Source organism: Pseudomonas sp. CJQ_9, assembly GCF_043106615.1.
Classification (GTDB): domain Bacteria; phylum Pseudomonadota; class Gammaproteobacteria; order Pseudomonadales; family Pseudomonadaceae; genus Aquipseudomonas; species Aquipseudomonas juntendi.
In genome coordinates this window covers 1-224,641 of record NZ_JBICMS010000072.1, presented here as the reverse complement: position 1 = coordinate 224,641, position 224,641 = coordinate 1, and the positions used below count along the sequence as shown (strand labels likewise).

Genomic DNA, 224,641 nt, shown 5'->3' with positions numbered 1-224,641 from the left:
CGGTGATGCGCCCTTCGCGGAAGTTCTCCAGGGTACGAATTCGCTTGTGTTGCGGCACGTCGCCCGACAGTTGGGCGGCGTTGATGCCGTCGCGCACCAGTTTTTCCTCGATGCGCCGCACTTCGTCCTTGCGGTTGGCGAACACCATCACCCGTTCCCAGCGGTTCTGGGTCACCAGGTTGTACAGCAGCTTGTACTTGTCGCTGCCGGCCACCGCATAGACATGCTGCTCGACCGTTTCGCTGGCCACGTTCTCCGGTTCGATCTCGACGATGGCCGGGTTGGTGGTCCATTGCTTCGCCAGGTTCATCACGTCGTCGGTGAACGTGGCCGAGAACAGCAGGGTCTGGCGCTCGCTTTTGGGCGGCGTCTGGCGAATGATCTGGCGCACTTGCGGGATGAAGCCCATGTCGAGCATGCGGTCAGCTTCGTCCAGCACCATCACTTCGACCATGTCCAGGTGCACCTCGCCCCGCTGGTTGAAGTCCAGCAGGCGGCCCGGTGTAGCCACCAGAATGTCGCAGTGGCGCGCTTCCAGGGCCTTGAGCTGCTTGTCGAAGTCCATGCCGCCGACGAAGCTCATGACGTTCAGGCCGGTGTACTTGGTCAGCGCCGCGGCGTCCTTGGCAATCTGTACCACCAGCTCGCGGGTTGGCGCGATGATCAGCGCCCGCGGCTCACCCATGTAGCGCTCTTTGGGCGCAGGGGTCTGCTGCAGCTGGGAAATGATCGAGATCAGAAACGCTGCGGTTTTGCCGGTGCCGGTCTGGGCACGGCCGATGGCATCCTGACCACGCAGGGTGTAACCCAGTACCTGCGCCTGGATCGGCGTGCAGTAAGGGAAGCCCAGGTCGTGGATAGCGTGCATCACCTCGCTGGACAGCTTGAAGTCGTGGAAGCGCGTCTTGCCTTCCTGCGGTTCGACCACGAAGTCTTCCAGTTTCCACAGGCTGGCCTGGGGCTTGGGCTTGCGCTCGCGACGTGGTTTGTCCTTGGCCGGCTTGTCGCCCGCTGGCGTTACGGCAACAGGCGATTCTGCCTTGGGGGTAGGGTTGGCGCGTGGGGCCGCCGGTTGCGCCTCGCTGGCGGGTGCCGGCGCAGGCGTCACACTGGCAGCAGGAGCGGCGGCCTGTGGGGCAGCCTCTCCCTTGCCGAATATTTTCTTGAGTGCCTTGAGCACGATCGTCTCATCAACTGATTAAGGAATGTACGCCGGGCAGTGTAATGCAAGAATCGGGCGTGGCGTAGTGCAATAGCCTGACAACTACACTGACCGCTGCTTATTGCAGTTGCACGGCAAGCCACTCCCCGATGTCGTTCAGCTCTTCCACCACCACTTCGTGTTCCATTGGGTATTCGTGCCAGCGGGCGGCAACGCCCCAGGTGTTCAGGTACTCGAAGGCGGTGCGGCCCATGGCCGGGATCACTACCGGGTCGTGCACGCCGTGCAGGCACAGGGCAGGGGTGCGTTGCTGGCAGGCACTGAGCTGGTGTTGGTCATTGAAGGTGGGGGCATAGGTGGACAGGGCGATCACCCCACCCAGCGCCTCTTGCCACTTTATATAGGCAGTGTGCAACACCACCGCGCCGCCCTGGGAGAAACCGGCGAGGAAGATGCGCGACAGGCTGACGCCTTTGGCCTGCTCCGCCTTGATCAGCGCCACCACTTGCTCGGCAGACGCCTCCAGCTGAGCCTCGTCTATGGCGCGGGCCGGGGTCATGGCCTTGATGTCGTACCAGCTGGGCATGGCATAGCCGCCATTGATGGTCACAGGGCGGGTGGGTGCCTGGGGCATCACGAAGCGGGTGCTGGTCAAGCGCTCCTGCATGAATTCGGCTACGGGTAGGAAGTCGTAACGGTCGGCTCCCAAGCCGTGCAACCAGATCACACAGGCATCGGCGGTTTTCTGGGGTTCGAGAATCAGCGGGTTGGTCATGACTGCTCCGAAAGAGTGCGGGTGATCGTGTTGTGTGCCTGAAAAAAAGGCGCTGCAAAGGGTTGTCAGAAAAAGAATGTCGCAACGATACAACTTTCCCTACTTGACGAACGCTTAAACGCTCCAGCCAAAACATTTGGTACGCGCTTTGCAGCTGAGGTTGCGATGCAAAGGGCAGGCCGTGACGGTAACACCCTTTGTACGCGAAGGCTGTCATAGAACAGCCCATTGCGCCAATTGACCCAATAACTAGCCAATACGGGTCGGACATGCCTCAAAAGGGTGCGGTGCAATTCCGGCTCGATACAACAAGAGCGATTTGGAGGTTGTGAATGAAAGTGTTGAAAACCACCCTGGCAGTCCTCACCGCTGCCGCCGCGCTGGGCGCCGTGAGCAATGCCCAGGCCGGCGCCACCCTTGATGCGGTAAAGAAGAAGGGCTTCGTCCAGTGTGGCGTGAGCGACGGTCTTCCAGGCTTCTCGGTACCTGATGCACAAGGCAAGATCATCGGTATCGACGCCGATGTCTGCCGCGCCGTGGCCGCTGCCGTGTTCGGCGACGCCAACAAGGTCAAGTTCAGCCAGCTCAACGCCAAGGAACGCTTCACGGCCCTGCAATCGGGCGAAGTTGACGTGCTGTCGCGCAACACCACCTGGACCAGCTCGCGCGATGCCGGCATGGGCCTGGTGTTCACCGGTGTCACCTACTACGACGGCGTCGGTTTCCTGGTCAACAAGAAGCTCGGTGTTTCCAGTGCCAAGGAGCTCGATGGCGCGACCATCTGCATCCAGGCAGGTACTACCACCGAACTGAACGTGTCGGACTTCTTCCGGGCCAATGGCCTGAAGTACACCCCGATCACCTTCGATACCTCTGACGAGAGCGCCAAGTCGCTGGAGTCCGGCCGTTGCGATGTGTTGACGTCCGACAAGTCGCAGCTGTTCGCCCAGCGCTCCAAGCTGGCCGCACCGACCGAATATGTGGTGCTGCCGGAAACCATCTCCAAGGAACCACTCGGCCCGGTGGTGCGCAAAGGCGACGAAGACTGGTTCAGCATCGTCAAGTGGACCCTGTTCGCCATGCTCAACGCCGAAGAGGCGGGCATCACCTCGAAGAACGTCGAGGCTGAAGCCAAAGCGACCAAGAACCCTGACGTGGCCCGCTTGCTGGGTGCGGACGGCGAGTACGGCAAGGACCTCAAGCTGCCCAAAGACTGGGTAGTGCAGATCGTCAAGCAAGTCGGCAACTACGGTGAAGTGTTCGAGAAGAACCTGGGCCAAGGTACCGACCTGAAGATCGACCGTGGCATGAACGCCCTGTGGAACAACGGCGGCATCCAGTACGCGCCACCTGTGCGCTGATGGCTGCACCCTGCGGCGGCATCCGGCCGCCGCAGGTTGTTCGAATCCCTATTTTCCGGGGCACTTCATGCAAAATCATATTGGCGCACAAAAGGGGTTATCCCTGAGCGATCCACGTGTGCGCGCGTGGCTGTTCCAGATTCTTACCATCGTTTTCGTGGTCGGTCTGGGCTGGTATCTGTTTCACAATACGCAAACCAACCTGCAACACCGGGGTATCACCTCGGGCTTCGACTTTCTCGATCGCAGCGCCGGCTTCGGCATCGCCCAGCACCTGATCCCCTATGTGGAATCGGACAGCTACGCACGGGTGTTCGTGATCGGCCTGCTCAACACCCTGCTGGTCACCCTCATTGGCGTCATCCTGGCGACCATCCTGGGTTTCATCATCGGCGTGGCGCGCTTGTCGCCGAACTGGATGATCAACAAGCTGGCGACGGTGTACGTGGAGACCTTCCGCAACATTCCGCCGCTGCTGCAGATCCTGTTCTGGTACTTCGCCGTGTTCCTGACCCTGCCGGGACCGCGGGGCAGCATCAACCTCAACGACCTGTTCTTCATCAGCAACCGTGGCCTGAACATGCCTGGTGCCTCCATGGCGGACGGTTTCTGGCCATTTGTCGCGGCGTTGGCGGTGGCGGTCGGGGCGGTCTGGCTGATGGTGCGCCTGGCCAACAAACGCTTCGACGAGACCGGTGTACCGTTCCACAAGTTCTGGGCCGCGCTGGCGCTGTTGCTGGTCATTCCAGGCCTGAGCGTGCTGCTGTTCGGCAGCCCGGTCACGTGGGAGGCACCGCAGCTCAAGGGCTTCAACTTCGTTGGTGGCTGGGTGCTGATCCCCGAACTGCTGGCGCTGACCCTGGCGCTTACGATCTATACCGCCGCCTTCATCGCCGAGATCGTGCGCTCGGGCATCCGTTCGGTCAGCCACGGCCAGACCGAGGCGGCGCGCTCGCTGGGGCTGCGCGAAGGGCCAACCTTGCGCAAGGTGATCATCCCCCAGGCCTTGCGGGTGATCATTCCGCCACTGACCAGCCAGTACCTGAACCTGGCGAAGAACTCGTCGCTGGCGGCCGGTATCGGCTACCCGGAGATGGTCTCGCTGTTCGCCGGTACCGTGCTCAACCAGACCGGCCAGGCCATCGAAGTGATCGCCATCACCATGAGTGTCTATCTCGCCATCAGCATCAGCATTTCGCTGCTGATGAACTGGTACAACAAGCGCATTGCGCTGATCGAGCGGTGAGGATACGCCTGTGAATGCCCATGTTTTCAAACCCGATATGCCGCCACCGGTGAAAACCGTCGGCGTACTCGCATGGATGCGTACCAACCTGTTCTCCAGCTGGCTGAACACCCTGTTGACCCTGTTTGCGCTCTACTTGATCTGGTTGATCGTGCCACCGCTGTTGCAGTGGGCGCTGATCGACGCCAACTGGGTTGGCACCACCCGCGCCGACTGCACCAAGGACGGCGCCTGCTGGGTGTTCGTGCAGCAGCGCTTCGGCCAATTCATGTACGGCTACTACCCGGTCGAGCTGCGCTGGCGGGTCGACCTGACGGTATGGCTGGCGGTGCTTGGCGCAGCGCCGTTGTTCATCAAGCGCTTCCCGCGCAAGGCCCTCTATGGCCTGGGCTTCCTGGTGTTTTACCCGCTGCTGGCCTACACCTTGTTGCACGGTGGCCTGCTGGGCCTGAGCACCGTGTCCACCAGCCAGTGGGGCGGGCTGATGCTGACCTTGGTGATCGCCACCGTGGGCATCGTCGGCGCCTTGCCCCTGGGCATTCTGCTGGCCTTGGGGCGGCGTTCGAGAATGCCGGCGGTGAAGGTGGTGTGCGTGACCTTCATCGAGTTCTGGCGCGGCGTGCCGCTGATCACCGTGCTGTTCATGTCTTCGGTGATGCTGCCGTTGTTCCTGCCTGAGGGCATGAGCTTCGACAAGCTGCTGCGGGCGATGATCGGCGTGATTCTGTTCCAGTCGGCCTATGTCGCCGAAGTGGTACGCGGTGGCCTGCAAGCCATCCCCAAGGGCCAGTACGAAGCGGCCGCAGCCATGGGCCTGGGGTACTGGCGGGCGATGGGCCTGGTGATCCTGCCGCAGGCGCTCAAGCTGGTGATCCCTGGCATCGTCAACACCTTCATTGCCCTGTTCAAGGACACCAGCCTGGTGATCATCATCGGCCTGTTCGACCTGCTGAACAGTGTCAAGCAAGCCGCCGCCGACCCGGCCTGGTTGGGTATGGCGACCGAGGGCTATGTTTTCGCCGCCCTCGTGTTCTGGATTTTCTGTTTCGGTATGTCCCGCTACTCCATGCACCTGGAGCGCAAGCTGGACACTGGCCACAAGCGTTAGGAGTTTCGAAATGAGTGAAGCGATCAAGCAGCCTGCTGGCCCCGAAGGGATCATCCAGATGCAGGGTGTGAACAAGTGGTACGGTCAGTTCCATGTGCTCAAGGACATCAACCTCAATGTTCGCCAGGGCGAGCGTATCGTGCTGTGCGGGCCGTCCGGCTCGGGCAAGTCCACCACCATCCGTTGCCTCAACCGCCTGGAAGAACACCAGCAGGGGCGCATCGTGGTCGATGGCGTGGAGCTGACCAACGACCTCAAGCAGATCGAGGCGATCCGCCGTGAAGTGGGCATGGTGTTCCAGCACTTCAACCTGTTCCCGCACCTGAGCATTCTGGAGAACTGCACCTTGGCGCCGATGTGGGTGCGCAAGATGCCGCGCCGCAAGGCCGAAGAAATTGCCATGCATTACCTGGAGCGGGTACGTATCCCGGAGCAGGCGCACAAGTACCCGGGGCAGTTGTCTGGTGGCCAGCAGCAGCGCGTGGCGATTGCCCGGGCGCTGTGCATGAAGCCGAAAATCATGCTGTTCGACGAACCCACTTCGGCTCTGGACCCGGAGATGGTCAAGGAAGTGCTCGATACCATGGTCGGCCTGGCCGAAGATGGCATGACCATGCTCTGCGTGACCCACGAGATGGGCTTTGCCCGCACCGTGGCCAACCGGGTGATCTTCATGGATAAAGGTGAAATCGTCGAGCAGGCGGCACCGGATGACTTCTTCGACCGGCCGCGCAGCGATCGGACCAAGTTGTTCCTCAGCCAGATCCTGCATTGATACAGCCGGGGCCGCAAAGCGGCCCCGATGTTTACTTCTCTTCTTGTGGGGCAGCGGGTGCCGGTGGCGGCCGCAGCCCCACCTCCGCCACCAGCTTGAGCTGCTGTCCGTTACGCATCACCTCGATGGTGATCTTTTCGTTCGGCTTGATCCGCGCCACCTGGTTCATCGACTTGCGCCCGTCACCTGCCGGTTCGCCGTTGATGCTCAAGATCACGTCCCCCAGCTGCAGCCCGGCCTTGGCCGCCGGCCCTTCGCGGAAGATGCCTGCAACCACGATGCCTGGGCGGTCCTTCATGCCGAACGACTCGGCCAGTTCCTGGCTCAGTGGCTGCACTTCGATACCCAGCCAGCCGCGGATCACCTGGCCATGCTCGACAATCGATTTCATCACCTCCAGTGCCAGCTTGACCGGGATGGCGAAGCCAATGCCCTGCGAGCCACCAGACTTGGAGAAAATGGCCGTGTTGATGCCGACCAGGTTGCCGTTGGCATCGACCAGCGCACCACCGGAGTTGCCCGGGTTGATCGCGGCGTCGGTCTGGATGAAGTCTTCGTAGTTGTTCAGGCCCAACTGGTTGCGGCCGGTGGCGCTGATGATGCCCATTGTCACGGTCTGGCCAACGCCGAACGGGTTGCCGATGGCCAGCGTCACGTCACCGATATGGATGGTGTCGGAGCGGCCGATGGTGATGGCGGGCAGGTTCTTCAGGTCGATCTTCAATACCGCCAGGTCGGTCTCCGGGTCGCTGCCAATGACCCGGGCCAGGGTCTCGCGGCCATCCTTCAAGGCCACCACGATCTGGTCGGCGCCACTGGTGACGTGGTTGTTGGTCAGCAGATAGCCCTCGGGGCTCATGATCACTGCCGAGCCCAGGCTCGATTCCCAGCGGCGCTGCTTGGGCAGGTTGTCGCCGAAGAAGCGGCGGAACTGCGGGTCTTCGAACAGCGGGTGGGCGCTCTTGTTGACCACCTTGGTGGTGTACAGGTTGACCACCGCCGGGGCCGCGAGGGTCACGGCGTCGGCGTAGGACACCGGGCCCTGCATGATCTTCGTGGTCTGCGGTGCCTGCTGCAGGTTGACGTCCTGGCTGGGCAGGCCGACCCATTCCGGAAACCGCTGGATGATCAGCATGGCGATCAATACGCCGGTAAGCAGGGGCCAGCCAAAGTAACGCAAAGCCTTGAACATGAACGAGTCCTGAAAAGAGCGGGGGCCAGTGGCCGCGCGGTGGGGCATGAGCGCGCGCGATCATACACCGGTTCCCCCAGTGCCGGCGACGGCCCATAATGGCCGGCATTATACGGGCGTTCCCGGTGCGTTGTGCCTGGGGAAAGTGCAGTTTTCGAGGAGATTTTCATGGCCGTCGCGCTAAACACCCTGGTTGAAGAAGCCGAGCGTTACCTGGGCAGCGCCAGGATCCAGGACTACTGCCCCAATGGCCTGCAGGTCGAAGGCCGGCCGCAGGTCAGCCGTATCGTCAGCGGTGTCACCGCCAGCCAGGCGTTGCTGGATGCCGCGGTCGAGGCCGAGGCCGACCTGGTGCTGGTGCACCATGGCTACTTCTGGAAGGGCGAAAACCCCTGCATCACCGGCATCCGTCAGCGCCGCCTGAAAACCTTGCTGAACAACGATATCAGCCTGCTGGCGTTTCACTTGCCGCTGGATGTACACCCTGAGGTGGGCAACAACGTGCAGCTGGCGCGGCAACTGGAGATCACCGTCGAAGGGCCGCTGGACCCGGACAACCCCAAGGTGGTCGGGCTGGTCGGTTCGCTGGCCGAACCGGTGACCGCCCGCGATTTTGCCCGGCGCGTGCAGGAGGTGCTGGGGCGTGAGCCGCTGCTGGTCGAAGGCGACGAAATGATCCGCCGGGTTGGCTGGTGCACCGGGGGCGGGCAGGGCTATATCGACACGGCGATTGCCGCCGGGGTAGACCTGTACTTGACGGGCGAGGCGTCTGAGCAGACCTACCACAGTGCGCGGGAGAATGGCGTCAGCTTCATCGCTGCCGGGCACCATGCCACCGAGCGGTACGGGGTGCAGGCACTGGGTGATTACCTGGCGCGGCGGTTTGCCGTGGAACACCTGTTCATTGATTGCCCGAACCCGATCTGACCTTACCGGCCCCTTCGCGGGCACGCCCGCTCCCACAGGGGATCGCGCATTTCTTGAGTTCAGCGCCAAACGTGTGGGAGCGGGCGTGCCCGCGAAGGGCTGCAAAGCAGCCCCAGTAACGCTTGACTGACAGGCATTAGCCTAACCCCCAGTCATATCGTTAGACTTTTTCGATCTAGCTGGCTGCCTAAATAGAAGCAGCCGCTGTGATAGAGTGATCCGCTCGAACACGGCCCGCAGGCCGTCCATAAGATCGTTTTACGTGAGTAGCCATGGTCGACAAACTGACGCACTTGAAACAGCTGGAGGCGGAAAGCATCCACATCATCCGCGAGGTGGCCGCCGAGTTCGACAACCCGGTGATGCTGTACTCGATCGGCAAGGATTCCGCCGTGATGCTGCACCTGGCGCGCAAGGCCTTTTTCCCGGGCAAGCTGCCGTTCCCGGTCATGCACGTCGACACCCAGTGGAAATTCCAGGAGATGTACAGGTTCCGCGACAAGATGGTCGAGGAAATGGGCCTGGAACTGATCGCCCACGTCAACCCCGAGGGTGTGGCGCAGGGCATCAACCCGTTCACCCATGGCAGCTCCAAGCACACTGACATCATGAAGACCCAGGGTCTGAAACAGGCGCTGGACAAGCATGGTTTCGACGCCGCCTTCGGTGGTGCTCGCCGCGACGAAGAGAAGTCGCGGGCCAAGGAGCGTGTGTACTCGTTCCGTGACAGCAAGCACCGCTGGGACCCGAAGAACCAGCGCCCCGAGCTGTGGAACGTGTACAACGGCAAGGTCAACAAGGGGGAGTCGATCCGCGTCTTCCCACTGTCGAACTGGACCGAACTGGACATCTGGCAGTACATCTACCTCGAAGGCATCCCGATCGTGCCGCTGTACTTCGCTGCCGAGCGTGAAGTCATCGAGAAGAACGGCACCCTGATCATGATCGATGACGAGCGCATCCTCGAACACCTCTCCGAGGAAGAAAAGGCCCGCATCGTCAAGAAGAAGGTGCGTTTTCGTACCCTCGGCTGCTACCCGCTCACGGGCGCTGTCGAGTCGGAGGCCGAAACGCTCACCGACATCATTCAGGAAATGCTCCTGACGCGCACTTCCGAGCGCCAGGGCCGGGTCATCGACCACGATGGCGCCGGTTCCATGGAAGACAAGAAACGTCAGGGCTATTTCTAAGCTTCAAGTTACAAGCGGCAAGCTGCAAGACAGAAGCGGAGCAAGTAGTTTCTGAGTTTTGTGGACTGCCGCCTGCATTGCGGGCGCACAGGGAGTGCCTGCAGTGGGTTTTGAGAAGTTGCTGGTTTGGCAGAGAAGTAAAAATTTAGCCGTTGAGATATATCGGGCATTTGCTGGGTGTCGGGATTTTGGATTCAGGTCCCAAATCACTCGAGCAGCCGTTTCAGTCCCCTCCAATATCGCTGAGGGAATGGAGCGCAGAGGAATGCGGGAGAAAGCATGGTTCCTGAGCGTGGCGAAGGCTTCCTGCGCAGAACTGCGGACCCAACTGATCATCGCCGGTGAAATCGGTTATTTGCCTGCCGAATTGGCCAACGACTGGATAACTGAAACCCGTGAGCTATCCAGAATGCTTGCTGGGTTGATCAACAAAATTTCTAACTAGCTGTACGCCGACAAGCTTGCTGCTTGAAGCTTACAGCTTGGAGCTTGAATGCAATGAGTCATCAATCCGATCTGATCAGCGAGGACATCCTCGCCTACCTGGCTCAGCACGAGCGTAAAGAACTGCTGCGTTTCCTCACCTGCGGCAACGTGGATGACGGCAAGAGCACCCTGATCGGGCGCCTGTTGCACGACTCCAAGATGATCTACGAGGACCACCTCGAGGCCATCACCCGCGATTCGAAAAAGTCTGGCACCACCGGCGAAGAAGTTGACCTGGCGCTGCTGGTAGACGGCCTGCAGGCCGAGCGTGAGCAGGGCATCACCATCGATGTCGCCTACCGCTATTTCTCCACCGCCAAGCGCAAGTTCATCATCGCCGACACCCCGGGCCACGAACAGTACACCCGCAATATGGCCACCGGTGCATCCACCTGTGACCTGGCGATCATCCTGGTCGATGCCCGCTATGGCGTGCAGACCCAGACCCGCCGCCACAGCTACATCGCGTCGCTGCTGGGCATCAAGCACATCGTGGTCGCGGTCAACAAGATGGACCTGAAGGGCTTCGATGAAGGCGTCTTCGAGGCCATCAAGGCGGACTACCTGAAGTTTGCCGAAGCCATCAACCTGACCCCGAGCAGCTTGCACTTCGTGCCGATGTCGGCGCTCAAGGGTGACAACGTGGTCAACCACAGCGAGCAATCGCCGTGGTACACCGGCCCGACCCTGATGGAAATCCTCGAAACCGTCGAAGTGTCGGCTGACCGCAACTTCACCGACCTGCGTTTCCCGGTGCAGTACGTCAACCGGCCGAACCTAAACTTCCGCGGTTTTGCCGGCACCCTCGCCAGCGGCGTGGTGCACAAGGGCGACGAAATTGTCGTGCTGCCGTCGGGCAAGAGCAGCCGGGTCAAGTCCATCGTCACCTATGAAGGTGAACTGGAAAGCGCCGGCCCAGGCCAGGCCGTGACCCTGACCATGGAAGATGAGATCGACATCTCCCGTGGCGACCTGCTGGTGCATGCCGACAACGTGCCGCCGGTCACTGACCAGTTCGACGCCATGCTGGTGTGGATGGCCGAAGAGCCGATGCTCCCGGGCAAAAAGTACGACATCAAGCGCGCCACCAGCTACGTGCCGGGCTCGATTGCCAGCATCACCCACAAGGTTGATGTGAACACCCTCGAGAAGGACGCCGCCAGCGCCCTGCAGCTGAACGAGATTGGCCGCGTCAAGGTATCCCTGGACAGCGCCATTGCCCTGGACGGTTACGACAGCAACCGCACAACCGGTGCGTTCATCGTCATCGACCGCCTCACCAACGGCACCGTCGGCGCCGGCATGATCATCGCCCAGCCAGTCTTGCCGCATGGCAGCACCGGCCAGCATGGCAAGCAGGCCCACGTGTCTACCGAGGAGCGCGCCCTGCGTTTCGGTCAGCAGCCAGCCACCGTGCTGTTCAGTGGCCTTTCTGGCGCCGGCAAGAGCACCCTGGCCTATGCCGTTGAGCGCAAGCTGTTCGACATGGGCCGTGCAGTGTACGTGCTCGACGGGCAGAACCTGCGCCATGACCTGAACAAGGGCCTGCCGCAGGACCGCGCTGGCCGCACCGAAAACTGGCGCCGTGCCGCCCATGTGGCGCGCCAGTTCAACGAAGCCGGCATGCTGGCCCTGGCAGCGTTCGTTGCCCCGGATGCCGAAGGCCGCGAACAGGCCAAGGCGCTGATCGGCAAGGATCGCCTGGTAACGGTCTACGTCCAGGCGTCCCCACTGGTTTGCCGCGAGCGTGACCCACAGGGCCTGTACGCTGCCGGTGGCGACAACATCCCGGGTGAAAGCTTCCCGTTCGATGTGCCGCTGGATGCCGACCTGGTGATCGACACCCAGGCCACCAGCGTGGACGAAGGCGTTAAACAGGTGCTGGACGTACTGCGTCAGCGTGGTGCGATCTAAGCGCCAGGCTGCAAGAAAAACCCCGCTCCGGCGGGGTTTTTTGTTTGTGTTTCTCGAAGGTTTCGCGGTCTCTGTAGGAGCGGCCTTGTGTCGCGATGGGCTGCGTAGCAGCCCCATAGGCTATTTACAAATTGACTAGTTGACAAACTGACAGATTAAAACAGGAGCCTTACCTTATACGCAAAGAGGCTGTTCAGGGCCTTGAGGAGAGCCCATGACAACCGCTACTCAAGAAGCGATTCACCCTGCATTCGCTCGCCTTGAAGCTGCCAAAGCTGCATTGCGGCAGCGCTTCGAAGAGCACCTGGCACGTGCATCGGAGGCGGTAGTGCTGAACGCGGTGGCTCTCGGCGACGAGAAGGCTTTTGCTGCGTTGGCCAAGGTCGATGTCGAAGCGAAGCGCAGTGTTGCAACGCGTAACCAGGAGGCCATCGCCAGGATGAAAGCACGCGCATTCGAGCGTGTCGCCAGCCGTTGCGAGTTACTGGATGCTAAAGCAGTCTGTGAAATACTGGGAATTACCAAGCAAGCGCTGAGCCAGAAGACAAAGGCAGGGAAGCTGCTCGCTTACACCAATACCGGCAATCGCAGAAAATTCTATCCGTCGTTCCAGTTTGCCGAAAACAAGCCGAGGGCAGTTGTCGAGGTACTGATCAGGTCGCTCAATGTGGACCCTGCTGATACCGAAGCCATGAATTTTCTGGTTCAGCACCTGGTCGGCAAGATGGACTACTCCGAATCTGGAGAGCCGAGCAACGAAGTACCACGTTTCGAATTGCTGGATGACAAAGCGGCCTTGGAAGTCATCAGCCGTGACCACCTAAATGCCTTTATTACAGGGCAGTGAAACTTGGTCTTCCGAGCAGTCTGGAACTGTGGGTCTACTCCAGCGCCACACCCAAGCTATCAAGAAACTCTATACCGTTTCTCCATGTGCCAGCACGGCTGCCATCACAGGTTGATGGCTTATCGCTTTGACCTGTTTTGAGCGGCCTTCGAACAGAACGACATTGCACCCTTGCATCGAGCCGGTAACGATTCCAAATCCCGCGCCAGTATCTCCAGCAAAAAGTCATACCGCCCCGAAATGTTGTGGCAGGCGACGATCTCGGGAATTTCCATCAGCCGCTGCTCGAATGCCAGCGCCATGTCCTTGGTATGCGAATCCATCATGATGCTGACGAACGCGGTCACGCCAAACCCCAGCGACTTGGGCGAGAGGTTGGCCTGGTAGCCGGTGATGTGTGTGCCCGCCTCCTGCTCGATCGTTTCTCGCAGGCTCCACCGTATCTGCAGGAGATGCTGGAGAGCTTCCAACCGAGGGTAGCGGGCCGACAACTTAGGTTGTGTACGAGAAGAAAGATCGCAGACAAGGTTTGTTGGTACGCATGGGGAGGTCTATTTGCTTCGAAAAATCAGAATTTTTGGCTTTCTTGTAGGACATTTCCCAAAGATGCTGCTGCCGCCTATTTCCCGTTGTAAGTGCCCTGTTGGGGTACTAGTCTAGGTCTGTCGCTGCATATCAGCGACTCGGCTTTGCCAAGTTGCCATTACTCTTTTGGCGTACTTGGAAACACTTAGACAAGGAGCAAGTCATGAACCAGAAGACCCAGCAGGGTGCGACCGTCCCCAACCATCAAGAAAGCGGAAAAGTACTCTTCAGCAAGGAAGAGTTGCAGGTCTTGAGCGATACCATCAAGAAGTCCAAGACCCGTGTATCCGAAACCAAGGCGGCAAGCTGCGCGTACCACCGTTGAGCTGACCCCGAAAAGGCAAGAAAGTCCTTTCTTGCTTTTTCACCTTTTGGATAGCGAGTATTCAGTTGTCTTCCACGGAGGTGGACATGAGGGCGATCTTTATCGGCCATCAAACGTGGCTTGTGGAATATGGAAGCACCAGGATCCTGATTGATCCGCTGTTATGTGAAGACTTCGGTCTGGTCGATGAGCATCGGATTGAGATCTATCCGCCGCGTACGGTCAATGCCGCCGCATTATCCGATGTAGATTTGATTTTCCTCAGTCACGAACATTCCGATCATTTCGATATCCAGTCGCTGAACCTGTTGCCACGTTCCGCTCGGTTCGTAGTGGGGGCGACCATTGTCGAACCGGTCAAGCAATGTATCCGCGACCTCGGATTCACCCTTACGCAAGTCACCGACACCGAGCCGATGCGCGTCGGCGACTTGAACCTGCGCTTCTACCCCGCGGATCCGAAGACCGCCTTCTGGGAAAGCCGAGTCACTCAGGTGCATATCGAGGAGGCTGAGCAGCCGAGCAGTGGGATCTTCATTGCCGTGGATGCTCTGGTGTCCGAAGTGTTCAAGACCGATATCGTCGAAGGACGACTGGCACCTCCCAAGCTGGTGATCGTTTCGAACAACTCCAGGGTATCGCCTCCGGGAGCCTTTCAGTCCCTGGAAAACTGGGGCAAGAACGCGAGTGACAGCAACCGTAAGGTTGGTCCGCTGGGGATCGGTGTGCTGAGTGCGGTGCTAACTAGCTATATGGACGATTTTCCGGTGCAACCCGAGAACATAGCCCTTTGCGGCGGCGGGTTCATCAAGCGCCTAGGTGGGTTCGCCGCTTTCCCGTTTTCCGACCAGCCGGCATTGAGCCAGTTGGCCAATCGGCTCAGTCTGGACACCAATATTGTCGGCCTGTTGCCAGGCGAAGCCTTTGCCCTGGCCCCTGATCCCAGTCTGCAGGCGGTTATCGACTGGGTCCAGGTGGACAAGGTGCAGCACAACCTGCTGATTGGGGAACTTGACCAGTTCATCGAGGCGCGCAAGACCGTCGAGGTGGTCGCTTCGGTGCGCCCCGACGTGCAGGACGCAGAAGCATATGAAGAGCTGTTGCGCCGCGCGGAAGCCGAGCTGCAGCGCCTGGCGAAAAGCCTGATGTTGTTTATCACCGGGCGCAAGGTGTTGGCGATGTCTCACTACAAAGGGCGCAAGCTCGGGCCGAAAAGAGTTGTTTTCAGTTTTGTCTCGCATGCCCTTGGGCGTCAGGACAGCTATGCGCTGAACCTGATCAGCGGCCAGTTCGAGCCTGAGACGCACAACCAGCTCGAATCGCTGGTGGCGCAGTATCCCTTTGGCGTGTGCCTACCTCTTGTGGACTTCATCGGTATGGTCGAGGGAGACCTGCAGATCTGGGACATCGTGGGCGTTTCGGTCCAGTCCTGGTTCGAGGACGGCATCTTCGACGGCCTGATCCCGTTCTTCTACAGCTACTACGGCGAGAACGGCAGCCCTAAGCTATTGGCGAAAATCATCGGGCGCAGTATGCGGAACCTGAAGGTGTGCCCATGAAGCTGACTATGATCGGTCACGAAAGCTGGTCGCTGCAGGCAGGCAATAGCCATGTATTGATTGACCCGGTGCTGGGGCGTGGCTTCGGTTCCGATGTCAACCGGCAGTTCGAGATAGTCCCTGCGCGCAATGTCGATCTACAGCGCATGCCGACGGTGGATGGGATCGTCTTGACCACCGAGCACCTGCAGCACTTTCACCCGGCCTCTTTGCACCGCCTATCGTCGGACTATGGGCATTTGCTCAAGCGCAAGATGGTCTATGTCCCGGAACTGTTTCCCGGCGCGGCCGAGGCGATTGTCCGTGCTTGTGGTTATGAGGTGCGGCGGGTCGATACTCAGGCCGGGTTCGTCGTTGGCGCGCTGAGCCTGCGCTTCTACATGCCCAGCACCGAGGTACTGTTCTGGGACAGCCGGGTTGCATCGCTGCATGTCGAGCATCAGGGCCGCGAGGCAGTGTTCATCCAGTCCGATACCCGCATCGCCGACGCCTACTTTGCTGATGTCAATAGTGGAGCCGTTGTCTGGCCCCAGGTCATGGTGATGACCAATAATTTCCAGAGCAGCGGGGCTCAAGGGCCGATTGGCCTGGACAACCTGTTACCGGTGCCCGACCAGCGCTACGCGCGGGTGTCTGGCTTGCGCCTGCTGGACGAAATTGTAAACAAGCCGATGCGTCGACTGAATCAGGTGCCGACTCTGATCCTCGCGGGCAATGGCTATCGCGACCCCTTGGGCAAGGTGCATCATCCCTGGTCGAACCTCGAACTGGCGCAGATCTGCAGCGAACTATCGCTATTGCGGACGGTGCACGCCCTCGCCCCGGGCGAAAGCTTTGACGTGGCACCAGCACAGCCTGGCGAACCAGCGGACTGGATCTGCGCATCCGAGGAACAGGCGGGGGATGTCCGGCGAAAGAGCGACGCAGGACGCTCTCGCTCGACACACAGCGGATCAAGGCCCATCTCGATGAAATGGCCAGGACCTGGCTGATTACCCGCTACGGCCAGGTGCTGATGACCCAGTGCAACTACCTGGGGCGCCCTGTTGGTCCGGGCCGGGTGGTGCTGCAATTGACCCGAGACGACGGCATCGACCAACAATGGCTGTTGGACGTATCCAGAGTCGAGTTCGTCGAAGTGCCGGCGGAAGGTGCGGAGGCGATAAAGCGTTATCCCTTCGGCATCCGTGTCGACCATGACGATTTTTGCCAGTTGCTTCTCGGCGAGTTGCAGATATGGGAGCTGCTTAACCTGTCGGCATCACAGTGGTATGTCTGCGATCGCTATGACAGCCCGCTGGCGTTCTGGCTCGAATATTACAACGAGCAAGTGGACTATGAACGCGCCTTGCGCAGTTATGAAATATCCCTGGCGATTGCTCCATGAGCGGGCAAAGAGCCTTTGAACACGTGTATCTGGAGCGCCTCGGCGCCGCTCAGGTACAGCGTCGGCGGCAGGCGCTCGCCGAGCTGTTGGCCGAGCGTTATCAGGTTCTGCGGGTACTCAGCCAGTCGGTGAAGTCCCTGGTCTGCTCCGGCCTGTGCATCGCCTCGGGCGAGCAAGTGGTGATCAAGCGTTATTTCGACGAGGCGGCCTATGCCGCCGAAGTCAGCGGCTATTTGCTGTTCCGCTCGGGGCCGATCGCAGGCATGCGCTATCAGGATGTGCGGCATCAGGTACTGGTGTTGGAATATCTCCAGGGTCGTTTGCCCGGTCCGGCCGACCTGCCTGAGGTAATTGCCGCCTACGCGGCGATGCATGCCACGGCCCTGGGGAATATCCAGCGGGTCATCGGGTACCGCAGTACCCCTGAATTTTTCGACCCCTGCCTGTCGTCCCGCTGCCGTTTCCCTCCGTTCGACCTGCAAGGCATCAGCATCGGCGACTGCAAGCCGGAGCATCTACTCGTTACCGTGGATGGTGTGCGCATCCTTGACCTAGAGACTCATTCCCTGCAGCGCAGCGTGTGGTTCGACATCTTGTCCTTGAGCCGTTTCCTGAGGGCAGGCCCGGCGTTTTCGTGGAATCTGGAGGAATGGGTGGCCCGTTACTGCGCATGCCGGGAAATTCCCGCCCACTATTACGATCTGCAGAAAATCCGAGACTGCCTGCAACGTGTAAAGGCCCTGGAACCTGGTCGGGTGTACTGCGAGGAGGCGCGGCCGTGAAGTGGATGTATTGTTTTACTCCGGCATTGCGCTACCGGACGACCGCTCGCTCCGAGGGACGAGCCCTCGCCAATGGTTTTTTCGGACTGGCCTTGAGCTTGGCGCCCTGGGCGGTCGGCGCTTATGTACTGGTGTCGTTGTTGCAATACAGCGTACCGCTGCTTTTTATCTACAAGCTGAGCACCCTGGTGGCGGTCCAAGGAGGTGCCAATGTCTTGCCCGCAGACACCGCGCTCCTGGCGTTCTTGGCCATCAGCGGGTTCTTGCTGGTGGTGAGCGAGCTCAACCTTGAACGCTACATATCCTTGAAGTTATGCCGCGAGTTCGAGCGCCTTCTGGCGCGCAAGATGCAGCCCCGGGTAGAGGTGTCGGTGCTTGAACGGTTGGTTTCGCGGGATTTCAGCGTCATTCTCGATGGCTTCGGTGCTAGCGTTAACCTGTTGGCTATTCCCGTTTTCCTGCTGTTTTCACTCCTGCTGACGTTGCTGGTCTACGGCGCGGCAGGGTTTTGGGCAGTTGCGGTAACCGGTGTGTTCCTGCCGCTTTCCTATCTGTTGTCCAGGCTCTCGGACCACAACTACCAGCGGATCATGGATATGGCGGCGCAGCGGATCGAACAGTGTTCGGCATGGTTGCGCAAAGGGCCGTGGCTCAAGCAGTTCGCTGACCAGACTGCCTTACAGGGCATCGAGCGGACACTGGCGGGCGAATGCTCCCTGCGCAACCTGGATACGTTGTTACGCGGGGCCGACAGCTACATCATCGGTTTCGGCCGCTTGATACCCTTTGTCATGGTGGGGCTGCTGGGCACCTCGGAATCGGCCATGGTCTGGGATGGGGCGATTTTCTGGATGAGCATTCCGTTGCTGGCAGCAGTGCTCGCGTTGCCACGCTCCTATGTGAGTTACAAGGCCGTCGTCCGCTCCCTGGAAGCGCTCAATGGCCTGTATCAGAATTCCTCCAGGCATCAAATATTGCGACCCACCGCCGCCAACCAAGCGCGCGGCGTGATCGAGTTCGATGCCACCTGGCCGATCTGGCCTGCGGCGCTGATCGAACTGATTCCTGGCCCGCTGGAGAGCCAGCGCGAGGACCTGCACGCGTTGCTGAGCGCTTTCCGGCTGGTACCCGAGCTGGGGCAAGATCCAAGGCAGGTCCTGCAACTGCCCATCGAGCTGGACGGGAGCAACCTCTCTGCCGGGCAGCGGCTTCGCTTGCAACTGCTGCGCGGGGTGTTTCTCGCCCATGCCCAGGACGGGACGCTGAGTATCGACCATGACTTCTCGGCGTTGGACGCCGCGGCCGCGCTGGCAGTGAAAGACGCCTTGGAGCGTCTATCCTGGGTCAGCTTCAGCCCCTCGGCTGCAAGAGCGATAGCGCAGCGCGAGGGCTTGGCGGAGGTCGGTGAGCGGACGGCTTCGACGGTGTCGGCCTGTGACCCGGCGCTGGATCGCTACAGTCTCGGCGATCTGTTCAAGTATTGTTGCTGGGGTGTGCTGATGTTGTTGGTCCCGGCGCTGATGATGACTTATGCGGCCAACCTGACGCTGCCAGAGGCAGGTTTCTCGCCCTGGCAGGTGCTGTTGTACGCCGTGCTTGGCGTAAGCGCAGGAAGCGCTGCTGGGCTGTTTATCGAGAGTCTGTTGCGCAGCCGCTTTTCCCGCTTGTTCACCGGTGGCCTGCGAGACATCAGGGTTACCGGCCTGGCCGATGCGCTGCAGGTGGTTTCTCGAGATGTCACCACGACATTCGAACGCATCGCCTGGTATGCCCACGACATTGCCTGGATCATCGCGCTGTTGCTGTGCAATGGGGTGGCCTTGTGGTTGGGGTTCGGCCTATTCGGCATCGCCGTGGCGCTGCTGTTCAGCGGCCTGTTGGCGGTGTTGTACCGGCTTTCGATTAGCGAGCTCTATCGGACCCGAGTGGAGAGCGTCAAGGGATTCGACTCCCTGCTGCGCTCGGCCCATGTGGCGTTTTCTGTTTCCCAGGCCAGTGCTGTGGGTTTCGAACGTCTGGGCGATTGGTTGGCGCTCACGCAGCGGGGTGCGATAGCCGAGGGGCTGAAGCATTTCTACACCACCCGCATGCGCAGTGTGATCACCCGCACCGTCATGGCGGCTAGTTGCACCCTGCTCAGCGACTTGGTGATTGTCCTGGTGGTCCTGATGGGCAGCCTCTACCGAACTATCGATTCGGCTTTTGTGCTCGCGGTCACGGCCTTGCTGCTGGTGCGTTCCGACCTGGCCAATGTATTTCTGGCCATCACGGGTTTCAAATCGCAGTCGGTATCGGTGGCGCGCCTGCAACATTTTGCCCGGCCCAAAAGCTCGGTCGCCGTGGCAATCAGCGGGCAGAGCCTGAGCATTGCGCCCTTTGTTGCTCAACGTGCCTATCGTGCCCTGAGCCTGGAACGGGGCCGGTTGTATTCGTTATCGGGGCTCTCCGGCTCCGGCAAGAGCGAGTACCTCAAGGGCGTGGCCGGTATCACCGACGTGGTCATTGAAGAAGCGGGCGCGGAGCAGGCCTTGATATCAACCCGCTATTACCTGGACAGCAATGTCCTGGCGCTGCTCGGCGGTAAACCCGACGCAAGCAACTGGCTGGATACCTGGCTGAGCGCGTTGCCGGAGGACCACCACCATTTGTTGTTACTGGATGAGCCGTTCAGCGCTTTGCGCACCGAGCAATTGGTCGAGCGTGTGCAAGCGTTACACCGGTACGCCGAGAGTAGCGGCAACACTCTGGTGCTGGTGGATCATCGTTGCCGACTGGAACATGACATTGAGCTCGGCGAGCTGGCAATCGGTGATTGCTCGATGCAAGGAAATACTCATGGATGAGCCGATTCTATATCTGGGCGACCGGGGGTTTCTCAAACGCTACGGGAGTGCCTATTCGGCGCAACAGGTCGAGGGGATCGCGCGCAGAGTCCTGGCCAGTACCGGCCTGGGCCTGGCCAGCGGCGACTGGCCTACGGCCAAGGCCGTCAGCAATGCCTTGGCTGGTGGCCAACGAGCGCGGCATATCTATCATTCACGGTTTCTGATGCGGGTGACCGAGCAGGCAACGGGCCAGGGCGTCAGTGTTCGTCAGGTCCAGGCCAACCCTGTCTACTACTACAGCGCTCCTGGCTACATCTTCGCCGCCGATGTGCAACAGATAGCCGAAGACCTCGATATCATCCGTTGCTGCCAGCCCGGCCTGGTAACACTGGGAGGCGACTGGCTGGACATTCTGCTCGCGCAACAGCAATACATCTTGCTCGACGCGATCCTGCAGCAGATGGAGGCGGTCATTCCGGCGGCCTCGCGGATTCTCCTGGGGTTCCACCCCAGCGCCAGCTTCCTGCAGGTGTTGAGAGAACGATCGTTTGCCGGCGCTGCGGTGCCGGTCAACCTGCTGAGCATGCAATGCGCGAGCTATGCCGGCTACTTGCGCCAGATCAAGGCCCGCTCCCGCCTGTACGCTGTGCATTGCCTGGCGGGCGGCGATATTCCCCTGGAGCCTGCGCTGGACTACGCCTTTCATCATCGGCAGGTCGACGCTTGTATCGTCGGCGCTACCCGTACGCGGCATATCGAGGCATTGATGGCTTGCGAGGCTGTCTTCAGGAGTTCGACGAGATGAACGTAATTCTCATGCGTCGCGCGCGGCAGTTCGACGAGGCGTTATTACAAAATCACCTGCAGACGCTGCAGCGCGCACATGGCGACCTGCTAGTGCTGTCCGGCCGATCGGCCTGCTATGCCCCAGTCCTGGCGCTGGCTGGCAGCCTGGAGATTCAGACCCTGGTCTTCGAGCACGAGTTATATGATCCGCAGCAGGTCCATGGGGCCTGCAAGATGGATTGGTTGTTCGATCCCTATGCTGGTCGCTATGGCAGCCAGAGCCTCAACACTCTCTATCATGCGTTTGCCATCGAACTGGAAGCGATTCTCCGCCGGCATAGCGAAAGAACCCTGGTGATCTATCTCGACCAGTTGCTTCTGGAAATCGTTTATGCCGTGCTTGCCAGTTTGCCCCTGCAGACGCTGCAGGGCTTTTCGCTGTACCTAGCGATCCTCGCCAGGGTTCCGTTCAAGGGCGGGTTCCAGACCCTGCTGCTGAAATCGAATGTAACGCCGGCGCAAGCATTCGTCGGTAGGCCCGAATTGAAACTGGTGAGGTGACGCCCCAGCCCTGTTGGCGGTATCTCCAAACCTACCCTGAGTGAAGAGAAAAGGAGTGCTCATGGACCCGCAACGCAAGGACTATCTGGCGGCAGAGGTGATTTACACCGGCGATTCGCTGCGCATTGGCGACGAGTTCGTCATGCACGAATGGGAGAGGCCACTGATCGGCAGGATGGTCGAGGACCTCAAGCTCACGCCTGATGACCGGCTACTGGAAATCGGCTTCGGCATGGGTATCTCGGCCAGCATGCTGCAGGAGTTCGGCCCGGCGTCCCATACCATTGTCGAGCCCCACCCACAGGTGCTGGTCCAGGCTGAGCGCTGGAAGGGCGCGCGTGCGAACATTCAGTTGCACCCCGGCTACTGGCAGCAGCTTGACACCCGAAGCCAGCGTTATTCGGCGATCTTCTTCGATCCGTTCGCTGATGACATGGAGGCGGTTGACGACGAGAACCTCAGGTTCCTCAAGTTCGCCGCGCAGTCGCTGCTCGGCGATAACGGGCGCCTAGCCCTATTCTGCATCCGGTCCTTGCTGCCTCCGGAATATCAGCGCGTGATGTTCGAACACTATCGCCGCGTGGAAATCAGCTCGGTGCAGGTTGTCCCCAGGGATACCGCCAACCCGACGGCGGACTTTGACGGACGAATGATTTCAGTCGTGTTGCACAAATAAGAAAAGCCTCGAGTCCACCACCCGGACCTGATCGCCGGACGTGCTTGGCTCGGCGTAAAAAAATTCATCAGTAACGATAACGGTGATAGCGATGAACACCCTTATAGCGCGTCTTAGCTTAGTTGGCTTCCTGTGTTTTTTTGGCAGCCATACATGGGCTCAAACTCAGACCCCGAAATCCCTGACCCCGGCTGCGACCTCCACCAGCAAGGCGATGACCATCGTTTTCGAACCACCCAAAGGCCAGGAAGAGGCGTTCCTGAATACCTTCGTCACCTCCCAGGCTGCATACATGCAAACTTATGCTGGCAAGTCGAAGGAGGAGGTCAAGGTGATCAACCTGATCCCCACCGAACTGGGCGAGCCGCTGATTCACCTGATGATCTACAGCGACCCTGCGACGTTCGAGCGGGCCAAGCAGATATTTGCTTCGCGCGAGGCCATGAGCGCCTACATCGACGGCCATGTGAAAGCCTACGGTGGTTACCACATTCCCAAGGAGTACTTGCGTCACACCAAGGTTTACATGAACAACGTACTCACTGAGTGATCGATGGGAGGACTCGGCTGCCACGGCCGACACAAGGCACAGAGGGAGTCCAGACTATGCGCGTGGTTATCGGATCGTTGTTGATCGGTCTGGTATTTTCGGCTCCCAGTCTGCAAGGCAGCAGTCGTGGCGAGCCGGTCATGTTGACCAACGGTTGTATCAATTGCCACGGTTTCGAGGGGCTACGCACGCCGGGGGCGATTCCTTCTCTGGCCGGCCAGTCCGAGGCCTATCTGTACAAGACCCTCGTAGCCTATCGTGACGGCACCCTCAAAGGCACCATCATGAACCGGGCGATGGAAGGGTACGACGACCAGACGCTCAGGCAGTTCGCCGAATATTACAGCCGCCTGCCGAAAGGTTCTCTGGGGGAGGTCGTGCCTCAAGAACACGAACAAGGTGAGCGGCTTTACGCGCAACACTGTTCCAGTTGCCATGAAAAGCAGTCGGATACGCCGTATTTGAAAGGACAGAATGCGCTGTATATGCAAGGAGTGCTTAAGGATATGGCCACAGGCCAACGAACGATGCCTGAAGAAATGGCCAGTGCGATGTCTGTTCTCAATGACGAGGAGTTGCAGCAGCTTCTGGGCTACCTGCAAGGTTGCATACAGGAGGTTCTATGTCGATAAGCCCACAACGTAGACGGCTGCTCAAGTGGCTGGCCACCGGTATTGGCGCTTCCTCTATTCAGGCCCTGGCCAGACCGACGGTGCCCCTGGCGGCCCGCTCTTATGCCGTGGTGGTGATCGGCGGTGGTTTTGCCGGCGCGACTTTCGCTCGTACTCTCAGGCGCCTGGATTCCAATGTCGGCATCACTCTAGTCGAGCCCTGCCGGCAATATCACTGCTGCCCGCTGGGCGTCGAGTACTTGGTGGGCAAGCGGGATGAAGAAACACTGATCTTTGGTTACGAGCAATTACGCGCCGAGGGCATCGAGGTGATCCATCACAAGGCGCACTCGATCAATGCCAAACGCAAGCAGGTCAGGCTTGCCGACGGTTCGGTGCTCGGCTACGACCGGTGCGTAGTGGCAACGGGCATTGGGTATAAGTACGACAGCATCGCTGGTTACAGCGAGGCGGTGGCCAGCCGTGTGCCTCATGCCTGGGGCGGCGGCGAGCAACTGCGTCTGCTTCGGCAGCAACTGGAGGCCATGCCCAACGGTGGCAATGTGCTGATTTCGGTACCCGTGGACGATTACCGCTGCCCGCCCGGGCCGTATGAACGGGCCAGCCTGATTGCCGACTATCTCAAGACCCACAAGCCCGATTCGCGGGTGATCGTCTTGGACGCCAAGCCGCGGTTCGCCAAGCAGGCACAATTCGAGCAAGCCTGGAAGCGTTTCTATGGCTATGGTAGCGAGCAGGCCAACATCCAGTGGATCGGTGCCTTGCAGGGAGGGACCGTGCAAGGCCTCGATGAGGCTAGGGGGCAGTTGCTGACCGAGGGTGGGCCGGTCAGCGGCCAGGTGATCAACATAATCGCGCCCCAGCAGGCTGATGATTTTTCTCGGCACAACGGCCTGGCCGCCGAACATGGCTGGTGTCCGGTCAACACCCAGACCCTGGAGTCCCTGCTAGTACCGAATGTGCATGTGATCGGCGACGCGGCCTACGCCGAGAAACTGCCCAAGTCGGCCTTCGCCGCGACCTGCCAGGCCAGGGTCTGTGCCTTGGCCATCCATAGCCAGATCCACGGCCTGGCGCTGCTCAAACCGCAGTACATGAATGTCTGCTACAGCTTGTGTGGCGACAACTACGGTATTTCGGTGCTGCTGCACTACCAGCATGACGCTACCAACAATGTCATCGAGATCGAGAGCTTGCTGGTGACGCCCTTGGACGCCAACGACGAGGATTACCGTCGTGAAGCGCTGTTGGCCTACAGCATGTTCGAAACTCTGGTCAAAGAAGCATTTGGCTAAGCCGGCAAACGCCAGGAGGGCGGCATTCTATCGAGATTTTTAACGTAGGGGAAAATGCTGAGAAAGCCTTTCAGACGCCGAAAGAGGCTTTCTACCTCATTTAGGCGCTTGTAGATTTCCCGGTCATACCCCCCAGGGATCACCGGCCTATCAATCAGTAGGACCGTTCCCACCGCTCGGAAAGATCTGTCTCAGATGTGTTTTTCCGACACCGGTATCACCCGTCGTTCCTTCACCGCCTTGTACGAAAAACTCGAATAGATCTCCTTCACCCCCGGCAACCGCTGCAGCACTTCCCGCGTGAATTCCCCAAACGATTCCAAATCCCGCGCCAGTATCTCCAGCAAAAAGTCATACCGCCCCGAAATGTTGTGGCAGGCGACGATCTCGGGAATTTCCATCAGCCGCTGCTCGAATGCCAGCGCCATGTCCTTGGTATGCGAATCCATCATGATGCTGACGAACGCGGTCACGCCAAACCCCAGCGACTTGGGCGAGAGGATGGCTTGGTAGCCGGTGATATAGCCGTTGTCTTCCAGCAATTTCACCCGTCGCCAGCAGGGCGAGGTGGTCAGTGCCACCTGGTCGGCGAGTTCGGCGACGGTGAGGCGGGCGTTGTCCTGCAGGGCGGCGAGCAGGGCGCGGTCGGTGCGGTCGAGGCTCGAAGGCATGTTTTGCCCTCCTGGTCCGGTAATTATTGTTTTTGTTTCAATCAGTGCCCAGATGCGTGGGCTACTTTGGAAAAAATCGGGCAGCTCGGTGGCATAAACTTATAACAAACCACCAGAGGCTGTTGCCATGCGCGACTCCCATAACAACACCGGTTTTTCCACGCGGGCCATTCATCATGGCTACGATCCGCTTTCCCACGGCGGCGCCCTGGTGCCGCCGGTGTACCAGACCGCTACCTATGCCTTCCCCAGCGTCGAGTATGGCGCTGCGTGCTTCGCCGGGGAGGAGCCGGGGCATTTCTACAGCCGCATCTCCAACCCCACTTTGGCCTTGCTCGAACAGCGCATGGCCTCGCTGGAAGGTGGCGAGGCGGGGCTGGCCCTGGCGTCGGGGATGGGGGCCATTACCTCGTCGATCTGGACCCTGCTGCGGCCCGGTGACGAGCTGATCGTCGGGCGTACCTTGTATGGCTGTACCTTTGCTTTCCTTCATCACGGCATTGGCGAATTCGGGGTGAGGGTCCGTCACGTCGACTTCAATGACATCAAGGCCCTGAAGGCGGCTATCACCAGCAAAACACGCATGATCTACTTTGAAACGCCTGCCAACCCCAACATGCAACTGGTGGATATCGCGGCGGTCGCCGAGGTGGCGCGCGGGCATGACTTGCATATCGTGGTCGACAATACCTATTGCACGCCCTACCTGCAGCGGCCACTGGCGTTGGGGGCGGACCTGGTGGTGCATTCAGCGACCAAGTATCTCAGTGGCCATGGTGATATCACCGCGGGGTTGGTGGTGGGGCGCAAGGCGCTGGTCGACCGTATCCGTCTGGAAGGGCTGAAAGACATGACCGGGGCGGTGCTGTCCCCGCATGACGCGGCTTTACTGATGCGCGGGATCAAGACCCTTGCACTGCGCATGGACCGCCACTGCGCCAATGCGCTGGAGGTGGCGCAGTTCCTGGCTCGGCAGCCTCAGGTCGAGCTCATTCACTACCCGGGCTTGCCATCGTGCGCCCAATACGAGCTGGCGCAGCGGCAGATGCGTTTGCCGGGCGGGATGATTGCTTTTGAGCTCAAGGGTGGAATCGAGGCCGGGCGCAGGTTCATGAACGCACTGCAGCTGTTTGCCCGGGCGGTGAGCCTGGGGGATGCCGAGTCGTTGGCGCAGCACCCCGCGAGCATGACCCATTCCAGCTATACGCCAGAGGAGCGGGCGCATCACGGGATCTCGGAGGGGTTGGTGCGCTTGTCTGTGGGGTTGGAGGATGTGGAAGACCTGCTGGCGGATGTCGAGCAGGCATTGCAGGCTTGCAGCTAGGTTGCTTGGGCCGGCCGTTCCATAGAACAGTACATAACTTATTGATTTAGCAAGGGCCTGTGGGAGCGGGCGTGCTCGCGAACACCGGCGTAGCCGGTGCCCGCTGTTGCGTACCTGGGCTGCCCACAAAAAAGGCCTCTCGCGAGGCCTTTTTCATGTTCAGCGAATCAACGCTTGAGCCCGTAGCTCTCGTCGAGCATGCCCGGGGAATTCGGCGCTTTGGGCGCATAATCACGCGGCACTTCGGCAGTGTCCTTCGGTGGGGTCAGGCGATCACGTGGGCCATGCGCACCTTCGGAGTGCAGGGCGGCCAGCAGGCGCTGGCGGGTCAGTTCGTCCAGCGCCAGGGTGTTGGCACCGTCGGCCAGGTGATCCTGGACATCCTGGTAGCTCTGGGTCAGCTTCTTGACCAGTACTGCAGTGCTGTTGAAGTGGGTAACCACTTCGTTCTGGTAGTTGTCGAAGCGTTTCTGCATTTCATCCAGCTGGCGCTGTGTGCTGCTGGGCGCGGCATTGGGCAGCAGGCGAGCCACGACGAAACCGACGACCACGCCAATGACCAGGGCCAAGGTCGGCAACAACCAAACAAGGAGCGAGAGTTCCACGAGTCCTTCCTCTATAAACGGCTTTGCTTTACGTTAACGGCTCAGACCTGCGCTGTATACCGCGAGCGATCGCAAATCAGAACAGAATTCCTCACCTAGACGAAACGACCCACCCCGAGGTCACGGAGTAGTGCCTTGCTTGTCCGCGAAACCCCCTTGTTCATCGATGGCCCCAGTGGCCAGTTGGAAGCCTTGTACCTGGACGTGGCCGATGCCCGCGGCGCGGTGCTGATCTGCCACCCCAACCCGGTTCAGGGCGGCACCATGCTCAACAAGGTGGTCTCGACCCTGCAGCGCACCGCCCGTGATGCCGGCTATGTGACCCTGCGGTTCAACTACCGGGGTGTCGGGCAGAGCGCTGGCAGCCACGACATGGGCGCAGGCGAAGTGGCCGATGCCGAGGCTGCTGCGGCCTGGCTGCGCGATAAGCACCCGCAATTGCCGCTGGTGCTGATGGGCTTCTCGTTCGGCGGTTTCGTTGCCACCAGTCTGGCTGGCCGCCTGGAGGCGGGTGGGGTGAGCCTGCAGCACTTGTTCATGATCGCCCCAGCGGTAATGCGCCTGACCGACGAATTCCCGTTGCCACAGCAATGCCCGATCACCGTGGTGCAGCCGGAGGCCGATGAAGTGGTCGCGCCGCAGCTGGTTTACGATTGGTCCGACAGCCTGTCGCGTCCCCATGAGCTGCTGAAAGTGGCAGAATGCGGACACTTCTTTCATGGCAAGCTGACCGATCTCAAGGATCTGCTGCTGCCGCGCCTTTCGAACTGAGCCAAGCCTGAATAAGCGAACACCCATGACCACGCGCATTCTCACCGGTATCACCACCACCGGCACTCCGCACCTGGGCAACTACGCCGGCGCCATCCGCCCGGCGATCCGTGCCAGCCAGCAGCCCGGTGTCGACTCGTTCTACTTCCTGGCCGACTATCACGCGCTGATCAAGTGCGACGACCCGCTGCGCATCCAGCGCTCGCGCCTGGAAATCGCCGCCACCTGGCTGGCCGGTGGCCTGGACGCCGACAAGGTGACCTTCTACCGCCAGTCCGATATTCCGGAAATCCCCGAGTTGACCTGGTTGCTGACCTGCGTTGCAGCCAAGGGCCTGCTCAACCGTGCACATGCGTACAAAGCCTCGGTGGACAAGAACGTGGAAGCCGGTGAAGACCCGGATGCCGGCGTGACCATGGGCTTGTTCAGCTACCCAGTGCTGATGGCGGCCGACATCCTGATGTTCAATGCCAACAAGGTGCCGGTGGGCCGCGACCAGATCCAGCACGTGGAAATGGCTCGGGACATCGGTCAGCGTTTCAACCACCTGTTCGGCCAAGGCAAGGAGTTCTTCGCCCTGCCAGAAGCGGTGATCGAAGAAAGCGTGGCGACCCTGCCGGGCCTGGACGGGCGCAAGATGTCCAAGAGCTACGACAACACCATTGCGTTGTTCACCAGCGCCAAGGACATGAAAGACGCCATCTCGCGCATCGTGACCGATTCGCGTGCGCCCGGCGAAGCCAAGGACCCGGACACTTCGCACCTGTTCACCCTCTACCAGGCGTTCGCGACGCCAGAACAGTGCGCCGGGTTCCGCGACGAGTTGTTGCAAGGCTTGGGCTGGGGCGATGCCAAGCAGCGCCTGTTCCAGCTGCTGGACGGCGAGCTGGCGGAAAAACGCGAGCACTACCACCAGCTGATCGCGCGCCCGGCCGACCTTGAGGATGTCCTGCTGGCGGGGGCCGCGAAGGCCCGCAAGATTGCCACCCCGTTCCTTGAGCAACTGCGCGAGGCGGTTGGCCTGCGCTCGTTCCGCAGCAGCGTGCAAACCAGTACCGAAGTGAAGAAAAAGGCCGCCAAGAGCGCGCGTTTCGTCAGCTTCCGTGATGAGGACGGCAGCTTCCGCTTCCGCCTGCTGGCCGCCGACGGTGAGCAACTGCTGCTGTCGCGCAGCTTTGCCGACGGCAAGAGTGCAGGTGCGGTGAGCAAGCAACTGCAGCAGGGAGCTGAGGCCGATGTGCGTGTGCAGGGCCTGGGTTTCGGCGTGTGGCTCAACGGTGAACAGGTTGCCGATGGGCCGCAGTTCGCCAGCGCTGAAGCGCGGGATGCGGCCATTCACAGCCTGCACGAAGCCCTGGCTCCACAACAGGACTGAGGCAATTCGCCGCAACTCTAATTGCCATAAAGCGGGCCGGTCGCTACAGTGACGGCCCGTTTTTTGTTGCCTCGCTAACGAATCATGACTCCCTTAGAACGCTATCAAGCAGATCTGAAACGTCCCGACTTCTTCCATGACGCGGCGCAGGAAACTGCGGTGCGTCACCTGCAGCGCCTGTATGACGACCTGGTACAGGCGCAGAACAACAAGCCGGGGGTATTCGGCAAGCTGTTCGGCAAGAAGGAGCAGACCCCGGTCAAGGGCCTGTACTTCTGGGGTGGGGTAGGGCGGGGCAAGACCTACCTGGTCGATACCTTCTACGAGGCGCTGCCGTTCAAGCAGAAGATGCGCACCCACTTCCACCGCTTCATGAAGCGTGTGCACGAGGAAATGAAGACCCTCAAGGGTGAGAAGAACCCGCTGACCATCATTGCCAAGCGCTTCAGCGAAGAGGCCAAGGTGATCTGCTTCGACGAGTTCTTCGTCTCGGACATCACCGATGCGATGATCCTCGGCACCTTGATGGAAGAGCTGTTCAAGAACGGCGTGTCGCTGGTCGCCACCTCCAACATCGTGCCCGACGGCTTGTACAAGGACGGCCTGCAGCGCGCGCGTTTCCTGCCGGCAATCGCCATGATCAAGCAGTACACCGACGTGGTGAACGTCGACAGCGGCGTGGACTATCGCCTGCGTCATCTGGAGCAGGCCGAACTGTTCCACTACCCGCTCAATGAGGCGGCGCACGAAAGCATGCGTGCCAGCTTCAAGGCGCTGACCCCGGAATGCACCCAGGCAGTCGAAAATGACGTGCTGATGATCGAGAACCGCCCGATCAATGCCTTGCGGACGTGCGACGATGTTGCCTGGTTCGACTTCCGGGCATTGTGCGACGGGCCGCGTAGCCAGAACGACTACATCGAGCTCGGCAAGATCTTCCACGCGGTGCTGCTGAGCAATGTCGAGCAGATGGGGGTGACCACCGATGATATCGCGCGGCGTTTCATCAACATGGTGGACGAGTTCTACGACCGCAACGTCAAGCTGATCATCTCGGCCGAGGTGGAGCTAAAAGACCTGTACACCGGTGGGCGCCTGAGCTTCGAGTTCCAGCGTACCCTGAGCCGCCTGCTGGAGATGCAGTCGCACGAGTTCCTGTCTCGGGCGCACAAGCCCTGAGATCAGCGGCAAGCTTCTAGCTGCAAGGCTCAAGAAAAAGCCGGAGCAGGCCATGAGCTGCTCCGGCTTTTTGCTTTGTCTTGTAGCTTGCAGCTAGAAACTTGCCGCTGCTGGAAGCCCTCAAGCCTCCTGCATGAACTGCTGCCGGTACTGGTTCGGCGACAACTCGGTATGCTGGCGGAACAGCCGCGCAAAGAAACTGGCATCGTCGTAACCGACCTCGTAACTGATGGTCTTGATGCTCTTGCGCGTGCTCGACAACAACCCCTTGGCCGTTTCGATCCGCAGCCGTTGCAGGTAGTGCAGCGGCTTGTCACCGGTCGCCCCCTGGAACCGGCGCATGAAGTTGCGAATGCTCATGCCATGGTTGCGGGCCACATCCTCGAAGCGGAACTTGTCCGCGAAGTGCTCTTCCAGCCAGTGCTGGATCTGCAGGATGATCAGGTCCTGATGCAGCTTCTGCCCGCCAAACCCCATGCGCCCCGGGGTGTAGTTGCGCTGCACTTCGTAAAGGATGTCGCGCGACACCGCACGGGCCACATTGGCCCCGCAGAAACGCTCGATCAGATAGATGTACAGGTCGCAGGCCGAAGTGGCGCCGCCAGCGCAATAGATGTTGTCTGCGTCGGTCAGGTGCTTGTCCTGGTTCAGGCGGATCTTCGGGAAGCGCTCGGCGAAACTGCTGAAGAAGCGCCAGTAGGTGGTCGCCTCCTTGCCGTCGAGCAGGCCACTTTCGGCCAGCCAGAACACGCCACTGGCCTCGGCGCACAGCACCGCGCCGCGGGCGTGCTGGTCCCGCAGCCACGGCAGCACCTGGGGGTATCGTTGCAGCAGGTTGTCGAAGTCGTCCCAGTAGGCTGGCAGGATGATGACATCGGCGTCATCCAGGCCGCCGTCGACCGGTAGCTGTACATTGCTGAAGCTGTCCACGGGCAGGCCATCGGGGCTCACCAAGCGGATCTCGAACATGGGCTGCAAGCCCAGGCCCAGCTGCTTGCCGTAGCGCAGGCTGGCGAGGTGGAAGAAGTCCTTGGCCTGCATCAAGGTCGAAGCGAACACCTTGTCAATGGCCAGGATGCTGACGCGCCGCAGCGACGCGGGGGGTTGGGTAAACATCATTGTCATTGTTCTTATAGGGTAGAGTGGTCAATCACCGGCTGGATCGTCTTATTTTTTTGGTCGAGCTGCAAGCTTCAAGCTTCAAGCTTCAAGCTTCAAGCTTCAAGCTTCAAGCTGCAAGATAAAGCAGGTCAGCATGCGGACCGCTCTGTCTTTTAGCTTGTAGCTTGTAGCTTGTAGCTTGTAGCTTGTAGCTTGTAGCTTGTAGCTTGCAGCTTGCAGCTCTGATCAAGGCGCCGGGTTCGGCTGCTCCTGGTGAATGGCTTCGATCGACGCCAGCAGCTCGTCGCTCAGGTGCAGCTCAGCGCTGGCCAGGTTGCTGTCCAGCTGCTCCAGGCTGGTCGCACCAATGATGTTGCTGGTCACGAACGGCTGGTGCGTCACGAACGCCAGGGCCATCTGCGCCGGGTCCAGGCCGTGTTCACGGGCCAGCTGCACGTAGCGGCTGCAGGCGGCCACGGTCTGCGGGTTGGAGTAGCGGGCAAAGCGGCTGAACAGGGTCAGGCGGGCGTTTTCCGGGCGAGCACCGTTCTCGTACTTGCCCGACAGCATGCCGAATGCCAGCGGCGAGTACGCCAGCAAACCGCATTGCTCGCGAATGGCGACCTCCGCCAGGCCCACCTCGAAGCTGCGGTTGAGCAGGTTGTACGGGTTCTGGATCGACACCGCCCGTGGCCAGCCCCGGCTTTCGGCCAGTTGCAGGAATTTCATGATGCCCCACGGGGTTTCGTTGGACAGGCCGACATGACGGATCTTGCCCGCCCGTACCTGGTCGTCCAGCACTTCCAGCGTTTCTTCCAGCGGCGTGAAGTGATCGTGCGGCAGGTGCTGGTAGCCCAGTTTGCCGAAGAAGTTGGTGCTGCGTTCCGGCCAGTGCAGCTGGTACAAGTCGATGCATTCGGTCTGCAGGCGCTTGAGGCTCTCGTCCAGCGCCGCGACGATGTGCTGGCGGTTGTGCTTGAGCTGGCCGTCGCGGATGTGGCTGATGCCGTTGCCGGGGCCAGCAACCTTGCTGGCCAGCAACCAGTCATCGCGGTCACCGTTGGCCTTGAACCAGTTGCCGATGATGCGCTCGGTAGCCGCGTAGGTTTCCGCGCGTGGCGGCACCGGGTACATTTCGGCCGTGTCGATGAAGTTGATCCCCGCGGCCTTGGCCCGGGCAATTTGGTCGAAAGCCTCGTTCTGGTCGTTCTGCTCGCCCCAGGTCATGGTGCCCAGGCACAGGGCGCTGACGTTGAGGTCGGTTCGGCCGAGCTGGCGGTATTCCATCGGGTAAACACTCCTTGGCAATGGAAGCTCATCAAAGCAGGTTGAAATTTTTCGCGCAATCTGGATAATTCAGCCCCTCTCCGCGTGGCGGAAGTGATGCACCATCACGCAGGAAGAACCCCGTCGAATATTGGCGTGCCCGACCCGAGCCCCCAAAAGCGTCAGTGTTCGGCTGCGCGCTTGCCCTTGGCAAGCTGTGCACTATCCAGTAAGATTCGCCGTCTATTTTTCGCTGGGCGGCCTCTGAGGCTTTAGAGAATGAAAACTTTTACTGCTAAACCGGAAACAGTAAAGCGCGAGTGGTTCGTAGTCGACGCCGCTGGCCAGACCCTGGGTCGTCTGGCTACCGAAATCGCTACCCGTCTGCGTGGCAAACACAAACCAGAATACACCCCTCACGTTGACACCGGCGACTACATCGTCGTTATCAACGCTGAACAGGTTCGTGTGACTGGTGCCAAGTCTTCCGACAAGATGTACTACTCCCACTCCGGTTTCCCAGGCGGTATCAAGGAAATCAACTTCGAGAAGTTGATCGCCAAGGCCCCTGAGCGTGTTATCGAAACCGCGGTCAAAGGCATGCTGCCTAAGAACCCGCTGGGTCGCGACATGTACCGTAAGCTGAAAGTGTACGCGGGTGCTGCTCACCCACACACTGCTCAGCAGCCTCAAGAACTGAAGATCTAACGGGATAGTTCATTATGTCGGCGACTCAAAATTACGGCACTGGCCGTCGCAAGACCGCAACCGCTCGCGTATTCCTGCGTCCGGGTACTGGTAACATCTCCATCAACAACCGTTCTCTGGACGTGTTCTTCGGTCGCGAAACCGCTCGCATGGTTGTTCGTCAGCCGCTCGAGCTGACCGAGACCGTTGAGAAGTTCGACATCTATGTCACCGTTTCCGGTGGTGGTGTCAGCGGTCAGGCCGGTGCGATCCGTCACGGTATCACCCGCGCTCTGATGGAATACGACGAAACCCTGCGTGGCGCTCTGCGTCGTGCTGGCTACGTCACCCGCGACGCTCGTGAAGTCGAGCGTAAGAAAGTGGGTCTGCGTAAAGCGCGTAAGCGTCCTCAGTACTCCAAGCGTTAATACCGCTTCGGCAGTCGAAAAGAGCCCGGTTCCTTGGAACCGGGCTTTTTTTTTGCCTTGAACTAACCTGTCAGCATGTCTGTGGCCGCTCGTCGCATAGACGCAGATCAAGCAAAGCGCTGGTAGTGGGCCCTTGCCCGGCTAATCCCTTGTCAGTGTGTGGATTTGTTTCTTACCATGGCGACCAAATTTTAGTGCCACAGACACAACCTAAGTACAGGCCTGGTTCAACAGGCCAAGCAAGCTGATGGGAGAGGACTGAATGAGCAATGACGGCGTCAACGCAGGCCGGCGCCGCTTCCTCGTAGCCGCGACATCCGTGGTCGGGGCAGCGGGAGCAGTGGGGGCTGCGGTACCGTTCGTGGGGTCATGGTTTCCCAGTGCCAAGGCGAAAGCCGCGGGGGCACCGGTGAAGGTCAATATCGCCAAGGTCGAGGCCGGGCAGCAGATGGTAGCCGAATGGCGAGGCCAACCGGTGTTCATCGTCAGGCGCACCGAGGAGATCCTCGGTAACCTGAAGAAAATTACTGGCGAATTGTCTGATCCCGATTCCAAGTCTTCGGTGCAGCCGACCTATGTCGACCCCGAAGTCCGCTCCATCAAGCCGGAAATCCTCATTCTCGTCGGCCTGTGCACGCACCTGGGCTGCTCGCCCACCTTCCGCCCGGAGGTTGCGCCAGCCGACCTGGGCCCTAAATGGGTGGGTGGCTACTTCTGCCCGTGCCACGGCTCCCACTACGACCTGGCTGGGCGTGTCTACAAGTCGCAGCCGGCGCCACTCAACCTGCCCGTACCGCCGCACTCGTACGAGTCGGACGATATCATCGTCATCGGCGTCGACCAGGAGAAAGCATGATGAGCAAGTTCATGGACTGGATTGATGCTCGCTTCCCCGCAACCAAGATGTGGGAAGATCACCTGAGCAAGTATTACGCGCCCAAGAACTTCAACTTCCTGTACTTCTTTGGCTCCCTGGCATTACTGGTGCTGGTCAACCAGATCGTCACCGGTGTGTGGCTTACCATGAGCTTCACACCCTCGGCAGAAGAGGCATTCGCCTCGGTCGAGTACATCATGCGTGACGTCGAATACGGCTGGATTCTGCGCTACCTGCACTCCACGGGCGCTTCGGCGTTCTTCATCGTGGTTTACCTGCACATGTTCCGCGGCCTGCTCTACGGCTCCTACCAGAAGCCGCGCGAGCTGGTCTGGCTGTTCGGCATGTTGATCTACCTGGCGCTGATGGCCGAGGCCTTCATGGGCTACCTGCTGCCGTGGGGCCAGATGTCCTACTGGGGGGCCCAGGTCATCATTTCGCTGTTCGGTGCCATCCCGGTGATTGGTGGCGACCTCACCCAATGGATTCGTGGTGACTACCTGATCTCCGGCATTACCCTGAACCGCTTCTTCGCCCTCCATGTGGTCGCCCTGCCTATCGTCATTCTCGGCCTGGTGGTGTTGCATATTCTTGCTCTGCACGAAGTGGGTTCGAACAACCCCGATGGCATCGACATCAAGAAGAAAAAGGACGAAAACGGCATTCCGCTCGATGGCATTCCGTTCCACCCTTACTACACCGTCAAGGATATTGTCGGCGTGGTGGTGTTCCTCTTCGTGTTCTGTGCGGTGGTGTTCTTCTTCCCGGAAATGGGCGGTTACTTCCTGGAGAAGCCGAACTTCGAGCAGGCCAACGCCTTCAAGACACCGGAGCATATTGCCCCTGTATGGTACTTCACACCGTTCTACGCCATCTTGCGTGCGGTGCCTGACAAGTTGATGGGTGTGATCGCCATGGGGGCGGCGATCGCGGTGCTGTTCGTACTGCCCTGGCTCGATCGCAGCCCGGTGCGTTCCATGCGTTACAAAGGCTGGATCAGCAAGCTCTTCCTGCTGGTGTTCTGCGTGGCCTTCGTCATCCTCGGCGTGCTGGGCGTGCTGGCACCTACACCTGGGCGCACGTTGTTGTCGCAGGTGTGTACGGTGCTGTACTTCGCCTACTTCCTGTTGATGCCGTTCTACACAAGGCTCGAGAAGACCAAACCGGTTCCGGAAAGGGTGACTGGCTGATGAAAAAGTTGATTGCAGTATTTTTGCTGGCACTGGTGCCTGCCTTTTGCTTCGCTGCCGAACACGGGCTGGAGCTGGACAAGGTCGATATCGACCTGACTGACAAGGCCGCGATGCAGGACGGCGCGCGGACGTTTGCCAACTATTGCATGGGCTGCCACAGTGCCAAGTTCCAGCGTTACGAGCGTGTGGCAGATGACTTGGGCATCCCCCATGAGCTGATGCTCGAAAAGCTGGTGTTTACCGGGGCCAAGATCGGTGATCACATGCAGATCGGCATGAAGCCTGAAGACGCCAAGACCTGGTTCGGTGCCGCGCCGCCCGACCTGACCCTGGTGGCCAGGGTGCGCGGTACCGATTGGCTGTACACCTACCTGCGCAGCTTCTACGAGGACCCCTCGCGGCCTTATGGGGTGAACAACAAGGTGTTCCCGAACGTCGGCATGCCCAACGTGTTGGTCGGCCTGCAGGGCAACCAGGTGATTGGCTGCAAGCAGGTGCAGACGGTGACTGATGGGAAGAAGCAATTCGACCCGTTGACCGGTAGCCCGATTACCCATGAGGCCTGTGACCAGCTGACCGTTACGCCGAAATCCGGTACCCTGACCGCCGAGCAGTTCGACGAGAAGGTCAAGAACCTGGTGACCTTCCTGGCCTATTCGGCCAACCCGGTCAAACTGGAAAGCCAGCGCATCGGTACCTATGTGCTGCTGTACCTGGCTTTCTTCTTCGTATTCGCCTATTTGCTCAAGCGTGAATACTGGAAGGACGTGCACTGATCACGCAGTAATTTCTGGTTGTTGAACGCGCCCGGGGCGCCTGGCAGAAATGCCAGGATGCCCCGGGCGCGTTTTCATTTAAAGTTGCACAGCATCTCGTGCGAGGAGCCGCTACATGGGCGCAACCAACAGGTTAGCCTGCTATTCCGACCCCGCTGACCATTATTCTCATCGGGTACGCCTGGTGCTGGCCGAGAAGGGGGTCAGCGTGCAGGTCATCGATGTCGATCCGGCGCGCCTGCCGCCGAGGCTGGCCGAAGTCAACCCGTACGGCAGCGTGCCGACCCTGGTCGACCGTGACCTGGCCTTGTATGAATCGACCGTGGTGATGGAATACCTCGAGGAGCGTTACCCGCACCCGCCGCTGATGCCGGTGTACCCGGTTGCGCGCGGCAACAGCCGTTTGCTGATGCACCGCATTCAGCGCGACTGGTGTGCCCTGGCCGATAGCGTGCTCGATTCGCGCAGCAGCGAGGCTGCCCGAAGTGAAGCGCGCAAGGCCCTGCGCGAAAGCCTGACCGGTGTTTCGCCATTGTTCAATGAGTTCGCCTGTTTCATGAGCGATGAGCAAAGCCTGGTCGATTGTTGTCTACTGCCCATACTTTGGCGCCTGCCAGTGTTGGGCATCGAGTTGCCCCGGCAAGCCAAACCGCTGCTGGATTACATGGAGCGCCAGTTCGCCCGCGAGCCATTCCAGGCGAGCCTGTCCTCTGTAGAACGTGAAATGCGTAAGCTTTAAGGAGCCGTTGATGAACTCCAGTCGCCCCTATCTGGTTCGAGCACTGTACGAGTGGATCGTCGACAACGATTGCACGCCCCATATGCTGGTCAATGCCGAATACCCTAAGGTGCAGGTACCGGATGGTTTCGCCAGTGATGGCCAGATTGTCCTTAATATCTCGCCAAGTGCGGTGCGCAACCTGCACATGGATAACGACGCGGTCAGTTTCGAGGGCCGTTTCAGTGGCGTGACTCACTCTCTTTTCGTGCCGACAGGCGCCATCCTGGGTATCTATGCCCGGGAAAATGGCCAAGGCATGGTCTTCGAGCTGGAACCGCCGCACATGGAAGAAGATGATCTGGTAGACGATGACCACGTGCAGCCGGATGATGATGGCCCGCCAGAAGGGGGTGGGCAGCCGCCGCGACCGACTGGTCGACCAAGCCTGAAAGTGGTCAAGTAATAAAAAAGGCGACCTTGAAGGTTAATGCCAGTCAGTTTAGTAATTGGGGCCGCTTTGCGGCCCTTCGCGGGCACGCCCGCTCCCACAGGGAATCGCGTGTAGGAGCGGGCGTGCCCGCGAAGGGCTGCAAAGCAGCCCCAATAACGCTTAACTGACAGGCATTAACTTCCAAGGGTCGCCTTTTTTAGACCGGGATTGTTGCCTTACCGGCCCAGGGTTCTTCAGTCGATGTATTCGAAAAGTTTGACGATTTTTTGCACGCCCGATACACCCTGTACTACGGCGGTGGCGGAATTGGCCTCCTGCTGGGTCACCAGGCCGAGCAGGTAGACGATACCGTTCTCGGTAATGACCTTGATTCGCGAGCTGGGCACGGCGCTGTCGGTCAGCATCTGGGTCTTGATCTTGGTGGTCAGCCAGGCATCGTTGTTGCGCGCCAGGATCGAAGACGGCTGCATGACTTGCAGCTCGTTGTGCACCTTTTTCACCCGTTGAACCTGGCTGGCGGTTTGCTCGGCAAGGCTCTTGAGGTCGGCGCGCGGGGTTTGGCCAGCCAGCAAGACGATGCCGTTGTAGCTGCTGACAACGATGTGCGAGCCCTTGTCCAGGTCCGGGTTGGCCTTGGAGATGTTAACCGCGGCTTTGGTTTCGATCAGCGAGTCGTCGATCTTGCTGCCGATGGTGCGCGTGCCGCGGTCGTCTTCAATGGGCGAATTGCGGGCAGAGGTGAGTACCGAGCTGCAGCCGGTAACGCTCAGGCACAAAGTCAGGGCCAGCAGGCCAAGGCGCATAGGGGTCATTCTTCACTCCCGAACAGTTGGCTGTCGATCAGGTCGCACAGGCAGTGGATCGCCAGCAGGTGGACTTCCTGGATGCGCGCGGTCACTGTCGAAGGTACGCGGATTTCCACGTCCTCTGGCAGTAGCAGCGAGGCCATGCCGCCGCCGTCGCGCCCCGTCATTGCTACGACAATCATTTCGCGGTCATGCGCGGCCTGGATCGCCTGGATCACGTTGGCCGAGTTACCGCTGGTGGAGATCGCCAGCAGAACATCACCCGGTTGGCCCAGTGCGCGGATCTGCTTGGAAAAGACTTCGTTGTAGCTGTAGTCATTGGCGATCGACGTCAGGGTCGAACTGTCGGTGGTCAAGGCGATGGCCGGCAAGCTCGGGCGTTCGCGCTCGAAGCGGTTGAGCAGTTCCGAGGAAAAGTGCTGGGCGTCGCCGGCCGAGCCGCCGTTGCCACAGGCGAGCATCTTGCCCTCATTGAGCAGCGCATTGACCATGATCAGGCTGGCCTGCTCGATGTGCGGTGCCAGGATGTCCATTGCCTGTTGCTTGGTTTCGATGCTGGCCTGGAACAGCCGGCGAATTCGGGATTGCATGTCCATCTGGTGACCTTAAATGGGGCGGTGGCCTTTGTTACGCGCAACAACGACCAGCCCGCGATACATAGAGCAAAAAAAACGTAGAGGGTTCAGCACTCGAAGGCGTTTTTCAGCCACTGGAGCGGTTTGCCTGCATGGTGGCTACCCTGCAGGGCGACAACGTCGAAGCGGCAGGGGTGGTTGCCCCATTGAGGCTCCTTGAGCAAGAACAGGCTGGCCGCATGCACCAGCCGTTTCTGCTTGCGCCCATCGATACTGTCGAGGGCGCCTCCGAAGGCCGCGTGCAGCCGGTAGCGGACTTCGACGAATACTACTGTATCGGCGTCGAGCATGACCAGATCAAGCTCGCCGCCTTTGCATCGCCAGTTGCGCGCCAGCAGCCGCAGGCCTTGCCCCTGAAGGTACTCAAGGGCATGGGTTTCTGCGGCGTGGCCGGCGCCGGTTGGTGATGCTGCAGCCATCAGCGCGGAGTATCAGGCAGGCGCTTGACCTGGCCGCCAGCGAATTCAGCCCATGGCAGTTGGCGCTCCACACGCTGGTTGGCATTGATGCTCAAGCTGCCCGAAAGGCCCTGGACGCGGTTATCCGGCAGCGCCTTCAGTTGGCCCAGGCGCGGTGCCAGGCTGTAGGCATCGACGCCCATGGCGTACAGACGGCCCAGGCTGCCGGCGGCTTGCGGCCACTGCTGAACCACCTGTTGGCGCAGGCTGTTGCTGGTATCGAGCAGCCACGGGGTTTCGCAGAAGCGGATGCCGTTCATGTCGTTGTACTGGTTGACGTCACCGCTGGCGCTGTACAGGTTGGAAGTGGCGTATACCGGTACGTCACCGGCGTACTGGAAGTTCAGGGTCGGCTTGATCTGTTGCGCCTGCTGGGGTGTAGAGGCAAGGAAGATGAAGTCGATGTCCTGGCGGCGCGACGGTTGTGCGGCGATGTTGCCGCCAACCGTGCTTTGCAGGCTCTTGGCGCGGCTTTCGCTCTGGCGCAGCTGGAACAGGTCGGCAATCTGCTGGGCCAGCGCAACCGGTTGCGCAATGCGTTGGGCCGCGAGCACGGTGCCGCCATTGCCTTCCCAGTCCTGGCGGAAGGCAGCCAGCACGCGATCGCCCCATTCGCCGCTCGGCACCAGGGCTACGGCGCGGACCATGCCGTCGGCACGGGCTCGACGGGATACTTCGCGTGCTTCGTCCTCGGCCGCCAGGCCGAACTGGAACAATTGCGGTGGGGCCACCTGACCCGCATCGGCGTAGTTGAGCGCCAGGGTGGTGATCGGCAGTTGCGGTTTGCTGGCCAATTGCTTGACCAGCGGTTTTTCCAGCGGGCCGATGACCAGCTGCACGCCTGCGGCCTGGGCCTGGCGGTAGAAGTCGTCGAGCGAGCCGATGCGCGAGCTGTCGAACACCTGCACTGCAGGGGCGGCTTGGCCAGCCTGCTGGGCCTGGAAGTGGGCGGCCATGAAGCCGTCACGCAGGGCCCGGGCAACCCCGGCCAGTGGCCCTTCCTGGGGCAGCAGCAGGGCGATTTTGGTCAGCGGTTGGCTGGCCAGTTCCTTGAGCTTGACCAGTGGCGCTGGCAGCTGTTTGGCAGCCGGGTGGTCCGGGTGCTGTTTGACCCAGCTCTCGATGGCGCTCTGTTGCTGCTCGAGGGTGCCGGCACTTTTCACCGCCAGGGCCAGGCTGGTCCAGCCGGCCAGGGTCTGATCATTGGCCGGCTGTTGCAGCTGTTCGGCCGGCAGCGAGGCGACCAAGGCCCAGATGGCGTCATTGTTGGCGCTGGCGGCCTGATCGCTGAGCAGCGGGGCCAGCAGAACGCGTTGCTGGGCGGCGGCCAGGGCCTGGCCGTCGGCCTCCAGGGCGGCAGCGTGCACGTAGTAGGTGCGCGCCTGCTGTTCCTTCGGCAGCTCGGGAACGTGCTGCAGGCTTGGGTGGGCCAGGGCGGCCAGGGCAGCCTTGGGTTGGTTGCGGCTCATGGCCAGTTCTGCCGCCAGGGTGCTGGCGAACACTTGCTGGGCCGGCTTGAGCGTGTCCAGCGGGACCTGCTCGAGAATGCGTGCGGCGCGGGGGAAGTCCTTCTGCTTGTAGGCCAGGTCGGCTGCGCTCAGGCGCAGCAGGGCGGCGTCTTGTGCAGACTTGCTGGAAGCAGCCTGCTCGAGCAGTTGCTCGATGCTGGCATCCGGGGTGCGTGGCAGTTCGCCCAGGCTGGATGAGGGCGAGCTGGCGCAGGCTGCCAGCAGGGCAGCGAGGCAGAGGGCTGTGAGCAGCCGCAGGCAAGCGATCATGTAAAGGTCCTGTTACTCGATCAAGTTGGCCGGCAATTGTACCCAAGCACTGGCCGGGGCGCGATGTCGCCGTGTCGATCCTTCACTATAGGTGGCTTGCCGCCGGACGCGTGTGAAGTTCTTTGCGCCCTGTTGCAGGCGCTCGGGCTACAATACCGCCTTTGATCCGACTGACAGGTGTGCGCAGTGACTGATGTGGCAGGGGCTTCTAAATCCACCGTGGGAACGCTGTATGTGGTGGCAACTCCCATCGGCAACCTCGATGACATGAGCGCCCGGGCGCTCAAGGTGCTGGCAGACGTAGCGCTGATCGCGGCCGAAGACACCCGCCATTCGATCCGCCTGCTGCAACACTTTGGCATCGATACGCCACTGGCGGCCTGCCACGAGCATAACGAGCGGGACGAAGGCGGGCGCTTTCTCGGCAAGCTGCTGGCCGGCGAAGATGTGGCGCTGGTTTCCGATGCCGGTACCCCGTTGATTTCCGACCCTGGCTACCACCTGGTGCGCCAGGCGCGGGCTGCCGGCGTCAGCGTGGTGCCGGTGCCGGGCGCCTGCGCCTTGATCGCGGCGTTGTCGGCGGCAGGCCTGCCATCGGACCGTTTCATTTTCGAAGGTTTCCTGCCGGCCAGGCAGGCGGGGCGCCTGGCACGCCTGGAGCAAGTGCGCGAAGAGCCGCGCACGCTGATTTTCTATGAAGCGCCGCACCGTATCCTCGAGTCCCTCCAGGACATGGAAACGGTGTTTGGCGGTGAGCGCCCGGCATTGCTGGCGCGCGAACTGACGAAAACCTTCGAGACGCTCAAGGGCTTGCCTCTGGCCGAGCTGCGGGCGTTCGTCGCCGGTGATAGCAACCAGCAGCGCGGAGAGTGCGTGGTGCTGGTCGGTGGCTGGAGTCCACCTGAGGGCGAGCAAGCCATCAGTAGCGAGGCCCAGCGCGTGCTCGACCTGTTGCTGGCCGAGTTGCCGCTGAAGCGGGCGGCGGCGCTTGCCTCGGAAATTACCGGCGTGCGCAAGAACCTGTTGTATCAACTTGCCCTGGATAAGCAGAAAGCCCAGTAGTGGCAAATTGATATAAATGCTGCTGCCGCTTGTTCTTGAGCGCGTGTGCCGTTAACCTAGTCGGCGGAGAGTCGATCGGACAGTCGCTGCCGTCTTTTGTTCCGCAAAAGATCGGGGGAGGAAAGTCCGGGCTCCACAGGGCAGAGTGCCAGGTAACGCCTGGGAGGCGCGAGCCTACGGAAAGTGCCACAGAAAATAACCGCCTAAGCACTTCGGTGCCGGTAAGGGTGAAAAGGTGCGGTAAGAGCGCACCGCACGGCTGGCAACAGTTCGTGGCTAGGTAAACCCCACTCGGAGCAAGACCAAATAGGGTTCCATCAGGCGTGGCCCGCGTCGGAACCGGGTAGGTTGCTAGAGGCGTCCAGTGATGGCCGTCGTAGAGGAATGACTGTCCTCGACAAAACCCGGCTTACAGATCGACTCTCCACCTTTCTTTTCTGCATCTTTCGATAGCAGACCCCCCTTTGGTAATACCGAAAAAATCTTACTCTTAATAAATTACTTTAAGTTCAAGCCCCAGTGGCTTGTGCAGGTTTGATTTTTCTCGTGTTTTTTTCATTGTGAAATACCTTTCACAATCCTTTAACGCGCTAAATCTCGGTCCTGTAAGGCTTTTCCTTCCGAACGTGCCTTGACGGTGCCTCCGGCGGATTCCTATAGTGTGCGCAAGTGGCAGAAAGTGGGATGAAGTGGGTTTTCTGGCACAAAAAAGATAACATTGTGGGGAATCGCAGCCGTGTTCCGCGGAGCCAACGCCGTCAGTCTCGATGCCAAGGGCCGACTCGCCATGCCGAGCCGGTACCGTGACGAGCTCGATTCGCGTTGCAACGGTCAGCTGATCGTGACCATCGACGCCGTGGACCCGTGCTTGTGTGTTTATCCCCTCGATGAGTGGGAACAGATAGAAGCCAAGTTGCGTGCCTTGCCATCGTTGCGTGAGGAAAACCGCCGCCTGCAGCGATTGCTGATTGGCAATGCGGTAGACCTGGAGCTCGACGGCAGTGGGCGTTTCCTGGTGCCGCCCCGTTTGCGTGAGTACGCCAAGCTCGACAAGAAGGCGATGCTGGTGGGGCAACTGAACAAATTCCAGCTGTGGGATGAAGATGCCTGGAACGTGGTTTCGGCAGCCGACCTTGCAGCTATTCAACAACCGGGCGCCATGCCCGACGAACTGCGTGACCTGATCCTGTGACCATAGATAGCGGCTTCAACCACATTACCGTCCTGCTCGACGAAGCTGTCGAGGCATTGGCCTTGCGCGCCGACGGTTGCTATCTGGACGGCACGTTCGGCCGTGGCGGACACAGCCGCCTGATCCTCAGCAAGCTCGGGCCGCAAGGGCGGCTGCTGGGCTTCGACAAAGACCCACAAGCGATTGCCACAGGGCAAGCGCTGGCGGCCGAAGACGGCCGCTTTGTCATTGTGCAGCGCAGCTTTGCCGAGTTGGGCGCAGAAGTGGCCGAGCGCGGTCTGCATGGCAAGGTCAGCGGCGTGCTGCTGGACCTTGGCGTGTCCTCGCCGCAACTGGACGACCCCGAGCGGGGCTTCAGCTTTCTCAATGATGGCCCGCTGGACATGCGCATGAACCCCGACCAGGGTGTCAGCGCTGCCGAATTCATTGCCACCGCGCCGGTGGAAGAAATTGCCCGCGTGTTCAAGGAGTATGGCGAAGAGCGCTTTGCCGGGCGCATGGCGCGTGCCGTGGTCGAGCGCCGCGAAAAGCAGCCGTTCACCCGCACTGCCGACCTGGCAGAGGTGCTCAAGGTGGCCAACCCGGCCTGGGAAAAGGGCAAAAACCCGGCTACCCGCGCCTTCCAGGGCTTGCGCATCCACGTCAACAACGAACTGGGTGACCTGGAGGCGGGGCTTGAGGCCGCGCTCGACGCGCTCGAAGTCGGCGGTCGGTTGGCGGTCATCAGCTTCCACTCGCTGGAAGACCGTATCGTCAAACTGTTCATGCGCAAACTGGTCAAGGGCGAAGCCGACAACCTGCCACGCAACCTGCCGGTGCAGCACAAGGTCTTCGAGCCCAAGGTCAAGCTCATCGGCAAGGCCCAGTTCGCCTCCGAAGCTGAGCTCAAGGCCAACCCGCGGTCGCGCAGCGCCGTGATGCGTGTGGCGGAGAAGTTGCGGTGAGCAGGCTGTTCGCCAAGCCCTTGCCAGGCGGGAGCTTCCTGATGCTCCTGCTGTTCGTTGCCGTGCTGGTTTCGGCCATTGCGGTGTCCTACAGCGCGCACTGGAACCGCCAGTTGCTCAATACCCTGTACGGTGAGCTGAACGAGCGTGACAAGGCCCAGGCCGAGTGGGGCCGGTTGATCCTCGAGCAGAGCACCTGGACCGCGGCCAGCCGTATCGAAAACCTTGCGTCCGAGCAATTGAAGATGCGCGTGCCTGCGGCTGACGAAGTGCGGATGGTGGCGCCATGATGAAACTCGAAGGCGCACTGTACCCATGGCGTTTCCGCGTGGTCATCGGCCTGCTGGCACTCATGGTCGGCGCCATCTGCTGGCGCATCATCGACCTGCAGGTGGTCGACCGTGACTTCCTCAAGGGCCAGGGCGACGCGCGCAGCCTGCGCCATATCTCGATCCCGGCACACCGTGGGCTGATTACCGACCGCAACGGTGAGCCATTGGCGGTCAGCACCCCGGTCACGACCTTGTGGGCCAACCCCAAGGAAATGCAGGCCTCCAAAGAGCGCTGGCCGCAATTGGCAGCAGCGTTGGGGCAAAACCCGCAGCAGCTGAGCGAGCGCCTGACCCAGCAGGCCAACAAAGAGTTCATCTACCTGGTTCGCGGCCTGACCCCGGAGCAGGGCCAGCACGTGCTCGACCTGAAAGTGCCCGGCGTGTACGGGCTGGAAGAGTTCCGCCGGTTCTACCCGGCCGGTGATGTCACTGCGCATATGGTCGGCTTCACCGACCTGGACGACCACGGGCGCGAGGGGGTCGAGCTGGCCTATGACGAGTGGCTGGCCGGCGTGCCTGGCAAGCGCCAGGTCATCAAGGACCGGCGCGGCCGGCTGATCAAGGATATTCAGGTCACCAAGAACGCCAAGGCCGGGAAGACCTTGGCGTTGTCGATTGACCTGCGTCTGCAGTACCTGGCTACCCGCGAGCTGCGCAACGCCATTGCCGAACAGAACGCCAAGGCCGGCAGCCTGGTGATCATGGACGTCAAGACCGGTGAGGTCCTGGCCATGGTCAACCAGCCGACCTACAACCCCAACAACCGCCGCAGCATGTTCCCGGCGGCCATGCGTAACCGGGCGATCATCGACGTGTTCGAGCCAGGTTCGACGGTAAAGCCGATCTCCATGAGCGCAGCGCTGGAAAGTGGCCGCTGGAAGCCTACCGACAAGGTCGAGGTATACCCCGGCAGCCTGCAGATCGGCCGTTACACCATCAAGGACGTGTCGCGTAGCGAGGGGCCGATCCTCGACCTGACCGGCATCCTGATCAACTCCAGTAACGTGGGCATGAGCAAGATCGCCTTCGACATCGGTGGCGAGGCCATCTACCGCGTGATGTCCCAGGTCGGCCTGGGCCAGTACACCGGCCTTGGTTTCCCGGGTGAGCGTGTCGGCAACCTGCCGAACCACCGCGAGTGGCGTAAGGCCGAGACGGCCACCCTGTCTTACGGCTACGGCGTGTCGGTGACCGCCCTGCAGCTGGTGCATGCCTACGCGGCATTGGCCAACGACGGCAAGATGGTCCCGCTGTCGATCCTCAAGGTGGACAAGGCGCCCGAGGCGGTGCAGGCCATTCCGAAGGAAACCGCAGAAACCATCCAGGGCATGTTGCAGCAGGTGATCGAGGCCCCGCGCGGCGTGTTCCGCGCGCAGGTGCCGTTCTACCACGTGGCCGGCAAGTCCGGTACTGCACGTAAAGCCACGGTGGGTTCCAAGGGTTACACCGAAAACGCCTACCGCTCGCTGTTCGCAGGCTTCGGCCCGATGAGCGATCCGCGTTACGCCATCGTCGTGGTGATCGACGAACCGGGCAAGGGTGGCTACTTCGGTGGCCTGGTTTCGGCACCGGTGTTCAGCAAGGTCATGTCCGGCACCCTACGCCTGATGAACGTGCCGCCAGACAACCTGCCGCCGCCAGCTGCTGCTGCACCTGCCGGGCAACCACAAGTCAATGCTGCCGCTGCCAAGGGAGGGCGTGGATGATGACAATGCCATTGAGCAAACTGTTCGCCCACGCCAGCCGCGACCCGATGATCCGCGAACTGACCCTGGACAGCCGCAACGTGCGCCCGGGTGACCTGTTCCTGGCAGTGCCGGGGGCCAAGGTCGATGGCCGTGAGCACATCGCCGATGCCTTGGCCCGCGGTGCTGCCGCCGTGGCTTATGAAGAGCAGGGCGCCAACGTGCTGCCGTTGACCGATGTGCCGTTGATTCCGGTCAAAGGGCTGATCGCTCAGCTGTCGGATATTGCCGGCCGCTTCTATGGCGAGCCCAGCCGGCAGTTGGACCTGGTCGGCGTGACCGGTACCAACGGCAAGACCAGTGTCACCCAGTTGCTGGCGCAAGCGTTGGACCTGCTCGGCAAGCGCTGCGGCCTGATCGGCACCCTCGGTACCGGGTTCTACGGTAAATTGCAACGTGGCCGCTTGACCACCCCCGACCCAATTGCCGTGCAGTCCACGCTGTATGACCTGAAAAAGGATGGCGCCAAAGCCGTGGCCATGGAGGTGTCTTCCCATGCCCTGGAACAAGGCCGCGTGGCTGCCCTGGCTTTCGACATTGCGGTGATGACCAACCTGTCCCGCGACCACCTCGACTATCACGGCAGCATGCAGGCGTACGAAGCGGCCAAGGCCAAGCTGTTCGCCTGGCCGAGCCTGCGCTGCCAGGTGGTGAACCTGGACGACGAGTTCGGTCGGCGCCTGGCTCAAGCTTTCGACGATAGAGCGCCGGCAGATGCTATCGAGTCACGGCTGCTCAGCTATAGCCTGGAAAACCGGGACGCGGATCTGTTCTGCACCAAGGCCGAATTCGACGACCATGGCGTGCGCGCCACATTGGTCACTGCCCAGGGTGAGCGCATTCTGCGCAGCCAGCTGTTGGGCCGTTTCAACCTGAGCAACATGCTGGCGGCGGTGGCAACCCTGCTGGCAATGGACTTCGCCCTCGACGAGATTCTCCGCGTCATCCCCAAACTGCAAGGGCCGGTTGGCCGCATGCAGCGCCTGGGTGGCGGTGCCAAGCCATTGGTGGTGGTCGACTACGCACACACGCCCGACGCGCTGGAGAAGGTTCTCGAAGCCCTGCGCCCGCATGCTCACGGCCAGCTGCTGTGCCTGTTCGGCTGCGGCGGCGACCGTGATCGCGGCAAGCGCCCACTGATGGCCGAAGTGGCCGAGCGCCTGGCGGACCGCGTGCTGGTCACCGATGACAACCCGCGTAGCGAAGACCCGCTGCGCATCTTCGACGACATTCGCCCCGGTTTTGCCAAGCCTGCCGAGGTGGAATTCATCGCTGGCCGCGGCGCGGCCATTGCGCACCTGATTGCCACCGCTGCTGCCGACGACGTGATCGTGTTGGCCGGCAAGGGGCACGAGGATTATCAAGAGATCAACGGCGAGCGCCATGATTTCTCCGACTTGATCGAAGCCGAAAAGGCACTTGCAGCCTGGGAGGCTCCACATGCTTAAGCCCATGTCACTCAGCCAGCTGGCCCCGCTGCTGAACGGTCAGCAGATCGGCGCAGATGCGGCGTTCACCGGCGTCAGCATCGACAGCCGCAGTGTCAGTGCCGGGCAACTGTTCGTTGCCCTGGCCGGCCCGCGTTTCGACGGCCACGACTACCTGGCCGATGTCAAAGCCAAGGGTGCCGTCGCGGCGCTGGTCGAGCGCGAGGTGGCCGATGTCGACCTGCCGCAATTGCGCGTGGCTGACTGCCGCCTGGCCCTGGGCCAGCTCGGGGCACTGAACCGTGCCGCCTATGACAAGCCGGTGGTGGCCATTACCGGCTCCAGCGGCAAGACCACAGTCAAGGAAATGCTTGCCAGCATCCTGCGTACCCGTGGCCTGGTGCACGCCACCCGTGGCAACCTCAACAACGACCTCGGTGCGCCGCTGACCCTGCTGGAAATCGCCGCGGAGCACAGTGCTGCGGTGATCGAGCTGGGCGCTTCGCGCATCGGTGAAATTCGCTACACCGTCGGGCTGACCCGGCCGCAGGTGGTCGTCATCAACAACGCCGGTACCGCCCACGTTGGCGAGTTCGGCGGCCCGGAGAAAATCGTCGAAGCCAAAGGCGAGATTCTTGAAGGCCTGGGCGAGGGCGGTATCGCCATTCTCAACCTGGACGACAAGGCGTTCGCAACCTGGAAGGCCCGTGCCGGGGCCCACAAGGTCATCAGCTTCGCCCGCAGCGACGCCCGTGCCGATTTCCATGCCAGCGCCATAGGGCGCGACGCCCGTGGTTGCCCGTCATTTCAGCTGCATGGCGCCGGCGAGGTGGCCCAGGTACAGCTCAATGTGCTCGGTGAGCACAATGTCAGCAACGCCCTGGCCGCTGCCGCCGCTGCCCATGCCGTTGGTGTGAGCCTGGCAGGCATTGCGGCTGGCCTTGCGGCGGTACAGCCGGTCAAGGGCCGCACCGTGGCGCAGATCGCGCCCAGTGGTGTGCGTGTGATCGACGACAGTTACAACGCAAATCCCACCTCGATGTGCGCGGCCATTGATATACTCGCCGGCTTCCCCGGCCGCACCGTCCTGGTGCTTGGGGATATCGGCGAATTGGGGCAGTGGGCGGAAGAAGGCCACCGGCAGGTCGGCGACTACGCGCGCGGCAAGGTCGACGCCCTGTATGCAGTGGGTTCCAACATGAAACATGCGGTCGAGGCGTTCGGCGCCAATGGCCGTCATTTCGCTACTCAAGCTGAGCTGATCGATGCAGTTACTGCCGAGAACGCCAGCGACACCACTATTTTGATCAAGGGCTCGCGCAGCGCTGCGATGGAAAACGTCGTGGCGGCTTTGTGCGGTGCCAGCGGGGAGAAACATTAATGCTGCTGCTGTTGGCCGAGTATCTGCAACAGTTCCACAAAGGCTTCGCGGTCTTTCAGTACCTGTCCCTGCGCGGGATTCTGGGTGTACTGACCGCGTTGTCCCTGGCGCTGTGGCTGGGGCCGTGGATGATTCGTACGCTGCAAATTCGCCAGATCGGCCAGGCCGTACGTAACGACGGCCCGCAATCGCACCTGTCCAAGTCCGGCACCCCGACCATGGGCGGCGCACTGATTCTGTCGGCCATCGCTGTCAGCACCCTGCTGTGGGCCGACCTGAGCAACCGCTACGTCTGGGTGGTGCTGATCGTCACCCTGGCCTTCGGTGCCATCGGCTGGGTCGACGACTACCGCAAGGTGATCGAAAAGAATTCCCGGGGCCTGCCAAGCCGCTGGAAGTACTTCTGGCAGTCGGTGTTCGGCCTGGCGGCGGCGGTGTTCCTGTACAAGACCGCACCGACCAGCGTCGAAACCACGCTGATCCTGCCATTCATCAAGGACGTTACCATTCCGCTGGGCGTCGGCTTCGTGGTGCTGACCTACTTCGTCATCGTCGGCTCCAGCAACGCGGTCAACCTCACCGACGGCCTCGACGGCCTGGCCATCATGCCCACGGTGATGGTCGGCGGCGCGCTGGGCATCTTCTGCTACCTGTCGGGTAACGTGAAATTCGCCGAGTACCTGTTGATTCCCTACGTGCCTGGCTCGGGCGAACTGATCGTGTTCTGTGGCGCCTTGATCGGTGCCGGCCTGGGTTTTTTGTGGTTCAACACCTACCCGGCACAAGTCTTCATGGGTGACGTCGGCGCGCTGGCGCTGGGCGCTGCCCTGGGCACTATCGCGGTGATCGTGCGCCAGGAAATCGTGCTGTTCATCATGGGCGGCATCTTTGTCGTGGAAACCCTGTCGGTGGTGATTCAAGTCGCCTCGTTCAAGCTGACCGGCAAACGGGTGTTCCGCATGGCACCGATCCACCACCACTTTGAACTCAAGGGCTGGCCAGAGCCACGCGTAATCGTCCGCTTCTGGATCATCACTGTGATCCTGGTGCTGATCGGCCTTGCCACCCTGAAACTGAGGTAGATGAGCGTGTCTTTGATCGCTTCCGACCAATTCCGCATCGTTGTCGGCCTCGGCAAGAGCGGCATGTCCCTGGTTCGCTTCCTGGCGAGCCGGGGCATTGCCTTTGCGGTCGCCGACACCCGCGAGCAACCGCCGGAACTGGACACCCTGCGCCGTGATTACCCGCAGGTGGAAGTGCGTTGTGGTGAACTGGACGTAGACTTCCTGTGCCGCGCCAACGAACTGTACGTAAGCCCTGGCCTGGCCCTGGCTACCCCGGCCCTGCAGCAGGCCGCTGCGCGGGGCGTGCAACTGTCGGGGGATATCGAACTGTTCGCCCGCCATGCCAAGGCGCCGATCATCGCCATCAGCGGTTCCAACGCCAAGAGCACCGTGACCACGCTGGTGGGTGAAATGGCAGCCAAGGCCGGCAAGCGCGTGGCCGTGGGCGGTAACCTGGGAACCCCGGCACTGGACCTGCTGGCCGATGACGTCGAGTTGTACGTGCTGGAGCTGTCGAGCTTCCAGCTGGAAACCACCGACCAGCTCAATGCCGAAGTGGCCACCGTGCTGAACATCAGCGAAGACCACATGGACCGCTACAGCGGCCTGCCGGCCTATCACCTGGCCAAGCACCGCATCTTCCGCGGTGCCAGGCAGGTGGTCGTGAACCGCCAGGACGCCCTGAGCCGGCCCCTGCCGGTAGAAGGCCGCCCTTGCTGGTCCTTCGGCCTCAACCAACCAGACTTCAAGGCCTTCGGCCTGCGCGAAGTGGATGGCGAGAAATACCTGGCGTTCGAATTCCAGGCATTGCTGCCGGTGCGCGAGCTGAAGATTCGCGGCGCTCATAACCAGAGCAATGCACTGGCTGCGTTGGCCTTGGGCCATGCTGCCGGCTTGCCGTTCGAGCCGATGCTCGAGGCGCTGCGCGAATTCGCTGGCCTGGCCCACCGTTGCCAGTGGGTGCGCGAGCGCAACGGCGTGAACTGGTACGACGATTCCAAGGCCACCAATGTCGGTGCTGCCCTGGCCGCCATCGAAGGCCTGGGGGCCGATATCGAGGGCAAGCTGGTGTTGATCGCCGGTGGCGACGGCAAAGGCGCCGAGTTTGGTGCCCTGCGTGAACCGGTCAAGCGTTTTTGCCGCGCCGTGGTGTTGCTGGGCCGTGATGCCGAGCGCCTTGCCCAAGCCTTGGGTGATGACGTGCCGCTGGTGCGGGTAAAAACCCTCGACGACGCCGTGCAACAGTGCGCCGACCTGGCCCGGGCCGGCGATGCCGTACTGTTGTCGCCAGCCTGCGCCAGCCTTGACATGTTCAGGAACTTCGAGGAACGCGGGCGGCTGTTCGCCCAGGCAGCGGGGGCCCTGGCATGATCTTCGGTGTGCTCAAACCCTATCCGTCGCCGCTGATCAGCGGCCGTGGCATCGACCTCGACTTCGCGATGCTGGCCGGCTGCCTGGCCTTGCTCGGTCTGGGCCTGGTGATGATCACCTCGGCCTCCTCGGAAGTGGCTGCAGTGCAGTCGGGCAATCCGCTCTACCACATGTTCCGCCATCTGGTGTACGTGCTCCTCGGTGTAGTGGCCTGTGGCGCAACCCTGATGATCCCGATCGCCACCTGGCAGCGCATGGGCTTCCTCATGTTGCTGGGCGCCTTCGGCTTGCTGGTGCTGGTGCTGGTGCCGGGGATCGGCCGCGAAGTGAACGGCTCCATGCGCTGGATCGGCTTCAGCTTCTTCAATGTGCAGCCTTCGGAAATCGCCAAGGTGTTCGTGGTGGTCTACCTGGCCGGGTACCTGGTGCGCCGCCAGACTGAAGTCCGCGAGACGTGGATGGGCTTCTTCAAACCTTTCATCGTGTTGCTGCCGATGGCTGCGCTGCTGCTGATGGAACCGGACTTCGGCGCCACCGTGGTGATGATGGGCGCGGCCGCGGCCATGTTGTTCCTTGGGGGTGTCGGGCTGTTCCGCTTCAGCCTGATGGTGGTGCTGGCAGTGTTGGCGGTGTTCGTTCTGGTGCAGGCGCAGCCTTACCGCATGGCGCGCCTGATCACCTTTACCGACCCATGGTCCGACCAGTTCGGCTCCGGTTACCAGTTGACCCAGGCGTTGATCGCGTTCGGCCGCGGCGAGTGGCTGGGCGTTGGCCTGGGCAACAGTGTGCAGAAGCAGTTCTACCTGCCTGAAGCGCACACCGACTTCGTGTTCTCGGTATTGGCCGAAGAGCTGGGGGTGGTCGGCTCGCTGGTGACTATCGCCCTGTTCGTGTTCGTGACCGTCCGCGCCCTGTACATCGGCCTGTGGGCGGAGAAGGCCAAGCAGTTCTTTGCCGCGTACATGGCGTTCGGCCTGGCCTTCCTGTGGATCGGCCAGTTCCTGATCAACATCGGGGTGAATGTCGGCTTGCTGCCGACCAAAGGCCTGACCTTGCCGTTCCTCAGCTACGGGGGCAGCTCGCTGGTCATCTGTTGTGCTTGCGTGGGCTTGTTGTTGCGTATCGAGTGGGAAAGCCGTACGCACCTGGGCAGCGAGGAGCACGAGTTCAGCGAAAGCGATTTTGCCGAGGAGACCAGTCATGGCCGCTGACGGCAAGAACGTACTGATCATGGCCGGCGGTACCGGCGGCCATGTGTTCCCGGCGCTGGCCTGTGCCCGTGAGTTCCAGGCGCGCGGGTACAGCGTGCACTGGCTGGGTACCCCGCGCGGTATCGAGAATGAACTGGTGCCCCAGGCCGGCGTGCCCCTGCACCTGATCCAGGTCAGCGGCCTGCGCGGCAAAGGCAAGCTGTCGTTGCTCAAGGCACCCTTGACCCTGATCAAGGCCGTTCTCCAGGCAAGGCGGATCATTCGCCAGCTCAAGCCGGTATGCGTGCTGGGCTTTGGCGGTTATGTGACCGGCCCCGGCGGCGTGGCTGCGCGGCTGTGTGGTGTGCCGCTGGTGATCCATGAGCAGAACGCCCGCGCCGGTACCGCCAACCGCTTGCTGGTGCCGCTGTCTGCGCGGGTTTGCGAGGCGTTTCCGAACACCTTCGAGGCCAGCGACAAGCGCCGCACCACCGGCAACCCGGTGCGCCCCGAGCTGTTCCTGGATGCGCCACGCGCGCCCTTGGCCGAACGCAGGGCACGGCTGTTGGTGCTGGGCGGCAGCCTGGGGGCGGAACCATTGAACAAATTGTTGCCTAAGGCCCTGTCCGAAGTGCCTGCTGCCCTGCGGCCCGAGGTGTTTCACCAGGCCGGCAAGCAACACGCGCAGGTCACCGCCGAGCGTTATCACGAGGCCGGCGTCGAGGCTCAGGTCGAGCCTTTCATCAAGGACATGGCCCAAGCCTATGGCTGGGCCGACATGGTGGTGTGTCGGGCGGGGGCGCTGACCGTCAGCGAGCTGGCGGCGGCAGGCCTGCCTTCGGTGCTGGTGCCGTTGCCTCACGCAATCGACGATCACCAGACCCATAACGCCCAATATCTGGCTCGCGAAGGTGCTGCCTTCCTGATGCCACAAGCGACAACTGGCGCAGCGCAGCTCGCTGAACGCCTGAACGAGGTGCTGATGCAACCCGAGAAACTCAATGTCATGGCAGGTACCGCACGGCGCCTGGCCAAACCTGCAGCAACCAGCACCGTGGTCGATATCTGCCTGGAGGTGGCTCATGGTTGAGAGCCAGAAAGCCATGCCCCAGCCGAAAATGGGTCGTATCCGTCGCATTCACTTCGTCGGTATCGGCGGCGTGGGCATGTGCGGCATTGCCGAAGTGTTGCTGAACCTGGGCTATGAAGTGTCCGGTTCCGACCTGAAGGCCTCCCCGGTCACCGAGCGCCTGGAGTCATTCGGTGCCGAGATCTTCGTCGGCCACCGTGCCGAGAACGCTGCCACTGCCGATGTGCTGGTGGTTTCCAGCGCCATCAACCCGGCCAACCCGGAAGTGGCCACCGCCCTCGAGCGGCGTATCCCGGTGGTACCGCGTGCCGAGATGCTCGCCGAGCTGATGCGCTACCGCCACGGTGTGGCAGTCGCCGGTACACACGGCAAGACCACCACCACCAGCCTGCTGGCCTCGGTATTCGCCGCCGGCGGTCTGGACCCGACTTTCGTCATCGGTGGTCGCCTGACTGCGGCCGGCACCAATGCCCAGCTGGGCACCAGCCGTTATCTGATCGCCGAAGCCGATGAAAGCGATGCCAGCTTCCTGCACCTGCAGCCGATGGTGGCTGTGGTCACCAACATCGACGCCGACCACATGGCGACCTATGAAGGCGACTTCAACAAACTGAAGAAAACCTTCGTCGAGTTCCTGCACAACCTGCCGTTCTACGGCCTGGCGGTGATGTGCCTGGACGACCCGGTGGTGCGCGAGATTCTGCCGCAGGTGAAGCGCCCGACCGTGACCTACGGTTTCAGCGAAGAGGCCGACATCCGCGCCATCAACGTGCGCCAGCAGGGTATGCAGACCCATTTCACCGTGCTGCGCCGCGACTGCGAGCCGCTGGACGTGTCGGTGAACATGCCGGGCAACCACAACGTGCTCAATGCCCTGGCCACCATCGCCATTGCCACTGACGAAGGCATCACTGACGAAGCCATCGTGCAGGGTCTGTCCGGCTTCCAGGGTGTCGGCCGTCGCTTCCAGGTCTACGGCGAGCTGCCGGTCGAAGACGGCAGCGTGATGCTCGTCGATGACTACGGCCACCACCCGACCGAAGTGGCCGCGGTGATCAAGGCTGTGCGCGGTGGCTGGCCAAGCCGCCGCCTGGTGATCGTCTACCAGCCGCACCGCTATAGCCGCACCCGCGACCTGTACGACGATTTCGTTCAGGTGCTGGGCGATGCCAACGTGCTGCTGCTGATGGAGGTGTACCCGGCTGGCGAAGAGCCCATCCCCGGCGCCGACAGCCGGCAGCTGTGCCACAGCATTCGCCAGCGCGGCAAGCTCGACCCGATCTACATCGAACGCGGCGCCGAGCTGGCGCCACTGGTCAAGCCGTTGCTGCGCGCTGGCGACATCCTGCTCTGCCAGGGTGCCGGTGACGTTGGCGGCCTGGCCCCGCAACTGATGAAAAGCCCGCTGTTCGCTGGCGCCAAGCAGGAGAAGTCGAAATGACCAGCGCCTACGACAAGCTGCACTCTACCCTGGACGTGAAAGCGTTTGGCCGCGTTGCCGTGCTGTACGGCGGCAAGAGTGCCGAGCGCGAAGTGTCGCTCAAGTCTGGCGCCGCCGTGATCGATGCGTTGACCAGCGCCGGTGTCGACGTCGTTGCCATCGACGTCGGTGACGACCTGCTCGACCGCCTGCAGAACGAGAAGATCGACCGCGCCTTCATCATCCTCCACGGCCGTGGCGGTGAGGATGGCAGCATGCAGGGGCTGCTGGAGTGCCTGGGCATCCCTTATACCGGTAGCGGCATCCTCGCTTCGGCCCTGGCCATGGACAAGCTGCGTACCAAGCAGGTGTGGCAGAGCCTGGGCATTCCTACCCCGCGCCACGCGGTGCTGGCGAGTGAAAGCGATTGTTTGCAGGCCAGTACGGAACTGGGCTTCCCGCTGATCGTCAAACCCGCCCATGAAGGCTCTAGCATCGGCATGGCCAAGGTGAACAGCGCCGAGGAACTGATCGCCGCCTGGCAAGACGCTGCCCAGTACGATTCCCAGGTACTGGTGGAGCAGTGGATCCACGGCCCGGAGTTCACCATTGCGGTGCTGCGCGGCCAGGTGCTGCCGCCGATCGCCTTGGGTACACCGCACGTGTTCTACGACTACGACGCCAAGTACATCGCCAACGATACCCAGTACCGCATTCCGTGCGGCCTGGATAGCGCCAAGGAACAGGAACTGATCGACCTGACCGCCCGTGCCTGTGATGCCGTTGGCATCGAGGGCTGGGGGCGGCTGGACGTAATGCAGGACGAGCAAGGCCGGTTCTGGCTGCTCGAAGTAAACACCGCACCCGGCATGACCGATCATAGCCTGGTGCCCATGGCGGCCCGCGCGGCTGGCCTGGACTTCCAGCAACTGGTGCTGGCAATCCTGGCCGAAAGCGTGGCAACGCGAGGTTAACCATCATGCAAGGCGCAATGATACGTCAGCAGCAACCCGTAACCGGCCGTAGCAAGCCGGTGCCGCGTGGTGCCAGCAGGCTGGTGGCCGACGAGCCCGTATCGGCGCGCCTGCCGCGGCCCAGCCTGGGTGGCCTGAAGCGCCTGCTGTGGCCGGTGTTGCTGGTGGCAGCAGGCTTCGGTGCCTACGAAGGGGCCATCCGCCTGATGCCTTATGCCGACCGGCCCATCGCCAAGATCGATGTGCAGGGCGACCTCACCTACATCAGCCAGCAGTCGGTGCAGCAACGCATCGCCCCTTACGTGGCCGCGAGCTTCTTCAGTGTCGACCTGCCGGCGATGCGTACGGAGCTCGAACAGATGCCCTGGATCGCCCACGCCGAAGTGCGTCGGGTGTGGCCTGACGAGGTGGTGATCCGCCTGGAAGAACAGCTGCCGGTGGCGCGCTGGGGCGACGAAGCCTTGCTCAACAACCAGGGCCAGGCATTCACCCCGCGTGAGCTGGCCAACTATGAGCACCTGCCGCAGCTTGCCGGGCCGCAGCGTGCCCAGCAACAAGTCATGCAGCAGTATCAGGTATTGAGCCAGATGCTGCGCCCCTTGGGCTTTTCCATCGCTCGCCTGGAGCTGCGCGAGCGAGGCAGCTGGTTCTTGACCACTGGCGCGAGCAGCGCCGGGCCGGGCATCGAGCTGCTGCTGGGGCGCGACCATCTGGTGGAGAAGATGCGCCGTTTCATTGCCATTTACGACAAGACACTCAAAGACCAGATCAGCACTATCGCCCGCATTGATCTGCGTTATTCCAACGGACTTGCCGTTGGTTGGCGGGAACCGATTGCACCGACGACGGCCCAACCCGCCGTTGCGAAGAATTAGAGAGAGGCAGGACCATGGCAAACGCGCATAGCGGCAAAATGATCGTCGGGCTGGACATTGGCACCTCCAAGGTGGTGGCGCTGGTCGGCGAAGTGGGCGAAGACGGCACCCTGGAAATCGTCGGTATCGGCACACACCCGTCCCGCGGCCTGAAAAAAGGCGTGGTGGTGAACATCGAGTCGACCGTGCAATCGATCCAGCGCGCCGTCGAAGAAGCGCAGCTGATGGCCGGCTGCCGTATCCACTCGGCATTCGTGGGCGTTGCCGGTAACCACATCCGCAGCCTGAACTCCCACGGTATCGTCGCCATCCGTGACCGCGAGGTCAGCCTGGCCGACCTGGAGCGGGTACTGGACGCGGCCCAGGCGGTGGCCATTCCGGCCGACCAACGCGTGCTGCACACCCTGCCGCAGGACTACGTGATCGACAACCAGGAAGGCGTCCGCGAGCCGCTGGGCATGTCGGGCGTGCGTCTGGAAGCCAAGGTGCACGTGGTGACCTGCGCGGTCAACGCGGCACAGAACATCGAAAAGTGCGTGCGCCGCTGCGGCCTGGAAATCGACGACATCATCCTCGAGCAGTTGGCTTCGGCCTATTCGGTGCTCACCGACGATGAAAAGGAACTGGGCGTGTGCCTGGTCGACATCGGTGGCGGCACCACCGACATCGCCATCTTCACCGAAGGCGCGATCCGCCACACCGCGGTCATTCCGATTGCAGGCGACCAGGTGACCAACGATATCGCCATGGCCCTGCGTACCCCTACCCAGTACGCCGAAGAAATCAAGATCCGCTACGCCTGCGCCCTGGCCAAACTGGCGGGCGCTGGCGAGACCATCAAGGTGCCGAGCGTGGGCGACCGCCCACCGCGCGAGCTGTCGCGTCAGGCCCTGGCCGAGGTGGTGGAGCCGCGTTACGACGAGCTCTTCACCTTGATCCAGGCCGAACTGCGCCGCAGCGGGTACGAGGACCTGGTGCCAGCGGGCATCGTCCTCACCGGCGGTACCGCGAAGATGGAAGGCGCCGTTGAACTGGCCGAGGAAATCTTCCACATGCCGGTTCGCCTGGGCGTACCGCACAGCGTTCGGGGCCTGAGCGACGTGGTTCGCAACCCCATCTATTCCACCGGCGTGGGCTTGCTCACCTACGGCCTGCTCAAGCAGTCCGAGGACATGGTCCTGACCGGCAGCAGCAACAGCAGCAGCAACAGCTATGGCGATGAACCGAAGGCCCCAGTGCTTGAACGCTTCAAGCGCTGGGTACAGGGCAACTTCTAAGTTTCAAAGCAGTAGTGGTAGGCGCAACAACTAGAGAACTGTAAGGAGAGGGAAAATGTTCGAGCTCGTAGACAACGTCCCGCAAAGCCCGGTCATCAAGGTGATCGGCGTTGGTGGTGGTGGCGGCAACGCCGTCAACCACATGGTCAAGAGCAGCATCGAAGGTGTGGAGTTCATCTGCGCCAACACCGATGCTCAGGCGCTGAAAAACATTGGTGCACGCACCATCCTGCAATTGGGCACTGGCGTGACCAAGGGCCTGGGTGCTGGCGCCAATCCGGAAGTCGGCCGTCAGGCCGCACTGGAAGACCGTGAGCGCATCGCCGAAGTGCTGCAAGGCACCAACATGGTGTTCATCACCACTGGCATGGGCGGCGGTACCGGTACCGGTGCTGCACCGATCATTGCCGAAGTGGCCAAGGAAATGGGCATCCTCACCGTAGCCGTGGTGACCCGTCCGTTCCCGTTCGAGGGCCGCAAGCGCATGCAGATCGCCGATGAAGGCATCCGCATGCTGGCTGAAAGCGTCGACTCGTTGATCACCATCCCCAACGAGAAACTGCTGACCATCCTGGGCAAGGATGCCAGCCTGCTGTCCGCCTTCGCCAAGGCCGACGATGTACTGGCCGGTGCCGTGCGCGGTATCTCCGACATCATCAAGCGCCCGGGCATGATCAACGTCGACTTTGCCGACGTGCGCACCGTCATGGGTGAAATGGGCATGGCGATGATGGGTACTGGTTGCGCCAGCGGCCCGAACCGCGCACGCGAAGCCACCGAGGCAGCCATCCGCAACCCGCTGCTGGAAGATGTCAACCTGCAGGGCGCCCGCGGCATCCTGGTGAACATCACCGCCGGCCCGGACCTGTCGCTGGGTGAATACTCCGACGTGGGTAGCATCATCGAAGCCTTCGCCTCTGACCACGCCATGGTCAAGGTCGGCACCGTGATCGATCCGGACATGCGTGACGAACTGCACGTGACCGTTGTGGCCACTGGCCTGGGCGCGCGTATCGAGAAGCCTGTGAAAGTGGTCGACAACACCCTGCAGACTGCCCAGCAAGCGTACGAAGCGTCCAACCCGGCGCCAGTTCGTCAGGAGCAGCCAGCCGTGAACTACCGTGACCTGGAGCGCCCGACCGTGATGCGCAACCAGGCCCACGCCGGTGCTGCGGCAGCCGCGAAAATGAACCCTCAGGATGACCTGGATTACCTGGATATCCCAGCATTCCTGCGTCGTCAGGCTGATTAATGGAATTTATCAGGGGTATAAAGGTGATTGGTATTCATCAAAGGTTGGGTCTGTTATCATCCCCAGCCTTTGTTGATACCTGTTCGCAATTTGCGCTGAAGCGGCCAATGCCATGATTAAACAACGCACCCTGAAGAATACCATCCGTGCCACAGGTGTCGGCCTGCACTCCGGGGAGAAGGTTTACCTGACCCTCAAGCCTGCACCTGTTGACACCGGCATCGTCTTCCGCCGCGCCGACCTCGACCCTGTGGTCGAGATCCCTGCGCGTGCGGCCAACGTCGGCGAGACCACCATGTCGACGACGCTGGTCAACGGTGACGTCAAGGTCGATACGGTCGAGCACCTGCTCTCCGCCATGGCGGGCCTGGGCATCGATAACGCCTACGTCGAGCTCTCCGCCTCGGAAGTGCCGATCATGGATGGCAGCGCCGGACCCTTCGTATTCCTGATTCAGTCTGCCGGCCTGGAAGAACAGGACGCAGCCAAGAAGTTCATCCGCATCCTGCGTGAGGTGACTGTGGAAGAGGGCGACAAGCGCGCCACTTTCCTGCCTTTCGACGGTTTCAAGGTGAGCTTCGAGATCGACTTCGATCACCCGGTCCTCAAGGGCCAGACCCAGAGCGCGGTTGTCGACTTCTCCAGCACCTCGTTCGTGAAGGAAGTCAGCCGCGCCCGCACGTTCGGTTTCATGCGTGACATCGAGTACCTGCGCAAGCACAACCTTGCGTTGGGTGGCAGTGTCGAGAATGCCATCGTGGTCGACGAGACGGGTGTGCTCAACGAAGACGGCCTTCGTTCCGATGACGAATTCGTCAAGCACAAGATCCTCGACGCCATTGGCGACCTCTACCTGCTGGGCAACAGCCTGATCGGCGAGTTCAAGGGCTACAAGTCCGGCCACGCGCTGAACAACCAGCTGTTGCGCAAGCTGATCGCCGAAACCGATGCCTGGGAAGTGGTTACGTTCGAAGATGCCAGCACGGCACCGATCTCGTACATGCGCCCTGTTGCGGCCGTGTAAGTTCGAACACTCTCTCTAGTGTTGTAATCAAGGCCACCTTCGGGTGGCCTTTTTTATTGCTTGTCGCCAGCGTGGGCGGCCAAGCGCTCCAGTGCTGCGCGCAGCTTGGGGTCGGCGATGCCCTCGGCGGTGTCACGCAGGCTTGCCGCGGCGCTGGTGGACAGCTCGGCAGCATGCCCGCCGCGTTTGGCCGGTACCAGGGGCGGCTGCACCTTGTAGAGTATGCGCCGGAGGTTGCCAAAGGCCTCCATGGCCTGCAACGCCGCCAGCAGGCGCTTCTGCTGGTAGCGCAGGCGGGTAGCCCAATGGCCATCGGTAACCACCAGCAACAAGGTGCCATCGCGCCATGAGGCCACGTGGCAATGCTCGCGGGCAGCCGGCTGCAGCTGGCTTTCCAGCAGGCGCTGCAGGTGCTCCAGGCGTTCGGCCTGGTTCAGCAGCAGGCGCAGCGGGCGCACCTGGCGTAGCAGCGCCGAGGGGGGCTGGGCGGGGGAGGGTTTGTAGGCCATGGGGGTACGCATGAGGTTCAAGATGGGCAGTTTAACACCTGTATAACCTGTGCTGGCCTCTTCGCGGGCCCGCCCGCTCCCACAGGATTACTCCAGGCCTGAGTATTGTGGGGTCCCTGTGGGAGCGGGCGTGCCCGCGAAGAGGCCAGCACAGGCGACGCAAGATAAGACTGGTTCTCGATACCTTTCATGTTGCCAAACCTTGAACTCAGGGAAAATACCCCTATCTAAGACAAGCCCCTGCCAAAACGCTGTAATAGCATCGTGGAAATCCACCACTTTCCTCACCATCGTTTCCGGGTAGAATGCTCGTTCGCATGCGGCCTCAGGGCTGCACGGGCGACTCATGGGGCCGCCCTCCATCCCTACGTGTGGAAGATCCTGCCGATATGTTTGCGCCTTTGTTAAAAAAACTTTTTGGAAGCAAGAACGAGCGTGAAGTAAAACGCATGCTCAAGACGGTGAGTATCGTCAATGCCTTCGAAGAGAAGATGGTGGCCCTCTCCGACGAGCAACTGCGGGGCAAGACTGCAGAGTTCAAGGAGCGCCTGGCCAAAGGCGAGACACTGGACCAATTGTTGCCCGAAGCCTTTGCCGTGGCCCGCGAGGCCGGCAAGCGCGTGATGGGCATGCGCCACTTCGACGTTCAGTTGATTGGCGGCATGACCCTGCACGAAGGCATGATCGCAGAAATGCGTACCGGTGAAGGCAAGACCTTGGTGGGTACCCTGGCCGTGTACCTCAACGCATTGTCCGGCAAGGGCGTGCATGTGGTTACCGTCAACGACTACCTGGCCCGCCGCGACGCCAACTGGATGCGCCCGCTGTACGAGTTCCTCGGCCTGTCGGTCGGTATCGTATCGGCCTTCCAGCCGCCGGAAGAAAAGCGCGCCGCCTATGCGGCCGACATCACCTACGGCACCAACAACGAATTCGGTTTCGACTACCTGCGCGACAACATGGCGTTCAGCCAGGACGAGAAGTTCCAGCGTGAACTGAACTTCGCCGTGATCGACGAAGTGGACTCCATTCTCATCGACGAAGCGCGCACCCCGCTGATCATTTCCGGCCAGGCCGAAGACAGCTCCAAGCTGTACATCGAGATCAACCGCCTGATCCCGCGCCTGACCCAGCACATCGAAGAAGTCGAAGGCCAGGTCACCCAGGAAGGCCACTTCACCATCGACGAGAAGAGCCGCCAGGTCGAGCTCAACGAGGCCGGTCACCAGTTCATCGAAGAGATGCTGACCCAGGCCGGGTTGCTGGCCGAAGGCGAGAGCCTGTACTCGGCGCATAACCTGGGCCTGCTGACCCACGTGTATGCCGGCCTGCGCGCGCACAAGCTGTTCCACCGCAACGTCGAGTACATCGTCCAGGACGGCCAGGTACTGCTGATCGACGAGCACACCGGCCGGACCATGCCGGGCCGGCGCTTGTCCGAAGGCCTGCACCAGGCCATCGAGGCCAAGGAAAACCTGAACATCCAGGCCGAGAGCCAGACACTGGCCTCGACCACCTTCCAGAACTACTTCCGCCTGTACACCAAGCTGTCCGGCATGACCGGTACCGCCGACACCGAAGCGTTCGAGTTCCAGTCGATCTACGCGCTGAACGTGATGGTCATTCCGCCGAACAAGCCGCTGGCGCGCAAGGACTTCAACGACCTGGTGTACCTGACCGCCGACGAGAAGTACGCCGCGATCATTGCCGACATCAAGGAAAGCATGAAGCAGGGCCGGCCGATTCTGGTCGGTACCGCGACCATCGAAACGTCCGAACACATGTCGAACCTGCTGAAGAAAGAAGGTATCGACCACAAGGTACTGAACGCCAAGTACCACGAGAAAGAGGCCGAAATCATCGCCCAGGCCGGTGCGCCGGGCGCCCTGACCATCGCCACCAACATGGCCGGCCGTGGTACCGACATCCTGCTGGGCGGTAACTGGGAAGCCGAAGTGGCAGCCCTGGAAAACCCGACCGCCGAGCAGATCGCCCAGATCAAGGCCGATTGGCAGAAGCGTCACCAGCAGGTGATCGAGGCCGGTGGCCTGCACGTGATCGCCTCCGAACGCCACGAGTCGCGCCGTATCGACAACCAGTTGCGCGGCCGTTCCGGCCGTCAGGGCGACCCGGGTTCCAGCCGCTTCTACCTGTCGCTGGAAGACAGCCTGATGCGTATCTTCGCCTCTGACCGGGTGAAGAACTTCATGAAAGCCCTGGGCATGCAGGCGGGCGAGGCCATCGAGCACCGCATGGTCACCAATGCCATCGAGAAGGCACAGCGCAAGGTCGAAGGCCGCAACTTCGACATCCGCAAGCAGTTGCTTGAATACGACGACGTGGCCAACGAGCAGCGCAAGGTGATCTACCACATGCGCAACAGCCTGCTGGCGGCCGAGAACATCGGTGACACCATCGTCGAATTCCGCAAGGAAGTCCTGGACGCTACCATCAGCCAGCACATTGCGCCGCAGTCGCTGCCCGAGCAGTGGGACGTGGCCGGCCTGGAGGCATCGCTGGCCAGCGACTTCGCCATCAAGCTGCCGATCCAGCAGTGGCTCGACGAAGACGACCACCTCTACGAGGAAACGCTGCGCGAGAAGCTGCTGAACGAGATCACCACGGCCTACACCGAGAAAGAAGACCAAGCCGGCCTCGAGGCTCTGCGTACCTTCGAGAAGCAAATTCTGCTGCGTGTGCTGGACGACCTGTGGAAAGACCACCTGTCGACCATGGACCACCTGCGCCACGGTATCCACCTGCGTGGCTATGCGCAAAAGAACCCGAAGCAGGAATACAAGCGCGAGTCGTTCAGCCTGTTCCAGGAGCTGCTGGAGTCGATCAAGCGCGATACCATCCGCGTGCTGTCGCACGTACAGGTACGCCGCGAAGACCCGGTCGAAGAGGAAGCGCGCCTGCGCCGCGAGGCCGAGGAACTGGCCAGCCGCATGCAGTTCGAGCACGCCCCTGCCCCTGGCCTGGAAGGCGAGCAACTGAGCGAGGAGGGCGCAGAAGTGGCCGTTGCCTCGGCGCCGGTGCGCAACGAGCAGAAGCTGGGCCGCAATGAGCCGTGCTGGTGTGGTTCGGGCAAGAAGTTCAAGCATTGCCACGGGCAGATCGAATGATCTGACCTGGGTGTTGTAACCTGATACATCCTGGGGCCGCTTTGCGGCCCCGTTTTTTGTACATCCACCGAATTTTCTAGGAGCGCTCTAATGGCTGTTGGTCTTGGTCCTTTGCCCACCCTGCACCCGGTTGCGGGTTTTGAACTCGGCATCGCTTCTGCCGGCATCAAGCGCCCTGGGCGCAAGGATGTGGTGGTCATGCGCTGCGCCGAAGGCTCCAGCGTGGCGGGCGTGTTCACCCTCAACGCTTTCTGCGCGGCACCGGTGATCCTCTCCAAGCAGCGAGTTCAGGGCACCGTGCGCTACCTGTTGACCAACACCGGTAATGCCAACGCCGGTACCGGCGCCCCAGGGCTGGCAGCCGCCGAACGCACCTGCGCCAAGCTGGCCGAACTGGCCGGCGTACCCGCCGAATCGGTACTGCCGTTCTCCACCGGTGTGATCGGCGAGCCACTGCCGGTCGAAAAGATCGAAGGCGCGCTGCAGGCCGCCCTCGATAACCTGTCGGAGAACAACTGGGCCGAAGCGGCCACCGGCATCATGACCACCGATACCTTGCCCAAGGGCGCCAGCCGCCAGTTCCAGCACGATGGCGTGACCGTGACCGTGACCGGTATCAGCAAGGGGGCCGGCATGATCCGCCCGAACATGGCCACCATGCTTGGCTACATCGCCACCGACGCCAAGGTTGCCCCGGCGGTGCTCAAGGACCTGATGCTGGACGGCGCCAACAAGTCGTTCAACCGCATCACCATCGATGGCGACACCTCGACCAACGATTGCTGCATGCTGATTGCCACCGGCAAGGCCAACCTGCCAGAGGTCACCGAAGCCAGTGGTGCGCTGTTCGAGGCCCTGAAAAAAGCCGTGTTCGAAGTGTGCATGGACGTGGCCCAGGCCATCGTGCGTGACGGCGAAGGTGCGACCAAGTTCGTGACCGTGCAGGTCAACGGCGGTGGCAACCACCAGGAATGCCTGGACGTCGGTTACGCAGTGGCCCACTCACCGCTGATCAAGACCGCACTGTTCGCGTCGGACCCGAACTGGGGCCGTATTCTCGCCGCGGTGGGCCGTGCCGGTGTGCCGGAGCTGGACGTGAGCCTGATCGACGTCTACCTGGATAACGTGTGCATCGCCAGCCAGGGCGGCCGCAGCCCCAGCTACACCGAAGCCCAGGGCTCGGCTGTGATGGCCCAGGAAGAGATTACGATCCGTATCGAACTGGGCCGTGGCCAGTGCAGCGAAACCATCTGGACCACCGACCTGTCGCACGAGTACGTGAAGATCAACGCCGAATACCGTACCTGATCCAGTGCTGGGGTCGGGCAACGGCCCCACAATTCCAGAACCAGGAGACGAACCATGAGCGATCACCTGAACTTCGGCGACACGTTGCGCGCCTTGTTGCAGGCTGGCCTGGCGGAGCGTGAAGTGTGAAACGGATTCATGTTGTAGCAGCAGTCATTCGTGGCGCCGATGGCCGCATTCTGATCGCGCGGCGGGCCGCCACCCAGCACCAGGGTGGCCTGTGGGAGTTTCCCGGCGGCAAGGTCGAAGCCGGTGAAAGCGTGGATGTGGCACTGGCCCGCGAGCTGCGCGAAGAGCTGGGTATCGAGGTAAGCCGTTCGCGTGCGCTGATCAAGGTCAGCCACGACTACCCGGACAAGCAGGTGTTGCTGGACGTGCGCGAAGTGCAGGCATTTACCGGCGAACCGCATGGCGCCGAGGGTCAGCCGCTGGCGTGGGTTGCCCCGCGCGACTTGCCGCAGTACGAATTTCCCGAGGCCAACCAGCCGATCGTGGCTGCCGCGCGCCTGCCGGACCAGTACCTGATCACCCCTGATGGCCTGGAAGTGCCGCAACTGCTCAAGGGCATACAGAAGGCGGTTGCCAGTGGCATTCGCCTGATTCAGTTGCGCGCCCCGGACATGTACGACCCCAAGTACCGCGACGTGGCGGTGGATGCGGCTGGGCTGTGTGCGGGCAAGGCGCAGTTGATGCTCAAGGGGCCGCTGGAATGGCTGGGCGATTTCCCTTCGGCCGGCTGGCACCTGACCGCGGCGCAGTTACGCAAGTACGCCGCCAAAGGTCGGCCGTTTCCCCGCGAGCGTTGGTTGGCGGCTTCCTGCCACAGCGCCGAAGAGCTGGCGCTGGCCGAGCAGATGGGCGTCGACTTCGTCACCCTGTCGCCAGTCCAGGCAACCCAGACCCACCCCGAGGCCGCGCCGTTGGGCTGGGACGAAGCTCGACGTTTGCTTGCCGGGTTCAGCAAGCCGGTGTATTTGCTGGGCGGGGTAGGGCCGGGTGATCGGGAGCGGGCCTGGGAGGCCGGGGCCCAGGGCGTGGCCGGCATCCGGGCATTCTGGCCCGAGGCCTGAGCCATTGGGGCGGCCCTTCGCGACACCGCGCCGGCCGCCCCGAACCTGTCAGCCCTGCGGCTTTTCAGCAGGCTGCCACAACACCTCGGCCACCCCCTGTCGCCGCCCGATGATCCGCGCTGCCACGAACAGCAGGTCGGACAGGCGGTTGATGTACGCCAGACCTACCCCTCCCAGTGGTTCCAGCGCATGCAATTGCTGGCAGCGCCGCTCGGCGCTGCGCGCCAGGCTGCGGCACACATGGGCCTGCGCCACCAGCATCGAACCACTGGGCAGGATGAAGTTCTTCAGCGGCCCCAGCTCTTCGTTCCACACATCGATGACGGCCTCCAGGCGCTCCACCTCTGCCTGGTTCAAGGCTTGGTAGCTGGGCATGGCCAGCTCGCCACCCAGGTCGAACAAGCGGTGCTGACACGGCGCAAGCACCGTAGTGAGCTCCTCCAGGCCTTGCTCGGCCAAGCCTGCCAAAAGCACGCCTAGCTGGCTGTTGAGGCTGTCTACCTCGCCAATGGCTTCTATGCGCGGATGGCTCTTCGGCACCCGCCGGCCGTCGCCCAGGCCGGTTTCGCCCTGGTCGCCGGTACGGGTGTAGATTTTCGATAGGCGGTTGCCCATGTCATTGCTCCGGTAAGGTCGGCGCCGCTGCTGCCGGCTGGCCGAGGGGCAGGCGCAGGGTGAAGCACGTACCCTGGCCAGGCGTGGAGTGCACCTCCATCTGCCCCTTGTGGTTGTTGGTGATGATGAAGTACGAAACCGACAGGCCCAGCCCGGTGCCCTGGCCGATTTCCTTGGTGGTGAAGAACGGCTCGAAGGTGCGCTTGCGCACGGCCTCTGGCATGCCGACGCCATTGTCCTCGACCTGGATCTCCGCCCAGGGCGGGTTCAGCCGGGTGCGCAGGGTGATCCGCCCCGGCTCGCTCGGTTGCGGGCGCAGGTGGATGGCCTGGGCGGCGTTCTTCAACAGGTTCAACAGTACCTGTTCCAGTTCGTTGGCAGTGCACGGCACGGGCCCCAGTTCAGGGTCGAACTGCCGCACGATGGCCTGCCCCTTGAAGTCGAAACCGATCGCCAGGTCGAAATCGTTGCCGGCAATTTCCACCGCCTGGTCGATCAGCGCCGGCAGCTCGCAAGGCTCCAGCTGTCGGTTGCTGCGCCGACTGAAACTGAGCATGTGGGTGACGATCTTCGCGGCGCGGGCCCCGGCCTGCTGAATGCCGTCGAGCAGTTGCGGCACTTCGCGGCTGGCCAGGTAGCGGTTGATCATGGCCAGGTCGAGGCCAAGCTCGCTGGCCTGTTCCTGGTTGCGGGGCAGGTCTGCCGACAGGCGTCGGCGGATGTTCTGTACGTTGTGCAGGATGGCGCCCAGCGGGTTGTTGATTTCGTGAGCCATGCCCGCCGCCAGGCCGCCTACCGAGAGCATTTTTTCCGACTGGACCATCATTTCTTCCAGCGACAGGCGCTGGGTGATGTCGTCGATGCGGATCACCACGCCGCGCCCGCCGCCGCCGGTGAGCGGGTAGAAGGTCAAGGCGTAATGGCGCAGTTCGTCGCCCTTGGGCCATGTGACCCGCTCGATCTTGGCCACCCGGTGCTTTTCCACGGTTTCCTTGAGTTGCGGCAGGAATGGCTTCAGGGGCTCGAAGGCGATGAACACTGGTTGGTTCAGCGCCTCATGCAAAGGCGTGCCGGAGAGGACCGTGGCTTCGTGATTCCACTGGGTGACATAGAGCTGTTCGTCCAGGGCGATCAATGCCGAAGGCATCGAGTCGATGATGCTGTTGAGGTAGTTCTGGAAACCGGTGAGTTTTTTCTCGATTTTGCTGCGCACCTGCACTTCCAGTTCCAGCTTGCGGTTGGTATGGCGGGTTTCCTCGGCCAGGCCCTGGGCCTGGTCATAGGCATCCTGGAACTCGTCACGGGCGCGTTTGAGTTGCTGCTCACGGGCTTCGATACGCGAAAGCATGGTGTTGAAGGCGTCGGCCAGGCTGCCGATCTCATCGTCGTTGCCACGCCGGGCGCGTAGGGCGTAGCTCTCTTCGCGGGTGACCTGGCGGCTGAGTTCTTCAAGCTGGTTGATCGGTTGGGTGATCAGGCGTTTGATCTGGCGGGCAATGAAGATCCACAGCAGGATGCTGAACACCAGGATAGCCAGGCTGGCACTGAGCGTGCCGGTGTAGAACGCGGTGGGCAGCTCGCTGCTGGCCACCAGCAACAGGTGGGCTGGCGGGTTGGCGTCACGCGGGATGCGGATCAGTTGGGTGCTGCGAAACTCCATCAGGCGCCAGCCGTCGATGTTGCGAAAGCGCTTGGGCAGGGTCAGCGGGTCGCCATGCTGGAGTTGCGCCAGCATGCGACCGTCACCCCCGTACACGGCTGCCGCGCGCAGCGGGGTGTAGCTGTCCAGCTCCTTGAGCAGGGCACTGGCGGTGTCCGGCGTGTCGCCCGCGCGCTCGGCCAGCTGCGGGTTGGCCACCAGCCGGCCGATGGTCTGCAGGGCCTGGGGTGCCATGCTCTCCTGGGTGATCCAGTAGGCCGCACTGATGAAGGTGAGGTTGGCCACCAGCAGGATGGTCACCAGCAACACCAGCAGGGCCGCCAGCAGCTTCTGCCCGACCGGGAGGTTTTCCAGGCGATGGCGCAAGGTCATGGGCTAGGCAGTGTCCGTATCCAGGTAATTAGGGCTGCGTCAGTCGCAGGGCAAGCCACGTAAGCGCAGGTGTTCGACCAGGCGTTGCAGCAGGTGTTCCAGTTGCGGCAGCTGCAGGCCGTGCCGCTCGGCAACCCGGCAGGCATGGCCGAGCAGGTAATGCACCTCTGTGCGTCGGCCTGCGTGCACGTCCTGGTACATGGAAGAGTAGTTGGCGGCGGTGGCCCCGATCACCCGTTGCACTTCTTCGTCCAGGCCCTCGGCCGCTTGCGGCTGGCCACAGCGGCGCAGCAGTGAGGCCAGTTCGGCGCACAGGCCATGTACTTCCGCCAGGTGGCCCAGCAAGCCGCCGTTCTGGCAAGCGTGCAGCACGGTCAGCGGGTTGATCGCGCAGTTGAGGGCCAGCTTGCGCCACAGGCGGGTGAGGATGTCCACCGTCCATTCGGCAGGGATGCCTGCTTCGCGCAGGTCATCGAACCAGGCCGGCAGCGCCGGGTTGCGCGGGTCGCCCAGCCAGTTGAAGCCATGCCCGGCAAAACGCACCTGCCAGTCGCTTTCGCGGAAGGCGCCTTCGGTGCTGGAGGCGAAAACGCAGCGCGCCTGTGGCAGCAGGTCGGCCACCTCGTCCTGGCTGCCCAGGCCGTTCTGTAGCAGTAGCACGTCTGCGCCCTCGGCCAGGCGTGGTGCCAGGCCGGCAATCGCCGGTGCGGCGTCGTAGGCCTTGCAGGCCACCAGCAGGTGATGGATCGGTCCGTCAGCCTGGGCGGTTTCGGCGGGTATGGCGTAGTGCCGGGCCTGTTTTTGCTCGAACAACGTCAGGCCGCCGGCCTGTTCATAGGCGTGCAGCCGTTGCCGATCGCGCAGCACAAGGCGCACTGCCTTGCCCGTGCGTGCCAGGCGGCAGGCCCACAGGCTGCCGAGGCTGCCGGCGCCGAGAATATGCCAGGTGCTGCTCATATGCGTTTCGCAACCCGTTATAATGAGCCCGCATTTTAACCGTCAAACCCAGCGCGCTCCATCTTCAGCCTGAGCGCGCTTTTATTTTGGGAGAACAACCATGCCTTCGTTCGACGTGGTATCGGAACTGGACAAGCACGAAGTGCAGAACGCGGTCGACAACGCCATCAAGGACCTGGACCGCCGTTACGACCTCAAAGGCAAGGGCTCCTTTGAGTTCAAGGACAAAGAGCAGACCGTGGTACTCACCGCCGAGGAAGAGTTCCAGCTCGAAGCCATGCTGGAAATCCTGCGCCTGGCGCTGGTCAAGCGCAAGATCGATGTGAAATGCCTGGAAACCAAGGACCCGTACGCGTCCGGCAAGGAAAAGAAACAGGAAGCCAAGTTTCGCGAGGGTATCGACAAGGACCTGGCCAAGAAGATCGTCGCCACCATCAAGGACGGCAAGCTGAAAGTGCAGGCCGCCATCCAGGGTGAGCAGGTGCGGGTAACCGGCAAGAAACGCGACGACCTGCAGGAGGCCATTGCCTTGCTGCGCACCAAGGAATTCGATATGCCGCTGCAGTTCAACAACTTCCGCGACTGAGGCGGGTGTGGCCAGGAACCCCAATGGCTCAATGATGTCCATGGGGGCCGGGGCCGTGTGAGCGCGCGGCCTGTTCTACCGTGTACTTGCCGTTCGGCATCAGGAGATGAATATGGATTTGAACGCTGAAGTCGATCAGCTGGTTCGCCAGTCGCAAACCTGGATCCCCTTGATCATGCAATACGGCAGCCGTGTGCTGCTGGCGCTGGTGACCCTGGCGGTCGGCTGGTGGATCATCAACAAGGTCAGCGCCCGCCTGGGCAAGCTTGTCGGCCTGCGCAATGCCGACCTGGCGTTGCAGGGCTTCATCAGCACCCTGGCCAACATCGTGCTGAAGATACTGCTGCTGGTCAGCGTGGCGTCGATGATCGGCATCGAGACCACCTCGTTCGTCGCGGCTATCGGTGCCGCCGGCCTGGCGATCGGCCTGGCGCTGCAGGGTAGCCTGGCCAACTTCGCTGGCGGCGTGCTGATCCTGATGTTCCGCCCGTTTCGCATCGGCGACTGGATCGAGGCGCAAGGCGTTGCCGGTACTGTCGACAGCATCCAGATCTTCCACACCGTGCTGCGCACCGGCGACAACAAGACGGTGATCATGCCCAACGGCAGCCTGTCCAATGGCATCATCACCAACACCAACCGCCAGCCCACGCGCAAGGTAGTGTTCGATGTGGGCGTGGATTACGAGGCCGATTTGCAGAAGGCCCGCAATGTGTTGCTGGAGCTGGCCCAGGACCCTCGCGTGCTGCCCGACCCCGCACCCCAAGCGGTAGTTTCGACACTGGGTGACAGCTCGATCACCGTGTCACTGCGCTTGTGGACCAAGACCGCCGATTACTGGGATGTGATGTTCATGCTCAACGAGCAGGCACGTGACCGCCTGAAGGCCGAAGGTATCGACATTCCGTTCCCGCAGCGGGTCATTCGGGTGGTGCAGGAAACTGCCGCCCAGTAACAGCGCATCAGCGCCGGGGCTGCACAGCGGCCCCGCTTTTTTCTCCCCGATTACACTTGTTCACAGCAAACCCCTGCTATTTCTGGCATATACCCTGCTCCTGCCTGTCACACCTGATATGCCATCATGAAACCACTGCTGTACATCACCCCCCTGCGGGCCTTGCTGTTTGGCCTGACCCTGGCCCTGTTCGAACTGCTGACCTACCTGGCCAGTGACGCGGTGATGCCGGCTATGCCGGTCGTGGTCGGCGACCTGAAGGCCGGCCCTGAATACATCCCCCATGCGCTCAACCTGTACCTGCTCGGTGGCGTGGTGCTGCAGTGGCTGATCGGCCCGCTGGCAGACCGCTATGGTCGGCGCCCGTTGCTGCTGGCCGGCTGCGCGTTTTTCGGCCTGGCCTGCCTGGCGACCTTCTGGGCCCATGATATTGGCCTGTTCAACCTGCTGCGCCTGTTGCAGGGGATAGGCCTGGGCTTTGTGGTCACGGTCAGCTACCCGGCGCTGAACGAGGCATTCAGCGAGGCGGATGCCGTGCGGATGATGGCGCTGCTGGCCAACATCGCCCTGCTGTCGCCGCTGCTGGGCCCGCTGGTCGGGGCCTTGCTGTTGCAGTGGCTGGACTGGCGTTGGCTGTTCGTGGCTTTCGCCGTGGGGGCCGTGGTGTGCTGGGGGCTGCTGTACCGGCTCATGCCCGAAACCCTGGGCGTAGAGCGCCGCGACGGTTCGCGCCTGGCGTTCACGCCGATCCACCTGCTGCCATTGCTGGCAGGCTACGGCCAATTGCTCGGCAACCGCCGCTTTGTCGCGGGCAGCGCCGCCCTGGGGCTGGTCGGGCTGCCACTGATTGGCTGGATTGGCCTGTCACCGGTATTGCTGATTCATGATGAGGGCCTAACGACCCTGGAATATGCGCTGTGGCAGCTGCCGGTGTTTGGTGGGTTGATCCTGGGCAACCTGATCATCAACCGTATTGCCGACCGCTACCCGCTGCCGGCCTTGGTCCGTGGTGCCCTGTGGCCGTACCTGGCAGGGTTGAGCGTGATGGTGCTGGCGACATGGTATTGGCCGACCGTGACCAGCCTGGTGGCAGGCATGTCGTTGTATGCACTGGGCTTGGGTGTGGCCAATGCGGTGCTGTACCGCATGACGCTGTTTTCCAGCGAGCAAAGCAAAGGCCTGGTTTCGGCCATGCTGGGGATGATCACCATCGCCCTGTTGGGGCTCGGTGGGGCATTGCTGGCAATGATCGGCGCCGGTGCCAGCTTGCTGCATTTCGCACTGGCGGCGGGGCTGGCGGGCGCGTTGGCGCTGTGGCCGTTGTGGTTTGTGGTGGGCGGGCGGCCGGGGCAAGGGGCCGTGGCTGACTGATCTGCAGTACCTGTGCCGGCCTTGTCGATCTGTGACTCGGTCGTCGTAAATGCCGGGGCCGCTTACAACGGGCGGGGGTGGCCGGCAGTCTTGCGGAGGTGGGACGGCACAATTCATCGAGCGGGTTCACCCGCGAATACGGTGGTACCGGCAACGCACAATGCCCGGCAGAATTCGGCCAGCAGGCCCGGCCCTTTCGCGGGTGAACCCGCTCCTACAACGGGCTGGGGTGGCCGGTAGTTCTGCGGGCCCGGGCCGGCATCATCGATCGATGTAGGAGCGGGTTTACCCGCGAATACGGTGGTACCGGCGACGCATAATGCCTGGCAGAGTTCGGCCCGCAGGCCCGGCCCTTTCGCGGGTGAACCCGCTCCTACAACGGGCGAGGGTGGCCGGCAGGCCTGCGGGGCTGGGCCGGCATCATCGATCGATGTAGGAGCGGGTTCACCCGCGAATACGGTGGTACCGGCAACGCACAATGCCTGGCAGATATCGGCCCGTATGCCCGGCCCTTTCGCGAGGAAAGCCTCAGGCTAGTGCACAGGTCTTGGCAGCAGCGCTGGTTTGCCAGCGAAACGGCCGGTGCAGGCAGCAGAAACCTGTCAGGGCCGTTCGGCCGCCGCACCTGGCTTTGCCAACGGCTTACCGCGGCCAGCCTCCTGGCGCCACTGCAAGGCGATCAGGATCAGCGTAGGCACGCCCAGCAGGGCGGTAATCAGGAAAAAGTCGTGATAACCGAACTTCTCCACCATCACCCCCGAGTAACCCCCGATCAACCGCGGCAGCAACAGCATGATCGAGCTGAGCAGCGCGTACTGGGTGGCCGAGAACTTCAGGTTGGTCAGGCTCGACAGGTACGCCACGAACGCAGACGTGGCCATGCCGGAGCTGAAGTTGTCCAGCGAGATGGTGACCACCAGCATTTCCAGGTTAGGCCCCATGTCCGCCAGCATTAGGAACAGGATGTTGGTGCCCGCCGAAGCCGCGCCACCAATAAACAGGATGGGCATGATGCCGAAGCGCACGATCAGCAGCCCGCCGATACCGGCACCGACCAGGGTCATGATCAGGCCGAAGATCTTGCTGACACTGGCGATCTGGTCTTTGGTGAAGCCCATGTCGATATAGAACACGTTGGCCATCACGCCCATGACCGTGTCCGACATGCGGTAGGTGGCGATCAGGCCTAGCAACAGCAAAGCCTGCCAGCGGTAGCGGGCAATGAAGTCGTTGACCGGGGTCAGTACCGGGGCCAGGCCACGGCGGCCCAGGCTCGACAGGCACGCCCAGGTCAGCAGCACATAGAGGATCAGGCGCAGGAAGGCGCGGTCTTCGAGCAACAGGTCGAGCGGTGTGGCATCCCCGGAGATGACCGTGGACCAGCCGGTATTGAACATCTGGGTAAAACTGGCGGGCACCGACACCAGCAGGATGATCAGCACGAACACCGAGGCCATCTGATGCACCAGGCCGTAGCGCGCAGCCGACAGCTGGGTGCGCAGGGGCACTGGCGGTTCGCGCATGACCAGGGTCGTGAACAGCGCGGGCAGCATCATGACCCCGAACATCACGTAGGTGCCGGCCCAGGCTTTATGCAGGTAACTGAAGCCGGTGGACCCGAACCACTCGGCGAAGAACAGCGCGCCCGCGGTGGCGAGCAGGGCGGCAACCCGGTAGCCGGCCATGTAGCTGGCGGCGAGGGCGGCCTGGCGCTGGTCGTCGGCGATTTCCAGACGGTAGGCATCCACTGCAATGTCCTGGGTGGCCGAGGCAAAGGCCACCAGCACGGCCATGGCGATCAACCAGGATAGATGTTGTTGCGGGTCGCACAGGCTCATGCCGACCAGGCCGATCACCACCAGTGCCTGCGACAGCAGCAGCCACGAGCGCCGGCGCCCCAGGCCGCCGAGCAGCGGCAGGCGCCATTGGTCGAGCAACGGTGACCAGACCCACTTGAAGGCGTAGGCCAGGCCGATCAGGCTGGCGTAACCAATGGTTTCGCGGGCCACCCCAGCCTCGCGCAGCCACACCGACAGGGTCGAGAACACCAACATGTAGGGCAGGCCGGCGGCGAAACCGAGCAGCAAAAGTACCAGGGTTGACGGGCTGGCATAGGCAGCGAGCGCAGCGCGCCAGGTTTTACGGGGCATGGGCCAACATCTGCCTCAAGTTTTCGAAAACAAAGCGCGCACTCTAACCGCTGTGCTCTGTCGGGCGCCAGCCATGGCGCGTCATATCCACACGATTGTTGGTCACATTCACGCCTTCTGCACGCAGTCGCGCCCGTTGTTCATCCCCGGCCGGGGTGCCCAGCGCCAAGCTCAGGCGGCCACCGGCGCCCAGTACCCGGTGCCATGGCAGGCGGGTTTGCGCAGGCAGCTGCCCGAGGGTGCGCCCCACCCAGCGTGCTGCGCGGCCAAGCCCGGCCAGTGCTGCGAGCTGGCCATAGCTCACGACTTTGCCCGCCGGTACTTGGCCAAGCACCGAATACAATGCCGTTCGTCGACCTTCGGCCGACTCCGGCATGTGCTCAGGTCCCCCAGACATGGCGCCCCCCTTGGGCTGTGGATGAAAACGGACAAATGGTCAGGTAAATGAGAGTTGAACTCAATGCCAAGCTGCCGGTCTGTGCTTGCTCTGGTCGGCGGTAGCTGGATAATGCCCGGCTTTTTTCTTCGAATCGAACCGTAGTACGTCTATGCATTCTAGATCCTTGTTGTGCCTGCTCGCTGCTTCCCTGTGCGCCTCACCGGCGTTGGCCGATACCGTGTGGATGAAGAACGGTGACCGGCTCAGTGGCAAGATCAAAGTCTTCGACGGCGGCAAGCTGCTGCTGGAAACGCCCTACGGCGGCTCCATTGCCCTGGACTGGAAACAGGTGCAGACCCTGGAAAGCGACCAGGAACTGCTGGTCAAGCAGGATGCCTACACGGGCGAGAAGGCCAAGTCGCTGAAGGCCGCTGAACCGGGCAAGGTGACCTTGGCCAACGGCGAGGCGCCCAAGACCGTGGAGCTGGCCAGCATCGAACAGATCATGAAGCCCAAGCCCCTGGTCGAAGACTTCGTGTGGAAAGGCAACGTGGATGTGGCGCTGGACTACAAACGCGCCGAAAACGACACCGACGACTACGATGTCAGCTTCAAGACCACGGCCCGCCACGGCCGCTGGCGGCACAACGCCGAAGGCGAGTACAACCGCGAAACCAAGGACGACGTCACCACCACCGACAACTGGAGTGCCGAATACGCGCTGGACCGCTTCATCACCGAGAAGTGGTTCTGGCAGGGGCGGGCGGAATACAAGCGTGACCGCATCGAAGACCTTGCCCGCCAGCGCACCGTCGGTACCGGCCCGGGTTACCAGTTCTGGGACAACGAACTTGGCGCATTCTCGCTCGGGTCGCTGATCAACCGCACCGACTTCGAGTACCAGGACGGCAGCAAGGACAACTTCTATTCCGCTGCCGTGAAGTGGGACTACACCCGTTACCTGATCGGCAAGAACGTGCAGCTGTTCACCAACGGCGAGCTGGCCAAACCACTGGGTGGGGTGGCCGACTATTCACTGGATGCCGAGGTGGGGCTGCGCTACAAAGTTACCGAATGGGCTTCGCTCAACCTCAAGGCGGAGCGTGACATCATCAGCGGCACGAGTGAAAGCGATCTGGAGAAGACGCGCTATACCGCGGGCTTTGGCGTGACCTGGTAAACCGCCGGGCCGCACCGCGGCCCCATTGGCACTCGGTGTGATAATGCTTATCTTGTCATCCGTCCCGTTTGCCACCAGGAGCCGCACCCAGTGAGTACCAACGCCATCCGCCCAGCCCGGGAACTGCTGCTCAAGGAATACCGCGGCGTGCTCTCGACGCATTCCAAGTCGATGCCCGGCTACCCGTTCGGCTCGGTGGTGCCGTACTGCCTGGACGCTCACGGCAACCCGCTGATCCTCATCAGCCGCATTGCCCAGCATACCCATAACCTGCAGAAAGACCCCAAGTGCTCGCTGCTGGTAGGCGAGCGCGAAGCTGAGGATGTGCAGGCGGTAGGGCGCCTTACGGTAATGGCCGAAGCGCACAAGCTGGTCGAGGCAGACGCCATCGAGGCTGCCGCCGAGCGTTACTACCGCTATTTCCCGGACGCTGCCGACTATCATAAGGCTCACGACTTTGACTTCTGGGTGCTGCAGCCGGTACGCCACCGTTACATCGGCGGCTTCGGCGCGATCCACTGGCTCGACCAGGTCACCCTGGCCAACCCGTTCGCCGGCAGGTCCGAGGCCAGCATGGTCGAACACATGAACAGCGACCACGCCAATGCCATTGCCCACTATGTGCAACTGACCGGCCTGCCGGACCATGCCGCAGCGCAAATGGCTGGGGTGGACAGCGAAGGCATGCACCTGCGTATCGGCCAGGGGGTGTACTGGTTACCCTTCCCGCATATTTGCAATACGCCGACACAAGTCCGCGAGGCCTTGGTTTTGCTGGCGCGCGCCGATCAGTGGCCCACGCCTGCAGGGGGCGAGGGTTGAAAAAGCGTGCACTTGCATCCACTTGATGGTCTTAAAGGAAGGTTCTCTTCCGACGAGGAATGCTTTGATGCGTGCTTTTCTACTGTTGCTTCTGCTGTTTCCAGTGCTGGAGCTTTTCGTATTCGTCAAGGTCAGCGCGGCCATCGGTTTCTTCCCGGCGCTGTTGCTGATCATCGCCGGTTCCGCCTTGGGTGTGCTGGTCATGCGTGTGGCTGGCCTGGCCACCGCCCTGCGCGCCCGGGAAAGCCTGCAGCGCGGTGAGTTGCCTGCCGAGGACATGTTCCAGGGCATGATGCTGGCGGTGGGCGGTGGTTTGCTGCTGCTACCGGGCTTTATCAGCGACGTGCTGGGCCTGCTGTGCCTGCTGCCGTTCACCCGCCATCTGGCAGCGCGCAAGCTGCGCGAACGCGCCGAGGCCCAGGCCATGCGCCAGCGCGCGTTCCAGGACGACCCGTTCCAGGCCCAGCCGCGCGATGGCGGCCACCGGCCGAACGTGATCGAGGGCGAGTACGAGCGCCGCGACAAGTAACCACCGCTTTCCGCTACGGGGCCGCACATGCGGCCCCGCGTTTTTTCCACGGGCTGAAAAATTTTGTAGGGCAAGCCTTGTAATTGGATATGGCGGCCTCATGTATGTGGTCACCGCAAGGTTTCTGGCATTAACGCCAGACATTACTCAGGTGGCTTGCCCTTGGCGGGCTACCTTCCGGCAACGCCGGACAGCCTCAACCCGCCGGTTTCGATACCGGCCGATGAAAACCACAATTTGGGAGAGATCGACAATGAAGCTTCGTCCTCTGCATGACCGCGTAGTCATCCGTCGCAGCGAAGAAGAATCGAAAACCGCTGGCGGTATCGTCCTGCCGGGTTCGGCCGCTGAAAAACCTAACCGCGGCGAAGTCGTTGCTGTTGGCACCGGTCGCGTTCTGGAAAACGGCGAAGTCCGTGCACTGGCCGTCAAGGTCGGTGACAAAGTGGTTTTCGGCCCTTACTCGGGCAGCAACACCGTGAAAGTCGATGGCGAAGACCTGCTGGTCATGGCCGAGAATGAAATCCTCGCCGTTATCGAAGGCTGATTTCCCCGACTTCCCGTTACTCCAAAGAATTTCCAAGGATTAAACGATCATGGCTGCTAAAGACGTAAAATTCGGCGACTCCGCTCGTAAAAAAATGCTCGTTGGTGTCAACGTTCTGGCTGACGCGGTAAAAGCTACCCTCGGCCCGAAAGGTCGTAACGTGGTTCTGGCCAAGAGCTTCGGCGCGCCAACCATCACCAAGGACGGCGTTTCCGTCGCCAAAGAAATCGAGCTGAAAGACGCCTTCGAAAACATGGGCGCCCAGCTGGTCAAGGAAGTCGCTTCCAAGGCCAACGACGCCGCCGGTGACGGCACCACCACCGCTACCGTTCTGGCCCAGGCCATCGTCAACGAAGGCCTGAAAGCCGTTGCTGCCGGCATGAACCCGATGGACCTGAAGCGCGGTATCGACAAGGCCACTGCTGCCGTTGTCGCCGAGCTGAAGAACCTGTCCAAGCCATGCGCCGATTCCAAGGCCATCGCTCAGGTCGGTACCATCTCCGCCAACTCCGACAGCTCCATCGGTGAAATCATCGCCGAAGCCATGGAAAAAGTCGGTAAAGAAGGCGTGATCACCGTTGAAGAAGGCTCGGGCCTGGAAAACGAACTGTCCGTCGTAGAAGGCATGCAGTTCGATCGCGGCTACCTGTCGCCTTACTTCGTCAACAAGCCAGACACCATGGTTGCCGAGCTGGAAAGCCCGCTGCTGCTGCTGGTCGACAAGAAAATCTCCAACATCCGCGAGCTGCTGCCAGTGCTGGAAGCCGTTGCCAAGGCCGGCCGCCCACTGCTGATCGTGGCTGAAGACGTCGAAGGCGAAGCGCTGGCTACCCTGGTAGTCAACAACATGCGCGGCATCGTCAAGGTTGCAGCGGTCAAGGCACCTGGCTTCGGCGACCGCCGCAAGGCCATGCTGCAGGACATCGCCGTTCTGACCGGTGGCCAGGTCATCTCCGAAGAAATCGGCCTGTCGCTGGAAACCGCTACCCTGGAGCACCTGGGTAACGCCAAGCGCGTGATCCTGTCCAAGGAAAACACCACCATCATCGATGGTGCTGGCGCTGACACCGAGATCGAAGCACGCGTCAAGCAGATCCGTGCCCAGATCGAAGAAACTTCTTCGGACTACGACCGTGAGAAGCTGCAAGAGCGTCTGGCCAAGCTGGCCGGCGGTGTTGCCGTGATCAAGGTCGGTGCTGGTACCGAAGTTGAAATGAAAGAGAAGAAAGCCCGCGTTGAAGACGCCCTGCACGCTACCCGTGCAGCCGTTGAAGAAGGCGTGGTGCCTGGCGGTGGTGTTGCCCTGGTTCGCGCCCTGGCAGCCATTATCGACCTCAAAGGCGACAACGAAGACCAGAACGTCGGTATCGCCCTGCTGCGCCGCGCTGTCGAAGCGCCGCTGCGCCAGATCACTGCCAACGCCGGCGACGAGCCAAGCGTTGTCGCTGACAAGGTCAAGCAAGGTTCGGGTAACTTCGGTTACAACGCTGCCTCCGGCGAGTACGGCGACATGATCGAGATGGGCATCCTGGACCCAGCCAAGGTCACCCGTTCGGCGCTGCAAGCTGCTGCTTCGATCGGCGGTCTGATGATCACTACCGAAGCCATGGTTGCCGACCTGCCAGAAGACAAGCCAGCTGCTGGCATGCCTGACATGGGCGGCATGGGTGGCATGGGCGGCATGATGTAAGCCAGTCTTACCCCCTGCACCAAGAAAAAGCCCCGGTTCGTGAGAACCGGGGCTTTTTCATTTGGGTCAGGTCTTACATCAACGCGGTGATAACCATTGTGTTTGATTGCCCTGACGGATGCCCAGAACTCCGCCACGACCTATGACTGTCGATGGGGGAGAGGGATCTTCATAAGCGTCTGCAAGACTTGAACTTTGCCACATACGCATAAGTGCTTTTGGGCCACCGGGGTAATCAGGGTAAAGATCCTCTGCTCTTGCCAATGCGTCTTTAGGCAAGACGCCTTTTTGATTCCCCTCTGCGGCGGTAAGAAGTTCCATGGAACCGGAGAGTTTGCTTGCCATTTTTGAAGAACCCTGACCGACTGCCTGAGCGAGTCTCCTGGATGTCTGGGACAGGCTCACGAGATCTGCGCTACTGAGGCGGGAGAGGATGTTATCCATAGGTGGAAGGTGTGAAATCCTCTCTAGCCCTGCTAGTTGTCTTCGCAGGTCTGGCATTGAGCTTCTTCGCAGGTCTGGCATTGAGCTTCTTCGCAGGTCTGGCATTGAGCTTCTTCGCGGTTGTGGGCGGGGGCGACGAGCCGGCACCGAGTTGGATCTCCTCAGCGTCCGGTGCCCGCCAGGGTCGCTAGCATTGACCGGATCTGCGGAGCAATAAGCGTACGCATTGAAGCCGCCTGCACCGAAGGGGCTCATGCTATCCGGCGAGTGAAAGCGCATGTGTATCGGATTAAAGGCCCTGTAGCCGTTACCTAGTAAGTACATGCCAGTGAGCATGTCGACTTTCTGCCCGTTGAAACCGAGCCATGAAAACCTCAAAAGTTCACTGTTGCTATATCCATAAGCGCTGTATGCAAATGGCATGATCATCGATTTCAGACCTTCTTCGCGAGGTCTCGCAAGATTGCCAGACGAATGTTGGCCAGAAAACTGGCAAAAATGTCAGTCAAGGTTCAATGCCAAATACCAGTGCGTCGATTAGTTCAATAGCCGCGCTTATAGCGGGGCCTGAGCGTCGATTTTGCTCAGCCATGTCGCGTGCCGGAAAATCCGGAGCCACGGCTGGCTAGTTGCCGTCCGCAGCGTCCACTGTGTGGGAGCCGCGCTTGCCGGCGAAAGGGCCGCAAAGCGGCCCCACTATCAGGCAGTGCGATGCTCGCCGGCTACCGCCTCGGCGACGCCCTTGCGATATAGCACCAGGTAATACGAGCCCAGGCCAATCAACCAGCAGAACACGGCGGTCCACACGTTATGCGACAGGAAGTGCGCTCCCTGCAGCATGCGCCCAACGCCAAGCAGCGAACCTGCCAGCAAGGCCACCACGAATGCCGCCCGCGCCAGGCGCGGCTTGCGGTCACGCAGCATGAAGAACAGGCCGAACAGGCAGAACCCGGTCGCGGCATGCCCGCCCGGCCAGCATAGTCCGGGCTTGTCGGTGGCCGGCCGTGGTTGCAGCAGCTTGCTGTAGGTTTCGGTACCGCCAAACTGGGTGAGGCTCCAGGGGCACTGCACCTGCGTCACCTTCTTCAGGGGCGTGACAAACGCGGTGGACAAACCCAGCGCCAACACCAGGCAGCCCAGCTCGCGGCGCCAGCCAAACAGGCGCTTGACGAAAAAGCTGGCGGCGAAGGTCAGCAGCGCTATCAGCCCCAGCAGGATCACCCCCTGTTTGACCCGGTCATGCAGGATGTTTTCCAGCCAATAACTGTGGCGGCCAATGAACTGCCCGGCTACAGGGTCGAAGAACAGCTCGGCGAGGTCCATGTCGATCGATGTCAGCTCCAGCAGAATCAGGGCCAACGCGGTCGCCAACGGAATACCCAGGTACAGCCAGTAATTGATCGGGCGAGGGCGGGTTGCTTGCTGCATGGCGGCTCCAGGGCGGGAAAAAGATCGGCCATTGTCATCGGCCCGCTATTCTGTGTCCGTGAAGGATCAGTGAAAAAACCGTCAAGTGCGGTGAATTTTTCCGGGGGCTGGCACCCTGCAGGCATAGGCCGTAAGCTGCGCCTGCCGCGCACCACAGCGAGAAGCGCCGCACAGGAGAAACCGATGCGCATTCTTTTGGTTGAAGACAACCGCGATATCCTGGCCAACCTGGCCGATTACCTGGGCATGAAGGGTTATACCGTCGACTGCGCCCAGGATGGCCTGTCCGGGCTGCACCTGGCTGCCACCGAGCACTATGACCTGATCGTGCTCGACATCATGTTGCCCGGTATCGATGGCTACACGCTGTGCAAGCGCCTGCGCGAAGACGCCCGCCGCGACACGCCGGTGATCATGCTTACCGCTCGCGACCAGTTGGACGACCGCCTGCAAGGCTTCCGTTCCGGGGCCGACGACTACCTGCTCAAGCCCTTCGCCCTGTCCGAGCTGGCGGCACGCATCGAAGCCGTGCTGCGCCGGGCCCAGGGCGGCGGGCGGCGCAGCCTGCAGGTGGCTGATCTGAGCTATGACCTCGATACCCTGGAGGTCACCCGCCAGGGCCGCATGCTCAAGCTCAACCCTGTCGGCCTCAAGCTGTTGGCCGTGTTGATGCAGAAGAGCCCTCATGTACTGCGCCGCGAAGTGCTGGAAGAAGCCCTGTGGGGCGACGACTGCCCCGACAGTGACAGCCTGCGCAGCCATGTGCACCAACTGCGCCAGGTGATCGACAAACCGTTCGAAAAACCGCTGCTGCATACCGTCCATGGCGTCGGCTATCGCCTCGCCGAGGGTCGTGATGGAGTTTAAGCAAAGCCTTGCCCAGCGCATCATCATCGCCTTTGCCCTGATGAGCGCGCTGGTGGCCGGGGCCTTCGCCTTCGGTATCGTCGGCACCGTGCACCTGGTCGAAGAGCGGCTGATTTCATCGGTACTGGGCGGTGACTTGCAGCGCCTGCTGCGCATGGACAGCGTCAGCGACTGGAGCCACCGCCCGCGCCCCGACCAGTTGTTCTACTTCAGCGGTGGGCGGGACGACTTCGAGCTGCCCAAAGACTTGCGCCACCTGGACCGTGGCTTCCACGAAGTATTCCGCGACCAGCTTTCCTACCACGCGATGGTCGAGATCGTCGATGGCCGCCGCTATGTCTTGCTGCAGGACCAAAGCGACTTCGAGGAGCGCGAGCGTGTGCTGTTCGCGGTGGTGCTGGTGGGCTTCGTGCTCAGCCTGGTGCTGGCGGTGATCCTCGGGTGGCTGGTGGCGCGGCGGGTGATGGCGCCGGTGATCCGCCTGGCGCGGCAAGTTCGCCACCGTGACCAGTTGCTGGGCCTGGCGCCGCCGTTGGCGCCGGACTATGCGGCGGACGAAGTTGGCCAGCTGGCGGTGGCGTTCGATGACACGCTGGGCCGGCTGCGCGATGCGCTGACCCGTGAACGGCTGTTCACCAGTGACGTCAGCCATGAGTTGCGCACGCCATTGATGGTGCTGGCCACGTCCTGCGAGCTGCTGCAGGAAAACCCCAACCTCGACACCCGCACGCGTAGCCAGGTGGAGCGCGTGGCGCGGGCAACAGAAGAGATGCGCGAGCTGGTCAAGACCTTCCTGATGCTGGCCAGGGCGCAACGTGATGAAGGCGCAGTAGCCTCCCGAGCGACCCTGCGCGAAGTGGCCAACGAGCTGATCGGGGTGTGGCGCGACACCATCGAACAGAAGGGCCTGACCTTGTATTTCGATGGCCAGGCCAGTGCCAGCGCAGTGCTTTACAACGCGACCTTCCTGCAGTCGGTGATGGGCAACCTGCTGCGCAATGCGGCGCACTACACCGATGCCGGCTACATCCGCCTGAGCCTGGAAAGCCATGGCTTCAGCGTGGAAGACAGTGGCGTGGGCATACCAGAAGAACAGCGCGAAGCCATGTTCAAGCCGTTCGTGCGCGGTGACGAGCGGCGCGGCGAGGGCCTTGGCCTGGGCTTGTCGCTGGTGCAGCGCATCTGCGACGACCAAGGCTGGCGGGTTACCTTGACCTCTTCCGTGCCACATGGCTGCCGTTTCCATGTCGATTTGAGCAATACGCGGGTGAAAGAAGATCCGGACGTCGTGGCTGGGTAATCTGTTGTTACACGTGTTACCGTGGCCAACACTTTTTTCACATCAGCATGACCTGATTCCTACGCGCATTTACCTAATGTGAGCGCAATGGAATCAGGAGATGCTCAATGCGTAGCCCTATCAAGCTTGAATTTTCCGAGAAGTACGACAAAGACCATGCCCGAGAGTACTTTCTCAAGCACCAGGATGGCTTGGCCCGCCGGCTTTCTCACAAGCGAGATGAGCAGCTGGCCCGCCGCGCGCTGGCGCTGGCGGGTGAACCTGGCCTGGTCCTGGACTTGCCCTGCGGCGCTGGCCGCTTCTGGCCGCTGCTGGCGGAAAAGAACAACCGGGTCATCATCGGTGCCGATAATTCCGAGGCGATGATCGAGACCGCCTGTGCTGCGCAACCGCCAGAGGTGGTGGCGCGGGTACGGCCTTTGCAGACATCGGCATTCGACATCGACTTGCCAGATAATTCCGTCGACAGCATTTTTTGCATGCGGCTGTTTCACCATATTGGCGAGGCCGCCCACAGAAAGAAAATTCTCTCTGAATTTCAACGAGTTAGCCGTGATAGTGTGATCCTGTCACTGTGGGTGGACGGCAACTTCAAGGCTTGGCGGCGCAGAAAACTGGAACAGCGCCGCAGCACCAAAGCCGAGCAGAACCATTATCAGAACCGGTTTGTGTTACCGGCCGACACGGTCGAAGAAGAATTCCGCGCCGCTGGCTTCAGGATCCAGGAACGCCTCGATTTCCTGCCGTTCTATGCCATGTGGCGGGTTTATGTATTGCGTAAGGGGTAGTGTTTGATGGCTGTAGCCCAGAATGGGGAGTCGCGCTTCGATTTTTACTGGCGCCAACAAGGCGAGTGGGTAGAGGAGCCTAACCAGCGCCGGGGTGGCGAAAGTGGTGTGCAACGGCTCAACGATGCCAACGGCAAACTGCTGTATGCAAAGCGTCAGGTCGGGCATATCTATCGCAGCCTGTTGCACCCCTTCGGCCGGCCAACCGTGCTGCGTGAACTCGATGCGCTGAACAGCTTCGAGCAACTGGGGGTGCGTGTACCGCGCCTGGTGTTCTGTGGTGCCCAGCGCGATGCCGACCACCAGTGGCGGGCGCTGCTGGTCAGCGAAGCATTGGACGGGTTTGTGGAGCTGGACACCTGGCATGCCCAAGGTGCCCGAGACCGTTACCCACAGGTGGTCCACGAGCGCATGCTCAAGGACCTGGCCGACAACCTGGCGCGCATGCACCTGGGCCATTGGCAGCACGGCTGCCTGTACGGCAAGCATGTGTTCGTCAAGGTGCTGGGCGAGGGCGAGCAAGCCCGTGTCGAAGTGGCGCTGCTTGACCTTGAGAAGTGTCGGCGACGTTTCAGTTGCCAGCGCGCGGCCGGTAACGACCTGCGCCAACTGCGCCGCCATTCGTCGCTCAACGAGGCGGAATGGCAGACGCTACTCTACTTTTACAAGGTGGCGTTTGGCAGCGCTGTCAAAGGGTTAGGGTAATGAAACTAGAAATAGCTCGAGCTTTGTTCCTGGTAGCGGGCCTGGCGGTAACCACTGTAGCGGTGGCTGCCTGGGAAGAGCCGAGGCCAACGGTATTCAGCAAGGCTGAGATGGCCGCCCAGTGCGCGCTGCCGCGGGACGTGAAACCGCAGCAGAAGGCCAGGGTAGAGCCGGATCAGGATCTGTTGCTGTTGCTGTTTGGCCTGCGCCAAGGTTTGCGGCCATTTGGTTGAAACCGGTGTAGCTGTACATGCCAGGGGCCTCGCAAGCGCGAGGCCCCTGGCATTTCTGCAGGTGGCCCTCGGTGGGCGGGTTTCAGGCGGCAGCAGGCTCCTTGGCCACCGTCTTGTGCGCCAGCAGGGTGTAGATACAAGGCAGCACGAACAGGGTGAACAGCGTGCCGATCGACATGCCGGTCGCGATCACGGTACCGATGTCGAAGCGGCTTACCGCCCCGGCCCCGGTCGCGAGGATCAGCGGCACCATGCCGAACACCATTGCCGCCGTGGTCATCAGCACCGGCCGTAGCCGGATTGCCGCCGCTTCTTCGATTGCCTCGCGTGCGCCCAGGCCAAGCTCATCCCGTAACTGGTTGGCGAACTCGACGATCAGGATGCCGTGTTTGCTGATCAGCCCGATCAATGTCACCAGCCCGACCTGGGTGTAGATGTTCATGCTCGATAGGCCCAGGAACAACGGCAACAGCGCCCCGCAGATCGACAACGGTACCGTTACCAGGATCACCAGCGGATCCCGGAAACTTTCGAACTGGGCCGCCAGGACCAGGAAGATGATCGCCAGTGCCAGGCCAAAGGTCACCCAAAGTGCGCTCCCTTCCTGCACATACTGGCGGGCCACGCCGGCATAGTCGAAGGCGAAACCTTCCGGGGCCTCTTCGCGGGCGATGTCCTGCACGGTCTTCAGCGCTTCGCCCAGGCTGACCATCGGTACGCCTTGAATGATGGCCGAGTTCAACTGCTGGAACTGGTTGAGCTGCCGCGGGCGAGCGCGGTCGGTGAGGGTGACCAGGGTCGCCAGCGGCAGCAGCTTGCCCTGGTCGTTCTTCACGTAGTAGTTGTTCAGCCAACCGGGGTTGTCGCGGTATGCGCGCTCGGCTTGGGCAATGACCTTGTAGCTGCGCCCCTCGAGGGTGAAACGGTTGATTTCGGCTTCACCCAGCAAAGTGGCCAGGGTACTGCCGAGGACGTCCATCGATACCCCCATTTGCGCCGCCTTGGCCCGGTCGATATCGACCACCACCTCGGGTTTGTCAAAGGCCAGGTCGATGTCGAGGAAGGCGAACTTGCCCGATGCCTGGGCCCGAGCCTTGATGCGTTGGGCCACCTCCAGCAGTGCCGGGTAGTCGCCTGCGGTGTTGATCACGAACTGGAACGGCAGGCCTTCGCCGGTGCCGGGCAGCGACGGCAGGTTGAAGCCGAATATCTGCAGGCCGGCGACCTCTTCCAGCTTGGCCTGTACCAGTGGCAGCAGCTCCATTTGCGTACGCTCGCGCTCGTTCCAGGGCTTGAGCAGGAAGCCACCGATGCCGCTTTGCACGCCATTGAAACCGTTGATCTGGAACGACGAATAGTATTCGGGGAAGGTCTTGAACAGTGGGGTGAACTGGTTGGTGTAGGCGTTGAGGTAGTCCAGGTTGGCTGGCTGCGGGGAGCTGCTGATCATGAAGATCACCCCCTGGTCCTCGTTGGGGGCCAGTTCGTTCTGGGTGAACTTCAGCAGTAGCGGAATCAGGCACAGGATGATCACGGCAAACACCAGCACCACCGGCCGGCTGTCGAGCGTGCCGTGCAGCAGGCGCTGGTAGCGTACCTTCAGGCGCGCGAACTGCCGATCGAGCCAGTGGGCCAGGCCGCTGGAATGCTGCTCGCGGCGCAGCAGCAAGGCGCACATCATCGGTGACAGGGTCAGGGCGACGATACCGGAAATGACGACTGCGCCGGCCAGGGTAAGGGCGAACTCCTTGAACAGTGCCCCGGTGAGCCCGCTGAGAAAGCCGATGGGCGCATACACCGCTGCCAGGGTGATGGTCATCGACACCACCGGCATGGCGATCTCGCGCGCGCCTACCAAGGCTGCATCGAACGGCGACTGGCCTTCTTCGATATGCCGGTGAATGTTTTCCACCACCACGATCGCATCGTCCACCACCAGCCCGATGGCCAGGACCATGGCCAGTAGGGTCAGCAAGTTCAGCGAGTAGCCCATCATCTGCATGAAGAACAACACGCCAATCATCGACAGCGGAATGGTCACCACCGGGATCAGCACCGAGCGCAGGGCACCAAGGAACAGGAACACCACGAGGATGACGATCAGCACTGCTTCGCCGAGGGTCTTGATCACTTCGTCGATGGAGGCCTGGATGAACAGTGTGGCGTCGTAGGCGATCGACACCTTCAGCGCCGAGGGTAACTGGCTTTCCAGGTCGGGCATGACCCGCCGTACTTCCTTGATCACCTCCAGCGGGTTGGCGGCGGGCGTGGCCTTGATGCCGATGTACACCGAGGGTGTACCGTCGAATGAGCTGACGGTGTCGTAGTTCTCCGCCCCCATCTCCACCCGCGCCACGTCACCCAGCAGTACGCGGCTGTCGCCACTGGTCTTGACCGGCAGGGCGGCGAACGCCTCGGCTGACTTCAGCTCGGTGCTGGCGTTGATGCTGGTGATCACGTATCCGCCTTTGACTTCGCCAGCAGCGGACAGGAAGTTGTAGCGGCGCACGGCGTCGGTCACGTCGCTGGCCGACAGGCCGAAACCGGCCAGTTTCACCGGGTCCAGCCATAGACGCATGGCAAATACCTGGTTACCGAGGATTTCTGCCTCGGCCATGCCGGGTAGCGTGGCCAGCTTGGGCTGGATAACCCGTGACAGGTAGTCGGTGATTTGCGGGTTGCTCATCTGTTCGCTGTAGAAGCTGATGTACATCAGCGCCGAAGCATCGGCGGCTTCCTTGCTGAGTACCGGGTCTTCGGCGTTCTGCGGCAGCTTGTTGCGCACTTCGTTGGCCTTGGCCAGCAGCTCGGTGAACAGCCTGTCGCTGTCGGCACCGATGCGCGCGTAGATGGATATGACGGAAAAATTCTGCCGGCTCACCGAGGTCATGTAGTCGATACCTTCGGCGCTGGCCAGGCTTTGCTGCAGCGGCTGGGTGATGTAGCCCTGGATGGTTTCGGCGTTGGCCCCGGGGTAGGCCGTGGTGACGGTGATCAAGGCGTTTTCCATGCGCGGGTACTGGCGGATCTGCAGCGTGTGCCAGGCCTGGATACCCAGCAACAGGATCAGCAGGCTGACTACGCTGGCCAGCACCGGGCGACGGATGAACGGGTCGGTGAACGCCATGCCAGCCTCCAGTCAGTCCTTGGTCGCGGCGCCCGGGGCGGGCTTGACGGCCTGGTCCTGGCCGATCCGGATTGCGGCGCCGGGGGTCAGCTTCAACTGCCCGGCAGTGACTACCTGTTCCCCAGCCTGCAACCCTTTGCTGACCACCACCAGGCCGTCACGGCGCTCACCGGTCTGCACCGTGCGTTGTTCGGCGACCCATTGAGGTTGGCCGTGTTCATCGGGCTGCGGCTTACCGTTCGGGTCCTTTTTCTCGGTGGCGACATACACCGAGTTGCCGTACAGGGTGTAGGTGATTGCACTTTCCGGCACCACCACCTGCAACTGCGGATCGGGCAGCAGGACCTGCAGGCTGGCGAACATGCCCGGCAGCAATTTGCCGTCGGGGTTGGCCAGGGTGGCCCGCACCAGCAGGTTTCGCGTGGTTTCCTCGACCTTGGGGTTGATGGCGCTGAGGCTGGCGGGGAAGGTCTGGTCCGGGTAGGCAGCCACTTGCACCAGCACCTGCTGGCCGAGGCTCAGCCGGGGCAAGGCCTGTTCCGGCACGTTGAAGTCGACGTACAGGCCGGAGGTGTTCTGCAGGGTCGCGATGACGGTGCCTGGCGCCAGATAATCGCCGACATCCACCTGGCGGATGCCCAGGGTGCCACTGAAGGGCGCGCTGATGCTTTTCTTGTTCTTCGAAGCCTTGAGCTGCTCGACCACCGCCTGATTGCGCTGGTACTGGGCATTGAGGCGGTCATATTCGCCACGGGAGATCGCCGAGTCGCCCACCAGTTGCCGCCCGCGACCGAAGTCGACCTTGGCCAGGCCCAGGTCGGCCACGGCGGTGCCAAGCAATGCGGTTTCCTGGTCATCGTTGAGCCGCAGCAGCAGCTGCCCGGCCTTGACCGTTTGCCCAGAGTCGAAATACAGGGCTTTGACGATGCCTTCGACCTCCAGGCTCAACTCGACACCCTGCAGCGCCTTGAGGCTGCCGACCGCGGGCAGGCGCTGTTGCCACTGGCGTTGTTCGGCCAAGGCTGCCGCCACGGTGATAGGCGGTTTGGGGGCAGTGAACATCTGGATCTGCTGGTAGATCGAGAAGGCCTTGTAGCCCCCCAGGGCCAGCACGATCAGCAGAACCACGGCCAACATGATGAGCATGGGGCGGCGCAGCATAGGTCCGGTTCCTTGGATACGGTTGTTATTCGTTCAAGCACGACAACGGGCGATCCTGCCCACGTGGATGGGGGAAGTATTGACTGTTTTTTGTCTGAAGGGGAGGAAATTGTCTGCACCGGCCCTATCGCCGGCAAGCCAGCTCCCACAGGGATCGCCTCAGCACCTTCAGCGCCTGTGAGATCGAGCGCCGCGCGGGCGGCGCTCGATCTCACAGGCGCTGCATATCTTGTGACAAACACCTATCAGCCCTGATGCGACCCCTGTGGGAGCCGGCTTGCCGGCGATAGGGCCCGTGAAGGCCACGGATCAATCAGACCAGATGCAGGTGGTTGTCCCAGAACCCGGACGGCAGGCTCATCGGTTGCCCGACCAGTTGCGCCTTGGTGCAATCGTAGAAGCGGCAGCGGCCCTGCCCGGAGGTCACGACAAAACCGTCCTTGACGGCACCGACCCCGGCACAGTCGGGCATAGGGGCGTCGAGCCGCACAGCGCCGCTGTCCAGGTCCCAGACGAACAGGCGGTTGGCCCGTGGCGCGGTCAGCGCCACCAGCCGCAGCTCGCTGTGGATCGCCACACTGGCGGTGTACTGGGCCATGGCCTGCAATTGCTGCTCGGGCACCGGAAAGGCCTTGAACGGCTCGCCCGGGCGCTTGATGGCCAGCAACTCGGCCGTTTCATCGGCGTCGCCCATGAACTGCTGGCAGGCGGCAATGGTGCCATCGCTGCCCACTGCCAGGTGGCGTACGCTGTTCATCTGCTGGGCCAGGGTTTCCTTGCTCAACAAGGTGCCGTCACGCTGCATCAGCACCAGGCTCGGCTCCATGGCATCGAGGTTCATCTCGACCCGGCTTTCGGCCTCGGTGCGGATCCCGCCGTTGGCCACCACCAGGGTTTCGCCGTCGGGTAGCCAGGCCACCTCGTGCGGGCCAATGCCGTGGGTAGGAAGCTCGCCAGTGTGTACCAGGCGCGCACCTTCGAAGCGGTACACGCCGAGCACGCCACGCCCCGGGTCGCGGGTGTCGTTCTCGGTGGCGTACAGCCATTCGCCGCTTTTATGCACTACCGCATGGCCGTAGAAGTGCCGGTCCGGTTGCGAAACTACCGTTTGCAGCAAGCGCCCGTCGCGCAAGTCGACCAGGTAGCTTTCGGTACCGGGGCGGCGAGCGACGAACAGGGCGATCGGCTGTTCAGGGTGATGGATGATGGCATGGCAACGCTGGGCAACCTGGGTGCTGAACACCTGGGTGCCGTCCAGGCGGAACCCTACGGCATAGTGCTTGCCGTCGCCGTCGTCACGCGCCGAGAGCAGCAAGGGTTCGCTGCCTTTGTTGCGGAACAGGCTCCAGCCACCCAGGGTAAGGGCGCTGAGCAGTACGCTACCGAGTTTGAGGGCCTGGCGTCGCAGCATGATCAGTCACCGTCGTTGGCATTGAAGCCCAGCTGGATGTTCAACGCCTTGGCCAGGTCGCCTTCGTGCAGGCGGTGGACCACGTTGAGGCTGTCATAGAGCTGGTTGAGGGTTTGTTGACCCACGTCGTCGGCCAGCAACTCGCCCAGGGTCTTCTGGTTGTCGGCCAGCAGTTTGAGCGAGGTAGCGTAAGCGGCGTCGATCTTGTCTGCCAACGCTTTCTGATCACTGGGCAGCAGGCCGCGCAAACCCTGGTTGTCGACCCCAACCCACACGGTCTGGGCAGCCTTGAGGGTGGCTTCCAGGCTTTTCAGTGAGCTGTGGCTGCGCCAGGCCTCGGCCTGCAGCGGCTGCGCGATGCCCTTGCTCTGGCGGCCCATGGGGGCGCCGAGTTTTTTCTTCAGCGTATCCAGTGCGGTCACCTGGGAGCGCAGCAGGTCGGCGATAGCCTCGTGGGAATCGGCGTAGCGCTGGTTGGGGAACTTGGTCATCTGCGAGAGCATGCCGTCGGTGCTGTTCCAGCTCTTGAGGATGTCCTCGGCCAACAGCTTCTGGTGCTCGCTGATGGCGACCAGCAGCGGGCAATAACGGGCCTTCTGTTCGGCTGTGGCGATGTCCGGCTTGCTGTCGAACAGAATGTACTCATAGGCCGACAGCCCACGCACCACCACGCTGGCCTTGCCCAGCGCGGCCACATCGACTGGTTTGTCGCCGTTGACCAGTTGCTCTACCTGGCGGCCGACCAGGTTTTTCTTGTCGGGCCAGAACTGCACCTGCCAGGCGCGGTTGCCTTCGGCCAGAGGGCCCACCAGCAGCGGTTGCAGTTCAGCCCAGGCTTTTTGTGCGTTGAGGAAGTCGGCACGGGCCTTTTCCAGGTCTTCCTTGCCTTCGCAGTAGGCCAAGGCGCTGGCGGCCAGGGTACGGTCGGCTTCGACCCAGCGGCTGTAGGTGGGCAGGATCACCTGTTTGGCGATGGCGGCGGAGGTCACTGCTTGCGGGTCCTGCGGCGAGCAGGCGCCAAGGGCGAGTGCGGCGAGGCTGGTGAACAACAATTTGGGTCGGAACATGCCGGCTCCTTTGCGCGTTTAAAGGGAATTCAGGAACGCCAGCAGCGCGGCGCGCTGCTCGGCATTGAACGTGAGAACGAAATTGCGTGCCGCTTCGGCTTCGCCGCCATGCCAAAGCACGGCTTCGAGCAGGTTACGCGCGCGGCCATCGTGCAGGAACTGGCTGTGGCCGCTGACCGTTTCGCTCAGGCCGATGCCCCACAGCGGCGCAGTACGCCAGTCCTGGCCGTTGGCGGCGAATTCGGTGCGCTCGTCGGCCAGGCCCGGCCCCATGTCGTGCAGCAGCAGGTCGCTGTAGGGGCGGATGACCTGGTGGGCCAGCTCTGGTTCGGTTGCATCGGCGGCGGTGGTGAACTGCGGTGTATGACAACCCTGGCAGCCGGCCTGGTAGAACAGGTTCTTGCCCGCCAGCACCTGTGGCGCGCCCACGTCGCGGCGTGCCGGCACGGCCAGGTTGCGGGTATAGAAGGTGACCAGGCGCAGAATGTTGTCGCTGACTTCCTTCTCGCCATCGGCGCCGTCGCCATTGGGCGCAGCCAGGCACGCGGTTTGCGCCGTGGTGCAGTCGTCCTTGGGCTGCAGGGTACTGGTCAGGCCCATGTCGCCGGCGAAGGCGTGCACGTTCTGCTGGTTGACGTTGGGTTGGCCGGCCTTCCAGCCGAAGCGCCCGACCACGGTCTTGCCCTGGGCGTCATCCCATACCCGGTTGGCCCGCCCGCGAATGCCGTCGTGGTTACGGTCGTCGGGGTCTTCGTTGGTCAGCAGTGCGGCTTCGGGGATGGCTTCGAGCAGGCCCAGGCCGATCATCGGCGGGGCTACCCGTGCGGAAAACCGGGTGTCGGGGTGCATCACGCCGTAGCCCAACTGGGTGATCTGCAGGCTCGGCTTGCGCAGTTGCACCTGATGGCCATCCTCGAACGTCACCGTGTGCTGGGTATAGCTCACCCGCACCTTGCCTTCCGGGGCCACGCCGGGGATGGCCATGTCTTGCAACTGGGTGCCATAGACCGGTTCCGGCACCACGCCGATGCGCTCGATCACCTTGGCCAGATAGGGTTGGTCGGGAATCGACAGGCGCACCAGCATGCCGACGGCGTTGCTGTCATTGGCGGCGGGGGGATGACCACGGCCGTCGCGCACATGGCAGTTCTGGCAGGCATTGGTGTTGAACAGCGGGCCCAGGCCATCGCGTGCAGTCGTGGTGGAGGGGGCGATCACCCAGGGGCTACGGAAGAAGCTGTTGCCTACGGCGAAGTCCAGCCGCCGTTCCGGCGAAAGGTTGGCCGAGGGCTGGGCGTAAGCGTTGCGGTCACTGCGCTGTACGGTGGCCAGGCCAGCCGACAAGGCTTCGCCGGGCTCGGCCTGGGTGAAGCGCGGGGCGTCGTCACAGGCAGCGAGGGCAAAGGCTAGCAGCAGGGGGCTGAGTCGAAACAGCGACAACGACATCGAGAATCCTGGGCTTGGGCAAAAAACCGGCGTGCAAGCTTAGCAGGCCCAGGATCATTGAATAAGAGCAATTTGCGTTTGCTCGATGAAATCGTCGTTAGTCGTGGCCCTCAGGCGATATACAGCTTGAACTGGCGGTTCACCAGGCTGACGATCAGGTTCTTGTTGCCACCACTGCGATTATTGCCGGCCACTTCGATGACCTCGTCGCTGTCATAGTCCATGGTGCGGGCAGTGAGCTGTTTGATGGCATTCTCGTGTGCCGGTTTCCAGTAATCCTGGAAGACCCAGATGCTGGCTTCGGCAGCGGGGCCGAGGATGAGGCGCAAGGCTTTATGGTTTTCATTGGTATTGCCGATCCACGGTACGGCCAGTTCGCCGTTCCAGGCGTCCTGGGCGCCGACTGCAACGCTTTTGCCGCGGTTCTCACCGTCGACCACGGTGAGGGTGTAGGGGGTGTTGTTGGCGATGGAGCACAGGTAGGTGACGCTGGCCATGTGAAGGTCCTTTTACGGTCGGGTTTCTGGGCGGGGTAACGGGCTGCTCGGGCTGCGGTAGACGTACACGCCAAGCAAGGTGATCTCGTTGAAAGGCGGGTCCAGTTCGGCGGGGTCAAAGCGCCCCAGCAGCTGCAGGCCCTGGGCAAGGGCGACAGCCTCGAACATCTTGCGGTCGGATTCGTTGGGGTCGTACAGGTAGATCTTGCCGGAGTGGGCAAGCACCCTGCACATCTCCAGGGCCACGTGGTAAGTGATGGGGGCGCCCATCAGGGTTACGTGGGGTATGGCGCGGGTGTCCAGCGGGAAACGGGGCGCATCGTATTCATCGACCTGATACAGGTGGGGGATGCGCTCGCCTGTGCGCGGCCCGTTGGAAATGCGCTGGCCGGCTTTATTCAGGTTATAGGCGTGGGTGAAGCCGGTCACGATGTCCTTGCCCCCCACACGCTGAACGATTCGGCCTTCTCCCCAAACATCAAGAATCTGTAGCACTGCGCCCTCCGGCCTGGTGATCCCGTGAATGGGGCCAGCATGAAGGGCGAAACGCAGGACAGGCATCTGGAACCCCAGCACCTGCAGCACAAACGCAAACGCCCGGCACAAGGCCGGGCGTTCGGGGTGAGGCGCCGTTACCGAATCAGAACTCGTGGTCCGCGGTATCCGGGTTCAGGTTGGCAATACCGAGCTTGCCCGCAGCCTGTTCGATCGCACCGGTCTGCTTGACCAGGGCGGCGATGGCATCGCGAACGATCTGGTTGCCGGCAGCGTTGTCGGGGGCGATCAACTGGTCGTAGTGCTCGCCTTTTTGCGCATGGTCGACCATGACCTGGATCTTGGCCTCGGTGGCCTCCAGGTCGGCCTTGAGGGTGGCGTCGGCCGCCGGGTCAACCTTGGCTACCAGGGACGACAGGCTCGGGCCGCTGACCTTGGTGCCGTCCGGGCGGGTGTACTCGCCCAGGTAGACATTGCGGATACCCTTGGCATCGTAGAAGTGCGAGTAGTGGGTGTTGTCGCTGAAGCAGTCCTGCTCGTCTTCCGGCGAGTTGGCTTCCAGGGAAACCTTCATGCGTTCACCGGCCAGTTCGCCCAGCGACAGGCTACCCATGCCGAACAGCATCTTGCGCAGGCCATCGTTGACCGGCTCGGCTTCGAGCTTGGCGCGGTAGTTGTCGGTGACGTTCGGAGCCCAGTTGCCGACCATCTCTTCAAGGTCGGTGACCAGCAACTGGGTCACGGCTTTGAGGTAGGCGCGGCGGCGCTCGTTGTGGCCACCGGTAGCACCCTGGCCTTCCAGGTAGTCTGACGCCGGGCGGGCGCCGGCGCCCGGGCCGGTACCGTTGAGGTCCTGGCCCCACAGGAGGAATTCGATGGCGTGGTAGCCCGTGGCGACGTTGGCTTCGGACCCTGCCAGTTCGTTCAGGCTGGCCAGCTTCTCGGGGGTTATGTCCTTGACGTCGATCTTTTCTTCGCCGACCTGGATCTCGGTGTTGGCGATGATGTTGGCGCTGGCGGCGGGGTTGCCCAGGGCATGCTCGTAGCTCTTGTCGACATAGTCGATCAGGCCTTCGTCCAACGGCCACGCGTTCACCTGGCCTTCCCAGTCGTCGATGATGGTGTTGCCGAAGCGGAAGGCTTCGCTTTGCAGGTAAGGCACGCGTGCAGCAACCCAGGCTTGCTTGGCAGCCTTCAGGGTTTCATCGTCTGGCTTGGCAAGGAACGCGTCAACAGCGGTCTGCAGGGTTTTCGCGGTGCTCAGCGAGTCGCTGTACACGGCGTAGACCATTTCTGCGTAATGCTTGACCACGGCTTTGCCAGCGGCTTCGTCGACAGCCCCAGGCGCCGCGGCGTTGGTGCTGGCGGCAGCGGGTGCCTGTGCTTGCGCAGCGGCAGCCTTGTCGTCTTTTTCGCCGCAACCGGCGAGAGCGATGGCCATGGCCAGCAGACTGGCGGAGGCCAGAGGCATTCGAATCATTATGGGTTTCCTGCGTCGTGTGGTTGGACAGTGCGCCTAGGCATGCGAAACGGCAACATCATGCGAAAGATTTGCATTTGCTGTAAAGGGGCGGGGGCGCATTTCATGCAAATCCAGGTCGCTGGCTTGGCCGGGCGAGCAGGTTCAGAGCATCGAGACTTGGTTACGTTGGGCTTGCTTGAGGAAGTGAGTCAGTTCACGCGCCGACAGCGGCTTGCTGTAGTGATAGCCCTGGCCCTCGTGGCAGCCCTGGGCAATGATGTAGGTTTCCTGCTCGGCGGTTTCCACGCCTTCGGCGATGACCTGCATGCCCAGGCTCTTGCCCAGCTGGATGATGGCGCGAACGATGGTAGCGTCGTCATCGTCATCAAGCAGGTCCTGGACGAAGCTCTTGTCGATCTTGATCTTGTCCAGCGGCAATGACTTCAGGTAGCTGAGCGACGAGTAACCGGTGCCGAAGTCGTCGATCGCAATCAGCGCCCCGGAACGGCGTAGGCTCAGCAGGTGCTGGGCGGCAGTGCTGATGTCTTCCATCAGGCCGGTTTCGGTAACCTCCAGCTCCAGGCTGCGCGGTGGCAGGCGGTAGGCCTGCAACAGGTTGTTGACCACCCGCGGCAGCTCGCTGTGGTGCAACTGCACGGTAGACAGGTTGACCGCCATGCGCAGGTCGCTGAAGCCCAGGTCGTGCCATTCACGCAATTGCCGGCAGGCCTGGTCGAGTACCCATTCGCCGATGCTGATGATGCTGCCGTTCTGTTCGGCCAGCGGGATGAACTGGTCGGGTGGCACCATGCCCAGTTCCGGGTGCTGCCAGCGCAGCAGGGCCTCCACGCCGACCACCCGGTGGTCGCGGTAGCTGATCTGTGGCTGGTACACCAGGTACAGCTGGTTACGCGGCAGGGCTTCGCGCAGGTCTTTTTCCAACTCGCGGCGGCGGCGCATTTCACTGTCGACGCTGGCAATGTAGAACTGGTAGCGGTTGCGCGAGCGGGCCTTGGCCAGGGTCATGGTCTGCTCGGCTTTCTGCAGGAGTTTTTCCGTGCTGTCGCCGTCTTCCGGGAACAGGGTGATGCCGATGGTGGCGCGCAGGCGGATCTGTTGGTGATCGAGGTCGAACGGCACCTCTAGGTCATCCAGGATGCTTTGCGCCAGTTCGGCAGCCTCGTAGGGCTGCTCGATGTTGGCTTGCACCAGGGCAAACTGGTCGCCGCCCAGCCGCGCCAGGGCCCCCAGGCGGCCGCTATGCGCTCGCAGGCGGTCGGCCAGGGCCAGCAACAGTTGGTCACCTACCTGGTAACTGAATTGTTCGTTGATGCCCTTGAAGTCGTCCAGGCCCACGCACAGTACCGCCACCCGGTGTTGCAGGCGGCCACCGTCAACCAGGATCTTGTCCAACTGCTGCTGCAGCTGCTGGCGGTTGGGCAGGCCGGTCAGGAAGTCGTATTGAGCCATGCGCTGCAGGCTGTTTTCCGCTTCGTGACGCAGATGGGTGTTGCGCTCGATCGAAGCCAGCAACTGGTTGGCCGTGTTGACCCAAAGGCCCAGTTCGTTCTTTTCGTGCCCCTTGAGCAGCGGGAGCTGGTGCTGGCTGGGGCGATCGGGGTTGATCTGCGTGAGGTGCTCAATGATCTTCGACAGCGGCTTGGTCAGCAGCCAGTGGTAAACCAGGTACAGCACCAGGCCCATGGCCAGGGCGCGCAGGACGCCGGAAATGAAGATGATGACCGCGTTGATCAGGAAATCTTCACCGTAGGCAGAGGTGTCGAGGGTGATGCTGAGGTCGCCGTAGTATTCGCTGTAGGGGCCGCGGCCGACCAGTTGCGTGGTATAGGTACGTTCCTGGCCGAGAATCAGGTCGGTCAGCCAGCGCATGGAGGTGTCACGCAGCGGCCTGGATTTTTCTGCCAGCATGGTTTCATTGGGGTGGCCGATGGACGCCATGCGTACCGATTCGTCCTGGAACAGGCCTTCCATCACCTGCATGCCCATTTCACGGTCGAGGCTGTACACCGCCTGGGTCGACGGGTCGCGGAACATGTCGAGGATGCGCTGGGCATCGTTGTTCACGGTCTGGCGGGTCTTGTAGGTGTCGTAGACAATTTGCGCACAGCTGAGCAGTACGCCGACCGCCAGCGCCGACAGCAGCACGACCCTGAGCAACTTGACCGACAAGCTGTTCCGCAATTCCAGCTTCAATGGGGTTTCCTTAATCCATGCGCGTGGCAGCATTTTGCCATCAACGATGACGATACACTATCGGCCTACCATGAGCAGTGTATCGGTTGCCTGCCCCTGCAACTTGAGTGCGCTGTATCAATCTTACAAAGATTTGATGTTAGCGCGCTCTGCCGCCTGAGCAAGCTGAACCGTGCGGGTCGGTGTACCGGCGCGGCGGCCCCTGGCAGGCACAAAAAAACCCGGCACATGGCCGGGTTTTCTGTTCAAGGCTTGGTGACTCAGGCCTTGAAGGTCTTGCCTTCGAACTGCTCGGCAACGAAGGCCCAGTTGACCAGGTTCCAGAACGCCTCGACGTACTTCGGACGCAGGTTGCGGTAGTCGATGTAGTAGGCGTGTTCCCAGACGTCGCAGGTCAGCAGCGGGGTGTCGCCGCTGGTCAGCGGGCAGCCGGCGCCAATGGTGCTGGCCAGGGCCAGGGAGCCGTCGGCTTTCTTCACCAGCCAGCCCCAGCCGGAACCGAAGGTGCCAACAGAAGTCTTGGTGAACTCTTCCTTGAACTTGTCGAAGGAACCGAAGGCGGCGTTGATGGCATCGGCCAGAGCGCCGGTTGGCTGACCGCCGCCGTTTGGCGACAGGCAGTTCCAGTAGAAGGTGTGGTTCCAGACTTGAGCGGCGTTGTTGAAGATACCGCCCGAAGAGGCCTTGACGATTTCTTCGAGGGACTTGCCTTCGAATTCGGTGCCTGGGACCAGGTTGTTCAGGTTCACGACATAGGTGTTGTGGTGCTTGTCGTGGTGATACTCCAGGGTTTCCTTGGAGATGTGCGGCTGCAGGGCATCGTGGGCGTACGGCAGCGGCGGCAATTCAAAAGCCATGGTGGATCTCCTGATTCAGGTCTGTTTGCGGTTTGCGCAAGGCCGATCACGGGCGGCCCGATCAGCGTCGGCGAGTTTTTACTCTTTGCGACGCAAGGGCTGGATCATAGCACCGGGTCCGGCGCATAACCACGCAACAAACATAGGGAATAGAGGTTCCGGGGCGGTTGAGCCATGCCGACCGGTGGTCTCGGGCTCTGCCTGCCAGGGCCCTTGAGATCAGTTGAAGATCAACTGCGCCGCCACCGCAAACATCATTATCGCCACCATCAGGTCGAGCATGCGCCAGGTTGCCGGCCGCGCCAGCCACGGGGCCAGCCAGGCCGCGCCGAGCGCCAGGGTCGAGAACCACAGCAGTGAAGCGCTGGCGGCCCCTGCCACATAAGCACCGGGCTCGGTCTGCTGGGCGCCCAGCGAGCCGATCAGCAACACTGTGTCGAGGTATACGTGCGGGTTCAGCAATGTCACCGCCAAGGCACTGAGCAGTACCGCACGACGTGAACGTGTGCCCTGGCCTTGCTGGTGCTGCAGGCTTTGTTTTGAACAGGCACTGCGCAAAGCCTTGGCCCCGTACCAGATGAGGAACACCGCACCGCCCCAACGGGCGATCGCCAGCAAGGTCGGGTTGTGTGCCAGTACGGTGGCCAGGCCAAACACACCGGCCGCCACCAGGATGGCATCACAGACGATGCACAGCGCCGCCACCGGCAGGTGGTGCTCGCGGCGCAGGCTTTGAGCAAGTACGAAGGCGTTCTGGGCGCCGATGGCCATGATCAGGCCGAAAGCCACCAGCATGCCGTTGAGATAGCTTTGCCACATGGCCAGGCTCTCCGAAAAGGTCATAAAAGATGCTGGTCATTGTGTTGGTTGGGGCGGTATAAGAAAAACAAATAAAGCTGATCCCTCATTAGGAAAATCGATGTTCGACTACAAGCTGCTTGCCGCCCTGGCGGCCGTGATCGAACAGGGTGGTTTCGAGCGTGCCGCGCAAGTGCTGGGCCTGTCGCAATCGGCCATTTCCCAGCGCATCAAACTGCTCGAGGCGCGGGTCGGCCAGCCCGTGCTGGTGCGCGCTACGCCGCCCAGCCCGACCGAGGTCGGCCGCCAGTTGCTCAACCATGTGCAGCAGGTGCGCCTGCTTGAACGTGACCTGCAGCGTCAGGTGCCAGCGCTGGACGAAGAAGGTATGCCAGAGCGCCTGCGCATCGCCCTCAACGCCGACAGCCTGGCCACTTGGTGGGCTGGCGCGGTGGGCAACTTTTGTGCGCAGCAGAACGTGCTGACCGACCTGGTGGTAGAGGACCAGGAAGTGGGCCTCAAACGCATGCGTGCGGGTGAGGTGGCGGCCTGCCTGTGTGGCAGTGAACGGCCTGTGGCAGGGGCGCGCAGCCTGCCGCTGGGGGCAATGCGTTATCGGGCGTTGGCCAGCCCCGGGTTCATGGCGCGCCATTTTCCCCAAGGCTTTGTCGCCAGCCGCCTGGCCCGCACCCCGGCCATCGTATACGGCCCGGACGACTTCCTGCAGCACCGCTACCTGGCATCGCTGGGCATTGAGGACGGTTTCCTGCACCACCTGTGCCCGTCATCCGAAGGTTTCCTGCGCATGACCGAGGCCGGCCTGGGCTGGGGGCTGGTGCCCGAATTGCAGGCCCGCGAACAATTGGCCGCTGGGCAGTTGGTGGAAATTTGCAGCGATACCCCCATCGATGTGCCGCTGTACTGGCATCATTGGCGCAATGGCGGGCAATTGCTCGCGCAACTGACCGAGCATCTGCGGCATACGGCAGGGCAATGGCTGGTGCCGTTGTAGCCGCGGCTGGCGTCAGTTGCATCTGAAATCTGGCAAGACGGAGTGTTACATGCGAATTCTGGTCACCGGCGCGAGTGGCTTCATTGGCGGGCGCTTTGCGCGTTTCGCCCTGGAGCAGGGCCTGGACGTGCGGGTCAGCGGCCGCCGCGCGGAGGGGGTGGAGCACCTGGTCAAGCGCGGTGCCCAGTTCATCCCCGGCGACCTGAACGATGCCGAGCTGGCCCGGCGCCTTTGCCAGGGCGTCGAAGCGGTGGTGCACTGTGCCGGCGCGGTGGGGCACTGGGGGCGTTATCAGGATTTCTACCAAGCCAACGTGGTGGTCACCGAGAACGTGGTCGAAGGGTGCCTCAAGGAGCACGTGCGGCGCCTGGTGCACCTGTCGTCGCCGTCCATGTACTTCAACGGCCGCTCGCGCCTCGACATCCGGGAAGATCAAATACCGCGCCGCTTCCATGACCATTATGGGAAAACCAAGCACCTGGCCGAGCAGAAAGTGTTCGGCGCGCAGGAGTTCGGCCTCGAGGTGTTGGCACTGCGACCCCGCTTCGTCACCGGTGCCGGCGATGCCAGCATCTTCCCGCGGCTGATGCAGATGCAGCGCAAGGGCCGGGTAGCGATCATCGGCAATGGCCTGAACAAGGTTGATTTCACCAGTGTGCACAACCTCAACGAGGCACTGCTCAGTGCCCTGTTCGCCGATGACCGGGCATTGGGCCAGGCCTACAACATCAGCAACGGCCAGCCGCTGCCGTTGTGGGACGTGGTCAACTACGTGATGCGCCAGATGCAGCTGCCGCAGGTGACCCGCTACCGTTCCTACGGCCTGGCCTACAGCCTGGCTGCGCTCAACGAAGCCGCCTGCATGTTATGGCCGGGGCGCCCGCAACCAACCTTGTCGCGGTTGGGAATGCAGGTCATGAGCCGTGATTTCACCCTCGACATCAGCCGCGCCCGGCAGCACCTGGATTATCAGCCGAAGGTCAGCCTGTGGACGGCGCTGGATGAATTCTGCGCCTGGTGGAAACATCAGCCGCCGGGGCAGTGAACCCGGCGCGCCGATGAGGGTCAGCAGTGCGCCGCGCGAGCGGTTTATACTCCCGTTTCTTTGCTATTACCGCGGTTGAACTCACCCATGCGCAACGATGCTCACGACAATTTCGATGATGTGCCAACCCTGCGGGCCGGCACCCCTGATGATGACGAACTGTTGCCGGCGCACGTGGCCCGTAGCCGCCAGAAGGCGGCCAGGCCGGCCAGCACCGGGCCTTTGTGGGTGCTGCTGGGGGCCTCGTTCATAGCCCTGGCCGGGCTGGGCTGGTGGAGCTTCCAGCAGATCTCGCTGATGGAGCAGCAACTGGTGGCCACCCAGGAAAGCTTTGCCCGCATCAGCGAGGACGCAGCGGGGCGCTTACAGGCAATCAGTGGCAAGGTCGCTGCCAGCGAATCGTCGGTCAACACCGGCAGCGAGGCGCTCAAGCTGCAGATCCGCCAGTTGCAGGCCAGCCTGGCCGAGCAGAGCAAGCAGCAGCAAGGCGTGGCTGGCCAGGCCGGCGACCTGGGCAAGCGCCTGGAGCAGGTGCTGGCCGATACGCGTGAGCAGCAGAAAGCCGTGACTGAACTGCAGGGCCAACTGCAGGCGCAGCTCAAGGCTGTGAATGCCGAACTGGCGGCGTTGAAGTCGGGCCAGGTGGACGGAGGCAAGCTTGACGGGCAGCTCAAAAACCTGAGCGAGGAGGTGGCTGCGCTCAAGAAGCAGGGCAACCCGAGTGCGGCGATCGAAAGCCTGGAGCAGGACGTGCTGGTGCTCAAGACCCAAATGGAAAACCGCGCTTCGCCGGGCACAAGTGGCGCATCGGTACAGGAGTTCGATGCGTTCCGCGGGCAGACCACGCGCAACCTCAACACCCTTCAGAGCCAGATCCAGAACCTGCAGCAGCAAATCAACGCTCGGCCCTGAATGGCCTGAACCCGCTGCTACAGGTGCACGGTAGCAGCGGGTTCACTGGGTTACAGGCGCGGGTAATCGATATACCCCACCGGCCCCTTGCTATAGAACGTTTCGGGGTGCGCCTCGTTCAACGGTGCATCTGCTGCCAGGCGTGCCGGCAGGTCCGGGTTGGCAATGAACGGCACCCCGAACGCCACCGCATCGGCCTTGCCATCGGCCAGCGCTGCATTGGCACTTGCCTTGTCGAAACGCTCGTTGACGATGTATGGCCCACCGAATGCCGCCTTGATCAACGGCCCGATGCTGTCGTCGGCCTCACGCTCCCGCGAGCAAATGAAGGCGATGCCGCGTTTGCCCAGTTCGCGGGCAACATACGTGAAAGTCTCGGCACGGTCGGCGTCACCCATGTCGTGGGCGTCGGCACGTGGTGCCAGGTGCACGCCGACCCGGTTGGCCCCCCACACCTCGATGGCGGCATCGGTCACTTCCAGCAGCAGGCGCGCGCGGTTTTCCAGCGAGCCGCCGTAGCGGTCGGTGCGCTGGTTGGTACTGCTTTGCAGGAACTGGTCGAGCAGGTAGCCATTGGCCCCGTGAATTTCCACACCATCGAAACCGGCGGCCTTGGCGTTTTCCGCGCCGCTGCGGTAGGCCTCGACGATGTCGCTGATTTCTTCGGTTTCCAGTGCGCGCGGGGTGGGATAGTCACTCAGCGGGCGTACCAGGCTGACATGGCCTTTGGCCTGGATCGCGCTGGGGGCTACCGGCAGTTCACCATTCAAGTAGCTGGGGTGCGAGATACGCCCCACGTGCCACAGTTGCAGGAATATGCGCCCGCCAGCGCCATGCACGGCCTTGGTGACATTGGTCCAGCCGCGAACTTGCTCATCGTTCCAGATACCGGGCGTATCCGGGTAGCCCACGCCCATGGCGGTGACCGAGGTTGCCTCGCTGAGAATCAGCCCGGCGCTGGCGCGTTGGACGTAGTACTCGGCCATAAGAGCATTGGGCACGCGGCCCTCGTCTGCACGGCAGCGGGTGAGTGGGGCCATGATGATGCGGTTGGGCAACTGCAGGTCGCCCAGGGTGATCGGATCGAAAAGCGTGGTCATGTCGGTTACCTGCTGGTCAAAGCGCTTGGCGCAGTTGTTCCAGGAACGCCTGGATGGTGGCTTCGTTGCGTTTGAAGAAATGCCATTGGCCGATTTTCTGGCTGCTGATCAGACCGGCACGCTGCAAGGTGGCCAGGTGGGCAGAGACGGTCGACTGCGACAGGCCGCAGCGTTGGTCGATCTGCCCGGCACACACACCGTTTTCGGTGCTGTGGTACTGGTCCGGGAACTGGTTTGCCGGGTCTTTCAGCCAGCTGAGAATTTCTCGCCTGACCGGGTGGGCCAGCGCTTTTATGATTTCGTCGAGATCGAGTGGCATGGCGTGAGGCTCGTTGTAGCGGTATATCGCGATAGGGCGAAATATAAATCGCTGAATGCCGATATCCAAATATCCAGTGGTGCTTAGCTGAGTGCAAATCGCTATATCGCGTTATAACGATATTGGGCGCCGCGGTGGTAGACTGCGCTCATGAACTACCTTGCACACTTGCACCTGGGTGGGCCGGCCCCGCAACAACTGCTGGGCAGCCTGTACGGCGATTTCGTCAAAGGCTCGCTGGACGGGCGCTTCCCGCCTGCTTTGGAGGCGGCTATCCGGCTGCACCGGCATATCGACAGCTATACCGACCGGCACCCATTGGTACTGGCGGCGCTGGCGCGGTTCCCACGTGAGCGGCGGCGCTTCGCCGGCATCGTGCTGGACGTGTTTTTCGACCACTGCCTGGCGCGGCATTGGCACGACTATGCCGAGCAGCCCTTGGCGCAGTTCACTGGCGCGTTTTATCGGGTATTGCTGGCGGAGCCTGAGCTGCCGGGGCGGCTGGCGCGCATTGCGCCGTTCATGGCTGCCGATGACTGGTTGGGGGCTTATGGCGACTTCGCCACGCTGGAGCAGGTGTTCAACGGTATTGGCCGGCGGCTGTCGCGGCCAGACGCGATGGCGGGGGTGATGGTGGAGCTGGAGCGGCTGTACGAGCCGCTGCTGGCGGACTTTCGCGCGTTCTACCCGCAATTGCAGGCGTTTGCAGCGGCGGGGCGCGTGTCAGGCAGCTGATGTTGCTTGCCTGTTGTGGCCCTCGCCGGCAAGCCAGCTCCCACAAGTTCACTGCAGGTTTGCAGGCCAACGCAGTACCTGTAAAGCCGGCTTGCCGGCGATAGGGCCGCAACATGAGATAGAGATCAGGCAGCCCGCGCCTGCCGCCGTGGCGCCGCCTCGACGTTTTCGAACTCATACAACGCCAGGTGAATCGCCTGCTGTGCCTGCATTGCCAGCAGCGCACGTTCCTTGCCCACAGTCCCGATGGGCGGCAACAGGTGAATGCAGACCTGCGCACGTGGCTGGGCGAACAGGCGCAGCAGGTGCGCTACCAGGTCGTCGTCACCAATAAAAGGCGCAACGGGATCGATCTGGCCGTCGCGCAGGTATTGGATGGCCACTGGCTGCACCGCTACGCCACGGTCGATGGCCGCTGCCAGCAGGCGGCCATGGAAAGTGCGCAAGGCGTGACCGCTGGTGGTGGTGCCTTCAGGAAAGATCAGCAGCGGCCGGGCCAGGCCCAGTTGCCTGGCAATCTGCTCGCGCAGCCGTTCGCTGTCGCCGCCCCCACGACGAATGAACAGCGTGCCGGCCTGTTCCGCCAGCCAGCCGGCCAGCGGCCACTGGCGCACTTCGGCCTTGGACAGGAATGACAGGGGCATCAGCATGCCCAGCAGGGGGATGTCGGTCCACGACACATGGTTGCTGACCCACAACATCGGCCGCTGCGGCAACGCACCGCTCACCTGCACGTCGAAGGGCAGGGCTGCGACCAGGCGCTTCATGAACAGGCAGGTCCAGCGCTGGCGCCGTTCGAGCGAGGCCTTCAGGCCCAGCCGCTGCCCCACGGCGATCACGCAGGCCATCAGCACGCCGAGCAGCACGACCAGCAGCAGCCTGCAGACGCGGGCCAGCACCCGCAGCCTGGGCATCAGACTGCCGCCTTGAAGTGGCGGGCGTAGCGCGGGCACAGGTCGTCGCGCTTGAGCAGGATGAACACGTCGGCGACCTGGAAGTCTTCGTCCCAGCACGGCTCGCCGCAGATCTTTGCACCCAGGCGCATGTACGCTTTGAGTAGCGGAGGCAGTTCGGCAATCACATTGTTGGGCAGCGCCAGGTTCGGCAGCGGCTTCTTCGGTTCGGCACGCAGGTGCTCGGTACACAGGTAGCGCTCGCGCAGGCGCTGCATCACGGCCTGGGCCTGTACGCCGCCGTCCTGCATGGGGATGCTGGCGCAGCCCATCAGGTAACGGTAGCGGCCTTCGTTGAGGACCTCGGCCAGTTCGCCCCAGAGCACCGCGATGGTGCCGCCGTTGCGGTAGGCGGGGGCTACGCAGGTGCGCCCCAGTTCAAGGATCGGCCCTTGCAGCTGCAACAGGCCGTGCAGGCGGAATTCTTCTTCGCTGTAGAAACGCCCCAGGCTGCTGGCGGCCTGGTGGTCAAGCAGCCGGGTGGTGGCCACCAGCTTGCCGGTACTCAGGTCGCGTACACCAATGTGGCGGCAGTGCACGTCATAGTCGTCCATGTCCAGGCCGTGCTCGGCACCTTTGAGTTTGGCCTTGAATTCTGCGCTGAACACTTGGTAACGCAAGGCTTGGGCTTCTTGCAGCGCCTTGGCGCCAACCAGGCGTTCGGCTTGCAGACGGCGTTCAGTGCGGTTGTCGCCAGCGTGAGCGATCCGAGTCATTGCGAGTCTCCATAAGCCAGCCATGAAGGGTTGCGGCCGGTCGGCTTTGTTGTGCAAAGTCAGCCTAGGTAGACGCGGTGTCACCCCGGTGACGCTTTGGTGATGCTTGCGTGACAACCCCTGGGGCTTGACCGCCGAGCCCTTCAGCAAGGAGCCCAGCCATGGCCTGGTTGCAACGACTCAACGATCCGCTTCGCCAACCACTGGCGGGCACCCTGGGCGAAACCTACGCGGCGCTGCTCGAGCGCTTGGGCCCGGTAGCACCGTTTGAACTGGCGGTGCTGGGCGGGCGCGCGATGGCCACCCCGGGCCTGGCATTTCTGGTGGGGTACCAGGCGGCGCTGCGGGTATTGTGGCCCAGTGCCCCCGCCAGCCTCGGTGCCCTGTGCGCTACGGAGCGGCGCAGCGTGCGGCCGGCCGACATGCACACGCGCCTGCACGGTTTGCGCCTGACGGGACGCAAGGACTTCGTCACGGCAGGCCTGGAGGCGGAATGGTTGCTGGTGGCAGCGCGCAGCGAAGCAGCTGGGGCCGCACCGCGTTTGAACCTGGCCGTGGTCTACCCTGGCGAGCCGGGGGTGACCCTGGAGCCACTGCCAACCCTGCCGCTGATGCCGGAAGTGGGCCATGGCCGGTTGCGGCTGGACCAGGCTGCGTGTGAGTTGCTGGCCGGTGATGGCTGGGACGCCTATGTGAAGCCGTTCCGCTCGCTGGAGGACTTGTATGTGCTGACGGCCCTGGCTGCCTGGTTGTATGGCGTAGGGCACGCGTGTGCCTGGCCGCAGGACTTGCGCCTGCAGTTGCTCGGGCTGTTGGCGGGGTGTGCCGAGGGCAGCCGACAGTGTGCTGATAGTGTCGCTTGCCATCTGCTGCTGGGTGGCCTGTACGTGCAATTTCAGGCCCTGCGGCCGCAGGTAGACGCGGCGTTGGCGGCAGGGCCGGCGCATTGGGCCGAGCTGTGGCAGCGTGATCAGGGGGTGATGGCGCTGGCTGCCGCGGCGCGGGAGAAACGGCTGCACAAGGCCTGGGCTGCTGTGGGCTCTGCATGAGTGCGCAAGACCCTGCAGGGCACGCCGCTTGCTGCCGGTAAAGCGGGCGGGTAAGGTTGGCGGCTTGGTTTTCTGAGATTTGTCATGTTCAAGTTGCCCTCCGCGCTCTTCGCCCTGTTGCTGGCTGTTTGCCTGCCCGCCCATGCCAACTGGCACCTCGATGGCGAGTCTTCGCGCTTGTCGTTCATTACCGGCAAGAACGGCGATACCGCCGAAGTGCATCGCTTCCTGGTGCTGCATGGTTCGGTCGACAACAAGGGCGTGGCGGGCTTGCGCATCGAGATGGATTCGGTCAGCAGTGGCATCCCCCTGCGTGACGAGCAGATGCGTGACCAGCTGTTCGAGGTCGGCCGCTTTGCCGAGGCCACGGTGAAGGCGCAAATCGACCTGCGCCCGATCAATGACCTGGCCGATGGTGCCCAGATCGAGCTGCGCCTGCCGCTGACGGTCACCTTGCATGGGCAGTCGCACCGCTACAACGCCTTGTTGCTGGCAACCCGCCTGGATGCGCGACGGTTCCAGGTGGTCACCCTCGAGCCACTGCTGCTGCGTGCCGAGGACTTTGGCCTGCTACCGGGGCTGGAACACCTGCGCAAGTTTGCCAAGCTCAAATCCATCAACCCGTCGGTGCCGGTCAATGCGGTGCTGATTTTCACCGCGCGCTGACATGGCGGGGCCGGTATTTCCCTGGCGGGAGGGTAACCAGTTCGAGCTGCTGATCGACGGCCCCGAGTTCTTTCCGCGCATGCTTGGGGCGATCGAGCGCGCCGAGTCGCAGGTAGACCTGGAGCTCTACCTGGTCGAGGCAGGGGCCTGTGCCGAGGCGGTGGTCGAAGCGCTGGAGCGCACGGCCCGGCGGGGTGTGCGAGTGCGCTGCCTGTTCGACGACTACGGTTCGCTGGCCTTCAACAGCAAGCTACGCCAGCGCTTGCTGGCGGCGGGCGTGGACCTGCGCTGGTACAACCGCCTGCGCTGGAAGCGCGGCCTGCGCAACTTGTACCGTGACCATCGCAAGCTGCTGTTGGTGGACGAGCGCTGGGCCGTGGTCGGCGGCACGGGCGTAACCGATGAGTTCTGGACACCCGGCCAGGCGCGCAGTGACTGGCACGAGGTCATGGTGCAGATGCAAGGCCCGGTGGTGGCCGACTGGCAATTGCTGTTCGACCGCCAATGGCATGCCAACAACCGCCGCACCGCATGGCGCCCCGCCGAGGGCTTTGGCTTGCCGCGCCTGCCCAGGGTGCCGGCGCAGGGGCAGGGCATGGGCCGGGTAGCCTACGCCGACGCCCGCCAGCACCAGGACATCCTGCACGCGCTGGTGCGCGCCCTGAACAGCGGCAAGCAACGGGTATGGCTGGCCACGCCCTACTTCTTGCCAACCTGGAGTGTACGCCGCTCCTTGCGCCGGGCGGCCAGCAAGGGCCTGGACGTGCGGCTGCTGCTTACCGGGCCGCGCACCGACCACCCCTCGGTCCGGTATGCCGGGCACCGCTATTACCCGCGCCTGCTGCGCGCCGGTGTACGCATTTTCGAGTACCAGCCGTGCTTCCTGCACCTGAAGATGGCCGTGGTGGACGACTGGGTCAGCGTCGGCTCCTGCAACTTCGACCATTGGAACCTGCGCTTCAACCTGGAAGCCAACATCGAGGCACTGGATCCACCGCTGACGGCGGCCGTGGTCGCCAGCTTCGAACGCGATTTTGCCCTCAGCGAGGAAGTAGACCTGGCCCATTGGCATGCCCGGCCGCTGTGGCGGCGGGTCAAGCAGCGCATCTGGGGCTGGCTCGACCGGCTGGTGGTGAACCTGCTCGACCGCCGCGACTGATAGCGGCTATCGTGCAATTACTGTTCACGGGCGAGCGAAGGAGTGTGTGCGATGACGGCGAAAAAAATTCTGATGCTGGTCGGCGATTACGTCGAGGATTACGAAGCAATGGTGCCGTTCCAGGCACTGAGCATGGTCGGCCACACGGTGCACGCGGTGTGCCCGGAGAAGCTGGCGGGGCAGACCGTGCGTACCGCGATTCATGATTTCGAGGGTGAGCAGACCTATAGCGAAAAACCCGGGCACAACTTTGCCCTGAACTTCGATTTCGTACGGGTGCGGCCCGAGCGCTACGACGCGCTGCTGATTCCGGGGGGGCGGGCGCCGGAGTACCTGCGCCTGGACGAGAAGGTGCTGGCGCTGGTGCGGGCGTTCGACCAGGCCGGCAAGCCGATTGCAGCAGTGTGCCATGGTGCGCAGTTGCTGGCAGCGGCCGGGGTGCTGGAAGGGCGGGAATGCAGCGCCTACCCGGCGTGTGCGCCGGAGGTGCGGCTGGCGGGTGGGACGTTCATCGACATCGCCGTGGACCAGGCGCATGTGGATGGCAACCTGGTAACTGCCCCGGCCTGGCCGGCTCATCCGGCGTGGCTGGCGGCCTTCCTCAAGGTGCTGGGCACCCGCATCGCCTGAGGGGCTCGCGGGTAAGCCCGCGAGCAGGCCGGTACAGGCTCAACCTACCTGCTCAACCCAGTCATTGAGGTTGTAGTAGTTGGTCACCCGGGCAATCTTGCCGCAATGGATGTAGAAGAAGGCCCCGGCCGGCAGCACATAGGTCTGCCCGTTCGCTGGCGGCAACCCATCGTCATCGGCCAGGTACTGGCCATGCACAGTGAACTCCGCCGCCGCACGGCTGCCGTCGGCGTTCTGCATGACCACAATGTCGGCCAGGCGCTCGCGGTAGCAGCGGTTCATCTTGTCCATGAACGCTGCAAACCTGGCCTTGCCCATCTGCCGCTCGCCCTGGTTGATGTCGTGGATCACGTCTTCGCTGAGCAGTGCCAGAAAGCCCGGCATGTCGCCGGCATTGAAGGCGGCGTAGTACGCATTTACCAGTTCGGTAGCGGTCATGGAACAATACCTGTCGTGTAGGGAAAAGGCGGGTCGTTGCCCCGGATGATAGGGTTTCCCCTCAAGCCCGGCTTAGCCGAGCGCGTCATCCACATCGACAAAACGACCGCCAAGCATGGAAATACGCCTGTTGCACGGCGCCGCTATCGCGCCCTATATCGATGACCTCGCTCGCTTGCGCCTTACCGTATTCCGCGAGTTCCCCTACCTGTACGACGGCACCCCGGAGTACGAAGCCGACTACCTGGCCAACTATGCCCGTTCCGGGCGCAGCCTGGTGGTGCTGGCGCTGGACCAAGGCCAGGTGGTGGGTGCATCTACCGGCCTGCCGCTGGTGGACGTGGCCCCGGAGTTTCAGCAGCCGTTCCTGGCCCAGGGGCGGGACCCGGCCAGCGTTTATTACTTTGGTGAGTCCCTGGTATTGCCGGGGTACCGCGGCCAAGGACTGGGTGTGCGCTTCTTCATCGAACGCGAGTCTTATGCCCACAAACTGGCCGAGTTCGACTACTGCGCGTTCTGTGCGGTCGAGCGGCCCGGTGTGCACCCGCGCCGGCCTGCAGACTACAAGCCGTTGCATGGCTTCTGGCGTAACCGCGGCTTCCTGCACGACCCGTCGCTGCGCACCCGTTATGCCTGGCGTGACCTGGACGAGCAGGAAAGCTCCGACAAGCTCATGTCGTTCTGGCTGAAGGAACTGCCGATATGATCCGCCTGGCGGCCTGCCAGTACGCCATCGAACTGCATGAAACCTGGGACGCCTACGCCGACCACCTACAGGGCCTGTGCGCCGAAGCGGTGGCGGCGGGTGCCCGTTTGCTGTTGCTGCCCGAGTACGCCGGGCTGGTACTCAGCGGCCAGTTGCGGGGTGAACAGCGGGGCGACCTGATGGGTTCGATTGCCGGGATCCAACCGCTGATCGGTGCCTGGGCTGCCTTGTGTGAAAGCATGGCCAGGCGCTGGGGCATCTACTTGCAACCGGGGAGCGTGCCGGTGCTGGACAATGACGGTGCCTACCGCAACCGCGCCTGGCTGTTCGGTCCCGAGGGGCCGCTGGGCTACCAGGACAAACTGATGATGACCCGCTTCGAGCGAGAGCAGTGGGGCATCAGCGCCGGCCAGGGGCTGCGGGTGTTCGATACCGCACTGGGGCGTGTAGGCATTCTGATCTGCTACGACAATGAGTTCCCGATGCTGGCCCGGCAGTTGGCCGAGTTGGGTGCCGACCTGATCCTGGCACCGAGCTGCACCGACACCGAAGCAGGCTATCACCGGGTGCGCATCGGTGCCCAGGCACGGGCGCTGGAGAACCAGATAGCGGTATTGCAGAGCCCGACGGTAGGGCTGGCTGCCTGGTCGCCGGCGCTGGATGAGAATATTGGCCGGGCAGGGTTGTTCGTACCGCCGGACCATGGCATGCCGGGGGACGGTGTGGTTGCCTTGAGCGCAGCGCTTGACCCGGGCAGGAGCCAGTGGCTGGTGTGTGACGTGGACCTTGAGGTAGTACGGCGGGTGCGGCGGGAAGGGCAGGTGTTTACCCGCAGGGACTGGCCAGAGCAGTTTGACAGAGTGCGGTGAAAGCAGGGGCGGCCTGTTTGCGGGTGAACCCGCTCCCATCGGGGACATGAGGTCCCTGTAGGAGCGGGTTCACCCGCGAAGCAGGCGCCGCTGTTACATCAGGCTTACTTGACTTCGACTGCCAGGCTCTGGGCAATCTTGCTCTGCCACAGGGCCGGGCCAGTGATGTGCACCGACTCACCGTTGCTGTCTACGGCAACGGTGACTGGCATGTCCTTGACCTCGAACTCGTAGATCGCTTCCATGCCCAGTTCGGCGAAGGCCAGTACCTTGGACTTGCGGATAGCCTGGGCTACCAGGTAGGCAGCGCCGCCCACAGCCATCAGGTATACGGCCTTGTTGTCCTTGATCGCTTCGATCGCGGTGGGGCCACGTTCGGACTTGCCGATCATGCCCAGCAGGCCCGTCTGCTCGAGGATCTGGCGGGTGAACTTGTCCATGCGGGTGGCAGTGGTCGGGCCGGCAGGGCCAACCACTTCGTCACCGACCGGGTCGACCGGGCCAACGTAGTAGATGAAGCGACCTTTGAGGTCCACTGGCAGCGCTTCGCCACGGTTGAGCATCTCCACCATGCGCTTGTGCGCGGCGTCGCGGCCGGTCAGCATCTTGCCGTTGAGCAGGATGGTTTCGCCCGGCTTCCAGCTGGCGACTTCTTCCGGGGTGATATCGTCGAGGTTGACGCGACGTGCGCTTGGGCCGGCTTCCCAGACGATTTCCGGGTAGGCGTCCAGCGATGGCGCTTCCAGCTCGGCCGGGCCGGAGCCATCGAGCACGAAGTGCGCGTGGCGGGTGGCGGCGCAGTTGGGGATCATGCACACCGGCAGCGAAGCGGCGTGGGTCGGGTAGTCCATGATCTTCACGTCGAGCACGGTGGTCAGGCCACCCAGGCCCTGGGCACCGATGCCCAGTTGGTTGACCTTCTCGAACAGCTCCAGGCGGATTTCTTCCAGGCGGTTTTGTGGGCCACGGGCCTTGAGCTCATGAATGTCGATGGACTCCATCAACACTTCCTTGGCCATGACCGCGGCCTTCTCGGCGGTACCGCCAATGCCGATGCCGAGCATGCCAGGCGGGCACCAGCCAGCACCCATGGTCGGTACGGTCTTGAGCACCCAGTCGACGATCGAGTCGGACGGGTTGAGCATGGCCATCTTCGACTTGTTCTCCGAGCCGCCGCCCTTGGCTGCGACATCGACCTCGACCTTGTCGCCAGGGACGATGGAATAGTGGATCACGGCCGGGGTGTTGTCCTTGGTGTTCTTGCGGGCACCGGCCGGGTCGGCCAGGATCGAGGCACGCAGGACGTTTTCAGGCAGGTTGTAGGCGCGACGCACACCTTCGTTGATCATGTCGTCGACGCTCAGGGTGGCACCGTCCCAGCGCACATCCATACCCACGCGCACGAACACGGTGACGATACCGGTGTCCTGGCAGATCGGGCGGTGGCCGGTGGCGCACATGCGCGAGTTGATCAGGATCTGGGCGATGGAGTCGCGGGCAGCAGGCGACTCTTCGCGCAGATAGGCCTCGTGCATGGCCTGGATGAAATCGACGGGGTGGTAGTACGAGATGAATTGCAGGGCGTCGGCGACGCTCTGAATCAGGTCGTCTTGCTTGATCACGGTCATGCAGCGCGCTCCTCTTAAAGACGGGAACATTCATAGAGACGCTCGACGGTGCCGACCAGCATGTCGAGACGCCTTGCAAAGGCGCGCCGGCAGCATGGCCGACGCAAAAGGGCGCGGCAGTATAGCGTGCCTCACCGCGTGACACACCTGCGAGTGGTCTGGACCTTGGTCGGTTGGGGCTGGGCATCCTTTTTGCTGCTGACGCCTGTGGTTGGCCTTACTATCGACGGGCGCGCAGAGCGCCCCCCCACAACCTGAAGCGGGAAGAGATACCTGAAGATGCCCGAACTTTGCGTAGGCGAGCACCGCTGGGCGGTGCCGACCGGCAGCAACCTGCTCGATGCCCTGAACGAGGCCGGGCTCAACGTGCCCTACAGTTGCCGCGCCGGAAGCTGCCACGCCTGCCTGGTGCACTGCCAGGCCGGGCAGCCGCTGGACGCCATGCCTGAGGCCCTGGCCCTGGACCAGCACGCCCTGGGCTGGCGCCTGGCTTGCCAGTGCAGGGTGACCGAGGACTTGAATGTGGCGCTGTTCGACCCGCAGCGCGATGGCGTGCCGGCGCACGTTTGCGCGCTGGACTGGTACGGTGACGTGTTGCGTGTACGGCTACGGCCCGAGCGGGCGGTGCGTTACCAGGCAGGTCAGCATGTGGTGCTGTGGAATGGTTCGGTAGCGCGGCCTTATTCACTGGCCAGCCTGCCGGGGGAAGATGACTTCCTGGAGTTTCACATCGATTGCCGGCGCCCTGGCGCCTTTTGCGACAAGGCTCGTGGTTTGCAGGTAGCAGATGTGCTGCGCCTGGGCGAATTCAGGGGTGGTGCTTTGCACTACGACCTGGATTGGCAGGATCGGCCACTCTGGCTGCTGGCAGCCGGAACCGGGCTTGCGCCGTTGTGGGGGATCTTGCGTGAGGCTGTGCGGCAGGGGCATCGCGGCGAGATTCGGGTGCTGCATGTGGCGCGCAACAGCGCCGGGCACTATCTGGCTGAACCCCTGATGCAGCTGCAAGGCGTGCAGGTCGAGCTGGTGCTGGAAGAGCAGATGGATGAAGCGCTGGCGCGGTTGCGCCCGCCTTCGCGGCAGACGGTGGCGCTGGTGTGTGGGGCAGCGGGGAGTGTGGACCGGTTTGCGCGGCGGCTGTTCATTGCCGGCGTGCCGCGGGGGCAAGTATTTACTGACGTCTTCGTTGAACATGCCTGAGGCAGTCGGGTTGACTGTGCCGGCCTATTCGCGGGCTCGCCCGCTCCCACAGGGGTAACGACAGGCCTGAGGCTGGCGCTGTACCTGTAGGAGCGGGCACGCCCGCGAAGGGCCGCAGAGCGGCCCCCTTTGAGGCAGGCTCAGCCGACCAGCGGATCACCCACATGCAGGATCTTCATGCCATTGGTGCCACCGATGGTGTGGTAGCTGTCACCTTTGGTCAGGATCACCCAGTCGCCTTGTTCTACCAAGCCGCGCTTGAGCAGTTCGTCGACGGCTGCCTGGCTGACTTTGTCGGCTGGCAGCGAAGCAGGGTCGAAGGCAATCGGGTAGACGCCACGGAACATGTTGGCCCGTGCCTGGGTCGCGCGGTGCGGCGAGAGCGCGAAGATCGGCACGTGCGAGCGCAGGCGCGACATGATCAACGGGGTGTAGCCGCTTTCAGTCAAGGCGATGATCGCCTTCACGCCCGGGAAGTGGTTGGCGGTATACATCGCCGCCAGGGCGATGCTTTCGTCGCAGCGCTCGAAGGTGGTGTGCAGACGGTGGCTGGAGCGCTGGCTGGTTGGGTGCTTCTCGGCACCGGAGCAGATGCGGGCCATGGCCTGTACGGCTTCGATCGGGTACGAACCGGCAGCACTTTCCGCCGACAGCATGACCGCATCGGTGTTGTCGAGCACGGCGTTGGCCACGTCGGACACTTCGGCACGGGTCGGCATCGGGTTCTGGATCATCGACTCCATCATCTGGGTCGCCACGATCACTGCCTTGTTGTTGCGGCGAGCGTGCTGGATGATCTTCTTCTGAATGGCGATCAGCTCGGCGTCGCCGATTTCCACGCCCAGGTCACCGCGGGCGACCATGACGGCATCGGAAGCGAGAATCAGCTTGTCCAGGGTCTCGTCGTCGGCGACGGCTTCGGCGCGCTCGATCTTGGCCACCAGCCAGGCGCTGCCACCGGACTCGTCACGCAGCTTGCGTGCGTATTCCATGTCGCTGGCGTCCCGCGGGAACGACACGGCCAGGTAGTCCAGGTCCATTTCCGCAGCCAGCTTGATGTCGGCCTTGTCTTTTTCGGTCAGGGCCGGTGCGGTCAGGCCGCCACCTTTACGGTTGATGCCCTTGTGGTCCGACAGCGGGCCACCGATGATCACCACGCAGTGCAGCGCATCGGCGGTGGCGGTTTCGACACGCATGACCACGCGGCCATCGTCGAGCAGCAGTTCGTCACCGACACCACAGTCCTTGACCAGGTCCGGGTAGTCGATGCCGACGATATCCTGGTTGCCTTCGGTCAGCGGGTGGGCGGTGGAGAAGGTGAACTTGTCACCGATCTTCAGTTCGATGCGCTTGTTGGCGAACTTCGCGATGCGGATCTTCGGACCCTGCAGGTCGCCCAGCAGTGCAACATGGCGGCCGTTCTTGGCAGCGATGTCGCGGATCAGGCGCGCGCGGGCCTTGTGCTCGTCCGGCGTGCCGTGGGAGAAGTTCAGGCGTGCCACGTCGAGACCGGCGAGGATCAGCTGTTCGATCACTTCCGGCGAGTTGCTGGCGGGGCCAAGGGTGGCGACGATTTTGGTACGGCGGATGCTCATGCACAGACTCCTATAGTGAAGCGCAGCGAAAGGCTACTCCTGAATCTCGCTGTAGTCATTGTTCCGTTGCACTACCTGCGACTTCCGGGGTAGGGCAGCTGCAAGCTACAAGCAGTAAGCTACAAGGAAAAGCGCGTGCGGCATTCATGCCGCTGATGGCGGCCAGGCACTTGTCGCGCGCCGCTGAAGAAAACCCGACAGCGGCCGATAGGTTTGCTATCAAAGGAGATTGCCATGCGAGCCCTGATCGTTTTCGCCCTCGCCGCCAGTGCTGTCGGCTGTACCCGCTGGTCCATGGACCACCACCTGAACAATGCCTATCGCGCCTATGACCGGGGTGATTGCGCGCGGGTGATGCTGGAGCTGTCACAAGTAGACCGAACCAGCCGCGCGCGACCGTTCATCCACCCCGAAGTGTCGCTGCTGCGCGGCCAGTGCCTGGAGCGCCAGGCGTTGTACGTGGACGCCGCCCAGACCTACCAGTACCTGATCCAGCAATACCCGCGCAACGAGTACGCCTATCGCGCCCAGGCCCGCCTGCAGACGCTGGAGAAGCTCGGTCATTTGCGCGGTACCGAAGCGGCGGTGGCCAGGCCAGCGGCTACTGCGCCTTGGCGCTAATACAAAGGTCTGGTTTATTTCACGGGATTCGCAGCGCGTGCTGCGCTAATCTGTAACCCAGCTGTTACAACAACCGCCAGTACCTTGTATTCCTGGCATCAGGTACGGAATACACTCGCCATCATGTTCAACAAACGCCGCATCGAACGCCATCAGCTCCCTTGCGCCCTCAAGGTGTTCAACCGCTTTACCGACCAGGAAATCGGCCTGCTCGGCAACGCCTCGGAAGACGGCCTGATGGTCATCAGCCAACTGCCGGTGCTGGTAGGGCCCGATTATGAACTGCAACTTCGCATGCCGCTGGTCGGCGGCGGGTTCCAGTTCGTCAACCTGACCGCCAGTTGCCTGTGGTGCAGTGAGGATCAGACCCCTGGGCATTACGATTCGGGCTTCATGCTGCTGCAGGCCCCGCGCGAGTACGACGATTTCGTGCGCTCGCTGCGCGACTACTTCAGCTTCCGCCCGGCCAACGCCTCTGCCTGAGCCTTGGCGCGCTGGAATCGCGTTAGAATCGGGTCGACCTCGCGAGACAGGACGACCCCGTGACCTCCAGCATTTTCTGGCACGACTACGAAACCACCGGCATCAACCCGCGCTGTGACCGGCCGCTGCAGGTCGCCGGCCTGCGCACCGACTTCGACCTCAACGAGATCGACGAGCCGATCAGCCTTTACTGCCGCCCCGCCGACGATATTCTGCCGCACCCGGCCGCGTGCCTGGTGACTGGCATCACCCCGCAGCTACTGGCCGAGCAGGGCCTGTGCGAAGCCCAATTCATGACCCGCGTGCATGCGCAGCTGGCCCAACCAGGCACCTGTGGGGCCGGCTACAACACCCTGCGTTTCGATGACGAAGTGACCCGCTACAGCCTGTACCGGAATTTTTTCGACCCCTATGCCCGTGAATGGCAGGGTGGCAACAGCCGCTGGGACCTGATCGACATCGTGCGCACGGCCTACGCCCTGCGCCCGGAGGGCATTGAGTGGCCGCAGCAGGACGGGCGCACCAGCCTGCGGCTGGAACTGTTGAGCAAGGCCAACGGCATTGATCACGGGCATGCGCATGAAGCGCTTTCCGACGTGCGGGCAACCATTGCCCTGGCGCGACTGATCCGGCAGAAACAGCCCAAGTTGTATGATTGGCTGTTCCAGTTGCGCAGCAAGCATAAAGTCATGGAACAGATCCGCTTGCTACAACCGCTGGTGCATGTATCCGGGCGCTTTTCAGCAGCGCGTAATTACCTGGGGGTGGTCTTGCCATTGGCCTGGCACCCGCACAATCGCAATGCACTGATTGTCTGCGACCTGCATCAGGAAACCCTGCCATTAATAAGGGAAAGTGCTGAAGTATTGCGTCAGCGCTTGTACACCCGGCACGAGGATTTGGCCGAAGGCGAACTACCGGTTCCGCTCAAACTGGTACAGATCAACCGCTGCCCGGTAATCGCGCCACTGTCGGTATTACGCCCCACCGATCAACAACGGCTGGGCATCGACTTGACGTTGTTACAATCGCGCGGTGAACAGTTGGCCGATCAACAGGCGCAATGGCAGGACAAGCTGGAGCACATTTACGGCAAGGACGATTTCGCCCCGAGTGAGGACCCGGAGCAGCAGTTGTATGATGGTTTTATCGGTGACCGCGACCGGCGTCTATGCGAGCAAGTTCGTGCGCTGGATCCGGCGCAATTGGGTCGGGGGCAATGGCTGTTCGATGACCCGCGCTTGCCTGAGCTGTTGTTCCGTTACCGGGCACGTAACTTTCCGGACACCTTGACCCCCGAAGAGCGCCAGCGGTGGTATGCGTTCTGCCAGCAGCGCCTTAGCCAGCCGCAGTGGGGGGCGCCGAACACATTGGGTGATTTCCAGCAGGCGCATCTGCAGGCCTGGGAGCGCGCCGACGAGGCCGGGCGGCGCGTGCTGGAGGCATGGCACGTACATGCCCGGAACTTGCAACAACAGTTTGCAATTGGCTGAAAGCCAAACAAACAAAAACGCCGGCAATGTGCCGGCGTTTTGTATTGCGATAAGCAAGAGGCTGGGCTGAACAATCAGTCCAGCAGGGTAGCCCAGCTCTCGACCACGTCGCCGCCCCACTTGGCTTTCCACTCTTTCAGGGTCTTGTGGTTGCCGCCTTTGGTTTCGATCACTTCACCGTTGTGCGGGTTCTTGTATTGCTTGACCTTGCGTGCACGCTTGGTAGCAACAGCCTTGACGGCGCCACGCGGTGCTTTGCTCAGTTTCGACTCTGGGTCGAGCAGGGCAATCACGTCGCGCAGGGACTTGGAGTACTCGCCCATCAGGTTGCGCAGTTTGCCTTCGAACTCCAGCTCTTTCTTCAGCTTGTCGTCCTGCGACAGGTTGGCCAGGCGAGCCTGAAGTTCTTTGATGGCTTCTTCGGTGGCGCGGTACTCGTTGATCAGGGACATGGAGTGTTCCTTAATGCGTGTTCAGAAATGTGTGGGGCAATAATAGACAGCCGATACTCGCAAGTAAACATAATGTTGGGCAATTAACTGTTGATTAAGCTGTGACAATGTTTCTCTGGTGAACAAAAATTTACATTAGCGTGTGCCATTTCGCCGGCTGTGTCAGAAAGTGTCCACATTGCCAGCGTGGTCGCTACAGTGGCTGCGGCCGCTGCAATCAATACTGCGCTTTTCCTTGCGTGCCGCTAGAATAAGCACCTTTGCGAAGTTCTGGAGTCTCATTCATGCGCACCTATCGTCTGGTGATCGCCTGCCCCGACCGTGTAGGGATCGTGGCGAAAGTCAGTAATTTCCTGGCCTTGTACAATGGCTGGATCAACGAAGCCAGCCATCATTCCGATGAGCAGAGCGGCTGGTTCTTCATGCGTCATGAAATCCGCGCCGAATCATTGCCCTTCGGTATCGAAGCCTTCCGTGAGGCGTTTGCGCCGATTGCCGAAGAGTTCTCCATGACCTGGCGGATTACCGACTCGGCGCAGAAAAAGCGCGTGGTGCTGATGGCCAGCCGCGAGTCGCATTGCCTGGCTGACCTGCTGCACCGTTGGCATACCGATGAACTGGACTGCGAGATCCCGTGTGTCATTTCCAACCACGACGACCTGCGCAGCATGGTCGAGTGGCACGGCATACCGTTCTTCCATGTACCGGTCGACCCCAAGGACAAGGCCCCGGCCTTTGCCGAAGTGTCGCGCCTGGTCGAGGAGCACGCGGCCGATGTCGTGGTGCTGGCCCGCTACATGCAAATCCTGCCGCCGCAACTGTGCCGGGACTACGCTGAGAAAGTCATCAACATTCACCACAGCTTCCTGCCGTCGTTCGTGGGTGCCAAGCCTTACCACCAGGCCGCGCTGCGTGGGGTGAAGTTGATCGGCGCAACGTGCCACTACGTCACCGAAGAACTGGATGCCGGCCCGATCATCGAGCAGGACGTGGTGCGCGTCAGCCACGCTGACAGCATCGAAGACATGGTTCGCTTTGGCCGTGATGTGGAAAAGATGGTGCTGGCACGTGGCCTGCGTTACCACCTCGAAGACCGCGTGCTGGTGCATGGCAACAAGACGGTGGTCTTCGACTGATACCGTTGGGTTGCCTGCAAGCCTTTGGGGCTGCCCGGCAGCCCTATCGCTACGCTTGAGGAACATACCGATGGCCAAACGGCGCAACCAACCCACCGCTACGGCCCCGCCCACCGTGGGTGAAGGCTGCCTGGCGCGCTACGACCCGCAAGCGCTGGCCGACACCGACGGCACCGATTTCCCCGGCGCCGCCGAATTGTGGCAGCGGCTCAACCCGCCTGGCGCCGCCAGCGCGCCAGCAACGGACGCGCCAGCAGGCACACGAACACCGGCCCGCCTGCCAGCAGGTAGAAGTAATAAGTGACCGCCCGCCAGATGAGGATCGCCGCGGCTGCGGTGGAACTGCCCACCAGCGGCGTCAGCAGGCTTGCCGACGTCAGCTCGGCCGCACCTGCCCCACCCGGTAGCAGGCTGAATTGCCCGGCACTGAGCGACAGCATCTGCACCAAAAAGCTGGGGATCCATGCCAGCTCCCCGCCCAACCCCTGCAATACCAGGTACAACACGCTGAAGCGCAGCCCCCAGTGGACGCAGGTGAGGGTGAATACCAGCGCCAGCGTGCGCTTGGGCAACTGCCAGGTCTGCACCAGTGCCGCGATGAAGTGCAGCAGTTTGCGGGCCCAGCGGCGCTTGCGCGGTGCGGCCACGCCCAGGCGGTGCAGCAGCCTGCCGTTGAGGCGCATGAGCGCGCGGCGGTAGCGCAGCAAGCCGATCACCCCGGCCAGCGCGCTGCACAGCAGCAACGCACTGCCCAGCAGCATGCTTTGCTGGCTGTGACCCAGGCGGTGGAACAGTGCATAGCCAGCAATCGCCAGCATCGCGCAGAAAAAGAACAGCAAGTCGTTCAATTGGTCCATGGCGAACACGGCGCCACTGCGCGCCGGGCCGATGCGCTCGCGTGCCAACAGCGCCATCAGGGTCAACGGGCCACCACTGCCGCCGGGGGTGGTGCAAATGGCGAATTCGGTGGCCATCACCACGCCCAGGCTGCGCAGGTGCCCAAGCCTTGCGCCTTGCTGGCCCAGCAACAGGCGCAAGCGCATGGCGTTGATCACCCAGCACAGCAGGATCATGCCCAACAGGGTCAGCAACAGGCCGGGATCGAACCCTTGCAACCGGGGCAGCAGATCACTGCCGCCAAGCAGGGCTGGCACCAGCATTGCTGCGAAAAGTGCCAGGCCTAGCCAGGCCAGACGGCTCATGCGCTGACCTGGCGGTCCAGCCAGGCGGACTTGGTGAGGGGTTCGCGACCTTGAGCCATCAGGGTGCGCAGGGTATTGAGCCAGTACTCGCGGGAGCTACGGTGGCGCATGTCCACCGGGTGCAGGCCCAGGCGCAGCGTCTCGGCGTTCTGCCAGCGTCGGCATTGCCAGTCGCAAAGGGCTCGCGACAGCCCCCGGCGCCAGGCGCTGCGGGCGCTCCACACCAGCCCTGGCGCCTTGATCGGGGTGAACTCGGGCAAGCGGTACAGATGCTGCGGTGTACTGGTGTAGCGCAAAGGCAGCTGGCGCAGCGCCTGGCGGGTGCCTTCGCTCATCAACCAGGCTGGCGCCACGAAACCTGCCACCGGCCATCGCTGTTGTGCGAACACGGCCAGGCCCTGTTCCAGGCGCTGCAGGGCCTGCTGTTGGTCAAGGCCATAGAACTCGCCTTCGTGGGTATAGATGCGGCGCATGAAGAAGTCGCCTGGCGTGCGCGGCGGTGGGCCGTTGTCGGCATGGTAGTAGCCATGCAGCGCCAGTTCGTCGCCCTCGGCCAGGCGCCGTTCAAGCAGGCGGCAGAACGCCGGTGAGCGCAACAGCGGGTTGCGCTGGTGAAAGTCCGGAACCACCAGCCAAGTCATGGGCACACCGCCGATAGCGTCCACGGCCTCGACGAAAGGTTGGTAGTCGGGCCATGTTTCAGGCGCGACATCGTGCAGTACCAGCATCAGGCTGCGCGGTGCGGGGCGTGGTTCAAGCATGGGCGCGCACCTGAGGCTGATGGCCGAGCACGGCCTGGTAATGCTGCAGCAGGCCCGCGACCACGTTGTCCCACGAGTAGTGCTGCTCGACGTGGCGGCGCGCCTGCGCGCCCAGCTTGCGCACACCTGCCTCGAATGCCTCGCGCACGGCTGTGGCCATGGCCTGGGCATCGTTGGCTGTACACAGGCGGCCGCACTGGTCATTGACGATTTCGCCAAAGGCACCCGCGCGCACGGCGACCACCGGCGTTGCACTGGCCATGGCTTCGAGAATGACCAGGCCGAAGGTTTCCTGGTCGCCGGCATGCACCAGCAGGTCGGCGCTGGCCATCAGCCGGGCGACTTCCTCGGGCGGGCAGAACTGGCCGATGACACTGACGTTGTCCGGCACATTGGCGGGCATGCCGGAGCCCACTAACAGCAGGTGGTAGGGGTGGCCTAGCTGCTGCATGCAGGCCAGCAATACCGGCAAGTTCTTTTCGCGCGAGCCACGCCCGGCGTAGATCAGCAGGCGGGTGGTATCGGCGATACCCAGTTCGGCACGCACATTGGCGTCGCGTTTGGACGGGTGGAACGTGGCCAGGTCCACGCCCAGCGGCTGTACGTGTACATCACGCACCCCCAGGCGGCGCAGTTTGTCGGCCATGACCCGGCTGGGGGCCAGCACCCGGTCGAAATTCCCGTACAGCTTGCTGACATAGGCCTCGACATTGGGCGTGAACCAGTTGCCCATGCGGTTGCTCACCAGCAGCGGCAGGTCGGAGTGGTAGAAGCCGATTACCGGTACGTCCAGCTGGCGCCGGGCCTCCAGCGCCGCCCAGGCAGTCAGGTACGGGTCGCCGACCTCGATCAGGTCTGGCTTGAGCGTGCGCAGGGTCTTGCACCATGGCGCCAGGCGAACCGGGAAGCGGTAGCCTTTGCCAAAAGGCAGCGGCAGTGCCGGTACTTGGTAGATGCCGTCGGCATTGTGGGCGCTGGCACCAGGAATCAACAGGCTATGGCGTACGCCCTGGATGGCGTCGAGGCGGTGATGTTTGGCATCAAGATAAGTTCGCACGCCACCGCTGGCGGGGGCGTAGAACATGGTGATGTCGGCGATGTGCACGATCAGCATCCCTCCGGGATCGTCTTTCGGGTCTGTCATCTGGCGCTTGGTTGGCGGCGATGACACGCCTAAAGGTTGACCTTTCAGAAGGATAGTTTGTTCGATCGGGGTTGCGCGGCACGCTGCCGGGGAGCGGGTGTACCTGCTTCCCCGGGACGCGTGGGACTAGATCCGGAAACTGCCCACCAGGTGCTTCAGGCGACCGGCCTGCTGCTCCAGGTCGGAGCACGCGCGCAGGGTGGCCTGCAGGTTCTCCACACCTTCCTGGTTGAGCATGTTGATCTCGTTGATGTCCATGTTGATGGCTTCGACCACGGCGGTCTGCTCTTCGGTGGCGGTGGCCACCGACTGGTTCATGCCATCGATCTCGCCAATGCGTACGGTTACGCTGTCCAGCCGTTCGCCAGCCTGGTTGGCGATCTGCATGCTGTCGTGGCTGTGGCGCTGGCTCTGATCCATGGTTTCGACCGACGCGCGGGCACCCACCTGCAGCTCTTCGATCATGGCCTGCACCTGTTGCGCCGATTCCTGGGTGCGGTGGGCCAGGTTGCGCACCTCATCGGCCACCACGGCGAAACCACGCCCGGCTTCACCGGCGCGGGCCGCTTCGATGGCAGCGTTCAAGGCCAGCAGGTTGGTCTGCTGGGAGATACTGGTAATCACTTCCAGAATCTGACCGATGTTCACGGTTTTGCTGTTGAGGGTCTCGATGTGTTCACTGGAGGTGACGATCAGGTCCGAGAGCCGGTTCATCGCCGCAATGTTTTGCTCGACCACCTGTTGGCCTTCTTCGGCCAGCAGCCGTGCGGAGCTGGCGTGCTGCGAGGCCTGGGCGGCGTTGCCGGCGATTTCCTGGGCCGCGGCACCCAGCTCGTTGATGGCCGCGGCCACGCTGTTGGTGCGGTTGGCCTGCTCATCGGAGTTGGTCATTGATGAGTTCGAGGCACTGATCACCCGCAGCGCCACTTCGTTGACTTGCTCGGTGGCCGAGGACACTTCGCGGATGCTGCTGTGGATACGTTCGACGAAGCGGTTGAAGGCGTTGCCGAGAATACCGAATTCATCGTGGTTATGGATGCGCAGGCGTTTGGTCAGGTCGCCTTCACCTTCGGCGATGTCTTCCATGGCGCGGGTCATTGTGTGCAACGGCTGCATCAGGACGCGAATCAGCAAGCCGAGCAAGGCGATGATGATGACCACGGCGACGATCGTGGCAACTACCGCCGAGGTGCGGAAAGTGCTCAGCATCGAGAAGGCCTTGGCCTTGTCCACCGACAGGCCGATGTACCAGTTGGCCGAAGGCAGGCCGGTGATCGGGGTGAAGGTCAGCAAACGCGCCTGGCCGTCGCTTTGCACTTCGGTCAGCTCGCTGGTCAGCTTGGGGGTGTGTTGCGGGAACAGGTCTGACAGTGACTTCATCACCAGGGCCTGGTCCGGGTGTACCAGGATCTTGCCCTGATCATTGACCAGGAAGGCATAGCCCATACCACCAAAGTCCAGCGAGTTGATGATTTGCACCAGACCGTCCAGGGTCAGGTCACCACCGACCACACCCACGCTGCTGGAGACCTTGCTGAGGATGCCGATGACCATCTTGTTGGTGGTCATGTCGATGTACGGCTCGGTCAACATGGCCCCGCTGGCATTCATCCCATCTTTGTACCAGGGCCGGGTGCGGGGGTCGTAGCCGTCGGGCATCTTCGCGTCTGGGCGGACACTGAAGCCGCCGTCGATCTTGCCCAGGTAAACGGTCAGGAAGCTGGAAAGCAGTGCGCGCTGGCCCATGAACGTTTCAGCGTTGGCCGGGTTCTGGGCAATGTTTTGCGCCAGGTTTTCCACCAGTTTGATCCGCCCGTCGAACAGGTTGCGGATGTTGGTAGACGTGGAAGTACCCATTTCAGCCAGGTAGTTTTCCAGGTCCTCGCGGATGGCATTACGCTGCAGGTAATCGTTGTAAAGGGTGAAAAGGCTGAAGGCGAGTATGACGATCAGTGAGGCGGCCAACAGTATCTTGTGGCTGAAACGCAGGCTTTTATTCATGGCGTAATCGGTTCCGCTAAGGTTTTAATCAGGGCGTTCGCACGAGTGAGGCCGCAAGGCTGTGCAATATCCGGAAAATCCCTTTTCGGTTGTTCCTCTCTTCTAAGGCGAATATCACCCGAAGGTATCGGCCGGTTTCAGTTAAAGCTTGAGCAGGGGATTAAAGAGATGTCGGAAACTTCGACCATAATTGTGGGATCGGGCCCGGATGGCCAGCCGCTCGGGCAAGCCATGCGCCTGGCCAACCGCCACGGCCTGGTGGCAGGCGCCACCGGTACAGGCAAGACCGTCACCTTGCAACGCCTGGCGGAAGTGTTCAGTGACGCCGGGGTCGCGGTGTTTGCCGCCGACGTGAAAGGCGACTTGTGTGGCCTGGGCGCCGCCGGTGCACCACAGGGCAAGGTGGCCGAGCGCATCGCCGGCATGCCGTGGCTTGGGCATACGCCACGGGCCTACCCGGTAACGTTGTGGGATATCGCGGGGCAGTCCGGCCACCCGCTGCGCACGACCCTCAGTGAAATGGGGCCGCTGCTGCTGGGCAATTTGCTTGAACTGACCGACAGCCAACAGGCGGCGTTGTACGCAGCGTTCAAGGTGGCCGACCGTGAAGGCCTGTTGCTGCTCGACCTGAAAGACCTCAAGGCGCTGCTTGCCCACCTGAAAGACAACCCGCAATTGCTGGGTGAAGACAGTGCGCTGATGACCACCGCCTCGACCCAGGCCTTGTTGCGCCGGCTGGCAACCCTCGAGCAACAGGGGGCCGAGGCGCTGTTCGGCGAGCCGGCGTTGCAACTGGAAGACGTGCTGCGCTCGGACCCCGATGGCCGCGGCCGGATCCACCTGCTTGATGCCAGCCGCTTGGTGCATGAGGCCCCCAAGGTCTACGCCACCTTCCTGTTGTGGCTGCTGGCCGAATTGTTCGAGCAACTGCCCGAGCGCGGCGATGCCGAAAAACCGCTGCTGGCGTTGTTCTTCGACGAGGCGCATCTGTTGTTCAACGGCACGCCCAAGGCGCTGCAGGAGCGTCTGGAGCAGGTGGTACGGCTGATCCGGTCCAAAGGTGTGGGTGTGTTCTTCGTCACCCAGTCGCCGGGTGACTTGCCGGATGCGGTGCTGGCCCAGTTGGGCTTGCGCATTCAGCATGGCTTGCGGGCATTCACAGCGAAGGAGCAGAAGGCATTGCGCGCGGTAGCCGATGGCTTTCGCCCCAACCCGGCGTTCGACACCTTGAGCGTGCTCACCGAACTGGGCATTGGCGAGGCGCTACTGGGGGCGCTGGAAGAGAAGGGCACCCCGGCCATGGTCCAGCGTGTGTTGGTGGCGCCGCCGCAATCGCGGATCGGGCCGTTGAGTGCAGCTGAGCGCGGTGCGCTGATTGCTGCTTCGCCGCTGGCCGGGCGCTATGACAAGCCGGTGGACCGTGAGTCGGCCTATGAAATGCTGACCCAGCGAAAAGGCGAGGCGGTGGAGCCGGCGCCGCAACCGAAGGCGGATGAAGAGAGCTTTGCCGACAAGGCCGGTGAGTTCTTGCAGAGTGCGGCGGGGCAGGCGATCAAATCGGCGGTGCGCCAGGCAGCCAACCAGTTGGGGCGGCAGCTGGTGCGGGGGTTGATGGGGTCGTTGTTGGGGGGCAAGAAAAAATAGTTGGCTGCCACCTGGACCGTAGCGAGCCTGGCCCTTGCGCACTGCCTGTGAGCCCTGTTGCCGATATGAAAAAGGCGCCCCGGGGGCGCCTTTTCTATTGCGGTGTCACTCAGCCAATGGCCTTGGACGCCAGCCAGAACAAGCCGGCCGCCAGGCCCATCGAGGCTGGCAGGGTCAGAACCCAAGCCATCAGGATGGTTTTGACGGTGCCACCTTGCAGGCCGCTTTTGTTGGCGACCATGGTGCCGGCCACGCCGGACGACAGCACATGCGTGGTCGACACCGGCAAGGCGAACACGTTGGCCATGCCGATGGCACAGGCTGCTGTGATTTGGGCCGACATGCCCTGGGCATAGGTCATACCCTGCTTGCCGATCTTCTCACCAACGGTCAGCACTACACGCTTCCAGCCCACCATGGTGCCCAGGCCCAGGGCCAGCGCAACGGCCACGATCACCCAGAACGGGGCGTATTCAGTGGTGGCGGTAAGGTCCTTGCGCAGTTTTTCCAGGTCGGCCTTTTCGCGGGCTTCCAGGCCAGGCAGCTTGCCAACCTTCTTCGCGGTGTCATCCAGGCACAGCAAGTAGCGGCGTACTTCAACGCGCTTCTCGGCAGCCAGGCTGTGATAGTCGGTCACGCCTTGCAACGAGGTCTGCAGTGCGGCGATGGTCGGCTCGGTCTGCTGCGGGTTGCAACTGAACTGCTCCGGCAGGTCGCTGGCCTTGGCCTTGCCCAAGGCCAGGAACTCGCCCAGGGTAGCGGCGTTGCGCTGGTAGAACTGGCTCATGTGCAGGGTGGCGTCGCGGGTACGCTCGATCTGATAGGTGGTGCTGTTCAGGTCGAGCACGAACTTGGCCGGGACGATGCCGATCAGCACCAGCATGATCAGGCCAATGCCTTTCTGGCCGTCGTTGGAGCCGTGCACGAAGCTCACGCCCATGGCAGAAACCACCAGGACCAGGCGGTTCCAGAAGGGCGGGTGCTTCTTGTCGTCGAGTTTACGGCGCTGCTCGGGGGTCTTGTGCATCTTCGACAGCGGGCGCCACCACTTCAAGCCGAGCAGCACCAGGGCGGCTACGGCGAAGCCGGCCATTGGCGAGACCACCAGCGACATGGCAATGTCGATGGCTTTCTGCCAGTTAACGCCGTCCCCCAACGGGATGTCGTTGATCAGGGCATTGGCCAGGCCGACACCCAGGATGGAGCCGATCAGCGTGTGCGAGCTGGAAGCGGGAATACCGAAGTACCAGGTGCCAAGGTTCCAGGTGATGGCCGCGGCCAGCAAGGAGAAGACCATGGCCAACCCGTGCCCGGTGTTCACATTGATCAGCAACTCTACCGGCAGCAGGTGCACGATGGCGTAGGCCACCCCGACACCGCCCAGCAGTACGCCGAAGAAGTTGAACACGCCGGAGAAGAACACGGCGAGGTGGGGAGGCATGGCTTTGGTATAGATGACGGTAGCTACCGCGTTTGCGGTGTCATGAAAGCCATTGATGAACTCGAAGGCGAGTACGAAGGTCAAGGCGAGCAGCAGGCTCACCAACACCCAGGCATCCAGTCCGCTGAATAAATCGATCATGAAGGTTGTCTGGCGGTCATAGGGGGGGCGGGATTATGCCAGAAAACCTTGGCAATCGATGCACCTCCAACAGGCCAATGGCAGGGGCAAGCGCGCCAAAATTGCCCTATAAATGGAAACTCGCTGGAGGCTAAAATCTGCCTATATCCGTGAAGTGCGGCGAAAAGTGGGGTAAAGACCTGAAAATCCACATTTGGTATTAATTCAAACGAGCGTTTGAAATTTGTATAAATCCATTTCATGTCGCTTGGGTAATAAAGAGTGACACGCCCGGCCAAGCCGGGCGAACGCAGCGCTGCATTGACCAGGGTCAGGGGTTTTCGCTGCGTAGTTCCTTTTCCATCCGTTCCAGTTCCTGGCTGAAAGCCTGGTCGCGCAGGCTGGCGCGCTTGCGCCAGGGTTTGCGCTCCGGTTCCGTTTGGGCGGCATAGGTGGTGACTTCGCCGCCGTAGACATCCTTGTAACGTTCAGCCTGGCGCTCGAGTTCTGCGCGCAGTTCATCTTTCGTCACATGCAGTACCTGAATTAAGTGTAATCACGGGTGTAACGCGTTATGCGCTAGTGCACCCTGTTCCTGCCGCAACAGCTAGGTTCCACGGAAGGTTCCGTGAGCACAATAGCGTCACGACTGTGGGGCCGATTATAGCAACCGATAATTTGCCGAACATCGTTATTTGACCAGCATCGCCATCATCCGACGCAAGTTATGGCCTGTGTGGCTAAACGAGTTGGGGCTTTCTTACAAGTTTGAAAGGCATGCCGGATAAAAGTTCGGGCAATGTGCTGAGGGGGGCGGGAATGAAAAACGGCCCCGCCGAAAGGCGAGGCCGTTGCCTGGGGACTTCTACGGTGGGTACCTGACCAGTCTCTCCAAAGAAGCCACATGTGGCAGGAGAAAGGTATAAGCAAAAGTGTCAGCGGTCAATTGCGATTATCGGCCGTTTGTTCGATAATCGCACGAGCCGGCGTTTTTTTTTGAGGTGTGCGATGAGTGACGAAACAGTGGACAACGCTGCTGCCAGCCCAGAGGCGGCACGGCCTGTTTTGGCGGCCATGGCGCCGCCGATCGTGGCCTCGCCGGCCAAGCGCATTCAGGCTTTCACCGGCGACCCGGACTTCATGACATCCCTGGCCCGTGGCCTGGCGGTGATTCAGGCTTTCCAGGAGCGCAAGCGCCACCTCACCATCGCCCAGATCAGCCACCGTACGGAAATACCCCGTGCCGCCGTGCGCCGTTGCCTGCACACGCTGATCAAGCTGGGCTACGCCACCACCGACGGGCGCACCTACTCGCTGCTACCCAAAGTGCTGACCCTGGGGCATGCCTACCTGTCATCCACGCCATTGGCGATTTCGGCCCAGCCTTACCTGGACCGCATCAGCGACCAGTTGCACGAGGCGGCCAACATGGCCACCCTCGAAGGTGACGACATCCTTTATATAGCCCGTTCGGCCACGGTCGAGCGCCTGATTTCGGTCGATTTGTCGGTGGGCGGGCGCCTGCCAGCCTACTGCACGTCGATGGGGCGCATTCTGCTGGCGGCGCTGGATGACACCAGCCTGCGCGAATACCTGGAGCGGGCCGACCTGAAGGCGCGCACCAGCCGTACCTTGCATGATGCTGAATCGTTGTTCGCCTGTATTCAGCAGGTCCGCGCACAAGGCTGGTGTGTGGTGGACCAGGAGCTGGAGCAGGGGCTGCGCTCGATTGCCGTACCGGTGTATGACGCGTCTGGGCAGGTGCTGGCAGCCCTGAACGTGAGTACCCACGTCGGGCGGGTTACACGCAGCGAACTGGAGCAGCGCTTCTTGCCGATCCTGCTGGCTGCCAGCCGGGACCTGTGCCACCAGCTGTTTGGTTGAGGGCGGGCGCTAGCGGTTTTTTGAACAGGCAAAACGGTTTCCTGTGCGATAAACGCACAGTGTCGCTCGCGGCGAATTGCTTCCCCTGCGCCTGCTGATTAATGTCTCTCGCAACGGTCGGCTGTGCCGACCGAACAAGAAAAACATGAGGCACTTACCATGCATACTGTCCCTAGGCTGCTGCGCTCGCACCCGCATGCAGTTTCGTTGTATCCAGGCTGACTCAGGCCATTTTCCCTAGCGTTGCCCACCTGTACCGGCTAGCCGAGTGCAATGGCCTGGCTGTGCCCCCTATTCTGGATAACAACAATGAACCAAGCGCAAACCAACGTCGGCGCAAGCCTTGACGTCCAGTCGTTCATCAATCAGCAACCGTTGTCCCGCTATCAGTGGCGGGTTGTGCTGCTGTGCTTTCTGATCGTCTTCCTCGATGGCCTGGACACGGCCGCCATGGGCTTCATCGCCCCGGCCCTGTCGCAGGAGTGGGGTATTGACCGTGCCAGCCTGGGCCCGGTGATGAGTGCCGCGTTGATCGGCATGGTTTTCGGCGCCCTGGGCTCGGGGCCGCTGGCCGACCGCTTTGGCCGCAAGGGCGTGCTGGTGGGTGCGGTACTGGTATTCGGTGGCTTCAGCCTGGCCTCGGCCTATGCCACCAACGTCGACCAACTGCTGGTGCTGCGCTTCCTGACCGGCCTTGGCCTGGGGGCGGGTATGCCCAACGCCACCACGCTGCTGTCGGAGTACACCCCAGAGCGGCTCAAGTCGCTGCTGGTCACCAGCATGTTCTGCGGCTTCAACCTGGGTATGGCCGGGGGTGGTTTCATTTCCGCGAAAATGATCCCGGCCTATGGCTGGCACAGCCTGCTGGTAGTCGGTGGGGTGCTGCCGTTGCTGCTGGCCGTGGTGCTGATGGTCTGGCTACCGGAGTCGGCGCGCTTCCTGGTGGTGCGTAACCGTGGCACTGACAGGGTGCGCAAGACCTTGTCGCCGATCGCCCCGCAGATGGTGGCCGAGGCGGCGAGCTTCAGCGTGCCGGAACAGAAGGCCGTGGCCGCCCGCAACGTATTCTCGGTGATTTTCTCTGGCACCTACGGCCTGGGTACCGTGCTGCTGTGGCTGACTTATTTCATGGGCCTGGTGATCGTCTATCTGCTGACCAGCTGGCTGCCGACCCTGATGCGTGACAGCGGCGCGAGCATGGAGCAGGCGGCCTTTATCGGTGCCTTGTTCCAGTTTGGTGGCGTGCTGAGTGCGGTCGGTGTGGGTTGGGCAATGGACCGCTTCAACCCGCACAAGGTGATTGGCATTTTCTACTTGCTGGCGGGGGTATTCGCCTACGCCGTAGGTCAGAGCCTGGGCAACATCACCTTGCTGGCCACGTTGGTACTGGTGGCGGGTATGTGCGTGAACGGTGCCCAGTCGGCCATGCCGTCGCTGGCGGCGCGCTTCTACCCGACCCAAGGTCGGGCGACCGGGGTATCGTGGATGCTGGGCATCGGCCGCTTCGGCGCGATTCTCGGGGCCTGGAGCGGCGCGACCCTGTTGGGCCTGGGGTGGAGCTTCGAGCAGGTGCTCACGGCGCTGCTGGTGCCAGCGGCGCTGGCTACTGTTGGGGTAGTGGTGAAGGGGCTGGTGAGTCACGCCGACGCCACCTGATAGCGAGGCCGCCACCGAGGGCAGCGCCGTGCGAAGGTGGGTAGCAAGGCAACAAACAGTTCGATAATCGCACGAATAGTCGATTATCGGATTGTAAGCTACCCACCGGCCTCCTTAATCTGAGCTTACTGAAGCACCCTGACCAGGAGCCTCCAATGCCACGTGCAGACCACCACCGAACCCACCGCAATCAAGCTGCCACCCCGCGTGACCTTGATGCCCGTACCGCCGCGGCCCATGGCCAGCCGGCAGGAGAAGCCTGATGCGAGACGTATTCATCTGTGACGCCATCCGTACCCCGATTGGCCGCTTTGGCGGTGCCCTGGCCGGTGTGCGTGCCGACGACCTGGCCGCCGTGCCGCTGAAGGCGCTGATCGAACGCAACCCCGGTGTGCAATGGGACCAGGTTGACGAGGTGTTCTTCGGGTGTGCGAACCAGGCAGGTGAAGACAACCGCAACGTGGCACGCATGGCGCTGCTGCTGGCCGGCCTGCCCGAAAGCATTCCGGGCGTTACCCTTAACCGCCTGTGTGCCTCGGGCATGGATGCCATTGGCACCGCCTTCCGCGCCATTGCCAGCGGGGAAATGGAGCTGGTCATCGCCGGTGGTGTGGAATCGATGTCGCGCGCCCCGTTCGTGATGGGCAAGGCCGAAAGCGGCTATTCGCGCAACATGAAGCTGGAAGACACGACCATCGGCTGGCGCTTCATCAACCCGCTGATGAAGAGCCAGTACGGCGTGGACTCCATGCCGGAAACCGCCGACAACGTGGCCGACGATTATCAGGTGTCGCGCGCCGACCAGGATGCTTTCGCCCTGCGCAGCCAGCAAAAGGCCGCTGCAGCGCAGGCAGCCGGCTTCTTTGCCGAAGAAATCGTGCCGGTGCGCATCGCCCACAAGAAGGGTGAAGTGATCGTCGAGCGTGATGAACACCTGCGTCCGGAGACCACTCTGGAAGCGCTGACCAAGCTCAAGCCGGTCAACGGCCCGGACAAGAGCGTCACCGCCGGCAATGCTTCGGGTGTCAACGATGGTGCGGCAGCACTGATCCTGGCCTCGGCTGAAGCCGTGAAGAAGCATGGCCTTACCCCGCGTGCCCGCGTTCTGGGCATGGCCAGCGGTGGCGTTGCGCCACGGGTGATGGGCATTGGCCCGGTCCCGGCAGTGCGCAAACTGACCGAGCGCCTGGGTGTGGCGGTGAATGATTTCGATGTGATCGAGCTCAATGAAGCGTTCGCCAGCCAGGGCCTGGCAGTGCTGCGTGAACTGGGCGTGGCCGATGATGCGCCGCAGGTGAACCCTAATGGCGGCGCGATCGCGCTGGGCCACCCGCTGGGCATGAGCGGTGCACGCCTGGTGCTGACGGCGCTGCATCAATTGGAGAAAAGCGGTGGTCGTAAAGGCCTGGCGACCATGTGCGTGGGCGTCGGCCAAGGCTTGGCGCTGGCCATCGAACGGGTTTGACCTGTCCTGGCCCCTTCGTGGGGCAAGCCGGGTGTCACAGCATGGTCGTTGCCCACTGCACAACGGCAAACTGTGGCAGCAGGCCTGCCCGGCGAAGGGGCCGGCACCTTCGACCCAAGGCCAATTGCCAGCCTCAAGGCGGAACGAGGTGTTACCAGGTATGTCTAGAATAACCTGGGACCCTTCAGGAGTAACCTCACCATGACCTCAACCTATTACACCGGTGAAGAGCGCAGCAAGCGTATCTTCGCTATCGTTGGTGCCTCTTCGGGCAACCTGGTGGAATGGTTCGACTTTTACGTCTATGCCTTCTGCGCGATCTACTTCGCCCCGGCGTTCTTCCCCTCCGACGACCCTACGGTGCAGTTGCTGAACACCGCGGGGGTATTCGCCGCAGGCTTCTTGATGCGCCCGATTGGTGGCTGGATCTTCGGCCGCCTCGCTGACCGCCATGGCCGCAAGAACTCGCTGATGATCTCGGTGCTGATGATGTGCTTCGGCTCGCTGATGATCGCCTGCCTGCCCACCTATGCCAGCATTGGCACCTGGGCCCCGGCGCTGCTGTTGCTGGCACGCCTGATCCAGGGCCTGTCGGTGGGTGGCGAGTATGGCACCACCGCCACGTACATGAGTGAGGTGGCCCTGCGCGGCCAGCGCGGCTTCTTTGCCTCGTTCCAGTACGTGACGCTGATCGGCGGCCAGCTTTTGGCCGTGCTGGTGGTAGTGATCCTGCAGCAGCTGCTGACCGAGGATGAGTTGCGCGCCTGGGGCTGGCGCATTCCGTTCGTGGTAGGGGCCATCGCAGCACTGATCTCGTTGATGCTGCGCCGCTCGCTGCACGAAACCAGCAGCGCCGAAACCCGTCAGGACAAGGATGCCGGCACGATCAAAGGCTTGTTCAGCAACCACGCTGCAGCCTTCATTACCGTGCTCGGCTACACCGCAGGGGGGTCGCTGATTTTCTATACCTTCACCACCTACATGCAGAAGTACCTGGTGAATACCGCTGGCATGACAGCGAAGAACGCCAGTTATGTGATGACGGCTGCGCTGTTCCTGTTCATGGTGCTGCAGCCGTTCTTCGGCATGCTGTCCGACCGGATTGGCCGACGCAACTCCATGCTGCTGTTCGGGGCGTTGGGAACGCTGTTCACCGTGCCGCTGCTGATGGCGTTGAAAACCGTGACCAGCCCGTTCATGGCCTTCGTGCTGATCAGCCTGGCACTGTGCATCGTCAGTTTCTATACCTCGATCAGCGGCCTGGTGAAGGCCGAGATGTTCCCGCCGCAAGTTCGCGCGCTGGGTGTAGGCCTGGCTTACGCGGTGGCCAACGCGGCATTCGGCGGCTCGGCCGAGTACGTGGCCCTGGGGCTGAAGACCATGGGCATGGAGAATACGTTCTACTGGTACGTGACAGCGATGATGGCGATAGCCTTCCTGTTCAGCCTGCGCCTGCCGAAGCAGGCCGAGTACCTGCACCATGATCATTAAGGAAGCTGCATGAGCAACCAACTGTTCGACGCCTACTTCACCGCGCCGGCCATGCGCGAGGTTTTTTCCGACCGTGGCCGCCTGCAAGGCATACTGGATTTCGAGGCCGCGCTCGCCCGCGCCGAGGCCTCGGTCGGCTTGGTTCCGCACAGCGCCGTGGCCGCCATCGAGGCGGCCTGCCAGGCCGAGCGCTATGACGTAGGCGCCCTGGCCAATGCCATCGCCAGCGCTGGCAATTCGGCAATCCCGCTGGTGAAGGCGTTGGGCAAGGTGATCGCCACCGGCGTGCCCGAGGCCGAGCGTTATGTGCACTTGGGCGCTACCAGCCAGGATGCGATGGACACCGGCCTGGTGTTGCAGTTGCGCGCTGCCCTCGACTTGCTGGAAAGCGACCTTGGCCAGCTTGCCGAAACCTTGGCGCAGCAGGCCTTGAAGCACGCCGACACCCCTATGGTGGGGCGCACTTGGCTGCAACATGCCACGCCGGTGACCTTGGGCATGAAGTTGGCCGGGGTGCTTGGCGCCGTGACCCGCCATCGCCAGCGCTTGCAGGCGTTGCGCCCGCGCTTGCTGGTGCTGCAGTTCGGCGGCGCCTCGGGCAGCCTGGCGGCCTTGGGCAGCAAGGCGCTGCCGGTGGCCGAAGCGCTGGCAGAGCAACTGCGGCTGGCCCTGCCGGAACAGCCTTGGCACACCCAGCGCGACCGCTTGGTGGAGTTGGCCTCGGTGCTGGGCATGATCGCCGGCAGCCTGGGCAAGTTCGGCCGCGATGTCAGCTTGCTGATGCAAACCGAGGCTGGTGAGGTGTTCGAGCCTTCCGCGCCGGGCAAGGGCGGCTCTTCGACCATGCCCCACAAGCGTAACCCGGTGGGGGCTGCGGTGCTGATCGGGGCCGCCACCCGGGTGCCGGGGCTGGTTTCGACGATGTTCAGCGCCATGCCCCAGGAGCACGAGCGAAGCCTGGGGTTGTGGCATGCCGAATGGGAAACTCTGCCAGAAATTTGCTGCCTGGTCTCCGGTGCGCTGCGCCAGGCCCAGGTGATTGCCGAGGGGATGGAGGTGGATGCCGAGCGCATGCGCCGCAACCTCGACCTGACCCAGGGCCTGGTGCTGGCCGAGGCGGTGAGCATTGTGCTGGCACAGCGCCTGGGCCGCGACCGCGCCCACCACCTGCTGGAGCAATGCTGCCAGCGTGCCGTGGCCGAGCAGCGTCACCTGCGTGCCGTGCTGGGTGACGAGCCGCAGGTCAGTGCCGAACTGTCCGCCGAGGAACTCGATCGCTTGCTCGACCCCGCCCATTACCTGGGCCAGGCCCGCGTCTGGGTGGCGCGCGCCGTGTCCGAACATCAACGTTTTACTGCCTGAAGGAGACCGCTGTGGCGCATTTGCAACTGGCCGATGGCGTTTTGAATTACCAACTCGATGGCCCGGCAGACGCCCCGGTGCTGGTCCTGTCCAACTCGCTGGGTACCGACCTGGGCATGTGGGACGCCCAGATGCCGCTGTGGGCCGAGCGTTTCCGGGTGCTGCGCTACGACACCCGTGGCCACGGTGCATCGCTGGTCACCGAAGGCCCTTATTCCATCGAGCAACTGGGCCGCGATGTGCTGGCGTTGCTCGATGGCCTGGACATTGCCAAGGCGCACTTTGTCGGCTTGTCGATGGGTGGCCTGATTGGCCAGTGGCTGGGCATTAATGCCGGTGACCGCTTGCGTAGCCTGACCTTGTGCAACACCGCTGCCAAGATTGCCAATGACGAGGTGTGGAACACCCGTATCGACACCGTGCTCAAGGGCGGCCAGCAGGCCATGGTCGACCTGCGCGACGCGTCCATTGCCCGCTGGTTCACCCCAGGCTTTGCCCAGGCACAGGCCGCAGAGGCCCAGCGTATCTGCCAGATGCTGGCGCAGACCAGCCCCCAGGGCTATGCCAGCAACTGCGCGGCGGTGCGTGATGCCGACTTCCGTGAGCAACTCGGTCGCATCCAGGTGCCGACGTTGATCGTGGCAGGGACAGAAGATGTGGTAACCACCCCGGCGCATGGCCATTTCATGCAGGCGGGTATTGCCGTTGCCGAATATGTCGAGTTCCCGGCAGCGCACCTGTCCAATGTCGAGATTGGCGGGGCGTTCAGCCGCCGCGTGCTCGACTTCCTGCTGGCTCAGTGAGGACCCTGCCATGGACGAGAAACAACGCTACGAGGCCGGCATGCAAGTGCGCCGCGCGGTACTGGGCGATGCCCATGTGGACCGCAGCCTGGAAAAGCTCAACGACTTCAATGGCGAGTTTCAGGAAATGATTACCCGCCATGCGTGGGGTGATATCTGGACCCGCCCCGGTCTGCCACGTCACACCCGCAGCCTGATCACCATTGCCATGCTGATCGGCATGAACCGTAACGACGAACTGAAGCTGCACCTGCGCGCGGCCGCCAACAACGGCGTGACCCGCGACGAGATCAAGGAAGTGCTGATGCAGAGCGCGATCTACTGCGGCATTCCAGCGGCCAACGCCACCTTCCACCTGGCGGAGTCGGTATGGGAAGAGCTAGGTGTAGAGTCGCGTAGCTGACCCTTACGCGGCACCTGTGCAGGCGCAACTGTCTTTCTCAAAATTTGAAAAGCCTGCGCGATTCATTGTAGGAGCGGGCTTGCCCGCGAAGCAGGCGACGCGGTGTCCGGCACCGGCTGCGCCGGTGTTCGCGGGCAAGCCCGTTCCCACAGGCCGCTCAGGTGTCAAGGCTACATCGAGCGTATACCAACCGGGCCTGCGTTGCTTTCCACAGCCTGCTTCAGGGCCGGGCACAAGCCCAACATGAAGGCCGCTTCTGCCACCACGAACAAAGGCCCGATGATCAGGCCACTGATGTCGTCCACAAACGCCGGTTTTCGGCCTTCGTAATAGTGGCCGATGAACTGGATGATCCAGCCCAGCACGAACGCGCCCACCCCGGCACCGAGCCACAGGCCGGTAGGCTGCACCGCCAGCACCTGGCCAACCCACAGGCACAAGCCCAGCAACGCCCCCATCACCAGCCCGAAGCGCAGGTCCAGGCGCAGATAGAACCAGACCGAAGCCGCTGCCGCCAGCAGGGCAGGGGACAGCCATATGCCAGCAACCTCCCACCCGGGGCGGGACAGCAGGATGGTGACTGCCAGCACGATCATGGGGATGCCGATGAAGTGGGTGACGATGTTGCGCGGGTCGCGGTGGTAACTGGCGTACTGGCTCAGGTGGTCGACGAGCGTTTTCATTGTTGTGCCTCCCTGGTTTGCCTGGGCTGGTCAAGCTGCCTGTCAGGGCCCTGCGCGGCGGTTACACGCCGCGACAGGCCCGGTACAGGCAACGGGTATAGCTCAGGATAGCCCCCAGCCACCACTATCATCAGCGGGGCGAATGGCAGGGACGCCCCGCGGGCTTATCCAGCGGGGCCATGGCGCACATTGGCAGGGCTTACAGCAGGTTCAGCGGGTAGCTCACGATCAGCCGGTTCTCGTCGAAGGCGTTGGTGCTGAAGTCACGGCGCATGGTGGAGTTGCGCCATTTCACCGACAGGTCCTTGAAACTGCCCGATTGGATCACGTAGGCCAACTCGGTCTCCCGGGCCCATTCCTTGCCATCATCGACATTGCCGACGGTCACGTTCTCACCCTTGATATAGCGGTTCATCAGGGTCAGGCCGGGAACGCCAACGGTGGCGAAGTTGAAGTCATGGCGCACCTGCCAGGAGCGTTCCTTGGCATTGTCGAAGCTGGAGTTGTAGCTGTCGTTGGCCAGGGTCCCGCCGCTGGTGCCGTTGACCCGCATCCAGGCGTTGTCGCCGCTGACCTTTTGCAGGCCCACGTAGAACGTATGGCCCTGGTAACGCGCCGAGAGCAACGCCGAGGCGGTATGGTTGTCCAGTTTGCCGGCACGCTCGGCGCCGTCTTCCTTGCCGATGAAGTAGCCCAGGTTGGCGCCCAGGGTCCAGTCGCCCAGCGGCTGGCTGTGGGTCAGGTTCAGGTACTGTTGGTGGTAGATGTCCTTGAGCTGGGCATCCCACAGGCCAATCATGGTGCGTTTGTCGTTGAAGGTGTATTCGCCGCCACCGAAGTTGAAGCGGTCGGAGGTGAACGCGCCTTTGCCGTTCATCGACATGTCTTCCATGCTGGCGTCGTTGCGCGGGCTGTTGCCGCGGAACTGGCCTGCGTACAGGGTCAGGCCGGCGATTTCCCTGGAGGTCAGCTGGCCGCCGCGGAAGGTTTGCGGCAGCGAACGGCCGTCGTCCGAACGCAGGATCGGCAGCACCGGCATCCATTCCCCGACCTTCAGTTCGGTTTCGGAAAGCTTGGCCTTCAACGCCACACCCAGGCGGCCGAAATCATCGGCTGGGCGGCCGTCGTCGTGCACGGGTAGCAGGTGGGTGTTGGTGGTGCCTTTGCCACCGTCGAGCTTGACCGAATACAAGCCCAGCACGTCCACGCCGAAACCGATGGTGCCTTGGGTGAAGCCGGAGCGGGCATCCAGAATGAAGCTCTGCGTCCATTCTTCGGCCTTGCCCTGTGGGTTGGCCGGGTCAACGAAGTTACGGTTGATGTAGAAGTTGCGCAGGTTGAGGGTGGCCTTGGCGTCTTCCAGGAAACCACCTTGGTCGGCAGCGAAGACGGGGAGGGCGCAGGACATGGCCAACAGGCCGGGCAGCAGCTGGCGTGCGGTTTGCGAAGTGCTCATCTGTCGTGGATCTCTTGTTTTTATGGGGCGTTGCGTGGGGGGATGGTGCGGCGTGAGGCGGGGGTGAGGCAATTCGTCGCAAACGGAAGGGGGCGATAATCGAACGGAATGTTCCAGTTGGTTAATTACTGACACATTTTGCAGCAGCCATGAAAAAGGCCCACCGCCAGGGTGGGCCTTGTGCTGTACCGAGCCAGGTCAGCCTTTGGGCGTATCCACCGCTGCTTGCTGGTTGGCCTGGCCAGTGCGCTCGTACCAGCCGCCACCCAGTGCCTTGTACAGATTGACCTCGCTGGTCAGCTGCGACAGGCGATCGCCGATCAGCGCCTGCTGGGCACTGAACAGGTTGCGCTGGGCATCGAGGAAGGTCAGGTTGCTGTCGATACCGATACGGTAGCGGCGCTCGGCCAGGCGATAGTAGTCCTGGTTGGCTTGCACCAGGTCGCGTTGGGCCTGCAATTGCTCTTCGAAGGTCTTGCGCGCTGCCAGGCCATCGGAGACTTCCTGGAAGGCCGTCTGGATGGTCTTTTCGTACTTGGCGACGTTGATGTCCTTCTGGATTTTCGAGTAGTCCAGGCTGGCTTTCAGGCTGCCGGCGTTGAAGATCGGCAGGTTGATCTGCGGCTGGAACAGCCAGGTGCCCTGGCCGCCTGAGAACAGGTGGCCCATGTCGGGGCTCAGGCTGCCGGCGTTGGCCGTCAGGCTGATGCTTGGGAAGAACGCTGCGCGGGCGGCGCCGATATTGGCGTTGGCGGCCTTGAGCAGGTGCTCGGCTTCCTGGATGTCCGGGCGGCGCTGGAGAATGTCGGACGGCAAGCCGGCCGGCACCTCCGCCAATTGATCGGCGTCGAGCTCCAGCGGCTTGGGCAGGTTGGCAGGAATGCCGGTGCCCAGCAGCACGGTCAGGCTGTTGACGTCCTGGGCGACCAGGCGCTGGTACTGCGAATACTTGACCCGGGCGCCTTCCACGGCGGTGCGCGCCTGGCTCAAGTCCAGTGCCGAGGCCACGCCCACTTCATTGCTGCGACGGGTGAGGTTGTAGCTTTCCTCGTAGGTCTTCAGCGTTTCTTCGGTCAGCTTGAACAGCGCCTGGTCGGCCTGCCAGGTGTAGTAGGCGTTGGCCACGCTGGCCACCAGGGCAATCTGCGTGGACCGCCGTGCCTGTTCGCTGGACAGGTAGGTTTCCAGAGCTTGCTCGGTCAGGCTGCGTACCCGGCCGAACAGGTCCAGTTCATAGGCGCTGACACCCAGCGTGGCCGAGTATTGGCTGGTGATGCTGGACTCACCGGTTTGCGACATGTTCGCCGGTACCCGCTGGCGGCTACCGCTGGCGGTGGCGGAAACCGCCGGGAACAGGTCGGCCCGCTGAATGCGGTACTGCGCGCGGTAGGCGTCGAGGTTCAGCGCGGCAACACGCAGGTCGCGGTTGTTGACCAGCGAAGTCTGGATCAGCTGCTGCAGTGCCGGGTCACGGAAGAACTGACGCCAGCCCTGTTCGGCAGCGGCGACGTCTGCCGACTGCGTGGGCGAATATGCAGGGCCTTGCGGCCACTGCGCAGCCACCGGCGATTCCGGGGTCTGGTAGTCAGGGATCAGCGAGCAGCCGCCCAGAATGAAAGCGGTTACCGCCAGGGACAACAAAGACTTGGTCATTGCCCAGCCTCATAACGTGGAGTTTCAGGGGTGGCGTCTTTTTCCGGCTTTTTGCTGCCGAACAGCGACGACACTGCGACGAAGAATAGCGGTACCCAGAAGATTGCCAGCACGGTCGCGCTGATCATGCCGCCGATCACGCCGGTGCCGATGGCGTGCTGGCTGCCGGCGCCCGCGCCGCTGGCGATGGTCAACGGTACCACGCCAAGGATGAATGCCAGCGAGGTCATGATGATCGGGCGCAGACGCATGCGGCAGGCTTCGATCGCGGCGTCGTACAGGCTGCGACCCTGCTCGTGCAGCTCCTTGGCGAACTCGACGATCAGAATGGCGTTTTTCGCCGCCAGGCCGATGGTGGTCAACAGGCCGACCAGGAAGTACACGTCGTTGGACAGGCCGCGCAGGCTGGTGGCGATCAGTGCACCGATGATACCCAGCGGTACCACCAGCACCACGGCGATCGGAATCGACCAGCTTTCATACAGCGCTGCCAGGCACAGGAACACGAACAGTACCGAGAGGGCGAACAGTGCCGGCATCTGCGAGCCGGAGAGTTTTTCCTCGTAGGACATGCCGGTCCAGGAGAAGCCCACACCGCTAGGCAGTTCGCCGGCAATGCGCTCGACCTCGGCCATGGCTTCACCGGTGCTGTAGCCAGGCGCCGGGGCACCGAGAATCTCCATGGCCTCCACACCGTTGTAACGCGACAGTTTGGGCGAACCGTAGCTCCACTCACCCTTGGCGAAGGAGGAGAACGGCACCATCTCGCCAGCGCCATTGCGCACGTACCACTTCTGCAGGTCTTCAGGGCTCATCCGCGCGTTGGCTTCGCCCTGGATGTACACCTTCTTGACCCGGCCACGGTCGATGAAGTCGTTGACGTAGCTGGCACCCAAAGCGATGGACAGGGTGTTGTTGATGTCGGCAATGGTCACGCCCAGGGCGCTGGCACGCTCGTCATCGATGGTCAGCTGGTACTGCGGCTCGTCGTTCAGGCCATTGGGGCGTACGCCACTGAGCACTTTGCTCTGCGACGCCTTGGCCAGGAACTCGTTGCGCGCTTCCATCAGCTTGGCATGGCCGACACCGCCGCGGTCCTGCAGGAACACGTCGAAACCGGTGGCGTTACCCAGTTCCAGCACCGCGGGTGGGGCAAACGCGAACACCATGGCATCGCGGAAGGTGAAGAAGTGCTGCTGGGCGCGTTGGGCCAGGGCGAACACGCTGTTTTCCTGGGACCGTTCACCCCATGGCTTGAGCATGATGAACGCCATGCCCGAGCTTTGGCCACGGCCGGCGAAGTTGAAGCCGTTGACGGTGAATACCGACGACACGGTGTCGGCTTCATCCTTGAGCAGGTATTCACGCATCTGGTCGACCACCACCTGGGTGCGCTCGGCACTGGAGCCGGCCGGGGTCTGCACCTGGGCGAACAGCACGCCCTGGTCTTCCTCGGGCAGGAACGCAGTAGGGATGCGGGCGAACAGCCAGATCATGCCAACCACGATCAGTGCATAGGCCAGCAGGAACGGCACCTTGTTGCGCAGGATGGCACCCACGCTGCGCTCGTAGCCGTTGACGCTGCGGTCGAAGTTGCGGTTGAACCAGCCGAAGAAGCCACCTTTGGCGGTGTGGTGCTCGCCCTTTTTCAGCGGCTTGAGCATGGTCGCGCACAGGGCAGGGGTGAAGATCAGCGCCACCAGCACCGACAGCCCCATGGCCGAAACGATGGTGATGGAGAACTGCCGGTAGATTACGCCGGTGGAGCCACTGAAGAACGCCATGGGCAGCAGAACCGCCGACAGCACCAAGGCGATACCCACCAGGGCCCCCTGAATCTGCTCCATGGAGCGCTTGGTCGCCTCTTTGGGCGGCAGGCCGTCTTCGGACATGACCCGCTCGACGTTCTCCACCACGACGATGGCGTCGTCCACCAGCAAGCCGATGGCCAGCACCATGGCGAACATGGTCAGGGTGTTGATGCTGAAACCTGCAGCGGCAAGGATGCCGAAGGTACCCAGCAATACCACCGGCACGGTCATGGTAGTGATGATGGTGGCGCGGAAGTTCTGCAGGAACAGGTACATCACCAGGAACACCAGCACCACGGCTTCGATCAGCGTATGGATTACGCCACTGATCGACTCGGTGACCACCGGCGTGGTGTCATACGGGAATACCGCTTTCACCCCAGGCGGGAAGAAGGGTTCCAGGTCGCTGATGGTCTGGCGCAGCGCCTTGGCCGTGTCCAGAGCGTTGGCCCCGGTTGCCAGCTTCACGGCCAGACCGGAGGCCGGCTTGCCGTTGAACTGGGCGCTGATGGCATAGTTTTCACCGCCCAGGCCAACCTCGGCGACATCCCCCAGGCGCACCTGAGAACCGTCGTTGTTGACCTTGAGCAGGATCTTCTCGAACTGCTCGGCGGTCTGCAGGCGGGTCTTGCCGATGATGGTCGCGTTCAGCTGGGTACCCGGCACGGCCGGCAGGCCGCCAAGCTGGCCGGAGGACACCTGCACGTTCTGCGCAGCCACGGCGTTCTTGACGTCGACCGGGGTCAGCTGAAACTTGTTCAGCTTGGCCGGGTCGAGCCAGATGCGCATGGCGTACTGTGCACCGAACACCTGGAAGTCGCCCACGCCAGCAGTACGCGAGATCGGGTCCTGCATGTTGGAGACGATGTAGTTGGCCAAGTCGTCCTTGGTCATGCTGCCGTCTTCGGACACCAGGCCGATCACCATCAGGAAGTTTTTCACTGCCTTGGTAACACGGATACCTTGCTGCTGCACTTCCTGCGGCAGCAGCGGGGTGGCCAGGTTCAGCTTGTTCTGCACCTGCACCTGCGCGGTGTCAGGGTTGGTGCCTTGCTCGAAGGTGGCGGTAATGGTCATGCTGCCGTCGGAGTTGCTTTCCGACGACACATAACGCAGGTTGTCGATACCGTTGAGCTGCTGCTCGATCACCTGGACCACGGTGTCCTGCACGGTCTGCGCCGAAGCGCCCGGGTAGGTCACGGCGATGGCGATGGCCGGCGGCGCGATGCTGGGGTACTGGTTGATCGGCAGCTTCAGGATCGACAAGGCCCCGACCAGCATGATCACCAAGGCGATCACCCAGGCGAAGATCGGGCGATCGATAAAGAACTTCGACATGGTTTACTCCGCTTTGGCGTCTGCTTTCGCCGCGTTGGCCTGATCAGGGCTGCCCGGCTTCTTGACGTTGGTGGCTTCGCTGACCTTGACCTCGACGCCAGGGCGCACGTACTGCAGGCCTTCGGTGATCAGGCGGTCACCCGGGTTGAGGCCTTCTTCGATCAGCCAGTCGCTGCCCAGGGTTCGGTTGGCCTTGAGCTGACGCAGTTCGACCTTGTTGTCCTTGTTCACCACCAGCGCGGTTGGCGCACCTTTCAGGTCGCGGGTAACGCCCTGTTGCGGGGCCAGAATGGCGTTGGCGTTGACCCCGGCCTTCAACCGCGCATGCACGAACATACCGGGCAGCAGGGTGTGGTCAGGGTTGGGGAACAGCGCACGCAGGGTCACCGAGCCAGTGGTCTCGTCGACCGCGACTTCCGAGAACTCCAGGCGGCCTTCCTGCTTGAACAGGCTGCCGTCCTCGAGCACCAGCTGCACCGAGGCGGCGTTGTCGCCAGCCTTCTGCAACTGGCCGCTTTCCAAGTCGCGGCGCAGCTTGAGCAGCTCGGCAGTGGACTGGGTAACGTCGACGTAGATCGGGTCGAGTTGCTGGATGGTGGCCATGGCGTTGGTCTGGCCGTTGTTCACCAGCGCACCTTCGGTGACCGCTGAGCGGCCGATACGCCCGCTGATCGGGGCCAGCACCTTGGTGTAGCGCAGGTCGATCTGTGCACTTTTCAGCGATGCTTCTGCCTGCAACCGTTTGGCATTGGCGTCGTCGTATTCCTGCTTCGACACGGCCTGCTCGTCGATCAGTTGCTTGTAACGCTCGGCCAGCGAGCGGGTAGCTTGCAGGTTGGCCTGGGCATTACCCAGCGCTGCCTCGTACACGGCAGGGTCGATCTGGTACAGCTGCTGGCCTTCCTTGACGTCACTGCCTTCCTTGAACAGGCGCTTGAGAATGATGCCATTGACCTGCGGGCGCACTTCGGCAATGCGGTAGGCACTGGTGCGCCCCGGCAATTCCGAGGTCAGGGTGAAAGGTTGAGGCTGGATGGTTACGACGCCGACCTGAGGAGCCTGCGCCGCTGGCGCTGCTTCTTCTTTCTTACAGCCACTGAGCAGTGTTGCCAGGGCGACGGCGGAAACCAGAGCGGTAACGGCTGGCTTGAATTGCATGAGGATCCTCGGGTCGCAGGAGCAGGTAGACGCTCAAGAATAATGGAAGAGTCGAGATCTGGAGAAATTTGCTATCCGGTAGATAAATAGCTTGCTAAGGAATATACTTACATTCATGGTTGTTTGTAAATACCGCTTGGTTGTACCCAGGTACCGCCACAGCCCGTGATAGCCCCGCCGCGAGGCGCCCTGCAGAGGTGCCCGCGAAATGTTCCCCCGTGCGCAGCGCGCGTTCGGGCCCGATGAGGTTGTACTGCCATGGTCCGTCGAACCAAAGAGGAAGCCCAGGAAACCCGCGCCCAGATCATCGAGGCAGCGGAAAAGGCCTTCTACAAGCGCGGGGTTGCGCGAACCACGCTGGCCGACATCGCCGAGTTGGCGGGGGTGACCCGCGGGGCGATCTACTGGCACTTCAACAACAAGGCCGAGCTGGTGCAGGCGTTGCTCGACAGCCTGCATGAAACCCATGACCATTTGGCGCGCGCGAGCGAAAGCGAGGACGAAGTCGACCCGCTGGGCTGCATGCGCAAACTGCTGTTGCAGGTGTTCAACGAGCTGGTGCTCGATGCCCGAACCCGGCGTATCAATGAGATCCTGCATCACAAGTGCGAGTTCACCGATGACATGTGTGAGATTCGCCAGCAGCGCCAGGCCGCAGTGCTGGATTGCCACAGGGGCATTACCCTGGCCCTGGCCAATGCCGTGCGCCGGGGCCAGTTGCCGGGCGAGCTGGATGTCGAGCGCGCGGCGGTGGCCCTGTTTGCCTATGTCGATGGCCTGATCGGGCGCTGGCTGTTGTTGCCGGACAGCATTGACCTGTTGGCGGATGTCGACAAATGGGTCGACACCGGGCTGGATATGCTGCGCTTGAGCCCGGCGCTGCGCAAATGACTCTTTGTTAAGGATTGTGAGGGAGTGTTTGCGCTTTGTATTAAGGGACGATTAATGCGTTGCGCTCCCTCAGCCAGGCACCGTGCCTGCACCGTGCCCAGGTGCTCAACGGCCGCGCAGTTGCCGGTCCGGTAACGCCACCGCCGCGATCAGCCCGAGCACCGCGACCAGCGCGCTGCCCAGCAACAGCTGGCGGAATGTCTGCAGCAACCGCCCTTGGGTGGCCACGTCCACCTCGCCCGCCTTCAAGCTCCCCAGCAACGGGTTACCGAGCAATTCAAAACCGCCCTGATGCAGCAGTGCCAGCAACAGGCTGGACATGCATGCCACGCCCATGGCCCCGCCCAGCGAGCGGAACAGGTTGGTGGTGCTGGTGGCGACGCCGATGTCCTGGCTGGCCACCGCGCTTTGCGTGGCTACCAGCGAGGTAGGGAACTGCAGGCCACAGGCTATCCCGGTCAGCAGCATGAACAGTGCGCTGGGCAACGCCGACTGCGGCGAGGTCAAGGCCATGCCGACGATGGCCAGCGGCATCAGTAAAGCCCCGGCAAGGATCTGCGGTTTGTAGCGCCCGGTGAGGCTGGTCATGCGCCCACCGGTGAACGCCCCCATGGGCAGCCCCATCACCAGCGGCAGCAGGTGCAGGGCGGCGCTGTCGGCACCGGCACCGGTGATGCCTTGATAACGCAAGGGCATGAGCATGGTCAGGGAAATGGACTGGAAGCTGGCAAAGAAGATCACCCCCCAACACAGCACGGCTACCCGATTGGCGAACAGGCCAAGTGGCAGCAACGGTTCCGCGCAGCGGCTTTCGTGGGCAATGAACAAGCCCAGGCCCAGCACGGCGCAGGCGAACAATGCCAGCACGGCCGAGTTGCCCCAGCCATGGCCCTGGCCGACCAGGGTAATGCCCAGCAGCAGGCTGCCCAGGCCGAGAATCAACAATACAGCGCCAAGGTAGTCGACCTGGGCCTGGCGGTGTTGTACCGGCATGCCCGCCAAGGCTCGGTGAATCGACCACAAGGCCAGCAGCCCCAGCGGCAGGTTGATCCAGAAAACGCCGCGCCACGACAAGTATTCGGTCAACCAACCGCCCAGCACGGGCCCGGCGACACTGGCCACGGCATACATGCTGCTGAAGTAGCCCTGATAACGGCCACGCTCGCGGGGCGGCACGAAGTCACCGATGATCGCCTGGCTGACCGAGACCATGCCGCCTGCGCCGATGCCTTGCAGTACCCGGGCCAGCACCAGTTGCTGCATGTCCTGGGCCAGCGCGCAGGCGATCGAGGCCAGGGTGAACAGGCTGATGCCGGTCAGGATCATGCGACGTCGGCCGTACAGGTCGCCCAGTTTGCCGTAGATGGGCACGGCGATGGTCATGGCGACCATGTAGCCGGAAATGACCCAGGCCAGCAGGCCGACGTCGTTGAACTGGGCCGAAATGGCAGGCAGCGAGACGGCGACAATGGTCTGGTCGAGGGCGCCGAGAAAGATCGCCAGCATCAGCGCGGTGAGCACGTTGCGCAGGGTGGTGTGGGGCAGGGCGGCTGTCACGGGGGTACCTTGGTTGTCGGTTTTTGCATCTTCCCGGGCATGCCCGCTCCCATAGGTGAAGATCAGGCTCGAGCATGAGCCGTATCTGTGGGAGCGGGCGTGCTCGCGAACAGGCCCTCGAATTGTAACCTGAGTTAGGTAGCTTCCTATGTACTAACTGCATCCCCTATGCCGAATCGGCATTGGCGTATTCATCCAGCGCAGCATGGCCGCGTGATATCGTTGGTATGCCACAGAGGCCGAACGCCGCGGCTTGCACCAGCTTGGTGCAACATTATGCCGCAGGTTTCATGGGCCGCTGTCTCCCACACCTTTTATTCCTCTGCCTGCATGCCGAGCATGACCGCCCACATGGCGACGGTTGGAACAGGTCAGGTAGACCCGATTGCAGGGGTCGGTAGTTACCGTTCAAAATTTGCACATAATTGCGGAGTGATCATGCCCAAGGCTTCCCATCAAGATCTGCGTTTTGCCTTCCGCGAGCTGCTCGCTTCAGGTTCCTGTTACCACACCGCCTCGGTGTTCGATCCGATGTCGGCACGCATTGCGGCTGACCTGGGGTTCGAGGTCGGTATCCTCGGCGGCTCGGTCGCCTCGTTGCAGGTGCTGGCTGCGCCGGACTTTGCGCTGATCACCCTCAGTGAGTTCGTCGAGCAGGCCACCCGGATTGGCCGCGTGGCGCAGTTGCCGGTGCTGGCCGACGCCGACCATGGCTATGGCAACGCACTGAACGTGATGCGCACGGTGATCGAGCTGGAGCGCGCCGGGGTGGCTGCCCTGACCATCGAGGACACCCTGCTGCCAGCCCAGTTCGGGCGCAAGTCCACCGACCTGATCCCGGTTGATGAGGGCGTTGGCAAGATCCGGGCGGCATTGGAGGCACGGGTCGATTCGTCGTTGTCGATCATCGCCCGCACCAATGCTGGCGTGCTCAGCACCGAAGAAATCATCGTGCGTACCCAGAGCTACCAGAAGGCTGGTGCCGATGGCATTTGCATGGTGGGCGTAAAGGACTTCGAGCAGCTCGAAAAGATCGCCGAGCACCTGACCGTGCCACTGATGCTGGTCACCTATGGCAACCCGAACCTGCATGACGACGAGCACCTGGCGCGCCTGGGCGTGCGCATTGCCGTCGATGGCCACGCGGCTTACTTTGCTGCAATCAAAGCCACCTACGACTGCTTGCGGCTGCAGCGCGGCAAGCAGAACAAGTCGGACAACCTCAGTGCCACCGAACTCTCGCACACCTACACTCAGCCCGAGGACTACATCCGCTGGGCCAAGGAGTACATGAGCGTCGAGGAGTGACCGGCAGGGCGCCGTCAACTCAACGGACGGCGCTCAAGGTGGCAGTGTGAGGCACGCAGTGTGCCTGCTCGCAGCTGGCGGCAGTGCTGGGCTGGCTGCGTAGCAGTTCGGCGCGCCAGCAGGCCGAGCCGTACAGTGCTGCTACTGCGCTCAAGGCCATGACAAGGGCGACTCTTCTTGATTTGATGCCCATGGTGTTCACCTCCTGGTACAGCGATAGGTGATACCAAGGAGCATAGTCCATGCAGGCTGGCCGGCGATGAGGCCATCATGCCCATGACAGATCGCGGTCCCACTCTGGCTCGTCCTTGAACCGCTCCACCAGAAAATCCAGCATGCTGCGCAAGGTGGCCGGCATGTGCTTGCGCGAGGTGTACACCGCATTCAGGTTCAGCTCGCGCGGCTTGGCATGTGCCAGCAGCCGTACCAGTTCACCTTTGCGCAGGGCGTCGGCGGCCTGGTAGGTCGGCAACATGGCAATGCCGGCCCCAGCCAGTGCCGCCTTCTGCAAGGTCATTGCCTCATTGGCGCTGATGTTGCCGGCCACCGGCACGCTGACCTGCTGGCCGGCCACGTCGAAGTGCCACAGGCTATGGCCGAAGTAGGCATGGGTCAGGCAGTTGTGCCGGCTCAGTTCCTCGACCTGTTGCGGGGTGCCATGCTCGTGCAGATAGGCGGGTGCCGCACAGACCACCGACCGGCACACGCTCAGGCGCCTGGCAATCAGGTTGGGATCCAGGTCGTTGCTGGTGCGGATGGCCAGGTCGATGCGCTCGTCTACCAGGTTGACGGTGCGGTCGAGCATCTGCAGTTCAACCTTCACACCGGGGTAACGCTGCACATAAGCCGCGATGGCATCCACCAGTTGGGCCTGGCCGAACGAGGTGCTGACGCTGATGCGCAATGCCCCCTTGGGGGCATCGTCCGGTTGTTGTACTGCGGCCTGCAGGTCACCTGCCAGGTCCAGCAATTGCCGGCAACGGGGCAGGGTTTCCTGGCCGGCAGCGGTCAGGCTGAGCTTGCGGGTGGTGCGCTGCATCAGGCGTGCCCCTACCCAGGCCTCCAGCTCGGCCAGGTAACGCGACACAACCGGACGCGACAGTTGCAGGTGATCTGCCGCCGCTGACTGGCTGCCCAGGTCGACAACGGTGACAAAGACGCGCATGGCGCTCAGACGGTCCATGACTTGCTCGCTTTCAGAAACAAACTATGTCCAAGCATCGCATTTTTTGTTACGGATTGGGCAACTAAGCTGTGGGTCATCGATCTAGCGGAAGGCTTACCCAATGTCCCTGTTCACCCCACTGCGTGGCCTGTTGCTGGCCTGCGTCACCCTCGCTGGTCCGGCCATGGCCGCCGAGCCTTTGCACCTGGAAGTCTACAACCCCGGCCGCGACGCTATTTTCCCGGTGAGCTCGGTAATCATCAGTGGCGAGCACGATGCGGTGCTGGTTGATGCCCAGTTCGGCAAGGCCCAGGCCGAGCAACTGGTGCAACGCCTGCGGGCGGGTGGCAAGCACCTGACCAGCATCTACATCAGCCATGGTGACCCGGATTACTACTTTGGCCTGGCTACCGTGACCCAGGCGTTCCCCGACGCCAAGGTGCTGGCTTCGGCTGCCACCGTTGCGCACATTCGCCAGACCATGCAAGCCAAGCTGGCCTACTGGGGACCGCAGATGGGCGCCGACAAACCGGCGCGGCTGGTGCTGCCTCAGGTGCTCGAAGGCGGCCGCCTGACCCTGGAGGGGCAAGCCCTGGAAGTGGTCGGCCTGGACGGCCCCCAGCCTGACCGCAGTTTCGTCTGGATCCCTTCGATCAAGGCCGTGGTCGGCGGTGTCGTGGTAGCCGAGCACATTCATGTGTGGATGGCGGATACGCAAACGCCCAAGTCCCACGCCGACTGGCTGAGCACGCTGGCGCGCATCGAAGCGCTGGCGCCGCGCACGGTCGTCCCGGGCCACTACCTGGGCGATAGCAGCCGTTCGTTGGAGGCCGTGCATTTCACGGCCAACTACATTCGCGATTTCGACAGCGAGGCCGCCAAGGCGAAAGATGCCGGCGCGCTGATCAAGGCGATGAAGCACCGTTACCCAGGCCTGGCTGATGAAAGCTCGCTGGAGCTGGGGGCCAAGGTCGCCAAGGGCGAAATGAAGTGGTAATTCCGTTCAATTGAGGGAGCGTATGACATGAGCAAGATTGCAATCATCGGCGCCACCGGTCGTGCTGGCAGCCAGTTGCTGGAAGAGGCCCTGCGCCGTGGCCATAACGTGGTCGCGATTGCCCGCGACCCGTCGCAGTTGCAGGGGCGTGAAGGGGTGACCGTCAAGGCGCTGGATGCCAAGGACAGCACAGCCCTGCAAGCAGCAGTGGCGGGTGTGGACGCGGTACTGAGTGCTGCGCATTTCTCCACCATCGAGCCGCAGGCGATCATCGAGCCGGTCCAGCGTGCCGGGGTCAAACGCCTGCTGGTGGTTGGCGGTGCCGCCAGCCTGTTGCTGCCGTCGGGGCAGCGGGTGATCGACAGCCCTGATTTCCCGGAGGCCTACAAGGCCGAGGCCACGGGCGGTGTGCGTTTTCTGCAGGCGTTGCAGGGCGAGCCGGACCTGGACTGGACCTTCCTCTCACCCTCGGCGGAGTTTGTTGAAGGCGAGCGTAGCGGGCACTACACGTTGGGCAAGGACCATCTGCTGATCGGTGCGGATGGCAAGAGCTGGATCACCTTTGCCGACTATGCGATTGCCATGCTGGATGAGCTGGAGAAACCGCAGCATTCGCGGCAGCGGTTCACGGTCGGGTATTGAGTCGCCTGCTTCGCGGGCTCGCCCGCTCCCACAGGTAGTGCACAGGTTTCAAATTATGTGCGCTACCCGTGGGAGCGGGCGAGCCCGCGAAGAGGCCTTCACAGGCTGGCCTGGCCCTCCAGCCAGTCCAGCAGCTCCAGCAACCCCGCCGGCAGGTTCCTGGCGTGGCTCACCAGGTAGTAGCCCTTACCGGTCAGCACCTTCAGCGCAAACGGCATGCAAAGCCGCCCGCTACGCAAGTCATCGCCAATCAGCGACCAATCACCGATAGCCACGCCTGTCCCCTGCGACGCCATGGCCATGGCCATGTCCAGCGTTTCGAAGTGCTGCTTCGGCCCCTGCGCGGTCAGCGTTACCCCAGCCGCCTGCAGCCATAACCGCCAATCATGCTCATCCCGCGAAGGGTGCAGCAACATGTGCCGCGCCAGGTCTTCAACCCGCTGCAAGGGCAGCGGCCCCTCACGCAAAGACGGTGCGCATACCGGCGTCAGTTGCTCATCGAACAGCTTGCGCACCTGCAGCCCGTGGTTCGGTGCCTCGCCATAGACCACCGCTGCATCGAAGCCCTCGCGGCGCAAATCCACGCCATGCTGAACGGTCGTGGTCAGTTCCACCGGTACATCCGGGCGCAGTGCCTGCCACTCCATCAGGCGCGGTAGCAGCCAGCGCATCACGCACGTGGGGGCCTTCAACTGCAGGGTCGTGCTGTGCGCGCCCACTTCACGCACCCCTTGCTCGATCAGCGCAAACACCTGTTGCACCCGTGGCAACCAATCCTGGCCTTCACGGGTCAGGCTCAAGCCGCGGGCCTGGCGCTGGAACAGCGCATAACCCAAGTGCTGCTCCAAGGCGGCGATCTGGCGGCTGACGGCGCCCTGGGTGATGTGCAACTGCTGCCCCGCGCGGGTGAAATTGCAGCACTGGGCGGTGATCAGGAAGGTATGCAAGGCGGGTAGGGGCGGGAGGCGTTTCATCGCAATAAGCCATGATTTCAGAACATGGCTAGTATGTGTTTTTTTGCATTGTGGCGGTAGCCGTAGCTTGGGTCCAATAAGCGCATAACCCAACAAGATTGATGGTGGACCCCGATGGCAACCTGCGGCGAAGTGCTGGTCAAACTCCTTGAAGGCTATAGCGTGGACCATGTCTTCGGCATCCCCGGCGTGCATACCGTGGAGCTTTACCGAGGCCTGGCGGGCTCGTCCATTCGCCATATCACCCCGCGCCACGAGCAGGGTGCCGGGTTCATGGCTGACGGCTATGCGCGCACCCGTGGCAAACCCGGGGTGTGCTTCATCATTACCGGCCCGGGCATGACCAACATCACGACCGCCATGGGCCAGGCCTATGCCGATTCGATTCCGATGCTGGTGATCTCCAGCGTGCAGTCGCGTGACCAGCTGGGCGGTGGCCGCGGCAAGCTGCACGAATTGCCTAACCAGGCGGCGCTGGTGGCGGGTGTCGCAGCGTTTTCGCACACCCTGATGAATGCTGCCGACCTGCCACAGGTATTGGCGCGGGCCTTCGCGGTATTCGACAGCGCCCGGCCGCGCCCGGTGCATATCGAGATCCCGCTGGACGTGCTGGTTCAGCCCGCCGACCAACTGTTGCCGGGCCGCCCGGTACGGGGTAACCGGGCAGGGGCTGCACCGCAGGCCGTGGCGCAGATGGCTGAACGCCTGGCCAGCGCACGGCGGCCGTTGATCCTGGCCGGTGGCGGTGCCTTGGCAGCAGGTGCTGCGCTGGCCCGCCTGGCCGAGCACCTGCAGGCACCGGTAGCCCTGACCATCAATGCCAAGGGCTTGCTGCCATCCAGCCACCCGCTGCAGATTGGCTCGACCCAGTCGCTACCGGCTACGCGGGCGCTGGTGGCCGAGGCCGACGTGGTGCTGGCGGTCGGTACCGAACTGGCCGAAACCGATTATGACGTGACCTTCAAAGGCGGTTTCGACATCCCGGGCAGCCTGCTGCGCATCGACATCGATCCGGACCAGACCGTGCGCAACTACCTGCCGGAACTGGCACTGGTGGCCGACGCCGAACTGGCTGCCGAAGCGCTGCTGGCGGCCTTGCAGGCGCAGCCGCAGTTGGTACACGACAGCACTTGGGGGCGGGCTCGCGTGACCAGCCTGCGGGACGCCTTGGCAACCGGCTGGGACCAGCCGACCCTGAGCCAGACACGCTTGTTGACGGCCATCGTGCAGCGCCTGCCCGGTGTTGTGCTGGTGGGCGATTCTACCCAGCCGGTCTACACCGGCAACCTGACCTTGGACATGGATCAGCCGCGCCGCTGGTTCAACGCCTCGACGGGGTACGGCACCCTGGGCTATGCCTTGCCGGCGGCCATGGGCGCCTGGTTGGGCAGTGCCGAGCACGCCATTGAGCGGGCGCCAGTGGTGTGCCTGATTGGCGATGGCGGCCTGCAGTTCACGTTGCCGGAGTTGGCCAGTGCCGTGGAGGCGCAGGTGCCGCTGATCGTGCTGCTGTGGAATAACCAGGGCTACGAAGAGATCAAGAAGTACATGCTCAACCGGGCGATCGAGCCGGTCGGGGTGGATATCCATACCCCGGACTTCATCGGCGTGGCGCGGGCGTTGGGGGCCACAGCGCAGAGCGTGGCGGATGTGGCGCAGTTGCAGGCGGCGCTGGGGCAGGCGGTGGAGCGCAAGGGGCCGACGTTGATCCAGGTAGACCAGCACCAGTGGCAGGGCACGGTTGTCGGTTGAACCTTGAGGCTTGGGTGGCTGGCGCCGGTCCCATCGCTGGCAAGCCAGCTCCCACAAGATCACCATAGACCATGGGACTTGCGCATACCTTGTGGCAACCACCTGTCAGCCCTGATGCAATCCCTGTGGGAGCTGGCTTGCCGGCGATGGGGCCGGTACAGCCACCCTGAACTTCAGCCAGCATTGGCCCGCAACCGAGCCACATCCCGAATGGGCGGCGCGCCATACAGCCGGCTGTACTCGCGGCTGAACTGCGACGGGCTTTCATAGCCCACCCGGTAGGCCGCCACCGCCGCCTCGAGCCCGTCGTTGAGCATCAACCGCCGTGCCTCCTGCAGGCGCAGTTGCTTCTGGTACTGCAACGGGCTCATCGACGTCACCGCCTTGAAGCGGTGGTGCAAGGTCGAGGTGCTGAGGTTGACCTCACGGGCCAGGTCTTCGATACGCAGTGGCTGTTGGTAGTGGTTGTTGAGCCAGGCGATGGCCTGGCAAACCCGGTGGGTTTGGCTGTTCGCCAAGGCGATTTCGTACAGCCGATAACCCTGCGGCCCACGCAACAGGCGGTAGAGGATCTCACGGCGGACCAGCGGCGCCAGCATGGGGATGTCGCGTGGGCTATCCAGCAGGCGCAGCAACCGCAACAGGGCGTCGAGCAACGCCGCATCGGTTTTATCCACGTACAGGCCACGGCCCGATGGCTTGTTGGGCACCAGCATTGGGCCACTTTCGGCGATCAGTTGGCTGATCTCGGCCGGGTCCAAGTCCATGCGCAGGCCCAGGCTGGGGTTATCGGGGCTGGCATCGAGCCGCACGCCGCTCAACGGCAGGGTGACCGAAACCACCATGTAGTGCAGTGGATCGTAGGCATACTGCTCGTCACCCAGAAACAGGCTTTTGCTGCCTTGTGCAAGGATGCACAAGGCCGGTTGCGCCAGGGTGGGGACCGAGCGCACATTTTCGGTGTAGCGCACCAGGTACAGATCCGCGATGGCCGACGCCGGGCCGTGGGGCTCGCCGGCGTGGCGGGTAATCAGCTCGGCCAGCTCCAGGCGCTGCAGTTCCAGGGTCGGGTCGGTGGGCGTGGCGATGGTCATGATGCTTTCCTCTGCTGACGGTCGCAGCATAGGTTTGGGCAACGGCCGACGCTAGTCGAAAGCTGCACGTCGCTTGCCTGATCCTGCCGCGCCGCAGGATCAGGCAAGCGGCGAGCAGTAATGGCCTAACGGGTCGCGCGGGCGAACTCCTAACCTTGGCAGCCTGGCTTTTTCGTCCGCTTGCTTCAAGGAGATTGTGCAATGGCCCTAAAACAACCGGTCACCCATCTTGCGTTCATTCGTGCCAGCAGCGGGCGCTCGGCGGAGCTTGGCGCGCGCCTGCGTGACCTGCTTGAGCCGTCGCTGCGTGCGCCGGGTTGCCTGAGCTTCAGCGTACAGCGTTCGCAGGCCGACGCTGACCTGTGGCTGCTCAGCGGCAGTTGGCAGGACCAACAGGCGATGAGTGGCTATTTTGCGTCGCCCACGCTGGAGGTGTTCGGTGAGCTGGTGCAGGCCCAGGTGGTCAGCAGCCTGGACTTGCATACATTCGGCTGATGGCATGGCCCCCTCCCACAGGGCGCGCGCTGGCTGGGGTTTGGGTTAACATGCCGGGCCACGATCAAGCAGGCAGAGAGCAACATGGCACGTAGGGAATTCGCGCAGTTCGAAGCGGTGTCGGCGATGGTGCCGGTGGAAGGTGGTGGCTACCACGCGGCCATCGCAGTCAAAGCCCTGGGTATGGGCGGCGCGCCGCGTTTTCACAAGGTGCTCGACGGCCAGGTGTTCAAGGGCGCCGTGGCCGCCGACGAAGCGGCCACGGCCGAACTGCAGCGCCTGCAAGGCGTTAGCGCTGAGGGTGAGCTGGTCTGGTGATCAGGCGGGCGGGCGGGCCATCTTGAACAGGTTGCCCAGCTCGAAATAGTCCGCCGGGCCACCACCGCGCAAGATAGGTTCGGCTGCCGCGGTATCGTAGATGCCGTTCTTCAGCAGGTGGTCGGCAATGTGCACGGCCACCACTTCCCCAAGAATCAGCCAGCTGGGCACCAGCGCCTGGTCGGCCCGCTTGAGCTGGACTATCTGGCTGACCTTGCACTCGAAAGCGACTGGGGTTTCGCCCACGCGCGGCACCTTGACCAGGCTTGAGGGTGTGGCCGTGAGGCCGCTCAACTCGAATTCACTGACCTCAGCAGCCACCGGCGCACAGCTCTGGTTCATCTGCTCGGCCAGCGATCGGGTGGCCAGGTTCCAGACGAATTCACCGGTCTGCTCGATATTGTTCAGGCTGTCTTTGCGCCCGACACTGCAGAAACCGATGATCGGCGGGATGTAGTTGAAGGCATTGAAGAAGCTGTAGGGCGCCAGGTTCAAGCGTCCCTCGCGGTCTTGCGAAGAGATCCAGCCGATAGGACGTGGACCGACGATGGCGTTGAAGGGGTCGTGGGGCAGGCCGTGGCCTTTGGCGGGTTCGTAGTAATACATGGTGCTGGGCATGCTGGCCCTACCTCCTGGTAGACAAGAAGCCTAGTGTGCCAAGCCTTTGCTTGCCTGCAAATGATCAAGCCCGGCAAAAGCCGGGCTGGGCGCTCGCAGCAGGGATCAGCTGATGCGGTTGGCGTGGGTGCGGTCGAAACCGTCTTCGGCGAAGCGTTGGCCGCCAGTGCGGTCGAAGCCGTCTTCAGCGAAGCGTTGGCTACCGGTGCGGTCGAAACCGTCTTCAGCGAAACGTTGGCCGCCGGTGCGATCGAAGCCGTCTTCAGCGAAGCGTTGGCCGCCGGTGCGATCGAAGCCGTCTTCAGCGTAGCTGGCCGACTGGGTCTGGGCTGCGGCAAAGGTGTGGGCATTGGTCCGGTCGAAACCATCTTCGGCAAAGGCGCCAGTGGCGAAAACCGAAAGGGCCAGGGTGAGGATCAGTTTGTTTTTCATGGTCATTGCTCCAGGGGTTTGTGGGTTGTTTGTTTCTATGACTTGAATTTTACGCCTAATATGCTGATTAAAAAGCGCAAAAATACGCGCTAAATAATCGTATTATTAGATGTATCAGGGCGCTGTTACCGTCGCACAGGCCGTTGCCCGGCCGGACGCGGGTGAGCGCGGACACCTTTCATCAGCCAGCCCTCGCATACTGAAGGGTGGCAATTAATAGGGCGTTAAGAAGAAAACTCGGGGCAGGGCACCGATGAACGTTTTTTTCATCGCTCGCCAACCTATTTTTCAGGCCATGCTCAGCACCATCGCCGCACTTATGAACTGGAGCGGCACAGCAATGAACAAACTTCCGCAAATCACCCTGGCCTTCTGGGTCATGAAGATCTGCGCTACCACCCTGGGGGAAACGGCAGGTGACCTGCTGTCGATGACCCTGAATATCGGTTACGCACTGAGTTCGCTGCTGTTGATCAGCGTGTTCCTGCTAACCCTGCTCGGCCAGTTGTACGCGCGCCGCTACCACCCGATGCTGTATTGGCTGGTGATCCTCTCCACCAGCACCGCCGGCACCACGATGTCCGACTTTATGGACCGTACCCTGGGCCTGGGCTATGCCACCGGTTCGGCCCTGCTGATCGGCATCCTGCTGCTGACCTTCCTGGCCTGGCGCCTGAGCGGCAACCCACTGGATGTCACCCGTATCAAGAACCGCAGCGCCGAGCTGTTCTACTGGGTGGCGATCCTGTTCTCCAATACCTTGGGTACCGCTCTAGGCGACTACCTGGCCGATGATTCGGGGCTAGGCTTCGCAGGCGGTGCGTTGTTGATTGGTAGCGCTATAGCCCTGGTAGTGGTGGCCCGCTACTGGACCCGCATCCCCGGCGTGGTGCTGTTCTGGGTTGCATTTGTGCTCACCCGTCCATTTGGCGCGACCTTGGGCGACTTCCTGACCAAACCTCATGCGAGGGGCGGGCTGGACTTCGGCACGGTCGGTTCATCGGCCGTGCTGGGGGGCGTGCTGCTGGTACTGGTACTGATGGCCAGCTGGTACCAGCGTCGTGAACCGCGTCAGGCGCTGGAAATGTCCTGAATGTTGATGCGGTAACGGGTCAATGCTTTCACGCTTGCCCAGTAAACGGTCTTTCATACCCATCCCATGAGCCGAATAGCTCAGCTAATCGGCTCATGGGGCACTAGGGGGCATAAAAAAAAGGCGCCCTGCACGTTGGGCGCCCTTGCATAACGGCCTTACCGGGTCACTCGGTGGTGATACGTGAGTGCTGTTTGGTGTCCTTCATCGTCGCGTACACCAGCAGCGAGCAGGCGATACAGGCAGTGACGTACCAATAGAAGCCGCTTTCCATGCCCGCGCTCTTGAACCACAGCGCCACGTACTCGGCGGTGCCGCCGAAGATCGAAACGGTCAGTGCGTAGGGCAGACCCACGCCAAGGGCGCGGATTTCGGTCGGGAACAGTTCAGCTTTGACCACCGCGTTGATCGAGGTGTAGCCACTGACGATGATCAGCGCTGCCATGATCAGGAAGAACGCCCCCCACCAGGTCTGGATGGTATGCAGGGTGCTGAGGATCGGCACGGTGAACAGGGTGCCCAGCACACCGAAGGCGATCAGGATCGGGCGCCGGCCGATCTTGTCGGACAGGCCACCGATCACAGGCTGCAGGCACATGAACAGGAACAACGTGGCGGCCGAGATCGTGGTCGAGTCGCTGATGCTCATGCCCACGGTATTGACCAGGTACTTCTGCATGTAGGTGGTGTAGGTGTAGAAGGCCAGGGTACCGCCCATGGTCAGGCCAACCACGGTCATCAGTTCCTTGGGGTGGCGCAACAGGGTGCGCATCAGGCTTTCCTTGGCTTTTTCCTTCTTGGTGAACGAGGCGGTTTCTTCCATGCCACGGCGCAGGTACAGCGCGACCACGGCGCACAGCGCACCGATCACGAAGGGTACGCGCCAGCCCCAGGCATACAGTTGCTCGGTGGTCAGGGTCTGTTGCAGGACGATCAGCACTGCCAGGGCGATGAGCTGGCCGGAGATGAGGGTCACGTACTGGAAGCTGGAGAAGAAGCCGCGGCGGTCCTTGCTGGCCATTTCGCTGAGGTAGGTTGCCGAGGTGCCGTATTCGCCACCCACCGACAGGCCCTGCATCAGGCGGGCGATGACCAGCAGGACCGGTGCCGCGAAGCCGATGGTTTCATAGCCAGGCGTCAGGGCGATGACCAGCGAGCCGGCGCACATCAGCAGTACCGAGGCCATCAGCGCGGCCTTGCGGCCTTTGCGGTCGGCGTAAAGGCCCATCAGCCAGCCGCCGATCGGGCGCATCAAAAAGCCAACGGCGAAAATCGCGGCGGTGTTGAGCAGTTGTGCAGTGGAGTCGCCGGCCGGGAAGAAGGCCTTGGCGAAATACAGCGAGAATGCGGCGTAGACGTACCAGTCGTACCATTCGACCATGTTGCCGATGGACCCGCTGAAGATCGACTTCAGGCGGCTGGCGGTAGTTTTTTCTGCGGCAGGCGCAGCGGCCGCCCCAGCGGGCAGGGAGGTGGTGTTATCCATCAGGGATACCTTCTCGTTGTTGTTGTGAAGCGCGCCTGGGCGCAGCTGACACGAGCATTTGCAGAAGGTGTGCCAAACCGGGGCGGGCCGACCCAATCCGGGGCAATAGGCCGCTTTGCGGGCATTTCGCCGGCCGCGCGGCGGCGAGGCCAGCCCAAGAAGTGCTGTGCATGGGCGGTATTTTGCCTATCGCTGGTCAGTGATAGGCGGAATTCCGCTTATCACTGGCCCGTAAAATCGTCCCGCGACAACCCATGCCGCTGCATCTTTTCGTTCAGCGTTCGCCGCGGCAGTTGCAACGCCGCCATCACCGCACCGATGGCGCCCCCATGCTGGCGCAAAGCCGCACGCAGGCACTGGGCCTCGAACGCTTCCATCTGCTCGCTCAGCGATTGCCCGGCAGGGGCCACCTCGGTACTCGGTGAACCCAGGCCCAATGCGTGCCGCTCTGCCGCATTGGCCAGCTCGCGCACGTTACCCGGCCAGTCATGCGCCAGCAGTTGTGCCAGTTGCGCGCCCGACAGCGGCGGCGCAGCGCGGCCAAGCCGGTCGGCAGCAGCGCGGGCGAAGTGGTCGAACAGCAGCGGAATGTCTTCGCGCCGTTCGCGCAAAGGCGCCAGGCGCAACTCGGCAACGTTCAGGCGGTAGGCAAGGTCTTCACGGAAGCGCCCGGCACGGGCCTCCTCCAGCAAGTCGGGCTTGGTTGCGGCGATGATGCGCAGGTCAACGTTGATACTCTGGTTCGCCCCCAGGCGCTCGAGCTTCTGCTCCTGGATCACCCGCAGCAGTTTGGCCTGCTGGGCCAGCGGCATGCTTTCGATTTCATCGAGAAACACCGTGCCGCCGTTGGCATATTCCAGCTTGCCGACGCGCTTGCCCTGGGCACCGGTGAAGGCGCCGCTCTCATGGCCGAACAGCTCGGCCTCGAACAATGCCTCAGGAATGGCCGCGCAATTGAGTGCCACGAATGGCTTGGCCGCGCGTGGCCCGAAATCGTGGAGGCAGCGTGCTACACGTTCTTTGCCGCTGCCTGTCTCGCCCCGGATCAGCACATTGACCGGCAGGCTGGCCAGGTCCAGCACCTGCCGCCGCAGCAGTTGCAGGCCCTGGGACATGCCCAGCAGCGTGCCTTCCAGGCGTGACTTGAGGTCGGCCTGCTCGTGCAGGCGGCGGTTCTCCAGCACCAACTGGCGTTTTTCCAGAGCCCGCCGCAGGCTGCCCAGCAGGTGTTGCGGGGTGAAGGGTTTTTCCAGGAAGTCGTAGGCCCCGTTGCGCATGGCCTCCACGGCCATGGGGACATCGCCGTGGCCGGTCAGCAGGATCACTGGCAGGTCGGGGTCGTCTGCCTGCAGGCGTTCGAGCAGCTGCAGGCCACCCATGCCGGGCATGCGCACATCGCTGATGATCACACCCGGGAAGTGCTTCGGCAGCTGGCTCAGGCAGTCTTCGGCGCGGGCAAACAGCTGCACGTTGAACCCCGACAGGCTCAGCCATTGCTCGACCGCTGTGCGGATACTGGCTTCGTCATCGATGACGATCACTGAATTCAACATGCAGGCTCCAGGTCTTGGGGCAGGGTAAGGCTCAGGCGCGCACCGCCAGACAGGTTCTCGGCCTGCAGCTGGCCGCCGACCTCATGGACGATACCGTAGGAGATCGCCAGGCCAAGGCCCAGCCCTTCGCCCACGGGCTTGGTGGTGAAGAAGGGGTCGAAGACCTTGGCCAGGTCGGCCTCGGCTATGCCGCCACCGGAGTCGAGCACACTCAGGCGCCACCGTTGGCCATCGGCTTCGATGCGGATCTCCAGACGCTTGTAGCGTTTGTCGGCCATGGCGTCGAGGGCGTTGCGCAACAGGTTGATCAGCACCTGTTCCAGGCGGATGGCATCGCCCCGTACCCAGGCCGGGCGTGCCAGGTACAGCGCGACCTCGACCTCTTCGCTGCGGATACGCGTTTCCAGCAAGTGCAGTGCCTGATCGACCACGGTGGCCAGGTCCAGGCGCTCGCGCAAGCCCATCGGGCTGTTACGGGCGAAGGTCTTGAGGTGACTGGTGAGCGCGGCCATGCGTGTGAGCATCTGTTCCAGCGGCTCGAGTGCCTGCCGCGCTTCGGCAGGCCGGCCATTGTCGAGCAGCAGGCGCACGGTTTCCAGTTGCATGCGCTGGGTCGTCAGCGGTTGGTTGATTTCGTGGGCCATGGCCGCCGACATTTGGCCCAGCGCGGCCAGTTTGGCGGATTGTACCAAGCCCTCCTGGGCGGTACGCAGCTCGCGGGTGCGTTCCTCGACCTGGCGCTTGAGCTCTTCCCGGCTGCGCTGGCGCAGCCGTGCCAGGCGCAGGCGCTGGCTGATGAACAACGCCGCGAACACCAGGCTCAGCCATACGGCAGCAGCGCCGAGGGCGGCATTGCGGCCGTCTGCCGCCACCTGCGGCTTGCGCAGCAGGTGCAAGGTCCAGCCCTCGCCTGCCAGCGGCAGGCTTTCCCACAGGTACTCGGCGCTGCCGTCGGGGCCTTGCACGCGGCTGAGGGTGCTGTTGGCAGCGAAGCGCGTGAGCACCTGATGGTGCAGCGGCACCAGCGGCTGCTTGTCGTACTGGCGTGTTTCGGCGAGTTCGGCACGGTCGGCGCCGCTCAGTGGCTGCAACTCGCGGTAGCGCCAGCCGTCCTGGTTGGCAATGAAGGTGATGCCGCGGGCATCGCTGACCAGCAGGATATCGCTGCCCTGGCGCCATTCGCGTTCCAGCTCCGGGAACTCCAGCTTGACCACCATGGCGCCGAGAAAACGGCCATGTTCGTCGTTGACTGCGCTGGCCAGAAAGTACCCCGGTACCCCGCTGGTCACGCCAACGGCATAGAAGCGGCCCGTACCCTGGCTGCGGGTTTGCTTGAAGTAGGGGCGAAAGCCGTAGTTGGAGCCGACGTAGGTGCTGGGTAGCCGCCAGTTGCTGGCTGCCACGGCCAGGCCGGTGCGGTCGAGCAGTTCGAGGGTCGAAGAGTTGGCCGCACCGTTGATACGTTCGAGCTTGCGGTTCAGGGCGCCTTGCACCGTCTCGCTGACGGGGCCGCGCAGGGCGTCGATCAGTTCCGGGTCCAGCGCCAGCACGGCCGGCAGCGCCCGGTAGCGGTCGATCAGCGTATGCAGGGTATTGGCGTACAAGCCCAGTTGCTGGTGAGCACGTTGTGCGTCGTTTTCCATGGCCTGGCGCTTGGCCTGGTGCATCGCCCAACCGGCACTGAGGGCAGTGCCTAGCAGGATCAGCAGGGTAATCAGCCCCAGCCGCAGGGCGCGAAAGGAAAAGGGCATGGCGCGGATCCGGGTCATTGGGACATCGGGGCTGGCCCTTTCACGGGCTTGCCCGCCCCCACGTGTGAGTACCTGTGGGAGCGGGCAAGCCCGCGAAAGGGCCGGTACAGGCGACCGTTCAGTTACAGCAATTCAAAACTCTGCTGCTGAACCGCCTGGGAGTCCAGCCCGACCTGGACATTGAACTCCCCGGGCTCGGCAACCCGCTGCAACTGGCCATTGTAGAACTTCAGGTCTTCCTCGCTGATGCGGAAGCTCAAGGTGCGGCTCTCACCAGGCTTGAGCATCAGTTTCTGGAAGTTCTTCAGCTCTTTGACCGGGCGGCTCATCGATGCCGAGACATCCTGCAGGTACAGCTGCACCACGGTCTCGCCTGCCAGCTTGCCGGTGTTCTTCACCGTGACCTTGGCTTGCAGCGTATCGCCGCGCTTGAGGTTGTTGGCCGACAGCGACAGGCCCGACAGCTCGAAGCTGCTGTAGCTCAGGCCGTAGCCGAACGGGTACAGCGGGCCGTTGGGCTCTTCGAAGTACTGCGAGGTGTAGTTGCCGGGTTTGCCTGGGGTGAAGGGCCGACCGATACGGGTGTGGTTGTAGTACATCGGGATCTGCCCGACCGACCTCGGGAAGGTGATGGCCAGCTTGCCGGACGGGTTGTAGTCACCGAACAGCACGTCGGCAATGGCATTGCCGCCTTCGGTGCCGGCGAACCAGGTTTCGAGAATGGCATCGGCCTGTTCACGTTCCCAGCTGATCGACAGCGGGCGGCCGTTCATCAGCACCAGTACCAGTGGCTTGCCGGTCGCCTTCAAGGCCTTGATCAGTTCACGCTGGCTGGCAGGAATTTCCAGGGTGGTGCGGCTCGACGATTCGTGGGACATGCCGCGGGACTCGCCAACCACGGCCACTACCACATCGGCTTGTTGCGCTGCCTTGACCGCTTCATCGATGAGCACCGCAGGGGGGCGCGGGTCGTCGACGATTTCCGGGGCGTCGAAGTTGAGGAAGTTCAGGTAATCGAGGATGGCCTTGTCGCCGGTGATGTTGGAGCCTTTGGCGTAGACCAGTTTGGCCTTGCCTTCCACGGCGCGGCGCAGGCCTTCGCGTACGGTGACCGAATGCGCCGGTTTGCCGTCGGCGGCCCAGCTGCCCATCATGTCGATCGGGGCATCGGCCAGGGGCCCGACCAGCGCGAGGGTGCCGGTTTTTTTCAGCGGCAGGGTCTGGTTGTGGTTTTCCAGCAGCACCAGGCTACGACGCGCCACGTCACGGGCGGCTTCGCGGTGCAGGCGGTCGCTGCCGTAGTAGTCTTTCAGGTCGGTTTCGGCCTTGCCGATGCGCACGTACGGGTCCTTGAACAGGCCCATGTCGTATTTGGCCCCCAGCACTTCGCGCACGGCCTGGTCCAGTTCGTGCTGGCTCACCTCGCCAGACTTCAGCAGGCCTGGCAGTTCCTGGCCGTACAGGGTGTCGTTCATGCTCATGTCGATGCCGGCCTTGATAGCCAGCTTGGCGGCTTCGCGGCCATCGCGGGCGACGCCATGGCGGATCAGTTCCTGGATGGCGCCATGGTCGCTGATGGTCACACCCTTGAAGCCCCACTCCTTGCGCAGCAGGTCGTTCATCAGCCAGGTGTTGGAGGTGGCCGGCACACCGTTGATCGAGTTCAGCGCCACCATGACGCCCCCGGCACCGGCATCGAGTGCGGCGCGGTAGGGCGGCAGGTAATCGTTGTACATTTTCGGCAGGCTCATATCGACCGTGTTGTAGTCGCGCCCACCCTCTACGGCACCGTACAAGGCGAAGTGCTTGACGATGGCCATGATGCTGTCGGGGTTGGCCGGGCTGCTTCCCTGGAACGAGCGCACCATGACCTGGCCGATCTTCGAGGTCAGGTAGGTATCCTCGCCGAAACCTTCACTGGTGCGGCCCCAGCGGGGGTCGCGGGCAATATCGACCATGGGGGCGAAGGTCATGTCCAGGGCGTCGGCCGAGGCTTCGATGGCGGCGGTGCGGCCCACTTTGGCCACCGCGTCCATGTCCCAGGTGGCGGCCATGCCCAGGCCGATCGGGAAGATCGTGCGCTCGCCGTGGACGGTGTCGTAGGCGAAGAACATCGGGATCTTCAGGCGGCTGCGCATGGCCGCATCCTGCATCGGCCGGTTTTCCGGCGCGGTGCGGGAATTGAAGGTGCCGCCAATGCGGCCAGCGGCGATTTCCTCGCGAATCTTGTCGCGCGGCATTTCCGGGCCGATGCTGATCAGGCGCAGTTGGCCGATTTTTTCGGCTTCGGTCATCTGGCCGATCAGATGGTCGATGAACGCCTGCTTGTCCTGCAGGGGCGGGGCGGAGGTGGCGGCGAGGGCCGCCTGACTGGCAAGGCCCATGGCCAGGCCCAGCAAAGACAGTTTCATCATCAGTTCCGTTGTGGGGGCCTCTGCCGTATCCAGGGTGGTACGCGCGCGGCCGAAGTTTTCAGGCGGCTATTGTTGTACGATTTGCAGGCAATGCTTCCAGCGGCCGATTATGCCTGAATATGTCACCCGCGGATGAAGCCCCGTATGCCGGGACAACAACTATAAGAAAGCTCAGAGACCGACGGCGTGACCCCTTTTGACGAGTATGATCAGCGGCAGATTGCCGAAGCCATAGCCCGTGCCGAGCGGCATACCGACGCCGAACTGGTGACGGTGCTGGCGCGGCGTGCCGACGACTATGCGTATTGGCCGCTGCTCTGGGCTGCCGTGCTGGCACTGGCTGTGCCCGGCCTGCTGCAGTGGCTGCTGGGCTGGCCGGGCGTGCGTGGCTTGTTGGTGGCCAACATGCTGCTGTTTGTCGGCCTGTGCCTGCTGCTGCGCAGCCCGCGCCTGGCCGGCTGGCTGATCCCCCGGGCGCTGCGCCGCTGGCGGGCTTCGCGCCTGGCACACCAGCAATTTCGCGAGCTGAACCTGCAGCGCACGGCGGCTGGCACGGGGGTGCTGATTTTTGTCAGCGAGGCGGAGCGGCATGTGGAAATACTGGTTGACCGCGGCATCGAGCACTGCCTGGATGCCAGCGCTCGGGCGGCACTCGTCAGCCGGTTTGCCGAACAGGTGCGCCAGGGACGGACCCTGCAGGGTTTTGTCGAATGCATCGAGGCCTGCGGCGAGTTACTGAGCGAGCAGGTGCCACCGACCCATGCGCGTAACGAGCTGCCCAACCGCCTGGTGATTCTCGACTGAGGCAGCATGCAGGCGCGCACTGGATGGGGCTGGCAGTTCGGGGCTGCTGTGCAGCCATCGCTGGCAAGCCAGTTAATATTGAACAATACATAACTTGTTGATTAGCAGGGCCCTTGTGGGAGCGGGCGCGCCCGCGAACACCGGCGTAGCCGGTGCCAGCCACCGCGTTCGGCTCTTCGCGGGCTCGCCCGCTCCCACACAGGCCGCGTCGCGCTTGCGGCAGCTGTTTGCCATAAGATATGCAGCGCCTGGCCTGGGCGTGACGCGGCCGTGGGTGGCCAAGGTATGCCTGGCCGCGCGGCACACGGTAGAATGAGCGTTCCGCTACCCAAGGCCCCTTTGTCCATGCCCGCCAGTCATTCCGCTTCCGCCGCGCCGGACGCACTCGCCCAGTTCCTCGACCTGCTGAACGCTGCCCTGCAGGGCGGCACGTTGGTCAAGCTGGTGCTGGCGCGCCATGTCGGTGCCGACCAGACCCTGCAACGAATCATCGCCAAGCCGCTGCAGGTCAAGGGCCAGCCCTGCCTGTCGCTGGTCTACCGTCACCAGACCCGTGACATCACCCGCAACCTGGCTCTGGACGACGCCTTGGCGCTGGTGGCCGAGTTGCTGCCGGGCAGCTTCCGTAACGCCCACCTCTTCGATACCGATGGCGAAGTACAGCTGACCTTCAGCAAGAAGGGCAAGCCGATGCTTCAGCGCCATGGTGCACAAGCCCCGCGCGAGGCTGCGCCCGCCAGTGGCCATGACCGCGAGAAAAAACGCTACCTGGAGCTGTCGCGCCCATTCCTGCGCGACCTTGGCGTAACCGACGCGCAGGGGGCACTGATCCCGTCCATGTCGCGCAAGTGGAAGCAGATCAACAAGTTCATCGAGGTCTTCGACCACGCCCTGGCCAGCGCCCCGGTGCCGGCACAGCAGGTACTGCGGGTGGCCGACTTTGGCTCGGGCAAGGGCTACCTGACCTTCGCCATGCATGATTACCTGCGCAATACGTTGGGCCGCGAAGCGCAGGTGACCGGGGTTGAACTGCGCCAGGACATGGTCGACCTGTGCAACGCCGCCGCGGTGCGGTTGCAGCATGCGGGCCTGGAGTTCCAGTGTGGTGACGTGCGCAGCGTGGTACCCGACGCCATCGAGGTGATGATCGCCCTGCATGCCTGTGACATCGCCACCGACTATGCCATCCATACCGGCATCCGCAGCAATGCCGCGATCATCATGTGTTCGCCGTGCTGCCACAAACAGATCCGCCCGCAACTGCACAGCCCGGGCCTGCTGCAGCCAATGCTGCAGTACGGCCTGCACCTGGGCCAGCAGGCCGAAATGCTCACGGATAGCTTGCGGGCGCTGTACCTGGAGGCCTGTGGTTATGAGACCAAGGTGTTCGAGTTCATCTCCTTGGAGCACACCAACAAGAACAAGATGATTCTTGCAGTGAAGCGGCGCCAGCCGGGCGACAACCGTACGCTGCTGGAGAAAATCGTCCAGCTCAAAGCGTTCTATGGGGTGCAGGAGCATTGCCTGGAGACGCTGTTGCGAGTTGACGGGCTGCTTTGAGGCGGCACTGGCCCCTTCAACAGGCGTTTGAAGCTGGCCTCAACCTCGGGTGAACACGGCTTCGATAGACAGCGATGCCTGGCCCAGCGGATGCGTCGTGGCATCGAAGAAGTGCAGTGACGTGCCCGGCATGGCGCCCAGGCGATCGACGAAATGCTGCTTCTGGTTGATCACCGACGCTTCACTCAACGGCCGAATGGCGATCGCCAGGTGCTTGGGCCCGGCCATTCGAATGGCGTCGAGCAGGTGCTGGTCAGTGCTGTCCAGGTGCTGCCCGAACAGGCACAGGCCGCGGTGTTCCTGGGCCAGCTGCCCCAGGCACCAGCTCAGGTAGTCCGAGTGGCGGATGGCGCGCAGTTTCTCGTCGCTGCGGTCTTCATTGACGAACAGCGGCACTTCACCGGGAATGTTCACGGCAAAACCTTCCAGCAGCTCGGCGCTCTCGGCGCTGCGTTGACGGGTGGTGCCGTCGGGTTGCTTGAGCAGGTGCAAGCCCCCGTGCAAGTGCATCACCCGGGTACCCTCGCTGCTGCGCCGGCGCACATCGAAGTAACCGTGCTCGTCGAACAGGTCGGCGAAGCCCTGAGGGGCATGTTGCAGGGCCCAAGGCAGCAGCAGGTCGTAGTTGCTGGTGTAGACGCTGCGATAGTCGCGTAAGGCCTGATTGAGCACGGCCAGGGTTGCCGGGGGCATCAGCCGCCAGGGCAGATGCACGGTGCGCACGGCGTGGATCAGCGCTTCCTTGATCGAGTAATAGCGGTTGAGCGGCGCAGTGGAGTTGATGGCAAGCGCAGCATTGGCGCGCACGGTGGTGTTGAGCGCGCTGAGCACCGGTTCGAACAGCTCCGTGCCCAAGGACTTGAACAAGGCCTGGTCGCTGATCGCCAGGCCTTTCTTGCGACCGGCGCGTTGCGCCTCCTCGAACAGCGAGAAATAGCCGAACGGCTTCCACACTGCGCGGCTGGCGCCGTTACCCAGCAGCAGGGCATCGCAGGGGTGGCGGGCGGCAAGTTCCGGCCAGGGCAGGAGAGGGGCGTCGAGTGCAGGCATGCTGGGTCCATTGGTGGTGCGGGCGCGGGGCGACTTTAGCATGTCAGGCGGGGGGAAGGGGCATCAACCCTGCCTGGCGGCCGGCACGCTGCGCTTGCGGTTACGCCATACCCGGTAGGCCCGAATGCCGGCGCGCACCGAACCGAACAGCAATTTGTCCTCCATTTCGCGCGCCATGCCCGAGCGCACCAACATACGCAGGAAGCTGCCGCGGGCACGGGCGATGGCGAAGAGAATGCCCTGCGCGGCCAGGGTGTCGCGCACTTCACGCAATGCGGCCATGCCGCTGACATCGATACTGGTCACGGCCTCGGCATCGAACAAAACGGCCTTGGCCTGTGCCTCGCCTTGCACCGCCTCGAGAAGGCGCATCTTGAAGTAGTCGGCATTGAAGAACAGGATTGCATCGTCGAAACGATAGACCACCAGGCCGGGCACCGTCCGCGCATCCTTGAACTTGCGAATGTCGACCTGGCCTTCGGTGCCCGGCAGCCAGCCAAGCACGGCGTCGGTAGGCTGGTAGATGCTGTACAGCAAGCGCAGTATCGCCAAGGTCACGGCAAACACGATGCCGGGCAGCACGCCTAGCCCCAGCACCCCCACGGTGGTCAGCAGGCACAGCCAGAATTCAAAACGGCTCAGGCGCCGAATGTGGCCCAATGACTTGATATCGATCAGCCCCCAGCCAGCCATCAGCAGCACCGCGCCCAGTGCGGCCTGAGGGATCCACGCCATGGGGGCGGTGAAAAACAGCAGGATCAAGGCGATCACCAGGGCGGCGACGATGCCGACCAGTTGGCTTTTGCCACCGACCATGTCGTTGACGGCGGTGCGCGAGTCGGCACCGCTGATGGCAAAACCCTGGGAAACCCCGGCGGCCAGATTGCTCACGCCCAACGCCACGAACTCGTGGTTGGCGTTGATGGCGTAGCCATGCCGGGCAGCAAAACTGCGTGCGGTGAGCATGGCGCTGCAGAAACTGACCGTGGCGATACCCAGGGCGTCGCGCAGCAAGCTTTTCATTTCTGCCAGGTTGCTGTGTGGCCAGGCCAGTTGCGGGATGCCGGCAGGCACCGGGCCGAGGATGGCGACGCCGAAGCGGTCGAGGCCGAACACACCCACCAGCAGCATGAACAGCGCCACCACCGTTAGCGCTGCCGGCAGGCGCGGGTAGCGGCGTGGCAGCCAGATCAGCAGGCCCAGGGCGGCCAGGCCGATACACAACGTCAACCCGTGGATTTCGCCCAGGCGCTGGAGGAAGTTGATCAGGCTGAGGATGAAACCGTCGCCCTCGATCCTGAACCCCACCACCTTGGATAACTGCCCGGCGATCAGGCTCAGGCCGATACCGTTGAGGTAGCCGATCAGAATCGGCCGCGAGAAGAAGCTGGCGATGAAACCGGCCCGCGCCAGGCCAGCGGCAATCAGCATGACCCCGACCAGTACGGTGACGATCACCGACAGCTCGGCAGTGCGTTGCGGATCGCCCAGGGCCAGCGGCGCCACTGCCCCGCCAATCATGGCGCAGGTAGCCGCATCGGGGCCGACCATCAACTGGCGCGAGCTCCCGATCAGCGCGTAGACCATCATCGGCAGTACACAGGCGTACAGGCCATACTGTGGCGGCAGGCCCACGATCTGGGCGTAGGCGATGGCAATCGGGATCTGGATGGCTGCCACCGACAGCCCTGCTTGCAGGTCGGCCTGCAGCCATTCGCGGCGGTAGTGCAGCAGGTTGGCAAGGCCCGGTAGCCAGCGGGAGAGCAACATGCGTCATCCTTTCGAAATGTTTCACGAAACCATGGGCGCATTGAAGCGGATCGACAGGCAATTGGCCATGCTGCTGATCATCGAAAGCAGCAGATTGTAGCGATTGGCAGAAACGAAAAGGAGCGAACGCTCCTTTTGATAGCGATGACGTTGCCGGAACGCCATGCGGGGGGATGTAATGTGGAGCGGGTAGAGGGAATCGAACCCTCAACTAAAGCTTGGGAAGCTTTCGTTTTACCACTAAACTATACCCGCCTTACGCCGCACTTTTTACCAGAACCCTGCGTGAAATAGAAGCCCACGTTATAAAAAAAGCGTGTCGGCGCCCCATGCCGGCGGGTATCCGCACCCAGGCGCCGAGTTGCTCAGATAGCCAGTGCATGCTGCCCCTGTTGCAGCGGCTGGTAACGTTGCCGGGCTTCGCGCAAGGTTGGCTTGAGGAAGCCCAGCATGGCATTGCGGGTGTCCTCACAGGCGGCCTTGGTCTCCATGTCCAGAAAGTGCCCTGCACCGCGGATAACCCCAAACTGGCTGCGCCCCACGTGTTTGCCGAACTGCCGTGCATCTGCGGCCGTGGTGTACTCGTCGCGTTCACCATTGATGAACAACACCGGAATATCGATAGCGCGCGCGCCATCCAGTGCCCGTGCCAGGTCATGCTGCAGCACCTGGTTGATGTGGAAGTGCATCTGCGCGTACTCGTGGCTGTCCAGGCTGCTGACGTGCCGGTAGTTGAACCGCTTGAACAGCGACGGCAGGTACTTGCCGATGGTGTCGTTGATCAGGTTACCAACCTGATAGCGGTCGCAGGCGGCCAGGTACTGGCAACCGCGTGCCAGGTAGTCGCGCATCGGTTCATTTATTACCGGCGAGAACGAACTCACCACGGCCTTCTTCACAGACCGCGGCTGGTGCGCCAGTGCCAGTAGCGTGCTGGCACCGCCCCACGAGAACGACATCACGTGGTCGGCCTGGAAGTGATCGATCAGTTCAAGGAGGATATGCGCCTCGGTCTCCTTGCTGATCAGCCGTTCGTGGCGGTTGTGCGGTTTGGATTTGCCCGCGTAGGGCTGGTCGAACAGGACGACATTGAACTGCGGGTGCAGGTTGCGCACCGTCTGGGCGAACGAGGCTGTGGTGGCCAGCGAGCCGTTGATCAGGATGATCGTATTCTCAGCCGCATCCGCGCGATAGAACTCCGTGTAAACCCGATACTGACCTTGAATATCAAGTACAGCGATTTCTGGCCTCATGTCATCGACTCCTGGCGCAAAAAGGGTATTCGCGTCACCTGGTGGCCTGTCGCGGAAACGGGTTGTGCACTTTTGCCGGCGGCTTGGCCGAACACTCAAGCCACTGGCCCAAAGAGAGCGCATTCCCGAAACAGGACCTCAGGGTGCACGTTCTTTATGACAGGTAGGCATTCGCCTGAAGAGTAACCGGGGCCCTGTGTCGATCCTTGGCACTTGCGTCGACGGTGTTGTTGTATGGCGGGCAATCTGCCGTGCCCCAAGGCATCTAGGCCCTGGGTGGCCGACAAAAAGTGTCTGGGTCTACGGTCGTGACTTGGTGGTCACATGCAGACTGACGATTGGGATTCAAGCAGGGGGGCGGGGATCCTGCAAGTGCCGTTCGGGCTTAATTGTGACGTTTGGCGCTGAGCGGTCGTATCGCAACCGCTCAGCGGTAGGTTCCGCGGATTCGCGGGCGGGCTAGACGGTGCCTATTTCTTCCGGCGTGAGTGGCCGAAAGGCCCCGGGCGCCAACCCCGGGTCGAGCCGGATCGCCCCCATGCTCTCCCGGTGCAGCCCCACGACCTTGTTGTCGAAAAACCCGAACATGCGTTTGACCTGGTGATAACGCCCTTCGACAATCGCCAGCCGCGCCTGCCGCGGCCCTAGAATGTCCAGCTGGGCGGGCTGGGTGGTGAGGTTCTCAAAGGCGAAGTAGAAGCCTTCACGGAACTTGGCCACATAGTGCTCGGCAATCTCGTCCTCGGTTTCCACCAGGTACTGCTTGGGCAGCTTGGTCGCTGGCTGGGTCAGGCGGCGCGACCACTGGCCATCGTTGGTCAGGATCATCAGGCCGGTGGTGTTGAAGTCCAGGCGCCCGGCGATGTGCAGGTCCGCACGCAGCGCCGCCGGCAACAGCTCGAGCACAGTGGGGTGCTGTGGGTCTTGGGTCGCGCTCACGCAGCCGGCCGGCTTGTGCAGCATCAGGTAGCGCGCTGGGCGGCCAGCCTGCAGCAACTGCTCGTCCAGTTGCACCCGGCTGAACTCCCGCACCTCGGCCAGCGGGTCGCTGATGACCTGGCCATCCAGGCGCACACGGCGCTGGGCCAGCATCAGCCGGGCTTGCTGGCGGTTGCAGTGGGGCAGGTTGGCAAGGAAACGATCGAGGCGCATTGCTTGGCGTCAGCTGGAAGGGCGTGATTGGAGTTGGTCTTCAACGGCGGCGCAGCGCGGGCACAGGCAAGCTTTGTCCCGCAGCGCGGCGGGCAGTGCCTGGAGCACGCTCGGGTCGATGGTGACACCGTGGCACCAGCAGGCCTGGGTGGCGCGGCGTGGGTCGGCCAGGCTGCAGTGGTTGAGCGCGCCGCAAGCGGGGCAGTGTTGCTGATCAGTCATGGGGTTTCGCTACAGACACGGTTGCGGCCAGCCTGTTTGGCACGATAAAGGGCACGGTCGGCGCGGGTCAGCAGGGTGTGCAGGGTATCCCCCGGTCGCAGGCTGCTCAGGCCGATGCTCGTGGTCAGGCGCAGTGGCTGGTCGTCGTAGCTGAAGGTTAGCTGCTCGGTGCGCTGGCGGATCTTTTCGGCCACCTCGATGGCGTGCCGACCCTCGGCTTCACGCAGCAGCACGATGAATTCCTCGCCACCCCAGCGGCACAGTATATCCGACTGGCGCAGGCTGCTTTGCAGTACATTGGCGAACTGGCGCAGCACTTCGTCGCCTGCCAGGTGGCCATGGGTATCGTTCAGCGCCTTGAAGTGGTCCAGGTCGAACAGCATTGCTACCAGTGGGCCACTTTCGCGCTGGGCTTCGCGCAGGGCCTGGGCAGCCAGCAGGTCGAAGCTGCGCCGGTTGAGCAGGCCGGTGAGGCTGTCGAGGGTCGCCAGGGCCTCTGTGCTGGCCTGATGGCGGCGGACCATGGCGTGTACCAGTGCCAGTACCACCAGGGTGATCATGGTGCAGATCGCCAGGTTCAGGTACAGCGAGTGACGAATGCGATCAAGCGCGCCGGTTTCCCGCTTGTCCACCAGTAGGTACCAGTCCAGCTCAGGCAACTGGCGCACGTTGAGGAAGTGGCTGTGCTGGTCGCTGTCACGGTACTCGTGGCTGCCTTCACTGGGTACCGGCCGTTCTGCCAGCAGATCCTGCAGTTCGGGGTTGGCACTGAGCTGCTGGCCCACCTGTAGGCCATGCGGGCCGCCTGCCGAGCCGGTCAGCAGGACCTTGCCCTTGGCGTCGGTGAACAGCACCGCGCGCTGGTAGCGTTGTTGATAGCGGTCGATCAGCTTGACCACCGACGATACGCTCAGGCCGACACCGGCGGCGCCGATGAAGCGTTGCTGATAGTCATGCACCTGATAGTTGATGAATACGGTCAGGCTGTCATGGTTGGCCATGTCGAGGTCGACGTTGATCTCATAAGGCGCCTTGAGCTCACGCAGGCGGAAGTACCAGGCGTCGCGCCAGGCGCCAAGGTCGACATGCTTGAGCACCCCCTTGGCCTGGTAGTAGGTCAGGGTGCGGTCGGACACGAAAAATGAGGTGAAGGTGTCCTGCTTGCCCATGACCTCGCCCAGGTAGCGGGTTATGCGGGCGGTGTCCTGCTCGCCGGACAGCACCCAGTCGCGCAGGAAGGTGTCCTGGGCCATCATCGAGGCGATCAGTACCGGGCGAATCAGGTCTTTCTGGATTTCCGAGTAGACGGTGTCGGAGGTCAGCGGCAACTCGGTGTTGATGATGCCGTCACGGATGGCGCTGCGTGAAGCGAAGTAACTGAGCAGCGAGGTGGCAAGAAAGCCGCAGGCCAGCAGCAACAGTAGGGTGAAGATCAGCGAACGCTGCGAAAACAGGGCGGAACGTAAAGGCATGATCTTCCCATGATGTGTGCCGAGCCGCCCATTCTAGTGAGGTGGCGGTGAAATGACTGCAAGTTTTTCGGTGCCCGGGCAGCTGTATCAAATTATTGCAGGAATGGCACTGCACCTTGTTCCCAGTGTCTTATTCAATGTCGATGAACACATTTCGCATCGACGCCCGACAGCGCCGCTGTGCGGGCACTCCAGCGGTCCAGGAGGCCGCCATGTCCTATCGAATCCTGTTGATCGCCCTGCTGGGGTCGATGACTTCCGCCTGCGCGCCTTACTACGAGAGTGGCAGCTACTACCGCTCCGACTATTACACCAGCGACCGCTATGCAGCGCCCGGGTATTACCGTTATGACCGTTACTACGTGGCGCCACAGCCACGCTACTACTACCAGCCGGCACCACGCTACTACTACCAGCCCGCTCCGCGTTACCGCTACCAACCCGCACCCTACTACCGGCCGCAGCCACGCCCGCCGGTGACCCAGTGGCACGGTAACCCGCGTCATGACTATGGCAACCGCCAGCGTGATGACTACCGGGGTGACCGGGACCGGCACGACTACCGCGATGGCAGCCAACGCTACCCGCGTGGTGGCTGGCAATCCAATGGGCCAGGCCATGACGGTGGGCGAGGTGATGGTCCGCGCGGGCAGGGGCAATGGCAGCGCTAGGCAACGGCCGCACTAACCCAGGTCCGCCAGCGGGTGCCTGCCCTCCCAGACTTTGGCAAAGTGCGCCTCAACCACTGCCGCGGGCACCTGCGCCACGTCCGGCCAGTGCCAGCGCGGCTGGTTGTCCTTGTCTAGCAGGCGGGCGCGTACCCCTTCACTGAACTCCGGGTGGCGGCAGCAGTTCAGGCTCATGCAGTACTCCATCTGCAACACTTGCGCCAGTGACAGGTGTCGCGCCCGGCGAATCTGCTCCCAAACCAAATGGGCGGTCAGCGGGCAGCCTTGCTGCAGCCGTTGGCCGGCGTCGGCCAGCAATGGGTCGTCATGGTGCTTCAGGTTTTCCAGCGCGCGCCATGCGGCAGCCGCATCGGCAACATCGAGCAACGCGTCGATCGCTGAACGGCGCGGCAACCACTGAGCGGCCGGTAATTCGGCACACACGCGGTGCTGTTCGGCCTTGAGCAGGCTGTTGAGCTGTAAAGCGGTGTGTTCCTGCCAGTTCAGTTGCAGCAGCTCATCGACCAAGGTTTCTTGCTGGTGCTCACCCAGGAAGCGGTCGGCCAAACCCAGGTCCAGGGCGTCGCGGGCGTTGAGCGGGGCGCCGGTCAGGCCAAGGAACAGCCCCAGCTTGCCTGGCAGCCGGGCCAGGAACCAGCTGGCACCCACGTCCGGGTACAAGCCGATGCTGACCTCCGGCATGGCCAAACGGCTGCTGGGTGTGACAATGCGCACGTTGGCGCCTTGCAGCAACCCCATGCCGCCGCCCAGCACATGGCCGTGCCCCCAGCACAGCAATGGTTTGGGATAGGTGTGCAGGCTGTAGTCCAGGCGGTACTCGGCAGCGAAGAAGGTGGCGGCCAGCGGTGGCACGCTGCCAGGCTGATCGCGGCAAGCCTGGGCCAGCGCGCGCACATCACCCCCCGCGCAGAATGCCTTGGCGCCGCTGCCACGCAACAGCACGCAGACCACGCCAGGGTCGCGCGCCCAGGCCTGCAGCTGGTCGCCCAGCGCCTCGATCATGGGCAGGGTCAGGGCATTGAGCGCCATGGGCGCATCGAGGGTGGCGATGCCCATGCGGGCGCCATCGGCGCCGGTAAGCACCTCGCAATGAATGGTCATGGGCTACCTCGCTCAAGTCATCGCCCAAGTATGGCTTGCCTGGCCAATCATGCCGGTCGTCGGTCGGATCGTTTGACAAGCGGGTAGGGCTTACCTAGTGTCGCGCCATTGTTTATGGAAGGCCCCATGACTGACGACGACCGTATCAAACTCGAACCCAGCTGGAAGGCCGCGTTGCGCGGTGAGTTCGACCAGCCCTACATGCATCAACTGCGCGAGTTCCTGCGTAGCGAGTACGCTGCCGGCAAGCAGATCTACCCGCCAGGGCCGCTGATCTTCAACGCGCTCAACTCGACACCGCTGCAACAGGTGAAGGTGGTGATCCTCGGCCAGGATCCGTACCACGGGCCGGGCCAGGCACACGGCTTGTGCTTTTCGGTGCAGCCCGGGGTGGCCACGCCGCCGTCGTTGGTCAACATCTACAAAGAGTTGCAGCGGGACCTGAACATCCCGATCGCCAGCCACGGCTACCTGCAAAGCTGGGCCGAGCAAGGCGTGCTGCTGCTCAACACCACCATGACGGTCGAGCGTGCGAATGCGGCCTCGCATGCCAAGAAAGGCTGGGAGCACTTTACCGACCGGATCATCCAGGTCGTCAGCGAGCAGTGCCCGCACGTGGTCTTCCTGCTGTGGGGCGCACATGCGCAGAGCAAGCAGAAGCTGATCGATGGCACCAAGCACCTGGTGCTGAAGTCGGTGCACCCGTCACCGTTGTCGGCTTACCGCGGCTTTCTCGGCTGCGGGCACTTCAGCCGCACCAACAGCTTCCTCGAGCAGCGCGGGCTGGCGCCGATCAACTGGGCGTTGCCGCCGTTGTAGTCATGTGAACGGGCGCAGCGCCTGGCCAGCAGGTTCGCCGCTCGCCGGGCGCTGTGTTCATCAAGGCCTGGCGTTCCACGCGCGGAACAACGGCTCGGCCAAAAACAGCACCAGCAGCAGCCGCATCACCTGCAGTGCCGTCACCAGGGGCACCGACAGCTGCAGTGTCTCTGCGGTCAGGCTCATTTCGGCAATCCCGCCTGGCATCATGCCCAGCGTCAGCGAGCGCAAGTCCAGTGCCGTCAGGACGCTCAGTGCCCAGGCGGCCAGGGCGGCAATGGCCATGCACAATGCCGTGGCCAGCAGGGTGCGGGCGAGAAACGATGGCGCGCGGCGGAAGAATTCCCGGTTGAAGTGGCAGGCCAGGGCGCTGCCAATCAACCATTGGCCGATCTGGCTGGCGCCGTTGGGCAGGGCGATCTGCAGGTTGGCGGCCAGGCTCACCGAGGCCGCCACCAGCAGCGGCCCGAACAACCACGGGTTGGGTTGGCGCAAGCGCTGCCACAGCAGGGCCACGGCAATGCCCAGCGGGGCAATCAGGGCCAACCAGCTCCAGCTTACGCTGCCTGCGTGGTTGAGCGCGACGCCGTCGCCCAGCAGGTACTTGAATACTGCCGGTATGCACAACACCACAGCCAGCACGCGCAGGCTCTGCGCGGCCGCCACCTGGCTGAGCACCGCGCCGTTGCGCGCGCCAAGGTTGACCATCTCCCCCGAACCGCCGGGCATGCTGGCGAAGAACGCAGTGGCGCGGTCCTCGCCGCTGCGCCTGAGCAGCCACACGCTGATCACGCTGGTCACGGTAGTGAACACCGCGCTGAAGAAAATCAGGGCGAAGTGGCTGGCGACCTGCTCGATCACCGCCGGGGTGAAGTGCAGGCCAATGCCGATGCCGATGACCCACTGCCCGCATTTGCGGCCATTGGGTATTTCCGGCAATTGCCAGGGCGTCAGGCAGCGCACCAGGATGATCGCCAGCAGCGAGCCGATCATCCACGGCAAAGGCCAGCCGACCTTGCTGGCGGCAAAACCCCCAGCAAGGCCGACCAGCCCGGTTGCAACGTACAGCGGCAGTGACCGGTCAGGCATCGGCCATGGCCCGACGCTGCTGCGCCCGTTTGCGCCAGCTGCGTAGCAGCGGCAGGGCCAGCATGCACAGGGTCAGCCCCCATACCGACAGGCTGATGGGGCTTGACCAGAGGATGCCCAGTTCACCGTTGGAAATCGACAGCGCGCGGCGCAGGTTCTGTTCCATCAGGCCGCCGAGGATGAAGCCCAGCAGGATCGGCGACAGCGGGAAGTCCAGCTTGCGCAGGATGTAGCCCATGATACCGATGCCGACCATCAGGAACAGGTCGAAGGTGGTGGCATGCACGGCGTACACGCCGATTGCGGTGATGATGGCGATCACCGGCACCAGCGCCCAGTTTGGTACAGCCAGGATGCGGGTGAAGATGCGGATCATCGGGATGTTGAGGATCACCAGCATGATGTTGGCGATGAACAGCGAGGCGATCAGGCCCCAGACGATGTCCGGCTGCTGCTCGAACAGCAGGGGGCCTGGGGTGATGTTGTACAGGGTCAGTGCACCGATCATCACCGCGGTGGTACCGGAGCCCGGTACGCCCAGCGTCAGCATGGGCACCAGGGCGCCACAGCAGGAAGCACCAATGGCGGTTTCGGGTGCCGCCAGGCCACGGGCGTCGCCCTTGCCGAACTTGCCGCTGGTGCCGGCGAGGCGTTTTTCGGTCATGTAGGCCACGGCGCTGGCCAGCGTGGCGCCAGCGCCCGGCAGCACGCCCATGATGAAACCGAGCAGGCCGCAGCGGATATTCACCACGAACACCGAAGCCGCTTCCTTGAAGTTGAACAGCATACGCCCGGTGGCTTTGACCGCCTGGTGGCCATGGTGGGTCTTTTCCAGCAGCAGGAGGATTTCGCTGATCGAGAACAGGCCCAGTACCAACACCACGAACTGGATGCCATCGGCCAGGTGCACGCTGTCGCCGGTGAAGCGGTAGACGCCGCTGTTGGCGTCGATACCGACCGCCGACAGGAAAAGCCCGATCAATGCGGCAATGAAGGTTTTCAGCGGTTTGTCACCGGCCATGCCGCCAAGGGCGACGATGGCGAACACCATCAGCACGAAGTACTCCGCGGGGCCGAAAGCAATCGCCCATTTGGCCAGCAGTGGAGCGAATAGCACCATGCCGCAGGTAGCGATGAGCGCACCGATGAACGAACTCCAGGCCGACAGTGACAGGGCGACGCCCGCCAGGCCCTGGCGGGCCATCGGGTAACCGTCGAGGGTGGTCATCACGGTCGAAGCCTCGCCCGGGATGTTCAGCAGAATCGAGCTGATGCGCCCGCCATATTCGCAGCCCAGGTACACCGCTGCCAGCAGGATCAGCGCCGACTCTGGCGGCAGGCCGAGGGCGAAGGCAATCGGGATCAGCAGGGCCACGCCGTTGATCGGGCCCAGGCCCGGCAGCAGGCCGACCACGGTGCCGATCAAGGTGCCGGACAGGGCGGTGACCAGGTTATAGGGGGACAGGGCAACGCCGAAGCCCTGGCCCAGGTAGCTCAAGGTATCCATGTGTCAGTTCTCCAGTACGCTCAGCAGGCCAAGGGGCAGTGGCACGTCCATCACGCGGTCGAACAGCCAGTAGAGGAAGATGCTCATGCCCACCACCACCATGGCGCTGTGCAGCCAGCGGCCGCCGTACAGGTGCGCCATGGGCAGGCCCACCAGGATGGCACTGAGGATGAAGCCCAGGGGTTCGAAGGTGGCGGCGAAAACCAGCAGCAGGCCGACGCACGCGGCGATCTTGATCAGGGTCGCGCGGTCCAGTTCTGGTTCGTCGTCCTTGCGCACGATCGGGGTCGGGCGGATAGCCAGGTACAGTAGGCCCAGGCCCATCAGGCCGAGCATCAGCAGTGGGTAGGCACGCGGGCCCACCGGCTCGTAGGAAAACGCCGCCTGGTAGGGCCAGGCCATTACGGCAAGCACGGCGCACACCGCCAGCAAGACCAGGGCGAAGAGGCGTTGCAGGATCATGAAGGAATCCTCGTTGGGATCGCTTGTAGGAGCGGCCTCGTGTCGCGATCGGGCGCGAAGCGGCCGCAAAGCCAGCCTCTGCGATCTGTCTGAAGCATCGCAAGGCTGTTCCAGGGGCCACTTTGCGGCCCGATCGCGACGCAAGGCCGCTCCTACACAGGGATGGTGGTGGATCCGGCAGGTTTACTGGATCAGGCCAAATTCCTTGGCCAGCGTCTTGTAGTCAGCCACTTGCTTCTTCACATAGCCGTCCAGTTCCTCGCCGGTCATGGCGAACGGGAACAGCTCGCGTTGGTCGCGCAGTTTGGCGAAGTCCTCCGAAGCCAGCATCTTGTCGAACGACTGCTTCCACCAGGCGTAATCCTCGTCGCTGACCTTTGGCCCCAGGTAGAAACCGCGCACCACCGGCCAGACGATGTCATAGCCCTGCTCCTTGGCAGTCGGGATGTCTTTCATCTCCGGCTCGTCCAGGCGGTTTTCCGAGAACACCGCGAGGATGCGCATGTTGCCGCTCTGAATGTGCGGCATGGAGTCTGAAATGTCGGTCGAGCCCACCTGGATGTGGCCGCCCAGCAGGGCCGTGGCAATTTCGCCGCCGCCTTCCAGAGCCACGTAGCGCAGGTCGCGCGGGTTGATCCCGGCGGCCTTGGCGATCAGGGCGGTCTGCATCCAGTCCTGGCTGCCGACGGTGCCGCCAGAGCCGATCACCACTTTGCTCGGGTCTTTCTTCAGTGCTGCGACCAGGTCGTCGAGGGTCTTGTAGGGCGAGTCGCTCTTCACCGCGATGGCGCCGTAGCTGGTGCCGACCGCGGCCAGCCATTTCACGGCGTTTTCGTCGAAGCGGCCGAACTTGCCCTGGGCCAGGTTCAGCAACGAACCGCTGGACCAGGCCACCAGTGTGCCGGCGTCAGCCGGGCGTTGGGCGACCACGGCGTTGTACGCCACCGCGCCGACACCGCCGGGCATGTAGGTGACGCGCATGGGTTTGCTGAGGATCTTTTCCTGCACCAGGGCGCTTTGCACCAACTTGCAGGTCAGGTCGAAGCCGCCGCCCGGCGAGGCGGGGGCGATACATTCGGGGCGTTTCGGTTCGGCAGCGAGGGCGTTGCCGGCCAACAGCAGGCAGCCGGTAGCGAGGACGAGGCGGCGCAGTGAAAAGGTCATCGTCGATCTCCGTGAATGTTGTTGTTATCGGGTTAGGCTAGCGGCTTACCACAGCGCCACGCTGTAGCTCACCAGCAGCCGCACTTCGTCGGCATCGCGGGCGAGGTTGGAGCGGAATGTGGCGTTGCGCAAACGCACGGCCACGTTCTTCAACGGGCCGCTTTGTACGACGTACTTCATTTCGGTGTCGCGTTCCCACTCTTTGCCTTCGCCACCGGCGGCGCGGCTGACGTTGTCGCCGCTGATGTAGCGGGTCATGAAGGTCAGGCCGGGCACGCCCAGGGCGGCGAAGTTGTAGTCGTAGCGCGCCTGCCAGGAACGCTCGTCCTTGCCTGCGAAGTCGTTGATCTGCACGAAGTTGACCAGGTAGGGGTCGGCGCCATCCACATAAGGGAACGCGCTGTCGCCCGACAATTGCTGCCACGCGCCACTGACCTTGTGCCCACCCAGGGCGTAGCTGAGCATGCCGTTGAAGGTGGTGTTGTCGATGTTGCCAGCTTTGGCGGCACCGGCGTCGTCACTGATGGCCAGGCGCAGGTCGGCACCGAGGGTGCCTGGGCCCCAGGGCTGGGTGGCGACCATGCCGATGAAGTGCTGGCGGTAGATATCGTCGAGTTGGGCGAAGTGATAGCTGCCGGTGATACGGTCGGTGAACTGGTAGTCGAGCCCACCCAGGGCCAGGTGATCGGCGCTGAACGAACCACCGAAGCGGCCATTCTTGTTGTTCAGGGCCAGGTCTTCCCAATTGGTGTCGTTACGGTCCTTGGCTTTGTCCAGGCGCCCGCCAGTGAACGTCAGGCCCTTTATTTCCTTCGAGGTGAGCAGGCCGCCTTCGAAGGTTTGCGGCAGGATGCGGCCGTCGTTCGGTTGCAGGGTTGGCAGTTCGGGGATCAGCGTACCGATCTTCAGTTCGGTCTGGGACACCTTGACCTTGCCGGTCAGGCCCAGCTTGGAGTATTCGTCGGCAGCCTTGCCGTCATCGTGGGTCGGTAGCAGGCCGGTATCGGTGCGGTCCGGGCTGGAGTCGAGCTTGATACCGAGCATGCCCAGCGCGTCCACGCCGAAGCCTACGGTGCCATCGGTGTAGCCGGACTCGAAGTTGAGCATGAAGCCCTGGGCCCATTCATCGCGCTTGGATTGTTGCGCGCTGGTGCCGTCGCGGAAATCGCGGTTGAAGTACATGTTGCGGGTTTCGAAGGTGGCCGTGCTGTCTTCGAAGAAGGCGGCCTGGCTCAGCGGGGCGACACCGGCGAGCGCAAGGGCGCTGGCGAGGGTGCTGGGGCGTGAGGCAAAGGAACGGGTAGGCGCAAACGCCTGCGGCTGTGCTGACAGCATCGTCGATGACTCCGTTTATTGTTCTTATTCGTTGCACCTTGCTGGTGCTTTTTTCGGTGCGAGGCGCGACCGTAGGGCGATGCTAGGCAACGAACCTTTCGCTAACCTTTCAACCTGAAAGGTTGCTACAAGGGGCTTCACAGGCCCGGCGACAGCGGTACACTCCGCGCCATTGCCCCAGCCAAGAGGGAGAAACCGATGCGTGTGCTGCTGGTCGAAGACCACCTGCAACTGGCCGAAAGCGTGGCCTTGGCCTTGAAAAGCATGGGCCTGACCGTGGATGTGCTGCATGACGGCGTGGCCGCCGACCTGGCCCTGGCCAGCGAAGAATACGCAGTAGCCGTGCTGGATGTCGGCTTGCCGCGCATGGATGGTTTTGAAGTGCTGGCGCGTTTGCGTGGGCGCGGCAAGACCCTGCCAGTGTTGATGCTGACCGCCCGCAGCGATGTCAAGGACCGGGTCCACGGCCTGAACCTGGGGGCCGATGACTACCTGGCCAAACCGTTCGAGCTGACCGAGCTGGAAGCCCGGGTCAAAGCCCTGCTGCGGCGCAGCGTGCTTGGTGGGGAGCGCCAGCAGCGCTGCGGGCCGTTGGTGTACGACCTCGATACCCGGCGTTTTGCCCTTGGCGACGACAACCTGACCCTGACCTCCCGTGAGCAGAGTGTGCTCGAGGCGCTGATCGCCCGCCCGGGCCGGGTGATGAGCAAGGAACAGCTGGCCGCCCAGGTCTTCGGCCTGGACGAGGAGGCCAGCCACGATGCCATCGAAATCTACATCCACCGCTTGCGCAAGAAGCTCGACGGCCAGCCGGTAGCCATCGTCACCTTCCGCGGCCTGGGCTACCTGCTAGAGCACCGCGATGCGTGACAATGGCAGCCTGCGCGGGCGCTTGATGGGCAACCTGGCGTTGCTGCTGGTGGTGCTGATGCTGGCCAGCGGCCTGAGCGCCTACTGGAATGGTCGCGAGGCTGCCGATACCGCCTACGACCGTACCCTGCTGGCCTCGGCACGGACCATCGCCGCGGGGCTGTCGCAGCGCGATGGCTCGCTGAGCGCCGACGTGCCTTACGTGGCGCTGGACACCTTCGCCTACGACAGCGCCGGGCGCATTTACTACACCGTGCTCGATATCCAGCAGCGGCTGATTTCCGGTTACGAGAACCTGCCGCCACCGCCACCTGGCACGCCCCGCACCGATGATTACCCGGCGCTGGCGCGGTTCTACAACGCCACCTACCTGGGCCAGGACGTGCGCGTTGTCAGTTTGCTGAAGGCGGTGAGTGAGCCGAACATGAATGGCATGGCGGAAATCCGGGTGGCCGAGACCGAGGAGGCGCGGGTGAGCATGGCCCGCGGCTTGATGGCCGATACTTTGCTGCGCCTGGGCATGCTGGCGCTGGCAGCGCTGGTGATGGTGTGGTTCGCCGTCAGTGCGGCGCTGCGGCCGCTGGAGCGCCTGCGCACAGCGGTGGAGGAGCGCCAGCCCGACGACCTGCGGGCGCTGCCGGTGGTGCAGGTGCAGCGTGAGTTGGGCCCATTGGTGCGTGCCTTGAATCATTTCACTGAACGTCTGCGTGGCCAGTTCGAGCGCCAGGCGCAGTTCATTGCTGATGCCGCGCACGAACTGCGCACGCCGCTGGCGGCCTTGAAGGCGCGTGTCGAGTTGGGCCTGCGCTCGCCGGAGCCGCAGGCGTGGCGGGAAACGTTGGAGTCCGCCGCCCAGGGCACCGACAGGTTGACCCACCTGGCCAACCAGTTGCTGTCATTGGCCCGGGTAGAGAACGGCGCGCGGGCGATTGCCGAGGGCGGTGCGCAGCGCCTGGACTTGAGCCAACTGGCCCGGGAGCTGGGCATGGCCATGGCGCCACTGGCGCACAAGCGCGGCGTTGCGCTGGCGCTGGAGGCCGAGGCGGCGGTCTGGCTGAAAGGCGAACCGACGTTGCTCAACGAGCTGTTGAGCAACCTGGTGGACAATGCCCTGGCGCATACACCGCAGGGCGGCAATGTGATCATTCGCGTGCTGGCCCCGGCCGTGCTGGAGGTGGAAGACGACGGGCCGGGCATTCCCGAGGCTGAGCGCGAGCGGGTCTTCGAGCGGTTCTACCGGCGAAGTGCGCAGGGTAGCGGGTTGGGGCTGGCCATCGTGGGCGAGATCTGCCGGGCGCACCTAGCGCAGGTGAGCCTGCATGATGGCGCAAAGGGCGGGTTACGGGTGCGGGTGAGTTTTATCGCGGATTGACGGGGTACCTGTGCTGGCCCACCGCTGGCCAGCGCAGGTTTGAACGGGTCAGCGCAACATGCTCCGCGCCTCAAGCAGCTCTTCCACCTCAAGCTCGGTACCGAACGGCAAGCCCAGGTGGCGGTACGCCGGCAGCGCCGCCAACGGCCGCTGGCGCTCGCGCTGGCTGATGCAACGCGCGATCTGCACGATGTCGATATAGTCGGCCTTGTCAGTCTGGCGGTCCAGGTCCTGAACCTGCGAGGGCAGGTTGACCAGTTGCTCCGGAAACTCCCACGCCTTGAGAATCTTGTCACCCAGCGCCGGCTGGATCTGCTCGATCACATAATGCAGGCACACCGGGTCGGACAGCAGTTCGTTGTGCTCTTCGGCGTAAATCAGCACCGGCAGCGCGCCAATCTGATTGACGAGCCCACCCAGGGTCGCCTGTTCAGGTTTGAGTTGGGTGTAACGGCGGCTGAGTTCGTAACTGATGCCGGCCACTTCCAGGCTGTTGGCCCAAATTTCCCGCAACTTTTGTTCCACGGCCGATGAGCGGGCGTGAAAAATCTGCTCGATCACCAGGCCGATGGCGAGGTTGCAGCTGTAGTTGATGCCCAGCCGCGTGATGGCGGTGTGCAGGTCGGTCACTTCTACTGCCGCGCGCAGCAGTGGGCTGTTGACGACCTTGATCAGGCGCGCCGAAAGCGCTGCATCGCGGCCGATCACCTTGCTCAGGGCCGCTACGCTGATCTCGCTGTCTTCTGCGGCCTCACGGATGCTCAAGGCAACTTCGGGCAGGGTCGGCAGGACCAGGTCATCCTTTTCGATGGCATCGAGCAACTGTGCTTGAACCATCTCGGCCAGCTTGTTCATGGGCGTGTCTACCGCAGTGGTGGTGCGGCCCCGCCACGCGGGCGGGGCAGGCTGGTCAGCGCTGGATTTCCCGGTCGCGGTCCAGTTCGTAAGGCAGGGTCAGCACTTGCAGGCGCGGGCCTTCCAGGCTGCCCAGGTGCAGGTTGTCGTCTTCAACCGCCTCGGCACTCAGCACGGCGAGCAATTCGCAGCCAGCACCGTTGCTGGCGGCCAGCACCACTTCACCGACCGACGAGCCGTGGGTGGGCGAGAAGATTTCCGCCCCCGGCGCCGGAATGGCTGCCTGGCCCAGCGCCAGGCGGTACTGACGGCGCTTGAGCTTGCCCAGGTACTGCATGCGCGCGACGATTTCCTGGCCGGTGTAGCAGCCTTTCTTGAAGCTGACGCCATCGACGGCTTGCAGGTTGATCATCTGGGGAATGAACAGCTCGCGGGTCGGCCCCATGACCTGGCCGATGCCGGCGCGGACCTGGCCGAGCAGCCAGTCGTTGAGGCTGCCTTCGGGCAGGGCGGCGGCGAGGGCCTGGCGCACGGGCTCGGCGTTGTCCGCCGCTACCCACAGCTCTGCGCGGCCGGCGGACGCAGTGATCGCAATCAGCCCGGCGTGGCGCACGGTGCTGCCCGCAGCGCTGGGCAGGTCGATCCCCAGTGCTTGCAATGCCGCTTCGCCCCCTTGCAGGCCGAAGCGCGCCCAGGCGCTGCTCTCATCGGTGAGCGTGGCCTTTGAAAACACGGCGTACTTCTTCAGGTCGGCCAATTGCGCCTCGAGCAGCTCGCTGGCCATGGCCAGCAGGTAGCCGTTGCCTTCGGGCAGGATACGGAAGCTCGACTGCATGCGCCCCTTGACCATGCAGCGGGCGCCGAGGCCGGCGTGTTCCTGGCTGAGATAGTTGATGTTGCAGGTCAGCTGGCCTTGCAGGAACTTGCCTGCATCGGAGCCGCGGACGGCGAGGATGCCCTCGTGGGACAGGGGGCAGTAGAAAGCGGAATCGGCCATGGGTCATCGCGGTGGCTAAAGACTGGCGGCCATCATAGAACGCCGGTAACAAAATAGGTAGGTGAGTAGACCAACGCCCGGTGCCGCTGCGCTCGCCTGCCTGTATACTGGCGGGCCATTCGAGGAGGGCCCCATGGTCGAACAAACTGAACTCAACCGGCTGTTCTGGCACAGCCGCCGCGGCATGCTGGAACTGGACGTGCTGCTGGTGCCTTTCACCCAAGAAGTCTACCCCACCCTCAACGAGGCCGACCGCGAGCTGTACGTGCGCCTGTTGAGCTGCGAGGATCAGGACATGTTCGGCTGGTTCATGGAGCGCACCGAGTCTGAAGACCCGGAGCTGCAGCGCATGGTCCGCATCATTCTGGACCGTGTCCAGCCCAAGTGAGTGTTATGAGTGCCGCTGGCAGGGCTCGCGCCGGCTGCTGGCGGTCTACCTGGCATGCCAGGGGGTAGCTGGGCTGGCCGCGTGGGCAAGTGCGCTGCCAGCCTGGCTGGCGTTTACCCTCATCATTGCCTGCCTTGCCCACGCTGCCTGGGCGATTCCCCGCCGTATTCTGTTGACCCATGAACAGGCCGTTACCGGGTTGCGCCGTGATGTGCGCGGCTGGCAGGTGTACACCCGTGGTGGTGGCTGGCAGCCGGTGCGGCTGTGCCGGGACAGCATGGCCCTGCCTGGGTTGGTGGTGGTGCGCTTTGAGCGCGCCGGGCGCTGGTTGGGGCAAAGCCAGTGTGTACCGCCGGATGCCCTGGGCGCGGATGAGCATCGGCGGTTGCGGGTGCGGTTGAAATTCAGCCGGCGGCGCTGGGGCGCTACAGCGCTCAGGTCGGGCTGAGCACCGTGTCCTTTGCTTCGTCCAGCATGCCCGGGTAATCCAAGGTGTAATGCAAGCCGCGGCTCTCCTTGCGCTGCATTGCCGACAGGATCATCAGCTCGGCCACCTGTGCCAGGTTGCGCAGTTCGATCAGGTCGCGGCTGACCTTGTAGTTACTGTAGAACTCGTCGATTTCATCCAGCAGCAGCCGAATGCGGTGCTGCGCGCGCTGTAGGCGCTTGCTGGTGCGCACGATACCCACGTAGTCCCACATGAACCGCCGCAACTCGTCCCAGTTGTGCGCGATGATCACGTCCTCGTCCGAATCGGTCACCTGGCTGGCGTCCCAACCCGGCAGAGCCTTGGGCATGCTCACCTGCTGCAGGTTGGCCTCGATGTCGGCAGCAGCGGCGCGGCCATACACAAAGCACTCCAGCAGTGAGTTGCTGGCCATGCGGTTGGCGCCATGCAGGCCCGTGAAACTGGTTTCGCCAATGGCGTACAAACCCGGCACATCGGTGTGGCCGCGGTCGTCGACCATTACGCCGCCGCAGGTGTAGTGCGCTGCAGGCACCACCGGAATCGGCTGGCGGGTGATGTCGATGCCAAACGCCAGGCACCGCTCGTACACGGTGGGGAAGTGGCCCTTGATGAACTCGGCTGGCTTGTGAGTGATGTCCAGGTACACGCAGTCCACACCCAGGCGCTTCATTTCGTGGTCAATGGCGCGGGCGACGATATCGCGGGGCGCCAGTTCTTCGCGCGGGTCGAAACGCGGCATGAAACGCTCGCCATTGGGCAGGCGCAGCAGGGCGCCCTCGCCACGCAGGGCCTCGGTGATCAGGAAGCTCTTGGCCTGCGGGTGATACAGGCAGGTCGGGTGGAACTGGTTGAACTCCAGGTTCGCCACCCGGCAACCGGCCCGCCAGGCCATGGCAATGCCATCGCCACACGCGCCGTCGGGGTTGCTGGTGTACAGGTAGACCTTGGCCGCGCCGCCAGTGGCCAGCACGGTGAAGCGTGCCCCGAAGGTGTCGACCTCACCACTGTTGCGGTTGAGCACATAGGCGCCCAGGCAGCGTTCGCCGGGCAGGCCCAGGCGCCGCTCGGTGATCAGGTCGACTGCCACGCGCTGTTCCAGCAGCTCGATATTCGGGCGCGAGCGGGCCTGCTTGAGCAGCGTGGTGAAAATGGCGGCACCGGTCGCATCGGCGGCGTGGATGATTCGCCGGTGGCTATGGCCTCCCTCGCGGGTAAGGTGGAACTCGAAGCCGCCATCGTCGACGCTGTAGTGCTCGTCGCGGGTAAACGGTACGCCTTGTTCGATCAGCCACTGTATGGCTTCGCGGCTGTGCTCGACAGTGAAGCGTACGGCGTCTTCATGGCACAGGCCGCCGCCAGCATTGAGGGTATCCTCCACATGCGACTGCACCGTGTCGGTATTGTCCAGCACCGCAGCGACACCGCCCTGGGCCCAGAAGGTCGAGCCATTGGCCAGGTCGCCCTTGCTCAGCACGGCGATACGCAGGTGGCTGGGGAGGTTGAGTGCCAGGCTGAGACCGGCGGCACCGCTGCCGATCACCAGGACATCATGTTGGAATTGTTGGCTCATGTCGGGACACTAGTAATCTTTGGAGGGGGCGCGGCACAATAGCCACGCGCAGGTGGCATAGTGAAACTATTGTTCGCTCGACCGGGTTGCCTTTATAGCAGCCCCCGGTGGCCAATTTCCATGCCAGCTGCCAGCGTGGCCAACCTTTGTGGGAACTTTCCGGCATGGCCGGAAATCCTATGAAGGCTGCCCGCACGCCACAAATTGCCGCGGCGACGCAGGGCTGCAGGCCTGTCCAGGCTGTCCCTGCGTACACGTAACCTGATTATCGACGAAGCCGGCGATGACCGTGCCTTGTCTTCCGTGCAAGCCGACCAAGGGCTGCAGGAAACTTGCTTGGAGGGGAGAACTTTTGCGAAAAGCCCGAGTCTATGGTTGCAAGCCTGAGCGATGGCTGTTGCAACGCTCCTTCGAGTTCACTGAGGAGTGTTCATGCTAACCCAGGAAGAGGATCAGCAACTTGTCGAGCGCGTGCAGCGCGGCGACAGGCGAGCGTTCGATCTGTTGGTGCTGAAGTATCAGCACAAGATTCTCGGGTTGATCGTGCGGTTCGTTCACGATACCCACGAGGCCCAGGATGTTGCGCAGGAAGCCTTTATCAAGGCCTACCGTGCACTTGGCAATTTCCGCGGCGACAGTGCGTTTTACACGTGGCTGTACCGCATCGCCATCAACACGGCGAAGAACTATCTGGTGTCCCGTGGAAGACGGCCGCCAGACAGCGATGTCAGCTCCGAGGATGCGGAGTTTTACGACGGCGATCATGGCCTCAAGGATCTTGAGTCTCCAGAACGCTCGTTGTTGCGGGATGAGATCGAAGGCACCGTCCATCGCACCATCCAGCAACTGCCCGAAGACCTGCGCACGGCGCTTACCCTGCGTGAGTTCGATGGCCTGAGTTACGAAGACATTGCCAGTGTCATGCAATGTCCGGTGGGTACCGTGCGCTCTCGAATCTTCCGCGCTCGGGAGGCCATAGACAAAGCCCTGCAACCGTTGTTGCAGGAAACCTGAGACAGCGGCGACAGCCAAGAGAGGAACCGCCATGAGTCGTGAAGCTTTGCAGGAATCGCTGTCCGCGGTAATGGATAACGAAGCGGACGAACTGGAATTGCGTCGGGTGTTGAACGCCGTCGACGAAGCCGAAACCCGTGCCACCTGGTCCCGTTACCAGGTAGCCCGCGCAGCCATGCACAAGGAGTTGCTGCTGCCCAACCTGGATATCGCCTCGGCGGTTTCCGCGGCGCTGGCCGATGAGGCCGTGCCGGCCAAGGTCAACAAAAGCGCGTGGCGCAGCATCGGCCGCCTGGCTGTGGCTGCTTCGGTCACCGTGGCCGTGCTGGCGGGTGTGCGCATGTACAACCAGGACGAGATCACCGGTGCCGAGCTGGCTGCCCAGCAGCCGGTCCAGCAGGGCGTGAGCGTGCCACAAGCACAGGGCCCTGCAGTGTTGGCAGGTTATACCGAGAGCAGCGAGCAACCTACCGGGCCAATGGCCAACGGTGTGTTGCAGAACCAAGCCGGCTGGGACCAGCGTCTCCCAGGTTACCTGCGCCAGCATGCTCAGGAGTCTGCGCTCAAGGGTACTGAAACTGCACTGCCGTATGCCCGCGCTGCCAGCCTGGAAAACCGTTAAGTAAGGAGGATCATGCGCGCGCTACCTCTCCTGACGCTGCTGGTTGGCAGCTGCATGACGGTGCCAGCGTTGGCAGCCAATTCTTCGCCCGAGGCGAGTGAATGGCTGAACAAGCTGGCACAGGCCGAGCAAAAACAGAGCTACCAAGGCTCTTTCGTCTACGAACGCAACGGTAGTTTTTCCTCCCACGATATCTGGCACAGGGTAGAGGGCGGTAAGGTCAGCGAGCGGCTATTGCAGCTCGACGGCGCTGCCGAGGAAATCGTGCGCGTGGATGGCAAGGTGGCGTGTGTCAGCGGCGCCTTGGCCAGCGGGGTTACCAGCCCTCCAGATACTTCGCCGCGTGTGCTTGATCCGCTGAAGCTCATGGGTTGGTACGACCTGAGCGTGGCGGGCAAGTCCCGCGTAGCCGGGCGTGACGCCGTGATTGTGACGCTCACGCCGCGTGACCAGCACCGCTATGCCTTCGAATTGCACCTGGACCGCAAAACCGGCCTGCCGCTGCGCTCCTTGATGCTCAACGACAAGGGGCAGTTGCTGGAACGGTTCCAGATGACCCGTCTCGATACCGACGACCTGCCCAGCGACAGCGAGCTGCAACCAAGCGCAGCCTGCAAGCCCGTGCAGCATGTGGGCTCGGTCAGCAACGATAGCATCGCCGCCTGGCGTTCGGATTGGTTGCCGCCAGGCTTCGAACTGGTCAACAGCACCGTGCACCGCGACCCCAAGCTTGGCAGTTCGGTCAGTAGCCTGATGTACGACGATGGCCTGGCGCGCTTCTCGGTGTTCCTCGAACCGGTCAAGGATGATGTTGGTAACGATGTGCGCACCCAGCTTGGGCCGACGTCGGCGGTTTCACGTCGCCTGAACACGCCCAAGGGCAAGGTCATGGTGACGGTCGTCGGTGAAATCCCCTTGGGTACGGCAGAGCGTGTTGCCCTGTCCATGCGACCTCAGGATGGCCAGGCAAGCCAGTAACGGTGCCCGTTTGCGGCCCGCGCCAAAGCCAGGCAGGCATGCGCCTGAAATGAAATTAAAGCATTGTCATTTGCAATCCTGTGGCAAATTTTCTATAGGTCAGGCTTTCAGGAGCCTGGCCTTTCCTGTTTTGTGCAGGGGCCTTTCTAACTACCGCTCGTTGTGACGGGAGCCGTATGTCAATACCACGCTTGAAATCCTACCTAATGATGGTCGCCACCGTGCTGATGCTCGGCCAGGCGCTCACCGCCCAGGCCGACGAAGCCCTGCCGGACTTCACCACGCTGGTCGAGCAGGCCTCGCCCGCGGTGGTCAACATCAGCACCAAGCAGAAGCTGCCGGACCGCCGCGTCGCCCAGGGCCAGATGCCGGACCTGGAAGGCCTGCCGCCGATGTTCCGCGAATTCTTCGAGCGCAACATGCCGCAACAGCCGCGCTCGCCGCGTGGCGATCGCCAGCGTGAGGCCATGTCGCTGGGCTCTGGCTTCATCATTTCCAGCGATGGCTATGTGTTGACCAACAACCATGTGGTCGCCGATGCCGACGAGATCATCGTTCGTCTTTCGGACCGCAGTGAGCTGCAGGCCAAGCTGATCGGCACCGATCCCCGTACCGACGTGGCCTTGCTCAAGGTCGATGGCAAGAACCTGCCCACCGTGAAACTGGGTGACTCCGAGAAGCTCAAGGTGGGCGAGTGGGTATTGGCCATCGGTTCGCCCTTCGGCTTCGACCATTCGGTGACCAAGGGCATCGTCAGCGCCAAGGGCCGCACCCTGCCCAACGATACCTATGTGCCGTTCATCCAGACCGACGTGGCCATCAACCCGGGTAACTCCGGTGGTCCGCTGTTCAACATGAAGGGCGAAGTGGTGGGTATCAACTCGCAGATCTTCACCCGTTCGGGCGGCTTCATGGGCCTCTCGTTCGCCATCCCGATCGATGTGGCGCTCGACGTTTCCAACCAGTTGAAGAAAGACGGCAAAGTCAGCCGCGGCTGGCTGGGCGTGGTGATTCAGGAGGTCAACAAGGACCTGGCCGAATCCTTTGGCCTCGACAAGCCGGCCGGCGCCCTGGTAGCCCAGGTGCTGGAGAACGGCCCGGCCGCCAAGGGCGGCTTGCAGGTGGGTGACGTGATCCTGAGCATGAACGGCCAGCCGATCGTCATGTCGGCAGACCTGCCGCACCTGGTCGGCAGCCTCAAGGATGGTGAGAAAGCCAAGCTGGAAATCATCCGCAACGGCAAGCGCCAGACCCTGGACGTGGCCGTGGGCGCCATGCCGGATGACGACGCCGACATCACCGCCGGTGCTGAAGGCAGCGCCGAGCGCAGCAGCAATCGCCTGGGTGTCGCGGTCGCCGACCTGACCGCCGAGCAGAAAAAATCCCTGGAGCTCAAGGGCGGCGTGGTGATCAAGGAGGTCCAGGATGGGCCGGCAGCACTCATTGGCCTGCGCCCGGGTGACGTCATCAGCCACCTGAACAACCAGGCCATTGGCTCGGCCAAGGAATTCACCGAAATCGCCAAGGAACTGCCGAAGAACCGCTCGGTGTCGATGCGGGTGCTGCGTCAGGGCCGTGCCAGCTTCATCACCTTCAAGCTCGCTGAATAAGCGGCCAGGTGGGGCGAAAAGGGCAGCTTCGGCTGCCCTTTTTCATGAATATTCACAATTGATTGGCGGGTTGTTGTGTACAGTCGGACAGAGGAATCTCCCATCTGCGAACAGCTTAAGGTACAATGCCCGGCTATTTTTCGGCGGGCGTCCGGCTCGCAGCCTTTTCGAGTGTTGACCCGTGAGTGATTTGAGTCATATCCGCAATTTCTCCATCATCGCCCACATCGACCATGGCAAGTCGACGCTGGCCGACCGTTTCATCCAGATGTGCGGTGGCCTGACGGCTCGCGAAATGGAAGCCCAGGTACTGGACTCCATGGACCTGGAGCGCGAACGCGGTATTACCATCAAGGCCCACAGCGTCACGCTGCACTACAAGGCGCAGGACGGCAAGATCTACCAGCTGAACTTCATCGACACCCCCGGCCACGTCGACTTCACCTATGAAGTCTCGCGCTCGCTGGCAGCCTGTGAAGGCGCACTGCTGGTGGTCGATGCCGGTCAGGGTGTAGAGGCCCAGTCGGTAGCCAACTGCTACACCGCCATCGAGCAGGGCCTGGAGGTCATGCCGGTCCTCAACAAGATGGACCTGCCCCAGGCCGACCCGGACCGCGTCAAGGACGAAATCGAGAAAATCATCGGTATCGACGCCACTGACGCCGTGGCCTGCAGTGCCAAGAGCGGCATGGGCGTGGACGAGGTGCTCGAGCGCCTGGTGCACTCGATCCCGGCGCCCGTGGGCGAAATCGATGCGCCGCTGCAAGCGCTGATCATCGACTCCTGGTTCGACAACTACCTGGGCGTGGTCTCGCTGGTGCGCGTGCGCCAGGGGCGCGTCAAGAAGGGCGACAAGATCCTGGTCAAGTCCACCGGCAAGGTGCACCTGGTCGACAGCGTGGGGGTGTTCACCCCGAAACACACCCAGACCGCCGACCTGAAAGCCGGTGAAGTGGGCTTCATCATCGCCAGCATCAAGGACATTCACGGTGCTCCGGTAGGCGACACCCTGACCTTGTCCTCGACCCCCGAGGTCGAAGTGCTGCCAGGCTTCAAGAAAATTCAGCCGCAGGTCTACGCAGGCCTGTTCCCGGTCAGCTCCGACGACTTCGAAGACTTCCGCGATGCCCTGCAGAAGCTCACCCTGAACGATTCGTCGCTGCAGTACATGCCGGAAAGCTCCGATGCACTGGGCTTCGGTTTCCGTTGCGGCTTCCTCGGCATGCTGCACATGGAGATCATCCAGGAGCGCCTGGAGCGCGAGTACGACCTGGACCTGATCACCACCGCACCCAGCGTGATCTACGAGCTGGAGTTGAAAACCGGCGAAACTATTGTCGTCGACAACCCGTCCAAGCTCCCGGATGTTTCAGCCGTGGCCGACTTCCGCGAGCCGATCGTGACCGCGACCATTCTGGTGCCGCAGGAGCACCTGGGTAACGTGATCACCTTGTGCATCGAGAAGCGTGGCGTGCAGCGCGACATGCAGTTCCTCGGCAGCCAGGTGCAGGTGCGCTATGACATGCCGATGAACGAAGTGGTGCTGGACTTCTTCGACCGCCTCAAATCCACCAGCCGCGGCTATGCTTCGCTGGATTACCATTTTGATCGCTACCAGTCGGCCAACCTGGTCAAGCTGGACGTGCTGATCAACGGCGACAAGGTCGATGCCCTGGCATTGATCGTGCACCGCGACAACGCGGCCTACAAAGGCCGTGCGTTGACCGAGAAGATGAAGGAACTGATCCCTCGGCAGATGTTCGACGTGGCGATCCAGGCTGCCATTGGCGGCCAGATCATCGCCCGGACAACCGTCAAGGCGCTCAGAAAGAACGTACTGGCCAAGTGCTACGGTGGTGACGTCAGCCGTAAGAAGAAACTGCTGGAGAAGCAGAAGGCCGGTAAGAAACGCATGAAACAGGTGGGCAACGTGGAAATTCCACAGGAAGCCTTCCTCGCCGTGCTCAGGTTGGATAGCTAGGTCCTATGTCGCTAAATTTCCCGCTGTTGCTGGTCATTGCCGTATTCGTCTGCGGTTTGCTGGGCTTGATCGACTTGCTGTTCCTGGCCCCGCGCCGGCGTGCGGCAATTGCCAACTATCAGGGCAGCGTAAGCCAGCCTGAAATGGCGGTGGTCGAGCGCCTGAACAAGGAACCGTTGCTGGTCGAGTACGGCAAGTCGTTCTTCCCGGTGCTGTTCATCGTACTGGTACTGCGCTCGTTCCTGGTCGAGCCGTTCCAGATCCCTTCGGGGTCGATGAAACCCACTCTGGAAGTGGGCGATTTCATCCTGGTGAACAAGTTCTCCTATGGCATTCGCCTGCCGGTGATCGACAAGAAGGTCATCGAAGTGGGTGACCCGCAGCGTGGCGACGTCATGGTGTTCCGTTACCCGAGCGACCCGAACGTCAACTACATCAAGCGTGTGGTCGGCCTGCCAGGCGACGTGGTGCGTTACACCAACGACAAGCGCCTGTTCGTCAACGGGCAGCCGGTTGCCGAACAGCTGGTAGGTAGCGAGCCGGGCACCTTGGGCAGCGCCACGCTGTACAAGGAAAAGCTGGGCGAGACCGAACACCTGATCCGCAAGGAAATGAGCCGCTATCGCATGCCACCGGACCAGCAATGGACCGTGCCGGCAGGCCACTACTTCATGATGGGCGACAACCGCGACAACTCCAACGACAGCCGCTTCTGGGATGACCCGAACATTCCCAAGGAGCTGCACGGCATGGTTCCGGACCGGAACATCGTCGGCAAGGCCTTCGCGGTATGGATGAGCTGGCCGGAACCCAAGCTCAGCCACCTGCCCAACCTGTCGCGGGTCGGTTTGATCCATTGATACCCATCGGCGCTGTCCAGCAGACAGCGCCGAATGCATTTCTGACATAGGCTGTGTTCTCAGGGATCGGGAGATTCGCCGCACATCGCGCGGCGGGCCACAGCCAAACAGTCTTTCAGGATGTTGATTTGAACAACGCGTTGAATAACCAACGGGTGGCCGCATGAGTGCTTCCCTTGCCCGTCTGGAGCGAAAGCTCGGCTACACCTTCAAGAACCAGGACCAGATGCTCCTGGCGCTGACCCATCGCAGTTACGCCGGGCGCAACAACGAGCGCCTGGAGTTCCTGGGTGACGCCATTCTCAACTTCGTCGCCGGTGAAGCGCTGTTCGAGCGTTTTCCGCAGGCCCGCGAAGGCCAGCTGTCGCGCCTGCGGGCGCGGCTGGTCAAGGGCGAAACCCTGGCCCGCCTGGCACGTGGCTTTGATCTTGGTGAGTATCTGCGCCTGGGTTCCGGCGAGCTCAAGAGCGGTGGTTTTCGCCGCGAGTCGATCCTTGCCGATGCGCTGGAAGCACTGATTGGTGCCATTTACCTGGACGCCGACATGGAAACCGCCCGCGAGCGCGTGCTGGCCTGGCTGGCCAATGAGTTCGAGGGCCTGACCCTGGTCGACACCAACAAGGACCCGAAAACCCGCCTGCAAGAGTTCCTGCAGTCGCGCAGCTGCGAGCTGCCGCGCTACGAAGTGGTGGATATTCAGGGCGAGCCGCACTGCCGCACCTTTTTCGTCGAATGCGAAGTGGTGCTGCTGAACAACAAGAGCCGTGGCCAAGGCGTTAGCCGGCGTATCGCCGAGCAAGTTGCCGCTGCGTCTGCACTGATCGCCCTGGGCGTGGAGAATGGCAATGACTGATAGCAACCCGACCCGCTGCGGCTATGTAGCCATTGTCGGCCGCCCGAACGTGGGCAAGTCGACCCTGCTCAACCACATCCTCGGCCAGAAGCTGGCGATTACCTCGCGCAAGCCGCAGACCACCCGCCACAACATGCTCGGCATCAAGACCGAAGGTGATGTGCAGGCGATCTACGTCGATACCCCTGGTATGCACAAGGCCAACGACAAGGCCCTGAACCGCTACATGAACCGCAATGCTTCGGCGGCCCTGAAAGACGTCGATGTGGTGATCTTCGTGGTCGACCGTACCAAGTGGACCGACGAGGACCAACTGGTGCTGGAGCGCGTGCAGTACGTGACCGGGCCGCTGATCATCGCGGTCAACAAGACCGACCGCATGGAAGAGAAGGCCGAGCTGATCCCGCACCTGCAATGGCTGCAGGAGCAGTTGCCGAACGCCGAGGTGATGCCGATTTCTGCGCAGCAGGGCCATAACCTTGAGGCGCTGGAAGCGCAGATCGCCAAGCACCTGCCGGAAAATGACCACTTCTTCCCGGAAGACCAGATCACCGACCGCAGCAGCCGTTTCCTGGCGGCCGAACTGGTGCGCGAGAAGATCATGCGCCAGCTGGGGGCCGAGCTGCCTTACCAGATCACCGTGGAGATCGAGGAATTCAAGCAGCAAGGGCACGTGCTGCACATCCACGCGCTGATCCTGGTGGAGCGCGATGGCCAGAAAAAGATCATCATTGGCGACAAGGGCGAGCGCATCAAGCGCATCGGCTCCGAAGCGCGCAAAGACATGGAAGTGCTGTTTGACTCCAAGGTCATGCTCAACCTGTGGGTCAAGGTGAAAGGTGGCTGGTCCGACGATGAGCGCGCGTTGCGTTCGCTGGGTTACGGCGACCTGTAAGCAATACTGTTGGGGCCGCGGCGCGGCCCATCGCCGGCAAGCCAGCTGCCACAGGTACTGCACAAGCCCTGGGGGCGATGCGGTCGGTGTGGGAGCTGGCTTGCCGGCGATGGGCTGGACAGCCGCCCCACTATGCGGTTTTCCTGGCGACAGGGAACGAGTAATCTCCCATGGAACAACCTGTCGGCCAGCCAGCCTATGTGCTGCACAGCCGCGCCTACAAGGAAACCAGTGCGCTGGTGGACTTTTTTACCCCGCAGGGCCGCATGCGCGCGGTACTGCGCCGTGCGCGCGGCAAGGGTGGCAGCTTGGTACGGCCGTTCGTGCCGCTGGAGCTCGAACTGCGCGGGCGTGGCGAGCTGAAGAATGTCGGGCGCATGGACAGCGCCGGCATCGCCGCCTGGTTGCATGGCGATGCACTGTTCAGCGGGCTGTACCTCAACGAGTTGCTGATGCGCCTGCTGCCTGCCGAGGCGCCATCCGTGGCACTTTTCGAGCACTACACACTCACCCTGCAGGCCTTGGCCGAGGGGCGCCCGCTGGAGCCGCTGCTGCGTTCGTTCGAATGGCGGCTGCTCGATGAGCTTGGTTACGCGTTTTCCCTGAGCCAGGACGTCAACGGCCACCCCATTGCCGCCGATGGCCTGTATCGCTTGCGCGTGGACGCAGGCCTGGAGCGGGTCGAGCTGGTGCAACCCGGCTTGTTCCGCGGCACCGAGCTGCTGGCCTTGGCGCAAGCCGACTGGAGCGCGGACGGTGCCTTGCTCGCCGCCAAGCGCCTGATGCGCCAGGCCCTGGCCGTTCACTTGGGCGGCAAGCCACTGGTCAGCCGGGAACTGTTTCGCAAGCGCTGATCACGACGTATGCTGTGGGCCTCAATCTTCAGGAGAGCCTTTCGTGACTCACAGCAACCGCATGCTTCTTGGCGTCAACATCGACCACGTGGCAACCCTGCGCCAGGCCCGCGGCACGCGTTACCCTGACCCGGTCAAGGCTGCCCTGGATGCCGAGGAAGCAGGCGCCGACGGCATTACCGTGCACCTGCGCGAAGATCGCCGGCACATTCAGGAGCGCGACGTGGTGCTGCTCAAGGACGTGCTGCAGACGCGCATGAACTTCGAAATGGGCGTCACCGAAGAGATGATGGCCTTTGCCGAGAAAATCCGTCCGGCGCACATCTGCCTGGTGCCTGAAACCCGTCAGGAGCTGACCACCGAAGGTGGCCTGGACGTGGCGGGGCAGGAGGCACGGATCAAGGCGGCGGTCGAACGCCTGGCACGCACTGGCGCCGAAGTGTCGCTGTTCATCGATGCTGACGAGCGGCAGATCGAGACCTCACGCCGGGTCGGCGCCCCCGCCATCGAGCTGCACACCGGGCGCTATGCCGATGCGCAAACCCCAGGCGAGGTGGCCGATGAGCTGCGGCGCATTGTCGACGGTGTGGCGTTTGGCGTGGGTCAGGGGCTGATCGTCAATGCCGGCCATGGCCTGCATTACCACAACGTCGAGGCCGTGGCGGCGATCAAGGGTATCAATGAGCTGAACATTGGCCACGCATTGGTGGCGCATGCCCTGTTCGTGGGCTTCAAGGCTGCAGTGGCCGAGATGAAAGCCTTGATCGTAGCGGCTTCGCGCTGATCTGTCAGTTGCCTGTACCGGCCCTTTCGCGGGTAAACCCGCTCCTACAGGGGGTTGTGGTACCGGCCTATTCGCGGGTGAACCCGCTCCTACAGGGGTTTTGGTACCTGTGTAGGAGCGGGTTTACCCGCGAAAGGGCCGGTACAGGCGGCCGATTACTCGGCAGGAAACACTAGGGTAAAGCGGGTCGGCCCGGAGGGGCTGCTGCTCACCTCAACCCGCCCCCCGTGCAGCTGCATGATCGATTTGACGATCGCCAGCCCCAAGCCGGTCCCGCCCTCCAATCGCGAGCGCCCCGAACCCACCCGGTAAAAGCGCTCGAACAGCTGTGGCTGCTCAGCCGCAGCGATGCCTGGGCCACGGTTCTGCACAGATAGCCGTATTTCGTTGCCTGTACGCTGGATATGCAAGTCGACCGGTTCACCCTCAGGGCTGTGCCGTATGGCATTGCTCAACAGGTTCGACAGTGCCCGTTGGACCATCAACCGGTCGCCCAGCGCCGTGCCCCAGCCCTGCACCCGCAGCGCTACGCCTTTGGCCTCGGCACTGAAGGCGAACAGCTCGACTACCCGGGCAGTCTCGTCGGCCAAAGCCACGGGCTTGAGCGCCACCTGGGTCTGCGGTTGGCTGACCTGGGCGAGAAACAGCATGTCATTGATGATGCGGTTGAGCCGGGTCAGCTCCTCGATACTGTCTTCCAGCACCTCCCGGTAGTTGGCGTTTTCCCGTTCGCGGGCCAGGGTCACCTGGGCCTTGCCCATCAGGTTGCTCAAGGGGCTACGCAGTTCGTGCGCCAAGTCGTCGGAGAACTGCGCGAGCTGGCTGACACCCTGGTCAAGGCGGTCGAGCATCACGTTGATGCTGCGCGCGAGTTCAGCCAGCTCCAGTGGCAGGCCGCTGGCGGGCAGGCGATGCTGCAGGTCCTGGGCCGAAACCTGGCCAGCGATGCGCCGGAAATGGCGCAGGGGCTTCAGGCCGCGCTGCATCAGCCACCAGGCACCCGCGCCAATCAGCAGCAGCAGCAGCGGCAGCGCCAGTAGGGTTGAGTGCAGGTACGCCTGCAACAAGGCGTAATCGTCGGCGCGGTTGAGCGACATCAGCACCTTGACCGGGGTATTGTCACGCAGGCGCATCAACCGGCTGACGGTCAGAATCTGGTTGCCGCTGCTGTCGCGCCAGGCGTGAAAGGCCAGGCGTTCGTCGGTGGGCAGCTCAGCGACGCGCGAGTCCAGTGCCGGCCCCAGGCTGAGCAGGTGCGGGTGGCGGCTTTCCAGCGCCAGCACGCTGAGGCTGAGGTTGTCGTGCCCCATCACCAGGTCGAGCAGGGGGTGGGCCCTGGTGCCCAAGTCCTCGCTGCGCAGATCGACGCGCAGGTTGTGCTCGACCTGCAGCATCTTGCGCGCCAGGTCCTTGCGTGCGCGGCTGTCCAGCTCGTGATCCAGGGCGAACACGGCCAGGCATGCCAGCAACAGCACCAGCGCAGCGCCCATCAGCGTGACGCTCAGGCCCAGGCGCAAAGAGAGGCTGGTAGTCTTCAAAAACGCGCCTCCAGCACGTAACCGACACCGCGCAGGGTATGGATCAGTTTGGTGTCGAACGGGTCGTCGATCTTGGCGCGCAGGCGCCGGATCGAGACCTCCACCACATTGGTGTCGCAATCGAAATTCATGTCCCACACCAGTGAGATGATCTGCGTGCGCGACAGCACTTCACCGGTTTGGCGCATCAGCAGGTGGAGCAGGGCGAACTCCTTGGCGGTAAGGTCGATGCGTTGCCCGGCGCGATAGGCGCGGTGCCGGCCCGGATCCAGTTCAAGGTCGGCGACCCGCAGGGTACTGGGTTGCAGTTGCTGGTCGTTGCGGCGCAGCAGGCTGCGAATGCGCGCCAGCAGTTCAGGGAATTCAAAGGGTTTGAGCAGGTAGTCATCGGCGCCCAGGTCCAGGCCCTTTACCCGGTCGGCCAGGCGGCCATGGGCGGTCAGCATCATGATGCGCGTGGCCGATTCGGCACGCAGGTGCTGCAGCACGGTCCAGCCATCGAGCTCGGGCAGGTTGACGTCGAGGATGACCAGGTCGTACGGGTGCTGGCGTGCCAGGTGCAGGCCGTCGGTGCCGGTATGGGCGCAGTCGACCACATAGCCGTTTTCGCGCAGCCCTTGCTGCAGGTAATCGGCGGTACGCAGCTCGTCCTCGATGATCAGTAGGCGCATGGGTTGGCTCGGTGTGGTGAAAAGGGGGCGATTCTCGACCCTGTAGTGACATCAGGGTCAAGGCGCAGGATGTTACGGCATGCGTTAGCGGCCGAGGCGTAGATAACGGATTTGTAATGCGGGTGTTATCTGGCTGTCTGTTGCGGCGCCGGCATTGCGATTGCGCCGGCACATTGCAGGACTGTAATCCGCGCCTCACCTTGCTGTTAGCCAGCCTTTGCGACCATGGCCTGACTGATCGGCTACCACGAGGCAACCCCGATGAACCTGACCAAATACCTGCTGTTGGCCACCCTTGCCCTGGGCAGCGCCAGTGTCTACGCCGAGGGCGGTGCGGAGCGCTCCAGGCAGTTCTGGCAAGCCTTCCGCGAAGACCAGCAGCGCCTGCACGGCGACAAGCATCAGGGCGTTGCAGAGCGCGAGCGCAAAGCGCAAGAGAGAGCCCGTGAGGTGGCCAAGGATTGAGTCGCAGCAGCGGCGCCGGCACTGCTCCCCGGCGTCGCTGTCTTCAGGCGCCCGCATGGGTAATGCCTGTCAGTTAAGCGTTAATGGGGCTGCTTTGCCGCCCTTCGCGGGCACGCCCGCTGCCACAGGGCGCTGAATTCAATAAATGCGCGATCCCCTGTGGGAGCGGGCGTGCCCGCGAAGGGTCGCAAAGCGGCCCCAAATTACTTAACTGACTGGCATTACCCCCATGGACGCTTTTTTTATTTGCGCGCCAGCAGGGTGGCCCGGCGAGGTGCGGGCAGGCCTTCGATGGTCTTGCTGTGGTCGTTCGGGTCGAGGAAGTCAGCCAAGGACTGGTAACGCATCCAGTCGGTGCTGCGCTGCTCTTCAGTGCTGGTCACACTCACGTCGACGCAGCGTACGTCGCTGAAGCCGGCACGGCGCAACCAGCGCGCCAACGCCGGTACCGACGGCAGATACCAGACATTGCGCATCTGTGCGTAGCGGTCTTCGGGCACCAGCACCTGGTTTTCATCACCCTCGACCACCAGGGTTTCCAGTACCAGCTCCCCCCCTTTGACCAGGCAGTCCTTCAGCGCCAGCAGGTGCTCGATGGGCGAGCGGCGGTGGTAGAACACGCCCATGGAAAATACCGTATCGAACCCTTCCAGGTTGGCCGGCAGGTCTTCGAGTGCGAAAGGCAGGTGCCAGGCGGGCAGTTCCGGCAGGTATTGCTGCACCGCCTGGAACTGGCAGAAAAACAGCCAGTTAGGGTCGACGCCAATCACCATGTCGGCGCCTGCACCGAGCATACGCCACTGGTAGTAGCCGTTGCCACAACCGACATCGAGCACACGTTTGCCCTGGAGATCCAGGTGCGGGGCAACGCGAGACCACTTCCAGTCGGAACGCCATTCGGTGTCGACGTGCACGCCAAACAGGTCGAACGGGCCTTTGCGCCAAGGTGACAGGCCCATCAAGGCCTGGCGCATCTGTGCACGGGTGGCCGCGTCGCAGTCGCAGTCCAGGCGCAGGCCGTTGACCAGGTCGACTTCACTCGGTTGCACGGCGGGCAAGGCTTCCAGCGCACCGCGCCAGCGGTCCAAGTCACCGTGGCCCTTTTCCAGCTTGGCTTGCAGTTGCGCTTGCAGGCCTTGCGACCAGGAAGCCAGGGGGGTGCCCGCCAGGCGGCGGACCAGGGGAGACAGATCGATCATGGCAGGGCTATCAACGAGGCGAAGTTAAGGCATTGGAACCACGGCACCACTTTCGAGAAGCCGGCGGCAAGCAGGCGCTCCTGGTGGGTTTCGAGGGTATCGGGGCGCATCACATTTTCAATGGCGCTGCGTTTCTGGGCGATTTCGAGTTCGCTGTAACCGTTGGCCCGCTTGAAGTCCAGGTGCAGCTCATTGAGCAGGTCCTGGGCTTGCTGGTCGGCGAAGCGCAGCTTTTCCGACAGGACCAAGGCACCGCCGGGCAGCAGTGCCTGGCGGATGCGGGCAAGCAGTGCCAGGCGTTGATCGGGGGCGATGAATTGCAGGGTGAAGTTCATCGCCACCACCGAGGCGGGCTCGAAGGGGAGGGCGAGGATATCGGCTTCCAGCACCTGTACCGGCAACAGCTCCTGGAACATCGAGTCCTGGGCGGTGAGGTACTGGCGGCAGCGCTCGACCATGGCGGCGGAGTTGTCGACCGCGATCACCCGGCAGCCATCGCTGCGCACATGTCGGCGCAGCGACTGGGTGACCGCACCCAGCGATGCGCCCAGGTCATACAGGGCGGTATGCGGCTGGGCAAAGCGTGCGGCCAGCACACCGAGGTTTTCCACGATGGTTGGATAGCCCGGCACCGAGCGCTTGATCATGTCTGGGAATACGCGCACTACGTCCTCGTTGAAGACGAAGTCGGGCACTTGCTCCAGGGGTTGGGCAAAAAGGCGGTCGGGTTGTTTGCTCACGGTGGATCCAGGCTGCGGGTGGTAGGCAAGGGCGGCATTCTAGCCAAACCGCGGCCTGGATGCATGACTGGCTGACCGGCGCTGCAGCTCAATTGACCCGAAGGGCGCAATCGAAGGTTTGCACGGGCGCGACGTCAGTGGCCCAAGGTTGCTGATAGACCAGCACCAGCTTGCCTTCGCCCCGGGCGTGAGCCTGGTAGCGCCAGGTGGACAAGCCCGAGCTGCCGACCATGCCTGAGTCGTCTGGCGCGCTGTAGACCTCGGGGCCAAGGCTGTGCAGTACATCGGCTGCCGGGTCCTGCACACGCCAACGGTAGCCGGTCGAGGGGTTGCTGGGCAGGCTCAGCGTGAGGTTCTGGCCAACCTGCAGGCGGATGGGGCACTCGCTTTCGGCGTCCAGTTCGACGGGTTGAGTGGGTTGCTGGGCGCAGGCGCCCAGTAGGGCGAAGCTCAGGGGAACGAGCAGACGAGGGGCGGTCATGTTGGCTCCGGAGGCTGGCGATGGCCTGAGGATAACCGATGATCAAGGAAATTTGTGGGGCTTGTGCCTGATGCCGGTCAGTCAAGCGGTTGGGGCCGCTTTGCGGCCCATCGCCGGCAAGCCGGGCTCCCACAGGCTGGGCGCTGGCTTGCCGTCGATGGGCTGCAAAGCAGCCCAGGGCCTGTCAGAACAGTACTTTCGCCACGTCGGCAAAGCGTTTGGCAAAATGCACCGTCAAACCTTCGCGCAGGTAGTCCGGCAGTTCCTCGAAGTCGCCGCGGTTAGGCTCTGGCAAGATCAATTCGAAGATCTTCTGCCGCCGTGCCGCGATCACTTTCTCGCGTACCCCGCCAATGGGCAGCACCTGGCCGGTGAGGGTGAGTTCGCCGGTCATGGCTACCCCTTTCTTCGGTGCTTGGTCGCGGGCCAGCGACAGCAGGGCACTGGCCATGGTGATGCCAGCGCTCGGCCCGTCCTTGGGGGTGGCCCCTTCAGGCACATGCAGGTGAATGAAGGCTTCGTTGAAGAAACCGGGGTCACCCCCAAACTGCTTGAGATTGGAGCTGACGTAGCTGTAGGCGATTTCGGCCGATTCCTTCATCACATCGCCCAACTTGCCAGTCAGCTTGAAGCCGCGGTTGAGGGTATGGATGCGGGTTGCCTCGATCGGCAAGGTCGCGCCGCCCATGCTGGTCCAGGCCAGGCCAGTGATCACACCTTTGCCCGCCAGCACTTGCTCGCTGCGGAACACCGGCATGCCGAGTGCGGCTTCTAGGTCCTTGGTGCCGATTTTCAGCTTGGCGTCCGGGTTTTCCAGCAGCTTGACCACCGCCTTGCGCACCAGCTTGCCCAATTGTTTTTCCAGCTGGCGCACCCCGGCCTCTCGGGCGTAGCCCTCGATCACCGTGCGCAGCGCGCTGTCGCTGATGCTCAGGCTGGCCTTGGCCACCCCGGCCTTTTGCAACTGCTTGGGCCACAGGTGGCGCTTGGCGATGGCCAATTTTTCTTCGGTAATGTAGCCGGACAGGCGGATCACTTCCATGCGGTCCAGCAACGGGCCGGGGATCGAGTCCAGGGTGTTGGCGGTGCACACGAAGAGCACTTTCGACAGGTCCAGGCGCAGGTCCAGGTAGTGGTCGAGGAAGTCGACGTTCTGTTCCGGGTCGAGGGTTTCCAGCAGCGCCGAGGCCGGGTCGCCCTGGTAGCTCTGGCCCATTTTGTCGATCTCGTCGAGCATGATGACCGGGTTCATCACTTCGACATCTTTCAACGCCTGCACCAGCTTGCCGGGTTGCGCGCCGATGTAGGTGCGGCGGTGGCCCTTGATCTCGGCTTCGTCACGCATGCCGCCGACGCTGAAACGGTAGAAAGGCCGGCCGAGCGACTCGGCAATCGACTTGCCGATACTGGTCTTGCCCACGCCGGGCGGGCCTACCAGCAGCACGATCGAGCCACTGATCTCGCCCTTCCAGGCGCCAACGGCGAGGAACTCGAGAATGCGTTCCTTGATGTCGTCGAGGCCAGCATGGTGCTGGTCGAGTACCTTGCGCGCATGCTTGAGGTCGAGCTTGTCCTTGCCGTGGATGCCCCACGGCAGAGCAGTGGCCCAGTCCAGGTAGTTGCGGGTGACGGCGTATTCGGGCGAACCGGTTTCCAGAATGGCCAGTTTGCCCATTTCTTCATCGATGCGTTTGCGCGCCTGCTCGGGCAGGGTCTTGCCTTCCAGGCGCTGCTCGAACTGCTCCAGGTCGGCACTGCGGTCGTCCTTGGTCAGGCCCAGCTCCTGCTGAATGACCTTGAGCTGTTCCTTGAGGAAGAACTCGCGCTGATGCTCGCCAATCTGGCGGTTCACCTCGGCCGAAATCTCGTTTTGCAGGCGGGCGACTTCCACCTCCTTGCGCAACATGGGTAGCACTTTTTCCATGCGCTTGAGCATGGGCACGCAGTCCAGCACTTCCTGCAACTGGCCGCCGGTAGCCGAGGTCAGCGCGGCGGCGAAGTCGGTGAGCGGCGACGGGTCGTTAGGGCTGAAGCGGTTCAGGTAGTTTTTCAGCTCCTCGCTGTAAAGCGGGTTGAGCGGCAGCAGTTCCTTGATCGCGTTGATCAGGGCCATGCCATAGGCCTTGACCTCGTCGGTCGGCTCGGCGGGCTGACGCGGGTATTCCACTTCGACCAGATAGGGCGGGCGGTGATGCTTGAGCCAGGTACGGATACGCACCCGGGTCAGGCCTTGGGCCACGAACTGCAGCTTGCCATTTTCACGGCTGGCATGGTGCACCTTGACCAGCGTGCCGTACTGCGGCAATGCCGAGGTATCGAAGTGCCGGTGGTCTTCTGCCGGTGTATCCATGAAGAACAGGGCGAGGCAGTGGTCAGGGGACTTGGCGACCAGATCAAGGGTTTCCGCCCAGGGCTCTTCGTTGACGATTACAGGCAGTACCTGGGCCGGGAAGAACGGGCGGTTGTGGATCGGGATCACATAGACCTTGTCCGGCAGCTGTTGGCCGGGCAGGGCGAGGGCGTGGCCGGCTTGGGCCTGGGGGGTGGTGTGTTCGACTTCGCTGTGTTCGTCGGGGTGTTCGGGGAAATCCTGCTGGTCGCTCATGGGGCACCTGCGTGAATGACTATGGTGCTTAGATGGGGCGCAGGGGATTGGGTTTCAAGTTTCAAGTTTCAAGCTGCAAGCTGCAAGAAAAAAGCGGGACCGCATTGGCCCCGCTTTTACTTGCGGCTTGTAGCTTGTGACTTGCAGCTTACTCAGCCAATTTGTAAGCGATGATGTAATCGCCCATCCGCGTGCCCAGCGAGCCATGCCCGCCCGCGGTCACCAGCACATATTGCTTGCCGTCCTTGCCGGTGTAGGTCATCGGGGTGGCTTGGCCACCCGCTGGCAGGCGGGCTTTCCACAGTTCCTTGCCGTTGTTCACGTCGTAGGCGCGCAGGTACTGGTCGAGGGTCCCGCTGAGGAAACCGACGCCGCCTGCGGTCACGATCGAGCCGCCCATGCTGGGCACGCCAACCGGCAGGCCGATCGGCACTGGTGTGCTGTCACGGGTGGTGCCGTTCTTGTGCTTCCACACGACTTTGTTGGTGAACAGGTCGATGGCGGCGACGTAGCCCCAGGCCGGGGCCTGGCACGGCACGCCCAAGGGCGACATGAACGGGTGCATGGTCACGGCATACGGGGCACCGGTGTTCGGCTGCACGCCGCTTGTTTCGCTTTCGCGCTTGCTGCCCTCGGCAACCTGTTCACGCGGCACCATCTTCGACACGAATGCCATGTAGTTGGGCGAGGTGAACAGCAACTGGCGCACCGGGTCGACCGATACGCTGCCCCAGTTGAACACGCCTACGTTGCCTGGGTAGACCAGCGAGCCCTGCTCGGATGGTGGGGTGTACTGGCCCTCGTAGCGCAGTTCGCGGAACTGGATGCGGCACAGCATCTGGTCGAACGGGGTGGCGCCCCACATGGCTTGTTCGGTCAGTTCCGGGCCCAGCAGGTTAAGGTCGGAACGGGCCTGGGTCGGCGAAGTGTGGTCGCCTTTCACCGCACCTTGCGGGGTGGGGATTTCACGGATCGGCACGATTGGCGTACCGTCGCGGCGGTCGAGCACATACAGGCTCCCCTGCTTGGTCGGCACGATGATCGCCGGTTTTACGCCATCGTCGGTCTTCAGGTGCACCAGGGTCGGCTGGCTGCCGACGTCCATGTCCCACAGGTCGTGGTGGGTGAACTGGTAGTTCCAGCGTGCCTTGCCGGTCGCAAGGTCCAGGGCCACCACACCTGCGCTGTACTTCTCGGCGCCCGGCGTGCGGTCAGCGCCCCACTGGTCTGGGGTCTGGTTACCCAGCGGCAGGTAGATCATGCCGAGGTCTTCGTCGACACTGGCGATCGACCACATGTTGGCCGAGTTGCGGCTGTACATCTTGCCGGGGGCCAACGGCTTGGTGTCTTCCGGGTTGTTGCTGTCCCAGTTCCACACCAAGTGGCCGTCGTGCACGTCGTAGGCGCGGATGACGCCAGACGGCTCGTTGGTCGACTCGTTGTCGGTGACATGGCCACCGATGATCACCAGGTCGCGGGTAATGGCCGCGGGCGAGGTGGAGTAATAACCGCCGGCGGTGAATGGGCCGATGCCGGTTGTCAGGTCGATCACACCCTGGTTGGCGAAGCCTTCGCAGACTTTGCCATTGTCGGCGTTGATGGCGATCAGGCGCGCATCTGCGGTGGGCAGATACAGGCGGCGCGGGCATGCCTGCGCCACGGCCTGGCCGGCGTCGCTGATTTTCGGGGCCGGGCTGCCGTCGCGGCTGACGTAGCGGTTCTCGTCATAATACGAAACCCCGCGGCAGGTCATGTGGGCAAAGCCTTTGAAGGTGCCGGTGGGGCTCTTCACCTGCGGGTCATAGCGCCAGATTTCCGCGCCGGTGTCTGGGTCGAGTGCCAGCAGGCGGCTATGCGCGGTGCAGGCATACAGCATGCCGTTGACTTTCAGCGGGGTGTTCTGGTTGGTCAGCTCGACCGGGTCGTTCTCGGTCGGCAGGTCACCGGTGCGGATGCGCCAGGCTTCTTCCAGGCGGTAGGCGTTCTGCGGGGTGATCTGGCGCAGTGGCGAATAGCGGTCGCCATGCTCGGTGCGGCCATAAGCCTGCCATTCGCCGTCCGGCATGCTCGGCGCGGCGCTGGCCATCTCGCTGCTGTCGCGGCCCAGTTCGCCAAACACCTCACCCGGGTGGGTGAACTGGCTGCCCAAAGCGCAGGCGCCTGCAGCCACCACGGCCACGCTGAGCACCGCCGTGTTGGCCGTGCTGGCCGGGCCGATCAGCGGCCTGCGTGCCCACGGTAGCAGCAGGACCACGCCGATGGCGAACCAGATGGCCAGGCGTGGCACCAGTTGCCACCAGTCCAGGCCGACTTCGAGCAAGGCCCATACCGTGCTGCCTAGCAGCACCAGGCCGTACAGGCCCAAGGCAATGCGCCGTTGGGCCAGCAGCAGGATGCCAGACAAGGCAAAGCCGATACCGGCTACAAGGTAGTACAGCGAGCCGCCCAGCTGGCTCAACTTGATGCCGCCGGCCAGCAGGGCCAGGCCCATCAGCAACAGCAGCGCGCCGATCAGGCGCGGTAGCCAGCGGCTTCCAGTGTTGGCACCTTCAGTGCTCATTTCAGGTTCTCCGTCACGTCAAAAAAATTCAGAAACTGCTTTGGATCTTCAGGCCACCGACCAGGGCGCCATCGACTTGCGACACGCCGCCGGGGTGGCGGATGTACTGCAGGTTCGGGCGGACCGTGAGCCAGTTGGCCACATGAATGCCGTAGTACAGCTCGGCGCTGTATTCGGTGTCTTGCACAGGCAGGAAGCCGGGGTTGTCGTAATCGTCAAGGCCGGCTGCCTGGTTGGCCAGGCGGGCGTTCTTGCGGTAGCCAGGGTTGACGTGCACGCGGGCAAGGGCGAAGCCGATGTCGTCCTTGGCGCGGGCATCGAAAGGCCCTTTGAATACCAGTCCTGCCTGAACATAGTTGTCGATGACATTGGTCTTCTTGTCGTGCATCGTCGCGTTGGCGAACAGGCTCAGGCCACGCGACTGGTCGGAGGCCAGTGCAGTCACCTGCTGCTGGGCGCCGAGCCACACGCCATGCTTGCTCGAGCTGCTGCGGTAGGCGCCGCCGCTCAGGGCTGCCGGCTGGCCGTTGCTATCTTTGAGAACATCGTTTGCCTTGGCATTACTGTAGTAGTAACCGGCGCGATATTCCCCTTTCAGGCCTTTGACGCGCGGGCTCCATACCAGTTCGACTGGCATGACCGCCCCTTGGGTGCCACTGCCACTGAGCTTGAAGCCGTTACCTGACTCGAGGTTGGATGGGTTCTGTTCGAATACGCCAACCTGCGCGTACAGCGTGGGGCTGAGGTTGTAGCGCACGCGCAGGGCCCATTGGCTGACCGGCCAGTTGTACCAGATGCCACCCACCCAGTTGCCCACCTGCGAGCCGCAGAAGGCCAGGTTCTGGAAGTCACAGGGGAAACTGTTGAAGTCCTCGCCTTCGCCGAAGCGGCCGAATTTCACGTCCAGTGCGCCGTCGAAGTACTTCTGCTTGATCCACATTTGCGTCAACCGCCAGGTTTCACCGCGGCCCCACACTTCCTGGGCCGAGGTAAAGCCACCCACGCGTGGGTCGTTGATGCGGTCGTTGCTGATGTTGTCGCCGTGGCGTTCGGTAATGGTCAGCTGCACTTCGGTGTCGTGCCAGCCAAGAATCTTGTCCAGGTCCAGGTGGCTGCCAAAGGTGAACTGGTCGCTGTAGCGCGCGCTGCGATCATGGTCGTAGCCACCGTGCAGGTTGCTGCCCATCTCGCCGGTGTAGCCGAGGGTGAAGTCGTAGCCTTGTTCAAGCAACCGGGTGCGGAAGCCGCCCCAGTCGCCGAGCATCCACGGGGAGTCGTTGGCGAACATTTCGCTGGCGCAGGTGGGGGTTGCCAAAGCAGCGAGGGCAACACCGATGTAACAGGTTTTGGGCAGTTGGAGCATGAGATAGCGCTATCTTCTGATTATTGAAAAAACGACAAGCGCATCGAAAGGCGAGCCTTTCAATGGATGGGACAACGGGGGAGTTCAGTGAAGCGTTTCAGCTTGCGGCGGGGAGGATATAGGGGAAGGCGTCAGAAAAAAAGGCAAATTGTCGCAGGTCATTATTGTTCAATTGGTAATAATGTCCTGTAGGGTCTGCTTTGCACAGGAACTGCGCGTACCCAGGCATGACGCAGTTCATGTGGGGACGTGGCTTACCGGCGATGGGGGCGCCACGCGCCCCCACGATTTCAGAAGGTGGTACGCAGGCCCACTTCCACACTGCGTCCGGGTGCTGGCGCGATATCGCGCAGAATCGAGCTGGCATAGCGCACGGTCTGGTCGGTCAGGTTCTCACCGCGCACGAACGCCAGCCACTGGCTCTGGCCAATGTCGAAGCGGTAGCCAACGCTGGCCCCCAGCGTGGTATAGCCATCGGTGCTGCTTTCGTTGGCCGGCTTGCGGTGCTGAGAGGCGGCGTGCTGCACGTCCACCCGGGCCTGCCAGCGGTCCAGCTCCCAGACCAGCCCACTGTTCAGACGCAGCGGAGCAATGCGGGGCAGCGGCTCGCCGCTGTCAAGGTTCTTGGCCCGGGTGTAGTCACCCGACAATTCCAGGGCAAAGCTGCCATAACGGTTCTCGACCAGCTGCCAGCGGTCCTGGGCCTCGATGCCGTAGAAGCGTGCCCGCACGCCTTGGTACTGGTACTCAGGAAAACCGCCGTCGTGATCATGGTCAGCTTCATCGTGGTCGTGATCATGCCCGCCTTCGCGCAGGTTGCCGGTGCCGATCAGGCCGATGTAATTGCGGAAATGGCTGTAGAACAGCCCGACGCTGCCCTTGTGCGTACCGTTGTCGAAGCGTAACGCCAGGTCGGTGGAAATGGCCTTTTCCTTGTTCAGGCTGGCATCACCGACCTCATAGGCACCGGTGGCGACGTGGGCGCCATTGGCATACAGCTCGTAGAAGGTCGGAGCGCGTTCGGTATAGCCAAGGTTGGCCGCCAGCGACCAGACCGGGTCGAGCTGGTACACCGCGCCCGATGACAGGCTGAACGCATTGAAGCTGCTGGCGCTGTTGGCGTCGACGAAGTTCTCGTTGCCTTTGGCATCCGGGTCCACGCGGGTGTGTTCCATGCGGGCGCCCAGGCTCAAATTCAGGCGCTCGGTCGCTTGCCACTGTTCGAGCATGAACAACGCCAGGCTGTCGGTATCGGTGTGCGGCACGAAGGCCTCTTCGCCCAGGGCAGAGAATTCGTTGCGGCTGACTTGCGCACCGATCACGCCCTCCACCGGCCCGAGCGGTTGGTGGCGGGCTTCGATACGCGCTTCATAGCCTTTGTTCTTGAACGTGGTGTGAACCTCGCCTTCCTCTATTTCGCTGTGTTCGTAGTCGGTGTAGCCGGCATCGACCTTGACCGAGCTGAACGGGCCGTCGAGGTCGCGCAGTTCGGAGGCGAAGGCGTAGTGGTCCTGTTTCATGTCCAGGCGCACGCCGGATTCGGCCACCGAGCCGTAGTTGCTGTCGTAGCGGCTGTACGACAGGCCGGCGTAACCGTGGTCCCAGTGGTAGGCACCGCCGATGGCGCCGCCATCCTGGCGGCCATCGCTGTTTTCCAGGCGGTGCTTGCTGCCGAGCTCCTCGGCATCGCGCACTTTCGCGCTACGGGCGTAGCCAGGGATGCGCAGGTCATTGAACTGACGGCTGTTGGCATCCAGGTGCAGGGCGAAGGTGCCATCGCCGGCTTCTAGCTTGCCGGCGGTGCTGCGGGTGGTGTCGGCGCCACCGTAACGCAGTTCACCGGCCCCGTGAATGCCCTCGATGGGGGCGTCGGGGATGCGGTTATCGAAGGTGTTGACCACGCCGCCAATGGCGTTGCCGCCGTACAGCAGTGCGGCCGGGCCGCGCACGATTTCGACACGATCGACGGTCACCGGGTCCAGCGGCACGGCATGGTCGTAGGACAGCGAGGAGGCATCCAGGGCGCCTACGCCGTTGCGCAGGATGCGAATGCGGTCGCCATCCAGGCCACGAATGACCGGGCGGCTGGCGCCAGGGCCGAACCAGGTCGAGGCGACACCGGGCTGCTTGTTCAGGGTTTCACCGAGGCTGCCGTGCTGCTGTTGCAGCAGGTTGTCGCCTTCGAGCACGGTGCTGGGCGCGGCCAGTTGGCGGTTGCCCAGCGGGTTGGCTGTGATGACCTGGGGTTCAAGTTCCACCGCGTGGCTGGGCGAAGCGGCCAGCCAGAGCGCGACGGCAAGGGGGGAGAGGCGAAGCGGTGCAGACAGCATGAGGTGGGGACGTTCCTTGGCAGATGCGCATATAGTGTTACAACATAACATAACTATTTCAGCACAGAGGTTTCTTCCCTGGCCAGCATTTTTCTGCGGCCTCGCTGGATCCCACCCGCCACTACACTCGTGTAAGGTGCGCATCTTTCCTACGGAGTACAGCATGAGCACGGCCCAACACAACGCGCTGCACGGCAAGACCCTCGAACAGATCCTTACCGAGCTGGTGGCGCATTACCAATGGCAGGGCTTGGCCGAACGTATTGACGTGCGTTGCTTCAAGAGCAACCCGACGATCAAGTCGAGCCTGACTTTTTTGCGTAAAACCCCTTGGGCGCGCGAAAAGGTCGAGCAGTTGTACGTGAAGCTGCAGCGTCAGGCCTGAACGTGCTGCGGCGACCTTGGCTGACCGGCATGGCGGTGCTGGGCTGGTTCGGCCTGACCGTGCAGGTGTACCTGGTACTCCTGGCGCGTTGGCAGGAGCAGGCCAGCCTGATCGGCGGCCTGATCAACGTGTTTGGCTATTTCACGGTGTTGACCAACACCTTGGTGGCTACGGTGCTCAGTTATGCGGCGTTTGGCCGCGAAGGCCGGGCCAGGCTTTTTTTTCTCTCGCCGTCGGTGAGTTCTGCGGTGGCCGCGAGCATTGTGTTGGTAGCGCTGGCCTACAGCGTGTTGCTGCGCCACTTGTGGCAGCCCGAGGGCTGGCAATGGCTGGCCGACGAGTTGCTGCACGACGTGATGCCGGCGCTGTATGCCTTGTACTGGTGGTGTGAGGTGCCCAAGGGCTATTTGCGTCTGCGGCACCTGGCGCTGTGGGCGCTCTACCCGGCCGTATACTTTGGCTACGCCTTATGGCGGGGCAGCGAGATTGGCCTGTACGCCTACCCGTTCATCGATGTGACGAGGCTGGGGTACGGGCAAGTGCTGCTCAATGCCCTGGGCGTGCTGGCGGGGTTCTGGGGGATCGGGCTGGTGTTGCTGGGGCTGGATCGTTGGCGTGGGGCGCAAAAGTTTGCTTAGCCTGTGCCGGCCTCTACGCGGGCAAGCCCGCTCCTACAGGAAGACCACAGTCTTCAAGGCTGGTGATGTACCTGTGGGAGCGGGCTTGCCCGCGAAGAGGCCGGAACAGGCTGAAAACGATTATTCGTCGTCCACGGTGCCGTCGGCCCGCCAGTAAGCGGCGGCTTTCAAAGCATCCTCGGGCACGCCTTTTTCCAGCAGCAACGCCTTGGCTTGGCGGGTCAGGTTTTTTTCCAGCGCTACCCAGGCGTACAACCGGCCTTGCGGTAAGGTCAGGTTCTGCACCAATGCCAGCAGGTCTTCCTGGTGGCGGCGTACCCAGATCACTTCGACCTGTGCCTTGCTCGGCAGCGGCTGGCGCTCCTGCTCATCCTCGATCTGGATCACCGCCAGCACCTGGCGGCCAGCGGGCAGCTCCTCGAGCCGCCTGCCGATTGCCGGGATGGCCGTTTCATCGCCGATCAGCAAGTAGCTGTCGAACACATCCGGCACCACCAGCGAAGCGCGTGGCCCGGCGATATTCAGGGTGTGGCCGACCGCGGCCTGCGCCGCCCACGTGGAGGCAGGGCCGTCGCCATGCAGGACGAAGTCGATGTCCAACTCGTTGGCCACCAGGTCTATGCGCCGTGGCGTGTATTCACGCATGGTGGGCCGTACGCCACTGTCCTTGCCCAGCTTGCGGGCCTCGATGGCCTGTTGCTGCTCCGGGGTTTCGCCGAACAGCAGCTTGATATGGTCGTCGCTGCCCAAGCTGGTGAAGCCTTGCAGTTCGGCACCGCCGAGGGTGATGCGGCGCATGCGCGGGGTCAGCTCGGTGACCCGCAGCACCTGCAGGCGGCGCTGGCGAATCTCGTGGTTGACGCGGTGAATGCTGTTAGTCATGGAGCGTCTCCGTTGCAGCGCCGGCCGGCCCGGAAGCGATGGCTTTGGCGGTGTGGTTGAGCAGGTCGCGCACCCTGTCGATTTCTTCAGGTGTCCAGCGGCCGCTGTGCATGTGCAGCGCATGGCGCAGGTTGCCCACCGCTTCGTGAATTTCAGGCGGGCGGTCGTGGCCGCGCAAAGCGCGCTTGCTGACTTCGATGCGCATGCGCACGCCGTCCAGCGCCACCGCTTGGTCCCCCAGTGCACGGCGGCCGGCCTCGGTGATGGCATACAGGCGCTTGCTGCCCTGCACCTGGCCGCTGATCAGCTCGGCTTCTTCAAGAAAATTCAGCGTGGGGTAGATCACCCCGGGGCTCGGGCTGTAACTGCCTTCGAACAGGTTCTCAATCTGGCGGATCAGGTCATAGCCATGGCCGGGCTGGTTTGCGAGCAAGTCGAGCATCAGCAACTTGAGGTCACCGGGGGCAAATACGCGGGGGCCGCGTTCGCCGCGCCCGGGGCGCCGTTCGAAGGGGTCATGGGGGGTATGTTCACGCATGGGAATAGGGGCTCCTTCTTTGCGATATATCGTAAGATATTACTCAAGATATATCTAAAGACAAGCCCTCAATTGCTGATGATTCTCATCTAATTGTTCGATTCGTCCGCTTTCGTTGTCGAGTTCGCGGCCACTTCCGGCGGCTTGCACGCGTTCGGATTGCCCGGCTGCAGGTACGGCATGAGGATCGGTGCCATGCCCTTGAGTACCTGCACCGGCAGCGCCGAGGTGAACTTGAATGCCTCTGCCGAACGCCCTGGCACGAAGGCGGTCAAGGTGCCGAAGTGGTTCTCACCCAGGAAGAACACGAAGGTGGCGGTGCGGTTGAGCGACCGCGAGCCGATCAGCCGGCCGCCGGCGCCAAAACTTTCGATGCGGTTGTCACCGGTACCGGTCTTGCCGCCCATGACCAGGGGCGTGCCGTCCTGCAGCTTGAAACTGCCGGAGATGCGCCGGGCGGTGCCGGCATCGACCACCTGCGACATGGCGCCTTTGAGGGCGCGTGCCACCTCGACCGGCAGAATCCGCACCCCCCGGTCCGGGTCGCTGATCAGTTTGGTCTCGTAGGGGGTGTTGGCGGCAAAGTGCAGGGTGTCGATGCGCAGTGTGGGCAGGCGAATACCATCGTTCTGGATGATCCCGACCAGCTCCGAGAGGGCGGCAGGGCGGTCGCCCGAGCTGCCGATGGCGGTCGCCAGCGACGGCACCAGGTGATCGAACGGGTAGCCCACGCGCTTCCAGCGCTGGTGGATGTCGAGGAACGCTTCGATTTCCACCATGGTGCGGATGCGGCTGTCGCGAGCGCCCTGGTGGCGGCTCTTGAACAGCCAGCCGTATACCTCCTGGCGCTCGAAGCGGCTGGCGTTGACCATCTCGCTCAAGGTCGAACTGGGGTTCTTCAGCAGGTAGCCGAGCAGCCACAGGTCCAAGGGGTGGACCTTGGCAATGTAACCCTGGTCGGGCAGGTCGTACTTGCCCGGGCCATAGGCCTCGTACATCTCGGCCAGGCGGCCATCGTTGAGTTTGCCCAGGGCGCTCTTGTCACCCTTGAGGTGAGCGCGGACAAAGGCATTGAACGTTTGCTGGCCCGCTTCGGGGAACAGGTAGCGGTGCACGGCGGCCAACCGTTGCGGGGTCACGCGCATGCTGTCGAGGAAGGTATCCAGGCGCTGTTGCGAGGTCTTGCGCTGGTATTTCTTCCAGAAGCGCATCAGGTAGTTGGTGCCTTCCTTGTCGGCAAAGCGCGCCAGGTATTCCTGGCGACGCGGGTCGGCGTCATCCTTGAGCAGCGGTACGCGGTTGTAGGGCTGCTGGTAGGTCACATAGCGCACCAGGTCGCGCATCAGGCGGATGAAGGGCAAGTTGATCGACTCGCGCAGGGCATCCTTGAGCGTGGGGTTGCGGTTGTTGTCTTCCTTGCGGAAGTTATTGAACACATGCATGCCGCCGCCGGTGAAAAACGCCTCGCCGGTATTGGCCGAGTACTTGCGCTCCAGGGCGGCGTCGAGCATGGCATCCAGGCTCTGGTTCTTGCTGTTCTGCGCCAGCCAATCCAGTGACCATTGGGTGATGCGGTCAAGCTCGGCGACGTCGACCTTTTTCAGCTCGGCGACAGGCTTGCCGGCGTACTTGTCGTGCAGTTCGGCAATGATCTCCAGGTAGGTCGTCAGTACCCGCAACTTCGCCGTGGAGCCCAGCTCCAGCTTGCTGCCTTCGTTGATGTCGAAGGGCTGGTCGGTACTGTCGGTCTGCACCCTGACCCGCGAGCCATCGGCGGTGCGTTCGAACAGGGTGAAGCTGTAGCTCACCTGGTCGGTGGTCTTGGCGGTGAGCAGGCGCTCGCCGATCAGGCCGATCTGCGCAGCGAAAGCCGGTTCGGCAAGGTTCTTCAGGTATTGGCTGACCTGCAATTGCAGGTCAGCCTGCAGGGTGCTGGTAGCCGAGACATCGAGGCGGTCGAGGTCGTACAGCGGGCGGTTGAGCATGGCCGCCAGGCGGTTGCGCGCCAGGCTGATACCTTTGTTGGTGACGATGGGCACGATGGTCGGTTGCGCCACCCAGTCGCGGTACACCGCTTTGCTGGCCAGCGCCGCCTCGGCCAGTGGCTGTTCGATGACCTTGTTGGCGGCCAGCACGCGGATGTGCGAGTCGGTCAGCTCGGCCAGTTCCACCCGGCCTTTGGACAAGTAATGCGAGGGCCGCCGCTGGGCGATCATCAGCGACAGCACCTGGCGCAGGGCCAAGCCACGCGCCGCCATGCTTTGCGGGTCAGTGGCGGTGGACGTCAGCGCCTGGTTGACCTGGTCGAAGTCGGCGCCGTACCACACCCGCAGCCCCTCGGCCATGCCGTGCACCTCGCCGTGGCCCGGCACGGCCGACAGTGGCACGCTATTGAGGTAGTCACGCACGATGCGTTTGCGCGCCTCGGTGGTGTCGGGGCCGCCCTGGTACGCGCGCACGCTGGCCGAAATCATCTGGCGGATCTTCTCGGCCCCCGACACGGTCAGGCCATCTGGGGAGTGGCGATACTTTTCCAGTTGCGTGGCCAGGGTGCTGCCACCCGCCGACTGGCCGGGCAGCGCCAGGTACTTGGCCACCTGGCTGTAGGCGGCCTTGGCGAAGCGCGGCCAGTCCACGGCCGGGTTGTTGCGCGGGTCTTGGGTGTCAAGCAGGTCGCGGTTCTCGATGAACAGCAGGCTATTGACCATCACGGGCGGGATGGCGGCGAAGTCAGGGTACAGGTGCTGCGGGTAGTTGTACTGGTAGAGCATGTCGCCACGGCAGTCGGTGATCGACAGGCCCGCCTGGATCTTCTCGATATAGGGCACGAACAGCCCATGCTCGACGTAGTTCACCAACGCCGGGGAAAACCTGACCTGTTCGCTGATCAGGTAGTCGCGCTTGAGCAGGCGCGGCAGGAATTCACCCAAGGCACTGTAACCCAGGCGTTTGTCGAACGGCCCGTCACCGGGGTAGACGATGGCGTCGCTGGGGCCGGGCTGCAGCGAGTAGGTGAGCGTGCTGGCGAGCTTGCTGAATTCCCGCGACTGCAACTCGGACGTGCGAAATTCGTCGTAGGCGGCGAAGCCGACAGCCACCAGCGCCACCAGCACGATGAGGATGATCAGCCGCCACCATAGCCGACGCTGCCGGGGGGTATTGCGGTGTGGCGTCTCGGCCGGCGGTGTCTCGGGTGCTTCCGTTCTGCTTGGTTCCGACTGCCACAGTGCGCCCATAGTCTTCAATCCGGCCAGGTATTTTCGTCTTGCTTGCCTGAAGCTTAGACGGTGAGCGGGTAGGCGGAAACATTTGTCGGAGATGATCAAAGGTGCCAGGGGTTCCGGAGAACTCGCTGATTATTCCTGGATATACAGCGAAAACCCCTTCAACGGTCTTCCTATACTGCTCGCCCCTTCGCCCTGCCGGGTTGCTCTGACCCGGCACGCGGGCCGGCCCACGAGGCCAGCCTGGCAAGCCAAGGCCACGCCTATCGGCGTGGCGGGTGCTGCACGAAGGCAAATCCAATAACAAAATGAGGTTGAATCGCTATGCCAGTCGGCAACCACCCTGCCCATGGCCAGGCCACCGAAGGCGGCCCGCTCAAGCGTGAACTGGGCGAACGGCATATCCGTCTGATGGCGCTGGGCGCCTGTATCGGTGTCGGTCTTTTCCTAGGCTCGGCCAAGGCCATCGAAATGGCCGGCCCGGCCATCATGCTGTCCTACATCATCGGTGGCCTGGCCATTCTGGTGATCATGCGCGCCCTTGGTGAAATGGCCGTGCACAACCCTGTCGCCGGCTCGTTCAGCCGCTATGCGCAGGACTACCTTGGCCCGCTGGCGGGCTTTCTCACTGGCTGGAACTACTGGTTCCTGTGGCTGGTGACCTGTGTTGCGGAAATTACCGCGGTAGCCATCTACATGGGGATCTGGTTCCCCGACGTGCCACGCTGGATCTGGGCCCTGGCGGCGCTGGGCAGCATGGGGGCGGTCAACCTGGTAGCGGTCAAGGCCTTCGGCGAATTCGAGTTCTGGTTCGCCCTGATCAAGATCGTCACCATCATCGCCATGGTGCTGGGCGGCGTCGGCATCATTGCCTTCGGCCTGGGCAATGACGGTGTGGCAGTGGGCATCGCCAACCTGTGGAGCAACGGCGGCTTCATGCCCAACGGCGTGACCGGCGTGCTGATGTCGCTGCAGATGGTGATGTTCGCCTATCTGGGCGTGGAAATGATCGGTTTGACTGCCGGTGAAGCGCGTAACCCGCAAAAAACCATCCCGCAGGCCATCGGCTCGGTGTTCTGGCGCATCCTGCTGTTCTATGTCGGTGCGTTGTTCGTGATTCTGTCGATCTACCCGTGGAACGAAATTGGCAGCCAGGGCAGTCCGTTCGTCATGACCTTCGAGCGCCTGGGCATCAAGACCGCCGCGGGCATCATCAACTTCGTGGTCATCACTGCGGCGCTGTCCTCATGCAATGGCGGCATCTTCAGCACCGGGCGCATGCTCTATAGCCTGGCGCAGAACGGCCAGGCCCCGGCGGCCTTCGCCCGTACCTCGAACAACGGGGTGCCCCGCAATGCGCTGCTGCTGTCCATCGGCGCGCTGCTGCTGGGCGTGCTGGCCAACTACCTAGTGCCGGAGAAGGTCTTCGTCTGGGTGACGTCGATTGCCACCTTTGGCGCGATCTGGACCTGGGTGATGATCCTGCTGGCGCAGTTGAAATTCCGTGCCGGCCTTACCCCTGCCGAGCGCCAGGGGCTGAAGTACCGCATGTGGTTGTGGCCGCTGAGCTCTTACCTGGCATTGGCGTTCCTGGTGCTGGTGGTGGGCCTGATGGCGTACTTCGAGGACACCCGGGTGGCGCTGTACATCGGCCCCGCATTCCTGGTGCTGCTGACCGTGCTGTACCACGTGTTCCGGTTGGCACCCAAAAACGTGCAGGGTACGGCCAGTACCGCTTCCTGACCTGAGTTGGCCGGGGCCGCGCTGCGGCCCATCGCCGGCAGCCCCACACAGGGATCGCATCAGGGCTGACAGGTGTTTGTCAGAAGATATGCAGCGCCTGTGAGATCGAGCGCCGCCCGCGCGGCGCTTCGC

At 62.7% G+C, this 224,641-nt stretch carries 205 protein-coding genes, 1 tRNA gene, 1 other RNA gene and 2 pseudogenes (1 of these 209 cut by a window edge); 119 read left to right on the top strand and 90 right to left on the bottom strand.

From position 1 onward, the window contains the following. On the bottom strand, window positions 1-1,180 hold the 5' portion of the coding sequence (rhlB, locus tag ACF8SD_RS14350) for an ATP-dependent RNA helicase RhlB (RefSeq protein WP_173890985.1). It extends 269 nt beyond the left edge of the window; 1,180 of the gene's 1,449 nt are visible here — the first part of the coding sequence; it begins with the start codon at window positions 1,178-1,180; its stop codon lies beyond the left edge, outside the window. 100 nt (window positions 1,181-1,280) lie between these two features. After that, on the bottom strand, window positions 1,281-1,937 hold the full coding sequence (locus tag ACF8SD_RS14345) for an alpha/beta hydrolase (RefSeq protein WP_173890984.1): 657 nt from the start codon (window positions 1,935-1,937) through the stop codon (window positions 1,281-1,283). A gap of 332 nt (window positions 1,938-2,269) precedes the next feature. On the opposite strand from ACF8SD_RS14345, the gene ACF8SD_RS14340 reads away from it, so the two are divergent. The 4 genes from ACF8SD_RS14340 to ACF8SD_RS14325 all read left to right on the top strand — a co-directional run bounded on the left by ACF8SD_RS14340 (window position 2,270) and on the right by ACF8SD_RS14325 (window position 6,427). Continuing rightward, on the top strand, window positions 2,270-3,298 hold the full coding sequence (locus ACF8SD_RS14340) for an amino acid ABC transporter substrate-binding protein (protein WP_009684450.1): 1,029 nt from the start codon (window positions 2,270-2,272) through the stop codon (window positions 3,296-3,298). A gap of 67 nt (window positions 3,299-3,365) precedes the next feature. After that, a complete protein-coding gene (locus ACF8SD_RS14335) occupies window positions 3,366-4,544 on the top strand; it encodes an amino acid ABC transporter permease (protein ID WP_173890983.1) in 1,179 nt (392 codons plus the stop codon). A 10-nt stretch (window positions 4,545-4,554) separates the two neighbouring features. Then, window positions 4,555-5,652, top strand: a complete 1,098-nt coding sequence (locus tag ACF8SD_RS14330) for an amino acid ABC transporter permease (protein ID WP_173890982.1) — start codon at window positions 4,555-4,557, stop codon at window positions 5,650-5,652. A gap of 10 nt (window positions 5,653-5,662) precedes the next feature. Beyond that, entirely contained in the window at window positions 5,663-6,427 is a 765-nt protein-coding gene (locus tag ACF8SD_RS14325; protein WP_003251792.1) for an amino acid ABC transporter ATP-binding protein, read from the top strand. A 31-nt stretch (window positions 6,428-6,458) separates the two neighbouring features. Here the strand turns inward: ACF8SD_RS14325 and algW are convergent, their stop codons facing one another. Next, window positions 6,459-7,619, bottom strand: a complete 1,161-nt coding sequence (gene algW, locus ACF8SD_RS14320; RefSeq protein WP_173890981.1) for a Do family serine endopeptidase AlgW — start codon at window positions 7,617-7,619, stop codon at window positions 6,459-6,461. Window positions 7,620-7,787: 168 nt separating this feature from the next. Here algW and ACF8SD_RS14315 point away from each other — a divergent pair, with 168 nt between their 5' ends. From ACF8SD_RS14315 to ACF8SD_RS14295, 5 genes are all read left to right on the top strand, one after another. Then, window positions 7,788-8,546: a Nif3-like dinuclear metal center hexameric protein gene (locus ACF8SD_RS14315; protein ID WP_392484054.1), complete on the top strand. Its 759-nt coding sequence runs from the start codon at window positions 7,788-7,790 to the stop codon at window positions 8,544-8,546. Between the two features lie 272 nt (window positions 8,547-8,818). Beyond that, entirely contained in the window at window positions 8,819-9,736 is a 918-nt protein-coding gene (gene cysD, locus ACF8SD_RS14310; RefSeq protein WP_392483591.1) for a sulfate adenylyltransferase subunit CysD, read from the top strand. Between the two features lie 103 nt (window positions 9,737-9,839). Continuing rightward, window positions 9,840-10,181 (top strand): four helix bundle protein, encoded by a 342-nt coding sequence (locus ACF8SD_RS14305; protein WP_392483590.1) that lies wholly within the window; start codon window positions 9,840-9,842, stop codon window positions 10,179-10,181. Between the two features lie 53 nt (window positions 10,182-10,234). Further along, on the top strand, window positions 10,235-12,136 hold the full coding sequence (gene cysN / locus ACF8SD_RS14300) for a sulfate adenylyltransferase subunit CysN (RefSeq protein WP_392483589.1): 1,902 nt from the start codon (window positions 10,235-10,237) through the stop codon (window positions 12,134-12,136). A gap of 214 nt (window positions 12,137-12,350) precedes the next feature. Beyond that, on the top strand, window positions 12,351-12,983 hold the full coding sequence (locus ACF8SD_RS14295; protein ID WP_392483588.1) for a hypothetical protein: 633 nt from the start codon (window positions 12,351-12,353) through the stop codon (window positions 12,981-12,983). Between the two features lie 119 nt (window positions 12,984-13,102). Here the strand turns inward: ACF8SD_RS14295 and ACF8SD_RS14290 are convergent, their stop codons facing one another. Further along, the gene (locus tag ACF8SD_RS14290; protein WP_392483587.1) at window positions 13,103-13,474 is read right to left on the bottom strand and encodes an Lrp/AsnC family transcriptional regulator; all 372 of its coding nucleotides are present in this window, start codon (window positions 13,472-13,474) and stop codon (window positions 13,103-13,105) included. A 257-nt stretch (window positions 13,475-13,731) separates the two neighbouring features. On the opposite strand from ACF8SD_RS14290, the gene ACF8SD_RS14285 reads away from it, so the two are divergent. From ACF8SD_RS14285 to ACF8SD_RS14230, 12 genes are all read left to right on the top strand, one after another. Next, window positions 13,732-13,893 carry a hypothetical protein gene (locus ACF8SD_RS14285; RefSeq protein WP_392483586.1) on the top strand — a complete coding sequence of 54 codons (162 nt, stop codon included), beginning with the start codon at window positions 13,732-13,734 and terminating at the stop codon, window positions 13,891-13,893. Between the two features lie 86 nt (window positions 13,894-13,979). Continuing rightward, window positions 13,980-15,452, top strand: coding sequence for an MBL fold metallo-hydrolase (locus ACF8SD_RS14280; RefSeq protein ID WP_392483585.1), 1,473 nt, complete (start codon window positions 13,980-13,982; stop codon window positions 15,450-15,452). Then, window positions 15,449-16,444, top strand: a complete 996-nt coding sequence (locus ACF8SD_RS14275; protein WP_392483584.1) for an MBL fold metallo-hydrolase — start codon at window positions 15,449-15,451, stop codon at window positions 16,442-16,444. The genes ACF8SD_RS14280 and ACF8SD_RS14275 overlap by 4 nt, the downstream gene beginning before the upstream one ends. Continuing rightward, window positions 16,426-16,839: a hypothetical protein gene (locus ACF8SD_RS14270; protein ID WP_392483582.1), complete on the top strand. Its 414-nt coding sequence runs from the start codon at window positions 16,426-16,428 to the stop codon at window positions 16,837-16,839. Before ACF8SD_RS14275 ends, ACF8SD_RS14270 begins: the two co-directional genes overlap by 19 nt. Window positions 16,840-16,862: 23 nt before the next feature. Then, window positions 16,863-17,621, top strand: a complete 759-nt coding sequence (locus ACF8SD_RS14265) for a hypothetical protein (protein WP_392483581.1) — start codon at window positions 16,863-16,865, stop codon at window positions 17,619-17,621. Further along, window positions 17,618-20,464, top strand: a complete 2,847-nt coding sequence (locus ACF8SD_RS14260; protein WP_392483580.1) for a hypothetical protein — start codon at window positions 17,618-17,620, stop codon at window positions 20,462-20,464. The genes ACF8SD_RS14265 and ACF8SD_RS14260 overlap by 4 nt, the downstream gene beginning before the upstream one ends. Continuing rightward, entirely contained in the window at window positions 20,457-21,251 is a 795-nt protein-coding gene (locus ACF8SD_RS14255; RefSeq protein ID WP_392483579.1) for a hypothetical protein, read from the top strand. The genes ACF8SD_RS14260 and ACF8SD_RS14255 overlap by 8 nt, the downstream gene beginning before the upstream one ends. Then, window positions 21,248-21,793 carry a hypothetical protein gene (locus ACF8SD_RS14250; protein ID WP_392483578.1) on the top strand — a complete coding sequence of 182 codons (546 nt, stop codon included), beginning with the start codon at window positions 21,248-21,250 and terminating at the stop codon, window positions 21,791-21,793. The genes ACF8SD_RS14255 and ACF8SD_RS14250 overlap by 4 nt, the downstream gene beginning before the upstream one ends. A gap of 61 nt (window positions 21,794-21,854) precedes the next feature. Beyond that, window positions 21,855-22,469, top strand: coding sequence for a hypothetical protein (locus tag ACF8SD_RS14245; RefSeq protein WP_392483576.1), 615 nt, complete (start codon window positions 21,855-21,857; stop codon window positions 22,467-22,469). Between the two features lie 214 nt (window positions 22,470-22,683). Further along, window positions 22,684-23,019, top strand: coding sequence for a hypothetical protein (locus ACF8SD_RS14240; protein WP_392483575.1), 336 nt, complete (start codon window positions 22,684-22,686; stop codon window positions 23,017-23,019). Window positions 23,020-23,075: 56 nt separating this feature from the next. Further along, on the top strand, window positions 23,076-23,651 hold the full coding sequence (locus tag ACF8SD_RS14235) for a c-type cytochrome (protein ID WP_392483574.1): 576 nt from the start codon (window positions 23,076-23,078) through the stop codon (window positions 23,649-23,651). Next, a complete protein-coding gene (locus tag ACF8SD_RS14230; protein ID WP_392483573.1) occupies window positions 23,642-24,946 on the top strand; it encodes an FAD-dependent oxidoreductase in 1,305 nt (434 codons plus the stop codon). Before ACF8SD_RS14235 ends, ACF8SD_RS14230 begins: the two co-directional genes overlap by 10 nt. Before the next feature lie 191 nt (window positions 24,947-25,137). Here the strand turns inward: ACF8SD_RS14230 and ACF8SD_RS14225 are convergent, their stop codons facing one another. Further along, window positions 25,138-25,617 carry an Lrp/AsnC family transcriptional regulator gene (locus ACF8SD_RS14225; protein WP_016498026.1) on the bottom strand — a complete coding sequence of 160 codons (480 nt, stop codon included), beginning with the start codon at window positions 25,615-25,617 and terminating at the stop codon, window positions 25,138-25,140. 127 nt (window positions 25,618-25,744) lie between these two features. Here ACF8SD_RS14225 and ACF8SD_RS14220 point away from each other — a divergent pair, with 127 nt between their 5' ends. Beyond that, a complete protein-coding gene (locus ACF8SD_RS14220) occupies window positions 25,745-26,941 on the top strand; it encodes a methionine gamma-lyase (RefSeq protein ID WP_392483572.1) in 1,197 nt (398 codons plus the stop codon). Between the two features lie 167 nt (window positions 26,942-27,108). On the opposite strand, the gene ACF8SD_RS14215 is transcribed toward ACF8SD_RS14220, so the two are convergent. Continuing rightward, a complete protein-coding gene (locus tag ACF8SD_RS14215; protein WP_173890977.1) occupies window positions 27,109-27,546 on the bottom strand; it encodes a YhcB family protein in 438 nt (145 codons plus the stop codon). A gap of 135 nt (window positions 27,547-27,681) precedes the next feature. Between ACF8SD_RS14215 and ACF8SD_RS14210 the strand changes: the two genes are divergently transcribed. From ACF8SD_RS14210 to zapE, 3 genes are all read left to right on the top strand, one after another. After that, entirely contained in the window at window positions 27,682-28,317 is a 636-nt protein-coding gene (locus ACF8SD_RS14210) for an alpha/beta hydrolase (protein ID WP_054905345.1), read from the top strand. A 25-nt stretch (window positions 28,318-28,342) separates the two neighbouring features. Next, a complete protein-coding gene (locus ACF8SD_RS14205) occupies window positions 28,343-29,692 on the top strand; it encodes a tryptophan--tRNA ligase (protein ID WP_173890976.1) in 1,350 nt (449 codons plus the stop codon). A gap of 84 nt (window positions 29,693-29,776) precedes the next feature. Next, complete coding sequence (gene zapE, locus ACF8SD_RS14200) at window positions 29,777-30,871, top strand: cell division protein ZapE (RefSeq protein WP_029886538.1); 1,095 nt, start codon at window positions 29,777-29,779, stop codon at window positions 30,869-30,871. 120 nt (window positions 30,872-30,991) lie between these two features. Here zapE and ACF8SD_RS14195 read toward each other — a convergent pair whose 3' ends face one another. After that, on the bottom strand, window positions 30,992-31,912 hold the full coding sequence (locus ACF8SD_RS14195; RefSeq protein ID WP_173891736.1) for a GlxA family transcriptional regulator: 921 nt from the start codon (window positions 31,910-31,912) through the stop codon (window positions 30,992-30,994). Window positions 31,913-32,218: 306 nt separating this feature from the next. Continuing rightward, window positions 32,219-33,259, bottom strand: coding sequence for an NADP(H)-dependent aldo-keto reductase (locus ACF8SD_RS14190; RefSeq protein WP_392483571.1), 1,041 nt, complete (start codon window positions 33,257-33,259; stop codon window positions 32,219-32,221). 258 nt (window positions 33,260-33,517) lie between these two features. On the opposite strand from ACF8SD_RS14190, the gene rplM reads away from it, so the two are divergent. The 7 genes from rplM to ACF8SD_RS14155 all read left to right on the top strand — a co-directional run bounded on the left by rplM (window position 33,518) and on the right by ACF8SD_RS14155 (window position 38,383). Beyond that, complete coding sequence (gene rplM / locus ACF8SD_RS14185; protein ID WP_003251819.1) at window positions 33,518-33,946, top strand: 50S ribosomal protein L13; 429 nt, start codon at window positions 33,518-33,520, stop codon at window positions 33,944-33,946. 14 nt (window positions 33,947-33,960) lie between these two features. After that, entirely contained in the window at window positions 33,961-34,353 is a 393-nt protein-coding gene (gene rpsI, locus ACF8SD_RS14180) for a 30S ribosomal protein S9 (protein ID WP_003260797.1), read from the top strand. Between the two features lie 262 nt (window positions 34,354-34,615). Beyond that, window positions 34,616-35,209 (top strand): ubiquinol-cytochrome c reductase iron-sulfur subunit, encoded by a 594-nt coding sequence (petA, locus tag ACF8SD_RS14175; RefSeq protein WP_009684434.1) that lies wholly within the window; start codon window positions 34,616-34,618, stop codon window positions 35,207-35,209. Then, complete coding sequence (locus ACF8SD_RS14170) at window positions 35,209-36,420, top strand: cytochrome bc complex cytochrome b subunit (RefSeq protein WP_046616511.1); 1,212 nt, start codon at window positions 35,209-35,211, stop codon at window positions 36,418-36,420. Before petA ends, ACF8SD_RS14170 begins: the two co-directional genes overlap by 1 nt. Beyond that, window positions 36,420-37,199 (top strand): cytochrome c1, encoded by a 780-nt coding sequence (locus tag ACF8SD_RS14165; protein ID WP_173890974.1) that lies wholly within the window; start codon window positions 36,420-36,422, stop codon window positions 37,197-37,199. Before ACF8SD_RS14170 ends, ACF8SD_RS14165 begins: the two co-directional genes overlap by 1 nt. 115 nt (window positions 37,200-37,314) lie before the next feature. Then, window positions 37,315-37,938 carry a glutathione S-transferase N-terminal domain-containing protein gene (locus tag ACF8SD_RS14160; RefSeq protein ID WP_054913251.1) on the top strand — a complete coding sequence of 208 codons (624 nt, stop codon included), beginning with the start codon at window positions 37,315-37,317 and terminating at the stop codon, window positions 37,936-37,938. Window positions 37,939-37,948: 10 nt separating this feature from the next. Beyond that, on the top strand, window positions 37,949-38,383 hold the full coding sequence (locus ACF8SD_RS14155) for a ClpXP protease specificity-enhancing factor (RefSeq protein WP_392483570.1): 435 nt from the start codon (window positions 37,949-37,951) through the stop codon (window positions 38,381-38,383). Between the two features lie 221 nt (window positions 38,384-38,604). Here the strand turns inward: ACF8SD_RS14155 and ACF8SD_RS14150 are convergent, their stop codons facing one another. The 4 genes from ACF8SD_RS14150 to ACF8SD_RS14135 all read right to left on the bottom strand — a co-directional run bounded on the left by ACF8SD_RS14150 (window position 38,605) and on the right by ACF8SD_RS14135 (window position 42,048). Beyond that, window positions 38,605-39,183: a BON domain-containing protein gene (locus tag ACF8SD_RS14150; protein WP_009684429.1), complete on the bottom strand. Its 579-nt coding sequence runs from the start codon at window positions 39,181-39,183 to the stop codon at window positions 38,605-38,607. Further along, window positions 39,180-39,773 (bottom strand): phosphoheptose isomerase, encoded by a 594-nt coding sequence (locus ACF8SD_RS14145; protein WP_173890972.1) that lies wholly within the window; start codon window positions 39,771-39,773, stop codon window positions 39,180-39,182. Before ACF8SD_RS14145 ends, ACF8SD_RS14150 begins: the two co-directional genes overlap by 4 nt. Window positions 39,774-39,859: 86 nt before the next feature. Then, window positions 39,860-40,231, bottom strand: a complete 372-nt coding sequence (locus ACF8SD_RS14140) for a YraN family protein (RefSeq protein WP_392483569.1) — start codon at window positions 40,229-40,231, stop codon at window positions 39,860-39,862. Then, window positions 40,231-42,048 carry a penicillin-binding protein activator gene (locus ACF8SD_RS14135; RefSeq protein WP_173890970.1) on the bottom strand — a complete coding sequence of 606 codons (1,818 nt, stop codon included), beginning with the start codon at window positions 42,046-42,048 and terminating at the stop codon, window positions 40,231-40,233. Before ACF8SD_RS14135 ends, ACF8SD_RS14140 begins: the two co-directional genes overlap by 1 nt. A 186-nt stretch (window positions 42,049-42,234) precedes the next feature. Here ACF8SD_RS14135 and rsmI point away from each other — a divergent pair, with 186 nt between their 5' ends. The 18 genes from rsmI to lpxC all read left to right on the top strand — a co-directional run bounded on the left by rsmI (window position 42,235) and on the right by lpxC (window position 61,668). Beyond that, complete coding sequence (rsmI, locus tag ACF8SD_RS14130) at window positions 42,235-43,110, top strand: 16S rRNA (cytidine(1402)-2'-O)-methyltransferase (protein WP_392483568.1); 876 nt, start codon at window positions 42,235-42,237, stop codon at window positions 43,108-43,110. 67 nt (window positions 43,111-43,177) lie between these two features. Next, window positions 43,178-43,538: RNase P RNA component class A (gene rnpB, locus ACF8SD_RS14125), an RNA gene on the top strand. Window positions 43,539-43,846: 308 nt separating this feature from the next. Continuing rightward, entirely contained in the window at window positions 43,847-44,302 is a 456-nt protein-coding gene (gene mraZ, locus ACF8SD_RS14120) for a division/cell wall cluster transcriptional repressor MraZ (RefSeq protein ID WP_021784148.1), read from the top strand. Next, on the top strand, window positions 44,299-45,246 hold the full coding sequence (gene rsmH / locus ACF8SD_RS14115; protein WP_009684422.1) for a 16S rRNA (cytosine(1402)-N(4))-methyltransferase RsmH: 948 nt from the start codon (window positions 44,299-44,301) through the stop codon (window positions 45,244-45,246). The genes mraZ and rsmH overlap by 4 nt, the downstream gene beginning before the upstream one ends. Further along, the gene (gene ftsL / locus ACF8SD_RS14110; protein ID WP_009684421.1) at window positions 45,243-45,536 is read left to right on the top strand and encodes a cell division protein FtsL; all 294 of its coding nucleotides are present in this window, start codon (window positions 45,243-45,245) and stop codon (window positions 45,534-45,536) included. The genes rsmH and ftsL overlap by 4 nt, the downstream gene beginning before the upstream one ends. Further along, window positions 45,536-47,284, top strand: coding sequence for a penicillin-binding protein 2 (locus ACF8SD_RS14105; protein WP_161893096.1), 1,749 nt, complete (start codon window positions 45,536-45,538; stop codon window positions 47,282-47,284). Before ftsL ends, ACF8SD_RS14105 begins: the two co-directional genes overlap by 1 nt. After that, entirely contained in the window at window positions 47,281-48,771 is a 1,491-nt protein-coding gene (locus ACF8SD_RS14100; RefSeq protein ID WP_392483567.1) for a UDP-N-acetylmuramoyl-L-alanyl-D-glutamate--2,6-diaminopimelate ligase, read from the top strand. The genes ACF8SD_RS14105 and ACF8SD_RS14100 overlap by 4 nt, the downstream gene beginning before the upstream one ends. Next, window positions 48,764-50,131: a UDP-N-acetylmuramoyl-tripeptide--D-alanyl-D-alanine ligase gene (gene murF / locus ACF8SD_RS14095; RefSeq protein WP_392483566.1), complete on the top strand. Its 1,368-nt coding sequence runs from the start codon at window positions 48,764-48,766 to the stop codon at window positions 50,129-50,131. The genes ACF8SD_RS14100 and murF overlap by 8 nt, the downstream gene beginning before the upstream one ends. Next, a complete protein-coding gene (gene mraY, locus ACF8SD_RS14090) occupies window positions 50,131-51,213 on the top strand; it encodes a phospho-N-acetylmuramoyl-pentapeptide-transferase (protein ID WP_003251852.1) in 1,083 nt (360 codons plus the stop codon). Before murF ends, mraY begins: the two co-directional genes overlap by 1 nt. 6 nt (window positions 51,214-51,219) lie before the next feature. After that, entirely contained in the window at window positions 51,220-52,566 is a 1,347-nt protein-coding gene (murD, locus tag ACF8SD_RS14085; protein WP_392483594.1) for a UDP-N-acetylmuramoyl-L-alanine--D-glutamate ligase, read from the top strand. Next, entirely contained in the window at window positions 52,566-53,777 is a 1,212-nt protein-coding gene (gene ftsW / locus ACF8SD_RS14080) for a putative lipid II flippase FtsW (protein ID WP_173891733.1), read from the top strand. The genes murD and ftsW overlap by 1 nt, the downstream gene beginning before the upstream one ends. Continuing rightward, window positions 53,767-54,846, top strand: coding sequence for an undecaprenyldiphospho-muramoylpentapeptide beta-N-acetylglucosaminyltransferase (gene murG / locus ACF8SD_RS14075; RefSeq protein WP_173890966.1), 1,080 nt, complete (start codon window positions 53,767-53,769; stop codon window positions 54,844-54,846). Before ftsW ends, murG begins: the two co-directional genes overlap by 11 nt. Further along, entirely contained in the window at window positions 54,839-56,287 is a 1,449-nt protein-coding gene (gene murC / locus ACF8SD_RS14070) for a UDP-N-acetylmuramate--L-alanine ligase (RefSeq protein WP_029886559.1), read from the top strand. Before murG ends, murC begins: the two co-directional genes overlap by 8 nt. After that, window positions 56,284-57,240, top strand: coding sequence for a D-alanine--D-alanine ligase (locus ACF8SD_RS14065; protein WP_009684410.1), 957 nt, complete (start codon window positions 56,284-56,286; stop codon window positions 57,238-57,240). The genes murC and ACF8SD_RS14065 overlap by 4 nt, the downstream gene beginning before the upstream one ends. Window positions 57,241-57,245: 5 nt before the next feature. Beyond that, window positions 57,246-58,115: a cell division protein FtsQ/DivIB gene (locus ACF8SD_RS14060; RefSeq protein ID WP_173890965.1), complete on the top strand. Its 870-nt coding sequence runs from the start codon at window positions 57,246-57,248 to the stop codon at window positions 58,113-58,115. Between the two features lie 14 nt (window positions 58,116-58,129). Next, a complete protein-coding gene (ftsA, locus tag ACF8SD_RS14055; protein WP_054912891.1) occupies window positions 58,130-59,392 on the top strand; it encodes a cell division protein FtsA in 1,263 nt (420 codons plus the stop codon). 55 nt (window positions 59,393-59,447) lie between these two features. Further along, a complete protein-coding gene (gene ftsZ / locus ACF8SD_RS14050; protein WP_009684407.1) occupies window positions 59,448-60,644 on the top strand; it encodes a cell division protein FtsZ in 1,197 nt (398 codons plus the stop codon). A 112-nt stretch (window positions 60,645-60,756) separates the two neighbouring features. Next, window positions 60,757-61,668 carry a UDP-3-O-acyl-N-acetylglucosamine deacetylase gene (lpxC, locus tag ACF8SD_RS14045; protein ID WP_003260771.1) on the top strand — a complete coding sequence of 304 codons (912 nt, stop codon included), beginning with the start codon at window positions 60,757-60,759 and terminating at the stop codon, window positions 61,666-61,668. 53 nt (window positions 61,669-61,721) lie between these two features. On the opposite strand, the gene ACF8SD_RS14040 is transcribed toward lpxC, so the two are convergent. Further along, a complete protein-coding gene (locus tag ACF8SD_RS14040) occupies window positions 61,722-62,177 on the bottom strand; it encodes a DUF721 domain-containing protein (RefSeq protein WP_009684406.1) in 456 nt (151 codons plus the stop codon). Window positions 62,178-62,566: 389 nt separating this feature from the next. Here ACF8SD_RS14040 and secA point away from each other — a divergent pair, with 389 nt between their 5' ends. The 3 genes from secA to ACF8SD_RS14025 all read left to right on the top strand — a co-directional run bounded on the left by secA (window position 62,567) and on the right by ACF8SD_RS14025 (window position 67,680). Then, a complete protein-coding gene (secA, locus tag ACF8SD_RS14035) occupies window positions 62,567-65,302 on the top strand; it encodes a preprotein translocase subunit SecA (protein ID WP_392483565.1) in 2,736 nt (911 codons plus the stop codon). A 90-nt stretch (window positions 65,303-65,392) separates the two neighbouring features. After that, window positions 65,393-66,610: a bifunctional glutamate N-acetyltransferase/amino-acid acetyltransferase ArgJ gene (gene argJ, locus ACF8SD_RS14030; protein ID WP_009684404.1), complete on the top strand. Its 1,218-nt coding sequence runs from the start codon at window positions 65,393-65,395 to the stop codon at window positions 66,608-66,610. 125 nt (window positions 66,611-66,735) lie between these two features. Continuing rightward, on the top strand, window positions 66,736-67,680 hold the full coding sequence (locus ACF8SD_RS14025; RefSeq protein ID WP_173890962.1) for a Nudix family hydrolase: 945 nt from the start codon (window positions 66,736-66,738) through the stop codon (window positions 67,678-67,680). Between the two features lie 48 nt (window positions 67,681-67,728). On the opposite strand, the gene ACF8SD_RS14020 is transcribed toward ACF8SD_RS14025, so the two are convergent. The 3 genes from ACF8SD_RS14020 to ACF8SD_RS14010 are packed head-to-tail and all read right to left on the bottom strand — an operon-like array spanning window position 67,729 to window position 71,284. After that, window positions 67,729-68,295 (bottom strand): cob(I)yrinic acid a,c-diamide adenosyltransferase, encoded by a 567-nt coding sequence (locus ACF8SD_RS14020; protein ID WP_173890961.1) that lies wholly within the window; start codon window positions 68,293-68,295, stop codon window positions 67,729-67,731. Window position 68,296: 1 nt separating this feature from the next. Continuing rightward, window positions 68,297-70,327, bottom strand: coding sequence for an ATP-binding protein (locus ACF8SD_RS14015; protein WP_173890960.1), 2,031 nt, complete (start codon window positions 70,325-70,327; stop codon window positions 68,297-68,299). 39 nt (window positions 70,328-70,366) lie between these two features. Beyond that, entirely contained in the window at window positions 70,367-71,284 is a 918-nt protein-coding gene (locus ACF8SD_RS14010; RefSeq protein ID WP_392483564.1) for a putative 2-dehydropantoate 2-reductase, read from the bottom strand. 100 nt (window positions 71,285-71,384) lie between these two features. Here ACF8SD_RS14010 and ACF8SD_RS14005 point away from each other — a divergent pair, with 100 nt between their 5' ends. The 3 genes from ACF8SD_RS14005 to ACF8SD_RS13995 all read left to right on the top strand — a co-directional run bounded on the left by ACF8SD_RS14005 (window position 71,385) and on the right by ACF8SD_RS13995 (window position 74,196). Continuing rightward, the gene (locus ACF8SD_RS14005; protein WP_054884610.1) at window positions 71,385-71,870 is read left to right on the top strand and encodes a YajQ family cyclic di-GMP-binding protein; all 486 of its coding nucleotides are present in this window, start codon (window positions 71,385-71,387) and stop codon (window positions 71,868-71,870) included. A 112-nt stretch (window positions 71,871-71,982) separates the two neighbouring features. Continuing rightward, on the top strand, window positions 71,983-72,825 hold the full coding sequence (locus ACF8SD_RS14000) for a mechanosensitive ion channel family protein (RefSeq protein WP_173890958.1): 843 nt from the start codon (window positions 71,983-71,985) through the stop codon (window positions 72,823-72,825). Between the two features lie 126 nt (window positions 72,826-72,951). Beyond that, on the top strand, window positions 72,952-74,196 hold the full coding sequence (locus tag ACF8SD_RS13995; protein WP_173890957.1) for an MFS transporter: 1,245 nt from the start codon (window positions 72,952-72,954) through the stop codon (window positions 74,194-74,196). Between the two features lie 602 nt (window positions 74,197-74,798). Here the strand turns inward: ACF8SD_RS13995 and ACF8SD_RS13990 are convergent. Both ACF8SD_RS13990 and ACF8SD_RS13985 read right to left on the bottom strand, forming a co-directional pair. After that, a complete protein-coding gene (locus ACF8SD_RS13990; RefSeq protein WP_392483563.1) occupies window positions 74,799-76,346 on the bottom strand; it encodes an AmpG family muropeptide MFS transporter in 1,548 nt (515 codons plus the stop codon). Between the two features lie 43 nt (window positions 76,347-76,389). Next, entirely contained in the window at window positions 76,390-76,743 is a 354-nt protein-coding gene (locus ACF8SD_RS13985; RefSeq protein ID WP_033690708.1) for an MGMT family protein, read from the bottom strand. Between the two features lie 151 nt (window positions 76,744-76,894). Between ACF8SD_RS13985 and ACF8SD_RS13980 the strand changes: the two genes are divergently transcribed. The 5 genes from ACF8SD_RS13980 to groL all read left to right on the top strand — a co-directional run bounded on the left by ACF8SD_RS13980 (window position 76,895) and on the right by groL (window position 81,493). After that, complete coding sequence (locus tag ACF8SD_RS13980; RefSeq protein ID WP_029887495.1) at window positions 76,895-77,905, top strand: DUF481 domain-containing protein; 1,011 nt, start codon at window positions 76,895-76,897, stop codon at window positions 77,903-77,905. A gap of 90 nt (window positions 77,906-77,995) precedes the next feature. Beyond that, window positions 77,996-78,727 carry a HugZ family protein gene (locus ACF8SD_RS13975; protein ID WP_173890955.1) on the top strand — a complete coding sequence of 244 codons (732 nt, stop codon included), beginning with the start codon at window positions 77,996-77,998 and terminating at the stop codon, window positions 78,725-78,727. Window positions 78,728-78,794: 67 nt separating this feature from the next. Then, complete coding sequence (locus ACF8SD_RS13970) at window positions 78,795-79,256, top strand: FxsA family protein (protein ID WP_009684395.1); 462 nt, start codon at window positions 78,795-78,797, stop codon at window positions 79,254-79,256. Between the two features lie 253 nt (window positions 79,257-79,509). Continuing rightward, window positions 79,510-79,803, top strand: a complete 294-nt coding sequence (locus tag ACF8SD_RS13965; protein ID WP_009684394.1) for a co-chaperone GroES — start codon at window positions 79,510-79,512, stop codon at window positions 79,801-79,803. A gap of 49 nt (window positions 79,804-79,852) precedes the next feature. Beyond that, window positions 79,853-81,493, top strand: coding sequence for a chaperonin GroEL (gene groL, locus ACF8SD_RS13960; RefSeq protein ID WP_009684393.1), 1,641 nt, complete (start codon window positions 79,853-79,855; stop codon window positions 81,491-81,493). A gap of 78 nt (window positions 81,494-81,571) precedes the next feature. On the opposite strand, the gene ACF8SD_RS13955 is transcribed toward groL, so the two are convergent. From ACF8SD_RS13955 to ACF8SD_RS13945, 3 genes and pseudogenes are all read right to left on the bottom strand, one after another. Further along, window positions 81,572-81,838 (bottom strand): hypothetical protein, encoded by a 267-nt coding sequence (locus ACF8SD_RS13955; protein ID WP_249414380.1) that lies wholly within the window; start codon window positions 81,836-81,838, stop codon window positions 81,572-81,574. Between the two features lie 30 nt (window positions 81,839-81,868). Next, a pseudogene (locus ACF8SD_RS13950) lies at window positions 81,869-82,360 on the bottom strand (RHS repeat-associated core domain-containing protein); the annotation flags it as partial. Between the two features lie 276 nt (window positions 82,361-82,636). Continuing rightward, window positions 82,637-83,365 (bottom strand): phosphatase PAP2 family protein, encoded by a 729-nt coding sequence (locus ACF8SD_RS13945; RefSeq protein WP_173890953.1) that lies wholly within the window; start codon window positions 83,363-83,365, stop codon window positions 82,637-82,639. Between the two features lie 183 nt (window positions 83,366-83,548). On the opposite strand from ACF8SD_RS13945, the gene colR reads away from it, so the two are divergent. From colR to ACF8SD_RS13920, 5 genes are all read left to right on the top strand, one after another. Continuing rightward, window positions 83,549-84,232, top strand: a complete 684-nt coding sequence (gene colR, locus ACF8SD_RS13940; RefSeq protein WP_009684391.1) for a two-component system response regulator ColR — start codon at window positions 83,549-83,551, stop codon at window positions 84,230-84,232. Continuing rightward, complete coding sequence (locus ACF8SD_RS13935; RefSeq protein WP_173890952.1) at window positions 84,222-85,532, top strand: HAMP domain-containing sensor histidine kinase; 1,311 nt, start codon at window positions 84,222-84,224, stop codon at window positions 85,530-85,532. The genes colR and ACF8SD_RS13935 overlap by 11 nt, the downstream gene beginning before the upstream one ends. 107 nt (window positions 85,533-85,639) lie before the next feature. Continuing rightward, window positions 85,640-86,320: a class I SAM-dependent methyltransferase gene (locus tag ACF8SD_RS13930; protein ID WP_054913949.1), complete on the top strand. Its 681-nt coding sequence runs from the start codon at window positions 85,640-85,642 to the stop codon at window positions 86,318-86,320. A 6-nt stretch (window positions 86,321-86,326) separates the two neighbouring features. Then, window positions 86,327-87,025 (top strand): lipopolysaccharide kinase InaA family protein, encoded by a 699-nt coding sequence (locus ACF8SD_RS13925; protein ID WP_173890951.1) that lies wholly within the window; start codon window positions 86,327-86,329, stop codon window positions 87,023-87,025. Continuing rightward, window positions 87,025-87,258 carry a hypothetical protein gene (locus ACF8SD_RS13920; RefSeq protein WP_029887498.1) on the top strand — a complete coding sequence of 78 codons (234 nt, stop codon included), beginning with the start codon at window positions 87,025-87,027 and terminating at the stop codon, window positions 87,256-87,258. Before ACF8SD_RS13925 ends, ACF8SD_RS13920 begins: the two co-directional genes overlap by 1 nt. An 82-nt stretch (window positions 87,259-87,340) precedes the next feature. Here the strand turns inward: ACF8SD_RS13920 and ACF8SD_RS13915 are convergent, their stop codons facing one another. The 11 genes from ACF8SD_RS13915 to ACF8SD_RS13865 form a co-directional block, all read right to left on the bottom strand. Then, window positions 87,341-90,385 (bottom strand): multidrug efflux RND transporter permease subunit, encoded by a 3,045-nt coding sequence (locus tag ACF8SD_RS13915; RefSeq protein WP_392483562.1) that lies wholly within the window; start codon window positions 90,383-90,385, stop codon window positions 87,341-87,343. Window positions 90,386-90,397: 12 nt separating this feature from the next. Beyond that, a complete protein-coding gene (locus tag ACF8SD_RS13910; protein WP_392483561.1) occupies window positions 90,398-91,546 on the bottom strand; it encodes an efflux RND transporter periplasmic adaptor subunit in 1,149 nt (382 codons plus the stop codon). Window positions 91,547-91,859: 313 nt separating this feature from the next. Further along, a complete protein-coding gene (locus tag ACF8SD_RS13905) occupies window positions 91,860-92,957 on the bottom strand; it encodes a DUF1513 domain-containing protein (RefSeq protein ID WP_173890948.1) in 1,098 nt (365 codons plus the stop codon). Window positions 92,958-92,959: 2 nt separating this feature from the next. After that, entirely contained in the window at window positions 92,960-94,024 is a 1,065-nt protein-coding gene (locus ACF8SD_RS13900; protein WP_392483560.1) for an imelysin family protein, read from the bottom strand. An 18-nt stretch (window positions 94,025-94,042) separates the two neighbouring features. Beyond that, window positions 94,043-95,470 carry a di-heme oxidoredictase family protein gene (locus tag ACF8SD_RS13895; RefSeq protein WP_173890946.1) on the bottom strand — a complete coding sequence of 476 codons (1,428 nt, stop codon included), beginning with the start codon at window positions 95,468-95,470 and terminating at the stop codon, window positions 94,043-94,045. Window positions 95,471-95,580: 110 nt separating this feature from the next. Beyond that, complete coding sequence (locus tag ACF8SD_RS13890) at window positions 95,581-95,967, bottom strand: hypothetical protein (protein WP_392483558.1); 387 nt, start codon at window positions 95,965-95,967, stop codon at window positions 95,581-95,583. Window positions 95,968-95,979: 12 nt separating this feature from the next. After that, window positions 95,980-96,462, bottom strand: coding sequence for a hypothetical protein (locus ACF8SD_RS13885; protein WP_033691313.1), 483 nt, complete (start codon window positions 96,460-96,462; stop codon window positions 95,980-95,982). Between the two features lie 145 nt (window positions 96,463-96,607). Continuing rightward, window positions 96,608-97,942: an imelysin family protein gene (locus ACF8SD_RS13880; protein WP_392483557.1), complete on the bottom strand. Its 1,335-nt coding sequence runs from the start codon at window positions 97,940-97,942 to the stop codon at window positions 96,608-96,610. Between the two features lie 144 nt (window positions 97,943-98,086). After that, complete coding sequence (locus ACF8SD_RS13875) at window positions 98,087-100,138, bottom strand: putative bifunctional diguanylate cyclase/phosphodiesterase (RefSeq protein WP_392483556.1); 2,052 nt, start codon at window positions 100,136-100,138, stop codon at window positions 98,087-98,089. 260 nt (window positions 100,139-100,398) lie between these two features. Next, window positions 100,399-100,995, bottom strand: coding sequence for a superoxide dismutase (locus ACF8SD_RS13870; protein ID WP_009686825.1), 597 nt, complete (start codon window positions 100,993-100,995; stop codon window positions 100,399-100,401). 219 nt (window positions 100,996-101,214) lie between these two features. Further along, entirely contained in the window at window positions 101,215-101,814 is a 600-nt protein-coding gene (locus tag ACF8SD_RS13865) for a LysE/ArgO family amino acid transporter (RefSeq protein ID WP_173891732.1), read from the bottom strand. Window positions 101,815-101,914: 100 nt separating this feature from the next. Here ACF8SD_RS13865 and ACF8SD_RS13860 point away from each other — a divergent pair, with 100 nt between their 5' ends. The 3 genes from ACF8SD_RS13860 (at window position 101,915) to ACF8SD_RS13850 (ending at window position 104,762) form a co-directional block, all read left to right on the top strand. Next, window positions 101,915-102,805 (top strand): LysR family transcriptional regulator ArgP, encoded by an 891-nt coding sequence (locus ACF8SD_RS13860; protein WP_173890943.1) that lies wholly within the window; start codon window positions 101,915-101,917, stop codon window positions 102,803-102,805. A 49-nt stretch (window positions 102,806-102,854) separates the two neighbouring features. Further along, the gene (locus ACF8SD_RS13855) at window positions 102,855-103,850 is read left to right on the top strand and encodes an NAD-dependent epimerase/dehydratase family protein (RefSeq protein WP_392483555.1); all 996 of its coding nucleotides are present in this window, start codon (window positions 102,855-102,857) and stop codon (window positions 103,848-103,850) included. 87 nt (window positions 103,851-103,937) lie between these two features. Then, window positions 103,938-104,762 (top strand): ATPase, encoded by an 825-nt coding sequence (locus ACF8SD_RS13850; RefSeq protein ID WP_173890941.1) that lies wholly within the window; start codon window positions 103,938-103,940, stop codon window positions 104,760-104,762. A 50-nt stretch (window positions 104,763-104,812) separates the two neighbouring features. On the opposite strand, the gene ACF8SD_RS13845 is transcribed toward ACF8SD_RS13850, so the two are convergent. Together ACF8SD_RS13845 and ACF8SD_RS13840 are read right to left on the bottom strand one after the other, a co-directional pair. Further along, complete coding sequence (locus ACF8SD_RS13845; protein ID WP_009686830.1) at window positions 104,813-105,862, bottom strand: alkene reductase; 1,050 nt, start codon at window positions 105,860-105,862, stop codon at window positions 104,813-104,815. A 16-nt stretch (window positions 105,863-105,878) separates the two neighbouring features. Then, complete coding sequence (locus ACF8SD_RS13840) at window positions 105,879-106,181, bottom strand: helix-turn-helix transcriptional regulator (RefSeq protein WP_054906130.1); 303 nt, start codon at window positions 106,179-106,181, stop codon at window positions 105,879-105,881. A gap of 150 nt (window positions 106,182-106,331) precedes the next feature. Here ACF8SD_RS13840 and ACF8SD_RS13835 point away from each other — a divergent pair, with 150 nt between their 5' ends. Then, window positions 106,332-106,916 (top strand): ACP phosphodiesterase, encoded by a 585-nt coding sequence (locus ACF8SD_RS13835; protein WP_173890940.1) that lies wholly within the window; start codon window positions 106,332-106,334, stop codon window positions 106,914-106,916. A 125-nt stretch (window positions 106,917-107,041) separates the two neighbouring features. Here ACF8SD_RS13835 and ACF8SD_RS13830 read toward each other — a convergent pair whose 3' ends face one another. Together ACF8SD_RS13830 and olsB are read right to left on the bottom strand one after the other, a co-directional pair. After that, entirely contained in the window at window positions 107,042-107,830 is a 789-nt protein-coding gene (locus tag ACF8SD_RS13830) for a lysophospholipid acyltransferase family protein (RefSeq protein WP_173890939.1), read from the bottom strand. Further along, on the bottom strand, window positions 107,830-108,585 hold the full coding sequence (gene olsB, locus ACF8SD_RS13825) for an L-ornithine N(alpha)-acyltransferase (protein ID WP_173890938.1): 756 nt from the start codon (window positions 108,583-108,585) through the stop codon (window positions 107,830-107,832). The genes ACF8SD_RS13830 and olsB overlap by 1 nt, the downstream gene beginning before the upstream one ends. A 161-nt stretch (window positions 108,586-108,746) precedes the next feature. On the opposite strand from olsB, the gene ACF8SD_RS13820 reads away from it, so the two are divergent. The 4 genes from ACF8SD_RS13820 (at window position 108,747) to ACF8SD_RS13805 (ending at window position 112,089) form a co-directional block, all read left to right on the top strand. Further along, the gene (locus ACF8SD_RS13820; protein WP_173890937.1) at window positions 108,747-109,634 is read left to right on the top strand and encodes an acyl-CoA dehydrogenase; all 888 of its coding nucleotides are present in this window, start codon (window positions 108,747-108,749) and stop codon (window positions 109,632-109,634) included. An 84-nt stretch (window positions 109,635-109,718) separates the two neighbouring features. Beyond that, a complete protein-coding gene (locus tag ACF8SD_RS13815) occupies window positions 109,719-110,300 on the top strand; it encodes a YceI family protein (protein WP_173890936.1) in 582 nt (193 codons plus the stop codon). Window position 110,301: 1 nt separating this feature from the next. Further along, window positions 110,302-111,459 (top strand): phosphatidylserine/phosphatidylglycerophosphate/cardiolipin synthase family protein, encoded by a 1,158-nt coding sequence (locus ACF8SD_RS13810; protein ID WP_173890935.1) that lies wholly within the window; start codon window positions 110,302-110,304, stop codon window positions 111,457-111,459. Between the two features lie 51 nt (window positions 111,460-111,510). After that, window positions 111,511-112,089: a DJ-1/PfpI family protein gene (locus ACF8SD_RS13805; protein ID WP_173890934.1), complete on the top strand. Its 579-nt coding sequence runs from the start codon at window positions 111,511-111,513 to the stop codon at window positions 112,087-112,089. A gap of 39 nt (window positions 112,090-112,128) precedes the next feature. Here the strand turns inward: ACF8SD_RS13805 and ACF8SD_RS13800 are convergent, their stop codons facing one another. Next, the gene (locus ACF8SD_RS13800) at window positions 112,129-112,527 is read right to left on the bottom strand and encodes a nuclear transport factor 2 family protein (protein ID WP_173890933.1); all 399 of its coding nucleotides are present in this window, start codon (window positions 112,525-112,527) and stop codon (window positions 112,129-112,131) included. Window positions 112,528-112,642: 115 nt separating this feature from the next. On the opposite strand from ACF8SD_RS13800, the gene ACF8SD_RS13795 reads away from it, so the two are divergent. Both ACF8SD_RS13795 and ACF8SD_RS13790 read left to right on the top strand, forming a co-directional pair. Further along, the gene (locus tag ACF8SD_RS13795) at window positions 112,643-113,233 is read left to right on the top strand and encodes a GNAT family acetyltransferase (RefSeq protein ID WP_173890932.1); all 591 of its coding nucleotides are present in this window, start codon (window positions 112,643-112,645) and stop codon (window positions 113,231-113,233) included. Next, window positions 113,230-114,102: a carbon-nitrogen hydrolase family protein gene (locus ACF8SD_RS13790; protein WP_173890931.1), complete on the top strand. Its 873-nt coding sequence runs from the start codon at window positions 113,230-113,232 to the stop codon at window positions 114,100-114,102. The genes ACF8SD_RS13795 and ACF8SD_RS13790 overlap by 4 nt, the downstream gene beginning before the upstream one ends. Before the next feature lie 104 nt (window positions 114,103-114,206). Here ACF8SD_RS13790 and ACF8SD_RS13785 read toward each other — a convergent pair whose 3' ends face one another. Continuing rightward, window positions 114,207-115,730, bottom strand: a complete 1,524-nt coding sequence (locus ACF8SD_RS13785; RefSeq protein ID WP_009685641.1) for a fumarate hydratase — start codon at window positions 115,728-115,730, stop codon at window positions 114,207-114,209. Between the two features lie 279 nt (window positions 115,731-116,009). Here ACF8SD_RS13785 and ACF8SD_RS13780 point away from each other — a divergent pair, with 279 nt between their 5' ends. Beyond that, a complete protein-coding gene (locus tag ACF8SD_RS13780; protein ID WP_392483554.1) occupies window positions 116,010-116,930 on the top strand; it encodes an iron-sulfur-binding ferredoxin reductase in 921 nt (306 codons plus the stop codon). A gap of 140 nt (window positions 116,931-117,070) precedes the next feature. Here the strand turns inward: ACF8SD_RS13780 and pyk are convergent, their stop codons facing one another. Beyond that, on the bottom strand, window positions 117,071-118,525 hold the full coding sequence (gene pyk, locus ACF8SD_RS13775) for a pyruvate kinase (RefSeq protein WP_009685639.1): 1,455 nt from the start codon (window positions 118,523-118,525) through the stop codon (window positions 117,071-117,073). A gap of 234 nt (window positions 118,526-118,759) precedes the next feature. On the opposite strand from pyk, the gene ACF8SD_RS13770 reads away from it, so the two are divergent. From ACF8SD_RS13770 to sbcB, 3 genes are all read left to right on the top strand, one after another. After that, the gene (locus ACF8SD_RS13770; RefSeq protein WP_173890929.1) at window positions 118,760-119,146 is read left to right on the top strand and encodes a tol-pal system YbgF family protein; all 387 of its coding nucleotides are present in this window, start codon (window positions 118,760-118,762) and stop codon (window positions 119,144-119,146) included. Between the two features lie 123 nt (window positions 119,147-119,269). Further along, window positions 119,270-119,629 carry a PilZ domain-containing protein gene (locus tag ACF8SD_RS13765; RefSeq protein WP_173890928.1) on the top strand — a complete coding sequence of 120 codons (360 nt, stop codon included), beginning with the start codon at window positions 119,270-119,272 and terminating at the stop codon, window positions 119,627-119,629. 59 nt (window positions 119,630-119,688) lie between these two features. Then, window positions 119,689-121,122, top strand: coding sequence for an exodeoxyribonuclease I (gene sbcB / locus ACF8SD_RS13760; protein WP_173890927.1), 1,434 nt, complete (start codon window positions 119,689-119,691; stop codon window positions 121,120-121,122). Between the two features lie 74 nt (window positions 121,123-121,196). On the opposite strand, the gene mvaT is transcribed toward sbcB, so the two are convergent. Beyond that, the gene (gene mvaT, locus ACF8SD_RS13755) at window positions 121,197-121,574 is read right to left on the bottom strand and encodes a histone-like nucleoid-structuring protein MvaT (RefSeq protein ID WP_173890926.1); all 378 of its coding nucleotides are present in this window, start codon (window positions 121,572-121,574) and stop codon (window positions 121,197-121,199) included. 284 nt (window positions 121,575-121,858) lie between these two features. Here mvaT and purU point away from each other — a divergent pair, with 284 nt between their 5' ends. Continuing rightward, window positions 121,859-122,710 carry a formyltetrahydrofolate deformylase gene (gene purU / locus ACF8SD_RS13750; RefSeq protein ID WP_047149623.1) on the top strand — a complete coding sequence of 284 codons (852 nt, stop codon included), beginning with the start codon at window positions 121,859-121,861 and terminating at the stop codon, window positions 122,708-122,710. A 209-nt stretch (window positions 122,711-122,919) separates the two neighbouring features. Here purU and ACF8SD_RS13745 read toward each other — a convergent pair whose 3' ends face one another. From ACF8SD_RS13745 to ACF8SD_RS13725, 5 genes and pseudogenes are all read right to left on the bottom strand, one after another. After that, window positions 122,920-123,912 carry a lysylphosphatidylglycerol synthase transmembrane domain-containing protein gene (locus ACF8SD_RS13745; protein ID WP_392483552.1) on the bottom strand — a complete coding sequence of 331 codons (993 nt, stop codon included), beginning with the start codon at window positions 123,910-123,912 and terminating at the stop codon, window positions 122,920-122,922. Next, window positions 123,909-124,673, bottom strand: coding sequence for a DUF2334 domain-containing protein (locus tag ACF8SD_RS13740; RefSeq protein ID WP_173890924.1), 765 nt, complete (start codon window positions 124,671-124,673; stop codon window positions 123,909-123,911). Before ACF8SD_RS13740 ends, ACF8SD_RS13745 begins: the two co-directional genes overlap by 4 nt. Next, window positions 124,666-125,787: a glycosyltransferase family 1 protein gene (locus ACF8SD_RS13735; protein WP_173891731.1), complete on the bottom strand. Its 1,122-nt coding sequence runs from the start codon at window positions 125,785-125,787 to the stop codon at window positions 124,666-124,668. The genes ACF8SD_RS13740 and ACF8SD_RS13735 overlap by 8 nt, the downstream gene beginning before the upstream one ends. Window positions 125,788-125,943: 156 nt before the next feature. Continuing rightward, on the bottom strand, window positions 125,944-126,708 hold the full coding sequence (locus ACF8SD_RS13730; RefSeq protein ID WP_392483593.1) for a methyl-accepting chemotaxis protein: 765 nt from the start codon (window positions 126,706-126,708) through the stop codon (window positions 125,944-125,946). 93 nt (window positions 126,709-126,801) lie between these two features. Then, window positions 126,802-127,818 (bottom strand): annotated as a pseudogene (locus ACF8SD_RS13725) (cache domain-containing protein); the annotation flags it as partial. A 168-nt stretch (window positions 127,819-127,986) separates the two neighbouring features. Here ACF8SD_RS13725 and ACF8SD_RS13720 point away from each other — a divergent pair. Then, complete coding sequence (locus tag ACF8SD_RS13720; protein ID WP_173890922.1) at window positions 127,987-129,462, top strand: helicase HerA-like domain-containing protein; 1,476 nt, start codon at window positions 127,987-127,989, stop codon at window positions 129,460-129,462. Window positions 129,463-129,571: 109 nt separating this feature from the next. Here ACF8SD_RS13720 and ACF8SD_RS13715 read toward each other — a convergent pair whose 3' ends face one another. Continuing rightward, window positions 129,572-131,044, bottom strand: coding sequence for an inorganic phosphate transporter (locus ACF8SD_RS13715; protein WP_173890921.1), 1,473 nt, complete (start codon window positions 131,042-131,044; stop codon window positions 129,572-129,574). 310 nt (window positions 131,045-131,354) lie between these two features. After that, a complete protein-coding gene (locus ACF8SD_RS13710) occupies window positions 131,355-131,555 on the bottom strand; it encodes a hypothetical protein (protein WP_009685625.1) in 201 nt (66 codons plus the stop codon). Window positions 131,556-132,031: 476 nt separating this feature from the next. Here ACF8SD_RS13710 and pcaR point away from each other — a divergent pair, with 476 nt between their 5' ends. From pcaR to pcaC, 7 genes are all read left to right on the top strand, one after another. Then, complete coding sequence (gene pcaR, locus ACF8SD_RS13705; RefSeq protein ID WP_373875749.1) at window positions 132,032-132,907, top strand: pca regulon transcriptional regulator PcaR; 876 nt, start codon at window positions 132,032-132,034, stop codon at window positions 132,905-132,907. Window positions 132,908-133,216: 309 nt separating this feature from the next. Beyond that, window positions 133,217-134,563, top strand: coding sequence for an MFS transporter (locus tag ACF8SD_RS13700; protein WP_173890920.1), 1,347 nt, complete (start codon window positions 133,217-133,219; stop codon window positions 134,561-134,563). Between the two features lie 259 nt (window positions 134,564-134,822). Then, complete coding sequence (gene pcaF, locus ACF8SD_RS13695) at window positions 134,823-136,028, top strand: 3-oxoadipyl-CoA thiolase (protein ID WP_173891730.1); 1,206 nt, start codon at window positions 134,823-134,825, stop codon at window positions 136,026-136,028. Between the two features lie 201 nt (window positions 136,029-136,229). Next, window positions 136,230-137,519 (top strand): MFS family transporter, encoded by a 1,290-nt coding sequence (locus tag ACF8SD_RS13690; RefSeq protein WP_009685621.1) that lies wholly within the window; start codon window positions 136,230-136,232, stop codon window positions 137,517-137,519. 9 nt (window positions 137,520-137,528) lie between these two features. Then, on the top strand, window positions 137,529-138,881 hold the full coding sequence (locus ACF8SD_RS13685; protein ID WP_173890919.1) for a 3-carboxy-cis,cis-muconate cycloisomerase: 1,353 nt from the start codon (window positions 137,529-137,531) through the stop codon (window positions 138,879-138,881). 11 nt (window positions 138,882-138,892) lie between these two features. Next, window positions 138,893-139,684 (top strand): 3-oxoadipate enol-lactonase, encoded by a 792-nt coding sequence (pcaD, locus tag ACF8SD_RS13680; RefSeq protein ID WP_173890918.1) that lies wholly within the window; start codon window positions 138,893-138,895, stop codon window positions 139,682-139,684. 10 nt (window positions 139,685-139,694) lie between these two features. Next, the gene (gene pcaC / locus ACF8SD_RS13675) at window positions 139,695-140,087 is read left to right on the top strand and encodes a 4-carboxymuconolactone decarboxylase (RefSeq protein ID WP_173890917.1); all 393 of its coding nucleotides are present in this window, start codon (window positions 139,695-139,697) and stop codon (window positions 140,085-140,087) included. Between the two features lie 170 nt (window positions 140,088-140,257). On the opposite strand, the gene ACF8SD_RS13670 is transcribed toward pcaC, so the two are convergent. The 5 genes from ACF8SD_RS13670 to ttgA all read right to left on the bottom strand — a co-directional run bounded on the left by ACF8SD_RS13670 (window position 140,258) and on the right by ttgA (window position 148,186). After that, window positions 140,258-140,770, bottom strand: coding sequence for a DUF962 domain-containing protein (locus tag ACF8SD_RS13670; RefSeq protein WP_173890916.1), 513 nt, complete (start codon window positions 140,768-140,770; stop codon window positions 140,258-140,260). A gap of 199 nt (window positions 140,771-140,969) precedes the next feature. Beyond that, window positions 140,970-142,226, bottom strand: a complete 1,257-nt coding sequence (locus tag ACF8SD_RS13665) for an OprD family porin (RefSeq protein ID WP_392483551.1) — start codon at window positions 142,224-142,226, stop codon at window positions 140,970-140,972. Window positions 142,227-142,424: 198 nt separating this feature from the next. After that, a complete protein-coding gene (locus tag ACF8SD_RS13660) occupies window positions 142,425-143,879 on the bottom strand; it encodes an AdeC/AdeK/OprM family multidrug efflux complex outer membrane factor (protein WP_392483549.1) in 1,455 nt (484 codons plus the stop codon). Next, a complete protein-coding gene (gene ttgB, locus ACF8SD_RS13655; RefSeq protein WP_173890915.1) occupies window positions 143,876-147,028 on the bottom strand; it encodes a multidrug efflux RND transporter permease subunit TtgB in 3,153 nt (1,050 codons plus the stop codon). Before ttgB ends, ACF8SD_RS13660 begins: the two co-directional genes overlap by 4 nt. Window positions 147,029-147,031: 3 nt before the next feature. Then, window positions 147,032-148,186, bottom strand: coding sequence for a toluene efflux RND transporter periplasmic adaptor subunit TtgA (gene ttgA / locus ACF8SD_RS13650; RefSeq protein ID WP_009685610.1), 1,155 nt, complete (start codon window positions 148,184-148,186; stop codon window positions 147,032-147,034). 258 nt (window positions 148,187-148,444) lie between these two features. Between ttgA and ttgR the strand changes: the two genes are divergently transcribed. Next, window positions 148,445-149,077: an efflux transport transcriptional regulator TtgR gene (gene ttgR / locus ACF8SD_RS13645; RefSeq protein ID WP_054912197.1), complete on the top strand. Its 633-nt coding sequence runs from the start codon at window positions 148,445-148,447 to the stop codon at window positions 149,075-149,077. A 105-nt stretch (window positions 149,078-149,182) separates the two neighbouring features. Here ttgR and ACF8SD_RS13640 read toward each other — a convergent pair whose 3' ends face one another. Next, window positions 149,183-150,634, bottom strand: a complete 1,452-nt coding sequence (locus ACF8SD_RS13640; RefSeq protein ID WP_173890914.1) for an MDR family MFS transporter — start codon at window positions 150,632-150,634, stop codon at window positions 149,183-149,185. A gap of 438 nt (window positions 150,635-151,072) precedes the next feature. Here ACF8SD_RS13640 and ACF8SD_RS13635 point away from each other — a divergent pair, with 438 nt between their 5' ends. Then, window positions 151,073-151,942 carry an oxaloacetate decarboxylase gene (locus ACF8SD_RS13635; protein WP_173890913.1) on the top strand — a complete coding sequence of 290 codons (870 nt, stop codon included), beginning with the start codon at window positions 151,073-151,075 and terminating at the stop codon, window positions 151,940-151,942. 268 nt (window positions 151,943-152,210) lie between these two features. Here ACF8SD_RS13635 and ACF8SD_RS13630 read toward each other — a convergent pair whose 3' ends face one another. Then, window positions 152,211-153,125 (bottom strand): LysR family transcriptional regulator, encoded by a 915-nt coding sequence (locus ACF8SD_RS13630; RefSeq protein WP_173890911.1) that lies wholly within the window; start codon window positions 153,123-153,125, stop codon window positions 152,211-152,213. A 103-nt stretch (window positions 153,126-153,228) separates the two neighbouring features. On the opposite strand from ACF8SD_RS13630, the gene ACF8SD_RS13625 reads away from it, so the two are divergent. Both ACF8SD_RS13625 and ACF8SD_RS13620 read left to right on the top strand, forming a co-directional pair. Beyond that, window positions 153,229-154,104 (top strand): MBL fold metallo-hydrolase, encoded by an 876-nt coding sequence (locus tag ACF8SD_RS13625; RefSeq protein WP_173890910.1) that lies wholly within the window; start codon window positions 153,229-153,231, stop codon window positions 154,102-154,104. A gap of 27 nt (window positions 154,105-154,131) precedes the next feature. Next, window positions 154,132-154,746 (top strand): NAD(P)-dependent oxidoreductase, encoded by a 615-nt coding sequence (locus ACF8SD_RS13620; protein ID WP_392483548.1) that lies wholly within the window; start codon window positions 154,132-154,134, stop codon window positions 154,744-154,746. A gap of 98 nt (window positions 154,747-154,844) precedes the next feature. On the opposite strand, the gene ACF8SD_RS13615 is transcribed toward ACF8SD_RS13620, so the two are convergent. After that, on the bottom strand, window positions 154,845-155,720 hold the full coding sequence (locus ACF8SD_RS13615; RefSeq protein WP_173890908.1) for a LysR substrate-binding domain-containing protein: 876 nt from the start codon (window positions 155,718-155,720) through the stop codon (window positions 154,845-154,847). Window positions 155,721-155,834: 114 nt separating this feature from the next. Between ACF8SD_RS13615 and ACF8SD_RS13610 the strand changes: the two genes are divergently transcribed. After that, the gene (locus ACF8SD_RS13610; RefSeq protein WP_392483547.1) at window positions 155,835-157,472 is read left to right on the top strand and encodes a 5-guanidino-2-oxopentanoate decarboxylase; all 1,638 of its coding nucleotides are present in this window, start codon (window positions 155,835-155,837) and stop codon (window positions 157,470-157,472) included. 173 nt (window positions 157,473-157,645) lie between these two features. Here the strand turns inward: ACF8SD_RS13610 and ACF8SD_RS13605 are convergent, their stop codons facing one another. After that, window positions 157,646-158,566, bottom strand: a complete 921-nt coding sequence (locus tag ACF8SD_RS13605; RefSeq protein ID WP_173890906.1) for an AraC family transcriptional regulator — start codon at window positions 158,564-158,566, stop codon at window positions 157,646-157,648. Between the two features lie 201 nt (window positions 158,567-158,767). On the opposite strand from ACF8SD_RS13605, the gene ACF8SD_RS13600 reads away from it, so the two are divergent. Both ACF8SD_RS13600 and ACF8SD_RS13595 read left to right on the top strand, forming a co-directional pair. Beyond that, window positions 158,768-159,061, top strand: coding sequence for a putative quinol monooxygenase (locus ACF8SD_RS13600; RefSeq protein ID WP_173890905.1), 294 nt, complete (start codon window positions 158,768-158,770; stop codon window positions 159,059-159,061). Between the two features lie 84 nt (window positions 159,062-159,145). After that, window positions 159,146-159,379: a hypothetical protein gene (locus ACF8SD_RS13595; RefSeq protein ID WP_173890904.1), complete on the top strand. Its 234-nt coding sequence runs from the start codon at window positions 159,146-159,148 to the stop codon at window positions 159,377-159,379. Here ACF8SD_RS13595 and ACF8SD_RS13590 read toward each other — a convergent pair whose 3' ends face one another. Next, a complete protein-coding gene (locus tag ACF8SD_RS13590) occupies window positions 159,380-159,985 on the bottom strand; it encodes a flavin reductase family protein (RefSeq protein ID WP_009683089.1) in 606 nt (201 codons plus the stop codon). Window positions 159,986-160,102: 117 nt separating this feature from the next. Beyond that, on the bottom strand, window positions 160,103-160,429 hold the full coding sequence (locus tag ACF8SD_RS13585; RefSeq protein WP_173890903.1) for a hypothetical protein: 327 nt from the start codon (window positions 160,427-160,429) through the stop codon (window positions 160,103-160,105). Window positions 160,430-160,769: 340 nt separating this feature from the next. Between ACF8SD_RS13585 and ACF8SD_RS13580 the strand changes: the two genes are divergently transcribed. Beyond that, window positions 160,770-161,522, top strand: a complete 753-nt coding sequence (locus ACF8SD_RS13580; protein ID WP_173890902.1) for a hypothetical protein — start codon at window positions 160,770-160,772, stop codon at window positions 161,520-161,522. 166 nt (window positions 161,523-161,688) lie between these two features. On the opposite strand, the gene ACF8SD_RS13575 is transcribed toward ACF8SD_RS13580, so the two are convergent. From ACF8SD_RS13575 to bglX, 4 genes are all read right to left on the bottom strand, one after another. After that, window positions 161,689-163,008, bottom strand: a complete 1,320-nt coding sequence (locus ACF8SD_RS13575) for an MFS transporter (RefSeq protein ID WP_173890901.1) — start codon at window positions 163,006-163,008, stop codon at window positions 161,689-161,691. Window positions 163,009-163,229: 221 nt separating this feature from the next. After that, window positions 163,230-164,561, bottom strand: coding sequence for a sigma-54-dependent transcriptional regulator (locus ACF8SD_RS13570; protein ID WP_392483546.1), 1,332 nt, complete (start codon window positions 164,559-164,561; stop codon window positions 163,230-163,232). Then, the gene (locus ACF8SD_RS13565; protein ID WP_173890899.1) at window positions 164,555-166,312 is read right to left on the bottom strand and encodes an ATP-binding protein; all 1,758 of its coding nucleotides are present in this window, start codon (window positions 166,310-166,312) and stop codon (window positions 164,555-164,557) included. Before ACF8SD_RS13565 ends, ACF8SD_RS13570 begins: the two co-directional genes overlap by 7 nt. 122 nt (window positions 166,313-166,434) lie before the next feature. Then, the gene (gene bglX / locus ACF8SD_RS13560; RefSeq protein WP_173890898.1) at window positions 166,435-168,726 is read right to left on the bottom strand and encodes a beta-glucosidase BglX; all 2,292 of its coding nucleotides are present in this window, start codon (window positions 168,724-168,726) and stop codon (window positions 166,435-166,437) included. A gap of 186 nt (window positions 168,727-168,912) precedes the next feature. On the opposite strand from bglX, the gene ACF8SD_RS13555 reads away from it, so the two are divergent. Next, window positions 168,913-169,530: a TPM domain-containing protein gene (locus ACF8SD_RS13555; protein WP_392483545.1), complete on the top strand. Its 618-nt coding sequence runs from the start codon at window positions 168,913-168,915 to the stop codon at window positions 169,528-169,530. 345 nt (window positions 169,531-169,875) lie between these two features. After that, the gene (locus ACF8SD_RS13550) at window positions 169,876-171,090 is read left to right on the top strand and encodes a class I SAM-dependent methyltransferase (protein WP_392483544.1); all 1,215 of its coding nucleotides are present in this window, start codon (window positions 169,876-169,878) and stop codon (window positions 171,088-171,090) included. Window positions 171,091-171,129: 39 nt separating this feature from the next. Here ACF8SD_RS13550 and ACF8SD_RS13545 read toward each other — a convergent pair whose 3' ends face one another. From ACF8SD_RS13545 to ACF8SD_RS13515, 7 genes are all read right to left on the bottom strand, one after another. Then, window positions 171,130-172,140: a DUF4917 family protein gene (locus ACF8SD_RS13545; protein WP_173890895.1), complete on the bottom strand. Its 1,011-nt coding sequence runs from the start codon at window positions 172,138-172,140 to the stop codon at window positions 171,130-171,132. 63 nt (window positions 172,141-172,203) lie between these two features. Continuing rightward, window positions 172,204-173,910: a SulP family inorganic anion transporter gene (locus ACF8SD_RS13540; RefSeq protein ID WP_392483543.1), complete on the bottom strand. Its 1,707-nt coding sequence runs from the start codon at window positions 173,908-173,910 to the stop codon at window positions 172,204-172,206. Window positions 173,911-174,091: 181 nt separating this feature from the next. Then, a tRNA-Gly gene (locus tag ACF8SD_RS13535) sits at window positions 174,092-174,165 on the bottom strand. A gap of 110 nt (window positions 174,166-174,275) precedes the next feature. After that, entirely contained in the window at window positions 174,276-175,163 is an 888-nt protein-coding gene (locus tag ACF8SD_RS13530) for an alpha/beta fold hydrolase (RefSeq protein ID WP_392483542.1), read from the bottom strand. A gap of 459 nt (window positions 175,164-175,622) precedes the next feature. Further along, window positions 175,623-176,315, bottom strand: coding sequence for a pseudouridine synthase (locus ACF8SD_RS13525; RefSeq protein WP_173890893.1), 693 nt, complete (start codon window positions 176,313-176,315; stop codon window positions 175,623-175,625). A gap of 9 nt (window positions 176,316-176,324) precedes the next feature. Beyond that, the gene (locus ACF8SD_RS13520) at window positions 176,325-176,537 is read right to left on the bottom strand and encodes a cysteine-rich CWC family protein (RefSeq protein ID WP_392483541.1); all 213 of its coding nucleotides are present in this window, start codon (window positions 176,535-176,537) and stop codon (window positions 176,325-176,327) included. After that, complete coding sequence (locus ACF8SD_RS13515; RefSeq protein WP_392483540.1) at window positions 176,534-178,009, bottom strand: diguanylate cyclase; 1,476 nt, start codon at window positions 178,007-178,009, stop codon at window positions 176,534-176,536. The genes ACF8SD_RS13520 and ACF8SD_RS13515 overlap by 4 nt, the downstream gene beginning before the upstream one ends. 212 nt (window positions 178,010-178,221) lie before the next feature. Here ACF8SD_RS13515 and ACF8SD_RS13510 point away from each other — a divergent pair, with 212 nt between their 5' ends. Beyond that, the gene (locus ACF8SD_RS13510; protein ID WP_173890891.1) at window positions 178,222-178,680 is read left to right on the top strand and encodes a hypothetical protein; all 459 of its coding nucleotides are present in this window, start codon (window positions 178,222-178,224) and stop codon (window positions 178,678-178,680) included. Between the two features lie 12 nt (window positions 178,681-178,692). Here the strand turns inward: ACF8SD_RS13510 and ACF8SD_RS13505 are convergent, their stop codons facing one another. Then, window positions 178,693-179,799, bottom strand: coding sequence for an enoyl-CoA hydratase/isomerase family protein (locus ACF8SD_RS13505; protein ID WP_392483539.1), 1,107 nt, complete (start codon window positions 179,797-179,799; stop codon window positions 178,693-178,695). A gap of 126 nt (window positions 179,800-179,925) precedes the next feature. Between ACF8SD_RS13505 and ung the strand changes: the two genes are divergently transcribed. Continuing rightward, entirely contained in the window at window positions 179,926-180,618 is a 693-nt protein-coding gene (gene ung, locus ACF8SD_RS13500) for a uracil-DNA glycosylase (protein ID WP_009683066.1), read from the top strand. 60 nt (window positions 180,619-180,678) lie between these two features. Here ung and ACF8SD_RS13495 read toward each other — a convergent pair whose 3' ends face one another. From ACF8SD_RS13495 to ACF8SD_RS13475, 5 genes are all read right to left on the bottom strand, one after another. Beyond that, window positions 180,679-181,707 (bottom strand): AbrB family transcriptional regulator, encoded by a 1,029-nt coding sequence (locus tag ACF8SD_RS13495; protein ID WP_392483538.1) that lies wholly within the window; start codon window positions 181,705-181,707, stop codon window positions 180,679-180,681. Next, window positions 181,700-183,214: a tripartite tricarboxylate transporter permease gene (locus tag ACF8SD_RS13490; RefSeq protein ID WP_173890888.1), complete on the bottom strand. Its 1,515-nt coding sequence runs from the start codon at window positions 183,212-183,214 to the stop codon at window positions 181,700-181,702. Before ACF8SD_RS13490 ends, ACF8SD_RS13495 begins: the two co-directional genes overlap by 8 nt. Window positions 183,215-183,217: 3 nt before the next feature. Beyond that, entirely contained in the window at window positions 183,218-183,676 is a 459-nt protein-coding gene (locus ACF8SD_RS13485) for a tripartite tricarboxylate transporter TctB family protein (RefSeq protein ID WP_173890887.1), read from the bottom strand. Window positions 183,677-183,859: 183 nt separating this feature from the next. Beyond that, window positions 183,860-184,840: a tripartite tricarboxylate transporter substrate binding protein gene (locus tag ACF8SD_RS13480; RefSeq protein WP_054912178.1), complete on the bottom strand. Its 981-nt coding sequence runs from the start codon at window positions 184,838-184,840 to the stop codon at window positions 183,860-183,862. Window positions 184,841-184,885: 45 nt separating this feature from the next. Next, window positions 184,886-186,175 (bottom strand): OprD family porin, encoded by a 1,290-nt coding sequence (locus ACF8SD_RS13475; RefSeq protein ID WP_009684775.1) that lies wholly within the window; start codon window positions 186,173-186,175, stop codon window positions 184,886-184,888. A 198-nt stretch (window positions 186,176-186,373) separates the two neighbouring features. Between ACF8SD_RS13475 and ACF8SD_RS13470 the strand changes: the two genes are divergently transcribed. Beyond that, window positions 186,374-187,045 (top strand): response regulator, encoded by a 672-nt coding sequence (locus ACF8SD_RS13470; protein ID WP_173890886.1) that lies wholly within the window; start codon window positions 186,374-186,376, stop codon window positions 187,043-187,045. Next, entirely contained in the window at window positions 187,038-188,417 is a 1,380-nt protein-coding gene (locus ACF8SD_RS13465; RefSeq protein WP_173890885.1) for a sensor histidine kinase, read from the top strand. The genes ACF8SD_RS13470 and ACF8SD_RS13465 overlap by 8 nt, the downstream gene beginning before the upstream one ends. Window positions 188,418-188,465: 48 nt before the next feature. Here ACF8SD_RS13465 and ACF8SD_RS13460 read toward each other — a convergent pair whose 3' ends face one another. Both ACF8SD_RS13460 and ACF8SD_RS13455 read right to left on the bottom strand, forming a co-directional pair. Then, complete coding sequence (locus ACF8SD_RS13460; protein WP_173890884.1) at window positions 188,466-189,272, bottom strand: HDOD domain-containing protein; 807 nt, start codon at window positions 189,270-189,272, stop codon at window positions 188,466-188,468. A gap of 55 nt (window positions 189,273-189,327) precedes the next feature. Beyond that, on the bottom strand, window positions 189,328-190,269 hold the full coding sequence (locus ACF8SD_RS13455) for a folate-binding protein YgfZ (RefSeq protein ID WP_173890883.1): 942 nt from the start codon (window positions 190,267-190,269) through the stop codon (window positions 189,328-189,330). Between the two features lie 133 nt (window positions 190,270-190,402). Here ACF8SD_RS13455 and ACF8SD_RS13450 point away from each other — a divergent pair, with 133 nt between their 5' ends. Continuing rightward, complete coding sequence (locus ACF8SD_RS13450) at window positions 190,403-190,657, top strand: succinate dehydrogenase assembly factor 2 (protein ID WP_009684770.1); 255 nt, start codon at window positions 190,403-190,405, stop codon at window positions 190,655-190,657. Further along, window positions 190,641-191,105, top strand: a complete 465-nt coding sequence (locus ACF8SD_RS13445; protein ID WP_173890882.1) for a protein YgfX — start codon at window positions 190,641-190,643, stop codon at window positions 191,103-191,105. Before ACF8SD_RS13450 ends, ACF8SD_RS13445 begins: the two co-directional genes overlap by 17 nt. Here ACF8SD_RS13445 and nadB read toward each other — a convergent pair. Next, window positions 191,092-192,696: an L-aspartate oxidase gene (gene nadB, locus ACF8SD_RS13440; protein ID WP_173890881.1), complete on the bottom strand. Its 1,605-nt coding sequence runs from the start codon at window positions 192,694-192,696 to the stop codon at window positions 191,092-191,094. The genes ACF8SD_RS13445 and nadB overlap by 14 nt on opposite strands. A gap of 432 nt (window positions 192,697-193,128) precedes the next feature. Here nadB and rpoE point away from each other — a divergent pair, with 432 nt between their 5' ends. The 10 genes from rpoE to pdxJ all read left to right on the top strand — a co-directional run bounded on the left by rpoE (window position 193,129) and on the right by pdxJ (window position 203,147). Beyond that, on the top strand, window positions 193,129-193,710 hold the full coding sequence (gene rpoE / locus ACF8SD_RS13435; protein ID WP_003252049.1) for an RNA polymerase sigma factor RpoE: 582 nt from the start codon (window positions 193,129-193,131) through the stop codon (window positions 193,708-193,710). 31 nt (window positions 193,711-193,741) lie between these two features. Beyond that, window positions 193,742-194,332, top strand: coding sequence for a sigma-E factor negative regulatory protein (locus tag ACF8SD_RS13430; protein WP_173890880.1), 591 nt, complete (start codon window positions 193,742-193,744; stop codon window positions 194,330-194,332). Window positions 194,333-194,344: 12 nt separating this feature from the next. Further along, on the top strand, window positions 194,345-195,310 hold the full coding sequence (locus tag ACF8SD_RS13425) for a MucB/RseB C-terminal domain-containing protein (protein WP_392483537.1): 966 nt from the start codon (window positions 194,345-194,347) through the stop codon (window positions 195,308-195,310). A 176-nt stretch (window positions 195,311-195,486) separates the two neighbouring features. After that, a complete protein-coding gene (locus tag ACF8SD_RS13420) occupies window positions 195,487-196,920 on the top strand; it encodes a DegQ family serine endoprotease (protein ID WP_173890878.1) in 1,434 nt (477 codons plus the stop codon). A 181-nt stretch (window positions 196,921-197,101) separates the two neighbouring features. Continuing rightward, window positions 197,102-198,901 (top strand): translation elongation factor 4, encoded by a 1,800-nt coding sequence (gene lepA / locus ACF8SD_RS13415; protein WP_029886108.1) that lies wholly within the window; start codon window positions 197,102-197,104, stop codon window positions 198,899-198,901. Between the two features lie 5 nt (window positions 198,902-198,906). Then, window positions 198,907-199,761, top strand: coding sequence for a signal peptidase I (lepB, locus tag ACF8SD_RS13410; RefSeq protein WP_009684762.1), 855 nt, complete (start codon window positions 198,907-198,909; stop codon window positions 199,759-199,761). 163 nt (window positions 199,762-199,924) lie between these two features. Continuing rightward, window positions 199,925-200,614, top strand: coding sequence for a ribonuclease III (gene rnc / locus ACF8SD_RS13405; RefSeq protein WP_009684761.1), 690 nt, complete (start codon window positions 199,925-199,927; stop codon window positions 200,612-200,614). Next, entirely contained in the window at window positions 200,607-201,509 is a 903-nt protein-coding gene (era, locus tag ACF8SD_RS13400) for a GTPase Era (protein ID WP_003252061.1), read from the top strand. Before rnc ends, era begins: the two co-directional genes overlap by 8 nt. A 170-nt stretch (window positions 201,510-201,679) precedes the next feature. After that, window positions 201,680-202,363: a DNA repair protein RecO gene (recO, locus tag ACF8SD_RS13395; RefSeq protein WP_173890877.1), complete on the top strand. Its 684-nt coding sequence runs from the start codon at window positions 201,680-201,682 to the stop codon at window positions 202,361-202,363. Between the two features lie 61 nt (window positions 202,364-202,424). Then, window positions 202,425-203,147: a pyridoxine 5'-phosphate synthase gene (gene pdxJ, locus ACF8SD_RS13390; protein WP_392483592.1), complete on the top strand. Its 723-nt coding sequence runs from the start codon at window positions 202,425-202,427 to the stop codon at window positions 203,145-203,147. A 155-nt stretch (window positions 203,148-203,302) separates the two neighbouring features. On the opposite strand, the gene ACF8SD_RS13385 is transcribed toward pdxJ, so the two are convergent. Both ACF8SD_RS13385 and ACF8SD_RS13380 read right to left on the bottom strand, forming a co-directional pair. Continuing rightward, on the bottom strand, window positions 203,303-204,685 hold the full coding sequence (locus ACF8SD_RS13385) for a heavy metal sensor histidine kinase (protein WP_173890876.1): 1,383 nt from the start codon (window positions 204,683-204,685) through the stop codon (window positions 203,303-203,305). After that, window positions 204,682-205,356, bottom strand: coding sequence for a heavy metal response regulator transcription factor (locus ACF8SD_RS13380; RefSeq protein WP_392483536.1), 675 nt, complete (start codon window positions 205,354-205,356; stop codon window positions 204,682-204,684). The genes ACF8SD_RS13385 and ACF8SD_RS13380 overlap by 4 nt, the downstream gene beginning before the upstream one ends. A gap of 261 nt (window positions 205,357-205,617) precedes the next feature. On the opposite strand from ACF8SD_RS13380, the gene ACF8SD_RS13375 reads away from it, so the two are divergent. Then, window positions 205,618-205,821: a hypothetical protein gene (locus ACF8SD_RS13375; RefSeq protein WP_173890874.1), complete on the top strand. Its 204-nt coding sequence runs from the start codon at window positions 205,618-205,620 to the stop codon at window positions 205,819-205,821. A 242-nt stretch (window positions 205,822-206,063) separates the two neighbouring features. Here the strand turns inward: ACF8SD_RS13375 and cmoB are convergent, their stop codons facing one another. The 7 genes from cmoB to ACF8SD_RS13340 form a co-directional block, all read right to left on the bottom strand. Beyond that, a complete protein-coding gene (gene cmoB, locus ACF8SD_RS13370) occupies window positions 206,064-207,020 on the bottom strand; it encodes a tRNA 5-methoxyuridine(34)/uridine 5-oxyacetic acid(34) synthase CmoB (protein ID WP_392483535.1) in 957 nt (318 codons plus the stop codon). Further along, window positions 207,017-207,760 (bottom strand): carboxy-S-adenosyl-L-methionine synthase CmoA, encoded by a 744-nt coding sequence (gene cmoA / locus ACF8SD_RS13365; protein ID WP_392483534.1) that lies wholly within the window; start codon window positions 207,758-207,760, stop codon window positions 207,017-207,019. Before cmoA ends, cmoB begins: the two co-directional genes overlap by 4 nt. A gap of 88 nt (window positions 207,761-207,848) precedes the next feature. After that, complete coding sequence (locus ACF8SD_RS13360; RefSeq protein ID WP_173890871.1) at window positions 207,849-208,241, bottom strand: protease inhibitor I42 family protein; 393 nt, start codon at window positions 208,239-208,241, stop codon at window positions 207,849-207,851. A 184-nt stretch (window positions 208,242-208,425) separates the two neighbouring features. Beyond that, window positions 208,426-210,846 carry an endopeptidase La gene (gene lon, locus ACF8SD_RS13355; protein ID WP_173890870.1) on the bottom strand — a complete coding sequence of 807 codons (2,421 nt, stop codon included), beginning with the start codon at window positions 210,844-210,846 and terminating at the stop codon, window positions 208,426-208,428. 148 nt (window positions 210,847-210,994) lie between these two features. Further along, on the bottom strand, window positions 210,995-213,406 hold the full coding sequence (locus ACF8SD_RS13350; RefSeq protein ID WP_110679982.1) for a glucose/quinate/shikimate family membrane-bound PQQ-dependent dehydrogenase: 2,412 nt from the start codon (window positions 213,404-213,406) through the stop codon (window positions 210,995-210,997). 28 nt (window positions 213,407-213,434) lie between these two features. Further along, on the bottom strand, window positions 213,435-214,769 hold the full coding sequence (locus tag ACF8SD_RS13345) for a carbohydrate porin (RefSeq protein ID WP_173890869.1): 1,335 nt from the start codon (window positions 214,767-214,769) through the stop codon (window positions 213,435-213,437). Between the two features lie 290 nt (window positions 214,770-215,059). Beyond that, window positions 215,060-217,099 carry a TonB-dependent receptor gene (locus ACF8SD_RS13340; protein ID WP_392483533.1) on the bottom strand — a complete coding sequence of 680 codons (2,040 nt, stop codon included), beginning with the start codon at window positions 217,097-217,099 and terminating at the stop codon, window positions 215,060-215,062. Window positions 217,100-217,262: 163 nt separating this feature from the next. On the opposite strand from ACF8SD_RS13340, the gene ACF8SD_RS13335 reads away from it, so the two are divergent. Further along, complete coding sequence (locus tag ACF8SD_RS13335) at window positions 217,263-217,484, top strand: VF530 family DNA-binding protein (RefSeq protein ID WP_003252112.1); 222 nt, start codon at window positions 217,263-217,265, stop codon at window positions 217,482-217,484. A 2-nt stretch (window positions 217,485-217,486) separates the two neighbouring features. Next, window positions 217,487-218,122, top strand: coding sequence for a Pr6Pr family membrane protein (locus ACF8SD_RS13330; protein WP_173890867.1), 636 nt, complete (start codon window positions 217,487-217,489; stop codon window positions 218,120-218,122). 120 nt (window positions 218,123-218,242) lie between these two features. On the opposite strand, the gene ACF8SD_RS13325 is transcribed toward ACF8SD_RS13330, so the two are convergent. From ACF8SD_RS13325 to ACF8SD_RS13315, 3 genes are all read right to left on the bottom strand, one after another. Further along, window positions 218,243-219,004 (bottom strand): siderophore-interacting protein, encoded by a 762-nt coding sequence (locus tag ACF8SD_RS13325; protein ID WP_173890866.1) that lies wholly within the window; start codon window positions 219,002-219,004, stop codon window positions 218,243-218,245. Beyond that, window positions 218,997-219,542 (bottom strand): PadR family transcriptional regulator, encoded by a 546-nt coding sequence (locus ACF8SD_RS13320; RefSeq protein WP_173890865.1) that lies wholly within the window; start codon window positions 219,540-219,542, stop codon window positions 218,997-218,999. Before ACF8SD_RS13320 ends, ACF8SD_RS13325 begins: the two co-directional genes overlap by 8 nt. An 89-nt stretch (window positions 219,543-219,631) precedes the next feature. Beyond that, on the bottom strand, window positions 219,632-222,778 hold the full coding sequence (locus ACF8SD_RS13315) for a transglycosylase domain-containing protein (RefSeq protein ID WP_392483532.1): 3,147 nt from the start codon (window positions 222,776-222,778) through the stop codon (window positions 219,632-219,634). A gap of 312 nt (window positions 222,779-223,090) precedes the next feature. Here ACF8SD_RS13315 and ACF8SD_RS13310 point away from each other — a divergent pair, with 312 nt between their 5' ends. Continuing rightward, window positions 223,091-224,509, top strand: a complete 1,419-nt coding sequence (locus ACF8SD_RS13310; RefSeq protein ID WP_173890863.1) for an amino acid permease — start codon at window positions 223,091-223,093, stop codon at window positions 224,507-224,509. Window positions 224,510-224,641 lie beyond the last annotated feature (132 nt).

Excerpts from the sequence above, each read along its gene's own strand:
- ACF8SD_RS13360 (WP_173890871.1), bottom strand. The coding sequence starts at position 208,241 with ATGACCGCCCCTCGTCTGCTCGTTCCCCTGAGCTTCGCCCTACTGGGC.
- ACF8SD_RS13965 (WP_009684394.1), top strand. The coding sequence starts at position 79,510 with ATGAAGCTTCGTCCTCTGCATGACCGCGTAGTCATCCGTCGCAGCGAA.
- ACF8SD_RS13595 (WP_173890904.1), top strand. The coding sequence starts at position 159,146 with ATGGCACGTAGGGAATTCGCGCAGTTCGAAGCGGTGTCGGCGATGGTG.
- rpoE (WP_003252049.1), top strand. The coding sequence starts at position 193,129 with ATGCTAACCCAGGAAGAGGATCAGCAACTTGTCGAGCGCGTGCAGCGC.
- ACF8SD_RS13320 (WP_173890865.1), bottom strand. The coding sequence starts at position 219,542 with ATGCGTGAACATACCCCCCATGACCCCTTCGAACGGCGCCCCGGGCGC.
- ACF8SD_RS13740 (WP_173890924.1), bottom strand. The coding sequence starts at position 124,673 with ATGCTTGAACCACGCCCCGCACCGCGCAGCCTGATGCTGGTACTGCAC.
- argJ (WP_009684404.1), top strand. The coding sequence starts at position 65,393 with ATGGCTGTTGGTCTTGGTCCTTTGCCCACCCTGCACCCGGTTGCGGGT.
- ttgR (WP_054912197.1), top strand. The coding sequence starts at position 148,445 with ATGGTCCGTCGAACCAAAGAGGAAGCCCAGGAAACCCGCGCCCAGATC.
- ACF8SD_RS13895 (WP_173890946.1), bottom strand. The coding sequence starts at position 95,470 with ATGTCGTTGTCGCTGTTTCGACTCAGCCCCCTGCTGCTAGCCTTTGCC.
- ACF8SD_RS13890 (WP_392483558.1), bottom strand. The coding sequence starts at position 95,967 with ATGGCCAGCGTCACCTACCTGTGCTCCATCGCCAACAACACCCCCTAC.
- murG (WP_173890966.1), top strand. The coding sequence starts at position 53,767 with ATGGCCGCTGACGGCAAGAACGTACTGATCATGGCCGGCGGTACCGGC.
- ACF8SD_RS13495 (WP_392483538.1), bottom strand. The coding sequence starts at position 181,707 with ATGCCTGACCGGTCACTGCCGCTGTACGTTGCAACCGGGCTGGTCGGC.
- ACF8SD_RS13720 (WP_173890922.1), top strand. The coding sequence starts at position 127,987 with ATGTCGGAAACTTCGACCATAATTGTGGGATCGGGCCCGGATGGCCAG.
- ACF8SD_RS13470 (WP_173890886.1), top strand. The coding sequence starts at position 186,374 with ATGCGTGTGCTGCTGGTCGAAGACCACCTGCAACTGGCCGAAAGCGTG.
- ACF8SD_RS13490 (WP_173890888.1), bottom strand. The coding sequence starts at position 183,214 with ATGGATACCTTGAGCTACCTGGGCCAGGGCTTCGGCGTTGCCCTGTCC.
- ACF8SD_RS13585 (WP_173890903.1), bottom strand. The coding sequence starts at position 160,429 with ATGAAAAACAAACTGATCCTCACCCTGGCCCTTTCGGTTTTCGCCACT.
- ACF8SD_RS14240 (WP_392483575.1), top strand. The coding sequence starts at position 22,684 with ATGACCATCGTTTTCGAACCACCCAAAGGCCAGGAAGAGGCGTTCCTG.
- ACF8SD_RS14340 (WP_009684450.1), top strand. The coding sequence starts at position 2,270 with ATGAAAGTGTTGAAAACCACCCTGGCAGTCCTCACCGCTGCCGCCGCG.
- ACF8SD_RS14170 (WP_046616511.1), top strand. The coding sequence starts at position 35,209 with ATGAGCAAGTTCATGGACTGGATTGATGCTCGCTTCCCCGCAACCAAG.
- ACF8SD_RS13780 (WP_392483554.1), top strand. The coding sequence starts at position 116,010 with ATGCCCGAACTTTGCGTAGGCGAGCACCGCTGGGCGGTGCCGACCGGC.
- ACF8SD_RS14155 (WP_392483570.1), top strand. The coding sequence starts at position 37,949 with ATGAACTCCAGTCGCCCCTATCTGGTTCGAGCACTGTACGAGTGGATC.
- ACF8SD_RS13565 (WP_173890899.1), bottom strand. The coding sequence starts at position 166,312 with ATGCCCTTTTCCTTTCGCGCCCTGCGGCTGGGGCTGATTACCCTGCTG.
- ACF8SD_RS13520 (WP_392483541.1), bottom strand. The coding sequence starts at position 176,537 with ATGACTGATCAGCAACACTGCCCCGCTTGCGGCGCGCTCAACCACTGC.
- ACF8SD_RS13660 (WP_392483549.1), bottom strand. The coding sequence starts at position 143,879 with ATGACCAAGTCTTTGTTGTCCCTGGCGGTAACCGCTTTCATTCTGGGC.
- ACF8SD_RS13530 (WP_392483542.1), bottom strand. The coding sequence starts at position 175,163 with ATGAGGCCAGAAATCGCTGTACTTGATATTCAAGGTCAGTATCGGGTT.
- ftsZ (WP_009684407.1), top strand. The coding sequence starts at position 59,448 with ATGTTCGAGCTCGTAGACAACGTCCCGCAAAGCCCGGTCATCAAGGTG.
- lon (WP_173890870.1), bottom strand. The coding sequence starts at position 210,846 with ATGAGCGACCAGCAGGATTTCCCCGAACACCCCGACGAACACAGCGAA.
- ACF8SD_RS13635 (WP_173890913.1), top strand. The coding sequence starts at position 151,073 with ATGCCCAAGGCTTCCCATCAAGATCTGCGTTTTGCCTTCCGCGAGCTG.
- murC (WP_029886559.1), top strand. The coding sequence starts at position 54,839 with ATGGTTGAGAGCCAGAAAGCCATGCCCCAGCCGAAAATGGGTCGTATC.
- ACF8SD_RS14285 (WP_392483586.1), top strand. The coding sequence starts at position 13,732 with ATGAACCAGAAGACCCAGCAGGGTGCGACCGTCCCCAACCATCAAGAA.
- algW (WP_173890981.1), bottom strand. The coding sequence starts at position 7,619 with ATGTTCAAGGCTTTGCGTTACTTTGGCTGGCCCCTGCTTACCGGCGTA.
- ACF8SD_RS13770 (WP_173890929.1), top strand. The coding sequence starts at position 118,760 with ATGCGAGCCCTGATCGTTTTCGCCCTCGCCGCCAGTGCTGTCGGCTGT.
- ACF8SD_RS13715 (WP_173890921.1), bottom strand. The coding sequence starts at position 131,044 with ATGATCGATTTATTCAGCGGACTGGATGCCTGGGTGTTGGTGAGCCTG.
- ACF8SD_RS14270 (WP_392483582.1), top strand. The coding sequence starts at position 16,426 with ATGGCCAGGACCTGGCTGATTACCCGCTACGGCCAGGTGCTGATGACC.
- ACF8SD_RS13735 (WP_173891731.1), bottom strand. The coding sequence starts at position 125,787 with ATGCTGATCGTGCACATCGCCGACATCACCATGTTCTACGCCCCCGCC.
- ACF8SD_RS13845 (WP_009686830.1), bottom strand. The coding sequence starts at position 105,862 with ATGACCACGCTTTTCGATCCGATCACCCTGGGCGACCTGCAGTTGCCC.
- ACF8SD_RS13880 (WP_392483557.1), bottom strand. The coding sequence starts at position 97,942 with ATGATTCGAATGCCTCTGGCCTCCGCCAGTCTGCTGGCCATGGCCATC.
- ACF8SD_RS14010 (WP_392483564.1), bottom strand. The coding sequence starts at position 71,284 with ATGAGCAGCACCTGGCATATTCTCGGCGCCGGCAGCCTCGGCAGCCTG.
- ACF8SD_RS13980 (WP_029887495.1), top strand. The coding sequence starts at position 76,895 with ATGCATTCTAGATCCTTGTTGTGCCTGCTCGCTGCTTCCCTGTGCGCC.
- ACF8SD_RS14145 (WP_173890972.1), bottom strand. The coding sequence starts at position 39,773 with ATGGACATGCAATCCCGAATTCGCCGGCTGTTCCAGGCCAGCATCGAA.
- ACF8SD_RS14060 (WP_173890965.1), top strand. The coding sequence starts at position 57,246 with ATGCAAGGCGCAATGATACGTCAGCAGCAACCCGTAACCGGCCGTAGC.
- ACF8SD_RS13830 (WP_173890939.1), bottom strand. The coding sequence starts at position 107,830 with ATGCCCAGGCTGCGGGTGCTGGCCCGCGTCTGCAGGCTGCTGCTGGTC.
- ACF8SD_RS14250 (WP_392483578.1), top strand. The coding sequence starts at position 21,248 with ATGAACGTAATTCTCATGCGTCGCGCGCGGCAGTTCGACGAGGCGTTA.
- ACF8SD_RS13460 (WP_173890884.1), bottom strand. The coding sequence starts at position 189,272 with ATGAACAAGCTGGCCGAGATGGTTCAAGCACAGTTGCTCGATGCCATC.
- ACF8SD_RS13990 (WP_392483563.1), bottom strand. The coding sequence starts at position 76,346 with ATGCCCCGTAAAACCTGGCGCGCTGCGCTCGCTGCCTATGCCAGCCCG.
- groL (WP_009684393.1), top strand. The coding sequence starts at position 79,853 with ATGGCTGCTAAAGACGTAAAATTCGGCGACTCCGCTCGTAAAAAAATG.
- ACF8SD_RS13545 (WP_173890895.1), bottom strand. The coding sequence starts at position 172,140 with ATGCCTGCACTCGACGCCCCTCTCCTGCCCTGGCCGGAACTTGCCGCC.
- rnc (WP_009684761.1), top strand. The coding sequence starts at position 199,925 with ATGAGTGCTTCCCTTGCCCGTCTGGAGCGAAAGCTCGGCTACACCTTC.
- ACF8SD_RS13615 (WP_173890908.1), bottom strand. The coding sequence starts at position 155,720 with ATGAAACGCCTCCCGCCCCTACCCGCCTTGCATACCTTCCTGATCACC.
- ACF8SD_RS13935 (WP_173890952.1), top strand. The coding sequence starts at position 84,222 with ATGGAGTTTAAGCAAAGCCTTGCCCAGCGCATCATCATCGCCTTTGCC.
- zapE (WP_029886538.1), top strand. The coding sequence starts at position 29,777 with ATGACTCCCTTAGAACGCTATCAAGCAGATCTGAAACGTCCCGACTTC.
- era (WP_003252061.1), top strand. The coding sequence starts at position 200,607 with ATGACTGATAGCAACCCGACCCGCTGCGGCTATGTAGCCATTGTCGGC.
- ACF8SD_RS13455 (WP_173890883.1), bottom strand. The coding sequence starts at position 190,269 with ATGGCCGATTCCGCTTTCTACTGCCCCCTGTCCCACGAGGGCATCCTC.
- ACF8SD_RS13995 (WP_173890957.1), top strand. The coding sequence starts at position 72,952 with ATGAAACCACTGCTGTACATCACCCCCCTGCGGGCCTTGCTGTTTGGC.
- ACF8SD_RS13915 (WP_392483562.1), bottom strand. The coding sequence starts at position 90,385 with ATGGCGTTCACCGACCCGTTCATCCGTCGCCCGGTGCTGGCCAGCGTA.
- ACF8SD_RS13630 (WP_173890911.1), bottom strand. The coding sequence starts at position 153,125 with ATGGACCGTCTGAGCGCCATGCGCGTCTTTGTCACCGTTGTCGACCTG.
- recO (WP_173890877.1), top strand. The coding sequence starts at position 201,680 with ATGGAACAACCTGTCGGCCAGCCAGCCTATGTGCTGCACAGCCGCGCC.
- ACF8SD_RS13610 (WP_392483547.1), top strand. The coding sequence starts at position 155,835 with ATGGCAACCTGCGGCGAAGTGCTGGTCAAACTCCTTGAAGGCTATAGC.
- ACF8SD_RS14220 (WP_392483572.1), top strand. The coding sequence starts at position 25,745 with ATGCGCGACTCCCATAACAACACCGGTTTTTCCACGCGGGCCATTCAT.
- ACF8SD_RS13540 (WP_392483543.1), bottom strand. The coding sequence starts at position 173,910 with ATGTTGCTCTCCCGCTGGCTACCGGGCCTTGCCAACCTGCTGCACTAC.
- ACF8SD_RS13335 (WP_003252112.1), top strand. The coding sequence starts at position 217,263 with ATGAGCACGGCCCAACACAACGCGCTGCACGGCAAGACCCTCGAACAG.
- mvaT (WP_173890926.1), bottom strand. The coding sequence starts at position 121,574 with ATGTCCCTGATCAACGAGTACCGCGCCACCGAAGAAGCCATCAAAGAA.
- ACF8SD_RS14315 (WP_392484054.1), top strand. The coding sequence starts at position 7,788 with ATGGCCGTCGCGCTAAACACCCTGGTTGAAGAAGCCGAGCGTTACCTG.
- ACF8SD_RS13605 (WP_173890906.1), bottom strand. The coding sequence starts at position 158,566 with ATGACCATCGCCACGCCCACCGACCCGACCCTGGAACTGCAGCGCCTG.
- ACF8SD_RS14140 (WP_392483569.1), bottom strand. The coding sequence starts at position 40,231 with ATGGCTGCAGCATCACCAACCGGCGCCGGCCACGCCGCAGAAACCCAT.
- secA (WP_392483565.1), top strand. The coding sequence starts at position 62,567 with ATGTTTGCGCCTTTGTTAAAAAAACTTTTTGGAAGCAAGAACGAGCGT.
- ACF8SD_RS13665 (WP_392483551.1), bottom strand. The coding sequence starts at position 142,226 with ATGAGCACTTCGCAAACCGCACGCCAGCTGCTGCCCGGCCTGTTGGCC.
- ACF8SD_RS13835 (WP_173890940.1), top strand. The coding sequence starts at position 106,332 with ATGAACTACCTTGCACACTTGCACCTGGGTGGGCCGGCCCCGCAACAA.
- ACF8SD_RS13375 (WP_173890874.1), top strand. The coding sequence starts at position 205,618 with ATGAACCTGACCAAATACCTGCTGTTGGCCACCCTTGCCCTGGGCAGC.
- ACF8SD_RS13730 (WP_392483593.1), bottom strand. The coding sequence starts at position 126,708 with ATGACCAACTCCGATGAGCAGGCCAACCGCACCAACAGCGTGGCCGCG.
- ACF8SD_RS13850 (WP_173890941.1), top strand. The coding sequence starts at position 103,938 with ATGCGCAACGATGCTCACGACAATTTCGATGATGTGCCAACCCTGCGG.
- ACF8SD_RS14335 (WP_173890983.1), top strand. The coding sequence starts at position 3,366 with ATGCAAAATCATATTGGCGCACAAAAGGGGTTATCCCTGAGCGATCCA.
- ACF8SD_RS13860 (WP_173890943.1), top strand. The coding sequence starts at position 101,915 with ATGTTCGACTACAAGCTGCTTGCCGCCCTGGCGGCCGTGATCGAACAG.
- pdxJ (WP_392483592.1), top strand. The coding sequence starts at position 202,425 with ATGCTTCTTGGCGTCAACATCGACCACGTGGCAACCCTGCGCCAGGCC.
- ACF8SD_RS14235 (WP_392483574.1), top strand. The coding sequence starts at position 23,076 with ATGCGCGTGGTTATCGGATCGTTGTTGATCGGTCTGGTATTTTCGGCT.
- pyk (WP_009685639.1), bottom strand. The coding sequence starts at position 118,525 with ATGAGCATCCGCCGTACCAAAATCGTCGCCACCCTTGGCCCCGCCAGC.
- lpxC (WP_003260771.1), top strand. The coding sequence starts at position 60,757 with ATGATTAAACAACGCACCCTGAAGAATACCATCCGTGCCACAGGTGTC.
- ACF8SD_RS13840 (WP_054906130.1), bottom strand. The coding sequence starts at position 106,181 with ATGCCACTCGATCTCGACGAAATCATAAAAGCGCTGGCCCACCCGGTC.
- ttgA (WP_009685610.1), bottom strand. The coding sequence starts at position 148,186 with ATGCAATTCAAGCCAGCCGTTACCGCTCTGGTTTCCGCCGTCGCCCTG.
- ftsA (WP_054912891.1), top strand. The coding sequence starts at position 58,130 with ATGGCAAACGCGCATAGCGGCAAAATGATCGTCGGGCTGGACATTGGC.
- ACF8SD_RS13670 (WP_173890916.1), bottom strand. The coding sequence starts at position 140,770 with ATGAAAACGCTCGTCGACCACCTGAGCCAGTACGCCAGTTACCACCGC.
- ACF8SD_RS14160 (WP_054913251.1), top strand. The coding sequence starts at position 37,315 with ATGGGCGCAACCAACAGGTTAGCCTGCTATTCCGACCCCGCTGACCAT.
- ACF8SD_RS13970 (WP_009684395.1), top strand. The coding sequence starts at position 78,795 with ATGCGTGCTTTTCTACTGTTGCTTCTGCTGTTTCCAGTGCTGGAGCTT.
- ACF8SD_RS13580 (WP_173890902.1), top strand. The coding sequence starts at position 160,770 with ATGAACAAACTTCCGCAAATCACCCTGGCCTTCTGGGTCATGAAGATC.
- ACF8SD_RS13570 (WP_392483546.1), bottom strand. The coding sequence starts at position 164,561 with ATGTTGAATTCAGTGATCGTCATCGATGACGAAGCCAGTATCCGCACA.
- ACF8SD_RS13905 (WP_173890948.1), bottom strand. The coding sequence starts at position 92,957 with ATGCTGCGACGCCAGGCCCTCAAACTCGGTAGCGTACTGCTCAGCGCC.
- ACF8SD_RS14230 (WP_392483573.1), top strand. The coding sequence starts at position 23,642 with ATGTCGATAAGCCCACAACGTAGACGGCTGCTCAAGTGGCTGGCCACC.
- ACF8SD_RS13700 (WP_173890920.1), top strand. The coding sequence starts at position 133,217 with ATGAACCAAGCGCAAACCAACGTCGGCGCAAGCCTTGACGTCCAGTCG.
- ACF8SD_RS14100 (WP_392483567.1), top strand. The coding sequence starts at position 47,281 with ATGATGACAATGCCATTGAGCAAACTGTTCGCCCACGCCAGCCGCGAC.
- ACF8SD_RS13510 (WP_173890891.1), top strand. The coding sequence starts at position 178,222 with ATGTCCTATCGAATCCTGTTGATCGCCCTGCTGGGGTCGATGACTTCC.
- ACF8SD_RS13625 (WP_173890910.1), top strand. The coding sequence starts at position 153,229 with ATGTCCCTGTTCACCCCACTGCGTGGCCTGTTGCTGGCCTGCGTCACC.
- ACF8SD_RS13485 (WP_173890887.1), bottom strand. The coding sequence starts at position 183,676 with ATGATCCTGCAACGCCTCTTCGCCCTGGTCTTGCTGGCGGTGTGCGCC.
- ACF8SD_RS14345 (WP_173890984.1), bottom strand. The coding sequence starts at position 1,937 with ATGACCAACCCGCTGATTCTCGAACCCCAGAAAACCGCCGATGCCTGT.
- ACF8SD_RS13480 (WP_054912178.1), bottom strand. The coding sequence starts at position 184,840 with ATGACCTTTTCACTGCGCCGCCTCGTCCTCGCTACCGGCTGCCTGCTG.
- ACF8SD_RS13800 (WP_173890933.1), bottom strand. The coding sequence starts at position 112,527 with ATGACCGCTACCGAACTGGTAAATGCGTACTACGCCGCCTTCAATGCC.
- ACF8SD_RS13925 (WP_173890951.1), top strand. The coding sequence starts at position 86,327 with ATGGCTGTAGCCCAGAATGGGGAGTCGCGCTTCGATTTTTACTGGCGC.
- ACF8SD_RS14275 (WP_392483584.1), top strand. The coding sequence starts at position 15,449 with ATGAAGCTGACTATGATCGGTCACGAAAGCTGGTCGCTGCAGGCAGGC.
- ACF8SD_RS13820 (WP_173890937.1), top strand. The coding sequence starts at position 108,747 with ATGGCCTGGTTGCAACGACTCAACGATCCGCTTCGCCAACCACTGGCG.
- ACF8SD_RS14000 (WP_173890958.1), top strand. The coding sequence starts at position 71,983 with ATGGATTTGAACGCTGAAGTCGATCAGCTGGTTCGCCAGTCGCAAACC.
- ACF8SD_RS13325 (WP_173890866.1), bottom strand. The coding sequence starts at position 219,004 with ATGACTAACAGCATTCACCGCGTCAACCACGAGATTCGCCAGCGCCGC.
- ACF8SD_RS13345 (WP_173890869.1), bottom strand. The coding sequence starts at position 214,769 with ATGCTCCAACTGCCCAAAACCTGTTACATCGGTGTTGCCCTCGCTGCT.
- ACF8SD_RS14005 (WP_054884610.1), top strand. The coding sequence starts at position 71,385 with ATGCCTTCGTTCGACGTGGTATCGGAACTGGACAAGCACGAAGTGCAG.
- ACF8SD_RS14225 (WP_016498026.1), bottom strand. The coding sequence starts at position 25,617 with ATGCCTTCGAGCCTCGACCGCACCGACCGCGCCCTGCTCGCCGCCCTG.
- ACF8SD_RS14295 (WP_392483588.1), top strand. The coding sequence starts at position 12,351 with ATGACAACCGCTACTCAAGAAGCGATTCACCCTGCATTCGCTCGCCTT.
- bglX (WP_173890898.1), bottom strand. The coding sequence starts at position 168,726 with ATGATGAAACTGTCTTTGCTGGGCCTGGCCATGGGCCTTGCCAGTCAG.
- ACF8SD_RS14105 (WP_161893096.1), top strand. The coding sequence starts at position 45,536 with ATGAAACTCGAAGGCGCACTGTACCCATGGCGTTTCCGCGTGGTCATC.
- ACF8SD_RS13315 (WP_392483532.1), bottom strand. The coding sequence starts at position 222,778 with ATGGGCGCACTGTGGCAGTCGGAACCAAGCAGAACGGAAGCACCCGAG.
- ACF8SD_RS13380 (WP_392483536.1), bottom strand. The coding sequence starts at position 205,356 with ATGCGCCTACTGATCATCGAGGACGAGCTGCGTACCGCCGATTACCTG.
- ACF8SD_RS14190 (WP_392483571.1), bottom strand. The coding sequence starts at position 33,259 with ATGGAATACCGCCAGCTCGGCCGAACCGACCTCAACGTCAGCGCCCTG.
- ACF8SD_RS13575 (WP_173890901.1), bottom strand. The coding sequence starts at position 163,008 with ATGGATAACACCACCTCCCTGCCCGCTGGGGCGGCCGCTGCGCCTGCC.
- ACF8SD_RS14245 (WP_392483576.1), top strand. The coding sequence starts at position 21,855 with ATGGACCCGCAACGCAAGGACTATCTGGCGGCAGAGGTGATTTACACC.
- ACF8SD_RS14325 (WP_003251792.1), top strand. The coding sequence starts at position 5,663 with ATGAGTGAAGCGATCAAGCAGCCTGCTGGCCCCGAAGGGATCATCCAG.
- ACF8SD_RS13805 (WP_173890934.1), top strand. The coding sequence starts at position 111,511 with ATGACGGCGAAAAAAATTCTGATGCTGGTCGGCGATTACGTCGAGGAT.
- ACF8SD_RS13745 (WP_392483552.1), bottom strand. The coding sequence starts at position 123,912 with ATGAGCCGTCTGGCCTGGCTAGGCCTGGCACTTTTCGCAGCAATGCTG.
- ACF8SD_RS13600 (WP_173890905.1), top strand. The coding sequence starts at position 158,768 with ATGGCCCTAAAACAACCGGTCACCCATCTTGCGTTCATTCGTGCCAGC.
- nadB (WP_173890881.1), bottom strand. The coding sequence starts at position 192,696 with ATGAGCCAACAATTCCAACATGATGTCCTGGTGATCGGCAGCGGTGCC.
- ACF8SD_RS13685 (WP_173890919.1), top strand. The coding sequence starts at position 137,529 with ATGAGCAACCAACTGTTCGACGCCTACTTCACCGCGCCGGCCATGCGC.
- ACF8SD_RS13900 (WP_392483560.1), bottom strand. The coding sequence starts at position 94,024 with ATGTTCCGACCCAAATTGTTGTTCACCAGCCTCGCCGCACTCGCCCTT.
- petA (WP_009684434.1), top strand. The coding sequence starts at position 34,616 with ATGAGCAATGACGGCGTCAACGCAGGCCGGCGCCGCTTCCTCGTAGCC.
- ACF8SD_RS13475 (WP_009684775.1), bottom strand. The coding sequence starts at position 186,175 with ATGCTGTCAGCACAGCCGCAGGCGTTTGCGCCTACCCGTTCCTTTGCC.
- ACF8SD_RS14165 (WP_173890974.1), top strand. The coding sequence starts at position 36,420 with ATGAAAAAGTTGATTGCAGTATTTTTGCTGGCACTGGTGCCTGCCTTT.
- ACF8SD_RS13765 (WP_173890928.1), top strand. The coding sequence starts at position 119,270 with ATGTTCAACAAACGCCGCATCGAACGCCATCAGCTCCCTTGCGCCCTC.
- ACF8SD_RS13515 (WP_392483540.1), bottom strand. The coding sequence starts at position 178,009 with ATGCCTTTACGTTCCGCCCTGTTTTCGCAGCGTTCGCTGATCTTCACC.
- ACF8SD_RS14280 (WP_392483585.1), top strand. The coding sequence starts at position 13,980 with ATGAGGGCGATCTTTATCGGCCATCAAACGTGGCTTGTGGAATATGGA.
- ACF8SD_RS13785 (WP_009685641.1), bottom strand. The coding sequence starts at position 115,730 with ATGACCGTGATCAAGCAAGACGACCTGATTCAGAGCGTCGCCGACGCC.
- purU (WP_047149623.1), top strand. The coding sequence starts at position 121,859 with ATGCGCACCTATCGTCTGGTGATCGCCTGCCCCGACCGTGTAGGGATC.
- ung (WP_009683066.1), top strand. The coding sequence starts at position 179,926 with ATGACTGACGACGACCGTATCAAACTCGAACCCAGCTGGAAGGCCGCG.
- ACF8SD_RS13450 (WP_009684770.1), top strand. The coding sequence starts at position 190,403 with ATGGTCGAACAAACTGAACTCAACCGGCTGTTCTGGCACAGCCGCCGC.
- ACF8SD_RS13910 (WP_392483561.1), bottom strand. The coding sequence starts at position 91,546 with ATGCTGCGCCGCCCCATGCTCATCATGTTGGCCGTGGTTCTGCTGATC.
- ACF8SD_RS14040 (WP_009684406.1), bottom strand. The coding sequence starts at position 62,177 with ATGGCCTACAAACCCTCCCCCGCCCAGCCCCCCTCGGCGCTGCTACGC.
- ACF8SD_RS13425 (WP_392483537.1), top strand. The coding sequence starts at position 194,345 with ATGCGCGCGCTACCTCTCCTGACGCTGCTGGTTGGCAGCTGCATGACG.
- olsB (WP_173890938.1), bottom strand. The coding sequence starts at position 108,585 with ATGACTCGGATCGCTCACGCTGGCGACAACCGCACTGAACGCCGTCTG.
- ACF8SD_RS13810 (WP_173890935.1), top strand. The coding sequence starts at position 110,302 with ATGGCGGGGCCGGTATTTCCCTGGCGGGAGGGTAACCAGTTCGAGCTG.
- ACF8SD_RS13920 (WP_029887498.1), top strand. The coding sequence starts at position 87,025 with ATGAAACTAGAAATAGCTCGAGCTTTGTTCCTGGTAGCGGGCCTGGCG.
- ACF8SD_RS14195 (WP_173891736.1), bottom strand. The coding sequence starts at position 31,912 with ATGCAGGCCAAGGACTTCTTCCACCTCGCCAGCCTGCGCTACGGCAAG.
- ACF8SD_RS13690 (WP_009685621.1), top strand. The coding sequence starts at position 136,230 with ATGACCTCAACCTATTACACCGGTGAAGAGCGCAGCAAGCGTATCTTC.
- ACF8SD_RS13945 (WP_173890953.1), bottom strand. The coding sequence starts at position 83,365 with ATGCAGCAAGCAACCCGCCCTCGCCCGATCAATTACTGGCTGTACCTG.
- pcaC (WP_173890917.1), top strand. The coding sequence starts at position 139,695 with ATGGACGAGAAACAACGCTACGAGGCCGGCATGCAAGTGCGCCGCGCG.
- ACF8SD_RS13420 (WP_173890878.1), top strand. The coding sequence starts at position 195,487 with ATGTCAATACCACGCTTGAAATCCTACCTAATGATGGTCGCCACCGTG.
- ACF8SD_RS14135 (WP_173890970.1), bottom strand. The coding sequence starts at position 42,048 with ATGATCGCTTGCCTGCGGCTGCTCACAGCCCTCTGCCTCGCTGCCCTG.
- murF (WP_392483566.1), top strand. The coding sequence starts at position 48,764 with ATGCTTAAGCCCATGTCACTCAGCCAGCTGGCCCCGCTGCTGAACGGT.
- ttgB (WP_173890915.1), bottom strand. The coding sequence starts at position 147,028 with ATGTCGAAGTTCTTTATCGATCGCCCGATCTTCGCCTGGGTGATCGCC.
- ACF8SD_RS14020 (WP_173890961.1), bottom strand. The coding sequence starts at position 68,295 with ATGGGCAACCGCCTATCGAAAATCTACACCCGTACCGGCGACCAGGGC.
- rplM (WP_003251819.1), top strand. The coding sequence starts at position 33,518 with ATGAAAACTTTTACTGCTAAACCGGAAACAGTAAAGCGCGAGTGGTTC.
- ACF8SD_RS14065 (WP_009684410.1), top strand. The coding sequence starts at position 56,284 with ATGACCAGCGCCTACGACAAGCTGCACTCTACCCTGGACGTGAAAGCG.
- cmoB (WP_392483535.1), bottom strand. The coding sequence starts at position 207,020 with ATGATCGATCTGTCTCCCCTGGTCCGCCGCCTGGCGGGCACCCCCCTG.
- ACF8SD_RS13955 (WP_249414380.1), bottom strand. The coding sequence starts at position 81,838 with ATGGCAAGCAAACTCTCCGGTTCCATGGAACTTCTTACCGCCGCAGAG.
- ACF8SD_RS13340 (WP_392483533.1), bottom strand. The coding sequence starts at position 217,099 with ATGCTGTCTGCACCGCTTCGCCTCTCCCCCCTTGCCGTCGCGCTCTGG.
- ACF8SD_RS13465 (WP_173890885.1), top strand. The coding sequence starts at position 187,038 with ATGCGTGACAATGGCAGCCTGCGCGGGCGCTTGATGGGCAACCTGGCG.
- ACF8SD_RS13985 (WP_033690708.1), bottom strand. The coding sequence starts at position 76,743 with ATGTCTGGGGGACCTGAGCACATGCCGGAGTCGGCCGAAGGTCGACGA.
- ACF8SD_RS13795 (WP_173890932.1), top strand. The coding sequence starts at position 112,643 with ATGGAAATACGCCTGTTGCACGGCGCCGCTATCGCGCCCTATATCGAT.
- rpsI (WP_003260797.1), top strand. The coding sequence starts at position 33,961 with ATGTCGGCGACTCAAAATTACGGCACTGGCCGTCGCAAGACCGCAACC.
- ACF8SD_RS13350 (WP_110679982.1), bottom strand. The coding sequence starts at position 213,406 with ATGAGCACTGAAGGTGCCAACACTGGAAGCCGCTGGCTACCGCGCCTG.
- ACF8SD_RS13525 (WP_173890893.1), bottom strand. The coding sequence starts at position 176,315 with ATGCGCCTCGATCGTTTCCTTGCCAACCTGCCCCACTGCAACCGCCAG.
- ACF8SD_RS14205 (WP_173890976.1), top strand. The coding sequence starts at position 28,343 with ATGACCACGCGCATTCTCACCGGTATCACCACCACCGGCACTCCGCAC.
- ACF8SD_RS13855 (WP_392483555.1), top strand. The coding sequence starts at position 102,855 with ATGCGAATTCTGGTCACCGGCGCGAGTGGCTTCATTGGCGGGCGCTTT.
- ACF8SD_RS13790 (WP_173890931.1), top strand. The coding sequence starts at position 113,230 with ATGATCCGCCTGGCGGCCTGCCAGTACGCCATCGAACTGCATGAAACC.
- ACF8SD_RS13310 (WP_173890863.1), top strand. The coding sequence starts at position 223,091 with ATGCCAGTCGGCAACCACCCTGCCCATGGCCAGGCCACCGAAGGCGGC.
- ACF8SD_RS13430 (WP_173890880.1), top strand. The coding sequence starts at position 193,742 with ATGAGTCGTGAAGCTTTGCAGGAATCGCTGTCCGCGGTAATGGATAAC.
- ACF8SD_RS13870 (WP_009686825.1), bottom strand. The coding sequence starts at position 100,995 with ATGGCTTTTGAATTGCCGCCGCTGCCGTACGCCCACGATGCCCTGCAG.
- ACF8SD_RS14150 (WP_009684429.1), bottom strand. The coding sequence starts at position 39,183 with ATGACCCCTATGCGCCTTGGCCTGCTGGCCCTGACTTTGTGCCTGAGC.
- ACF8SD_RS14015 (WP_173890960.1), bottom strand. The coding sequence starts at position 70,327 with ATGACCTTGCGCCATCGCCTGGAAAACCTCCCGGTCGGGCAGAAGCTG.
- lepB (WP_009684762.1), top strand. The coding sequence starts at position 198,907 with ATGTCGCTAAATTTCCCGCTGTTGCTGGTCATTGCCGTATTCGTCTGC.
- ACF8SD_RS13550 (WP_392483544.1), top strand. The coding sequence starts at position 169,876 with ATGCCCGCCAGTCATTCCGCTTCCGCCGCGCCGGACGCACTCGCCCAG.
- mraY (WP_003251852.1), top strand. The coding sequence starts at position 50,131 with ATGCTGCTGCTGTTGGCCGAGTATCTGCAACAGTTCCACAAAGGCTTC.
- colR (WP_009684391.1), top strand. The coding sequence starts at position 83,549 with ATGCGCATTCTTTTGGTTGAAGACAACCGCGATATCCTGGCCAACCTG.
- ACF8SD_RS13930 (WP_054913949.1), top strand. The coding sequence starts at position 85,640 with ATGCGTAGCCCTATCAAGCTTGAATTTTCCGAGAAGTACGACAAAGAC.
- ACF8SD_RS13505 (WP_392483539.1), bottom strand. The coding sequence starts at position 179,799 with ATGACCATTCATTGCGAGGTGCTTACCGGCGCCGATGGCGCCCGCATG.
- ACF8SD_RS13815 (WP_173890936.1), top strand. The coding sequence starts at position 109,719 with ATGTTCAAGTTGCCCTCCGCGCTCTTCGCCCTGTTGCTGGCTGTTTGC.
- cysD (WP_392483591.1), top strand. The coding sequence starts at position 8,819 with ATGGTCGACAAACTGACGCACTTGAAACAGCTGGAGGCGGAAAGCATC.
- cysN (WP_392483589.1), top strand. The coding sequence starts at position 10,235 with ATGAGTCATCAATCCGATCTGATCAGCGAGGACATCCTCGCCTACCTG.
- pcaR (WP_373875749.1), top strand. The coding sequence starts at position 132,032 with ATGAGTGACGAAACAGTGGACAACGCTGCTGCCAGCCCAGAGGCGGCA.
- ACF8SD_RS13865 (WP_173891732.1), bottom strand. The coding sequence starts at position 101,814 with ATGTGGCAAAGCTATCTCAACGGCATGCTGGTGGCTTTCGGCCTGATC.
- ACF8SD_RS13590 (WP_009683089.1), bottom strand. The coding sequence starts at position 159,985 with ATGTATTACTACGAACCCGCCAAAGGCCACGGCCTGCCCCACGACCCC.
- ACF8SD_RS13620 (WP_392483548.1), top strand. The coding sequence starts at position 154,132 with ATGAGCAAGATTGCAATCATCGGCGCCACCGGTCGTGCTGGCAGCCAG.
- ACF8SD_RS14255 (WP_392483579.1), top strand. The coding sequence starts at position 20,457 with ATGGATGAGCCGATTCTATATCTGGGCGACCGGGGGTTTCTCAAACGC.